211 protein-coding genes, 1 tRNA gene and 1 pseudogene (1 of these 213 cut by a window edge) are annotated in these 229465 nt (G+C 56.0%); 98 read left to right on the top strand and 115 right to left on the bottom strand.

Annotated elements, in window-relative coordinates; translation table 11 throughout:
- Positions 1-908: the 3' portion of an NAD-dependent succinate-semialdehyde dehydrogenase gene (locus tag ACFQDM_RS06190; protein WP_377376876.1), read on the top strand. The gene continues 457 nt to the left of window position 1, outside the view; 908 of the gene's 1365 nt are visible here — the last part of the coding sequence; its start codon lies off the left edge, out of view; its stop codon occupies positions 906-908.
- Here the strand turns inward: ACFQDM_RS06190 and ACFQDM_RS06185 are convergent.
- The 3 genes from ACFQDM_RS06185 to ACFQDM_RS06175 form a co-directional block, all read right to left on the bottom strand.
- Entirely contained in the window at positions 905-1876 is a 972-nt protein-coding gene (locus ACFQDM_RS06185) for an SDR family NAD(P)-dependent oxidoreductase (RefSeq protein ID WP_377376874.1), read from the bottom strand. The genes ACFQDM_RS06190 and ACFQDM_RS06185 overlap by 4 nt on opposite strands.
- A gap of 285 nt (positions 1877-2161) precedes the next feature.
- Positions 2162-2611: a hypothetical protein gene (locus ACFQDM_RS06180; protein ID WP_377376872.1), complete on the bottom strand. Its 450-nt coding sequence runs from the start codon at positions 2609-2611 to the stop codon at positions 2162-2164.
- A 138-nt stretch (positions 2612-2749) separates the two neighbouring features.
- Entirely contained in the window at positions 2750-3370 is a 621-nt protein-coding gene (locus ACFQDM_RS06175) for a TetR/AcrR family transcriptional regulator (protein ID WP_377376871.1), read from the bottom strand.
- Positions 3371-3559: 189 nt separating this feature from the next.
- On the opposite strand from ACFQDM_RS06175, the gene ACFQDM_RS06170 reads away from it, so the two are divergent.
- Entirely contained in the window at positions 3560-5044 is a 1485-nt protein-coding gene (locus ACFQDM_RS06170; RefSeq protein WP_377376868.1) for an MFS transporter, read from the top strand.
- 6 nt (positions 5045-5050) lie between these two features.
- Here ACFQDM_RS06170 and ACFQDM_RS06165 read toward each other — a convergent pair whose 3' ends face one another.
- The gene (locus tag ACFQDM_RS06165; RefSeq protein WP_377376866.1) at positions 5051-5806 is read right to left on the bottom strand and encodes a GGDEF domain-containing protein; all 756 of its coding nucleotides are present in this window, start codon (positions 5804-5806) and stop codon (positions 5051-5053) included.
- Positions 5807-5973: 167 nt separating this feature from the next.
- Between ACFQDM_RS06165 and purE the strand changes: the two genes are divergently transcribed.
- On the top strand, positions 5974-6465 hold the full coding sequence (gene purE / locus ACFQDM_RS06160; RefSeq protein ID WP_377376863.1) for a 5-(carboxyamino)imidazole ribonucleotide mutase: 492 nt from the start codon (positions 5974-5976) through the stop codon (positions 6463-6465).
- Complete coding sequence (locus tag ACFQDM_RS06155) at positions 6462-7532, top strand: 5-(carboxyamino)imidazole ribonucleotide synthase (protein WP_377376861.1); 1071 nt, start codon at positions 6462-6464, stop codon at positions 7530-7532. Before purE ends, ACFQDM_RS06155 begins: the two co-directional genes overlap by 4 nt.
- On the opposite strand, the gene ACFQDM_RS06150 is transcribed toward ACFQDM_RS06155, so the two are convergent.
- A complete protein-coding gene (locus ACFQDM_RS06150; protein ID WP_377376858.1) occupies positions 7521-8372 on the bottom strand; it encodes a prolyl hydroxylase family protein in 852 nt (283 codons plus the stop codon). The two genes, ACFQDM_RS06155 and ACFQDM_RS06150, sit on opposite strands and share 12 nt — an antisense overlap.
- Positions 8373-8562: 190 nt before the next feature.
- Here ACFQDM_RS06150 and leuC point away from each other — a divergent pair, with 190 nt between their 5' ends.
- From leuC to ACFQDM_RS06130, 4 genes are all read left to right on the top strand, one after another.
- Positions 8563-9981 (top strand): 3-isopropylmalate dehydratase large subunit, encoded by a 1419-nt coding sequence (leuC, locus tag ACFQDM_RS06145; RefSeq protein ID WP_377376855.1) that lies wholly within the window; start codon positions 8563-8565, stop codon positions 9979-9981.
- 149 nt (positions 9982-10130) lie between these two features.
- Positions 10131-10817: a response regulator transcription factor gene (locus tag ACFQDM_RS06140; RefSeq protein ID WP_377376852.1), complete on the top strand. Its 687-nt coding sequence runs from the start codon at positions 10131-10133 to the stop codon at positions 10815-10817.
- A gap of 15 nt (positions 10818-10832) precedes the next feature.
- Positions 10833-11456, top strand: coding sequence for a rhomboid family intramembrane serine protease (locus tag ACFQDM_RS06135; RefSeq protein WP_377376850.1), 624 nt, complete (start codon positions 10833-10835; stop codon positions 11454-11456).
- 105 nt (positions 11457-11561) lie between these two features.
- Positions 11562-12677: a hypothetical protein gene (locus ACFQDM_RS06130; RefSeq protein ID WP_377376848.1), complete on the top strand. Its 1116-nt coding sequence runs from the start codon at positions 11562-11564 to the stop codon at positions 12675-12677.
- Positions 12678-12689: 12 nt separating this feature from the next.
- On the opposite strand, the gene xth is transcribed toward ACFQDM_RS06130, so the two are convergent.
- A complete protein-coding gene (gene xth / locus ACFQDM_RS06125; protein ID WP_377376845.1) occupies positions 12690-13493 on the bottom strand; it encodes an exodeoxyribonuclease III in 804 nt (267 codons plus the stop codon).
- Between the two features lie 279 nt (positions 13494-13772).
- Between xth and ACFQDM_RS06120 the strand changes: the two genes are divergently transcribed.
- Positions 13773-14123: a hypothetical protein gene (locus ACFQDM_RS06120; protein WP_377376842.1), complete on the top strand. Its 351-nt coding sequence runs from the start codon at positions 13773-13775 to the stop codon at positions 14121-14123.
- The gene (locus ACFQDM_RS06115; protein ID WP_377376839.1) at positions 14120-14263 is read left to right on the top strand and encodes a hypothetical protein; all 144 of its coding nucleotides are present in this window, start codon (positions 14120-14122) and stop codon (positions 14261-14263) included. Before ACFQDM_RS06120 ends, ACFQDM_RS06115 begins: the two co-directional genes overlap by 4 nt.
- Before the next feature lie 69 nt (positions 14264-14332).
- Here ACFQDM_RS06115 and ACFQDM_RS06110 read toward each other — a convergent pair whose 3' ends face one another.
- Positions 14333-14905, bottom strand: a complete 573-nt coding sequence (locus tag ACFQDM_RS06110) for a hypothetical protein (protein ID WP_377376836.1) — start codon at positions 14903-14905, stop codon at positions 14333-14335.
- 81 nt (positions 14906-14986) lie between these two features.
- Positions 14987-15733: a glycosyltransferase family 2 protein gene (locus tag ACFQDM_RS06105; protein WP_377377119.1), complete on the bottom strand. Its 747-nt coding sequence runs from the start codon at positions 15731-15733 to the stop codon at positions 14987-14989.
- Between the two features lie 120 nt (positions 15734-15853).
- On the opposite strand from ACFQDM_RS06105, the gene ACFQDM_RS06100 reads away from it, so the two are divergent.
- Both ACFQDM_RS06100 and ACFQDM_RS06095 read left to right on the top strand, forming a co-directional pair.
- Positions 15854-17791 (top strand): ArnT family glycosyltransferase, encoded by a 1938-nt coding sequence (locus ACFQDM_RS06100; protein ID WP_377376833.1) that lies wholly within the window; start codon positions 15854-15856, stop codon positions 17789-17791.
- On the top strand, positions 17788-18696 hold the full coding sequence (locus tag ACFQDM_RS06095) for a hydroxymethylglutaryl-CoA lyase (RefSeq protein ID WP_377376830.1): 909 nt from the start codon (positions 17788-17790) through the stop codon (positions 18694-18696). Before ACFQDM_RS06100 ends, ACFQDM_RS06095 begins: the two co-directional genes overlap by 4 nt.
- On the opposite strand, the gene ACFQDM_RS06090 is transcribed toward ACFQDM_RS06095, so the two are convergent.
- The 4 genes from ACFQDM_RS06090 to yidD all read right to left on the bottom strand — a co-directional run bounded on the left by ACFQDM_RS06090 (position 18649) and on the right by yidD (position 23285).
- Positions 18649-19605 carry a glycosyltransferase family 2 protein gene (locus ACFQDM_RS06090; protein WP_377376828.1) on the bottom strand — a complete coding sequence of 319 codons (957 nt, stop codon included), beginning with the start codon at positions 19603-19605 and terminating at the stop codon, positions 18649-18651. The two genes, ACFQDM_RS06095 and ACFQDM_RS06090, sit on opposite strands and share 48 nt — an antisense overlap.
- A complete protein-coding gene (locus tag ACFQDM_RS06085) occupies positions 19602-20834 on the bottom strand; it encodes an O-antigen ligase family protein (protein ID WP_377376825.1) in 1233 nt (410 codons plus the stop codon). The genes ACFQDM_RS06090 and ACFQDM_RS06085 overlap by 4 nt, the downstream gene beginning before the upstream one ends.
- Positions 20835-20921: 87 nt before the next feature.
- On the bottom strand, positions 20922-22853 hold the full coding sequence (gene thrS, locus ACFQDM_RS06080; RefSeq protein WP_377376822.1) for a threonine--tRNA ligase: 1932 nt from the start codon (positions 22851-22853) through the stop codon (positions 20922-20924).
- Between the two features lie 138 nt (positions 22854-22991).
- The gene (gene yidD / locus ACFQDM_RS06075) at positions 22992-23285 is read right to left on the bottom strand and encodes a membrane protein insertion efficiency factor YidD (protein ID WP_377376819.1); all 294 of its coding nucleotides are present in this window, start codon (positions 23283-23285) and stop codon (positions 22992-22994) included.
- A 119-nt stretch (positions 23286-23404) separates the two neighbouring features.
- On the opposite strand from yidD, the gene ACFQDM_RS06070 reads away from it, so the two are divergent.
- Positions 23405-24148, top strand: coding sequence for a hypothetical protein (locus ACFQDM_RS06070; RefSeq protein WP_377376817.1), 744 nt, complete (start codon positions 23405-23407; stop codon positions 24146-24148).
- Here the strand turns inward: ACFQDM_RS06070 and otsB are convergent.
- A complete protein-coding gene (otsB, locus tag ACFQDM_RS06065) occupies positions 24132-24857 on the bottom strand; it encodes a trehalose-phosphatase (protein ID WP_377377116.1) in 726 nt (241 codons plus the stop codon). The genes ACFQDM_RS06070 and otsB overlap by 17 nt on opposite strands.
- 2 nt (positions 24858-24859) lie before the next feature.
- Positions 24860-25330 carry an iron-sulfur cluster assembly scaffold protein gene (locus ACFQDM_RS06060; RefSeq protein WP_377376814.1) on the bottom strand — a complete coding sequence of 157 codons (471 nt, stop codon included), beginning with the start codon at positions 25328-25330 and terminating at the stop codon, positions 24860-24862.
- Positions 25331-25460: 130 nt separating this feature from the next.
- Between ACFQDM_RS06060 and ACFQDM_RS06055 the strand changes: the two genes are divergently transcribed.
- The 3 genes from ACFQDM_RS06055 to ACFQDM_RS06045 all read left to right on the top strand — a co-directional run bounded on the left by ACFQDM_RS06055 (position 25461) and on the right by ACFQDM_RS06045 (position 27863).
- Positions 25461-26438: a cyclase family protein gene (locus ACFQDM_RS06055; protein WP_377376812.1), complete on the top strand. Its 978-nt coding sequence runs from the start codon at positions 25461-25463 to the stop codon at positions 26436-26438.
- Positions 26439-26523: 85 nt separating this feature from the next.
- Positions 26524-27333 (top strand): SDR family NAD(P)-dependent oxidoreductase, encoded by an 810-nt coding sequence (locus ACFQDM_RS06050; protein ID WP_377376809.1) that lies wholly within the window; start codon positions 26524-26526, stop codon positions 27331-27333.
- A 131-nt stretch (positions 27334-27464) separates the two neighbouring features.
- Positions 27465-27863: a c-type cytochrome gene (locus tag ACFQDM_RS06045; protein ID WP_377376806.1), complete on the top strand. Its 399-nt coding sequence runs from the start codon at positions 27465-27467 to the stop codon at positions 27861-27863.
- A gap of 60 nt (positions 27864-27923) precedes the next feature.
- Here ACFQDM_RS06045 and ACFQDM_RS06040 read toward each other — a convergent pair whose 3' ends face one another.
- The 3 genes from ACFQDM_RS06040 to polA form a co-directional block, all read right to left on the bottom strand.
- Positions 27924-28400 carry a hemerythrin domain-containing protein gene (locus ACFQDM_RS06040; protein WP_377376803.1) on the bottom strand — a complete coding sequence of 159 codons (477 nt, stop codon included), beginning with the start codon at positions 28398-28400 and terminating at the stop codon, positions 27924-27926.
- Between the two features lie 81 nt (positions 28401-28481).
- Positions 28482-29885: a sensor histidine kinase gene (locus ACFQDM_RS06035; protein ID WP_377376800.1), complete on the bottom strand. Its 1404-nt coding sequence runs from the start codon at positions 29883-29885 to the stop codon at positions 28482-28484.
- A 100-nt stretch (positions 29886-29985) separates the two neighbouring features.
- Positions 29986-32778 carry a DNA polymerase I gene (gene polA / locus ACFQDM_RS06030; protein WP_377376799.1) on the bottom strand — a complete coding sequence of 931 codons (2793 nt, stop codon included), beginning with the start codon at positions 32776-32778 and terminating at the stop codon, positions 29986-29988.
- Positions 32779-32932: 154 nt separating this feature from the next.
- Between polA and ACFQDM_RS06025 the strand changes: the two genes are divergently transcribed.
- Entirely contained in the window at positions 32933-33361 is a 429-nt protein-coding gene (locus ACFQDM_RS06025; protein ID WP_377376796.1) for a hypothetical protein, read from the top strand.
- A gap of 3 nt (positions 33362-33364) precedes the next feature.
- Here the strand turns inward: ACFQDM_RS06025 and ACFQDM_RS06020 are convergent, their stop codons facing one another.
- The gene (locus ACFQDM_RS06020) at positions 33365-34828 is read right to left on the bottom strand and encodes an SLC13 family permease (protein WP_377376793.1); all 1464 of its coding nucleotides are present in this window, start codon (positions 34826-34828) and stop codon (positions 33365-33367) included.
- A gap of 8 nt (positions 34829-34836) precedes the next feature.
- The gene (locus ACFQDM_RS06015; RefSeq protein WP_377376791.1) at positions 34837-35040 is read right to left on the bottom strand and encodes a zinc-finger domain-containing protein; all 204 of its coding nucleotides are present in this window, start codon (positions 35038-35040) and stop codon (positions 34837-34839) included.
- Between the two features lie 104 nt (positions 35041-35144).
- On the opposite strand from ACFQDM_RS06015, the gene ACFQDM_RS06010 reads away from it, so the two are divergent.
- Entirely contained in the window at positions 35145-36080 is a 936-nt protein-coding gene (locus ACFQDM_RS06010; RefSeq protein ID WP_377377115.1) for an ABC transporter ATP-binding protein, read from the top strand.
- 112 nt (positions 36081-36192) lie between these two features.
- On the opposite strand, the gene rpsU is transcribed toward ACFQDM_RS06010, so the two are convergent.
- Positions 36193-36426, bottom strand: a complete 234-nt coding sequence (rpsU, locus tag ACFQDM_RS06005) for a 30S ribosomal protein S21 (RefSeq protein ID WP_377377112.1) — start codon at positions 36424-36426, stop codon at positions 36193-36195.
- A 98-nt stretch (positions 36427-36524) separates the two neighbouring features.
- On the opposite strand from rpsU, the gene ACFQDM_RS06000 reads away from it, so the two are divergent.
- The 3 genes from ACFQDM_RS06000 to ACFQDM_RS05990 all read left to right on the top strand — a co-directional run bounded on the left by ACFQDM_RS06000 (position 36525) and on the right by ACFQDM_RS05990 (position 38978).
- Positions 36525-37145: a COQ9 family protein gene (locus ACFQDM_RS06000; protein ID WP_377376788.1), complete on the top strand. Its 621-nt coding sequence runs from the start codon at positions 36525-36527 to the stop codon at positions 37143-37145.
- Positions 37146-37228: 83 nt separating this feature from the next.
- Positions 37229-38377 carry a DUF2157 domain-containing protein gene (locus ACFQDM_RS05995; RefSeq protein ID WP_377376785.1) on the top strand — a complete coding sequence of 383 codons (1149 nt, stop codon included), beginning with the start codon at positions 37229-37231 and terminating at the stop codon, positions 38375-38377.
- A gap of 1 nt (position 38378) precedes the next feature.
- The gene (locus tag ACFQDM_RS05990) at positions 38379-38978 is read left to right on the top strand and encodes a GDYXXLXY domain-containing protein (RefSeq protein ID WP_377376783.1); all 600 of its coding nucleotides are present in this window, start codon (positions 38379-38381) and stop codon (positions 38976-38978) included.
- Positions 38979-39016: 38 nt separating this feature from the next.
- On the opposite strand, the gene ACFQDM_RS05985 is transcribed toward ACFQDM_RS05990, so the two are convergent.
- The 9 genes from ACFQDM_RS05985 to ACFQDM_RS05945 form a co-directional block, all read right to left on the bottom strand.
- Positions 39017-40381: a DUF3500 domain-containing protein gene (locus tag ACFQDM_RS05985; RefSeq protein ID WP_377376780.1), complete on the bottom strand. Its 1365-nt coding sequence runs from the start codon at positions 40379-40381 to the stop codon at positions 39017-39019.
- Between the two features lie 213 nt (positions 40382-40594).
- Positions 40595-41017: a hypothetical protein gene (locus ACFQDM_RS05980; protein ID WP_377376778.1), complete on the bottom strand. Its 423-nt coding sequence runs from the start codon at positions 41015-41017 to the stop codon at positions 40595-40597.
- 300 nt (positions 41018-41317) lie between these two features.
- On the bottom strand, positions 41318-42904 hold the full coding sequence (gene purH, locus ACFQDM_RS05975) for a bifunctional phosphoribosylaminoimidazolecarboxamide formyltransferase/IMP cyclohydrolase (RefSeq protein WP_377376775.1): 1587 nt from the start codon (positions 42902-42904) through the stop codon (positions 41318-41320).
- 168 nt (positions 42905-43072) lie between these two features.
- Positions 43073-43564: a hypothetical protein gene (locus tag ACFQDM_RS05970; protein WP_377376772.1), complete on the bottom strand. Its 492-nt coding sequence runs from the start codon at positions 43562-43564 to the stop codon at positions 43073-43075.
- Between the two features lie 115 nt (positions 43565-43679).
- Positions 43680-44513, bottom strand: a complete 834-nt coding sequence (locus ACFQDM_RS05965; RefSeq protein ID WP_377377111.1) for a heparinase II/III domain-containing protein — start codon at positions 44511-44513, stop codon at positions 43680-43682.
- Between the two features lie 858 nt (positions 44514-45371).
- Positions 45372-46034 carry a ribulose-phosphate 3-epimerase gene (gene rpe / locus ACFQDM_RS05960; protein ID WP_377376770.1) on the bottom strand — a complete coding sequence of 221 codons (663 nt, stop codon included), beginning with the start codon at positions 46032-46034 and terminating at the stop codon, positions 45372-45374.
- Positions 46035-46107: 73 nt separating this feature from the next.
- Positions 46108-46596 carry an outer membrane lipoprotein gene (locus ACFQDM_RS05955; RefSeq protein WP_377376767.1) on the bottom strand — a complete coding sequence of 163 codons (489 nt, stop codon included), beginning with the start codon at positions 46594-46596 and terminating at the stop codon, positions 46108-46110.
- 111 nt (positions 46597-46707) lie between these two features.
- On the bottom strand, positions 46708-47997 hold the full coding sequence (locus tag ACFQDM_RS05950) for an RsmB/NOP family class I SAM-dependent RNA methyltransferase (RefSeq protein WP_377376764.1): 1290 nt from the start codon (positions 47995-47997) through the stop codon (positions 46708-46710).
- A 27-nt stretch (positions 47998-48024) separates the two neighbouring features.
- Positions 48025-48828 (bottom strand): M48 family metalloprotease, encoded by an 804-nt coding sequence (locus ACFQDM_RS05945; protein ID WP_377376761.1) that lies wholly within the window; start codon positions 48826-48828, stop codon positions 48025-48027.
- Positions 48829-48974: 146 nt separating this feature from the next.
- On the opposite strand from ACFQDM_RS05945, the gene ACFQDM_RS05940 reads away from it, so the two are divergent.
- Both ACFQDM_RS05940 and ACFQDM_RS05935 read left to right on the top strand, forming a co-directional pair.
- A complete protein-coding gene (locus ACFQDM_RS05940; RefSeq protein ID WP_377376760.1) occupies positions 48975-49181 on the top strand; it encodes a DUF1674 domain-containing protein in 207 nt (68 codons plus the stop codon).
- Positions 49182-49269: 88 nt separating this feature from the next.
- Positions 49270-50103: a hypothetical protein gene (locus ACFQDM_RS05935; protein ID WP_377376757.1), complete on the top strand. Its 834-nt coding sequence runs from the start codon at positions 49270-49272 to the stop codon at positions 50101-50103.
- On the opposite strand, the gene ACFQDM_RS05930 is transcribed toward ACFQDM_RS05935, so the two are convergent.
- Complete coding sequence (locus ACFQDM_RS05930; RefSeq protein WP_377376754.1) at positions 50100-51821, bottom strand: hypothetical protein; 1722 nt, start codon at positions 51819-51821, stop codon at positions 50100-50102. The two genes, ACFQDM_RS05935 and ACFQDM_RS05930, sit on opposite strands and share 4 nt — an antisense overlap.
- A gap of 153 nt (positions 51822-51974) precedes the next feature.
- Between ACFQDM_RS05930 and ACFQDM_RS05925 the strand changes: the two genes are divergently transcribed.
- The 4 genes from ACFQDM_RS05925 to ACFQDM_RS05910 all read left to right on the top strand — a co-directional run bounded on the left by ACFQDM_RS05925 (position 51975) and on the right by ACFQDM_RS05910 (position 55063).
- Positions 51975-52664, top strand: a complete 690-nt coding sequence (locus ACFQDM_RS05925; protein ID WP_377376752.1) for a response regulator transcription factor — start codon at positions 51975-51977, stop codon at positions 52662-52664.
- Positions 52643-54274: a stimulus-sensing domain-containing protein gene (locus tag ACFQDM_RS05920; protein WP_377377108.1), complete on the top strand. Its 1632-nt coding sequence runs from the start codon at positions 52643-52645 to the stop codon at positions 54272-54274. The genes ACFQDM_RS05925 and ACFQDM_RS05920 overlap by 22 nt, the downstream gene beginning before the upstream one ends.
- Before the next feature lie 107 nt (positions 54275-54381).
- Complete coding sequence (locus ACFQDM_RS05915) at positions 54382-54783, top strand: PTS sugar transporter subunit IIA (protein ID WP_377376749.1); 402 nt, start codon at positions 54382-54384, stop codon at positions 54781-54783.
- Positions 54784-54790: 7 nt separating this feature from the next.
- Positions 54791-55063 (top strand): HPr family phosphocarrier protein, encoded by a 273-nt coding sequence (locus ACFQDM_RS05910; RefSeq protein ID WP_377376746.1) that lies wholly within the window; start codon positions 54791-54793, stop codon positions 55061-55063.
- A gap of 21 nt (positions 55064-55084) precedes the next feature.
- Here the strand turns inward: ACFQDM_RS05910 and ACFQDM_RS05905 are convergent, their stop codons facing one another.
- On the bottom strand, positions 55085-55654 hold the full coding sequence (locus ACFQDM_RS05905; protein ID WP_377376744.1) for a hypothetical protein: 570 nt from the start codon (positions 55652-55654) through the stop codon (positions 55085-55087).
- Between the two features lie 188 nt (positions 55655-55842).
- Here ACFQDM_RS05905 and ahcY point away from each other — a divergent pair, with 188 nt between their 5' ends.
- Positions 55843-57237: an adenosylhomocysteinase gene (gene ahcY, locus ACFQDM_RS05900; RefSeq protein ID WP_377376742.1), complete on the top strand. Its 1395-nt coding sequence runs from the start codon at positions 55843-55845 to the stop codon at positions 57235-57237.
- An 88-nt stretch (positions 57238-57325) separates the two neighbouring features.
- Here ahcY and ACFQDM_RS05895 read toward each other — a convergent pair whose 3' ends face one another.
- Complete coding sequence (locus ACFQDM_RS05895) at positions 57326-59680, bottom strand: PAN/Apple domain-containing protein (RefSeq protein ID WP_377376739.1); 2355 nt, start codon at positions 59678-59680, stop codon at positions 57326-57328.
- A 270-nt stretch (positions 59681-59950) separates the two neighbouring features.
- Between ACFQDM_RS05895 and ACFQDM_RS05890 the strand changes: the two genes are divergently transcribed.
- Positions 59951-60679 carry a winged helix-turn-helix domain-containing protein gene (locus tag ACFQDM_RS05890; RefSeq protein WP_377376737.1) on the top strand — a complete coding sequence of 243 codons (729 nt, stop codon included), beginning with the start codon at positions 59951-59953 and terminating at the stop codon, positions 60677-60679.
- Between the two features lie 47 nt (positions 60680-60726).
- Here the strand turns inward: ACFQDM_RS05890 and ACFQDM_RS05885 are convergent, their stop codons facing one another.
- The 3 genes from ACFQDM_RS05885 to ACFQDM_RS05875 form a co-directional block, all read right to left on the bottom strand.
- Positions 60727-61482 carry a transporter gene (locus ACFQDM_RS05885; protein WP_377376735.1) on the bottom strand — a complete coding sequence of 252 codons (756 nt, stop codon included), beginning with the start codon at positions 61480-61482 and terminating at the stop codon, positions 60727-60729.
- Between the two features lie 90 nt (positions 61483-61572).
- On the bottom strand, positions 61573-62328 hold the full coding sequence (locus ACFQDM_RS05880) for an META domain-containing protein (protein WP_377376732.1): 756 nt from the start codon (positions 62326-62328) through the stop codon (positions 61573-61575).
- A 71-nt stretch (positions 62329-62399) separates the two neighbouring features.
- The gene (locus ACFQDM_RS05875) at positions 62400-63830 is read right to left on the bottom strand and encodes a pyridoxal phosphate-dependent decarboxylase family protein (protein WP_377376729.1); all 1431 of its coding nucleotides are present in this window, start codon (positions 63828-63830) and stop codon (positions 62400-62402) included.
- Between the two features lie 141 nt (positions 63831-63971).
- Here ACFQDM_RS05875 and ACFQDM_RS05870 point away from each other — a divergent pair, with 141 nt between their 5' ends.
- Entirely contained in the window at positions 63972-66422 is a 2451-nt protein-coding gene (locus ACFQDM_RS05870; RefSeq protein WP_377376726.1) for a sensor histidine kinase, read from the top strand.
- Between the two features lie 72 nt (positions 66423-66494).
- Positions 66495-67043, top strand: a complete 549-nt coding sequence (locus ACFQDM_RS05865; protein ID WP_377376724.1) for a biotin transporter BioY — start codon at positions 66495-66497, stop codon at positions 67041-67043.
- Here ACFQDM_RS05865 and ACFQDM_RS05860 read toward each other — a convergent pair.
- Complete coding sequence (locus tag ACFQDM_RS05860) at positions 67022-67984, bottom strand: bifunctional helix-turn-helix transcriptional regulator/GNAT family N-acetyltransferase (RefSeq protein ID WP_377376722.1); 963 nt, start codon at positions 67982-67984, stop codon at positions 67022-67024. The two genes, ACFQDM_RS05865 and ACFQDM_RS05860, sit on opposite strands and share 22 nt — an antisense overlap.
- 72 nt (positions 67985-68056) lie before the next feature.
- The gene (locus ACFQDM_RS05855) at positions 68057-68956 is read right to left on the bottom strand and encodes a LysR substrate-binding domain-containing protein (RefSeq protein ID WP_377376720.1); all 900 of its coding nucleotides are present in this window, start codon (positions 68954-68956) and stop codon (positions 68057-68059) included.
- A gap of 95 nt (positions 68957-69051) precedes the next feature.
- Between ACFQDM_RS05855 and ACFQDM_RS05850 the strand changes: the two genes are divergently transcribed.
- The gene (locus ACFQDM_RS05850) at positions 69052-70161 is read left to right on the top strand and encodes an S-(hydroxymethyl)glutathione dehydrogenase/class III alcohol dehydrogenase (RefSeq protein ID WP_377376717.1); all 1110 of its coding nucleotides are present in this window, start codon (positions 69052-69054) and stop codon (positions 70159-70161) included.
- Between the two features lie 45 nt (positions 70162-70206).
- On the opposite strand, the gene ACFQDM_RS05845 is transcribed toward ACFQDM_RS05850, so the two are convergent.
- Complete coding sequence (locus ACFQDM_RS05845) at positions 70207-70368, bottom strand: hypothetical protein (protein WP_377376715.1); 162 nt, start codon at positions 70366-70368, stop codon at positions 70207-70209.
- A 122-nt stretch (positions 70369-70490) separates the two neighbouring features.
- On the opposite strand from ACFQDM_RS05845, the gene ACFQDM_RS05840 reads away from it, so the two are divergent.
- Positions 70491-70871, top strand: coding sequence for a VOC family protein (locus ACFQDM_RS05840; protein ID WP_377376712.1), 381 nt, complete (start codon positions 70491-70493; stop codon positions 70869-70871).
- A gap of 10 nt (positions 70872-70881) precedes the next feature.
- Positions 70882-71718, top strand: coding sequence for an S-formylglutathione hydrolase (gene fghA, locus ACFQDM_RS05835; protein WP_377376709.1), 837 nt, complete (start codon positions 70882-70884; stop codon positions 71716-71718).
- Here fghA and ACFQDM_RS05830 read toward each other — a convergent pair whose 3' ends face one another.
- Positions 71719-72918, bottom strand: a complete 1200-nt coding sequence (locus ACFQDM_RS05830; RefSeq protein WP_377376705.1) for a CaiB/BaiF CoA transferase family protein — start codon at positions 72916-72918, stop codon at positions 71719-71721.
- Between the two features lie 124 nt (positions 72919-73042).
- Here ACFQDM_RS05830 and ACFQDM_RS05825 point away from each other — a divergent pair, with 124 nt between their 5' ends.
- Both ACFQDM_RS05825 and ACFQDM_RS05820 read left to right on the top strand, forming a co-directional pair.
- On the top strand, positions 73043-73465 hold the full coding sequence (locus ACFQDM_RS05825; protein ID WP_377376704.1) for a hypothetical protein: 423 nt from the start codon (positions 73043-73045) through the stop codon (positions 73463-73465).
- Between the two features lie 61 nt (positions 73466-73526).
- The gene (locus ACFQDM_RS05820; RefSeq protein WP_377376701.1) at positions 73527-74438 is read left to right on the top strand and encodes a mechanosensitive ion channel family protein; all 912 of its coding nucleotides are present in this window, start codon (positions 73527-73529) and stop codon (positions 74436-74438) included.
- 67 nt (positions 74439-74505) lie between these two features.
- Here ACFQDM_RS05820 and cpdR read toward each other — a convergent pair whose 3' ends face one another.
- A complete protein-coding gene (gene cpdR, locus ACFQDM_RS05815) occupies positions 74506-74865 on the bottom strand; it encodes a cell cycle two-component system response regulator CpdR (protein ID WP_377376698.1) in 360 nt (119 codons plus the stop codon).
- A gap of 113 nt (positions 74866-74978) precedes the next feature.
- Here cpdR and ACFQDM_RS05810 point away from each other — a divergent pair, with 113 nt between their 5' ends.
- The 5 genes from ACFQDM_RS05810 (at position 74979) to ACFQDM_RS05790 (ending at position 78912) form a co-directional block, all read left to right on the top strand.
- Positions 74979-75869: an N-formylglutamate amidohydrolase gene (locus ACFQDM_RS05810; RefSeq protein ID WP_377376695.1), complete on the top strand. Its 891-nt coding sequence runs from the start codon at positions 74979-74981 to the stop codon at positions 75867-75869.
- Positions 75870-76160: 291 nt separating this feature from the next.
- Complete coding sequence (locus ACFQDM_RS05805) at positions 76161-76553, top strand: helix-turn-helix domain-containing protein (protein WP_377376693.1); 393 nt, start codon at positions 76161-76163, stop codon at positions 76551-76553.
- A 31-nt stretch (positions 76554-76584) separates the two neighbouring features.
- Entirely contained in the window at positions 76585-77427 is an 843-nt protein-coding gene (locus ACFQDM_RS05800) for an inositol monophosphatase family protein (RefSeq protein ID WP_377376690.1), read from the top strand.
- 123 nt (positions 77428-77550) lie between these two features.
- On the top strand, positions 77551-77967 hold the full coding sequence (locus ACFQDM_RS05795; RefSeq protein ID WP_377376688.1) for an SET domain-containing protein: 417 nt from the start codon (positions 77551-77553) through the stop codon (positions 77965-77967).
- Positions 77968-78075: 108 nt separating this feature from the next.
- On the top strand, positions 78076-78912 hold the full coding sequence (locus ACFQDM_RS05790; RefSeq protein WP_377376685.1) for a methyltransferase domain-containing protein: 837 nt from the start codon (positions 78076-78078) through the stop codon (positions 78910-78912).
- A gap of 46 nt (positions 78913-78958) precedes the next feature.
- On the opposite strand, the gene mscL is transcribed toward ACFQDM_RS05790, so the two are convergent.
- The 8 genes from mscL to ACFQDM_RS05750 form a co-directional block, all read right to left on the bottom strand.
- The gene (gene mscL / locus ACFQDM_RS05785; protein WP_377376684.1) at positions 78959-79393 is read right to left on the bottom strand and encodes a large-conductance mechanosensitive channel protein MscL; all 435 of its coding nucleotides are present in this window, start codon (positions 79391-79393) and stop codon (positions 78959-78961) included.
- A 37-nt stretch (positions 79394-79430) separates the two neighbouring features.
- Complete coding sequence (locus ACFQDM_RS05780; RefSeq protein WP_377376681.1) at positions 79431-80360, bottom strand: CPBP family intramembrane glutamic endopeptidase; 930 nt, start codon at positions 80358-80360, stop codon at positions 79431-79433.
- A gap of 138 nt (positions 80361-80498) precedes the next feature.
- Positions 80499-81065: a 50S ribosomal protein L19 gene (gene rplS / locus ACFQDM_RS05775; RefSeq protein WP_377376678.1), complete on the bottom strand. Its 567-nt coding sequence runs from the start codon at positions 81063-81065 to the stop codon at positions 80499-80501.
- A 20-nt stretch (positions 81066-81085) separates the two neighbouring features.
- Positions 81086-81796, bottom strand: a complete 711-nt coding sequence (gene trmD / locus ACFQDM_RS05770) for a tRNA (guanosine(37)-N1)-methyltransferase TrmD (protein WP_377377106.1) — start codon at positions 81794-81796, stop codon at positions 81086-81088.
- Positions 81797-81887: 91 nt separating this feature from the next.
- Positions 81888-83009 (bottom strand): acyltransferase family protein, encoded by a 1122-nt coding sequence (locus ACFQDM_RS05765; protein WP_377376677.1) that lies wholly within the window; start codon positions 83007-83009, stop codon positions 81888-81890.
- An 88-nt stretch (positions 83010-83097) separates the two neighbouring features.
- Positions 83098-83277, bottom strand: a complete 180-nt coding sequence (locus tag ACFQDM_RS05760) for an HNH endonuclease (RefSeq protein ID WP_377376675.1) — start codon at positions 83275-83277, stop codon at positions 83098-83100.
- 94 nt (positions 83278-83371) lie between these two features.
- Positions 83372-84256, bottom strand: a complete 885-nt coding sequence (gene folD, locus ACFQDM_RS05755; RefSeq protein WP_377376672.1) for a bifunctional methylenetetrahydrofolate dehydrogenase/methenyltetrahydrofolate cyclohydrolase FolD — start codon at positions 84254-84256, stop codon at positions 83372-83374.
- An 18-nt stretch (positions 84257-84274) separates the two neighbouring features.
- Positions 84275-84601, bottom strand: a complete 327-nt coding sequence (locus ACFQDM_RS05750) for a YggT family protein (RefSeq protein ID WP_377376669.1) — start codon at positions 84599-84601, stop codon at positions 84275-84277.
- A 332-nt stretch (positions 84602-84933) separates the two neighbouring features.
- On the opposite strand from ACFQDM_RS05750, the gene ttcA reads away from it, so the two are divergent.
- Both ttcA and ACFQDM_RS05740 read left to right on the top strand, forming a co-directional pair.
- On the top strand, positions 84934-85836 hold the full coding sequence (gene ttcA / locus ACFQDM_RS05745) for a tRNA 2-thiocytidine(32) synthetase TtcA (protein ID WP_377377104.1): 903 nt from the start codon (positions 84934-84936) through the stop codon (positions 85834-85836).
- A 23-nt stretch (positions 85837-85859) separates the two neighbouring features.
- Positions 85860-86303 (top strand): hypothetical protein, encoded by a 444-nt coding sequence (locus tag ACFQDM_RS05740; protein WP_377376666.1) that lies wholly within the window; start codon positions 85860-85862, stop codon positions 86301-86303.
- Here the strand turns inward: ACFQDM_RS05740 and ACFQDM_RS05735 are convergent, their stop codons facing one another.
- The 8 genes from ACFQDM_RS05735 to ACFQDM_RS05700 all read right to left on the bottom strand — a co-directional run bounded on the left by ACFQDM_RS05735 (position 86304) and on the right by ACFQDM_RS05700 (position 92987).
- Positions 86304-86975 carry a carbonic anhydrase gene (locus tag ACFQDM_RS05735; protein ID WP_377376663.1) on the bottom strand — a complete coding sequence of 224 codons (672 nt, stop codon included), beginning with the start codon at positions 86973-86975 and terminating at the stop codon, positions 86304-86306. It abuts the gene before it with no gap.
- Between the two features lie 123 nt (positions 86976-87098).
- The gene (locus ACFQDM_RS05730; protein ID WP_377376662.1) at positions 87099-87869 is read right to left on the bottom strand and encodes an SDR family oxidoreductase; all 771 of its coding nucleotides are present in this window, start codon (positions 87867-87869) and stop codon (positions 87099-87101) included.
- A 73-nt stretch (positions 87870-87942) separates the two neighbouring features.
- On the bottom strand, positions 87943-88242 hold the full coding sequence (locus ACFQDM_RS05725) for a 4a-hydroxytetrahydrobiopterin dehydratase (protein WP_377376660.1): 300 nt from the start codon (positions 88240-88242) through the stop codon (positions 87943-87945).
- A gap of 55 nt (positions 88243-88297) precedes the next feature.
- Positions 88298-88894 carry a hypothetical protein gene (locus ACFQDM_RS05720; protein WP_377376657.1) on the bottom strand — a complete coding sequence of 199 codons (597 nt, stop codon included), beginning with the start codon at positions 88892-88894 and terminating at the stop codon, positions 88298-88300.
- Complete coding sequence (locus tag ACFQDM_RS05715; protein WP_377376656.1) at positions 88891-89544, bottom strand: HAD-IA family hydrolase; 654 nt, start codon at positions 89542-89544, stop codon at positions 88891-88893. The genes ACFQDM_RS05720 and ACFQDM_RS05715 overlap by 4 nt, the downstream gene beginning before the upstream one ends.
- A gap of 100 nt (positions 89545-89644) precedes the next feature.
- Positions 89645-90676, bottom strand: a complete 1032-nt coding sequence (locus tag ACFQDM_RS05710) for an alpha/beta fold hydrolase (RefSeq protein ID WP_377376653.1) — start codon at positions 90674-90676, stop codon at positions 89645-89647.
- A 143-nt stretch (positions 90677-90819) separates the two neighbouring features.
- A complete protein-coding gene (locus ACFQDM_RS05705; protein WP_377376650.1) occupies positions 90820-92271 on the bottom strand; it encodes an alanine/glycine:cation symporter family protein in 1452 nt (483 codons plus the stop codon).
- A 188-nt stretch (positions 92272-92459) separates the two neighbouring features.
- Positions 92460-92987 (bottom strand): response regulator, encoded by a 528-nt coding sequence (locus tag ACFQDM_RS05700; RefSeq protein ID WP_377376648.1) that lies wholly within the window; start codon positions 92985-92987, stop codon positions 92460-92462.
- A gap of 140 nt (positions 92988-93127) precedes the next feature.
- On the opposite strand from ACFQDM_RS05700, the gene ACFQDM_RS05695 reads away from it, so the two are divergent.
- Positions 93128-94621: a M20 family peptidase gene (locus ACFQDM_RS05695; protein WP_377376646.1), complete on the top strand. Its 1494-nt coding sequence runs from the start codon at positions 93128-93130 to the stop codon at positions 94619-94621.
- Positions 94622-94630: 9 nt separating this feature from the next.
- A complete protein-coding gene (locus tag ACFQDM_RS05690) occupies positions 94631-95722 on the top strand; it encodes a Rieske 2Fe-2S domain-containing protein (protein ID WP_377376644.1) in 1092 nt (363 codons plus the stop codon).
- A gap of 56 nt (positions 95723-95778) precedes the next feature.
- Here ACFQDM_RS05690 and ACFQDM_RS05685 read toward each other — a convergent pair whose 3' ends face one another.
- A complete protein-coding gene (locus ACFQDM_RS05685) occupies positions 95779-96324 on the bottom strand; it encodes a PRC-barrel domain-containing protein (protein WP_377376641.1) in 546 nt (181 codons plus the stop codon).
- Positions 96325-96688: 364 nt separating this feature from the next.
- Here ACFQDM_RS05685 and ACFQDM_RS05680 point away from each other — a divergent pair, with 364 nt between their 5' ends.
- Both ACFQDM_RS05680 and ACFQDM_RS05675 read left to right on the top strand, forming a co-directional pair.
- The gene (locus ACFQDM_RS05680) at positions 96689-98386 is read left to right on the top strand and encodes an acyl-CoA dehydrogenase family protein (protein ID WP_377376638.1); all 1698 of its coding nucleotides are present in this window, start codon (positions 96689-96691) and stop codon (positions 98384-98386) included.
- A gap of 147 nt (positions 98387-98533) precedes the next feature.
- Positions 98534-98992, top strand: coding sequence for a GFA family protein (locus ACFQDM_RS05675; protein ID WP_377376637.1), 459 nt, complete (start codon positions 98534-98536; stop codon positions 98990-98992).
- 7 nt (positions 98993-98999) lie between these two features.
- Here ACFQDM_RS05675 and ACFQDM_RS05670 read toward each other — a convergent pair whose 3' ends face one another.
- Positions 99000-100250, bottom strand: a complete 1251-nt coding sequence (locus tag ACFQDM_RS05670; RefSeq protein WP_377376634.1) for a tetratricopeptide repeat protein — start codon at positions 100248-100250, stop codon at positions 99000-99002.
- A 134-nt stretch (positions 100251-100384) separates the two neighbouring features.
- Here ACFQDM_RS05670 and ACFQDM_RS05665 point away from each other — a divergent pair, with 134 nt between their 5' ends.
- The 3 genes from ACFQDM_RS05665 to ACFQDM_RS05655 all read left to right on the top strand — a co-directional run bounded on the left by ACFQDM_RS05665 (position 100385) and on the right by ACFQDM_RS05655 (position 102585).
- Positions 100385-101851, top strand: a complete 1467-nt coding sequence (locus ACFQDM_RS05665) for a S41 family peptidase (RefSeq protein WP_377376631.1) — start codon at positions 100385-100387, stop codon at positions 101849-101851.
- A 64-nt stretch (positions 101852-101915) separates the two neighbouring features.
- Positions 101916-102323: a TfoX/Sxy family protein gene (locus tag ACFQDM_RS05660; protein ID WP_377376628.1), complete on the top strand. Its 408-nt coding sequence runs from the start codon at positions 101916-101918 to the stop codon at positions 102321-102323.
- A 28-nt stretch (positions 102324-102351) separates the two neighbouring features.
- Positions 102352-102585 (top strand): hypothetical protein, encoded by a 234-nt coding sequence (locus ACFQDM_RS05655; protein WP_377376625.1) that lies wholly within the window; start codon positions 102352-102354, stop codon positions 102583-102585.
- Positions 102586-102591: 6 nt separating this feature from the next.
- Here ACFQDM_RS05655 and ACFQDM_RS05650 read toward each other — a convergent pair whose 3' ends face one another.
- Positions 102592-103287: an alpha/beta fold hydrolase gene (locus ACFQDM_RS05650; protein ID WP_377376623.1), complete on the bottom strand. Its 696-nt coding sequence runs from the start codon at positions 103285-103287 to the stop codon at positions 102592-102594.
- A 150-nt stretch (positions 103288-103437) separates the two neighbouring features.
- Between ACFQDM_RS05650 and ACFQDM_RS05645 the strand changes: the two genes are divergently transcribed.
- Positions 103438-103644, top strand: coding sequence for a twin transmembrane helix small protein (locus tag ACFQDM_RS05645; protein ID WP_377376619.1), 207 nt, complete (start codon positions 103438-103440; stop codon positions 103642-103644).
- Positions 103645-103653: 9 nt separating this feature from the next.
- A complete protein-coding gene (locus tag ACFQDM_RS05640; protein ID WP_377376616.1) occupies positions 103654-104232 on the top strand; it encodes a cob(I)yrinic acid a,c-diamide adenosyltransferase in 579 nt (192 codons plus the stop codon).
- 21 nt (positions 104233-104253) lie between these two features.
- Here ACFQDM_RS05640 and ACFQDM_RS05635 read toward each other — a convergent pair whose 3' ends face one another.
- Complete coding sequence (locus tag ACFQDM_RS05635; RefSeq protein WP_377376615.1) at positions 104254-104790, bottom strand: hypothetical protein; 537 nt, start codon at positions 104788-104790, stop codon at positions 104254-104256.
- Positions 104791-105389: 599 nt separating this feature from the next.
- Between ACFQDM_RS05635 and ACFQDM_RS05630 the strand changes: the two genes are divergently transcribed.
- Positions 105390-106136, top strand: a complete 747-nt coding sequence (locus tag ACFQDM_RS05630) for an electron transfer flavoprotein subunit beta/FixA family protein (protein WP_377376612.1) — start codon at positions 105390-105392, stop codon at positions 106134-106136.
- A complete protein-coding gene (locus tag ACFQDM_RS05625; protein ID WP_377376610.1) occupies positions 106136-107065 on the top strand; it encodes an electron transfer flavoprotein subunit alpha/FixB family protein in 930 nt (309 codons plus the stop codon). Before ACFQDM_RS05630 ends, ACFQDM_RS05625 begins: the two co-directional genes overlap by 1 nt.
- Positions 107066-107119: 54 nt before the next feature.
- Here ACFQDM_RS05625 and ACFQDM_RS05620 read toward each other — a convergent pair whose 3' ends face one another.
- The 3 genes from ACFQDM_RS05620 to zigA form a co-directional block, all read right to left on the bottom strand.
- The gene (locus tag ACFQDM_RS05620) at positions 107120-108808 is read right to left on the bottom strand and encodes an ATP-binding protein (protein WP_377376607.1); all 1689 of its coding nucleotides are present in this window, start codon (positions 108806-108808) and stop codon (positions 107120-107122) included.
- A gap of 10 nt (positions 108809-108818) precedes the next feature.
- Entirely contained in the window at positions 108819-109847 is a 1029-nt protein-coding gene (locus ACFQDM_RS05615) for an SIR2 family protein (RefSeq protein ID WP_377376605.1), read from the bottom strand.
- A 1042-nt stretch (positions 109848-110889) separates the two neighbouring features.
- Positions 110890-112098 (bottom strand): zinc metallochaperone GTPase ZigA, encoded by a 1209-nt coding sequence (gene zigA / locus ACFQDM_RS05610; RefSeq protein ID WP_377376602.1) that lies wholly within the window; start codon positions 112096-112098, stop codon positions 110890-110892.
- 198 nt (positions 112099-112296) lie between these two features.
- On the opposite strand from zigA, the gene ACFQDM_RS05605 reads away from it, so the two are divergent.
- From ACFQDM_RS05605 to ACFQDM_RS05595, 3 genes are all read left to right on the top strand, one after another.
- Positions 112297-114105, top strand: coding sequence for a flavin-containing monooxygenase (locus ACFQDM_RS05605; RefSeq protein WP_377376600.1), 1809 nt, complete (start codon positions 112297-112299; stop codon positions 114103-114105).
- Positions 114106-114334: 229 nt separating this feature from the next.
- A complete protein-coding gene (gene katG / locus ACFQDM_RS05600; RefSeq protein WP_377376598.1) occupies positions 114335-116515 on the top strand; it encodes a catalase/peroxidase HPI in 2181 nt (726 codons plus the stop codon).
- Positions 116516-116635: 120 nt separating this feature from the next.
- The gene (locus ACFQDM_RS05595) at positions 116636-117424 is read left to right on the top strand and encodes a dienelactone hydrolase family protein (protein WP_377376596.1); all 789 of its coding nucleotides are present in this window, start codon (positions 116636-116638) and stop codon (positions 117422-117424) included.
- A gap of 58 nt (positions 117425-117482) precedes the next feature.
- On the opposite strand, the gene ACFQDM_RS05590 is transcribed toward ACFQDM_RS05595, so the two are convergent.
- Entirely contained in the window at positions 117483-118919 is a 1437-nt protein-coding gene (locus tag ACFQDM_RS05590) for a hypothetical protein (protein WP_377376593.1), read from the bottom strand.
- A gap of 287 nt (positions 118920-119206) precedes the next feature.
- Between ACFQDM_RS05590 and ACFQDM_RS05585 the strand changes: the two genes are divergently transcribed.
- The 4 genes from ACFQDM_RS05585 to ACFQDM_RS05570 all read left to right on the top strand — a co-directional run bounded on the left by ACFQDM_RS05585 (position 119207) and on the right by ACFQDM_RS05570 (position 123269).
- Complete coding sequence (locus tag ACFQDM_RS05585; RefSeq protein WP_377376590.1) at positions 119207-120085, top strand: 3-hydroxybutyryl-CoA dehydrogenase; 879 nt, start codon at positions 119207-119209, stop codon at positions 120083-120085.
- A 343-nt stretch (positions 120086-120428) separates the two neighbouring features.
- Positions 120429-121223 (top strand): hypothetical protein, encoded by a 795-nt coding sequence (locus tag ACFQDM_RS05580; RefSeq protein ID WP_377376587.1) that lies wholly within the window; start codon positions 120429-120431, stop codon positions 121221-121223.
- Positions 121224-121263: 40 nt separating this feature from the next.
- On the top strand, positions 121264-122340 hold the full coding sequence (gene hisC / locus ACFQDM_RS05575; RefSeq protein WP_377376584.1) for a histidinol-phosphate transaminase: 1077 nt from the start codon (positions 121264-121266) through the stop codon (positions 122338-122340).
- Positions 122340-123269 (top strand): prephenate/arogenate dehydrogenase family protein, encoded by a 930-nt coding sequence (locus ACFQDM_RS05570; protein ID WP_377376581.1) that lies wholly within the window; start codon positions 122340-122342, stop codon positions 123267-123269. The genes hisC and ACFQDM_RS05570 overlap by 1 nt, the downstream gene beginning before the upstream one ends.
- A 15-nt stretch (positions 123270-123284) precedes the next feature.
- Here the strand turns inward: ACFQDM_RS05570 and ACFQDM_RS05565 are convergent, their stop codons facing one another.
- From ACFQDM_RS05565 to ACFQDM_RS05545, 5 genes are read right to left on the bottom strand one after another with little or no spacing between them, the layout of a single operon-like run.
- Positions 123285-124271 carry a DUF2125 domain-containing protein gene (locus ACFQDM_RS05565; RefSeq protein WP_377376578.1) on the bottom strand — a complete coding sequence of 329 codons (987 nt, stop codon included), beginning with the start codon at positions 124269-124271 and terminating at the stop codon, positions 123285-123287.
- Complete coding sequence (locus ACFQDM_RS05560) at positions 124268-125011, bottom strand: lysophospholipid acyltransferase family protein (protein WP_377376575.1); 744 nt, start codon at positions 125009-125011, stop codon at positions 124268-124270. The genes ACFQDM_RS05565 and ACFQDM_RS05560 overlap by 4 nt, the downstream gene beginning before the upstream one ends.
- A gap of 1 nt (position 125012) precedes the next feature.
- Entirely contained in the window at positions 125013-125597 is a 585-nt protein-coding gene (locus ACFQDM_RS05555) for a YdcF family protein (protein WP_377376572.1), read from the bottom strand.
- A 1-nt stretch (position 125598) separates the two neighbouring features.
- Positions 125599-126471 carry a cell division protein FtsX gene (locus ACFQDM_RS05550; protein WP_377376569.1) on the bottom strand — a complete coding sequence of 291 codons (873 nt, stop codon included), beginning with the start codon at positions 126469-126471 and terminating at the stop codon, positions 125599-125601.
- Positions 126464-127195 carry a cell division ATP-binding protein FtsE gene (locus ACFQDM_RS05545; protein WP_377376566.1) on the bottom strand — a complete coding sequence of 244 codons (732 nt, stop codon included), beginning with the start codon at positions 127193-127195 and terminating at the stop codon, positions 126464-126466. Before ACFQDM_RS05545 ends, ACFQDM_RS05550 begins: the two co-directional genes overlap by 8 nt.
- Positions 127196-127262: 67 nt before the next feature.
- Here ACFQDM_RS05545 and ACFQDM_RS05540 point away from each other — a divergent pair, with 67 nt between their 5' ends.
- Both ACFQDM_RS05540 and ACFQDM_RS05535 read left to right on the top strand, forming a co-directional pair.
- On the top strand, positions 127263-128210 hold the full coding sequence (locus ACFQDM_RS05540; protein ID WP_377376563.1) for an MJ0042-type zinc finger domain-containing protein: 948 nt from the start codon (positions 127263-127265) through the stop codon (positions 128208-128210).
- A gap of 12 nt (positions 128211-128222) precedes the next feature.
- The gene (locus tag ACFQDM_RS05535) at positions 128223-128747 is read left to right on the top strand and encodes a phosphoribosyltransferase (protein ID WP_377376560.1); all 525 of its coding nucleotides are present in this window, start codon (positions 128223-128225) and stop codon (positions 128745-128747) included.
- A 9-nt stretch (positions 128748-128756) separates the two neighbouring features.
- Here ACFQDM_RS05535 and ACFQDM_RS05530 read toward each other — a convergent pair whose 3' ends face one another.
- From ACFQDM_RS05530 to argH, 4 genes are read right to left on the bottom strand one after another with little or no spacing between them, the layout of a single operon-like run.
- On the bottom strand, positions 128757-131414 hold the full coding sequence (locus ACFQDM_RS05530; protein ID WP_377376557.1) for a DUF4175 domain-containing protein: 2658 nt from the start codon (positions 131412-131414) through the stop codon (positions 128757-128759).
- On the bottom strand, positions 131399-132664 hold the full coding sequence (gene lysA / locus ACFQDM_RS05525) for a diaminopimelate decarboxylase (protein WP_377376555.1): 1266 nt from the start codon (positions 132662-132664) through the stop codon (positions 131399-131401). The genes ACFQDM_RS05530 and lysA overlap by 16 nt, the downstream gene beginning before the upstream one ends.
- Before the next feature lie 10 nt (positions 132665-132674).
- Positions 132675-132992, bottom strand: a complete 318-nt coding sequence (gene lptM / locus ACFQDM_RS05520; protein ID WP_377376552.1) for an LPS translocon maturation chaperone LptM — start codon at positions 132990-132992, stop codon at positions 132675-132677.
- Positions 132989-134386 carry an argininosuccinate lyase gene (gene argH / locus ACFQDM_RS05515; RefSeq protein ID WP_377376550.1) on the bottom strand — a complete coding sequence of 466 codons (1398 nt, stop codon included), beginning with the start codon at positions 134384-134386 and terminating at the stop codon, positions 132989-132991. The genes lptM and argH overlap by 4 nt, the downstream gene beginning before the upstream one ends.
- A 26-nt stretch (positions 134387-134412) precedes the next feature.
- Between argH and ACFQDM_RS05510 the strand changes: the two genes are divergently transcribed.
- The gene (locus ACFQDM_RS05510; protein ID WP_377376548.1) at positions 134413-135027 is read left to right on the top strand and encodes a TlpA family protein disulfide reductase; all 615 of its coding nucleotides are present in this window, start codon (positions 134413-134415) and stop codon (positions 135025-135027) included.
- Positions 135028-135032: 5 nt separating this feature from the next.
- On the opposite strand, the gene sthA is transcribed toward ACFQDM_RS05510, so the two are convergent.
- The 3 genes from sthA to ACFQDM_RS05495 form a co-directional block, all read right to left on the bottom strand.
- A complete protein-coding gene (gene sthA / locus ACFQDM_RS05505) occupies positions 135033-136424 on the bottom strand; it encodes a Si-specific NAD(P)(+) transhydrogenase (protein ID WP_377376545.1) in 1392 nt (463 codons plus the stop codon).
- 225 nt (positions 136425-136649) lie between these two features.
- Positions 136650-136994, bottom strand: coding sequence for a P-II family nitrogen regulator (locus ACFQDM_RS05500; protein ID WP_377376543.1), 345 nt, complete (start codon positions 136992-136994; stop codon positions 136650-136652).
- Positions 136995-137056: 62 nt separating this feature from the next.
- Positions 137057-137794, bottom strand: a complete 738-nt coding sequence (locus ACFQDM_RS05495) for a class I SAM-dependent methyltransferase (protein ID WP_377376541.1) — start codon at positions 137792-137794, stop codon at positions 137057-137059.
- Between the two features lie 69 nt (positions 137795-137863).
- On the opposite strand from ACFQDM_RS05495, the gene gloB reads away from it, so the two are divergent.
- The 3 genes from gloB to ACFQDM_RS05480 all read left to right on the top strand — a co-directional run bounded on the left by gloB (position 137864) and on the right by ACFQDM_RS05480 (position 141841).
- Complete coding sequence (gloB, locus tag ACFQDM_RS05490) at positions 137864-138631, top strand: hydroxyacylglutathione hydrolase (protein WP_377376538.1); 768 nt, start codon at positions 137864-137866, stop codon at positions 138629-138631.
- Entirely contained in the window at positions 138631-139086 is a 456-nt protein-coding gene (locus tag ACFQDM_RS05485) for a cupin domain-containing protein (protein WP_377376535.1), read from the top strand. The genes gloB and ACFQDM_RS05485 overlap by 1 nt, the downstream gene beginning before the upstream one ends.
- A 193-nt stretch (positions 139087-139279) precedes the next feature.
- Positions 139280-141841: an ATP-binding protein gene (locus ACFQDM_RS05480; RefSeq protein WP_377376532.1), complete on the top strand. Its 2562-nt coding sequence runs from the start codon at positions 139280-139282 to the stop codon at positions 141839-141841.
- Here the strand turns inward: ACFQDM_RS05480 and ACFQDM_RS05475 are convergent.
- Positions 141838-143034, bottom strand: a complete 1197-nt coding sequence (locus ACFQDM_RS05475; protein WP_377376529.1) for a BaiN/RdsA family NAD(P)/FAD-dependent oxidoreductase — start codon at positions 143032-143034, stop codon at positions 141838-141840. The two genes, ACFQDM_RS05480 and ACFQDM_RS05475, sit on opposite strands and share 4 nt — an antisense overlap.
- A 107-nt stretch (positions 143035-143141) precedes the next feature.
- Here ACFQDM_RS05475 and ACFQDM_RS05470 point away from each other — a divergent pair, with 107 nt between their 5' ends.
- The 3 genes from ACFQDM_RS05470 (at position 143142) to msrA (ending at position 151054) form a co-directional block, all read left to right on the top strand.
- Positions 143142-148106, top strand: a complete 4965-nt coding sequence (locus ACFQDM_RS05470; RefSeq protein WP_377376526.1) for an alpha-2-macroglobulin family protein — start codon at positions 143142-143144, stop codon at positions 148104-148106.
- Positions 148093-150270, top strand: coding sequence for a penicillin-binding protein 1C (pbpC, locus tag ACFQDM_RS05465; RefSeq protein WP_377376523.1), 2178 nt, complete (start codon positions 148093-148095; stop codon positions 150268-150270). Before ACFQDM_RS05470 ends, pbpC begins: the two co-directional genes overlap by 14 nt.
- Before the next feature lie 124 nt (positions 150271-150394).
- On the top strand, positions 150395-151054 hold the full coding sequence (gene msrA / locus ACFQDM_RS05460) for a peptide-methionine (S)-S-oxide reductase MsrA (RefSeq protein WP_377376520.1): 660 nt from the start codon (positions 150395-150397) through the stop codon (positions 151052-151054).
- On the opposite strand, the gene ACFQDM_RS05455 is transcribed toward msrA, so the two are convergent.
- Entirely contained in the window at positions 151047-152507 is a 1461-nt protein-coding gene (locus tag ACFQDM_RS05455; RefSeq protein ID WP_377376517.1) for an ArnT family glycosyltransferase, read from the bottom strand. The two genes, msrA and ACFQDM_RS05455, sit on opposite strands and share 8 nt — an antisense overlap.
- A gap of 208 nt (positions 152508-152715) precedes the next feature.
- On the opposite strand from ACFQDM_RS05455, the gene speD reads away from it, so the two are divergent.
- From speD to aguB, 4 genes are all read left to right on the top strand, one after another.
- On the top strand, positions 152716-153192 hold the full coding sequence (speD, locus tag ACFQDM_RS05450) for an adenosylmethionine decarboxylase (protein ID WP_377376514.1): 477 nt from the start codon (positions 152716-152718) through the stop codon (positions 153190-153192).
- 251 nt (positions 153193-153443) lie between these two features.
- Positions 153444-156596 (top strand): TonB-dependent receptor, encoded by a 3153-nt coding sequence (locus ACFQDM_RS05445; RefSeq protein ID WP_377376512.1) that lies wholly within the window; start codon positions 153444-153446, stop codon positions 156594-156596.
- 107 nt (positions 156597-156703) lie between these two features.
- Positions 156704-157738, top strand: a complete 1035-nt coding sequence (locus ACFQDM_RS05440; RefSeq protein ID WP_377376509.1) for an agmatine deiminase family protein — start codon at positions 156704-156706, stop codon at positions 157736-157738.
- Positions 157735-158574: an N-carbamoylputrescine amidase gene (aguB, locus tag ACFQDM_RS05435; RefSeq protein WP_377376506.1), complete on the top strand. Its 840-nt coding sequence runs from the start codon at positions 157735-157737 to the stop codon at positions 158572-158574. Before ACFQDM_RS05440 ends, aguB begins: the two co-directional genes overlap by 4 nt.
- 6 nt (positions 158575-158580) lie before the next feature.
- On the opposite strand, the gene ACFQDM_RS05430 is transcribed toward aguB, so the two are convergent.
- Positions 158581-159282, bottom strand: coding sequence for a hypothetical protein (locus ACFQDM_RS05430; protein ID WP_377376504.1), 702 nt, complete (start codon positions 159280-159282; stop codon positions 158581-158583).
- Between the two features lie 100 nt (positions 159283-159382).
- Here ACFQDM_RS05430 and murI point away from each other — a divergent pair, with 100 nt between their 5' ends.
- A complete protein-coding gene (murI, locus tag ACFQDM_RS05425) occupies positions 159383-160207 on the top strand; it encodes a glutamate racemase (protein ID WP_377376502.1) in 825 nt (274 codons plus the stop codon).
- 27 nt (positions 160208-160234) lie between these two features.
- Here murI and ACFQDM_RS05420 read toward each other — a convergent pair whose 3' ends face one another.
- Complete coding sequence (locus ACFQDM_RS05420) at positions 160235-161320, bottom strand: type III PLP-dependent enzyme (RefSeq protein ID WP_377376499.1); 1086 nt, start codon at positions 161318-161320, stop codon at positions 160235-160237.
- Positions 161321-161715: 395 nt separating this feature from the next.
- Here ACFQDM_RS05420 and ACFQDM_RS05415 point away from each other — a divergent pair, with 395 nt between their 5' ends.
- A complete protein-coding gene (locus ACFQDM_RS05415) occupies positions 161716-162792 on the top strand; it encodes a substrate-binding domain-containing protein (RefSeq protein WP_377376498.1) in 1077 nt (358 codons plus the stop codon).
- A gap of 78 nt (positions 162793-162870) precedes the next feature.
- On the opposite strand, the gene ACFQDM_RS05410 is transcribed toward ACFQDM_RS05415, so the two are convergent.
- Both ACFQDM_RS05410 and ACFQDM_RS05405 read right to left on the bottom strand, forming a co-directional pair.
- On the bottom strand, positions 162871-163905 hold the full coding sequence (locus ACFQDM_RS05410; protein WP_377376495.1) for a ribonucleotide-diphosphate reductase subunit beta: 1035 nt from the start codon (positions 163903-163905) through the stop codon (positions 162871-162873).
- Positions 163906-164060: 155 nt separating this feature from the next.
- Positions 164061-164672: a hypothetical protein gene (locus tag ACFQDM_RS05405; protein WP_377376494.1), complete on the bottom strand. Its 612-nt coding sequence runs from the start codon at positions 164670-164672 to the stop codon at positions 164061-164063.
- A gap of 203 nt (positions 164673-164875) precedes the next feature.
- Here ACFQDM_RS05405 and ACFQDM_RS05400 point away from each other — a divergent pair, with 203 nt between their 5' ends.
- Positions 164876-165562, top strand: a complete 687-nt coding sequence (locus ACFQDM_RS05400) for a hypothetical protein (protein ID WP_377376491.1) — start codon at positions 164876-164878, stop codon at positions 165560-165562.
- Here the strand turns inward: ACFQDM_RS05400 and ACFQDM_RS05395 are convergent.
- The 3 genes from ACFQDM_RS05395 to ACFQDM_RS05385 all read right to left on the bottom strand — a co-directional run bounded on the left by ACFQDM_RS05395 (position 165559) and on the right by ACFQDM_RS05385 (position 169765).
- Entirely contained in the window at positions 165559-166374 is an 816-nt protein-coding gene (locus tag ACFQDM_RS05395) for a lipid A-modifier LpxR family protein (protein ID WP_377376489.1), read from the bottom strand. The genes ACFQDM_RS05400 and ACFQDM_RS05395 overlap by 4 nt on opposite strands.
- Before the next feature lie 177 nt (positions 166375-166551).
- Positions 166552-168423, bottom strand: a complete 1872-nt coding sequence (locus ACFQDM_RS05390) for a ribonucleoside-diphosphate reductase subunit alpha (protein ID WP_377376487.1) — start codon at positions 168421-168423, stop codon at positions 166552-166554.
- 526 nt (positions 168424-168949) lie between these two features.
- Positions 168950-169765, bottom strand: coding sequence for an inositol monophosphatase family protein (locus ACFQDM_RS05385; protein ID WP_377376484.1), 816 nt, complete (start codon positions 169763-169765; stop codon positions 168950-168952).
- 441 nt (positions 169766-170206) lie between these two features.
- Here ACFQDM_RS05385 and ACFQDM_RS05380 point away from each other — a divergent pair, with 441 nt between their 5' ends.
- Both ACFQDM_RS05380 and ACFQDM_RS05375 read left to right on the top strand, forming a co-directional pair.
- The gene (locus ACFQDM_RS05380; protein ID WP_377376482.1) at positions 170207-170794 is read left to right on the top strand and encodes a TlpA family protein disulfide reductase; all 588 of its coding nucleotides are present in this window, start codon (positions 170207-170209) and stop codon (positions 170792-170794) included.
- A 172-nt stretch (positions 170795-170966) separates the two neighbouring features.
- Complete coding sequence (locus ACFQDM_RS05375) at positions 170967-172142, top strand: hypothetical protein (protein ID WP_377376480.1); 1176 nt, start codon at positions 170967-170969, stop codon at positions 172140-172142.
- A gap of 9 nt (positions 172143-172151) precedes the next feature.
- On the opposite strand, the gene ACFQDM_RS05370 is transcribed toward ACFQDM_RS05375, so the two are convergent.
- The 3 genes from ACFQDM_RS05370 to ACFQDM_RS05360 all read right to left on the bottom strand — a co-directional run bounded on the left by ACFQDM_RS05370 (position 172152) and on the right by ACFQDM_RS05360 (position 174471).
- Entirely contained in the window at positions 172152-173042 is an 891-nt protein-coding gene (locus tag ACFQDM_RS05370) for a LysR family transcriptional regulator (protein WP_377376479.1), read from the bottom strand.
- Positions 173043-173101: 59 nt separating this feature from the next.
- On the bottom strand, positions 173102-173665 hold the full coding sequence (locus ACFQDM_RS05365) for an HNH endonuclease (protein WP_377376476.1): 564 nt from the start codon (positions 173663-173665) through the stop codon (positions 173102-173104).
- 146 nt (positions 173666-173811) lie between these two features.
- Positions 173812-174471, bottom strand: a complete 660-nt coding sequence (locus tag ACFQDM_RS05360; RefSeq protein ID WP_377376474.1) for a DNA-3-methyladenine glycosylase family protein — start codon at positions 174469-174471, stop codon at positions 173812-173814.
- Positions 174472-174522: 51 nt separating this feature from the next.
- On the opposite strand from ACFQDM_RS05360, the gene gluQRS reads away from it, so the two are divergent.
- The 3 genes from gluQRS to ACFQDM_RS05345 are packed head-to-tail and all read left to right on the top strand — an operon-like array spanning position 174523 to position 177960.
- On the top strand, positions 174523-175398 hold the full coding sequence (gluQRS, locus tag ACFQDM_RS05355; RefSeq protein WP_377376471.1) for a tRNA glutamyl-Q(34) synthetase GluQRS: 876 nt from the start codon (positions 174523-174525) through the stop codon (positions 175396-175398).
- Complete coding sequence (locus ACFQDM_RS05350; protein ID WP_377376469.1) at positions 175395-176345, top strand: DMT family transporter; 951 nt, start codon at positions 175395-175397, stop codon at positions 176343-176345. Before gluQRS ends, ACFQDM_RS05350 begins: the two co-directional genes overlap by 4 nt.
- 49 nt (positions 176346-176394) lie before the next feature.
- Complete coding sequence (locus ACFQDM_RS05345; RefSeq protein ID WP_377376468.1) at positions 176395-177960, top strand: alkaline phosphatase; 1566 nt, start codon at positions 176395-176397, stop codon at positions 177958-177960.
- Between the two features lie 56 nt (positions 177961-178016).
- On the opposite strand, the pseudogene ACFQDM_RS05340 reads toward ACFQDM_RS05345, so the two are convergent.
- Positions 178017-179810, bottom strand: a pseudogene (locus tag ACFQDM_RS05340) (long-chain-acyl-CoA synthetase); the annotation flags it as partial.
- 295 nt (positions 179811-180105) lie between these two features.
- Between ACFQDM_RS05340 and ACFQDM_RS05335 the strand changes: the two are divergent.
- Entirely contained in the window at positions 180106-180447 is a 342-nt protein-coding gene (locus ACFQDM_RS05335) for an ArsC/Spx/MgsR family protein (RefSeq protein WP_377376465.1), read from the top strand.
- Here ACFQDM_RS05335 and kdsA read toward each other — a convergent pair.
- The 5 genes from kdsA to metZ form a co-directional block, all read right to left on the bottom strand.
- Entirely contained in the window at positions 180444-181295 is an 852-nt protein-coding gene (gene kdsA / locus ACFQDM_RS05330; protein ID WP_377376463.1) for a 3-deoxy-8-phosphooctulonate synthase, read from the bottom strand. The two genes, ACFQDM_RS05335 and kdsA, sit on opposite strands and share 4 nt — an antisense overlap.
- A 123-nt stretch (positions 181296-181418) precedes the next feature.
- Positions 181419-183161 carry an N-acyl-D-amino-acid deacylase family protein gene (locus ACFQDM_RS05325; RefSeq protein WP_377376460.1) on the bottom strand — a complete coding sequence of 581 codons (1743 nt, stop codon included), beginning with the start codon at positions 183159-183161 and terminating at the stop codon, positions 181419-181421.
- A 65-nt stretch (positions 183162-183226) separates the two neighbouring features.
- The gene (locus ACFQDM_RS05320) at positions 183227-184684 is read right to left on the bottom strand and encodes a TrkH family potassium uptake protein (RefSeq protein WP_377376458.1); all 1458 of its coding nucleotides are present in this window, start codon (positions 184682-184684) and stop codon (positions 183227-183229) included.
- Positions 184685-184701: 17 nt separating this feature from the next.
- Positions 184702-185124 (bottom strand): Co2+/Mg2+ efflux protein ApaG, encoded by a 423-nt coding sequence (apaG, locus tag ACFQDM_RS05315; protein ID WP_377376455.1) that lies wholly within the window; start codon positions 185122-185124, stop codon positions 184702-184704.
- 3 nt (positions 185125-185127) lie between these two features.
- Positions 185128-186339, bottom strand: a complete 1212-nt coding sequence (gene metZ, locus ACFQDM_RS05310; RefSeq protein WP_377376451.1) for an O-succinylhomoserine sulfhydrylase — start codon at positions 186337-186339, stop codon at positions 185128-185130.
- A 103-nt stretch (positions 186340-186442) separates the two neighbouring features.
- Here metZ and ACFQDM_RS05305 point away from each other — a divergent pair, with 103 nt between their 5' ends.
- Positions 186443-187450 carry a 2'-deoxycytidine 5'-triphosphate deaminase gene (locus tag ACFQDM_RS05305; RefSeq protein ID WP_377376449.1) on the top strand — a complete coding sequence of 336 codons (1008 nt, stop codon included), beginning with the start codon at positions 186443-186445 and terminating at the stop codon, positions 187448-187450.
- A gap of 48 nt (positions 187451-187498) precedes the next feature.
- Here ACFQDM_RS05305 and putA read toward each other — a convergent pair whose 3' ends face one another.
- Positions 187499-190621 (bottom strand): bifunctional proline dehydrogenase/L-glutamate gamma-semialdehyde dehydrogenase PutA, encoded by a 3123-nt coding sequence (gene putA, locus ACFQDM_RS05300; RefSeq protein WP_377376446.1) that lies wholly within the window; start codon positions 190619-190621, stop codon positions 187499-187501.
- A gap of 324 nt (positions 190622-190945) precedes the next feature.
- On the opposite strand from putA, the gene ACFQDM_RS05295 reads away from it, so the two are divergent.
- Positions 190946-192052, top strand: a complete 1107-nt coding sequence (locus ACFQDM_RS05295; protein ID WP_377376443.1) for a glycosyltransferase family 4 protein — start codon at positions 190946-190948, stop codon at positions 192050-192052.
- Between the two features lie 8 nt (positions 192053-192060).
- Here ACFQDM_RS05295 and ACFQDM_RS05290 read toward each other — a convergent pair whose 3' ends face one another.
- Entirely contained in the window at positions 192061-192897 is an 837-nt protein-coding gene (locus tag ACFQDM_RS05290; RefSeq protein WP_377376441.1) for an SDR family oxidoreductase, read from the bottom strand.
- Between the two features lie 527 nt (positions 192898-193424).
- Between ACFQDM_RS05290 and ACFQDM_RS05285 the strand changes: the two genes are divergently transcribed.
- Together ACFQDM_RS05285 and ACFQDM_RS05280 are read left to right on the top strand one after the other, a co-directional pair.
- Entirely contained in the window at positions 193425-195860 is a 2436-nt protein-coding gene (locus ACFQDM_RS05285) for a TonB-dependent receptor (protein ID WP_377376438.1), read from the top strand.
- Positions 195861-195925: 65 nt separating this feature from the next.
- Positions 195926-196912, top strand: coding sequence for a glycerophosphodiester phosphodiesterase family protein (locus ACFQDM_RS05280; RefSeq protein ID WP_377376435.1), 987 nt, complete (start codon positions 195926-195928; stop codon positions 196910-196912).
- A gap of 84 nt (positions 196913-196996) precedes the next feature.
- Here ACFQDM_RS05280 and ACFQDM_RS05275 read toward each other — a convergent pair whose 3' ends face one another.
- On the bottom strand, positions 196997-198805 hold the full coding sequence (locus ACFQDM_RS05275; protein WP_377376433.1) for a peptidase M61: 1809 nt from the start codon (positions 198803-198805) through the stop codon (positions 196997-196999).
- A gap of 82 nt (positions 198806-198887) precedes the next feature.
- On the opposite strand from ACFQDM_RS05275, the gene ACFQDM_RS05270 reads away from it, so the two are divergent.
- Entirely contained in the window at positions 198888-199370 is a 483-nt protein-coding gene (locus tag ACFQDM_RS05270; protein ID WP_377376431.1) for an Lrp/AsnC family transcriptional regulator, read from the top strand.
- 20 nt (positions 199371-199390) lie between these two features.
- Here the strand turns inward: ACFQDM_RS05270 and ACFQDM_RS05265 are convergent, their stop codons facing one another.
- Complete coding sequence (locus tag ACFQDM_RS05265) at positions 199391-201844, bottom strand: Rid family hydrolase (RefSeq protein ID WP_377376429.1); 2454 nt, start codon at positions 201842-201844, stop codon at positions 199391-199393.
- Positions 201837-203357 (bottom strand): S10 family serine carboxypeptidase-like protein, encoded by a 1521-nt coding sequence (locus ACFQDM_RS05260; protein ID WP_377376427.1) that lies wholly within the window; start codon positions 203355-203357, stop codon positions 201837-201839. The genes ACFQDM_RS05265 and ACFQDM_RS05260 overlap by 8 nt, the downstream gene beginning before the upstream one ends.
- A 196-nt stretch (positions 203358-203553) precedes the next feature.
- On the opposite strand from ACFQDM_RS05260, the gene ACFQDM_RS05255 reads away from it, so the two are divergent.
- Positions 203554-204801 carry an aminotransferase class V-fold PLP-dependent enzyme gene (locus ACFQDM_RS05255; protein WP_377376425.1) on the top strand — a complete coding sequence of 416 codons (1248 nt, stop codon included), beginning with the start codon at positions 203554-203556 and terminating at the stop codon, positions 204799-204801.
- Between the two features lie 57 nt (positions 204802-204858).
- Here the strand turns inward: ACFQDM_RS05255 and ACFQDM_RS05250 are convergent, their stop codons facing one another.
- From ACFQDM_RS05250 to ACFQDM_RS05205, 10 genes are all read right to left on the bottom strand, one after another.
- On the bottom strand, positions 204859-206421 hold the full coding sequence (locus tag ACFQDM_RS05250) for a S10 family peptidase (RefSeq protein ID WP_377376423.1): 1563 nt from the start codon (positions 206419-206421) through the stop codon (positions 204859-204861).
- A 3-nt stretch (positions 206422-206424) separates the two neighbouring features.
- Positions 206425-207372, bottom strand: coding sequence for an ornithine cyclodeaminase family protein (locus ACFQDM_RS05245; protein WP_377376421.1), 948 nt, complete (start codon positions 207370-207372; stop codon positions 206425-206427).
- An 8-nt stretch (positions 207373-207380) separates the two neighbouring features.
- Positions 207381-208901: a S10 family peptidase gene (locus ACFQDM_RS05240; protein WP_377376418.1), complete on the bottom strand. Its 1521-nt coding sequence runs from the start codon at positions 208899-208901 to the stop codon at positions 207381-207383.
- 48 nt (positions 208902-208949) lie between these two features.
- On the bottom strand, positions 208950-211964 hold the full coding sequence (locus ACFQDM_RS05235; RefSeq protein WP_377376416.1) for a TonB-dependent receptor domain-containing protein: 3015 nt from the start codon (positions 211962-211964) through the stop codon (positions 208950-208952).
- A gap of 174 nt (positions 211965-212138) precedes the next feature.
- On the bottom strand, positions 212139-213491 hold the full coding sequence (locus ACFQDM_RS05230; protein WP_377376414.1) for an APC family permease: 1353 nt from the start codon (positions 213489-213491) through the stop codon (positions 212139-212141).
- Positions 213492-213499: 8 nt separating this feature from the next.
- The gene (locus ACFQDM_RS05225) at positions 213500-214648 is read right to left on the bottom strand and encodes a pyridoxal phosphate-dependent aminotransferase (RefSeq protein WP_377376411.1); all 1149 of its coding nucleotides are present in this window, start codon (positions 214646-214648) and stop codon (positions 213500-213502) included.
- 227 nt (positions 214649-214875) lie between these two features.
- On the bottom strand, positions 214876-216486 hold the full coding sequence (locus ACFQDM_RS05220; RefSeq protein ID WP_377376408.1) for a M61 family metallopeptidase: 1611 nt from the start codon (positions 216484-216486) through the stop codon (positions 214876-214878).
- A gap of 241 nt (positions 216487-216727) precedes the next feature.
- On the bottom strand, positions 216728-217012 hold the full coding sequence (locus tag ACFQDM_RS05215; RefSeq protein ID WP_377376405.1) for a hypothetical protein: 285 nt from the start codon (positions 217010-217012) through the stop codon (positions 216728-216730).
- A 306-nt stretch (positions 217013-217318) separates the two neighbouring features.
- Positions 217319-217395 (bottom strand) — tRNA-Arg (locus ACFQDM_RS05210).
- 100 nt (positions 217396-217495) lie between these two features.
- On the bottom strand, positions 217496-218107 hold the full coding sequence (locus tag ACFQDM_RS05205; RefSeq protein WP_377376402.1) for a hypothetical protein: 612 nt from the start codon (positions 218105-218107) through the stop codon (positions 217496-217498).
- A 220-nt stretch (positions 218108-218327) separates the two neighbouring features.
- On the opposite strand from ACFQDM_RS05205, the gene rpmE reads away from it, so the two are divergent.
- On the top strand, positions 218328-218546 hold the full coding sequence (gene rpmE / locus ACFQDM_RS05200; protein ID WP_377376400.1) for a 50S ribosomal protein L31: 219 nt from the start codon (positions 218328-218330) through the stop codon (positions 218544-218546).
- A gap of 143 nt (positions 218547-218689) precedes the next feature.
- On the opposite strand, the gene rcdA is transcribed toward rpmE, so the two are convergent.
- The 3 genes from rcdA to ACFQDM_RS05185 form a co-directional block, all read right to left on the bottom strand.
- Positions 218690-219244, bottom strand: coding sequence for a protease adaptor protein RcdA (gene rcdA / locus ACFQDM_RS05195; protein WP_377376397.1), 555 nt, complete (start codon positions 219242-219244; stop codon positions 218690-218692).
- 102 nt (positions 219245-219346) lie between these two features.
- Positions 219347-219859 carry a DUF1697 domain-containing protein gene (locus ACFQDM_RS05190; RefSeq protein WP_377376395.1) on the bottom strand — a complete coding sequence of 171 codons (513 nt, stop codon included), beginning with the start codon at positions 219857-219859 and terminating at the stop codon, positions 219347-219349.
- Between the two features lie 9 nt (positions 219860-219868).
- Positions 219869-220054, bottom strand: a complete 186-nt coding sequence (locus ACFQDM_RS05185) for a DUF1192 family protein (protein WP_377376392.1) — start codon at positions 220052-220054, stop codon at positions 219869-219871.
- 43 nt (positions 220055-220097) lie between these two features.
- Between ACFQDM_RS05185 and ACFQDM_RS05180 the strand changes: the two genes are divergently transcribed.
- The 4 genes from ACFQDM_RS05180 to ACFQDM_RS05165 all read left to right on the top strand — a co-directional run bounded on the left by ACFQDM_RS05180 (position 220098) and on the right by ACFQDM_RS05165 (position 222615).
- Positions 220098-221075, top strand: coding sequence for an NAD(P)H-quinone oxidoreductase (locus ACFQDM_RS05180; protein ID WP_377376389.1), 978 nt, complete (start codon positions 220098-220100; stop codon positions 221073-221075).
- A gap of 185 nt (positions 221076-221260) precedes the next feature.
- The gene (locus ACFQDM_RS05175; RefSeq protein ID WP_377376386.1) at positions 221261-221941 is read left to right on the top strand and encodes a DUF1013 domain-containing protein; all 681 of its coding nucleotides are present in this window, start codon (positions 221261-221263) and stop codon (positions 221939-221941) included.
- A 76-nt stretch (positions 221942-222017) separates the two neighbouring features.
- Positions 222018-222314, top strand: coding sequence for a GNAT family N-acetyltransferase (locus tag ACFQDM_RS05170; protein ID WP_377376383.1), 297 nt, complete (start codon positions 222018-222020; stop codon positions 222312-222314).
- A 13-nt stretch (positions 222315-222327) separates the two neighbouring features.
- Positions 222328-222615, top strand: a complete 288-nt coding sequence (locus ACFQDM_RS05165) for a GNAT family N-acetyltransferase (protein ID WP_377376381.1) — start codon at positions 222328-222330, stop codon at positions 222613-222615.
- A 13-nt stretch (positions 222616-222628) separates the two neighbouring features.
- On the opposite strand, the gene ACFQDM_RS05160 is transcribed toward ACFQDM_RS05165, so the two are convergent.
- The gene (locus tag ACFQDM_RS05160) at positions 222629-223156 is read right to left on the bottom strand and encodes a DUF1543 domain-containing protein (protein WP_377376378.1); all 528 of its coding nucleotides are present in this window, start codon (positions 223154-223156) and stop codon (positions 222629-222631) included.
- Positions 223157-223189: 33 nt separating this feature from the next.
- Complete coding sequence (locus ACFQDM_RS05155) at positions 223190-223948, bottom strand: phosphatase PAP2 family protein (RefSeq protein WP_377376375.1); 759 nt, start codon at positions 223946-223948, stop codon at positions 223190-223192.
- A gap of 257 nt (positions 223949-224205) precedes the next feature.
- Between ACFQDM_RS05155 and ACFQDM_RS05150 the strand changes: the two genes are divergently transcribed.
- The 4 genes from ACFQDM_RS05150 (at position 224206) to ACFQDM_RS05135 (ending at position 229134) form a co-directional block, all read left to right on the top strand.
- A complete protein-coding gene (locus tag ACFQDM_RS05150; RefSeq protein WP_377376372.1) occupies positions 224206-226035 on the top strand; it encodes an ATP-binding protein in 1830 nt (609 codons plus the stop codon).
- Positions 226036-226046: 11 nt separating this feature from the next.
- Complete coding sequence (locus ACFQDM_RS05145) at positions 226047-226958, top strand: LysR substrate-binding domain-containing protein (RefSeq protein ID WP_377376370.1); 912 nt, start codon at positions 226047-226049, stop codon at positions 226956-226958.
- Between the two features lie 111 nt (positions 226959-227069).
- On the top strand, positions 227070-228314 hold the full coding sequence (locus ACFQDM_RS05140; protein WP_377376367.1) for an acyl-CoA dehydrogenase family protein: 1245 nt from the start codon (positions 227070-227072) through the stop codon (positions 228312-228314).
- A 160-nt stretch (positions 228315-228474) separates the two neighbouring features.
- Entirely contained in the window at positions 228475-229134 is a 660-nt protein-coding gene (locus ACFQDM_RS05135; RefSeq protein ID WP_377376365.1) for a LysE family translocator, read from the top strand.
- Positions 229135-229194: 60 nt separating this feature from the next.
- On the opposite strand, the gene ACFQDM_RS05130 is transcribed toward ACFQDM_RS05135, so the two are convergent.
- A partial coding sequence (locus tag ACFQDM_RS05130) for a hypothetical protein (protein WP_377376361.1) occupies positions 229195-229465 on the bottom strand: 271 nt, incomplete at its 5' end.

The raw sequence follows: 229465 nt of genomic DNA, 5'->3' as shown, positions 1-229465 counted from the left end.
TGAAACATGCATCCAACGTGCCGAAAATGGCGCTGCGCATTGAGGAGCTGTGCCTTGAAGCGGGATTTCCGGTGGGTGCATTCCAGACCTTGCTGATCGGTTCCGGCATGGTGGAGGGTGTAATCCAGGACTCTCGCGTCAAGGGCGTCACACTGACAGGCAGCGAGCCTGCCGGGCGCGCGGTCGCTGAGCGTGCAGGTGCAAACCTCAAGCCGTCCGTATTGGAACTCGGCGGCGCCGATCCATTCATCATCATGCCAAGTGCTGATCTGGATGCAGCGGTGAAAACGGCGGTGAAAGCCCGCACCCAGAACACCGGACAGTCTTGCATCGCAGCCAAGCGCTTCATCGTGCATGAAAAAATCCATGCAGCTTTCCTCGATAAGTTCATTCACGCACTCGAAAAGCTGAAGGTCGACAACCCATTGTTCGAGGACACGGATATTGGGCCGCTCGCGACGAAGGATATTCGAGATGAGCTGGCTGAGCAGGTTGATACCAGCGTTCGCGCCGGCGCCGATATCGCTTTTCAGGGCAAGGCGCCTGAGGGACCTGGTCACTGGTATCCACCGACCGTTCTCATCGATATTCCAGAAGACTGCCCGGCAGCTATTGAAGAGCTGTTCGGCCCGGTTGCGAGTGTGTTTAAGGTCGAGAGCCTCGATGAAGCGATCGACCTCGCCAACAGCTCTCGTTTTGGTCTCGGCTCTGCGGCCTGGACCAAGGAAAAGTCTGAACAGGCCGAGTTCATTGATCGCCTCGAAGCGGGCTTTACCGCGATCAATGGCATGACCACGTCAGACCCTCGACTGCCATTCGGTGGAATCAAGGATTCAGGTTATGGTCGGGAACTCTCCAATCTCGGGATGAGAGAGTTCCTCAATGCCAAAACCATTACGGTGAACTAGGCCACTTTCAACAGGTCTTCGCTGATCGCCCAAAGGCGTTCAGCGCTTTCCTCATTCACGGCATGTGGTTGAACATGTGCCCAGCGCGGTGAATTCTCATCGCCAAGCTGGGCAACGTTGCAATCTTCGCAGTAAACGCCGCCAAGCGTGCTCATCGCCGGACTGGTTGCGCACCAGGTCGCCGTTGCGCCGCCTTGTTCAGGTGTCTTGAATATGGCTTTCACCTGCTCCGGCATTTCGCCATTCTTGTCGAGCCAGCCAAGAGCGATCATCTCTTCCTGCGGCAAATGACGTTGCAACGGGGTCATGATGCCTCCCGGGTGAACGCCATAGGCCCGAATACCCTGATCTGCATATTTCTGATCCAGACCGACCGCAAACAGGCTGTTGGCTGTCTTCGCCTGTCCGTAAGCCTGCCATTTGTCATAGCTTCCATTCTCGAACTGCATGTCGTCCCAGCGTATGTCGCTGATTTTGTGTGCGGTGGACGAAAGCGCGACCACGCGGGCGCCATCAGCTTTCTGCAGGGCGGGCATCAGCGTTTTTGTCAGCGCAAAATGGCCCATATGGTTGGTGCCGAACTGTAATTCCCAGCCTGGACCGACACGGCCTTCAGGGCAGGCCATTACACCGGCATTGTTGATGAGAATGTCGAGCGGCTTGCCGCTTTCCAGAAAAGCATCAGCGAACTGGCGTACAGATGACAGATCGCCGAGGTCCATTGTTCCGACGGCGACGTGACCACCAATGTGGGAAAGAGCCTCTCTGGCGGCATCCGGACGGCGTGCAGGCACGATCACGTCCGCTCCGGCACTGGACAGGGCGCGCACGGTTTCGATGCCGATGCCCGAATAGCCACCCGTCACAATGGCTGTCTGTCCGGTCAGATCGATGCCGCTCACCACATCCAGACAGGTTGATCCATGGCCGAAGCCGGAGTCGATAGGTTTCTGATAGGCTTTTGGCATTTTATATTCCTCCCGGTGTTTTCTTCCAGTTTGCCGGGATATTGGAATACGGTCCAGAGCGCCGTTGATCTGAGGCTGACCGGCGCATGCGGGGAGGAAACGGTCAGAAGCCGTCTGACTCTGCATGGGAGGGCAAATTTAGAGCCGGCGGTACCAAACTGGCGCCAAAAAATATCTCATTTTCAGGCTGTTATCGTCGATATCGCCCCATGGGAGAAGCTCGCTCTATCTTGCCATTCGCCAAAATTCCACCAAAGCACCCAGTTATAGCGCTAGGATGCGAACTTACGGGAATATCAAGTGATCTTCCCTCAAGACATCGCGAAGCCCGGTCTCAGAGAAGTAGCATCTGCCCTCGAGCTCGATCATTCGGGAGGAGAAGCTATAGCGAACTGCGGTAATGTCGCCCAGCATCAAGAGAGTAGACTGCTGGCCAGAAATACATTCAGCCAATGTTGCTGACCGCAGATGATCAATAACTGGGGTCATGATGTCCGAACATCCGCCACCACATTTGCGGAGCAAAGTCACACTGGAATATTCTCTTATCTCAGCATCACTGAAATCATAGTTGCCTGTCCTGGACACGAAGAAAAAACGTACTTCTGTCACCTCATTGAGCCGCTGCTCTAGGCGATCTGCCGCAACTGAAGATGAAACATCAGCGACCGCGTTTGGCCCAGCGTATGCGCTTAGTGCAGCAATACAAGAAAGTGAAAAAACCGACTTTAGCATGAGCCGGTGCCCGTTGGACCGCAGGTCGTTACATCTGGCCCCACGTCGTGATAATTTTGGCGTGTTGCCTCTACCAATTCGTTCCTTATTTGTGTTTCAACTAATGTCGCCCGTGCCTCTTCTGGCGAAGTTCCCACCCTATATAGCGTCTTCGTGCGCGTGCTGGCGGTCCAGATGGCCGACCAGTTGAATGGTCAGATCGACTACTTTTTCCGTGTCATTCTTGATGTCGCTGCCGCCCTGCTCATAAAGGCGACGGGCATGATCGTTGCCTGACAGCAGCATGCCGGCCACAAGGCGCGGGATCGATACGCCATCCGGTGACATATTGAAGTCCTGAGCGATGTAGTTCGTCAGCAGGTCTTCATAGCGATTGCGAATGGCAATCGTTGCGCCAAGGATGGCAGGTGACATGGTGCGCATGCGCAGGTGAGAGCGATACATCTCACCTTCTTCGAGCAGCTCTTCTGTCGTCGTGGTCATCCATTCGCGCCAGAATTGTAACGTGCTCTGCGTGTCGGGTTTCTCGCGAATTGCGGATTCAAAGGCGCGATACCAATGCTCGTCACCGGCTTTGGCGAGGTCCTGTTTGGTTCCGAAATGGCGATAAAGGGTCTGGACGTGCAGGCCTGCGAGCTCAGCAATTTCCTCCAGGGTGGTATTGTCATACCCCTTTGAAAGGAAGAGCTGGCGTGCAGCGCTGACCAGTTTTTCGCGTGTCGCCATTTTCCGCTTTGTACGCAACGGAAACTTTGTCATGGCGATCCTCCAGTTATTCTGACCGTTCGTTATTGTCTTACACACCGTCGGCGCATACGGGTTTTTTTGCAGGCTTGCATAAGCTGAGCAAGCTAACAATGCTGACAGACCAGAGGCGGCCAAATCAGTAAAGTGTGCTACCATCAAGTGTCAGAGCCAGAAAATGGCCGGCATTTGGGAGGAAACACAATGACTATGGCTTTGCCTGAAACACAGGCGAAATCCGTAGGCAGGTATGAAAAGAAGTCAGATACGAGCTTTCTTACGCGCCTGTCTTACGGAATTGGAGCGATCTCTTACGCAGTAAAAGATGGCGGTTTCAACTATTTTCTTTTGCTTTTCTACAGTCAGGTCGTCGGAGTTGATCCAAGACTTGTCGGATTCGCAATTCTGATTGCGCTAATCTTTGATGCAATTTCTGATCCGGTCGTCGGGTGGTGGTCAGATCGGATGAATTCGCCTCTTGGGCGGCGCCACCCCTTCATGTACGCAGCAGCATTACCGGTCGCGGCATCCTATTACTTTCTCTGGGTCCCGCCATCAGGTTGGTCAGATCAGTCTCTGTTCTGGTACATTCTGGGCCTGGCTATTCTGATCCGGACCTTTATCACCTTTTACGAAACGCCAAGCACGGCGCTCGGCTATGAACTGACGAGTGATTACGAAGAGCGGAGTACGCTGATCAGCTTCCGGTTCTTCTTCGGCTGGGTCGGCGGAAACGCCATGACGGTTTTCATGTTTCTGGTCATTTTCGCCAGCATGGCCAGCGAAGTCATACCGAACGGACAGTTCAATCCCGAATCCTACAGGATTTATGGTGTCATTGCGTCGCTGCTCATGTTCTCGGCGATCATGATCTCAGCCATTGGTACGCACCACCGGATCAAACATCTGACCAAGCCGAAGGCAGAGGCGAGATTGCCGCCGCTTGAAATCTTTCGGCAGGTTCGTGCGACTTTATGGGAGCGGTCCTTTCTCTCCCTGTTTGGTGCGGCCATGTTTGGTGCGGTTGCGACAGGACTCACGACCGCACTTGCCTTTTACTTCTATTCTTATTTCTGGGGCTTTTCGTCCGGTCAGACAGGCCTTCTGACCCTGGCTGTCTTTGGTTCGGCCGTCATCGGGACGCTACTTGCGCCTATTGCAACCCGACACATGGGAAAGAAGCGGGCCGCCATTCTCATTGGATCGATTGCGGTGATTGGCTCTCCGCTGCCCATCGTGTTGCGTCTGATCGGTGTGATGCCGGAAAATGGCAACCCGTTCGTGTTTTGGTTTGTGTTTTGCGCCAATCTCATTGATGTTGGCCTGATCATCTGCTTTCAGGTGCTCATTACATCCATGATGGCCGACCTGGTCGAACAGGATGAAGTGCGAAATCACCGCCGCTCGGAAGGTGTGTTCGCATCCGCCATGACCTTTGTGCGCAAAATGGTGCAGGGCCTGGGCCTCATGACCGCGACCCTTGTGCTGGTGGCTGCAGACTTCCCGACCGGTGCATCGCCGGATGAAGTGTCAGACGCTGCCCTTTTCCGCTTCGGACTATATTACGTGCCGACGGTCCTGCTGATCTGGGGCGGTATGATCTGCTGCATATTCTTCTATCGGCTCACGCGGGCCGGACATGAAAGAAATCTGGCAGAACTTGCTGCGAGGCGTGAAGAGGTCACCTGATCTGGATCAGGAGCCCATGCGGCTGGCGGAGCGTTTACGGCTCCGCTTGTCGACATACATGGCTTCGTCGCCCCGGTTGATCAGCGCTTCCGGGGCTTCACCGCGTTCCCATGCAACGACTCCAAAGGAGACGCCGAGGCTTAAAGCGTGGGGTTCGGTGCCGAAGACCATCTGCTCGATATCCTGGCGGAACATGTCAGCCTTCTGGCGCGCATCATCAAGGCTGGCATTGATCAGCAAGACAGCAAACTCGTCGCCGCCAAGTCGCCCGATCAGGTCCGATTCTCGGGTATGGGCGATCAGGACTTCGCCGAATTTCTTCAGCGCCAGATCGCCGGTGGAATGGCCGAAGCGATCATTAATGTCCTTGAAGTGGTCCAGATCCATATAGATCAGGCAGGCCCGGTTTTCATAGCGATAGCAGAAGGACAGCTGTCGTGAGAGTTCGCGGACAAAGGCCCGGCGATTATAGATCGGGATCAGCGGATCATGGTCGGCGACGCTCTGGGCGCGCTCAAGTTCAAGGTTCAGGTTCTGGATCGTTTCGACCAGTTTGCTCCGCTCGGAGACAAGGCCTGCAAGCACGCGAATTTGTGTGGCGTCGAGATCGTCATAGGTCCAGCCGGCGGATTGCAGCAAAGCATCGAGCTGGGTCTTGATCGGAAACGGGACAACGCTTGACGAACCAGCCGCTTTTTCCGAATCTGATTTCAGATCTGAATGCTTCGACATGGCCGTGCCGTCTCCGGTCCGCTGAGACATGAATAAATCCCTTTAATCGGTCTTCAGAATGCCGTCGAGACTTTAGCGGGGCGTTAATTTCGACATGAATGCGCTGAAAACGACTTCGAATACCGAACTATTTCTCCCTATCTCTTGCCACAGGGCGCGCTTTCAATAAATTGGCGCTTTGCCGGAAGAGACCGTAAATGACGAAATCCCCGAGCGTTGGCATCATTATGGGCAGCCAGTCTGACTGGCCGGTCCTGAGTAACGCCAAGGAAATCCTGGAAGAGCTTCAGATTCCTTATGAAGCACGGATCGTGTCTGCGCACCGTACCCCTGACCGCATGTTTACGTATGCAAAGGAAGCCGAAGCAAACGGTATTCAGGTGATTATTGCAGGCGCTGGCGGCGCGGCGCATCTTCCGGGCATGGTCGCGGCGCTGACACATTTGCCGGTTTTTGGCGTGCCAATGGAAAGCGCCACGCTGAAAGGGATGGATAGTCTCTTGTCCATCGTGCAGATGCCAAAAGGTGTCCCGGTCGGCACACTTGCTATTGGCAAGGCGGGTGCGATCAATGCAGCGCTTCTCGCAGCTTCGGTTGTCGCGTTGCAGGATGAGGGTGTATGTGAGCGCCTGAAAGCCTATCGGCAGGCACAGACAGATGCAGTGACGGACTTCCCGGTTGATCCATGAGACCACTTCCTATCGGTTCACGTATTGGCATTCTCGGTGATGGCCAGCTTGGGCGTATGCTCGGCTGTTCGGCGGCAATGCTCGGCTTTGATGTTGTGGTCATGGGTCCGAATGAAGACAGTCCGGCAGGCCGTATCGCCGCGCACAATATCTGCGCCGAATACACCGATAAGGATGCCCTCGCAGAACTGTCAGTTCGCTGCGATGTGATCACGCTGGAGTTCGAGAATGTTCCGGTTCCGGCTGTTCAGATGCTGACCGACATGGACGCCAAAGTGCATCCGGGAAAGAAGTCGCTCGAAGTCTGTCAGGATCGCCATCTGGAAAAGCAGTTCTCTCAAGGCTGCGGTGTGGAAACGGCTCGTTACTGGCTGATTGATTCTGCTGATACGCTGAATGCAGCGCTGGACGAACTTGACGGCCGCGGCATTCTCAAAACGCGCCGTGATGGATATGACGGACACGGACAGGTGCGCCTCTCGACCGGTGATGACGCTGGCGCAGCTTATGAAAAAATTGGCGAGGCTCCGGCCATTCTGGAAACGATGATCCCGTTTGCCGGTGAGATGTCAGTCGTGCTCGCGCGCAGCACCACGGGTGAGATTGTCGCCTTCGATCCGGCTGAGAACCATCACAAGAATGGCATTCTGCATCGCTCTATCGTGCCGGCACGTTTCCCGGCAGATGTGCAGCGCCGCGCCGTGGAAGCCGCGAGCCGGCTGATTGAGGCGCTCGGCCACATCGGTGTGCTGGCGGTGGAGTTCTTCGTTCTGGAAGATGGTGGCCTTTTGCTGAACGAGATGGCACCGCGCGTGCATAATTCCGGGCACTGGACGCCGGAAGCCTGTCTGACAGGTCAGTTCGAACAGCATATCCGTGCCATTGCAGGCTGGCCGCTTGGTCCGGTGACACGCCTGATGGATGTGGAAATGACCAATCTGCTCGGCGACGATATTGACGGCCATTTCGGCCTGCGAGGTCCTGGTGCCATGACGACTCTTTACGGCAAGCGCGATGCGCGCCCGGGCCGGAAAATGGGTCACGTCGTCAAGCGCTTAAACCCCTGACGCCGCCATCTCTTCGGTATAGTCGAGCGGTGCCCAGCCGCGTTCGCGAAACCATTTCGTGATGATGTATTTCTCGCCGCGCCGTGGCTTCATGCCATGGTGCAGTGTGTAGGGGTTCGGTTCGCCTTCCGGGGTGAGATTATTCCAGATGACGGCCATGCCCTGTTTCGGACGGAACAGCTTTTCCAGACGCGGGAAACGCGTTGCACCGCCTTCCGGTGTGGAGTTCAGATACACCATGAAGGTCCAGGTGCGTTGACCACGCTCAGCCGTGTTCGGCAGGTACTCCGCTGTTCTTGGCTCGAAATAGTCCGTGTGCGATTTGAACTCCTGTCCGACGAGATATTTCTGTCCCTGATTGGGCTCGGAATAGCTCCAGTGTATGCCCAGAGCTGCAGAGATTTTACGGTCGAGATCAAACACAAATGGATCGGAAAGCTCTCCGAGGTCGCAAGTTGAGGATGTTCGGACATTTGCATCGCCGCGCGTGTCGGTGACGGTGGAGGGACGCAAGTGTCCTTCAATCAGCTGAATCGTCTTGTCGCATTCAGCGGCGGTCAGGAAATCAGCCCAGGTGAAGACTTGTGCCTTGCGGGTAGCAAGCTTTTTTACACCAGGGGTTTGTCCGACCCGCTTTGTGATCGCGCAATTGGCAAAGGCATCATGGCTGGCTGCGCGAACCTCTGTGCCAAAAGCCGGGCCGAGCGCTTTTTCGATATAGGCCTGCTCAATGCCGGATCTGGACATCTGCTCTGCCAGAGAGGCCGGGCTGAGCCCTCTGTGCAGATTGGTTTTACACCAGTTGCTCCATTCGGTGAGCTGGCTCTGTGTCAGTGGCATGCCGCAAATTCCAAACCGTAGGTGTCAGGCCCTTGGCTACACGTTTTGCGAGCGGTTGAACAGCGTCTGAAATCCGTGACATTTCACCGCCTGATGGACCTTTTGCGAAAGGATATTCCATCCTATCTGGACAAAAGGCTGCCTTCTTGGAAGAAGAGCGCTTCAATTCATAAAATAAGTGAAGATGAAAATGACTGGTAAGACGCTGTACGACAAAATCTGGGATGCCCACCTCGTAGACGAGACCCCGGATGGCGACGCGCTTCTATTCATTGACCTTCATCTGATCCACGAAGTGACAACCCCACAGGCGTTTGCGGGCCTGCATGCGAACAATCGTCCAGTGCGTCGGCCAGACCTCACCCTGGCTGTGGCTGACCACAATACACCCACGCAAAATCAGGCGGCGGGTATTGAGGGCGTCACGGACCCGGAAGCCCGCAATCAGCTCGAAACACTGTCGCGAAATGTAAAGCGCCATGGGATCGAGTTTTTTCCGATGGGCGATCTGCGCAATGGCATTGTGCATGTGGTTGGCCCGGAGCAGGGGCGCACCCAGCCGGGCATGACCATTGTCTGCGGTGACAGTCACACATCCACGCATGGCGCGTTTGGTTCACTTGCGCATGGCATTGGCACGTCAGAGGTTGAGCACGTTCTGGCCACGCAGACGCTCCGTGCCCGCAAGATGAAGAATATGGCTGTGAAAGTTTCCGGCAAGCTGCCGGAAGGCGTGACAGCGAAGGATCTTGGTCTGCATCTGATTTCCATCATCGGTACAGCGGGCGGCACAGGCCATGTCATTGAATATATGGGTGAAGCGATTGAGGCGCTCGACATGGAAGGGCGTATGACGCTCTGCAATCTGTCGATTGAGGGCGGCGCACGCGCCGGACTTGTCGCGCCGGATGAAACCACGTTCGATTATATGAAAGGCCGTCCGGCTGCGCCAAAGGCAGGCGCCTGGGAAATGGCGGTCAGTCATTGGAAAACGCTTTACTCTGACAGGGATGCTCAGTGGGACGAAGTGATCGAAATCAAGGGTGAAGAGGTGCCGCCTACGGTGACCTGGGGCACCAGTCCGGAACAGGCCCTGCCATTGAGCGCGACCGTGCCTGTGCCTGAAGAGATCGAGGACCCGGTCAAGCGTGAAGCGGCCAAGCGGGCCATTCAGTATATGGGCCTGACGCCGGGCGAAGCGATTGCCGAGCTCAAGGTTGATCGCGTATTTATTGGCTCCTGCACCAATTCCCGCCTCGAAGACCTGCGCGCAGCCGCGAAGGAAATTGAAGGCCATAAGGTTGCAGACGGTGTACGTGCCATGATCGTGCCGGGCTCTGGTCTGGTGCGTGCTCAGGCGGAAGCTGAAGGCCTCGACAAGATTTTTACCGATGCTGGTTGTGAATGGCGTGAGCCGGGCTGTTCCATGTGCCTCGGCATGAACCCGGACACGCTCGAGCCGGGTGAGCGTTGCGCATCGACGTCAAACCGAAATTTCGAAGGTCGTCAGGGCCGTGATGGTCGTACGCACCTTGTGAGCCCGCGTATTGCTGCACGTGCTGCGATCTCTGGCACGCTGGGTGGCAAGGTCGCTGTACTCGTCAACTAACGGGTCTTTCGGCTGGTAAAAGGGGCATAGTTCCATCACCACACGCGATTGTGTAGTGTTTGTGTCGCGTCTTGACCGAGTTGCATCTACAAAGTTGATTTGACATGACAATATAGGGGGTCGCGAAAACTTGTTTGGAGCGGGACCAGATGTCTGCCACGAAAACCATTTTGCTGATCGATGACGATGCCGACCTGCGCGGGGCATTGAAAGATCAGTTCGAGCTGTATGAAACCTTCTCGATTGTGGAGGCAGAAAACGCGTGTGACGGGATTACACAGGCCAAGTCAGGCCGGGTGGATCTGATCCTGCTGGATGTCGACCTGCCGGATATGGATGGTCGCGATGCCTGCAAGCTGATGCGACGTGACGGTGTGCGCTCACCCATCATCATGCTGACCGCACAGACCACTGATGCGGACACCATTCTGGGGCTCGATTCCGGCGCGAATGACTATGTCACCAAGCCGTTCAAGTTTTCGGTGCTGCTCGCCCGTGTTCGCGCGCATCTGCGCAGTTTTGAGCAGAGCGAGGATGCCGTCTTTCAGGTTGGGCCTTATGAGTTTCGTCCAAGCACGAAAATGCTCACCGACAGCGAAGGACGCAAAGTGCGTCTGACGGAAAAAGAGACGAATATTCTGAAATATCTCTATCGTTCCAGCGGTCAGGCTGTTGCGCGGGAAGAGCTGCTCAGCGAGGTCTGGGGCTATAACGCGGCCGTCACAACACACACGCTGGAAACGCATGTGTATCGTCTGCGTCAGAAAATCGAACCAGATCCGGCCAATTCACGTTTGCTGTTGACCGAGACCGGAGGTTATCGCCTCCAAGTGTAATGCCAGGAGCCGATCTTGCCCGTCAGTAACCGCCTGCCAGTGACCTATATGCTTATCGGGATCAATGTTCTGATCTCGATGTTTGCCTTCTATAGCCCGGCCTTCTTCGAAGCGATGCTGTTTCAGGTAGGTCCTGTTCGCGACGGTGAGATCTATCGGCTCCTGACAGCAGGTTTTCTGCATGCCGACCTGATGCACCTGCTGTTCAATATGTTCACGCTGTTCTTTTTCGGGCCGGTGCTGGAAAGTGATCGGCTGATGGGGCGTACGCGGTTCCTGATTATCTATTTTGCAGCCTTGCTAGCTGGCAATCTGTGGGCGTTGTTTGCCAACTTCAACGAGCCATTCTATGCGGCGGTTGGTGCTTCCGGTGCGATATCCGGCGTGATGATCGCCGTTAGCCTTTTTGTGCCGTTCATGATGATCTTCTTCTTTGGGATCATTCCGGTGCCAGCGATCCTGTTTGCCGTTCTTTATATCGGCTATTCGGCATTTGCGATGGGAGCTGCAAATTCAACCATCGGGCATGAGGCCCATCTTGGTGGCGCAATTGCCGGATTGGTGCTCACGCTTGTCATGTTCCCCGGGGTGCCGAGGCATCTGGTCCGCCAGTTCAGGCAAAAGTTCTTTCGACGGTGACAGTCGTCGCTTCATGTCTTGGCGTGCCAATATTTTTTGAAAATCCTGAGTTGAGCAATTGTTGTTGTGTCCGTAGAAAGGGTGCAGGCAAGGCTGGGATTTGGCATGCGGTTTCTGATTTTTGGACTCTTCTCACTCTGTCTTTCTGCGCACGCCTCTGGCGCTATTGATCGCGATACGGTGCGCTTTTTTCCCACGGACAATGGAGACATGAACTGGGCGGCTGCTGCACAACAAGCGGCGGCATGCACAGATGATCCCACGGGCCCTGGTGCCTTGTACGACGCTTCAATTGTTTTGCTCAGGACCGGAAATACTGCGCAGGCAGAGCAATGCGTGGAGGCCCTCAATGAATTGGCAGATGAGTCGTATCGTGAGGAGGCGGCGCTTATTTCAGCATTGATCGATTTGCTCCAGGCGTCCGGAAGTGAAACGGATCGCGCTGTCACCAAAGCGGTCGATGCGTTCACAGTCAGCGCTCGCGCTGGAGATCCTGTGGACTGGACCATGGGGACATTGGTCGAGATGCTTTATGTGGTTTCAACGCAGTCTCTGGATCAGGGGACTTTGGCGCAAACCTACCAGCTCGCCCAGCTCGCCTCACCATCTTTGAAGCCAGCCGATCAGCATGCCTGGTTGACGACACTGGGGTTAAGATTGCTCAACGTTCAGCTTGTCGAACGCAATTTCGAAGATGTCTCTGGCTGGGAGCAGACCTTCGAAGTGATCGGCCATAATCTTGGCGCATGGAGCAAGATCTGTGATCAGCGTCAGGAGTGCGGCGATGTGCAGTCCCTTTTCTATAAGTACACTGTCTTTGCAGCAAAATTGCGAGCCAAGCAGCTCACTGAAGGTATGGAAGCATCACGGTTTCCGATGGTCTCAATTCCGCGATTTCTCACAACATTTGATCAGCAATGTCGTCTAGATATCGGCCCGAAGTCTCCGAATTTCTATTGGCCGAAACGTTTCACGGTCATCGGGTCAGCTGGCGTCTTGGTGAAACTGGATGTGCTGCCCAATGGAAGAGTGTCTCTTCTGGAAATCGTTGATGCCACGCCTATGTGGAGCGACGAACAGGACATGTTCAAAGCGTATAAGAATGTCTTCCGCGATTGGCGAGCAACCGTTTTGAATGGCGACACTGTGCCAGCCTGCCGTGAGGGCGGGGAAACGATCTATCCGGTTTCTATTTACCTCAGGCCGGGCCCTCACAACTAAGTCTGACTCTGATCAGCCTCTGCTGAAGGTCATTTGAACTGGTGCGTGGTCGGATGGCTTTTCGCCGCCGCGTTCTTCTTTGTAGATCTTGTAGCTGCCCGAAATGGCCTTTGGCTCAGCTGCTGGATTGGCCCAGATATGATCGAGTCGTCGCCCGCGATTGGACGCTTCCCAGTCACGCGCGCGATAACTCCACCAGGTGTAAAGCTTCTCTTCTGGTGGATGTTCGCGGCGCGCCAGATCGCAGAAGGCGCCGGCGTCGATGATGCGCGCCATCGCGTCAGTCTCCACCGGTGTGTGGCTGACAACCTTCAGAAGTTGCTTGTGTGACCAGACATCATGCTCCTGTGGTGCGATGTTGAGGTCGCCGACAACGATCAGCGGTGTGTCGCGATCATAGGCGCCATAGACCTTTTCCATGCGCTCGAGGAAATCGAGCTTGTGCGCGAATTTATCGTTGATCTCTGGATCGGGCTCATCTCCGCCAGCCGGCAGATAAATGTTGTGCAACTCAAAGCCGCCGACCTTGCAGGCTGCAATCCGGGCATGGCCGAGACCGCAGAACTCGGGTGGCTCGACAGGCTCGATCGGAATACGGGAAATCGTTGCAACGCCGTGCAGTCCTTTCTGGCCGACCACCTGAAAATACGGATAACCCGCATCGGTGAAAACCGAGCTTGGGAATTGCGCTTCCCGGCATTTGATTTCCTGCAGACACAGCACGTCTGGCTGATGGCGGTTCAGAAAATCAACGACGCGCGGCGCGCGCAGGCGAACGGAATTGATGTTCCAGGATACAACAGAAAGAGTCGACATGGACCTAGCTGTGCCTGTGCGCGTCTCTTCTGGCAAGGGGAGAAATGAAGCGCCCGGATCAGGGGGTGCTGATCCGGGCGTTCTGGCTTTTGCGCCGAGCCGGGAGGGGAAAAATCCGGCCGCGACCAGCTTGCGGGGGGACAACGCTTTGTGGCTGATCGCTTATGTGTCCAATATGCCACGGAAAAGAAAAAAGACAAATAAAAAATATGTTAGGTCTTTGGCGTGTCGAAAAAAGCACGCTTTCGGTATTGGTCCTTTTCTTGCGAAAACAAGGGCATGACACAGATCGTAGCAGCGAGCCGTGCCAGCCTGGCACAAGGATATTCAAAATTTTCTCGTGAGAAGCGAGAAAAGCTCTCCTTTGAGCGCGAAGCTAGCCAGGCAGGCGAAACCCACTCACGCGGAAACCGACGCATGGGTGATCGCCGTGGCGCCGACCGGCGTACCTCTGGTCGACGTGCCAGCGATCAGCATCATCGCCAGGAGGCTTCAAGCTGGTGCTCCGCGCAGTTCGGCGCGCACCTGCTTGGTCAGGTTGAAGCGGCACCATCTGTCACGCAACAGCAGGTGCGCTCTGCATATCGCAAGCCTTTTGGGGCGATGCGGGCGCGTGGAGATGTGGCGTGACCCATATGTCTGGCGAACTGCTTCTGACTGAGCGTGTTGATCTTGCGGTTCCGTCCCAAAAGCGACATTGGGCATCGCGTGTCGGCTGGCTGAGCTTTGATCTGTCGATCTTTGCTGCGCTCATTCTCTTTCTTGGATAAGAAAAACCCGCACGCGAATGCATGCGGGGCCGTCATTCTTGTCGCTATTACTGGCGCCGGTCGCGAAGGTTAGTTGAACCCTTCGCCGACAGCAAAGTCACGTCGCGCTGAGACAATTGTCACGACCACGCCGGCAAGCACATCCAGCAGCGTCATCATGGTCAGGATGAAAAAGGCGGATGTCGCGAAATTCTTGAACAATAGAAATTCGACCAGGCAGACGATGAACAGGATCATCGAAACGGCATGGTTCAGAATGGTCGCTGTGCCTGTGCTGGTGGACTTCAGGATTTCAACGAACAGGAAAAGCAGGCTGATCAGGATTAGAATATCGCTGCCATCCATAGTCCAGCTTGCGCCGGATACCATTGGAACGGAAACGATCGGCGCCGCCAGTGTCGAGGCGAGTGCAGGCGCGGTCGTCGCGGCTTCTCCGGCCACAAGGTCCGGCCCCTTGTTGAAGACAAAAGCCATGAGATTGTACACCACCACCGGAATGGTCAGGAGTGGAAAGACACTGAATATTCCCATCATAGGACCTCGTCCCCGTCGTTTGTTCTGGCCTCTTGTGGCCTGGCGACGCTTGCGCTCTTCCAGTCTTGCTGCGGCCAGCCCCGGCCCCATCACGCCAAATCCACTCATCGCGTTGTGCCCCCTGCTCAGCGCTGGATGGACGTCCCGGCGCGCGTAAGCGTCAACGTCATCGCAATCATAAAGTCGGAATTAACGAACTTCGTCAACGCCGCCGGGCAGTCTGCGACGCTTGCAGAGCCAGATGACGCCGCGCATGTCAGCCCAGGCGACGGAAAGGCGGCCGAAATTCGTGTATTTCGAAACACCATGAATCCGGCCGCGATGGTTTACATCGATATATTCTGTGTTGAAGCCATCCGCTTTGACCAATGCCGGCATATAGCGGTGCATATGGTCGAAATAGGGGAGGCGAACAAAGACGTCGCGCTTGAGGACCTTGATTCCGCAGCCCGTATCATCGCAGCCATCATTCAGCAGCTTCTGACGAATTCGATTGGCGTATTTGGATCCAAACCGTTTCCAGGCTGAATCCTGTCGGCTGGCGCGTCGCCCCATCACCATGGCAAGATCGGCTGGCGCATCAGCGCGCGTAAGCTTGCGATAGAGTGCAGGCAGGTCTGCGGGATCGTTTTGGCCATCGCCATCCAGAGTTCCGACAATCGGTGCCCGTGCTGCCATCATGCCAGTGTGGATGGCGCGGCTTTGCCCGGCATTTTTGCGATGCGTCAGAATGCGTAGCTGAGGAAGTTCGGCGCGCGCCTCAATCAACTCGTCCAGCGTGTTGTCGGTGCTGCAGTCATTCACAAAAATCAGCTCGAATGCACGACCTTCCAAAGCGGTTGCGATTTCACGCGCAAGGTTGGCCGCATTACCGGATTCATTATGAACTGGCACAACAATGCTGAGCTCGACTGCTTCAGACACGCGATTCTCCATCACTTTTTCACCGCCCCCTCTTACAGAAGGTCTTTCAAACATGCGAGAGGGAGATAAGAGAAAGCACAGCCGATGTATCGGCTTTTTCGAATAAGGATCGAACCGATGGAGCAAACCTCCATGCTGGATCAGTGGACCAGAGGCATTCGCGCTTATGTGCTCTTGTTTCTGCTGACGTTTGTGACCGCGGCGCCTGGCGTCTTTACCATGCCGGCACTTGATCGTGACGAGTCCCGTTTCGCGCAGGCATCCAAGCAGATGCTGGAGACGGGCGACTACATCAAGATCCGCTATCAGGATGAAGAGCGTAACAAGAAGCCAGCCGGTATCCACTGGTTACAGTCGGCAACGACGGCGATCTTTTCTTCGAAGGAAGCCAAGCAGATCTGGAGCTATCGTCTTCCGTCCTTTATCGGCGGCGCGCTGGCCGCTTGCGCCCTGTTCTGGGGCGGTATTCCCCTGATTGGCAGGCGAGCTGCCTTTATAGGTGCGGCCTTGTTCGGAACGGGCATCCTTCTGACCAGTGAGGCCCATATATCAAAAACAGATGGCGTTCTGGTCGCCATAACAACACTGGGCGTGGCGGCGCTGATCCATATGCGCGCCGGTACGTATCGACTGAAGCCGCTCGCGATCTTGTTCTGGTTTGCCATGGGCTTCGGTTTCCTGATCAAAGGGCCCGTGACTCCGATGGTCGCCTTCCTGGCGCTCGTTGGCGCAGCGCTATGGCAGCGAAGGGGCTGGCAATGGATGGTAGGGCTGTCAGCGGGGCTGATCCTTGTCTTTATCGACAACTATATTGATTTCGGCGCCGCAGATCAGATCGTTGGTTACGCCATCAAGGCAATGGGTGTGCTCGTACTGGTCGGCGTTGGTCTTCGGTTTGTGCTGGATGAGCGCAGGGAAGACTGGTTCAAGGCGTTGATCTGGTGGCCCGGCCCCTTGCTCTGGGTCGCAATGGTTTTACCCTGGTTTCTCTGGATTCAACTGGCAACCGATGGTGACTTTTTCCGGGGCGCTGTTGGCAAGGATCTGAAAGACAAGGTTGTTGGAGCTTCAGAAGGTCATGGTGGGCCGCCTGGCTATCATCTTGCCCATCTTCTGATTCACTTCTTCCCTGCGACGCTTTTCCTCATACCGGGCATCGCGCTGACGATAAAAGGCATCGTCTCCAAATCTCGCAATGCCTCTGCACTGATTTTCCTTGCGAGCTGGGCCATTCCAACCTGGATCGTTTTCGAATTTCTGCCAACAAAGCTCAGCCATTATGTGCTGCCGGCATATCCGGCGCTCGCGCTTCTTTGTGGTTATGCCGTGGTGCAACTCATGGACCGTGGGCGCGCGCCGATAAGCCGGTGGGCATCGCTCGTTTTCTTTCTGCTTGGTGGTGCGGCTCTGCTCATCTTTACCTCACCGATTGCGTCTGCGCTGTTGCGCGCAGATGCTGCGTCAGACTTTAAAACGGTCAATGGGGGAGAGGTTCTGGTCACATGGACAGAACAAACGCCTGAAATATGGTGGAGCCTTATTCCAGGAGCCGTCTGCCTGTTGGGCGTTTTTGTCTGTTCGATCGGGCGAAAGGTCGGATTGGCAATCGTCTTCGCTTTGCTTTCAAGTCTGACACTTGGCTGGCATACCCGGATCAGTTTCCTGCCCAATCAGACATGGGTTCAGGCGACGACCACTGCGCGTGAAGCGCTTGAAGATGTTTGCGGATTGCCGAGCCAGACGGATTGTGAGGCACCGAGCGAAACGGGTGTTCAGGCAATTGGCTTCGCCGAGCCAAGTTTTGTGTTCACCACAGGCACAGGCGTAAAAATCAGCCCTTATTCGTCGACCGAGCTTTTGCCAGCAAGTGAAGAGCCGGTCATGGTGTTTCTGCTAAATCTGGAAGACAGGGATGTGAGCGACGCCGATATAGAGGACATTCGTCGTCAGGCTGAAGCGCAGGGGCGATGCGTGACACAGAGCGCTCCGCACTATGCCTTTAACTACTCGAATGGCGACCCTGTCCATTTTATTGCTGTCCGTGTTGATCAGGGAGGCTGTGCTTCATGACGCGCCGCATTGATATTGTTGAAGTTGGGCCGCGTGATGGTCTTCAGAACGACCCTGCTGACCTTTCGGTGGAGCAGAAGCTGGAGTTTATTGAGCGGCTGCGCGCATGTGGTGTGAAGCGGATGGAAGCAGGTAGTTTCGTCTCGCCGCGCGCTGTTCCCAAAATGGCTGACAGTCCGGCGGTTTTTGAGGGCGTGCCTCGAAAAGCCGGAACGCAATACATCGCATTGGCGCTTAACGAAAAAGGTGTTCGCCGCGCCATTGAGGCCGGTGCGGATGAAATCAATTTCGTGTTGGTTGCCGGAGAGGCCTTTGGTCGACGCAATCAGGGGATGAGCCCACAAGAGAGCGCCGATTTGCTGACGCAGTGCGCGCCCTTGGTGCATGAAGCCGGGATTTCACTCACAGCAACGATTGGTGTCGCCTTTGGCGATCCTTTCAGCGGCGATATTCCTGACGGCGTGGTTGGTGGTCTTGCCGCTCAGGCACAACGCGCAGGTGTTGGAGAACTCGCTATTGCTGACACGATTGGCGTGGCTGATCCGTGGTTAGTTGAAAAGCGACTCGAGGAAGTTCGCCTTTATGCGCCGGATGTTTTCATGCGCGTGCATTTTCACAACACGCGCAATACCGGGCTTGCGAATGTTGCTGCGGCGGTCCGTAATGACGTTGATGTCATTGATGCGAGCTGTGGGGGCATTGGGGGGTGTCCGTTCGCACCGAACGCGACCGGAAATGTGGCGACTGAAGATGTTGTCTATATGCTGGAGCGCGCCGGCTTTGAAACCGGGATTGATCTATCGGCGATGATTGAAACGGCGCGCTGGCTGGAGAAAGCACTCGGCCACGATGTGCCGTCAGGATTGCTTCGCGCGGGATCGTTTCCGAAACCTGCGGCTCAGTGAGCCGCGTAGTTGGTTGAATGCACGGATCACAGTCGATCTGCCTATCAGCACGAATGCGAAGGCATACAGGCTCGCGCCTGCGAAAAATGTCTCCAGAGGTGAGGCGGAATAGATGCGGAAATACCGCGAGAGTCCCTTCGCCTTGTGCCATTCGACGAAATTGGCTGATACGGCAGAGGTCGACCCGTAATGAAGCGCGCCGCCATGCGGTGTATATATGACCTGACCACCTGCAATCGCGATCCGTCGGCACAGATCGATGTCCTCGACGTGTAGGAAATATCCTTCATCGAAGCCGTCAACCGTCCAGAAGTCATGGGCGGAGATGTAGCAGAGCGCGCCGGACACAACCGGCATTGGAACCGGTCCGGATGGCTCGGGATCGTTCTCGCGGTGGAGGTCACGGAACACTTTCAGTGGAATGATTTTCTCCAGCCGGGAAAGGCCGGTAAACGTCGTGATCGCACGAGGCAGGGTCAGCAATTCACGCCGACCACCGCGCTGTTCCTTGCCGCTCGCGTAATAGAGCTTGCCGCCGACCAGGCAGGGCTCTGCGCCCGCGTTGCGCGCGGCTTCGAGCTTTGGAAGCGATCCATAGCGCAAGACAGCATCCGGATTGATGATCAGCAGACGATCGCATTCTGCAGCGCGTGCACCCATGTTGACGCCGGCGCCGAAGCCGATGTTTCCGTGTCCGGTTATTAGTTCATACCGGCGTTGACCGGACTTCTTTTTGAAGTTGCGGAGCCAGTTCAGATCTTTGTCTGTATTACCATTGTTCACAACGATGATCTCTGTGATGCCATCCTCGGCGCACAGAGCGTGTAGGCATTCTTTCAGGGCCGGCCCGGAATAAAAGGTCACGACGATCGCTGAGATCGTCGGCAGCGGCTGCTCTACTTGCGTCATTCCGGACTTTTAACCTTAGGCAGAAGCTTGGAGAGCGCGAGCACACCCGTTGCCAGAAACAATACACCAGCCCAGTAGGCGTCATTCCAGACGCTGTAGGACATGGCGGCATACACCAGAGAGCCGCCCCATAAGCAAGCCCCGGGTATGAGAACTTGTGGATTATTTACATCAGAGCGTGCAAAACGTTCACCAAGCAGAATTGTAAAAGCACTCAGGAGCAGCACACCGACGAGACCGGTCTCGGCCCAGATCTGAAGCGGCGCATTGTGTGGATGCCCCGGTACGATCGGATACTGCACGACCGTACCATTTACGATGAAATCAGTCGTCTCTTTCCATTGTTTGGAAGCTTCAACGCCCCAGCCGAGTAGCCATTTTTCCTGAACTTTGTCGATCACAAATTCATAACTGAAGAGGCGAGACGCGTATGATAACGGGATCGAATCCTGATCCATTTTCGCGGCAGTATCGATGATGAGATCCATAGCGAAGGGCATTGTTAAGATCACGACTGCTGTGCCGTATCCGAGCAAGCGGAAGATCGAACGCCCCATCAGGCGTGTGAGGCTGGCAACTGCAATGATGACGGCAAACGCGACAATGGCAGCCTGGCCGTCCACCCGCGCGGCATAGACGATACAAATGGCGCTGGCCACCAGCACGGAAAACAGGCGGAGGGAGAGCTTTTCGCGCGGGATCAGGAAAAACAGGAGTGGGAGCGCCAGGATCGCCATATTGACGGAGCGGATCATGTTCTGGCCGATATTGAAGTCGTCGCTGAAGCTGAAAAAGCTGCGAAACACATCGAAGGCCAGCACGGCCGAAAGAAAGACCAGCATCTGCAGGCCAATGGTGATCGGCCCAACCGAACGAACACGGCGATAGAATTTGTCATCGACAGAATAAAGCCGCCAGAAGCCCAGCATGCAAAGCAGGCTGACCAGCGTGATCCGTAGTCCCGGAGAGTCGACGGCATAGTTCTCATTGGCGGGGTCGATGGTGATCCAGCTTCCGGTCGAATAGGGCGACCAGAGCGCGGTTGCGACGCACCAGGCCAGAAAAACCAGAAAGGCCAGTACATCAAGTGGTACTGGCCATCTCAGATCAGCAAGTTTCGGCAAGGCCAGCAGGCCAATGAGCGACATGACGGGCGAAAAGCCTTGCGCGCCCATGCTCATAACCAGACACCAAAGCCCCCAGGCGATGAGCCAGAACCATGCCGACATGAATACCCCTATCCGCTTCGATCCTTAAAGCCATACGACCGAGCAGGATTATGCTGCAAGGTCATATAGCTCTTTTTTCTCAGCGAATTACGCCTTTGCAAGGTCAGGTGGCAGAGCCTCCTGTCCAAGGCGCGCCTTCGTTTCGTCGAGAGGCAGAATTTCCTGATTCTTCGTGCCGAACTGGCGCAGTGCAACGGTGCGCTCTTCCGCTTCCCGCTTGCCGACTACGGCAATGTACGGGATTTTCTGATGCGAGTGCTCGCGGATCTTGTAGTTGATCTTCTCATTGCGAAGGTCGATTTCAACGCGCAGGCCTTTCGCTTCGAGTTCAGCCTTTACTTCGCGGGCATAATCGTTCGATTCATCCGAGATCGGCGCGACAACCACCTGCGTCGGTGCCAGCCACATTGGGAAAGCGCCAGCGCAGTTCTCGATCAGAATACCGATAAAGCGTTCCAGCGATCCGAGGATCGCACGGTGCAGCATGACCGGCTTGTGCTTGTTGCCATCTTCACCAACATATTCGGCATTCAGACGATCCGGCAGCACATAGTCGAGCTGGATCGTGCCGCACGTCCATTCGCGGCCGATGGCATCCTTGACGATGAAGTCGAGCTTCGGAGCGTAAAACGCGCCATCACCTTCTGCGATCACAGGCTCAACACCGGCCTTGCGCGCCGCGTTCAGCATTTGTGTTTCTGCCTTGTCCCAGAACTCATCCGAGCCAGCACGTGTCTCGGGACGCGTCGCCAGATTGATGTGATGCGTTTCAAGACCGAAATCGGCATGGATGGATTTTGCCAACGTGATGAATTTCGCTGTCTCATCTTCAATCTGATCTTCGCGACAGAAAATGTGCGCATCATCCTGTGTGAAGGCGCGAACGCGCATCAGACCGTGCAGAGCGCCCGATGGCTCATAGCGGTGACAGGCGCCGAATTCAGCCATGCGCAGCGGCAGATCACGATAGGACTTCTGGCCCTGTTTGAAGATCTGAACGTGGCCCGGGCAGTTCATTGGCTTCAGCGAGAGCGTTTCGTCCTCGGCCGTTTCAGCGATGAACATATTTTCGCGATATTTGTCCCAGTGACCAGACTGTTCCCAGAATTTGCGGTCGAGCACTTGCGGCGTCCGCACTTCTTCATAGTCTTCTGCGTCCAGGCGGCGACGGACATAACCTTCGACGGCATGCCAGAGTGTCAGGCCTTTTTTGTGCCAGAACACCATGCCGCGACCTTCTTCCTGCATATGGAAAAGATCCAGTTCGCGGCCAAGCTTGCGGTGGTCACGTTTTTCGGCTTCTTCCAGACGGTGCAAATGGGCCTTGAGATCTTTCTCATTCGCCCAGGCTGTCCCGTACATGCGCTGAAGCATTTCATTGTTTGAATCGCCGCGCCAATAAGCACCGGCAAGCTTCATCAGCTTGAATGCTTTCGGCAATTTGCCTGTGGATGGCAGGTGCGGACCACGGCAGAGATCTGACCACTGATCGTCATGGGCATACAGTGTGATCGGCTCACCCGGCGGGATGATGTCGTCAATGATCTGCGCTTTGTATTTCTCGCCAATGCCCTTGAAGTGCGCGATGGCATCTTCCTTTTTCCAGACCTGACGTTCAATCGGCAGATCACGGTCGACGATCTCAGCCATTTTGGCTTCGATCTTCTCAAAGTCATCGGAAGAGAAAGGTTCTTCGCGGGCAAAGTCGTAATAAAAGCCGTCTTCGATCACCGGGCCAATCGTGACCTGCGTGCCGGGATAAAGCTCCTGAACAGCCTGTGCGAGCACGTGGGCCGCATCGTGTCGGATCAGCTCCAGGGCTTCCGGATCGCGATCAGTGACTATTGCCACCTCTGCGTCGCCTTCCAGCGGGCGGTTCAGATCCCACAGCTCACCATTTACCTTGGCGGCCAGGGCTTTCTTGGCCAGTGATTTTGAAATGGAAGCGGCAACATCCATCGCGGATGCGCCTTCTTCAAATTCTTTTTTCGCGCCATCCGGCAGCGTAACTTCAAGCATATCTCTGCTCTCTCAAATCCTGTTGAGGTTCTTTAGCTGAACTTGTCTGCAAAACCACCCCCTGCGTTGAGATCAATTGATCACCGCAAGGTTTTCTCGCGCCCCGGCCTGCAGCTCTGATGACGACCGAGACGCGCTTTAAGTTCGGGTTGTGGTGGTGGTTGGCGTTATGAAGCGCCAGCCCGGCTTCTCATCCGGAACCGGGTCATAGCCTTGTGTGCCGCCTGGACGACAGCGCAACAGACGACCTGCGCCAAGGCGCGCGCCTGTCAGAAAGCCATGGCGGGACCAGGCTTCCGCGGCATACTCCGAGCAGGTGGGTTCATGACGGCAGCGCACACCACAGGCATAGAGCGCCGCAGAAAGCGTCGCCTTATAGCCGATCAGCAAGGCCCGGGGTGCGGGCGAGATATGCGCGTATTTCTTCATCATGAACCGCTCCCTTAACAGATAAGGATTGCAAAGTCATGAGAGAAGGCGCCCGACAACCATCTGGACAGGCTGCGATTTTTCCGTTCACTTCGTCATGGTGGAAAGAAGCGGGGGATGACATGCAAAAATTACTGATGGCGGTTGCGCCCGTCTTGTGCCTGTCCTTGCTGGCAGGCTGTGAGACGACGGTGCCCGATCCTGCCAAGCCCGTGGTCACCGGAGATGCGTGTGGGGAGGAGGACCTTCCCTTACTTTTCTGGCTGGATCCGCCCTCCAGGGAAGCTGGTGAGCGTCTGTCGCTTTATCCCTACGCGTCTGCCTATCCCGGCATGATGGAGGAAAGACCAGGCGGTTGTATCGGCAAGATTGATATCATGCCAGAAGAGGCTCTGGTTACTGTGGAGCGTTTGGAAGATGGCACGCCGTATTTCGTAATCGACGAGGCTGCAGAACCACGGACGATACGCTTTGAAGCCGAATTCAACGGTGAGCGCTCCATATACGGCGAATTCAACATTGTTGATCCTGTCGCTACACCGCTTGTCGGCTATTGGGCGCAGCGCCCGGAAGAGGGGGAGTGCGTTCCTGAGAGCATTATTCGGGAGCTGAGCTTTTTCGGTGATGGCCGGTTCTCGCTTACCTGGCAGCCATTTGAAGCCTATCGCGACTATTGGGGCGATTATACCTATGATGCCAGCTCCGGCATGCTCACCTTTGATATCAAGGGGAATAACTTTATCCCGGAGGATCGGCAGGATGGCGTGGTGCGACTGGAAGGCGATACGCTGACGTTTGTGGATGCCAATCCGGGTACGAAGCCGGGCGTTCCGGCCTGCTCTGTGCCCTTTACCCGGAAGCGATAGACGCTTCGATCCAGCGCCAGACATCTTCTGGCGTGTCCAGACGATAGGTCGCGCTCGTCTCGCCGGCGCCGATGCGAACAGACCAGCCACCGAGCTGGTTGACGGTCTCAATGGCGTCTTCATCGGTGGCATCGTCGCCGACCATGATAGGGATCCTGTTCTGAAATGGACTGAGGGTCATCAGGGTCTCGATGCAGCGCCCCTTATGTGCCTGATAGGGTTTTGCCTCGAAGACGAGTTTGCCCTGTTGCAGTGAGTAATCATCAAAACCGCTTACGGCTTGCGTCATGGCTTCGAGAAGCACGGCTCTGGCATCAGGCGCATGTCGGTAGTGCAGGGCGATGACCTGGCCTTTGACCTCGACTTCTGCGCCGGTGTGATCGCCCGCAATCTGCCGAACAGCCTGCAAAAGTGCATGGGGCGCCGGCGCTGGTGGGTGGTCGGGAACATGATCCGGCAGACAGTATTCCAGCCCGTGACTTCCAGCGCGCCAGACATCTTTTGGGACACGCTGGCTGAGGTTTCTGACATCGCGCCCGCTGATAATGCAGAGACCCTCATCAAGATGTTGAAACAGCGTCCGGAGCGTATTTAAGCGTCTTTCTGGCAGAAAAACCTGTGCGGCATGACTTTCAAAGCCCACGAGCGTGCCATCATAATCAAGAAAGACGGCGTGTTCGCGCGACAGAAGAGGCGGCACGGCAGGCATGATCAATCCGCTTGAGCGGGCTCTGCGCTGGGGGTATCGCGTTTGGCGATTGCGTCTTCAATCGCTGCGACGCCGGCTTCAAAAGCGAGCATGGTCGACATGTGGCGTTGCGGATAGTCGGCGACACCTTCGAGATGGCGCAATTCCCAGAAACGACCGGAAGGCGGAGTGCCGCCGGTTTTCAGCATGGCCTTCAACTGGTCACGCGCTTCGATAACGTCCGAAACCTCTGCGCCAACGCCTTCGCGGGCCAGAATGCTAAGTGCGGCGGCGCCCAGCGCGCAGGCACGTGATTGCACGGCAATTTCGGTGATCTGCTGGCCATCTTCGGACAGATTGACCTCAACTTCGATTTCAGACCCACAGACACGGCTTACCTTGTGAGCCTTGCCATCCGGCGCATCGAGATGACCGATATTCGGGATATCAGCGGCCAGTTCCAGTACGCGGTTATGATAGAGATCGCCTGCCATGACGCAGAAATGGCACTGCCCATGTCTTTCAGCAAGAGGGTGGTTTGCATTGTCTTCAACGTGAGGCTGGTCTTTTGCGAAAGAACGCGGTTAGCTGCGCAAAACACTAGACGTCAGGGAGGATTTAAAGATGAGACATTTGTTGCTCACATGTGCGGCGGCGAGCCTGTTTGGGCTGGCTCATGCACAGGAGGCCGAAGCGCCCGCAGTTGAGACACCCGCAGAGGCGACGAGCGAAGCGACCGACTGGACGCAATCCAGATGGGGCGAGGATGACCGTCTCGGTGCGGTGAACATTCTGACACCGGAGAAAACACTGGCGGCCTCTAAGCTGATTACCACCGGCAAGACCTATGCGCTGGCGCAGGTGACGGGACGGGAATCGGCGGCTTACCCGCCGCGCTCCTATGATGTGGTCGTTCTGCAGCCCTCCGATGGATCAGGCGCAGCGCTTGGCGCCAATAAGGCGACCGGAAATGATGACATTGTGCGCACCTATGTCGGCATTGGCAGTCAGATTGACGGGCTTGGTCATATGGGCATTGATCACCGCTACTATAACGGCGTGCATGTCAGCGATTTCGTCACAACAGCGGGCCTAACGCAGTTCGGCACTCAGGATATTCCACCGATTGCGACACGCGGCATTCTGCTCGACATGACTAAGGTGTTCGGTGAAAGCCCGTTACCGGATGGTACAGCGTTCAACCGCGCGGAGATTGATGAGGCACTTGGCGCTGCAGGGCTGACAATCGAACCAGGCGATGTTGTCATTTTCCACACGGGCAAAATGGCTGCCAGCGAAGGACAGCCTTTCAATCCTGCCGAACCGGGCCTTGGTGTCGAAGGCGCTGAGTATCTCGCCAGTCTGGGCGTCGTCGCGATTGGTGCTGACTCCATCGCACTGGAAGTCATTCCGTTTGAGGACGAGACCCGTCCATATGAAGTGCACCAGACCCTGCTCGCCAAGCATGGTATCTATATTCTGGAGAATATGGTCACCGATGAACTGGCCAGTGATGGCGTGACGGAATTTTTCTTTTCGCTGGGTGTTCCGCGTCTGCAGGGCACCGTCCAGGCCATGATTAATCCGGTGGCAATCCGTTAGGCGAAATTGAAACGAAAAGCTGTCCGCTTTGCCACATTCTCTTCGCTTTTCACGCCTAGCCTCGGCGTGAGAAGCGAGGTCGATCATGAGAAAACTGGCACTCATCACCGGTGCGTCAGCGGGTATCGGATCTGAATTTGCCCGCCTGTATGCTGCGCGCGGCCATGATCTGATGCTGACGGCGCGTCGTCAGGATCGTCTTGAAAAGCTCGCGAGCGAACTTGAGATTACCTATGACGTGAAAGTCGGCGTGATGCCGGTTGACCTGACACGGTCATCGTCTGTGTCGCGCATTCTCAAACGGATTGGCGATGATGGACGGCATGTGGACGTGCTGGTCAACAATGCCGGGTACACCCTTCCGGGCAATTTCATGGACTGGACGTGGGACGACCATAAGGACTTTCTGCAGGTTATGCTGACGGTGCCGACCGAGCTCTGTCACAATCTTTTGGGCGGTATGCGCGATCGTGGCTATGGCCGGGTGATCAATGTTGCATCGCTCGTGTCTTTTGTGCCGGGATCGAAAGGGCATACGCTTTATGCGCCTGTGAAGGCGGCCCTGATGCGGCTCTCCGAATCGCTCAATTCCGAAATGCGCGACAGCGGTGTTCACATCACTGCGCTTTGTCCGGGGCTCACACACACCGAATTTCACGCGGCCAATCATATGGCGGAGCAGGTGAGCCGTGTGCCGAATTTCATGTGGCAGCCTGTCGAGGATGTTGTCGAGGCGGGCTTTCATGCCGTGGAGGCCAATCGGCCGGTCGTCGTACCGGGCAGCGTGAACAAAATGATCGCAGCCCTGATGCAGGTGCTGCCCGGGCCGGTCACGCGTGGGCTGATGATAGAGCAGTCACGTCATTTCAGGTCGGGACACCATCAGGCGGCCTGACGCTTACCCAGAGTAACCCACAAGAATACTGGGGGTAATTTGTCTCATGTTCAGTCCGAAGCATTTGTTTTAGCAGGTCCTAAAATGCGTGGGTGGGTTCTGGCGCACGCATGCTTAAGAGGACTGTTCAAATGAAAACACTTCAAACCCTTGTGCTCGCCCTGGGGCTCAGCGCGGTTGCGACGCCAGCCATGGCTGACATCGATGGTGAGAAGGTCGCGCGCAAATGCAGCAGCTGCCACACATTCGATGATGGTGGTCGCAATCTGACCGGGCCGAATCTGTTCGGAATCATTGGCCGCGAGGCCGGGTCGAAAGACGACTTCCCACGTTACAGTAAATCGATGAAATCCTTGGGTGAAGGCGGCTTTGTCTGGACCGAAGACAAGATCAAGGAATATGTCCAGGATCCGACAACCTTCCTGCGGGCGGAAACAGGCGATGCGAAAGCGCGCGGTCTGATGAGCTTCAAGTTGACCAAGGAAGATGAAATCGAAGCGATAGCGGCCTATCTGGCAACGCTGAAATAACAAAAAGCCGGGAAGAGATGTACGGTCTCTTCCCGGCTTTTCGAATGGCGTTCTGCCTTATTATTCTTCGAGTGCTGCTTCGGCTTTTTCGTCGACCAGTTCGCGCTCTTTCGCTTTACGCTTTTTGAACTCAGCTGCGATCTTGCCGTTCTTGTCTTCGCCAATGGACTCTTTCGCACATGGGAAGATGTCCTGCTCTTCCTCATCAATGTGGTGCTCATAGTCATGGCGCAGCTTTTTGAAGCGTGTCAGCCAGCCTGGTGAGCTCATATCCATTTCGTCGAGCTCCTGCATGAGCTCATCGAGTTCATGGTGCTCGGCGACTGAGTGACGGGCGTGTGGCTGTCCGCTTTCGGTCTCGATCATCGGACCATAAAAGGTTTCTTCTTCGGCTGCCGCATGACCACCGACGTCGTAGAAAAACTGTTTCCAGAGCGAGCGGCGCTCTTCAGTGTCGCCTGACGTTTCGCTCAGTTTTTTCAGAAGCTCGCGGTGTTTGTCATGATCCTGTTTCAGCGTCTCATAAATCGTTGTCATCGCCATTCCTTCCTAAATGCAGTCACGCAATCAGAACGATCTGGCAGGTGCCGGGTTCCCAAAAATGAGTCTCTTCAACGATCAGAGCTGAAGCAGGTTGTCCGCTTCAGATGGGTCCGGCGCGAGCCCTTTTCCCGGTGCGCCCAGAAGCGACCAATGCAGGCCCTCGGGGCGATAATCGAGGATCACGTCGCCGCCGAATGCCGACCGGCACATGCGTTCGATCACCACCGTACCAAACCCCTTATGGTCAGGTGGGGTAACAGGCGGCCCGCCGGATTCCGTCCAGGACAAGGACAGCTGATCGCCTTTCTCACTGCCTGAAGGTACCAGTTCCCATTTGATGTGAACTTCGCCGCTGTCATTCGAAAGCGCGCCATATTTTCCGGCGTTGGTGGAAAGCTCATGGAGCACCATGCCAAGGGTTTGCGCACTGGCCGCGTCGATATTCACTGACTTGCCATCAATGTGGATACGCTCATCCATCAGGTCTTCCAGATGGCCAAGCTGAGAGCGAATGAGCGAGCGAATACTGGCGCCTTTCCAGCCCTCTTCCAACAGCAGGCCCTGACTGGCGGAGAGTGAGCGGATGCGGCTGCTGAATGCTTTTAAAAAGGCTTCATTGCCGCCCTTGCTGGTCTGACGCGCAATGCCCTGAACCAGGGCCAGCATGTTCTTGGAGCGGTGATTGACCTCATGCATCAGAAATTTGATCTGCTCCTGACGCTCTTTTTCTTCTGTGATGTCGGTATTGGTGCCGAACCAGCGCAGAATACGGCCATTCTTGTCGCGGATCGGATGCGCGCGTGACAGGAACCAGCGAAACTCGCCATCCTTTCCGCGCAGCGGGAAGGTGTCTTCCCAGTCTTCGCCTGTGTCCCAGCTATGCTGGATACGCTCGGCGACGTCGTCGACGAAGTCAGGATGGTGGACCTTTTTCCAGCCCCAGCCTTCCATGTCTTCCAGCGTGGTGCCGGTATAGTCGAACCACCGCTTGTTATACCAGAAGATCCAGCCGGTTTCGTCGGCCATCCAGGCGAGCTGGGAAATATTGTCGGCTAGGGTCTGGAAGCGTGTTTCGCTTTCCAGAATGCGTCGACGAGCTTCAATATCCGGTGTGCTGTCGCGTGCGATTTTTGATGCGCCGATGACGGCGCCGGTGTCGTCGCGAATGGGTGAGATCGTGACGGTGATCGGCACTTCCCGGCCCGATTTGTGCAGCCGGAAGGTTTCAAAATGCGGGACCTGCTCATTGCGATGGATCGCCGCGAGGATTTCGTCCTCTTCGTGCTGGAGCCGTTCAGGAACGAGCTTACGAATGGACGTGCCGACCATTTCCTCTTCGGTATAACCGAAAATGCGCTGAGCCGCCGGATTCCAGCTGGTGATGATGCCGTCTAAAGTCTTGCTGATAATCGCATCATTCGATGACTGGATAATTGCCTTAAGCCACGCATCCGGCGCACCGGCTCTGGAGAACACCATTTTCCATCCCATCCCATTGAGGCGCAAACACGCAAAGTCCGCCTGAGCGCGCCTCCCACGCTAGGTTAGCTGAAAATAACCAAGTCACAAGCTAGGTTTTTTAGTGCGCGTCAGCCCAGTTATCTGCAGCTCGTGCGTCAACGACGAGCGGGACAGAAAGTTGCAAGGCAGGTTCGGTCGCTTTCTCCATAACACGGCGAACTGTCGAAATCAGGGTGTCAGCTTCGGCTTCCGGGCATTCGAAGATCAATTCGTCATGCACCTGCAGCAGCATGCGTCCCTTAAGCCCGGCCTCTTCGAGTGCGCCCGGCATGTTGATCATTGCGCGCTTGATGATGTCAGCGGCAGACCCCTGGATCGGAGCATTGATCGCCTGGCGTTCGGCGAAACTGCGTTGCGCTGCATTCTTCGCCTTGATGCCTTGCACCCAGCATTTGCGGCCGTAGATCGTCTGAACGAAAGCGTGCTCTTTCGCAAACTCCTTGGTGTCGTCCATGTATTTGCGGATGCCCGGGAATTTCTCGAAATACGCTTTGATATAGTCGCGTGCTTCACCTTGTGGAATGCCGAGCTGATTGGACAGTCCGTATGCGGATATTCCATAAATAATGCCGAAATTGATCGCCTTAGCCTGGCGGCGCACCATCGGGTCCATGCCTTCGATTGGCATGCCGAACATTTCGCTTGCCGTCATCGCGTGAATGTCGAGTCCGTCACGGAATGCGTTCTTGAGGGCATCAATGTCGGCGATATGTGCGAGCAGGCGCAGCTCGATCTGGGAATAGTCTGCAGAGACGAGCACATTGCCGGGTTCGGCAATAAAGGCGTTTCGGATTTTGCGGCCTTCTTCCGTGCGGATCGGAATATTCTGCAGGTTCGGGTCGGTTGAGGACAAGCGCCCGGTTTGTGCTGCGGATAGAGAATAGGACGTGTGAACGCGGCCCGTCTTCTTGTTGATCGCCTCCTGAAGCGCATCTGCATAGGTGCTTTTCAGCTTGGAGAGCGTACGCCAGTTGATGATCGTGCGTGGCAGGTCGTGCCCCGCGGCAGCGAGCTCTTCCAATGCGCTGGCATCGGTCGACCAGGCCCCCGTCTTGGTTTTCTTCCCGCCAGGCAGGCCCATGTCACCAAAGAGAATTTCGCCGAGCTGTTTCGGGCTGCCGAGATTGAAGTCCTTGCCAGCGAGTTCGTGCGCTTCAGCCTCATAACCAGCCATGCGCTGAGAGAAGTCAGACGACATGCGTGAGAGGGCGTCGCGATCAACTTTTACGCCTTCCAGCTCCATTCTGGAGATGACGGCGGGAAGGGCGCGTTCGATGCGCTCATAAACGCGGGTGACTTTCTGTTTGGCCAGCAATGGCTTGAACAGCTTCCACAGGCGCAGCGTGACATCCGCATCTTCGGCCGCATAGCGCGTTGCCTTGTCCAGTTCGACACGGTCAAAGCTGATCTGACTTTTGCCAGTGCCGCACACTTCCTTGAACGCAATGGGCGTATGGCTGAGGAAGCGTTCTGACAATTCGTCCATGCCATGCCCATGCATTCCTGCGTGCAGGCAGAAGGACAATAGCATGGTGTCATCATAAGGCGCGACGGTTATGCCATAGCGCGAAAAGACAGCCAGATCATATTTGAAATTCTGGCCGATCTTCAGGATTTCTGCGTCTTCCAGCACAGGCTTCAGGGCTGTGATGACTTTATCGAGCCCTAATTGTTCGGGCTTTTCATCATTTGAGAGGTTCAGCTCACCTTCAGACACGGAAACATGCCCGACCGGGATGTAGCAGGCCTCATTTACATTGGTTGAGAGCGAAATGCCGACCAGATTTGAAGATACCGCATCGAGTGCATCGGTTTCTGTATCGACCGCGACATAACCGGTTTTTCGGATGCGCGAAATCCATTCAGCAAGCTGCGCTTCTGTTGTGACCGTTTCATACTGATCATGGTCGACACCTTCCGACTCGACCGGATCAGGCAGGTCGCCTTCGGCTTCAAAGGTTTCGCGGACGCGCCGCGTGATGGTGCGAAACTCCATGCCTTCGAGAAACTCGATCAGCGTTGCGGGGTCGGGGTCGCGCACTTTCAGTGTTTCAAGCGGCGCTTCGATCGGCACGTCGCATTTCAGTGTGACGAGATCGCGGGAAACCCGGATCTGATCGGCATGGTCGATCAGCGTCTGGCGTCGTTTGGGCTGTTTGATCTCCTCGGCGCGTTCCAGAAGGCTCAGCACATCGCCATATTCATTGATCAGCGTCGCCGCTGTCTTCACGCCGATGCCCGGCGCGCCCGGAACGTTATCCACGCTGTCACCCGCGAGCGACTGGACATCAATCACCTTGTCCGGACCAACGCCGAATTTGGCTTCGACCTCCTCAAAGGAGAGCCGTTTGTTTTTCATCGTATCAAGCAGGGTGATCTTGTCGGAAACAAGCTGCATCAGATCCTTGTCAGAGGAGACGATGGTGACGCGTGCGCCTTTTTCCTCGGCCTGACGGGCATAGGTTGCGATCAGATCGTCCGCTTCATAGCCTTCCATTTCCAGAGCTGGCGTTCCAAAGGCAATTGCAGCCTGACGGATCAGCGGAAATTGCGGAACCAGATCTTCGGGCGGCGGCGGCCGTTGCGCTTTGTAATCAGGGTAGAGATCGTTCCGGAAGGTGTAGCTGCCCTTGTCGAAGATGCAGGCGAAGTGCGTCGGACGATCATCGCCCTTTAGCTCTTCGAGCAGCTTCCACAGCATGTTGCAAAAACCCTGAACCGCGCCGACCGGCAGGCCATCTGAAGGACGTGTCAGCGGTGGCAGCGCATGAAAGGCGCGAAAGATATAGCCGCTGGCATCGATCAGGTAGAGATGGCTGTCTTCGGTAATCGGGGCGGTGTCTTGGGTCATGGGCGTGATTCCTGTGATCAGGAGAGAGACTTAACGGCTATCGCTCTGGCGTCCAGAGGGGAAACGACGGCGTATGCAAAGCCGCCTCACACGGGTAAGTGGTCAGGTTCGGTCTCTCATGGTATAAACGTGTTTCTTCTGGGGGGAGGATCGCATGTCCACAACACGTAAAACACCTTGGCATATCTGGGTTGTCGGTATTCTGACGCTGCTCTGGAACAGCTTTGGCGCCTTTGATTATGTGATGACGCAGACTCAGAACGAGGCTTATATGTCGGCCTTTTCTGAGGAGCAGCTTGCCTATTTCTACGCCATGCCGACCTGGTATGTGATCAGCTGGAGCGTCGCAATCTGGACGGCTGTTCTGGGCTCTTTGCTCATTCTGTTTCGCAGCAAATTTGCCGTGCCGGTGCTGGCGCTATCTCTACTCGGCTTCATCGCCGGAGCGGTCTATTCGATTTTTCTCTATCCGATGCCCGGCGCGAGCATGGGCAACTATATTTTCAGTGGTGTGATTTTCACCATTCTGCTGATGCAGTTCCTCTATTCGCTCGTCATGGCGAAATCAGGTGTTCTGAAATAGTGATCAGAGTACCATGGGTGCGAGATATGTGCCGATCAGAGTGATGATCACGACCGCGCCCAGATTGATCCAGAAGCCTGCCTGAATCATGTCTTTCATATAGATGTGTTTGGACCCGTAGACGATGGCATTTGGCGCAGTCGCAACCGGCAGCATAAAGGCGCAGGACGCAGCCACAGCCGCCGGGCCAAGGAAGGCTTCTGGCGGTGCGCCAACTCCAATGGCAAACGCGCCGAGCACGGGCGCAAGCGTTGTCATCGTGGCGACATTACTGGTCACTTCTGTCAGATAAACGACCAGCGCTACGACGACCAGAATGATGACAATGGTTGGCGCGCCTTGAAGGCCAGCCAGCATGCCGCCCAGCCATTCCGACAGGCCCGTGCTTTTGACCGCATTGCCAAGCGAAATGCCGCCGCCAAACAGGAGAAGCACGCCCCATGGGAGCTTCTCGGCTTCATCCCATGTGAGCAGTGCGCGTTTTTCCTCGCCGCCGGACGGAACAAGAAACATCAGCACCGCGCCAAAGGCGGCAATGCCCATATCATTCATGTAAGTGACCCAGCCAAGCCCTGGTATCCCGGCCAGATTGTTCTGGATCGGCAGGCGAAACACCCAGAGAAAGGCAATCAGGCCAAATACCATGGCAACGCGCGCTTCAGGCGTTGAAATACGCCCGAGGGCATTGAGGTGATCCTTGATCTCGGCTTGCGCGCCGCCCTCACCATTGCCGCGTTGATCGCTGTAATGCAGCGGCAGGCCGCGGGTCAGCACGAACCAGGCCAGGGGCACCAGAAGCAGGGCTGCCGGCACGCCGAAAAACATCCATTGCAAAAAGCCAATGTCTTCGCCTGTGTTCACGCGCAGCCAGTCAATGGCAATCAGGTTTGTGGGGGTGCCAATCGGCGTCATCGCGCCGCCAATACTGGCCGAATAGGCGATGCCCAACAGGAGCGCCTTTTCGAAACGACCGGAGCGTTCACCTGTCTCTGTGGCGACCGAAATGGCGATTGGGACCATCATGATGGTGGTCGCCGTATTGGAAATCCAGGCAGAAATAACGGCTGTGGCGATCATGAAGCCGGCAATGATGAGCCGCATATGGTCGCCTGCGCGCACAACGATGTTCAGAGCGATCCGCGAATGGAGGTTCCAGCGCTCAACGCCCATTGCCACGACGAAGCCGCCGAGCAGAAGGAGCACGGTCGGGCTGGCATAGCCGACTGCTGCTTCGCGGGTTGTGCCCGCGCCGATGAGGGGAATGAAGACAAGGGGGAGAAGGGAGGTGGCCGGAATGGGAATGGCTTCGGTGCCCCACCAAACGGCCATCAGAACCAGAAGCGCAGCCACGCGCCATGCTTCATCGGACAGCCCGTCAGGCGTGCCGATGAAAATAAGTGCCAGCGCGAGCACCGGACCAAGAACCAGTCCGATGGCGCGCGACGAAATCTTTTTTTCCTCCCCCATATAACCCCTTAGCTCTGACGGCTTGGGTCGTGCTCGCTGTCTTTGAGAACGAATACGCGGTCACAGTATTTGCAGGAAATGTAGTCGTCATCTCCCATTTCATACCAGACCATCGGGTGCCCAAGCGCGCCGCCGCCGCCATCACAGGCGACCTTATGGTCGGTCACGACAAGGATTTCTGGTGCGGTTTCGAATTCAATCTCGGTTGACATAGAACAACCCCGGTCTTTCATGTTTGCGGAATGGCACAATGCACACTAGGTATGTGCAGCGCCCTCCCTGCGTCAATCTCGAAAGCATTGCCATGTCCGGTGTGATGAACAAGCCAAAATTCGCCATTGAAGCCAAACAGCTGGAAAAAACATACAAAGCGTCGGGAAAACTGCCTGCAAAACAGGCGCTAAAAGGGATTGATCTGCAAATTCCTGCCGGATCCATCTTTGGCCTGCTCGGCCCGAACGGCGCCGGGAAATCCACATTCATCAATATTCTTTCCGGTCTTGTGACCAAAACAGGCGGTTCGGCCAGCATCTGGGGCATGGACATTGACGCGCGCCCGCGTGAGGCGCGCTCTGCCATTGGTGTGGTGCCGCAAGAGATCAATATGGACCCGTTCTTCACGCCGATGGAGGCGATGGAGTTGCAGGCGGGCTTTTACGGCGTACCGAAAAGTCAGCGTCGCACCGAACAGATCCTGGATGCCGTCGGCCTGCTCGATAAGAAAGACGCCTATGTGCGTCAGTTGTCTGGCGGCATGAAGCGCCGCCTGATGGTCGCCAAGGCGATGGTGCATGCGCCGCCGGTTGTCATTCTGGATGAGCCAACCGCGGGCGTGGATGTGGAATTGCGCCGTTCTCTCTGGGAATATGTCGGCGAACTCAACAAGGCGGGGACGACAATTATCCTGACGACGCACTATCTCGAGGAAGCTGAAGAGCTTTGTGATGAGATTGCCATCATCAATCATGGCGAGGTGATCGCGTCAGAGCCGACACCGCAGCTGCTCAAGCGTCTCGATCATCGCTCACTGATCATTTATCCGAAAGACCCGCTGCAGGTCGTTCCACCGGCACTTTCCGGTGTGGATGCCAGTATCCGTCCTGATGGCGCGCTCGCCATCACCTTCCGCTCATCCGAGACAGGTATTGGCCGTCTCATCGAGACCGTACGTGAAGCCAATATCTCAATTGAGGATCTGGAAACCGAAGACCCGGATCTGGAAGATGTCTTTGTGGAAATGACGAAAGCCTGAGCTTTCCTCTAAAGAAAAAGGCGCCGATCAGGCGCCTTTCTTGATTCAGCCAACACAAAAACCCCTCGCGCGCCTGGCGGAGGGGCTTTTTAGAAACTGAATTCTCGCGGGTTTAGCGGCCGACGAGACCTTCGCGCTGAGCACGCTTGCGTGCCAGTTTACGGGCGCGGCGAACTGCTTCTGCGCGCTCGCGAGCTTTTTTCTCGGAAGGCTTTTCGAAATGGTTGCGACGCTTCATCTCACGGAAGAGACCTTCGCGTTGCATTTTTTTCTTCAGAGCTTTCAGGGCTTGGTCGACATTATTGTCGCGCACAACGATCTGTACGATGGGACTCTCTCCATTCAGTTTCTGTTGGCGGCCTTTAACGGCCTGGCCTGTCTTTAAGTACCTTTTTGGGGCACTATCTAAATCCGAAGCCGCGCTCATATCACAAGGGAACGCAGATGCCTACACCTGAAGATGCTCCAACTGCCGCACTTGTTCAAAAAATTCTGCCCGAAATGCTAAAAATTGCGGGTGAAGAGGGGTGGAATGCCATGACTCTTCAAAAGGCCGCGCAACTCGCAGATGTTCAGGCCGACGACGTCTCACAAGCCTTGCCGAGTGGAATCGACAGTCTCGTGCCCCTCTATTTCAGAGAGATAGATGAACGGCTCAGGGACAAACTGTCCAACACAGATATGGGAAGCCTGCGCATCCGGGACAAGGTTACGCTGGGGGTTGAGACCTGGTTCGAGCTTCTGGGTGAGCATCATGGTGCCTCTGTCAAAGCCATAGACTGGTGCAGTGCGCGCCTGTTTGGTCGGTTGCCGACGACGGAGCTCATATGGGGGACCGCTGATACGATCTGGACCGGTATTGGAGATGAGGACACAGGCTTCACCTATATGAGCAAGCGCACGACTCTCTCTGCCGTGTTGACGTCGACACTCGCAGTCTGGCGGCAAAGCGCCAATGATGATGCTGAGTGGAAGGCATTTCTGTCCCGTCGGATCGACGACGTCATGTCCTTTGAGAAGTTCAAGGCAAAGCTGAAAGCACCGAAGTTTCCGTTCTTCGCCTGATCTGCACGTTGAGATGGATTTCGCGTCTGCCCTAAATCGGTCACATATTGTGAGTATTTGCTCACAATATGAGGGAGGTGCATATGAAAAGCTCCGCTTACAGGAAACGTGTCGAGCAACAGCTCGATGACTGGATCAGCGCAGGTCTGGTCGAAAGTCAGAACCGTTCGGCCATACTTGCGACGCTGCCAGAGGCGAATACCACGACTGGCCGTGTCTGGCTTGCCATGGCCGCCACCCTGCTGGCGGGACTCTCTGTTATTGCGTTGATCGCCGATAACTGGGAGGCCATGGCACGCGGATTAAAGCTCTTGCTGCTTTCCGGTCTTTTCATCTCTGCAGGTTTGGGGGCGGCCGTCACCTATGCCCGTCACCAAATGATTTCCAATGGTCTTAGCCTTCTGGCGGCGCTGATCTTTTCGGCTAGCATTGCCCTGGTTGGACAGGCCTACAATCTGCCGGGCGAACCAACCGGCGCTTTGCTTATGTCGGGATTTGCTGCTGCCTTGATCGGTCTTGCCGGTCGGTCATCAGCGTCCAGTTTTGCGGCGTTGATCTTTGCTGGGCTCTGGATTGTGAACGGGCTCGATGGTGAGAATTTTGGATGGATGGTGCCTGGCTTCTGGGGAATCCATCTGATTGTCGGACTTGCAGCCTTCAATATGTATCGCTTGCAATCGGCTGTCATCTGGCATGGCGTTTTGCTTTCGAGCATCGCCCTGTCGCTATTTCACCTGTTGGAGCTCTCCAGTCTGCTGACCGGGCATGGTCCTGGTTTCATGGAGCCTCTGGGCGGAGCGAGCGACGATTATCGCGTGCTCGGACTGATCGCCCTGGGGCTTTTCTCAGCGCTCTGGTGTGCGCTCTGCGTTGGTGCAATCGTGCGAACCGAGCAGGTCAGTTGGGGCGCGCGAACATTAGCCGGTTATGGCTGTTGGGCGGCGCTGCTCGGCGTTGCGCTCCTCGGGCTCCCCATGTCGCCTGAGGGCGATGTCCTGCATCGGTTCATCTGGCTTGGTGCATCATTCTTTTTGCTCTGGCTCGGAGCCAAAAATCAGCTGGGTTGGGTCAGCGCAGGTGCGATTGTGTCTCTGTTTTCGGCCATCAGCGTCATCTTTATTGATCTGGGTATGGAGCTGGCGCTCGCCGGGGGCATTCTTGGGCTGACGTCAGTGGCCACGCTGGTGGTGGTTGTGGTGATGAAGATGTCAGACCGCGGCAAGGAGGCCTGAGATGTCGAAACGAATTTTTTCTCCCCTTTATGCGCTTCCGGCACTCTGCGGATTGTTGCTTTTGGGATTGCTGATCGCTGTCGGGCTGCATATGCATGCGCTGTCATCCGGAAAGGAGATCGCCGTCCCGGCAGCTGGTTACGACCCAAGAGCGATCCTGCTTGGCAATTATGTTCGGCTTCGTCCGAACCCTGGCGGGGAGATCACCCGGAAAGCAGCTGAACAGATCAGGTCTGATTTCAATCTCGATGCAGACCGGACTTATGTGACAGTCGATGGCTGGATCGTGATGGCGCGTGAGGGCGATATCTGGGACATTGAGACCATCCTGCCAGAAAAGCCAGAGCTTAGCTCAGAGCCGGACCGGGTTGCCATCAAAGGTGTGCTTAGTCTGCGTGCCGCAGCCTCTGGCAGGTATACAGCGCAGTCCAGTCTGAACATTGACCGTTTCTATGCCAATCAACATGATGCGCTGGCAATTGAGCAAGCCATTGCAGACCGCAAGGATGTCCGCGTGCTGCTTGCGGTTTCCAGGGATGGTCAGGCGCGGATGAAGGGTATTTCGGTCGACGGCGAAAGACGCCTGATCAGCTGGTGGTAGCCATAAAAAAGGCGGGCCCAGAGGCCCGCCTTGTCTGTCTATTCGTCTGAAAGATCGAAATTACCACCATAATCGAGCGCACGGTCACGCCAGATGGTGTGATAGTGCGCGTCGCTGGTTGCTTCACCATCGACAACGGCCAATTCGATCCAGACCTGCGGGCCGTCAATGCGGACATAGCCGCCTTCTTCGGTCAGCTCCTCATCAGTGGACCAGGCGATATAGGTTTCATCCAGTGCCTCTTCGGTTGTGTAGACCGCTGTCAGCTCCATATCGGTCTGATCATTCGAGAACGCGGCAATAGCGTCTGCAACGAGTTCACGTTGCGCTGCCGACAGTTCGCCAACCGAAACGCCTTCTTTTGGGTCCGGGTAGGGATAGTCATCGCGCGGCCCACCCAGAATATCGTCAAACGTCTCGCCGAGATTAGCCGTGTTGAGCTGGTCGGCGGTCAGGCTGGCCAGCATGTCGGTGAGCGCCGTATGGCGGCTCTCCATTGGCGCGAAATCAACATCCTCGAGTGTGAAGGTAAGCGGCTCCGACGCAACGAAGTGCGGCGTCATGCTGACATAATCACCATCGACGCTGATCAGTGCAGAATAATGGTGGCCAGTGAAAGCCAGAATCCATGGCTCGCTCGTCGACGGTGTGCCGAGGAAAGAGAAATAATAGAGGTCTGAGCCATAGCCGTTCAGCGTTTCGGACAGGAAGTCATCAGCGGCAAAAATTCCGATCAGCGTGTCGCTACCGGCCTCTGACAGCGCTTCCTGAATCAGGAGGAGGGCATCGTCGGCCTGGTCTTCCGTCATGGCGGCGAAGCTCATGCCAACGCGGGCGTAAGCGCCGGCGCGCAGGTCAGACCAGACCTGAACGGCATTGGTTTCGCTTAGCTCGAGCAGCGTGTTGCTGCGCTGCGTTGTGGACAGGCCAGACAGAAAATTACTGCTGAGACAAGTGAGGCGGTCACCTGTTGTTGTCTGATTGGAACAATCTGTGTCGTAGAAGCCGGATGTTGGCGTTGCCAGAAGCACGGTCTCCGGACCTTCACCGGCAGTGTTCGACGCGACGAGCGTACAGGAATATTCCATCTCGTTTGTCATGCCACTGAGCGTGACCGGGCTGACGCCGCTATAACGAGAGACCGTGTCGAGTTCCTCGTCCTGAGGTTCGCATGTCACGGTGTAGCGATAGGCCGGGCCACCCGTGGCAGGTTCATCGAAGCTGAAGATAAGACGTGCGTCTTCTTCGCTGACGACGATGTTCTGAGGCACGCCAGGAAGTTCGAGCTCTGCCGGGCCGCCATCTCCATCGGAAGAACCGCTGCAGGCTGCCAGGCCCACAGATGAAACCGTCGCGATCAAAAGCTGGCGATCACGTAACCAGCCTCCCAAAGAACTCAACATCAGCACTTCCCATCCTTATCGCCACGAACGGCATCTGTTTGCAGATCACGCGCCAGCGACCACCCATCTGACGCGCCAAAAATTTGAACTCATCAGAGGCATACCAGCAAAAAGCAGCAAGAGGCCAGCCTCATTGACTGAAGGAAATGTAATCTTGAGCAGAAGCAGGTTGATGCTTCAGAACAGGCTGAAGCGTCTGGCGCAGGCGGACTGTCAGCGCGATAGCTTTACGATTGCCGTGTTGAGTTTTCTGGCATTGGCAGAAGTCTGAACGCGCCACATGCGGAACCAGCCTTCGACAATGTCGTCCCGGCTGGACATGCGCCAAGAACCTTCAATGGACTGGCCGTCATCGTCAATCTTGCCAAAATAGCTGACGGTTTCAGGATGGGCGCCGCAGCTTGGATCGTAGCGTTTGTATAAAATCACCTGTCGACCGATCACCTGACCGGCAATCTCAGCAGATAACTCCTCGAACTGAGGCGGTGCGAATGTATTGGGTTCGAGCGTCGTTCCAACGAGTGCCTCTGCCTGTGAATTGATCCAGGCCGAAAACGGGACGTTGAGGTCGTCGAAGTCATAACGATAAACGCCGCCCCACAGGCCGCAAATCGGGGGAAGTTCGGTCTTGCTCATGTGATACCTGTCCCCTCTCTGCGATCCGGTTAGCCTTAGAACGCAGAACCGTGACAAAAGTTTTCCGAAAGCAGAAAAAATTTGTGCCTACTCAAATGTTTAATGTCGAATATTGGCGCGCCGTCCCAATGCGCACTGAGGGGCATCAATCATGTCAGGGGGAGTTGGAACAGTCGGATTGGCAAACTGGTCGACCAGCGACCAGTGAGCCGCGCGGCGAATACTTCAAGGTAGCCGATCTGAATGCTTCGGCCAGCACCCTTGCATCGGGTGCTGGCCAGTCTTGTTTCGGATGTCGGCTTAGTGACGGAAGTGGCGCATGCCGGTGAAGACCATTGCCAGGCCAGCTTCATCAGCTGCGTCGATGACGTCCTGGTCCTTGATCGAGCCGCCCGGCTGGATCACGCAAGTGGCGCCTGCTTCTGCTGTTTGCAGCAGACCGTCCGGGAATGGGAAGAAGGCGTCAGAGGCGGCCACACAGCCTTTTGTACGCGGCACGGACCAGCCAGCGATTTCCGCGGCATCTTCAGCTTTACGCGTCGCGATGCGCGCTGAGTCCAATCGGTTCATCTGACCTGCGCCAACGCCCGCTGTAGAGCCGTCTTTTGCGTAGACGATTGTGTTGGATTTAACGTGTTTTGCGACACGCCATGCAAAGAACAGATCCGCCCATTCCGCTTCGGTCGGCTGTTTCTTCGTAACGACTTTCATGTCTTCGCGCGCCACAAAGCCGCGGTCCTGATCCTGAACCAGCAGGCCGCCAGCGACCGCTTTCATGAAGACGCCTGGCGCACGTGGGTCTGCCAGACCGTCCGTCAATAGAAGGCGAAGGTTTTTCTTCTTTTTGAAGATTTCACGGGCTTCGTCGTCTGCGCCTGGTGCAATGACGACCTCTGTAAAGATCTCAGTGATTTTCGAAGCGGTCTCGCCGGTCAGAGGGCGGTTCAGGGCAACAATGCCACCGAAGGCAGACGTGCGGTCGCAGTCATAAGCCTTGAGATACGCATCCAGCGGAGTGTCACCAAGCGCAACACCGCAAGGGTTGGCGTGTTTGATGATGGCAACAGCTGCTTTGTCATCTGCAGGGAACTCTGACACGAGTTCAAAGGCTGCGTCCGTGTCATTGATATTGTTGTAAGAGAGTGCCTTGCCCTGGATCAGTTCAGCCGTTGCAACGCCGGTACGGATCTCAGGTGTCTTGTAGAAGGCGGCAGACTGGTGCGGGTTTTCGCCATAGCGCATGACAGAGAGGCGCTTGCCACCAAAGGCGCGCCATTCCGGGCTTTCTTCGCCCAGCTGTTCAAAATACCAGTTAGAGATCGCCGCATCATAAGCGCCAGTGCGTGCATAGGTCTTCGCGCAGAGCTTCTTGCGGGTCGCCAGCGTTGTTGCACCATTATTGGCTTCCATGTCCGCGATGACCGCGTCGACGTCGTCGCCATCTGTGCAGACAGAAACGAAAGCATAGTTTTTCGCTGCTGCGCGCAGCATAGCCGGGCCGCCAATGTCGATATTCTCGATGCATGTGTGGAAGTCAGCGCCTTTGGCGACGGTTTCTTCGAACGGATAGAGGTTCACATAAAGCAGATCGATGGCTTCAATGCCGTGCTCTTTGGCCTGTGCGACATGGGTATCATTGTCACGAAGGTGCAGGAGCCCGCCATGAACGACCGGGTGCAGCGTCTTTACGCGGCCGTCCATCATTTCAGGAAAGTTCGTGACTTCGGAGACGTCTTTGACCGGAATGCCCGCATCTGCGATCGCCTTTTTCGTGCCGCCAGTAGACAGAAGCTCCACACCCAGCTCGCTGAGCTTTTTCGCGCGGTCGATCAGACCGGTTTTGTCGGAAACAGAAATCAGTGCGCGCTTGATGGGAAGATTGGTCATGGCGAGGAAGGCTTTCGTCTGGCGGGAAGGTTTGGCCGCTGCTTAAGCGCTTTTCCGCCAGATTTCCAGTGCAGACGCGCGTGTCTGTCAAAAGAGTTCTACGACTGATCGAGAGGCGACTTACACGTCGTGGCGGGTCGGCTGACATACTTACGGCTGGATTGACGACTATTTGTCTTTCGCGCGCATCTTGCTGTCTTCTGTGGTTTGCATTTCGGAGCTATCTGATGTTTCCAGAGGACCGCTGGAAACGGAGATATTGCTGTTGTTCGTGTCAACTCGTGCGCTCTGGTCTGAGAAAACGGGGGCAGACGTTTCTCCAGGCGTTTTGAAACGGCTCTGATCGTTGAACTCAATTGTGCCGCCCTCGACTTTGATCCGGCTCTCTTTTGTTGGTGTGAGCGTCGATTGATCCGGACGGGTCAGTGACGTTTCCGTCTCGGATAGCGCTGGACCTTTGTCAGTCTTTACCAGCTTGCTTTCATGGCTGGTGATCACACGTGATGTGCCTGGCTTCATGTTGGAAGTTTCAGGCGTGACCAGTTCAGACTGGTCTTTTGCCTTGAATTTGGACGTATCCTGCGCCGAAGCCATTCCACCTGAAGCCGCGATCAGTGCGGCTGCCAGAACAAAAGTCCATGTAGAACGAAATATTTTCATCAGGCCATCTCCATCAGGCCATCTCCTTACAGGAGGAGTGTAATCGCGATTTTAGCGTGTTCAAAACGCATTTGGCAGTTTGAGAGAAGGACCGGTCACTCCATGATCAACGCGATCAATCCGCTTTGACGAGCGCCCATTTGATCAGGTTCGATCCTGACTTGCCGTCACCATTCGGGTCAGCGTCTGCACTGAGCACGAGTTGCCAGCTGTTTTCGACATTGCCACGTGCCAGATAGACCGTGCGCTCTATGGCCTTCGGCTCATGGGTTGTTTTGAAGAGCCAGACCTGACCGCTCGGCAGGACGAGTTGCAATTTGTCTTCGTCCGGCTCGATCTTCACATCGGGATGAAGGTGAAAGCGTACATCGAATGCGATGGGATCTGTTTGTTCTGAAAGGCCGGCAGACACGGGCCTGAACAGACTGTCTTCCCCGGTTAGCCGGTGTCCATCCTGGTCCATGAAGACGCGGCGACGATAGATCAGTCCGTAACTGTCTTTCCAGCCAGCATGCTGGGCGTCCAGCAGCACTTCTTCCTGTTCTTCCATGCGCCGAGCGGAAACGCCGGTTGGCCCCATGGGCACTTCCACGCCATAGGGGCGGTAGGGAATGAATTCAGATGCGTTGGCTCCGGCCAGCACCAGCGTGCTGTGGCCATCGGTGCGGCGCGTCGCCGATCGCCACACCGGATCAATATCCGGGTGAGAGCCGCATCCTGTGATGATGCGTTCACGGCCAGACTCAAACTCGAAACTCAGGCATCCGGCATGCGCTTCCAGCGCGTGATCCGGAGCTGGCGCATGACCGGCGTCCAGCATCAGGCGGCTGTCTCCGGCTTCCAGCTTGTGAATGGCAGACTTGGTGGCGAAGGCGAACGTGCGGCTCGCGGCATAGGGTTGAAGCGCGTTGTAAAGATCGGCCCGATTGCCTTCACTGCCCCCATTCATGACCGGCAGTCCGCCATCACCGGTTTGCAGAAAGCGCAGCATGCCCGCAATCCGTGGCACCAGCCGTGAGATAAAGGGCAGGGACGGTCGCCCCGTGCGCAGATAGAGCTCGTCAATCGTCTGGATATCCAAAAGAAGCTCAAGCAAGGCTTCTGGATTGCGGCTGACATGGCCGCCATCCGCCAGCACATGGTCATTCAGCATGAATTCCAGCATGCCCTCGAGCATGGGCAGCTTTTTGGGGGCCTCATCCAGCGCGAAGGCCATCAGGATCTGCGTCATCACAGCGCGAAGCTTGACGGCAGGTTCTTTGTATTCGTCAGCAGAATGGGTGATGTGCCGGGCCTGTCTGACCAGACATTGGAGGACATCACTATCTGGCGCCAGATTGTCGAACAGGATCGGCCCGCAGCAGAGCCAGTTCCAGATCCGGTCGACCGTGACAGGCAGACGCCAGACAAAGCCATTCCATTTGCCGAATTCGTCCACCCACTCCTCAACCAGCTGACGGGCGCGGCGATTGCCTTCCGGGCCAAGCTCGGTCAGATGCTTCAGCCAGTGAAAACGGTGCAGCCGGTCAGCATAGTGTCGGGACGGGACTGCGCGGTCCCAGGGGGCGTAGTCCTCTGGCAGGGAGAAATCCTCCCGGCCGAGATTCCACACGCCGCGCAACATCGCTTCGCCTGATGCTGCATTCCCTGTGCGCAGATTTTTGGGATACATGGCCAGCTTGTCAGGCGTCGGGCCTGCAAGCTTTAGCCGATAGACAGCTGTCGCACGCGCATCATCGCCCAGCCGGCCGCGAAACGTTTGCCAGTTTTCCAGATCTCGTTCTGCGGCTTCATCACTGTGCAAGCGTTATGTCCCGGGCCTCAGAGCTGCGATATTGTGAGCATATTGGTCCGGGCCGCCTTTGAAAACCGCTGAACCGGCAACAAGTGCGCTCGCGCCCGCAGAAATCACAGCCTGGGAATTGTCCGGTTTTACCCCGCCATCCACTTCGAGGATGATATCGCGGCCTGTTGCATCGATTTTCTTACGCAGAGCTTCGATCTTGCGGAGCTGGCTGTCGATGAAGCTTTGACCGCCAAAGCCAGGATTGACGGACATGACGAGGATCATGTCGATGTCATCCATTACATAATCCAGCACCTCTACAGGGGTTGCTGGGTTCATCGCGACGCCCGGCTTCATGCCATGCGAGCGAATGGATTGCAGCGTGCGGTGCAGGTGCGGTCCCGCTTCCGGATGCACGGTGAGAATATCGGCTCCGGCCTCAGCAAAATCGGCAATGAAAGCATCGACCGGTGCGATCATCAGGTGGACGTCGAAAGTCTTTTTCGAATGTGGACGCAACGCCTTCACAATCGGCGCGCCAATGGTGATGTTCGGCACAAAATGGCCGTCCATGACGTCAACATGGATCATGTCAGCGCCAGCTTCATCGATGGCGCGAACCTCTTCACCGAGTTTGGCGAAGTCAGCTGACAGAATCGACGGGGAAATAAGTACGTTGCTCATGCCCCGCTAAATATCAGTGCGCGTCCTATGCGACAAGGCAAAGGACGCGCTGATTGTCCGATAAATCGGGAAATTAGTAAGCCGGTGTTACGCGGACGCGATCCGAACCAAAGCTTACAAATACGCGGCGACCTGGCTCGATATAGACGTCAGCGCCCTGAACGATCTCTTTCAGCTGTCCATTGCCGAAATCGATTGTGTAAGCATAGCCAGGACGTGTGTTGCCAGCTTTGCTGACTTCGTTACCGATAACGCCACCGGCAACAGCACCTGCGACACCGCCTGCTGTGCGCGCTGTATCACCACCGCCGAGCTGTGAACCGGCAAGGCCACCAAGCACAGCGCCAACGCCAGCGCCGAGATAGTTCTGGTCAGGTTTGATCTGAACCTGGCGAACGGCAACAACTGTACCTTCGCGAACGGTTGCAGCTTCGCCGACACCCGCGCCGTAAACTTCGCCTGCGCCATAAGAGGATGCGCATCCAGATACAGCAATCAGAAGACCTGCCGCTGCAGCTGTGCCGAAGGCTTTAAAGTGAAATCGATTTGAAATAGCCATCATCAGCTCCGTCAGATTGAATAAACAGATTTTCCGTTTTTCAATATGAATACAGTATGAACCGTAAGCGGCGCTTTCATGACGTCGCTTCGATATTTTTCAAATATATGATGCTTAGCCGGATTTTTTAACGAGTCGGGCCATGAAAAATGCGTCGCAGCCGCCGTTATGTGTCTCCCAGGGCGGAAGCGTGAGAACATCGCCATGCTCGGTGATGCTCTTTTTAAAGCCGGGGACTTCATCAGCTGCTACCGGCTTGCGTTGCCAGTCAGGGTTTTCGGCCAGGAATTTGCTGACGATATCCAGGCTCTCCCGTCCAAGAGGCGTACAGACACAATAGACCAGCTGGCCATTGTCCGCTGTCAGACTGGCAGCATGCTGGAGGAGGCGGAACTGGATATCCGGGAAGCGCGCCAGATCGTCAGGCGATTTGATCCATGGGCTTTCCGGGTGGCGGCGCAGCGTGCCAAGCGAGGAACACGGCGCATCGACAAGGACAGCGTCAAACGGCGTTTCGTTGGTCCATTTGGTAGCATCGGCCGCAATGCATTCGGCTTTCATTCGCGTGCGTTGCAAATTCTGCTCAACAAGGCGCAGGCGTTTAGCGGATCGGTCAATCGCGGTTACATCAAAGCCAAGCGCGGCCAATTGCAGGGTTTTCCCGCCGGGCGCTGCGCACATATCCAGCGCGCGTCCCTTTTCAGCGGTCGCGAGGAGTGCGACCGGCAGCGTCGCGGCGACGTCCTGTACCCACCAGGCGCCTTCGTCATAGCCCTGCATTTCTTCGACATTGCCGCCGGACAGGCGAATAGAGTGCGGGCCTAACGGTTCTCCGCCGAGCTCTTCTGCCCAGGTGTTGCGCTCTGCCTTTGCTGTAAGGTCGAGTGGCGGGGCTTCGAGCTGCGCCGTTGCGAGGCGTCCCGCGGTCTCTGCACCGATCTCGTCGATCAGCAATTGCTGAAACTTGCGCGGCCAGACGGAGATCGTGGGCATTTGCAGATCATCGAGGCTGTCAGGCCCAAGTTTGCGAAGGACGGCATTGATCAGGCCGCCCGCGCGGCGCGCGCCATCGAAATCCCGTGCGCAGTCGACCGTTTCCGAAACAGCAGCATGCAGGGGTGTTTTCAGACAGCAGATTTGTGCAGCCCCGACACAGAGGACGTGACGGACTTCACTGTCCAATTGTGGATAGGGGCGTCCCTTGACGTGCCGTGCCAGAACGGTGTGGATCTGGCCGAGCTGACGGATGGCTGCGGAGGCAATCGCGCGGGCAAAGCCGCGGTCTGATCCTTCCAGCGCATTGAAGCGCTCATCCTGGGAGAGCGCTTCGTCGAGAGTCTGACGGTGATCGAGCACGCGTATCAGAAGAGATACAGCGGCACTTCTGGTGTTCTGTGTGCTCAATGGACTTGTCCTGCGTGCTTGCGCAGATCAGGCTGCGCGTTCTTCAGGTTCAAGACGGTAGAGTTCTGCGAGACGGTGCGCAGTCTCTGATTTTTCGGGGCGGTCATAGCTTTCCTTCGCCAGAAACGGGTTCACAACCGCTACTTCAGCCAGGAACGGTAATTCTTCAAGAGCTGACCACTGAACAGCGCGGACGCCGCGTTCCAGTTTCTTCAAGGCAGAAGCCAGAATTTTCGGGTCCTGACAGAGTGCAGCGGAATAGGCATCCGCCCGGCATTCCGGCTTCATCAACACGCCTGCCAGAAGGGTGGAGCCGGGAAGAACACGGCGAAAGGCAGAAAAGACTGGTCGCAATCCTGTTTTGGTGACGAATTGAGACAGGGTCATACGCATGGCGTTCAACATGGCATCACCCGCGCGCAAATGCCCAAGCTCATGGCCAATCACGGCGGCGATTTCTGCACGCGTCAGCGTTTTCAGAAGACCATTGGAAATGACGATTTTGCTCGGTCCCTTGCGCGTGCCCATCGAGAAGGCAAGCGGCAAATGGGTTTCGACGATATGGATTTGCGTGTGCGAGAGGCCCGCCAGATCGCGCATCTGCTGCGCATCACCAAGGAACATGAGCTGGATCGGGTCGCGGGCGGTTTCTTCGGTCAGGCGCGGCGCCTGAAGCGTCTTCAGAACCATGCCGGTTGCAGATTTGTACCAGAGCAGTGTCGCGAGACAGAGTGTCAGTCCAACCATGACCCCGATGAGCGGAGCGCCGAATGCAAAGCCGCAAGCTGCAAACAAAGCAATCAGGAATACATTGACCAAAAGAAGCGGCACACCAACATCCTTCTTATCAAGGCGTTAAGCCGATTGATGAAACTGTTTAAATTTGGTCCGGTAACCGTTAACAAAGTCTGATGTGTGGGTGCGCAGACGAAAATTTTTGTGTAGAAGCGGGCGATTAGTTGTGAGGAATGCCGATCATGGACGAACGTGATCTCCCCGAGAATGCTGCGAAAGACAAAGAGATTCCGGCTGACGCTCTGCGCGCTCTGCAGGAAGCCGAGGAGCGTCGTAAGGCGCAGCTCGCCGAAGCCGACAGCATGCCGAAAGAGCTCAATGGCCCGCGTGGTCAGGAACCGACTCGCCATGGTGATTGGGAGCGCAAGGGCATCACCTACGATTTCTGATCTGTTTCGTTGCTGGACTCCGGTTTGGCCCGCGCATTGCAGATAAGCCCCTGAGAAGACCTTTTCGGGTCAACAGGGAGCTGAGGCTATGCCAAAATTGAACAATATCACGGCCGCTCTCATGGCTGTGACGACATTTATCTTTCCTGCCAGCGCTGGTCAGCCAGGCTATGGCTATCAATCTGGCACAGTTTACCAGCCGGCACCGGTGCAGGGTGAAATGACCCGCGGTCCGGTCAATCAGAATATTCAGGTCGCACGGCCGGATATGATTGATGGTGATGCGGTTGTCTGCCTCTGGCATGGTGAGGAAGTACCTTGCGAAGAGATCCCGGGTCTGCCGGATGCGCTGCGCGCGCAGGGGCTGAACGCGATTGCTGATCGCTTGCCGGTATCGACCTCTTACGGCGCTGGATCGTTTTACACGCAGGTTGGCTCGCCTTGCTGCGTTCAGGCCGCGCCAGTTGCTCCGCCTGCGCCAGCGCCTGTCACACGTACTTACCGCTATACAACGAACACGTATGTGCGTCCGATCCAATCCTGCTGCGCGCCGGTCAATCCGTGCGTTCAGGCGGTTCAGTACACACCATGCGCGGCGGCGCCGGCACCTGTATCCGTCCGTCTGACAGATGGAACGGTTTACGCACTCAATGGCGGCGTCGGCAAAGGGGTTTATGGTGAGTTCTATGGCGGTGGTGGCACCGTGATTGAAGGCGGCTCACGCTATTCTGGTGTTATGTCGTCTTACGCGTCTCGCTTCACCTTTGAGCGCAAATGGAAGAAAGGTGGCTGGAAGGGCGGCAAGCATCCGCACCCGAAACCACGTTATCCAAACCCGAAAACCCGCAATCCTCACCCAGGTAAGTCAGGCTGCGGTCCGGCTGGCTGCGGAAGCGGTGCCTATAAAGGCAAAGGCTATTAGGCGATACGACGGCTCTGCGTACTAGAGCGGATTTCACCCGAAGCTATCGCTGTTTGAGATAGATTTCTGAGTGTTGCCTTGAGTTCCGGATTGCCCTCCAGGGCCATCCGGGACTCATCTGTTTTCAGGATCTGCGTCGCGGCATTCGACGCCAGGCGCACGCACTGGCCCATTGGCAGGGCTTCACAGGCGAGTTTGAACAGGCCGAGCGCGGCATGTTCCGGCGTTCTCGCCTTTCGCGTCATGACTTTCATCAGATGGCATTGGCCCATCAGGCGGACACCCAGCTGGTCAATATCCTGCGCGCCATGCAGTCGGTCCTGCTCCGGCAGGTCTGAGGCCAAAAGCAAAGACTGTGTCGTTCTGAGCGCAGATAGAGTCACCAGCGGCTTTTTGGTACCAAGGACTGCCACTTCATACTGATTATGAGACACGTAACCGCGAAACAATGCGGTCATTTTGGCTCTGGAGTCGGCTCCGACCAGATATTTGGACAATTGAAGCAGGCGCCATGGACGGTCGAGAATATCGAACTCTGCGAGGTAGGTTTCGACGACATCTGTTGTCATCAGAAATTTCGAGCGGTTCGAAAATGCTTCATACATTTCGCCGCGGCGCTCACCATTCAGGATGAGAACGATCCGGTCACCGAACTTTTTCAGCGTTTCGAATTCTGCCAGCAGATCGTTTTCATACAATCGCTTGTTGGACGACAGCTCTTCGAAAACGCGGGTGATGATGCGATGCCGGGCGGTCGGAAGAACACCAATTGAGATCGCCTCGGCCAGAATCTGTGCGGATTCAAAACCGATCAGCGGGTCGTCATGCGGATTTTTCGGCGGACGCGGTTCCATCGTGGCGATCAGCCGGTTGAGCGTATCTGCCGGGGAGTCAGAATCGCCCAGCATGGATTCCACAGCACTCGGTGTGTCGAGCCATTCGGTGAAATAGTCCGACAGAATGCCGTTGCAGAAATGCTGGTCTTCTTTCGAGAGTGTCTCAACTTCACGCCATAGTGCCAGCAGGGCTGATAGCTTGCTCGGCCAGCTGGTTTCCTTCATCAGACGATGCGAGATCGCCGAAGAGAAGGCAGTGGTTGGATCTTTCTTCTTGCGGGCAATTGCGACGACTTCGGGGAGCGAGCGCTCAAAGGTCAGATGCTCGCCATTCTTTTTGTCCTTGAAGGCGATATTGATGGCCTGATGCACCATTTCATGGAGCTGGCGTGCCACGGCATGCAGTTCATTGCTGCCGCCAGCGCGGGCGATGGCAACGCGTTGGATGGCCTGGGTCACTTCCGTCCCACTGGCCTCAAGCCGTTCGAGCAGGTCGGTACGATAGACAAGTTCTCCGGGAAGCACGCGAAATTTCTGGAGGAAGTTCGGAAGCACTTCCTGGTATGTTTTGCGGGCAGGCGCCGAAAACAGGTCTTTCGGGGACACGCAGGATGACGTGCTGCGCATATTGAAGTCACCCTTGCCGCGATTGCGGGGTTCTTCGCAATTGCCGACAGACGTGACGGTAATAGACTGATATTGTCCGGTCTTTGGATTTCGCTCTTCCTTGGTGACACGAACGCCACCATTCGGAAACTCCTTCAGCAGCGTTCGCGCCTTGTCGACCGCCTGTTGTCGACTTGGGTAGGCATCTGCCAAAACCCATGAAGCCCTTGGCGTTCTGCGCAGAAAAAGCTCGAAATGTGTTTCCCGGACGGCCATTCAGGTCCCTTTTTTTGAGAATGACCTTAGTGAAACCCGTTTAAGGTCGCATGAAAGCCTGATTTGAACCTTGTTGTTTCCGGGTTAGAATTTCGTAAGACTGTTGTTGTGTGTGAACTTCACGCTTCAATTCGGCATCAAAGGGGAGCTGGGATGGCTACGCTTGCATTGGTTGATGATGACGAGAACATCGTTGAATCACTGAAACTTTTCTTCGAAGCGGAAGGGTATAAGATCCGTACCTATCACGACGGACAATCGGCGCTTTCAGCGCTGACAGAGACCCCGCCTGACCTGGTGATTCTAGACGTCAAAATGCCGAAGATGGACGGTATGGAGGTGCTGCGTCGCCTGCGTCAGACATCGGATATTCCGGTCATTTTCTTAACATCCAAGGATGAGGAAATTGACGAGGTGATCGGCTTTAATATCGGTGCCGATGATTTTGTTCGCAAACCATGCTCGAACCGTCTTCTCTCCGAGCGCGTCAAGGCGGTGCTGCGTCGTTCCCGCGGCCCGGTCGAAGTTGAAGGCGATCAGAAGCCGATTGTGCGTGGCCGCCTTGTGCTTGATCCGAACCGTCATGTCTGTTCATGGGAAGGTGAACCCGTGCGTCTGACGGTGACCGAGTTTCTGATCCTTCTGGCGCTGGCGCAACGACCGGGCTTTGTCAAAAACCGCGACCAGTTGATGGACGCTGCCTATGACGATCAGATCTATGTAGACGATCGGACAATCGACAGTCACATTAAGCGTCTGCGCAAGAAATTCCGTGAAGTTGATGATGAGTTTGATGCCATCGAAACGCTCTATGGTGTCGGATACCGATACAAGGAATCCTAGGTCTGGCAAGCTCGCCGAAAAAACGATCCTTTTCCAATTCCAGAATCGCCAGGTTGATCTTCATCTCCAACCTGGCGGGTCTTTTGATTCTGGTGATTGGCGCGCTCATCCTGAACGAGATGCGCGTCGGTCTCGTGCGAGCGCGGATTGATAGCCTCAACACGCAAGGCGATCTGATCGTCTCGGTTCTGGCCGAAGGCGCAACGGTCGGTGAGCCAGAACCGCAAATGCTGAATCCGCAAGCGCGCCGGATTCTGAAACGACTGGATCTCGCACCATCTGTCAGCGCGCGTCTTTACGATGAAGACGGTACGCTGGTGGGTGATTACGCGCTTCTGTCTGATCGTGTCGATCAGGGCGCTCTGCCGGGTTTGCAGAACCCGGGGCCGCTTGAGGATGTGGCGACCGGTATTTCAGACTTTTTCGATTGGATCGCACGCGGTCTGCAGGCGAAAGCGCGTCGCTCCTTCGTTCAGGAGCTTTCCTATGAAGAAGAACTTCGCCGGGCCCTGCGAGGTCAGGCCGTTGCCGGTGAGCGTGTGACGGAAGATGGTCAGCGTATTGTCAGTGTGTCTGTGCCAGTTCAGCGTGTTCAGGCTGTTGTGGGGGTCCTGACGCTGGAAGCAAGCGATGTGACGGAGATTGTCCGCCGCGAGCGTAGCGCACTCTTGCCCTTTATCGGCGTTGCGATTGCTATGTCGCTGATATCGGCAGGCTTCATGACATGGATGGTCGCGCGACCATTGAGAAAGCTCGCAGGCGCAGCAGACCGGATTCGTGACGGCGCCGCCGAGCGACTTGAGCTGCCGGAACTGTCTCGTCGTCAGGATGAAATCGGCGACCTTGCCGGTTCGCTTGAGGCCATGACCGAAGCTCTTTTTGACCGAATTGTTGCGAACGAAGCTTTCGCTGCAGATGTGGCGCATGAGCTGAAAAACCCGCTTACTTCCATTCGAAGTGCGGTCGAGACACTGGAGCGTGTCGAAGATCCATCCGCAAAAGAGCGGCTTCGCAAGGTGATTGCATCAGATGTGCGCCGCCTGGATCGTCTGATCACCGACATTTCCAACGCATCGCGCCTGGAAGCGCAGATCGCCCGTTCGCCGACTGAAAAAGTGGATCTGGAGCACCTGCTCTCGGAACTGGCCGATACCTATGACGCCATTCGCGATGAAGGCGAGCCACATGTTCAGTTCCGCCGGGATGAAGATTTGCGGGCATTCTATGTGATGGGCCGGGAAGGGCCGCTTGGGCAGGTCTTCCGCAATCTGATCGAAAACGCGCGTTCGTTCAGCCCGCCAGACGGCAAGGTGATGATTTCCACGCGCATGTTCCTGAATCAGGACAGGTTATTTGTGGAAACTGTCGTCGAAGATGAAGGTCCCGGTATCCCGGATGACAAGCTTGAGAAGGTTTTTGAACGTTTCTACACGGATCGTCCTGCAGGTGCGAAATTTGGCCGGAATTCAGGTTTGGGACTTTCGATCGTTCGTCAGATTATTGAGGGACATCGCGGCACTGTTGTCGCCTCAAATCGCGCAGATGCCTCTGGAAACGTGCATGGCGCGCGCTTTACGGTGACCTTGCCGGCCATCCTTCTGGATCGGTAAGGAAGTCACAATCGCGCACAAAACTGTCACGCAGTTGCGAAAAGCACTTGCCAAAGCCGGACCCTTCGCCCCACTCTTTGCGTGGGCAAAATTTAATGAGGTACCGGATGATTGGTGTTGTCGTTGTCAGTCACGGCAAGTTGGCGCGAGAACTCGTCGCAGCGACAGAGCATGTCGTTGGCGAACAACGTCGTTTTCGTTCCATATCGATCGAGCCGGACGATGACATGGATGCCCGCCGTACTCAGATCCTCGAAACCGCACAGGGCTGTGATGATGGCGATGGTGTCATCATTCTGACAGACATGTTTGGCGGTACGCCTTCCAATCTGGCGATTTCGGTGATGGGGCAGGGCAAGATCGAGGTGATCGCAGGTGTGAACCTGCCCATGCTGATCAAATTATCAGAGGTGCGTGAGTCCTCAACGCTTGCCGAAGCGGCAGAGGCGGCTCAGGAAGCCGGGCGCAAATATATTTCGATCGCCTCGAAGCTTCTGGTGAAGTCCTGACGATCCGATGGCGTGTTCGAGTAGAGTAGAAATCGTCAATCAACGCGGACTGCATGCCAGAGCATCGGCCGCGTTTTCCCGACTGGCTCAACAATATGACAGTGCCGTGCTTGTAAGCCGTGAAGGCATTGAGGCCGATGGCAAGTCGATCATGGAGCTGCTCACGCTTGCGGCCAGCAAAGGCAGCACGATTGAAATCTCAGCAAACGGGACCGATGAAAGCGATGCGGTTTCGGCTCTGGAAGCACTCGTCGTCGACCGGTTCGGTGAAGACGAGTAGCTGGCCTGGTTTCCTTTAGACTCAGCGATAAGGCGTGCTTTGCGGTCGCTCCGTGATGGTCGGGCGTCGCAGACGTTCGAGATCATCATCTGGACGGTTATCATCGCGGCGTCCCTGATCCGGCTCAAAGGTCAGGGCTGAGAACAGGATCGCGCCTTCGGAATTTTCGAAGCGTTGAGCGAAGATTTCCAGTCCGCGAACAAATTCGTCCTCCAGCACCATGCCGGGTGTCACCGGTGCAAACAGGCTTGGATTGCCAAGAATGTCATCATGGCTGGTCAGACGGGCAGCCCAGTTGCGCTGTTCAATCGGCGTCAGATATCCATTGCCATCTTCGTCAGCGACGGCGAAGGCAATTCGCGCGCCTGTTTCGATTTCGGTCGGCGTAATTTCCAGATCGTGATCTGCGTCAAAGCTCGCCAACAGCAAAGCGCCCGGCTTCACATAACGGGCCCCGGCGAAATGTTCGCCTTCCGGACCATTTCCGCGAAATGGCAGTCGCTCTTGTGCGCTCGCGTGCAAAATGGGCGCAGCGAGCAGGCTGGCGGCAGCAATGAGGCCGGACAATTTTGCGGAATGCGATCTGATCATCGAAACATCCTTTGTATTCTGCCGAAGAGTTTAGACAGGAAATCGCCGCAGGGGAAACAGAAGATGGCAGCTTGGTGATTTGTAAGCTGCAGATCAGATATAAACTTATCTTTATATGGTTTAATGCGAAACAAGATTGGGCTATAAGCGGCGCCAATGTCGCCCGATGAGATTTAAAGGGACTTCCCATGTCACAAGATTACGCTGTTCGCGATATTTCGCTTGCCGATTACGGCCGCAAGGAAATCGAAATCGCTGAAACCGAAATGCCCGGCCTGATGGCCGCACGCGAAGAATTTGGTGCCAGCCAGCCGCTGAAAGGCGCACGCATTGCTGGTTCGCTTCACATGACCATTCAGACAGCTGTGCTGATCCAGACGCTCGAAGCACTGGGTGCGGAAGTGCGCTGGGCGAGCTGTAATATCTATTCCACACAGGATCATGCTGCGGCTGCGATTGCTGACAATGGGACCCCGGTTTTTGCTCACAAGGGTGAGACTCTCGAAGAATACTGGGATTTCGCGGACCGCATCTTCCTGTGGCCAAATGATCAGCAAGCCAACATGATCCTCGATGATGGCGGCGACGCGACCATGTACATTTTGCTGGGCGCGCGCGCAGAAGCTGGCGAAGACGTTTTGTCCAACCCGGGCTCTGAAGAAGAAGAAGTGTTGTTCGCGCAGATCAAGAAGCGCATGGCCGCCAGCCCTGGCTTCTTTACCAAGCAGCGTGACGCCATTCAGGGTGTGACGGAAGAAACAACGACAGGCGTGAATCGTCTCTATCAGCTGATGAAGAAAGGCCAGCTGCCTTTCCCTGCTATCAATGTGAACGACTCCGTCACCAAGTCGAAATTCGACAACAAATATGGCTGTAAGGAATCGCTCGTTGATGCGATCCGTCGCGGTACAGACGTCATGATGGCTGGTAAGGTCGCGTTCGTTGCCGGTTATGGTGATGTGGGCAAAGGCTCTGCGGCATCTCTTTCAGGTTCTGGCGCGCGCGTGATCGTGTCTGAAGCCGATCCGATCTGCGCTTTGCAGGCCGCTATGGATGGCTTTGAAGTCAAGACGCTTGAAAACGCCCTGCCACGTGCGGACATTTTCGTTACCTGCACCGGCAATCGCGACATCATCAAGATCGACCATATGCGTCAGATGAAAGACATGGCGATCGTTTGTAACATCGGTCACTTCGACAATGAAATTCAGGTCGAAGCGCTGCGAAACTACAAATGGACAAACATCAAGCCTCAGGTCGACATGATCGAGTTCCCGGATGGCAAGCGTATCATCCTTCTCTCAGAAGGTCGTCTTGTGAATCTTGGTAACGCAACCGGTCACCCGTCTTTCGTGATGTCCGCATCTTTCACCAACCAGACGCTGGCTCAGATCGAGCTGTTCACCAAGGGCGAGCAGTACAAGAACGAAGTGTATGTTCTCCCGAAAGAGCTCGACGAGAAAGTGGCTGCGCTCCACCTCGACAAGCTGGGCGTGGAACTGACAAAGCTCGACCCGGTTCAGGCCGCTTATATCGGTGTGTCACCGGAAGGCCCATTCAAGCCAGAGCACTACCGCTACTAAGGTTTCCGGCCTCGGCCAGACAAGCAAAGAGCGCCGTTGCGAAACGGCGCTCTTCTTTTTTGAGCATCGGATTGGGGAACCGAATGCCTCAGAGATCGAAGTCCCAGTACGGGCGACATGTGTCGAGATGCGTGAAGCCCTGCCAGTTGCCATGAGCATCAGATTCCTCGGTCGACAGGCACCAGCCGGATTTGTTCTTCACTCCTTCGACATCGACTTCCTTGCCATTCTCATAAAGATAAATCTGGTCGAGCAGGGCGGCGTCACTGCCGTCGGTCATAATGCGATATTTGCTGGCTTTGCCGGTCGTGATGACCTCGAAATCGATGTCGGTGCAGTTTCCGACAAAGTTATTCGTATCTTTCTGGTGCGACCCACGTCCGATCTCGCGGCCATTTGCATCATACATGATCGCCGTGAGTTTTGAGGTGGTGCCTTCGTTTTCAACACCTGTGATGTCGCACTGAATGTCGAAACGATAGCGGACGCTGGGCGTGTTTGTCGTGCCAAGTCTCGCTTTGGCCAGGTCATAGGGCAAATTTGGGATGGACTGGCCGGAATAGCTCCACATATGCCAGTCGACGCAAACACCATCAGCGGCATATTTCCAGTTTACATTCCCATCGGATGCTTCGGTCGAGAGGCACCATCCCTTGTCATTATTGGCGCCATAGGTCCGAACAAGCTCACCTTCCCGGTATAGCTTGATCTGGTCGACCATGAACGCGTCACTGGAATTGGTGCTGATTTTGACGGTCTCGGCATCGCCGCGAGTCTTGGCGGCAATTTCGATATCGCGAACGCGCGCGCAGCCAAGCAAACCGTCGGCAATGTCGCTGACAGAGCCCGTTCCAATCTGCATGCCGGTCTTGTCATAGAAGGTTGCTGTGATTGTTCCGCTTGTGCCTTCATTGCTGATGTCATCCACCTGACAATCGATTCCAACCGAATAGTTACGCTCTGGTGAGCTGGTTGCTGGAAGACGCTGGATCGCAAACTCGAAGGAGTCGTTGTTCAGACCGACTTTCTGGTCTTCAAAAAGTCTTGCCACCGGCAAAGGTGTCAGGAAGCGGCCTGACCAGAATGCATAGGTTTCCTGATTTTTCAGGGTTACCACACCTCCACCGAAACGAAACGCCGGGCGATCATGCACACAGGTCTGAACGGATTGGGTCCGTCCGGCGTCCACGTTTTTGATCACCGTGGCCCGACCGGCGTCAAAGTCGACCTTCGTTAGGACAACAACATCTTCATACGGGGTTCTTTCGCCGCTCTTGAAGAGGGAGATAAAACCATCATCCGCACAGGTAACTGAATAGTTCGCAGCCTTCTCGATTTCGCTCGATGTGCGATCCTCGTCGGGCCAGAAATCATCCGTGCTGAAGGCCGAAACGACATAGAGCGAACCGTTGGATTGCGCGATCAGGTTTGTGCCCTGGCCAGAAGCATAGATCGTCATGGAGCGGCATCCGCCCGCATCGATCTGTGTGCTGCTGTCAAACAGAGACACATTCGGGAGTGAGCGGCACACCGTGGCCGGTCGTGCGACGGGCGTCGTGCTTCCGGCGGCATTGATGGTGTAATAACGTCGATCGGCTGGATTGTAGGTGAAGCCGATTGATGTGGATGCCCCATCTAGATCCAGATGGGAGAGCCGGGTGATCTCTCCGCGTGGAGGTAGATGGAAGAAGCTGATGCCTGGCGAGGAGCCAACGGCGACCACGTCACCAGATGCCTGAAGGGCGCTTGGGTGCGCATCGAGACCGCTGCAATAGAACGTCCAGGTCAGGTCATTGTCGGTCGCTGGATTGTACACGTTTGAATATGCCAGCACGCCGCCACAGCCGTTCAGGCCGGTCAGTTGGCGTGAGATCGACAGGACGATCCGGCCAGATGCCGTCATGGTCATGCCCTGAACATGGTCTCCGATGTGAACGCCCTCGCCATACTTATCAACAAAGCCCCGAAGACTTGTGTTGATCACGGCTGATTCCGGACCTGAGATGGCAGACACGGATGCCACAATGTTCGGGGTCGGTGTTGACCAGCCCAGCGATGGCGGCAAATTGCTGTCACCACGCGGCGTCGATGTCTGTTGTTCAATGATGTCTTTCAGTGCGTAGTGATCATAAGGGTTGCCGGGATAGTCGGTTTTAAGGCCGCCAACATCCGTCGCGCGTTTGTCTGACAGATCGCATTTCATTTCGTTCTTGTTGTAATCGAACGACACGCATTTGAAGCCGCGTTCATTGATGCAGGCTCGCATGCACTCCAGCGCAGACACGTCTTCCAGGCTCTTATTGTTGTGACCTGAAATGGCGGCGTTGGGCGTTGAGGTGAAGTATTCCGTCTGGGCGTTGGCCGCTCCAGTCAGTGCCGCTCCGGCAAGGGAGCTGAGCAACAGGCCGATTAGTCTCGATCGCTTGGTCCTGAAAAGTCGCATTGGGTTTCCTCAGTCATCTTCGCATCCGCTGGGGGCGGCATGTCTGAGGCGGTCCTCTACGTGCGTCCCCCCAACACACCCGAGAACCACTGCACAACTGCGCGATACCTCCGAATGAAGATATATGAAGACGGCATGAAGGGGCCTGAAACTGCGCATTTATCTGATGAGAAACAGACCATTGCACCGAAATAGCAGTTCGGCTTCCAGCATGCTTCTTGTTCGCCATTTTAATTCAGGTTAATCCGAAGTTCGGGTGGACGGGCGTAGATGGCGAAACAGACAATCTATCATTTTGAGGATTTCGCGCTGAATGCGACTCGTTTGCAGCTGTTCCGGCAGGGAGAAAGCATTCGGCTCGAACCGCAGGTCATCCGACTGCTCGCCCTGCTTGTCCAGAATGCAGACCGTGTCGTCACCAAAGACGAGATTAATCAGGAGATCTGGAACGGTCGCATCGTATCGGATGCTTCTCTTGCCAGTCGCTTACGGGCGGCGCGTTCTGCGATTGGTGACAATGGTCAGGAGCAGCGACTGATCCGGACCCTTCCGAATGTTGGAGTCCAGTTTGTCGGTCATGTGACGGTTGATGCGCCGCCATTGGAAGAAACCGGTTTCTTCTATCGTGCGGCATTGGTTCTGCGCCGCCTCTGGCTTCAGTTGGTTGCCGGTGGCGCTGTTATCGCGCTGGCCGCTGGACTGATCTGGTTTCTGGCGTTCTGGCTGCCCTTCTGGCAGGTGGCGCGTCATTTCGAGAAAGTGCCGGATGCCGCGATCAGCGGCTATAATGATATTTTCATGACCCCAGGTTCATTGAAGGGCTGCATGAAAGCCTGTCTGGAAGCGACAGAAATCGAATGTCGGAGCTTTGATTTCTACAAAAAGGTCAACAATTGTGACCTGTCGAACGCGACGGCAGAAGAGGTCGGTGGGTTGAGGACGGATTACCCCGGCAATCCCTATGACCATTACGCCCGCAAACGACCGGGGACGCAGTGAAGGGCTCTACTCGCGCGCATATGAGCTGGAGTGTCCGTGCCTCTGAGCTAGTTGAGGCTGCGGGCCAGACGGAATTGCAGCACAGTGTCCGGTGCGGATTCTGAGATGCCAGCCAGCGCTCCAACGGTCAGATCCCAGTCGTCCGTCAGGCTATGTGAAAGCGTTGGACCGATCAGGTGTTCCTGATCATCAAAACTGCCCAGACCGCCATCGGTGTTGCCGAATTTGTGATAGCTATCGAGGCTGATCCGCTGGCGATCACCGATCTTGCGGGAAATATTCGCCCGCGCTTCCAGAATGGCGCCATCAGATGCATTTGGGCCAAACTCTCGGTCGACGCTCAGCATGCCGCGCGCGCGCCAGTCTTCTGCAAAATCAATCTGGTTCAGCCAGTTCAGACCGACACGGTTCGGTCTGTTGCCTTCCGTTGCGCGCACATCAAGTCGTATGGCACTGGCATAGCCAGCCGTTGTCTTCTTTTGATGTTGCCAGAGAAAGTCAGCTTCAACATGCGAAAATTCGGTGCCTTCACCTGGGGCTTTCCGCAGTTGCAGGATTCCGCGTATGCGAAACCGGTCTGAGATGGCGTTCTGAAGAGACAGGCGTTGTTCGATCGCCCAACCGCCTTCCGGGCCCGATACCTCAGCAAAGCCGATCCGGTATTCTGCAGCGTCGTCATCCGCCGTGAGGTTTGGTCCTGAGACGCTCGACGTGGCCTGTGCATCCGCCCGCTCTGCAAACATCAGCATGCAGATGAAAAAGCCAAACAACGAAGCCGAGACGGATCGGAAAAAGTGTTGCATCTACGGGCAGATAAATATGATCAGCCCGCATGTCCATAGTATGACACTTTTGTGAAACAAATAAATCTGACGCGTGCTCCGCCCGCTTGCTTATAGCGGAAGAGCGCGAAGCGATCTGTCTGGGCCACTCAGAAGCAGCGCACCATTCTCATTGAATTCGAGGCGCAAAGGCGTCTCGATCACCGTCAGAAAGGTCTGCTCCTGTTTCATCAGGGCTTCCGGGCAGGCTTTTCGCGTTGTCGCGATCTGACTGAAAATGATGTCATCACCCTCAATGTCATAGCTGCCGGTGTACTGGTTGCATCCAGTTGAGCCGGAGATGCGCCCATCCGGTGAGAAGATGAGCGTGGTTTGAGCGATGTCGATGACGCCGGCCGTGTTGAGGTCCTCTACCAGCCAGGTTTTGCCCGTGAGTTCGGTCGACATGTCATTTCCGGTTGTGGTGCTATCCAGTCGGGTGCAGTTGATCGTTTCGCCCTCTCCAATGGTCAGAAGAGCTTCCTGACCATTGTCCCAGAACTCCAGGGTTCCGAGATCTGTGGCGCCCTCATAGCGGGCACCGGACGCCGAGATGGCCGGTGGCAACGCATAGACCACGCCGTCCAGCTCAACGAGGATGTCATCTTCGGCATTGCGATACTCTGTTGCGACCTCACTGCCTGCGCAATCGTAAAGGACTGCGTTGTCGTCAGAAAGGCTCAGCGGGCGCGTCGTGGGAGTGGTGGCTGGGTTAGGTTCAGACGTCTCATTTTTCGCTTGATCCGACATATCTGTTTTTGTCGGGCTGCAGGCCTGCAGCGCGCCGACAAGCGCGAGTGCTGAAATGGTCGTAAGAGCAGCTTTCATGGTGTCCTCCCAATCCGTTCGTTTTCAAACGCCGGCCTACGCCCCCGGGTTCCGGTGCTTGTTTCGACGCCTTAGCCTTGTAATTCGCGCCCGATCTCCAGAACTCCATCGACCAGAACGTCAATGTCAGACATTTGTGTACGATGGTTGGTGATGTTCACCCGAATGGCCAGTTTGCCATCAATCCGGGTCGTAGACGGTGCGGCAGTCCCTTCTTCCTGAAGGCGCGTTACGATCTCCTCGGTCATCGCATCTGCTTCCTGGCCGGTTTTTCCGGACGCGTCGAAGCGGAAACAGCAAATGTTGAGGCCGGCATAGGAAAGCAGTTCCAGCTCTGGCGCCTTGCGGACGCGCTCTGCGAGATATGCCGCCTGCGAGATATTGCGTTCAACGACGGCGGCAAGTTCCTCTGTGCCGAACTCGTGCAATTGTGCCCACACTTTCAGGGCGCGGAAGCCACGTGACAGTTCAGGACCATACTCGACCGGCCATGGATTGCCTGCTGCGAGGCCGCGCGTCATGGGTGAGAGATAATCCGGACGATCAGAAAAGCTTCGACGATGCGAGTCGCCATTTCGGATCAGCACACAGCCCGCATCATAATTGACTTGCATCCACTTATGAAAATCAAAGGCCAGCGAGTGCGCTTTCTCGATGCCGGCCAGTTTGCCTCGATGCGCATCGGAAAACTGGAGTGCAGCAGCAAAGGCGGCATCGACATGGAACCAGATGCCTTCAGCGCGCGCGATCTGTCCGGCTTCATCGAGCGGATCAATCGACCCCGTATTGACAGTGCCTGCTGTCGCGCAGATCAGAAACGGCGTGTATCCGGCCTTTCGATCGTCATGAATGGCTGCCCTGAGCGCATTCGTGTCCATCTGCCCATTCTGATCGATGGGCACTTTGCGCAATGCTATGCTGCCAAGCCCCAACAGGTCAAAGGCGCGAGCAATGCAATTGTGTGCGCCTTCAGATGTATAACCCGTCAGTTTGGGCAGGTCTTTCAGACCCTGATTGCGGCTTTCGAAATCAAGTGCATGGTCGCGCGCGGCTTTCAGGGCAATGACTGTGGCCATGCTGGTGCCGGTTGTGATGAGGCCGCTGCCGCTTTTTGGGAAATTGAACTGCGCAAGGCACCAGTCGATCAGGCGCTTTTCAAGCTCGATCGCGGCATGGTTCCGCCCGCCACAATTGGCATTCAGTGTCGCCGCGGTGATGTCCGCCATCAGATTGGCAGGTGTGCCTGCGCCATGTACCCAGCCAAAGAAGCGCGGATGGGTATTGCCGACGCCATAGCTGAACAATTCCTGCAATGCTGCATCGGTCGCTTCAGCGCCGCTTGCTTTCTGGTCTGGCGCATGAAAAACTTTCAGCGTGTCTTCCGGTGGATTCCAGACGCGGCCTTCCCGATAGGTTTCCATGCGATCCAGCGCAGCGTCCAGCATGGCGTGCGCACGTTTGCGAAAACCCTGCCAGTCTTCGGGATCGAGTGAGTCAGTCATTGGAGGGAGAATTTCCTGTGAAAGCAGTGCGAAAGTTTAGGCTTATTTACCTTCTTTAACGACACATTAACTGAAAGGCTTCATTTCGTCACAGTGGGGCAGTTTGTAAACTTTCCCGGACGATTCGGTTTGGAGCGCACAATGGCGTTTGGTACAGAGCAAATCCCGATCCTGGTCGCTGTCGGCGCCTCTGCGCTAGCACTTGCATCCATGCTCTGGTCCTTGCGTGTCACGGACGGTCATCGTGGTGCCGCCAATCGGTATCGTCAGCGCGCCGGTCAGATGGAAGAGAAGCTGGCGCGTGCGGACAGCATATTCGGTGCGCACCCGGGTGTCATCCTTGTTTGGGAAGAAGATGGACTGGAAGGTGACGAAATCGGTCAGCCTCAGGTCTATGGTTCGCCCGTCGCGCTGGGTGGCATGCTGCGCTTTACCGACGATTCCCTGTCTCAGGATCCTGCGATTCGCATTGTGGAAGGTCTGGCGGATCTTGAAGCGCGCGATGCTGCGGGCAAAGACACGACGCTGCGTCAGCGTCTGCATGAGCTGCGCCTCAACGGTGCGCCATTTTCCCTGACGATTATCGGACCATCCGGCCGCTTCCTGGAAGCAGATGGCCGCACGGCTGGTGCGCGCGCTGTCATGTGGCTGACAGATGCCACCATCAAAGGGCTTGAAGAAAGCTCTGCGCGCGGGCGCATTGAGGAAGCCCGCCAGATTGTGGCGCGTGATCCGACCGCTTTTCTCGACATGCTGGCCAAGGCGCCATTCCCATCCTGGCGCGTTTCTGGTTCCGGTCGCCTGCAATGGGCAAACACGGCATATATCGAAGCCGTTGAGGTGAAGTCTCTGGACGTGGCGCTCGAGCGTCAGTCGCATTTTGATCAGCAGGTCAATGACCAGCTGCGTCAGACGATTGATAAGAACGCTGAGATTGTCGAGACCCTTCAGATCGCTGTCGGTGGCCAGCGCAAATCCATGCGCGTGCTCACCTTCCCGCTTTCCGGCGGTGCCGGTGCCATGGCCTTTGACGTATCAAACGAGGTCGAAGCCAAGGAAGAGCTGTCACGCCATGTTCGTGCTCACGATGAGACGCTGAACTATATTGATGAGGGGGTCGCCATTTTCGGTGCGGACCGCCGCCTCGTGTATCACAACCGTGCTTTCTCCAAGATGTGGGGGCTGAAGGAAAGCTTCCTGCTAGAGCGGCCCAATCATGGTCAGCTGCTGGATGAGATGCGCCAGGAACGCAAACTGCCGGCACGTGCAAATTTCGGCGAATGGCGCGCTGAAGAGCTCGGCTATTATCATATGAAGACGAGCGTTGCTGAGGACATCTGGCGTCTGCCGGACAAGCGCACGCTGAAGGTGACGCGTCAGCATCATCCGCTGGGTGGTCTGCTCATTCTGTTCAAGGACATGACGGACGAGCTTCAGCTGGAAACCCGCTATAACGAGCTGATCAAGACGCAGTCAGCGACACTGAACAATCTGCATGAAGCCGTCACTGTGTTTGGCAGTGATGGCCGTTTGCGTCTCTACAACGCATCCTTCCTGCGTCTCTGGGAGCTGGAGGAGCGCCAGCTCGCCGGTGACACCGATTTTGACCATGTGACAGGTCTTTGCACAAAACTGTTCCATGACGGTCAGATCTGGAACAACATCAAAGGTCACGTCACAAACCCAAGTCCGGAAGCGCGCCGCGAAACCAGCGGCGAAATGCATCGCTCAGACGGGACGGTTGTCACCTATCTGACCCAGCCTCTGCCAGATGGTGCGACGCTGATTGCCTTTGTCGACATGACCGCTGCACGTCGCGTTGAAGAGGCACTTCGCGATCGCGCTGAAGCTTTTGAGACAGCGGACCGCCTTCGTACAGAATTTGTAAGGAATGTCAGTTATCAGCTTCGGGATCCTTTGAATGCCATTGTTGGCTACACACAGTTTCTCGAAAGCGGGCAGATGGGCGAGCTCAACGAACAACAATCCAATTTTGTCGGTTCGATCAGTGAAGCATCCGATACGCTCTCCAAGCTGATCGACGATATTCTCGATCTGGCGATGATTGAGGCCGGACGTCTCGATCTGGATATTTCTGACGTCGACCTGAAATCGGTTATCCAGGACAGCATCGGCATGGTTGTCTCGAATGTTGAAGACACGGAAATCGTTCTGAGTACGGAAATACAGAACGATATTGGCACGCTGCGCGCTGATGAGCGCCGTCTGCGTCAGATTCTCTTCAATCTCGTGTCCAACGCCATGCGCTTTACTGAATCCGGTGGCAAGATCACCGTGGAAGCCATGCGCGAAGATGACATGATCTGGCTGTCCGTGACCGATACCGGGTCTGGTATCGATTATGACAAGCAGGCGTCTGCCTTTGACAGTTTCAGCTCAGGGGACCGTAAAGGTGCGGGCCTTGGCCTCGCGCTCGTTCGGTCTTTCGTCGAGCTGCACAATGGTCAGGTACTGATGCAGTCCACGCCGGGCGAAGGCACAAAGGTGATCTGCATGCTGCCAGCAGATGCGTCCAATGCGACGCCTCAGACACCGGGTGATGACGAGACGCAGCTTTCCAACGCCGCCTGATCGGTTCACTTGACGGTGGCGCTGTGTGCTGCCAACCGGTCATGACGGATTAGACAGCGTTGGAGGCGCATTTTGATTTTCAGCAAGCTGAGTTCTTCTGCACTGTTGCGCCTGTTTCTCTTTGTGACGCTTGGCGTGGTTGCTCTGACGGCATCTTCTTATATCTCCGTCCCCATGTATCCGGTGCCAGTGACGGCCCAGACAGCGGTTGTTTTGCTGACAGGGGCCGTCTGCGGCGCACGCCTTGGGACCGCCATTGTGCTGATATGGCTCGGCCTTGCTCTGTTGGGACTTCCGTTATTGTCCGATGGCAAGGGCGGTGTCTCTGCCTTTCTTGGGGCGACCGGCGGATATCTGGTTGGTTTCCCGATTGCCGCTTGTCTTGCAGGTCTCGTGACCACGAAAGCAGGCATTCGCTATGATGTGCTACGCTTTGGCGTCTATCTTTTGCTGCACGTGATCATTCTGTCGCTTGGTGGGCTATGGCTTAGCCAGAAGATCGGTCTTGAAAGCGCGCTTGCCAATGGCGTTCTGCCTTTCCTGATTGGTGGCGTCCTGAAGAGCGCACTTGCGGCCGCCCTGGTGGCAGTCCTTCCGCGTCAGCCCGGCAGCAAAGGATAACTCATCGCCACATTGCAACGCTCATATCGCGCTGAGTATTTGGCGAGAATTTCGGCGTCGTGCTGAAAGCCGAGTTTTTCATAGAGGTGTATCGCGGCTTCACATTTTGAGTTGGTGAGAAGATATAGCTGGCGAATGCCGAGCGTGCTGGCGCGTCCAAGCACAAAGGCAAGCAATTTCTCGCCCGCTTTCTTGCCGCGCGCGGTTTCGCTCACGCCCATTTTGGTCAGTTCAAATACGCCATCAGAAATCTTGATCAGAGCGACCGTGCCGATCACGCCCAGCTCTGGATCTTTGATAAACCAGATCTCGCCATCATTATCGACGACTCGCTCGCGGGGGTGTTCCAGAATATCGTAGTCATTCGCTTCCATGGTGAACATGGAGGAGACCCATTCTTCGTTGATGCGGTAAAAGTCTCCAGCGAGTTCATCTGAAAAAGGAAGGATTTCGAGATCGTCCCTTGCTGGTGCACGTTCCGGCAGAGGCTTGCGATCCAGTTCTTCCTCCATCTGGCTCATTTGCTCGAGCAGATGTCCCTGCGTGTCATGGCAGAGGTCCTTTGCCGCGGCTTCAATGCGCGGCCAGACAGAGATCAGCAACTGATTGACCATCGCTCTGCCGCATGCCGTTAGCGAGACAATTTTCACGCGGCGATCTGCAGCATCACGGGCCATCTCGACAAAGCCCAGCTCTGACATCGAGGAAAGCGCGCGCGTGATGGCTGGCTGCGAAAAACCAATCCTGTCAATCAGCTGGGTGACTGTCAGTGCGCCATCATTGTGGAGCGCAGCAAAAATCGGCATGTGAACTGACTGCAAATGGCCCAGATTTTCCTCGGCGATGATGCGTGTTGCGTCGGCCTGAAGCCGCTCGGCCAGTCGCTTCATCCGGCTGCCCAGAAACAGATAGTCACGCTCGGCCAGGATATCCTGTGACATCGAAAGCTCCATAACAAGTTATATAACGAGTTATGTAATAGATTGCGCGGTGTCAATTCATCTCTTGAACATTCAGATCAGTTCCGGCCTGGCAAGGTGCCCTTCCAGCTCACCGAGCAGAATATTGATCATGCGGGTCTTGCGCGTGGTGTTCGCATAGACGCCCCAGACTTTCTGGGCATCCGGTCTGCAGGTCGGCAGAACTTCAACCAGGCGTCCGTCGGCCAGGGCGTCACGAACATAAAAGTCCGGCAGCTGGCAAATACCGAGTCCCCGTTCGGCGGCATCCAGCACGCCAAACCCATTATTGCAGCGCCAGCGCCCTTGGGGACGATAACTCACCGAACGGTTTGCAACGCGCAGCTGCCATTCCCTTGATGTGCCGAGCAAGCAGACATGTCTGTCGAGATCTTCGACAGCCTCTGGTTCGCCGCGTCGGCTGAGATAGTCAGGGGACGCGCACATATGCAGCGTTCGCGAGGTGATGTGATGGCTGGCGAGCCGGTTGTCGGTGATGTGTCCGGTCCGGATCGCAATGTCGAAGCCATTCGCCACGATATCGACCACCGTATTGCTAAGGTCGATATCGACGGAAATGCCGGGATGTTCACTCACGAACCGGTTCAGTACGGGCACGACCATGCGCTCTCCAAACGCGATCGAACAGGTGATGCGTAACGGGCCGCGTAGTTCATCCGACACGGTGGAGACATCGCGCAATGCTTCGTCCCGGTCGGCAATCAGTCTGCGGCAATTGGTTTCAAAGCGGGCGCCGGCTTCGGTCAGATCAACCCTGCGTGTCGTCCGGCTCAGCAAGCGCGTACCGAGATGTTCTTCCAGCATGGAAAGCTGGCGGCTCACAAAGGAGACGGACACGCCGAGCTGATTGGCGGCGCGTGTAAAGCTCCCGGCCTCGGCAACGGCCAGAAAGACATCAATCCCGGCCCAGATTTGCAGTGGATACCCAGACATATTATTGCTCTACAAAAATAATCAGTTTCTCATGAAATCGTTTAGTCTGATTTCGAAAACAATTATAGTCGCGCCAGCGAAACAAGGAGACCTTCATGAAAACCCGTGCAGCTGTTGCATTTGAAGCCAAGAAGCCACTCGAGATCGTCGAACTCGATCTGGAAGGCCCAAAAGAAGGCGAAGTGCTGGTCGAGATCATGGCGACGGGCATTTGTCATACCGACGCTTACACGCTCGACGGCCTGGATTCCGAAGGCCTGTTCCCGAGCATTCTGGGACACGAAGGCGCCGGTATTGTCCGTGAAGTCGGTCCAGGCGTTACCTCCGTGAAGCCAGATGACCACGTCATTCCGCTCTACACGCCGGAATGCCGCGAGTGCAAAACCTGTCTGTCTCAGAAATCAAACCTCTGCACATCGATTCGTTCGACACAGGGGCAGGGTCTGATGCCGGACGGCACATCGCGCTTTTCTTACAAAGGTCAGACCATTTATCACTATATGGGCTGTTCGACCTTTTCGAACTTCACCGTCATGCCGGAAATCGCTGTCGCGAAAATCCGCGATGATGCGCCATTCGACACGTCCTGCTATATCGGTTGCGGCGTAACCACCGGCGTTGGCGCCGTCACCAACACAGCGAAAGTGACGCCTGGTTCAAACGTCATCGTCTTCGGGCTTGGCGGCATTGGTCTGAACGTCATTCAGGGCGCGAAAATGGTGGGCGCCAACATGATCATTGGTGTCGACATCAATGACAGCAAGGAAGAGTGGGGCCGTAAGTTCGGCATGACCCATTTCGTGAACCCGAAGAAGATCGATGGTGACATCGTGCAACATCTGATCGCGCTCACGGGCGGCGGCGGTGACTTCACCTTCGATTGCACGGGCAATACGGATGTGATGCGTCAGGCGCTTGAGGCTGCGCACCGCGGCTGGGGTGAAAGCATTGTCATTGGCGTTGCAGAAGCCGGCAAGGAAATCTCGACACGCCCATTCCAGCTGGTGACGGGACGCGTCTGGAAAGGCTCAGCTTTCGGTGGTGCCAGAGGCCGCACGGATGTGCCGAAGATTGTTGACTGGTACATGGATGGCAAAATCGAGATCGATCCGATGATCACGCACAAGCTGTCTCTGGAAGACATCAACAAAGGCTTTGATCTGATGCACGCTGGCGAAAGCATTCGCAGCGTCGTCGTTTACTAGCCAGATCATGTCTGCGGCGGGCAGGGCTCGCCGCAGATGCAAACGTTATTTCAGACCCCAGGCCAGAGCGAGAAAGCCAAGGCCGGTCAGCACGGGTGGAAACATGATGTTCGGGATCGGCGCGAGCCCGATGGCAATCATTGCGACGCCCAGAACGAGCATGATGTAGAAAAGCGTATTCTTCTTGCGGCTGTTGATGAGCGACATTCCGGTCTCCTGAGGCGGTTCGCAGAAAAGAACGCTGGTCGGAAGAAATTGGTTCATTTCTCATCTGGTGCAGAGCCAGATCCTGTAGCAGGTTGTCCGGGACTGTCAGGGAGGAAAGATATATGTTCAGTCACATCATGGTCGGTTCAAACGACATTGAACGTTCGCGCAAATTTTATGACGCCTGTTTTGCGGCGCTTGGCGGTAAGCCGGGGATTATGGATCCGAAAGGGCGCCTCATCTATCTGCACAATGGCGGCGTGTTTCTGGTGACCAAGCCGATTGATGGCGAGCCGGCCTGTCATGCAAATGGTGGCACGATCGGCTTCGCCGTAGACAGCGAAGAGATGGCAGAAGCCTGGCACAAGGCTGGCCTCGAAGCGGGCGGTACTGCCATTGAAGACCCGCCAGGTATTCGCGAAGGTTCAGGCCAGAAGCTCCACCTTGCTTATCTGCGCGATCCGGATGGCAACAAGATCTGCACAATGATGCGCGTCAGCTAGAAAGGACATTATGGAAACCGTCTCGACGAACAAATCTCACCATGGCGTCCAGGGCGTCTATAAGCACACATCCAGTGTTACCGGGACAGAGATGACCTTTTCTGTCTTCGTGCCCAACCATGCCGAGGGCGCGAAATTGCCGGTGGTCTGGTATCTGTCCGGCCTGACCTGCACCCATGCGAATGTCACCGAAAAAGGTGAGTTCCGTGCGGCCTGTGCCGAGCTTGGGCTGATCTTTGTCGCTCCGGACACCAGTCCGCGCGGCGAGGGTGTCCCGGATGATCCGGAAGGTGCTTATGATTTTGGTCTCGGGGCGGGTTTCTACGTGAATGCGACGCAAGCGCCTTTCGATCAGCATTACAAAATGCGCGACTATATCGAGAAAGAACTGCCGGATTTGATCGCCTCGAAATTCCCGGTCGATATGTCCCGGCAGGGCATTATGGGGCATTCCATGGGCGGACACGGTGCGCTGACCATCGGTCTTCGCAATCCGGATCGCTTCAAAGCGGTTTCTGCGTTCTCGCCGATCGTTTCGCCGCTCAATTGCCCATGGGGTGAGAAAGCGCTGACGGGGTATATCGGTTCAGACAAGTCGACCTGGCGTGAATACGATTCCTGTGCGCTTCTCGAAGATGGCGCCCGACTGCCAGACCTTCTGGTGGATCAGGGCACTGCTGACAATTTCCTTGAAAAGGAATTGAAGACCCATCTGCTGGTCGAGGCATGCTCAGCGGCGGGACAAAAGGCCGAGATCCGGATGCAGGATGGCTATGACCATTCCTACTATTTTATCTCGACCTTTATGGATCAGCATCTGGTCTGGCACGCCGAACGGCTTGGCTGATCAGATCGTTCCAGACTCTTTCAGGGCGTTCAGATCGTCGTCTGAACGTCCGAGCAGGTCTCCATAAATCTCTTCATTGTGAGCGCCGGTTTCCGGAGCGCTCCAGCGGATGTTACCGGGCGTTTCGGAAAATTTCGGGAAGACATTCTGCATCGGAATGGTCCCGAAATGCGGATGGGGAACCTGCGTGATGGATTCGCGCGCGGCGTAGTGCGGATCATCCATCATTTCCTTGCCGGTATAGATTGGGCCACAAGGCACGCCATGCGCCTCGCAGACATCAGCAATCTCGGCCTGGGTCAGCTTGCGGCTCCAGTCTGAAATCAGGGCATCAATTTCGGCCTGATTCTCCCCGCGGGGTACGTGGCTCTTGAATTTCGGATCATCAGCCAGTTCCGGGCGGCCCATCGCTTCGGCGAGACGACGCCAGACCGTGTCCTGATTGGCCGCGATGATCATCATGCCGTCGGAGGCGGGATAGACATTTGATGGCGCAATCTTTGGCAGGAAGCTGCCAGTGCGTTCGCGGATATGTCCGGCCACGCCATATTCAGGCACCAGACTTTCCATCATGGACAGACAGGCTTCATAAATGGCGCTGTCGACCATCTGGCCCTGTCCTGTGGCGTTGCGATGCTGAAGCGCGGCCAGAGCGCCCATCGCGCCGAAAGTGGCGGCTAGGCTGTCGCCAAGAGAAATACCGGCGCGCGAAGGCATGCGATCAGGCTCTCCCATCACATAGCGCATGCCGCCAAAAGCCTCTCCGACGCTTGCGTAACCGGCTTTCTTGGCATTCGGTCCCGTCTGACCGTAGCCGGAAATGCGAACCATGATGAGGCCTGGATTGATCGCCTTGAGCACATCATAACCAAGCCCCCACTTCTCCATCGTGCCGGGGCGGAAATTCTCAACCAGAATATCGCTCTTTGCGACGAGGTCCTTGAGCATGTTCTGGCCATCCTCATGGCGCAGATTCAGCGTGATCATCTTCTTGTTGCGGCCAACAACCGGGAACCAGAGTGATTTATCATCCGGTTTGACCTGGCCCCATTCACGCAGCGGGTCCGGCTGTCCCGGTGGTTCCACTTTAATGACTTCTGCGCCCATATCGCCAAGGAGCTGCCCACAGAATGGACCGGCGAGCAAAACGCCCAGTTCGATCACACGTAATCCTTTGAGGGGGCCAGTCGCTTCCTGCATGGTTTGCATCCATTCTGTTCTGTTTTTCAGCACTGCGTCTAAGCCGAATAATCTCCGCTGAGCGGAATGTCACGGCAAAGGCTCAATTCTGATCAATCTGCGAGGGGAAGGCGGAGGCGTCGACATGTTGATGATTGTAAGAGTGATCCTGTCATTGGGTTTGCTGGTCTATGGCGCCCTTCGCCTGTTCGGAACGGTGATGTTTCTGCTGATTGGGGCGGGCCTGCTTCAGTCTGCAGATTTTGAAAGCGGCAGACAGTTGCTGTCCGATGCGCTGCCCGACATGAATGAGAGTGCCATCATTCCTTTTTCGCCACTCGCTTACACCTTGTTCAGCGGTGCGATGGGGCTCGCCATGACACTCGGGGCGCTTGGGGCGTTGTTCAAGCGCATCTGGGGTGTATGGCTGCTGGCGCTCTATAATGCATTGTTCCTGGCGATGTTCGTGAATTTTGGAATCGTGAACGCCAAAATGGTGCATCTCGGCGTTACCATCCTGCTGACCTTCATCCTGTATTTGCTTGTTCGCGCGAAACCGACTCGCTGATTTAGCAAAAAGCCGAAGTTATTGGGACGCCAAGGGAACCAGCCTTTCGCTGATGTGTTCGATGTCTATGGACATCAATCCCATCGATCTGATCTTCACTGCTGTTGAGAAGATCCTTAGTGGCTTTTTCGAGAGCCTCCCGCAAATCCTTATTGCCGTTATCGTCTTTGCCGTCTTCCTGCTGGTGGGGCGTTTTGTTCGCGCCGGGATTACTTCACTGATGAAGCGCACACGGATGCGAAGCGCGCTGATCCGGCTCGCCGACAATCTGATCATGATTGCGACCTGGATTCTGGCATTCGCCTTTGCTGTGACGATTGTTTTCCCGTCGGTGACGCCCGCCAATATGATTGCAGGCCTCGGACTGACCTCGCTGGCGGTCGGCTTTGCCTTCAAGGATGTTTTCGAAAATTTCCTTGCGGGGGTGTTCATCTTGGCACGCAAGAAAATGCGGATAGGGGATGTGATTGAATGTCAGGAGATATTTGGCCGCATTGAGGACATCCGAATCCGCGAAACGCATGTCCGCGATACCGATGGCGAACTGATCATCGTCCCAAACGCTTATCTGTTTCAGAACCCGCTCGAGATACAGACAGACCAGACGCTCAAACGTCAGGAGCTTGTTGTGGGCGTCGATTATGATTCAGACATGCGCGCCGTTCGTGAAGCTCTGCAGGGCGCGCTTTCGACGTGTGATACGGTCAGCACGTCGAAAGAAACCGAAGTCAAATGTGTCGGCTTTGGGGGCTCCAGTATCGATTTCAAATTGCTTTGGTGGACCGACAGTCAGCCTAAGGCGCAGCGCAATTCCTATGATGAAGTCGCATTCGCTGTGAAAGATGCGCTGGATGAGGCAGATGTCACCATTCCGTTCCCGCAATCCACATTGTCTTTCCGTCCCGAAGCGTGGCCGGTCAAGACGGCGCCGGATCGTGAGGGCCGGGATGCTGAAATGAGCAGCGAGGGCTAGACCCCACTCATAAAAAAGGCCTGCCGTGAGATCCGGTCAGGCCTTCATCATGCTCGATCTGCTGTGTTCAGGCTGCCATCACGCGCTCAACCTCGTCGACGAGCTCGCGCAGGTGGAACGGCTTGGAAAGGATTTTGGCGCCAGCCGGTGTGTTTGCCTTGTTGGAAAGCGCAACCGCTGCAAAGCCTGTGATGAAGACAATTTTCATGGCTGGGTCGAGTTCGGCGCCACGACGTGCCAGCTCAATCCCGTCAATGCCAGGCATCTGAATATCCGTCAGCAAGAGGTCGAAGACTTCGCGCTCCAGCGCCGTCAGCGCGCCATCGCCATCTTCAAAAGATTGCACATCATGCCCGGCGCGTTTCAGAGCCGCAGTCAGAAAGCTGCGCAAAGAATCATCATCTTCAGCAAGCAGGATCTTTGTCATGTCGTTGTCCTGTTATCCACCATTCCGGAACATACTATCATGCAGCAATGTAAATTGACCATGAACAGAAAGCTGGACTTAACTGTTCAACTGCCACAAAAACCATAACACCAATGACGAAAGAGCATACACTTTCCAACGGCCTTCAGCTTCATGAGCAGGAAACGCGCGCATTTTCACTGATTGCGCCGTCAGAGGCTTCGTCTGTGCTCTTTTCCTCACCACATAGCGGCCGGTACTATCCGGAAGATTTTCGTAAACTCCTGCGCGTGCCATTGATGGATCTGCGTCGGGTCGAGGATGCTTATGTCGACGAACTGATTGCGGGCGTGACCGAGTTGGGGGCAGGGCTTCTGACCGCCAACTATCCCCGCTCCTTCGTGGATTTGAACCGGTCGGAGAATGAGCTCGACTCGCGGATGTTCCGCGATGGCCCGCCCACGCCGGCAGGAGAACGTAGTCCGCGGGTAGAGGCGGGGTTGGGCTGCATTCCACGCATCGCGGCATCCGGTGAAGACATTCACGCCCGAAAGCTCAGCCGTAAAGAGGCCGACCAGCGTCTCGCGCTCGCCTATGCGCCTTTCCACGCTGTGCTGGATGATCAGCTGAATGCGATCTACGCCCGCCATGGGCAGGCGGTTCTGGTTGATTGCCACTCCATGCCCTCCATCATTGGGGGGCGCCGAGTGCAGGCGGATATCGTGCTTGGCACGCGACATGGAAGTTCCTGTGACGAAAGCCTGGCGCGTCTGGTTGAGGGGACCTTTGTGCGCCGCGGCTATCGGGTGTTGCGGAACGTGCCTTATGCAGGGGGCTATCTGACTGAAAAGCATGGTCGCCCGCTCGAAGACCGGCAGGCTATCCAGATCGAGATCAATCGACGAATCTATATGGATGAATCAGAGGTTGCGGTTCATGCGGGTGCACGCAAATTCAGCCGTGATTTTTTGTGCGCTGCACAAATTATCTTGGACTGGGCTGACCAAAAAAAAGCCGCGCCATAAGGCGCGGCAGAAGTCATAGGGAGGAAACGCCCCAAATGAGGGCGACAACGCAAAACGTTGTGCATTCAAAATACGTTGCGGCGCAATAAATGCAAGCCCCTAATGTGCGAAAATCCGTCGCATCGCAGAAAAAAGCACATGTCAGTGATTAAAATTCTATTTTATGGGGAATTATTATTGTGCGCCGCAGCAAAATGGTATCGTGAGTTGCCGCGAAAACGGCATGCGGATTGCTCCTGATAGGCGAAAGCGTCCCTTGATGGGACGGTAGAGCTAACCTGGAGGGCAATTATGGCCACCGATATCGATCTACATGTTGGAAAACGACTTCGCCGTCGCCGTCGCCTGCTTGGGCTGACACAACAGGAGCTGGCAGGTCACGTTGGCGTGCGGTTTCAGCAGATTCAAAAATATGAGTGTGGCGCGAACCGTATTACATCCGGACGTCTGTTCGATCTCTCTCGCGCGTTGAACGTGAAGGTTCAGTACTTCTTCGATGGCATCGTCGATCTCGACTCTGCCGTAAAGCCAGCAAATGACTCGGAAGAGATGGATGGTGATATCCTGTCTCAGAAGGAAACGCTGGAACTGGTTCGCGCCTATTACCGTTTGGATGAGCGTCCACGGAAGCGACTTCTCGAGCTGGCCAAGGCTCTGCAGGGCGATGCGACAGACGTTGCTTGATTGAATTGGAAAGCTGGGGCAGGGAAGCAGGATGACGACTGCATTGCCTCAACCTTCCGAACACGATGCGCAGCGCCTCGAGATTGCGCGCAAGCTTGCTGATCTTGCAAGCGAGGTGACGCTGTCTCTGTTTCGCCGTCATGGGGAAACTGAAGACAAGGCGGGGGCCGGTGATTTCGACCCTGTCACGAAGGCCGACCGCGATGCGGAAGCCGTCATGCGCGCCTTTCTCGAGAAAGAAGCGCCGGACGATGCCATCAATGGTGAAGAGTTCGGACTGCGTGAAGGACGTTCCGGTTGGACCTGGTATCTCGACCCGGTTGATGGCACCCGTGCTTTCATTGCTGGTCTGCCAAGCTGGACAACGCTGATTGGTTGCGCATTTGAAGAGGATCCGAAGATCGGCGTGATTGAGCAACCTTATCTGCAGGAGCGCTATATCGGCTGGACCGATGGCGCGGTTCTGGAGGCGCGCGGAGAGACACAGCCGCTGCATGTGGATGCGCTGAGCAAACTCACAGACTCCATTCTTTCAACAACAGACCCTTTCATTCTGACGCCATCAGAACGCGGTGCATTCGAACACTTGCGTCAGACGGCAAAGCTCACCCGCTATGGGCTTGATGCCTATGCCTACGCACGCCTTGCGGCGGGCAATATTCATCTGGTGACAGAGACCAGCCTGAAGCCGCATGACATCGCCGCATTGATCCCTGTGGTGCGCGGCGCAGGTGGTGTGGCTTGCGACTGGACAGGGGCGCCGGCCCGCCTTGGGCCGCAACTGGCTTGTGCGGCTTCGCAAGAGATCATGGATCAGGCCATCATCTCATTGCGTCGGTCTGCCGGGCGACGGGCAGGTATTGGCCAGCAGTAATTTCCCGCTTGCCAAGCTCGCATTTTCTACCCCTTATTTCACTTCGCGCGCCAATCGTCCGCGCTGGGTTCTGCCCATAAGGGACATGTCCGGTGACGATCCGGATTTCAGGACGTTTTTAAAATGATGCTTGTTCGCGCCTATCTCGCGCCTTCTTCCATTGAAGGTCTGGGTGTGTTCTCTCACGACAATATTCGCAAGGGCGATGTTGTCTGGCGATTTGATACCCGTTTTGATCAATTGATTCCGCTTCAGACGCTGGCCGACAGCGATGACCGGACACGCGAATTTCTGGAGCGGTATGGCTATGACATGCCCATGCATCCAGGCTTTCTGGCGCTCGACGCCGATGAGGGACGTTTCATGAACCATAGCGACGCGCCGAATCTGGATTTCAGTGCGCCGGATTATGGGGTGGCGCTCGTTGATATTCCGGCTGGCGTGGAGCTGACCTGCGATTATCGCGAATTCACTGTCGGAGACATTGTGTTTCAACCGCCGCGTCATCAGGTGGCGACCGGCCTGTCTCAGGTGAATTGAAAGCGCTGTGATGTGCGCGGGCCGTTAAACGTCCGCGCGCTTCACGCAAATGTGCAAGCATGCAGCCTCAAACTGGTTTACCTTATGTAGATCGAAGGAGGAGGACGCATGAAACATTTCATTTTGTTGGCCGGAGCTTCGCTCCTGGCGCTTGCTGCCTGTGAGACGACAACCCCACCGCCGGTCGAGCCTGCAGAGCCGCCAGTGGCTACTGAAACGCCGACGCCCGTCGCAACCCCCACGCCTGCGGAAACGCCGGTTGTCTATGACTATTCGTCAGCGCTTGCCAGTGACTTACGATCAGAGGAAGACCTCGAAAAGGATGAAGCCCGTCTGCCAGCCGAAACGCTTGCGTTTACCGGCGTCGAGCCGGGTGACACCGTGCTGGAGCTTGAAGCGGGCGGTGGATATTTTACCTCTCTTCTGGCCGCAGTGGTTGGCGAGGAAGGTATGGTCTACATGCAGAACCCACAGGAATTCGATAATTTCTGGGGTGGTGGAGATCCACCGCGCCTGGTCGGTTTGCCAGAAACCGTGAGCTATCTGCGCACAGACTTCGATGATTTCTCAGCATTGCCGGATGAAAGCATCGACGTCGTCACCTGGATCATGGGACCGCATGAGCTCTGGTACACACCCGATCGATCAGATGGGCTGGGGGAAGCAAACCCAAGCTTTGCCGAGATTGCTCGTGTTCTGAAGTCGGGCGGCGCGCTCGTCATGCAGGATCATAAAGCGCCAGCCGGGAGCCCGCCGACAACAGGTGGCGATACCCACCGGATCGATCCGGTGATCATTGATGGCCTGGCCACGGAAAATGGTCTGGTCCTGACAGAAAGCTCGGACTTGTTTGCGCATCCGGATGATGATCTGACAATGAATGTCTTTGCGCCGGAAGTCCGGGGCAAGACCGATCAGTTCCTCGTCAAATACGTCAAGGAATAGTCGTCTGAAAGAAAAGCCCGATGACGACCATCGGGCTTTCTCTGATTTAGTCGGCTTTTTTCTGGACCAGTGCGTCCCGGATCTCCTCAAGCAGGACTTCCTGGCGCGGCTTGGCTGGCGGCTCTTCCGGGCTTGCCGGGTCTTCCCAGCGCGCTTTCAGCTTGTTCATGGTGCGGATCAGGAAGAACAGGATCAGCGCCAGAATCAGGAACGAGATGACGTTGTTGATGAAAAGGCCGTAATTGATCGCCACTTCCGGTTCGACCACGGCGCCGTCTGCGCCGGTTACAGCGTCTTTCATCACATATTTCATGGCTGAAAAGTCCACGCCGCCGAGGATGAGCCCGATTGGTGGCATGATGACATCATTGACCAGTGATTTGACGATGGTCGAAAATGCGCCGCCCAGAATGAAGCCGACAGCGAGGTCGACGACATTACCGCGAGACGCGAATTCCTTGAATTCCTTTAAAATACCCATGAGGCTCAGCCCTTTTCTGTAACCTAGGGTAAATCCGTTAAGTCACATTTCGTTGCGCGTCACTCGAAATTTGATCTTCGGCTAAGTCTAGCTCGCCGGGATAAGCTCCGTGATACGGGTAGCGCAGATAAAGGAACATCGAGATCGGGACCAGTATTATGAGCGCGATCAGGCCCGTCATGCCGTGCAGGAGCGGATTGAACACATCGGGTGCCATCATCATCATGGTCACAACGCCAGCCACTTGATTGAGCATGCCATGAAGCATTGCGGGCGCGAAAACCATGCCTGATTTCAATTGGGATGACTGAAAGATGATCGACAGGCAGATTACGATCGGGATCCAGACGAGATGACCGAGCCAAGGGGAATCGGGATAGTTATGCCCCAGCAGCACGATCATGGGCGTATGCCAGACGGCCCAGATCACACCGGTGATCAGCAAGGCGCGCCGACCAAACCAGCTTTCCAGCTTTGGCGTGAGAAACCCCCGCCAGCCAATCTCTTCTCCCAGGTAAAAGAGGGAGTTCGTTATGAGGCCGATGGTCAGTCCAATGCCCAGAAGCGCGGCAACCGTGCCCGGCGGCGTGAGCGCCGCGAACGGTGTTGCGGCAAGCTGTGCCATAACTGGCGTATCAAAATTGAAAACATCCGGTGAAATGATGAAGGTTAGTGCATAAACGGCAAACAGCAGTGCCAACATGCCGGCGTAAGACAGGCCCAGCCAGATGAAATTCCCGACGCGAATCATCAGGCCGTTATCGCCAATCAGTTTCCGCTTAAGCACCAGTTTCTGAATGAAGATGGCGACGCTGGCAGGAACAAGCATGCAGAGTGACAGAACCATCGCCGTGAGTGCTTCTGGCACGCGTGTGGCAATCAGGACAAGGCCCCAGGTGACAACAAAGGTTGCGATCAGAAAGCTGATAATGCCTTTGGTGTCGCGCGTTTCACGTGTCTGTGCCATGGCCCAACCCCTCGTTGCGCCGCGAGCATGCCTGAGCCCTCAGGTGCACGCAAGCAGGTAAACACCATTAAAAAAGGCAGGCCCTGAGGCCTGCCTTCTGATCGGTTCAGAAACCCGCCGGAAATCCGGTGGAGGTTTCTATTCTTCTGTTTTGTTCTCAGCTTCAGCTGCTGCTGCGGCCTCAGCGGCTGCTGCAGCAGCGGCGTCAGCTTCGGCTTTCTTTGCAGCTTCGACAGCAGCGCGCTCTTCAGCGGCGCGTGCCTTACGCTCAGCTTTCGCTGCCTGGTTGGCGCGCTTACGCTCTGTCTTGCCGAGAATGTTCTCGCGAACTTCGATGCCGTGGCCGCTTGTGCGCTCAGCAATACGAGCAGATTTACCGCGACGGTCACGCAGATAGTAAAGTTTCGCACGGCGAACTTTACCCTTACGCTTCACTTCGATGCTCTCAATGTTTGGAGAGTAGAGTGGGAAGACACGTTCGACGCCTTCGCCGAAAGAGATTTTGCGAACCGTGAAGTTTTCGTTCACGCCGCCGCCTGAACGGGCAATGCAAACGCCTTCGAAACGCTGAACGCGCTCGCGCTCGCCTTCCTTAATGCGGACGTTTACCGTCAGCGTGTCGCCGGCAGAAAACTCCGGATACGACTTGCCCTCGGTGACGCGGGCGATTTCTTCTTTTTCAAGCGTCTCGATGATGTTTGCCATCTTCTCTACTCCGGCCCTGTTTAATCAGGCTTGCCTGCCTTGCTCTTCTTTACCCATGCTTCCCAGATATCTGGTCGGCGTTGTTTTGTAATTGCTTCCGACTGTTCCTGTCGCCATTTCGCCACGGCGCCATGATCACCCGAAAGCAGGACATCCGGTATGCTTCGATCCTCCCACACGCGCGGACGCGTATAATGAGGATATTCGAGCAGACCGGACTCGAAACTCTCTTCACTCAGCGAGTCATGATTTCCCGCGACACCCGGAAGAAGTCTCACCACGGCTTCCAGAAGAACCATGGCTGCCACTTCACCGCCAGCGAGGATGTAATCCCCAATACTGACTTCCTCAATGCCACGTGCCTCAATAACACGCTCATCTAAGCCTTCAAATCGCCCGCAAATCAGGATAACACCGGGGTCGGAAGCAAGCTTTCGCACCCGGGCCTGAGATAACGGTTTTCCTCTCGGGCTCAGATAGATCAGCGGACGATCCTTGCGATCAACCGCGTCAATTGCAGACGCCACCACATCCGGGCGCAACACCATACCGGCGCCACCTCCCGCAGGAGTGTCGTCAACAGATCGGTGCTTATGATCGGAAAAGGCACGAATGTCCAGTGCCTCTAGCGACCAAATTTCATTTTCCAGTGCTCGACCGATGATTGAGGTGCCGAGAATACCGGGAAATGCGTCCGGGAACAGGGTGAGTATGGTGGATTGATAGGTCATGCGTGTGCGCGCTTTACCCTGAAAAGCGGTCAAATGTCATCCGGAAAGGCGGAGCGGGCCTTTCCGGAGCATGGTTTGTTGCGTGAAAAGCTCACTCGGCAGGAGTCTGCACGGCGCTTGCTTGCTCTGACCTTTTCTTGCGACCGTTCCAGCTGTCTCGGATCAGTTTGCGTGATGGCTCCTCGATCAGATGGTGGGCCGGATAGGAAATCGCGACCACGACCAGCGTGAAGGCAAGGGAGGTCCAGCCGTTGACGACAAAAGGGATGCCCAGCACATCCAGCCCATTCTTCAGGATTATGAAGATGGGCACATGCAGGATGAAAATGGCATAGGACCAGCCGCCGAGCTTGCAGAGCGTTTTTGTGGACAGGAAGGTTGGTTTTGCGTGCGCATCAATCCGCGCAAGGCTCATGATCATAATCGCGCCACCCAGGGCCACGAAAGCCGTGCCGAGATGACTGATCGCTGCGATGAGCGCACAGGCCGCACCTGCAATAGCGTAGATACCGGCGCGAAAGCTCGAAACACTGAACTGGTCAAAGGCGGCGCGTGCGCCGACACCGACCAACATGACTACAGCGCCGCGTAGCGCACCCCAGTCCATGGTCGACTGGCTCAGTGGCCGGTCGAGGAACAGTCTGTGCACATTATCGATCAGAAAGACATTCAGAAGACAGAGTGCCAGAAACAGAAACGCATGGCCGCGCATTTTGTCGGCAATCAGAATATAGAGCGGGAAAGCAAGATAACCCGCGAATTCGGCGCTGATCGCCCAGGCGGGGAAATTCCAATACACAACATCCGGAAGGCCGAACGACTGAAGCAGGGCCAGATTTCCGAGTAGGCCGGTGATCGAATAGTTCGTGATATGATCGGCTTTGCCGATCGACATGCCCAGCAGCAGATACGCAATGATAACGCCGAGCGCGAAGACGTGTAGTGGATAGATGCGGGCAAGCCGGGCCATCATGAAGTCGCCAAAGGCAAACGGCCTGGTGCGCCGCGCCCAGTACACATGTGCCAGCACAAAGCCTGACAGCACAAAGAAGACATCGACGCGCGCGACGCCGAGTTCCAGATACGGGATCGTGCCGAACCCGTCATGGTCATACATGTGACCGACGTGAAAATAGGCGATCCAGATTGCGAGTAGAAACCGCAACCCGGTGAGAGATTCAAATCTCTGCCGTGTGGTTTGTGTGATCGTCATGGGCTTGCTCCGAGAGGTGTATGGTCTCGAAAGAGCAAGTTTGATTCCAACCTGAGACGTTGGTTATTCTTTTCTTCGCCCTGGTAGATTAACCCTCGGTTTTCCCTGACCAGCGGCTTCCCTTGCGTTTGTTGCAGGCTGCGTGTGCGAGCTGAAGATTGCTCTCGTCATCATGCCCGCCTTTGGCGCGGGGCCGGATATGATCGAATGTCGGGCGTTGTTTTGACCAGAGCGTTGCGTGCGCGACATCAAATCTGTGACGTGGCATTGGCGCTTCGCAGAGCGCGCAAAGCCCGCTCTGCTTTTGCCAAAGTCTTTGAAAGATTTCGCTTTCTTTTGCCTGAAACGGCTGCGCCACGGATCTAGCCGATCTTACGGCGCAGTTTTGCGGCTTTCACCGTGTTTTCCAGCAGGCAAGCAATGGTCATTGGGCCCACACCGCCGGGAACCGGTGTGATGTAACCGGCAATGTCCGCGCAGGCGTCATAATCTGCGTCACCAACGAGGCGTGTCTTGCCTTCGCCCTTCTCAGGAGCCGGGATGCGGTTAATGCCAACATCGATCACGGCCGCACCGGGCTTTACCCAGTCGCCCTGTATCATTTTCGGTCGCCCGACAGCCGGAATGAGAATGTCAGCTTCACGGCAGACGGCGGGAAGGTCCCTTGTCCGTGAATGGGCGATGGTCACCGTGCAGTTCTGTTCGAGGAACAAAAGCGCGGCTGGTTTGCCAACCAGAATGGAGCGCCCCACAACCACGCAATGCTTGCCGGAAAGGTCATCGCCAAGCGCGCTTTTTGCAAGCGTCACACAGCCGCTCGGCGTGCAGGGGCGAAGCCCTGGCTTGCCGAGAGAGAGACGTCCGGCAGAAGCCTCTGTCAGGCCATCAACATCCTTGTCCGGTGAGATCTTCTCGATTGCGCTGTCCGCATCGAGGTCATTCGGCAGAGGCAGTTGCAGCAGGATGCCGTCAACCGTGTCATCGGCATTCAGGCGTTCGATCAGGGCTTCAAGATCAGACTGGGTGATGTCGGCCGACACATGGTGGTGAATGGACCGCATGCCGGCTTCTTCGGTCTGCTTGACCTTGGAACGGACATAGACCTGGCTGGCAGGATCTTCGCCGACCAGCACGACGGCAAGGCCGGGTGTCACACCGTGAGCGTCTTTCAGAGCCGCCACATCTGCGGCAACCTGTTTGCGGAGCTCAGCGGCAATTGCTTTTCCGTCAATAATCTCGGCGGTCATTCGAAGGCATCCATATGTTTAGCGCAGGCCGGAAAGTGCGATCTGACCGGCCAGAAATCCCAGAAACGAGCTGATGACATAGAGAATGATCCAGAGCGCCATGATCGACAGATCAATGCCGTTGATCATTGGCACAACACGGCGGATCGGCTTCAGAACCGGCTCGATCAGGGATGACCCGATCTGCAGGATAAATTGCACAACCGGATTGTGAGCCGAAACGCCTCCGAAACTGACCAGCAGACGGGTCAGGAAGTAAATGAAGATCGCCAGCATATAAGCGCCGATCAGCATTTGTACGAGGCCGATAATCGTCGTCAGGAACCAGATCAGGAAATTGTTCATTCGCGTGTCTCCAGCGAGGTTTTCCCTCATGTAGAGTGATTATGGATGAAATGGAACCTCGAGGTGATCCAGTTGCGAAATTGTCGCTTTATGGAGTGAAGATTCGGTTGCGCGAACGCCTCAGGCCGTCTCGTGCTGAACGGTCGGTTATGCGCGGTTCAGGCGCAATCTGCTTGAAAGCAGGTTCCAGCCCTTGGCCGACCGGCATGCGCAGATTAGATTGCGCTCCTACACACACTTGCCGGTCGGCTCTTTTTCCATCAAAAGGCCGGTTTCCGGACAATACCCGCAAAGAGGCAGATTTGGCCCACGACACCGCACAATTGCCGAAGATGAAAACACTTCGCTCAGCCGTCACCACCCTGGATGTGGAGGCGAGCTTTCGCGCGGCCTACGCCAATGCACCTGATGGTGTCACGTTCAAGAAAGTACGCAAACGGCTGGTACGTCAGGCGCTGGAAACCATTCAGACCTACGGGCTGGATACCTCAAAGAATAGCAGTCGGCCGGCCAAATGGCTGGTTTGCCTGTCCGGCGGAAAGGACAGCTATGCCTTGCTCTCCATATTGCTGGAGCTGAAATATCTCGGCGCAATCAATGCCGAATTGCTGGCCTGCAATCTGGATCAGGGCCAGCCTGGCTTCCCGGCTGAGACCCTGCCGAACTATCTGAACGACCTCGGGATGCCTTACCGCATCGAAACCGAAGACACATACTCCATCGTGACGGACAAAGTGCCGTCGCAGAAAACCTATTGCGCGCTTTGCTCGCGCCTGCGCCGCGGCATTCTCTATCGCATCGCCCGTGAGGAAGGCTGCGACGCGATTGTGCTTGGCCACCATCTGGATGATGCGCTGGAAACCTTCTTTATGAACCTCTTCCATGGCGGCCGGCTTGCTGGCATGCCGCCCAAACTGGTGAATGATGAAGGCGATCTAATGGTCCTTCGCCCGCTCATCCGCTCGGTTGAGGCCGATGTCGAAAAGTTTGCGTCCGGCATGCAATTCCCGATCATTCCCTGCACGCTCTGTGGCTCACAGGATGGTTTGCAACGCGCTCTGATGAAGCAGATGCTGAATGACTGGGAAGCGCGCACACCGGGACGGAAAGCCAAGATGGCAAACGCTCTGGCGCATGTCAGACCATCACACCTGCATGATCCGAATGTGTTCGACTTTAACGAATTGCTACCGGATGCGGTAAAATTGGCGGAACTGAATTCGCCGAGCTCTTAACGCGTACCTGTTAACAAACAGGCATGATCCGTTATCTGAAATACGCAATTGTCGCCAGCTTGTTGCTGTTCCCGTCTGTGTCGCTAAGCGCGCATGCCGCTGGCGGTGGTTCTGAGCCGGAAGACAAGGCCGTCACCCGGATTACCGGGTCGAAGATTTATGTCGCCGTCACCGGGCTCAACATTCCGATCGCGGAATGGGATGGGTTTTCGGGAATGGTCGCTGTCGATGTCGGACTCGAGATTGCAGACAATGACATGCGAAAAAAAGCGGTCGCGACCATGCCGCGGATTCGTGACAGTCTTCGTCGGTCGATCCACTCTTACATGAATGGCACTTACATGCCGGGTACGGTCCCGAATCTGGTAATGATGGGAGATCGGATGCAGCGCGTCATCGATCACTCGCTTGGGGAAGGCGTGGCCAAGGTCACAATCGCCTCGGCCATCATCCACCCTTATTCCTGATCAGTCGCAGCAGCTGTTCTTTTTTGCCAGCTCGCGTGCAAGCGCGGCATAGTGATCGTCAACCGGTGAGAAGGTATCTGTCTCTTCATCATAGGCAGACACTTCGCCGGTCTTGATGTCGTAGACCCAGCCGTGCAGGGTGAGTTGTCCTGCAGCCAGTCGGCGCAGAACGCTTGGGTGGGTTTTTAGGTGCTGAAGCTGCAGCATGACATTCTGTTCCAGCAGCATGCGCATCTTTTCATCGTCTGAGGTTTCGTCGGTTGCCAGCTCATTGACGACATCCACAGCCGCTTGCGCAAATCCGATCCATTCCTTCACATGTGGAAGATGCTTGACGGAGTCCGGGTTCATTGCGCCCTTCATGGCGCCGCACTCACTGTGACCGCAGACCACAATATGTGGTGTGCCGAGTACGCGCATGGCGAATTCAATGGTTGCTGTCATGGCGCCGGTCTGGCTCGTATGCGGTGGCACGATATTGCCGGCATTGCGCAGAATGAAAAGCTCACCCGGATCAGTCTGCGTGATCATGGCGGTTTCGACGCGGGCATCAGAGCAGGCAATGAAGACGGCTTCCGGCTCCTGGCCTTTTGCCAGCCTCTCAAACAGTTCCTTTTTGTCCGGATAGACTTCGTTCTGGAATTTGATCACACCGTCGATAAAACGTGGCAAGGCTGGCACCTCCTGTTGGTCTTGTCTTTTTAAAGAGGGTTCAGCCGCCCATCGCAGGGCGGCCCCACGAGCTTTGAAATGCGCTCGGTCATGCAAAAGGGCAAGTATTTTGCTCGGCTTTTTTTACATTGCTGAGATGCCGCCATCGACCTTCAATTCGGCGCCTGTGATGAATTTGGACTCATCGCTTGCCAGAAACAGGACAGCATAAGCCACGTCATCGGGCTCACCGACGCGGCCGATCGGAATCTGACGCCCAAGTTTCGCAAGCGCTTCTTCTTCACCGAAAGCGGCCTTTGTCGGGTCCAGAATAGGCGTATCGATAAATGCCGGGTGGACGGAATTGCAGCGGATACCCGATTTTGATTTGGCGCAGTGCAGTGCGATTGATTTCGAAATCATCCACGCACCGGCCTTGGCCGTGTTGTAGGACACATAGTTTCCAGATGCGATCAGACCGGCAATCGAGGAGATGTTGACGATAGAGCCGGGTGCATGCTCGCGCATGATCGGGATGGCGTGCTTGCTGCCCAGAAAGATGGAGTCGACATCAATCGTCTGCACGCGCTTGAAGGCGTCATAGTCTTCGTCTTCGACCGATCCGTTGGAAGCAATCCCAGCATTGTTGACGAGAATGTTCAGACCACCCATTGCGTCTTTCGCGGCCGACAGGACGCGCTGCCAGTCGGCATCGCTGGTGACATCATGCTGAAAGGAAAACGCCTGTCCCGGATAGGATTTATTGATCAGCTCAGCCTGGCTGGCTGCTCCATCGCCATTGATATCTGTAAGGGCGACTTTGGCCCCTTCTTTTGCAAGCAGCGTTGCAATTGCAGCTCCCAGCCCCTGCGCAGCGCCCGTGACCAACGCCATTTTTCCGGATACTCGGCCCATATACTCTCTCCCTGATATTTACCGGGGACGATGCCGAATGGGCCGGGGTTTGGCAATGGTCGATCGGGTTGGCCTATTCAGGCACGTAATGGATCGTCTTGGCGCGGACATCCATGAAAACAGCGAGTTCCAGATCTTTCTCGGTCACATCGCCAGCGTCATGCGTCGTTAGCGTCACGTCTACCTTGTTGTATACATTCGACCATTCTGGGTGGTGGTCCATGCATTGGGCTTTCATGGCGCAGGTGTTCATGAATGACCATGCATCCATAAAGTCCTTGAATTCGAATGATTTGCTGATGGCTTTTCCGGAGGTTGCAGTGGTCCAGCCTTCGAGATGTTTGAGAGCCTGTTCGGCACCAATCGTCGACATGTGTTTCTCCCTTTATCGTGTACAAGAACAACGCATACATCCGGCAAGTGTTTCGTCAGTTGTCCTGTAGCAGATAGACCCAGGTGCCATCCTGACGAATGGCCAGTCGAAACCCCGGATACGCTTCTCCCGCTTTCATACGCTCAATGCCAGCTTCACCCACGAGCTCCTGCAAGGTCACCCGATCGGCAAATGAGAGTTTGGAAAACTCCAGATCTTCCGGCGCACGTACGGCGAGGGCGGGCCAGATGAAATATTTCTCTGCGCCAAAATCCTTGATGCCATAGGGCTGTTGCAGGATTTGCTGTGTCTTGATGATTGGATCGAGCCCGGCGCGCTTCATGATGTACCAGTGGCGATAGTGATCGAGTTCGCCATAATTGGATCGGAAGTCAGGATATTGCTGCGCCAGGCGCGTCAGCTGTCTCAGAGAGCCGGTTTCCAGAATGCCGAGGATTTCATCGCGCTTGTCGATGACGGGCTGGGGAAGTTCATCTTCCCTGTTTTCGCCCTCCTGGGGTGGTTTGGCCGGTTCGAGCGTTTTCTCCGGCTGTCGGCTGCGTTCAATTTCGTCAGACAGGTCACAGGCGCTGATCAGGGGCGAAGTTAGGATCGCCAGGAAAAGCAGGACCTGTCTGACGCTTGAAATCATGTAAAGGTGAGCCCCGTAGCCTGTTCCAGATCGGACAATAACTGCGCTTCATTCAGCACTTTGATCGTTGTCATGCCCATGGCGCGTGCCGGTTTCAGATTGATGCCGAGGTCATCCAGATACACACAGGCGGATGGCTCAACATTCAAGGCTTCACACATCATTTCATAGATGCGTGGATCCGGCTTGCGAACGCCAACCTTTGAACTTTCGATCACATGTTCGAAGCTTGCAAAGATTTCTTCCACTTTTCGGGCTTTTTCTTCGTCACTGGTCATGCTTGCGCCTTTGCCGACCGGTGCGTTGTTCGTAATGCAGCCAACTTTGAAATGCGCTTTGCAAGCGTGCAGGGCTTCCACGACTTTTGGTCTGACGCGACCGGACAGGAGTGCAAGGATGTCCTTGCCGGGCACTTCATAGCCGCGCGTCCGTGCCTCGGATGCAAACAGGTCATCGAATTCCAGGGCTGAAACTTCAGACCGCTCAAGCCGCGCCCACGCATTGGTATCGGGATCGGTCGCATTAATGGTCCGGATCAGATCCTTTGGCAGGCCTTTTTCGGCTTCATAGACATTAAACGCTTCGAACGGCGATGTCGTGAACACGCCGCCAAAATCCCAGATGACCGCCTTGATCGTCTCATTGACCATATATCGTCTCCCCTGTGTGATGTTTCTTTATGCTAGATGGCTATCGTTATTGGACAGCCAGTCCAGCATCACAAGGGAAACATCTCACCGTAGGTGAGATTTAAGGTGCTGACGTCTCACCCAGAGCCCGATCGAGCGCTGGCGTGAAGCGGTCGAAAGCTTCGATATGCGGCAGGTGTCCCAGGTCATCCAGCTCAATGAGGTCTGCGTTCGGTATCATGGCTGTGACCGTTTCGCCCAGTTCATCATAACGTCCGAGCTCATAGTCCACGCCGTCTCGCTTGTTGGCGCGGTTCGGTCCCGTCCGGTCCCGTGTGCCAAGGATGAGTGATGTCGGGACCGTCAGCTCGCTGAAGTCATTTACCACGGGCTGGGTCAGGATCATGTCATAGGTCAGGGCCGCAACATAGGCGAGCGTGTCTTTGTCCGGACCGTTCAGCCAGCCGCGTAGTGGAAGCGTCAGTGCCTCGTAATCTTCGTTCCAGGCGCCATCATAATAATTCTTTTTCTGATAGGCGATGATGCTTTCGCCAGTCTTTTTCAGCTCGCTCTCATAAGCGTCTGAAATGGTCGGATAGGTTGTGTAGTCGAGATAGTCTTCCAGACCAATCGGGTTCACAAGCACCAGCTTTTCCGTCTGCTCCGGATAGGAGAGGGCAAACCGACTTGCGACCATGCCGCCCATGGAATGACCCAGAATGACAGCCTTTTCGATGCCAAGCTCGGTCATCAGGTCGCGCGTGTTCGCGGCAAGCTGATTGAAGCTGTACTGATAAGCGCGCGGTTTAGATGATTTGCCAAATCCGATCTGATCCGGGATCAGAACCCCATAACCTTTTGCATTCAGATAGCGGGCTGTCTCTTCCCAATAGGCACCATTGAAGTTCTTGCCATGCATCAGAACGATTGTGGTCTGTCCCGCGTCTGCTGGCAGATACATATAGGCCATTTCGAGGTCCTGCTGCTGGCTTTCAAAGGCATAGCTGCGGACCTCGAATGGGTATTCATATTCCGTCAGTTTCGCATCATAGGCGGGTGCCTTCACGTTTGCTTCCGGTTCGGCTGACGTCAGGCTTGCAAGCACCAATGTGCCGACGAGCGCGACGGTCGACAGGATCGCGAAACTTTTCATGAAATGGATGTCCTCTGATGTGTGCGTCCCAGGCCTAACGCTGCAAGGCGCGTCATGTTGCGTGTGAAAAGGCCTGAAATTGAAAAACCCCGAAAGCCGTAGCTTTCGGGGCGTTTCGGTCAGAATTATGACGCAACGTCAGGTTAGGCGTCTGGCGTATCCTTGCGGTCGAAATACTCCTTGGTCATTTTGGCGACCAGCGGAGACATGACCAGCAGCGCGATCAGGTTTGGCGCCGCCATCAGACCCGTCAGGGTATCGGCGAGAGACCAGAACAGCGTGACCACATCCGTCACTTCCGGATCGCGTTCCAGCAGCAGAACGCACGCGCCGCCAAACACCACGAGAATCCAGGAAATCTTGAACGGCAGAACTGATTTCTCACCGAAGAGGAATTCACAGCAGCGTTCGCCATAATAGCTCCAGCCGAGGATTGTGGTGAAGCCGAAGATCACAAGACCAATGGCGACAATGTGGTTGCCAATGCCTGGGAGCGCTTCTTCAAACGCCGACACGGTGAGTGGCGAGCTCGTCTCACAGCCTGCTGGCAAGGTGAGCAGTTCGGGGCGCACAAATGGCGCACAGCTCGGGTCGATGATGTTGGATGTCAGGATGACCAGCGCCGTGATGGTACACACGATGATGGTGTCGATGAAGGTACCAAGCATCGCAACAATACCCTGGTTGACCGGGTCTTTGTTGCGGGCCGCAGCGTGCGCAATCGGCGCAGAACCCTGGCCAGCTTCGTTCGAGAAAATGCCGCGGGCGACACCTTTCTGCATTGCGAGCAGGATGAGACCGATGGAAATACCTGCGCCAGCTTCACGGAAGCCAAAGGCCTGGCTGAAAATCTGGCCGAATGCTGCCGGGACGCCCTCAATGTTGATTGCGACACAGATGAGACCCGCAATCAGGTAAGCAATCGCCATGGCCGGAACCAGCTTTTCGGCGACAGCTGCGATCCGGGTGATACCCCCAAGAATCACAGCGCCGGCAGCGCCGGCGAGGACAAGCCCGGTCGCCCAGGCAGGAATACCATAGTTTGCACGGACCGCATCCGCGATGGCGTTCGCCTGGATGCTTGCGCCTGTGCCCCAGCTTGCCAGCACACCGAAGGCGGCAAAGACAAAGCCGAGCCAGACCCATTTCGAACCCATGCCATTCTTGATGTAATACATCGGTCCGCCGACATGGCGTCCGGCGCCATCCACTTCGCGGTATTTCACCGCCAGCACAGCCTCTGCATATTTGGACGCCATGCCCACCAGAGCCGTCATCCACATCCAGAAGACTGCACCCGGTCCGCCAACCGCAATCGCCACGGCGACGCCTGCGATATTACCGGTACCGATGGTCGAGGAGAGCGCCGTCATCAGGGCGCCGAATGGCGTTACATCGCCTTCGTCCTTGTCGTGCTGGTGGTTGAACAGCTGACCGAAGGCATATGGGATTTTCCGGATGGGCATGAAGCCCAGTCGAATGGTCAGGTAGAGACCCACTCCGAGCAACAGCAACAGAACGGGAGGATACGGTACCGCGTCTGATCCCCAGACATACGAGTTTACCGTATCAATAAAATTGGCAATCGCTTCCATGAGCGCCCCTTAAACTTTGTAACCCCGATCGGACAGGAATTGTCCGAGCTGCGGCAAGACCGCACATTGGGTAGCAAACTAGGCGGGATATTTCCTGTCTGTCCAGTAAAGGCTTGGAACGTGCCCCGGAACGCTCGCGTGTGAGGCATAAATAAGCAGCGCTTTGAGCAAACGTCTGAGACTGCTCTCTAGTCGAGCTCAAACATCAGATCATCGTCCTGATCGACCATGTCGTCGGCGCGTCGATAAGGGCCTGTAAAATTGGCCGGAACGGGCAGTCGACGCCGACAAGGGCCGAAATAATCGCCTGTTCTGACAAATTTGCGGCGTTTCATGCCAACAGCCTGAATGCGTCGCGCCATATCGACAGGGCGTAGCGGTTTGACCAGAAATTCATCAACACCGGCATTGATCGCCTCAATGATCCGGCTGCGTTCCGAGAAAGATGAAATGGTAATCACGGGTGCCATGGGGGCACGGCTTTCGCCCGACATGCGCAACCATTTCACAAAGCGTAGGCCCGAATCGCGACCGCGCAGCAATTGGTCCACCAGAAAAATATCGTATTGATTATGCAGACAGCGGTCGATGGCTTCATCCACACATTCTGCACCGGAAACCTGTCGAATGCCGAGCCCGTTCAGGATCGTCGTCATCAGCATTCGCATTTGATGATTGTCTTCCAGAATCAGCACCGAAATGTCGAGCGATTTCATCGGTTTTTCCTCATCCCCAAAAACCGTATTCTTCGCCCCAAGTGTAAAAAAGACACCAATGTTTCGCACGGGAAGCCGGTTCAGCGAGAGACAAGGATTAAGGGACCGGCTAAGGTTCTTAACACTTCGGGGAGGAAAGCATGATCAGAGGTTTACTATTGGGCATTCTGGCCTGTCTGGTTGGTTTGGTGGCCATTGTCGTTATTCGGACTTTTACATTCGGTGGAGCCGTCGGAGCGGACCGGATCGCGCTTCCCGAAACCCCGGTGATCGACACCGACATGGCAGCAGGTCGTCTGAGTGATGTGCTGCAGATTCGAACCATCACATTGCAGGCGGGCGATCCGCTGCCTGGCCGCGAAGGACCATGGCGAGAGCTCGAAGCCTATCTGGAAGCCAGCTATCCGGCCTTTCACCAGGCTGCCAGCAAAACGCATATCGCAGATCTGACCCTCCTGTATGAATGGCAGGGCAGCAATCCGGACCTCGACCCGATTTTGCTGATGGCGCACCAGGATGTCGTGCCAGTGAATATCGGAACGGAAGATGACTGGACCGCGCCGCCTTTTGCTGGCCGCATCGTCGATGGTCATGTCTATGGGCGCGGCACGCTCGACAATAAGGCCTCGCTTATCGCGATCATGGAGGCTGCTGAAGCGCTCGCCTCCACAGGATATCAGCCGGAACGGACAGTCTTCATCATGCTGGGACATGACGAAGAGGTCTCCGGCAGCGGCGCCCGCGCCGGTGTTGCCTATCTGAAAGACCGCGGTCTGCGGATGGAAATGGTGCTCGATGAAGGCTTCGTCGTGGTCGATCCCTTCCCGCTTACAGGCACGCCGGTTGGTATGATTGGGGTATCAGAAAAGGGCTATGTGACCATCCGTCTGACATCCGAAGCGGCTGGCGGTCATTCCTCTCAACCACCGCGCAACTCCGCCAATGTGCAATTATCCCGGGCGATTGTTGCGCTGGAAGAAAATCAGATGCCAGCCGATTTCTCCAGGCCACCTGTGTCCGAAATGATCCAGGCAACCGCGTCCGACATGCCATTTCTTCAGCGCATGGCCTTTGCCAATGTCTGGCTGTTTCGCGGCATGCTGGAAAAAGAGTTCACAAAGACCGGCGCAGCGAACGCGATCATCCGGACCACCACGGCGCCAACCATGCTGCAGGGCTCCATCAAGGAGAATGTTCTGCCTCAAAAATCGACCGCGCTCGTGAACTTTCGGGTCCATCCGAATGACTCACCGGATTCGGTGCTCGCTCATGTGCGTGATGTCATTGGCGATCTTGAGGGTGTCAGTGCCGATTTTGATGAAACGGGCGGAATCAGCTCGTCAGCTTCCCCTGTCTCTCCGACCGACAATCGCGCCTATCAGGTGCTTGCATCGGTGGCGACGGAAACCGGCGATGGTGCCCCGGCTGCGCCCGGTCTGGTGATAGGTGCGACGGATGCGCGCTGGACTGTGGAAATTTCTGACAATGTCTACAGATTTGCGCCGAGTGTGATACCGATTGAAGACCTGAACGGCTTTCATGGCACAAATGAACGAATTTCGGTTGAGAATGTTGGCCGCCTTGCGCGCGGCTATGCTCAGATCATAAAGGCCATGACAAGCGAAGCGAGATAGAGAGCAGGCATGGCGCTGGACGCAGAACGAAAGCTTGGGCAAACCGAAGAAGGCTGGCTGACGGACAGCTGGTATTTCGTGGCAGCCAGCAAGGATCTGAAAGCTGGCACGCAGCGCCGCATGATGGTGCTGAACCAGCCTGTCATGATTGGCCGGACGGAAAAAGGTCAGGCTTTTGCGCTGCGCGACATCTGTCCGCACCGACTTGTGCCGCTATCTGCCGGTCGACAGGTTGATACCGAAGGCCAGCCGACGGTCGAGTGTCCTTATCATGGCTGGCGGTTTGGAACGGATGGCGTCTGTCGTCACATGCCGTCACTGGTCGAGGGCGATCCATACGACCCGACCCGGATCAGTGTCCGTACCTATCCGGTGCATGAAGCCCATGGCATGGTCTTTATCTATGTCGCCGAAGACCCGCGCCGCAATCCGGAGCCGATTGTCCCGCCGCCCGATTTTGGCGCACTGCCGGACAAGCCGAAATTTGTGATTTCCGAAGTGTTCAATGCGCATATGGATGATGCTGTGGTGGGTCTGATGGACCCGGCCCATGTGCCATTCGTGCATAATCAATGGTGGTGGCGTCCACCATCTGCCGGATTCAAGATCAAGGAAAAGCGCTTTGAGCCCCGCACGCGCGGATGGGCGATCGCCAAGCACCAGCCGTCAGGCAATTCTCTGGCATACAAGGCTCTGTTCGGTGGGAATGTCACCACAGAAATCCTGTTCCAGATTCCAGGCTATCGCTGGGAAATCGTCGAAAATGATCAGGCCAGCCTGCTGACGCTGACCTGCCTGACGCCGCAGGAAGAGAAAAAGACCGTGATCACCCAGATCACATTCTGGTCGAACGCCCCGTTGCTGAATGTGCTGCTACCGATCTTCAAACCCGCTGCACGCATGTTCCTCAATCAGGATGGCCGGATGGTCGATCTGCAGAATGAAGGCATGAAATACCAGAAAGCCATGATGTGGATTGATGATATCGATGTGCAGGCAAAATGGTATCAGGTGCTCAAACGGGCCTGGGTCAAGGCGCGCTCCGCCAATGCCGAGTTCGAAAATCCGATTGAGGCGCGCACGCTTCGCTGGCGCAGCTGACGCATAAAAAAAAGCGGTGCTTTCGCACCGCTTTCTCTTACAGACCGGAGACTGAATTAGTCGACTTTGACGGCTTCTTCAGCGTCCAGATCCATTTCGACGTCTTCGTCGATCAGGTCGTCGTCAGACAGTGGGTAGTCTGAGACTGAGTCTTCGTCGAAACGTGGCAGCTCAGCCATCTGATCAGCTGTCATTGCCAGCTGAATTTCGGCGTCAGACTCGTCACCTTGGGAGATCACGACGTCAAACTGTGATGCAGATGCGACCACTTCTTCACCGCCGACGTCGAGGACGCCACCTGTTTCGATAATGATCGTGTTGACTTCGCCGGCTTCATCAAATGCGATGCGCTCGACTTCACCAACATTCACCATGTCAGCATCATAAACCGTTTTACCGACCCAATCATGGTCATCCGTGAACTCGCCTGGCAGCAGTTCTGCCGTGTCCATTTCGCCGGTTGTTTCGACGTCATAAGCTGCGCTGGAAGAGATTTCCGCTTTCGGCTTCATGTCGTCATGTTTCTTGTCTTTATCGCCTGCAAAGGCCGCTGGGGATGCAAGTGCTACCATCAGCGATGTCGTCATAAGGATATTTTTCATAACATTCCTCCGTTTCTTCCTTCCCGCTTCCGGGTATGTCGAGAAAACAGGGATGAGGCGGTGTTGGTTCCTGTCAGAGGCTGTTTCTTACAGAATTTACATCTCTTGATGGTTTTCGAAGCATCAAAATAAAATTCTAAAAACAGATAAAAAACAGCGTTCTATTGAATTTTTTGGAAAACAGCATCCGTCTGCGTCTCTCTGACGTAAGGAAAATAAATTGCAGATCTTTTTCGTCACCCCCTGCTGGTTCCGCCCTGTTCAGGTAGAAAATTGGCCAAAATATTTGCCTCGCTGCGATGCAACATATATCAAGACGGGAAAGGTCACGTAGGGTAAGTGACTTAGGAGGAAGCCGTAAAATATGAGTACGTCTGTTATTGAGGCTGGTCAGGCCTCATCCAGCCCAATCATGTCCGACCTGATCATCACAATGGATGAGGTCGTTAAATCTGTAGATCTTTATATCGCTGAAGCGAAAGCTGCGATCAGTGCGAAAGTCATGAAGGATGGCCGCGTCGACCGCGCTGTCTTTGACGCAGAACAGCACATCACGCACGGCTTTGGCTGGCTCGCGACCTATGGCGAGACGCTGCGCGAAGTTGCAGCCTGGGCGCGTCGCCTGGATGAAGATGGAAAATTCGGCGAAATCGAAGCGCTGCTGTCGCAAATCCTGTTCGCAGAATACAGCGCTCAGCTGATCGGTGGCATTCCGATGAACCAGGGCGAAGTGATCCGCCCGGTCGATTTCAGCGTTTCTGAGGCTGGCCTTGCGCATCTGAATGCGCCCGCCATTCAGCGCTTCCTGAAAGAGGGCAAGACCACAGACGTCATGCTCGCCGCGGCAGCGCATTTGCCAGACGCGCTTGGCCGTGCAACTGTTGAGCATACCGGCCTGGATGAAACGCTGGATATGATCCGCGACCAGTTCCGTCGCTTTTCGGATGACAAGATCGTGCCTTATGCGCACGAATGGCACCTTGAGAACGCCTATATTCCGATGGATGTCGTCAATGAGATGGCTGAGCTCGGTGTCTTTGGTCTCACCATTCCAGAAGACTTTGGTGGTCTCGGCATGGGCAAGACCGCGATGTGCGTTGTCTCTGAAGAGCTCTCTCGCGGTTATATCGGTACAGGCTCGCTCGGCACCCGGTCCGAGATTGCTGCTGAGCTGATCCTCATCGGTGGCACGGATGAGCAGAAAGAGAAATATCTGCCAGGCATCGCCAGCGGTGAAATTTTGCCGACGGCGGTTTTCACCGAACCGAACACGGGCTCCGACCTTGGCTCGCTGCGCACGCGCGCTGTCAAAGACGATGACGTCTACAAGATTACGGGCAACAAGACCTGGATCACGCACCCGGTCCGCGCTGACCTGATGACGGTGCTCACCCGGACAGACCCGGCAACGAACAATTTCTCTGGCTTGTCCATGTTCCTTGCGGAAAAGCCGCGTGGTGACGATGACAATCCATTCCCGGCAGAGGGCATGACCGGCGGCGAGATTGAAGTGCTCGGCTATCGTGGCATGAAAGAGTATGAAATCGGCTTCGATGAGTTCTCAGTGCCAGCGAAAAACCTGCTTGGTGAAGTCGAAGGCATGGGCTTCAAGCATTTGATGGCGACGTTCGAAAGCGCGCGTATTCAGACAGCCGCTCGCGCGATCGGTGTGGCGCAATGTGCGTTTGAACTGGGTCTTCGCTATGCGCTGGACCGCAACCAGTTCAATCGTCCGCTCTTCAAATTCCCACGCGTGTCCAACAAGCTTGTGATGATGGCAGCAGAACTGATCGGTGTGCGTCAGCTCACTTATTTCTCTGCACGTCAGAAAGACTCTGGCAAACGCTGTGACCTTGAAGCCGGTATGGCGAAACTGCTCGGTGCGCGCGCGGCATGGGCGGCAGCGGACAATGCGCTGCAAATTCACGGCGGTAATGGCTTCGCGATGGAATATCCGGTCAGCCGCGTTCTGGCCGATGCCCGTATCCTCAACATTTTCGAGGGTGCTGGCGAGATCCAGGCCATGGTGATTGGTCGCCGCGTTCTGGAGAGCAATAACTAAACATGCAGTGTGTGAGCATAGCTCACACGGTCTGTGTGAATTGAAATTGGCGCTCTGATCTGAAGGCTTGAGGAAAACGCTTCCAGGCTTTCAAATGATCAGGGCGCTTTTTCATGCGTCTGTTTGAGCGAATCTGAGAGCGAAGCCATGACCGATTGGAAACTGCCCTGGAAAGCGAGCTGCCTGTGCGGGCAGGTTCAGATAGAAATCAGCGCACCTCCGATTTCTACAATGGCGTGCCACTGCCGGGATTGCCAGAAGCTCACAGGCGGCGCCTATTCCCTTACATTCATGCTGCCTGCCGACGGGTTTACCGCAGAGGGTGAAACAGAGATTGGCGGCCTGCATCGTGAGAATTTGCGCCATCACTTCTGCACGCATTGCAAAAACTGGCTCTATACCGATGGTTTTGCCGAAGGGCTGGTGAATGTCCGCCCGACCCTGCTGGAAGACCCGAGCTGGGTTGTCCCTTACGCAGAGACTTATACCAGTGAGAGACTTCCAGCTGCGCAGACCGGCGCCGTCCTCTCCTTTGAGACCTTCCCTTCAGATGCGGACTTTCCAGCCATTGTCGAAGGATTTACGAAGCATGGCTCCAGGCCCTGAGACGCGTTCAGTCTGAACAAGTCCGATCAATCGAAATACGCTTAGTCAATTCGCGGCATAGCCGGTCAGCTTCGGTCGAGTGAGACTGAGCTCGTAAGACCCGGATCAACCGGATTGTTGCTTCTGGTTCAAAAGGTGTCTGTTCCAGAACCAGTCGATACCAGTCAGCTGCTTTTTCCAGCTCACCCGCCCCCTCATAGGCTTCGCCAATCAGAATGCCGAGCGAAGCGTGCCAGGGACCAATGCGCTGAGGCTCTGCGGTATAAAGCCGGTCCATCGCGGCATAAGCTTTCTCGAACCACACAATGGCCTGCGCCATGTCGCCCTCTATCATGCTCAGCTCACCCAGATTGACCATCACCTCCCAGGCATCTGGGTCGAGCTCAGCTGCGCGTGTATAAATGTCTTTGGCCTGGTCCAGATCGTTTCGCGCCGAATAGGCAAAGCCGAGTGATTTTAGCGCGTCAGCGTCACGCGGTGCCAGCCGGACCGCCCGCTCACCAAGATCAATCGCGCGTGCCAGCAAGGCATCGGCATTGCCGGTTTGCGTGACACCATTCGAAAGAGCTTCACGAAGACTCACAGCAGACGGAGATTGTCCCGGGGGGCTCTGCCAGCGAATAACGCGCTGGACGAGTGCATTCGCCAGTCCTGCCTGCGCGCGGGCATAATCCGGATCGACATCGATGGCTCGCTCATAAAGCTCGATCGCGGCTTCATTATCCGCACGCGTCATCTGCATATAGAGATCATCGGCGCGCTCGGTCATCGACGCGGCCGGAGAGGTCGCGCGTTCAGCCGTCCAGAACCAGAACGTCAGCGCGCCAATCAGAAGGATGGCCAGCCCCGCCGCTGACCAAAGCAGCGGCCGCTTTTTCACAGATGAGGTGTGAGATGGAGCATCAGCGATTAGCTCAACCGGACTGATCAGCCGATAGCCTCGTTTCGGGATGGTCTCGATATAGGCTGGCCGGGCAGGATCATCCTGAAGCGCCCGGCGTAATTTTGATACCAGCCGGGCAAGCGAATCCTCTCCAACTGTTATGTCCGGCCACAGCGCCTCGTCCAACTCGTCACGGAAGAAGGTGCGTCCCGGCGCAGCTGCCAGCAGGGTCAGCAGGTCCATCACCTTCGGCTCGACACTGTTATGTGCGCCGTCCTCCGACAGCGTGTTTGCACGCGGGTCTGCCAGCCAGTTTCCAATGCGGAAGGGCTGATCAATCGGGGCAGGGTAGGTAGATGACGTCTGCGCGCTCATAAACCCATCTTCAGATGCAGAAAGCCGCGCCCAACCGGGTCGTCAGGTTTTCGTCAGGTGAAAAAGAGGTCTTCATCATGGGCTTTATGTTGGCTCCCGGCGAGGTCAGGCTCATCATGTAACAGGAAATGTCTATGAAAAACCTACTTCTTTCACTTGCCGGTCTGCTCTCGCTTTCAGCTGCCATGCCTGCTCTGGCAGAGCCTGCTTCTGCCTGGGACAGTCTGGTCGCGCCTGAGACCGCCCGTGATGAACTGGACGCGCTTTATAAAGGGCTCCAGTCAGCGCATTTCGACCTTTATGCGCATCAGCCTGAAGAGGCGTATGATGCCAGATATCAGGCGATCCGTGAGGGTTTTGAGGAACCGATCTCCCTCTATGAGCTTGCGCTTCAGCTCCAGAAATTTACTGCCTTCGGGCATGTTGCGCATGCGCGGATCGATTTTCCGCAAGCTGTTTACGACAGCTATCGCGATGCTGGGGGAAAGACCTTCCCGATCTATCTGAGGATCGTGGATGGCCGCGCCTATGTCGGGGAAGACTATTCCGGGGCTTCAGACATCCAGCCGGGTGATGAAATACGCGCCATTGACGGGATCGACATGGCGCAATGGCTGGCCCGTACAGCTCAGCACCTGTCAGCCGACACGCCCTATATCGCTCATTCCCTTCTGGAGTTTTCGTTCCCGAAATACCTCTGGGTGGAGCTCGGGGAACGCGATGCGTTCCAGCTCACGCTTCATCGCGAAGGTGAGGGGCGGTTTCAGGTCGAGGTGCCGGGTGTCACCCGCAGCGATATCGAGATTGCGAGCCAGACCATGCCGGAGCGCTTTGCGCTGAATCCGAATGCGCGTGACGCTAAAATGCTGACCGACAGCGTTGCGTATCTGCGTCCAGGCCCGTTCTATAATGTCGAGGATCCTGAAAACCTCTGGGATGCGTCCGGTTTCAGGACATTTATCGACGACGCATTCGAGCAGTTTCTGGCCAATGAGGCGGATACGCTGATCATTGATCTGCGAGACAATCCGGGCGGCGATAATTCGTTCAGCGATCTCATGATTGCGTGGATCGCTGACGAGCCTTTCCGCTTTGCCGCCGATTTCCTCATCCGCTCCAGTGACGAGGCTGCTGCCTCCAATCAGGCGCGGCTTGATGCCAATCCGGACAGCGTGGCTGGCGTGTCGGGCCGGTTTGCCGAGTTTTACGCAGAAACCCCGCGCGGCGAGGTCTTCAGCTTTGACATTGATTACACGTCACCGCGCGAAGGGGTTCGCTTTTCCGGAGATGTCTATGTGCTGATCAACCGGCATTCCTATTCAAACGCTGTGAATACGGCGGCGATTTTTCAGGATTATGGCTGGGGTGTGATTGCAGGCGAGAAGACCGCTGATATGGCGACGACCTATGGTGCAATGGAGAGCTTTACTCTGCCAGAGACCGGGCTGGATGTCGGCTTTCCGAAAGCGCACATCATCCGTCCGTCAGGCGAACGCAAATCGGATGGCGTGACACCCGATCTGCCGATTCGGACGCCCATCATTGCCTCTGAGAAAGATGATGTTCTGGAAACGCTCCTGGGATTGATCGCCGAGAGGTGATCTGCGATTTTCTGTCCGAGCGGGTAGGCCGTCCAAGGCCTGCCCTTTAGCTGGATGCACCCACATGGCCACACGTCCTGAAACGGTCGAGTTTATTCTGGAACAGATCGGTGACGCAGGAGATGTCTCTGCGCGAAAAATGTTCGGCGAATACGGCGTCTATGCGAATGGCAAATTTATCGCCGTCATTTGTGATGATCTTTTCCATGTTAAACCGACAGATGCCGGGGCGGCCTTCGCGCCTGATCTCGAAATGGGCAGCCCTTATCCAGGTGCAAAGCCGCATCTCATCGTGCAGGGTGATCAGCTGGAAGACCGCGATTGGGCCACGCAGCTTGTCCGCATCACGGCGGATGCACTTCCGGCACCGAAACCGAAAAAGCCAAAGTCAAAAAAAGCCTGCCTGACTTTCAGCTTTGAAGGGGCCGCATCCGGCAGTAAGCTCGGCGCGGATTCGAGCGCGCAGAGTTGAGTTCCTCGCGCAGCAACAGGAGAAAGACGTGCCGCAGTTTGATATGATTGTAATTCCGCCGGAAGCTGCCGAGGGACATGATGTTGTCGAGCATGTGAAAGGCAGTCCGGCGCGCGAAGGCGGCGGCGATGAAAGCTATCGCTGTGGCGGCTGCAAGACCAAGCTTTTGTCGAATGTTGCCCACCATGATGCCCATGGCGTGATTGTTCATTGCGGAAAATGCGGCAAGTATAATACCGAGCCGCATCACCACCATCACTAGATAAGGTCAGATGTCACGCGCCATCAGAGCTTCGATGGCCGTGGCAACACCCATCGGGCGTTCGATCGGTGTCATGTGTCCGGCGCGGGACAGGATCACCAGATCAGCGAATGGGATAAAGCTTGCCATCTCCATATGGTCACTGACCGAGGTGATGGCATCATTCTCGCCGCACAATACCAGAGTGGGGCCGCGAAAGCGCTGCAGGACGGTTTCGCCATCGCGGCGCTGAACGCTGTTCTGACGGACCAGTACATCCGCGCCCAGCCGCTTTGTCATGTCTCTCACCCGCTCGGTCAGAGCAGGCTTTTTCATATTGTCCGGGTGGAAATAGCTTTTCAGCAACCCCTCACCAATGCCGAGAAACCGTCCTGGCTGACGGGCAAGCCGGTTCGTGGCGTCACGGCTTTCCTGACGTCTGGCCGAATCCACCCGGCAAGCGGTGTTCAGAAGAGCAAGGCGTTCGACCCGTTTCGGGGCTTGCCGCAAAATTTCCTGCGCCACAAATCCACCGAGCGAAAATCCCACAAGCGTGAAGCGCTTTGGTGCGTGCTCCAGCGCCGCCTGCGCCATGTCTTCCAGGCTGCCTGCCTGCGTGATGTCGGCAACATGACAGTCAAACCGCGCGGACAGATAGCCAAGCTGATCCCTGAACAGTTCAGCGTCATTCAGAAGACCCGGAATGAACAGGATGGATGACATGATCTGACCCCGGTAAAGCGCCTTGCCGGCGCATCTGGCAATCGAAACGCTCCATTGGTTTGACAAGACTTGTCAATATGTCGCGAACGGCGATTGGGACTGTCATTTTCCCGGCAGACAGTCCATATGAGGGCCAGACAAGGAGTTCTCATGCAGCAAACGCTCGAAATCGCTCTTTACTGCGCCATGGCGCTGCTCGTCATCATTCTCCTGATGGGGATTGTGAATCTCGTTCGCGCAGACCCGAAACAGGCGTCGCGTTCGAACAAGCTGATGCGCCTGCGTGTGATTGTTCAGGCGGTCGCTGTCGCAATTCTGGTCGTGATCGGGTTTGTCTCCGGCATGATCAAGTTCTAGAACACCCGTATGGTAAAACTGGACAAGATTTACACCCGCACGGGTGACAAGGGTAAAACGCGGCTCTCAACCGGTGAGCCCGTGGACAAATGGAATCCGCGCGTTGCCGCTTATGGCGCCGTGGATGAAGTCAATGCTGCGCTGGGGCTTGCACAGCTGCATGTCAGCGAAGATGCATTTCTGAAAGCCGCGATCACGCGCGTTCAGAATGATCTGTTCGATCTCGGCGCTGACCTCGCGACACCGGATCGCGGCAAGGAGCTCGGCTGGGAACCGCTTCGTATCGTCAAGGCGCAGGTCGAACGGCTCGAGACCGAAATTGACGAGATGAATGGTGATATTCCGCCGCTCGACAGCTTCATTCTGCCCGGTGGCTCGCCGCTCGCCTCATATCTGCATCTGGCCCGTACAACGGCGCGCCGCGCTGAACGTCATGTCGCAGAATGTGCGGGCAATCCGGATGAGATTGTCAGCCCGGAAGCGCTTGCCTTCATCAACCGGCTCTCAGACTGGCTGTTCGTTGCCGGACGCCGCGCCAATGACAACGGCGCCTCTGATGTGAAATGGGTGCCTGGCGCGAACCGCTAGGGATTTGCCAACTCGCCGCGGTCAACTAAAGCAGAACCATTCCTCATCAGTTGATGCTTTGGTGCAGTACAAGAATGTGTAAGCCGGAAAGCCGACGAAACAGTTGGAAGCCCGGACGGATAAACTGAAGTTTGCATTCTTCAGCGCTGGCTTTGGCGCCGCGGTGCCATTTGGGTAAAGAGAGGCGATATCATTGGGACACGTCCCGGTCTCCGCGGTAAAAATTTCTAGCCGTTTGACGATGTCATCACCTCTGAGCTTCGTTTCAGTCAGGGCCCTTTCATCGATTCCAAATCCCGCGACCATGCATAAGAAGAATGCGATTGGCGAGACAACAGCCGCGACAGCGGATTTGGAAAAGACAGGTTTCCGCTGATTGAGTTTCCAGATCGAGCGGGCTGCGATCACCAGGACCTGTATAAAGCCGATTGGCAGAAGCAGAAGAAAGACGGCTCGCGGTGTCGTGTAACCTTCGGCGCTGCCGGAGAGCATGATAAACGCTATCCCACCGACCAAATATGGAACGGTGAGAAGCGCAGCGAACAGTCGTAACTTCATGCCAGCCACTTTCAAAATCGGGTCTCGCCCTTCGATGTTAAACGGATGGCGCGCAATCGAGGCGTCGGGTCCCGCAAAATCATCTCACCATGCAACACGACGCGCAGTAAGCCGATAAAGATATGGGCGCCGTTTGCTCCAGTCCAGGCAGGCTCGGCGCGTCATCTGCATATGTGGTAAAGCGCCTGTAAAGAGACGCTTCGTTCCTCAACCCCCACTTTACCATACCCTGTTCTTTCCGTGCAGGCAGGTCGCGTCGCTGCCTGATTGCGCACCTGATCCCGCCTGCGGAGGAATCTGAGCGCCGGAATGAAACCACTGTCAGCCTGGCCAGTTGATGTGACAGGCGTCCGCTTTCTCCTCGCGAAAAACAGGGCGATATGACGCTGGTGGAAGGCTTGAACTCTTCTGTATAGCCGACTACATCGAAGGGCGTTGTGGGGGTAAAAACCGAAATTGCCGTTTACGTTCACGTAAGCTTGACGGCCTTTCGGTGAGCCTTTAGCACCTGCAACGTGTTGTCGCTGGCGAAAAATACTGGCCAGCACCAGATAAGGATCATAAATACTGCGAAACAGCAGAAGTCACCGGAGAACGCCATGAAGATCCTCGTACCCGTTAAACGGGTGATCGATTATAACGTGAAAGCCCGCGTCAAGCCTGACCAGACCGGGGTTGATCTCGCAAACGTCAAAATGTCGATGAACCCATTTGACGAGATCTCCGTCGAAGAAGCCGTTCGCCTGAAAGAGGCGGGTACGGCGACGGAAGTGGTCGTTGTTTCCATCGGTCCGCAACAGGCGCAGGAAACCATCCGTACCGCCCTCGCAATGGGCGCTGACCGCGGCATTCTGATCAAGACAGACGAGACGGTTGAGCCGCTCGCTGTTGCGAAACTTCTGAAAGCTGTTGTGGCTGAAGAAAGCCCGGAAATGGTTATCCTCGGCAAGCAGGCGATTGACGACGACTCCAACCAGACTGGCCAGATGCTGGCAGCGCTGCTGGATTGGCCACAAGGCACGTTCGCGTCGAAAGTCGAAATCGCGGACGGCAAAGCCAATGTCACACGTGAAGTGGACGGCGGTCTGCAGACGGTTGCGCTCGAACTGCCAGCCATCGTCACAACCGACCTTCGCCTGAACGAGCCGCGTTATGCGTCTCTGCCAAACATCATGAAAGCGAAGAAGAAGCCGATCGACACCAAAGAGCCTGGTGACTATGGCGTCGACATCGCGCCGCGCCTGACCATCGTTAAAGTAACTGAGCCACCTGTCCGTGAAGCGGGTGAGAAGGTTGAAGACGTGGCGACGCTGGTTTCCAAACTTAAAGCTAAGGGAGCAATCTAATGGCTGTTCTGGTTATTGCCGATCATGACAATGCGTCCCTGACCGACGCGACTCACAAGACGGTTACGGCTGCTGGTAAAGTTGGCGGCGACATCGACGTGCTCGTAGCGGGCAAAGGTGCTGGCGACGTTGCAGCGGCTGCTGCGAAAATCTCCGGCGTCAACAAAGTCCTGCACGCGGAAGGCAACGCGCTGGAAAAGCAGCTCGCTGAATCCATGGAAGCGCTGATCGTTTCTCTGGCAGACGGCTATGACGCGATCTTCGTTCCGGCCACCACAATGGGCAAGAACGTTGCACCGCGCGTGGCTGCGAAGCTGGATGTCATGCAGCTCTCTGACATCACCGATGTCATCGACGCTGACACGTTCGAGCGCCCAATCTATGCCGGTAACGCCATTCAGGTCGTCAAATCTTCTGACGCGAAGAAAGTTGTCACCGTTCGTGGTACAGCGTTCGACGCAGCGGCTGAAGACGGTTCTGCATCGGTTGAGACGATTGACGCGCCAGCTGGCCCGTTCAAATCGGCTTTCGTGTCTGAAGAGATCGCTGAAAGCGACCGTCCGGAGCTTACATCTGCGAAACGTATCGTTTCCGGTGGTCGTGCGCTTGGTTCGGAAGAAGACTTCGAGAAATACATCACGCCGCTGGCTGACAAGCTGGGTGCGGGTATCGGTGCATCACGCGCCGCCGTTGATGCTGGCTATGCGCCTAACGACTATCAGGTCGGTCAGACCGGTAAGGTTGTTGCGCCTGAGCTCTACATCGCAATCGGTATCTCCGGCGCCATTCAGCACCTTGCAGGTATGAAGGACTCCAAGATCATCGTCGCGATCAACAAGGACGAAGAAGCTCCGATCTTCCAGGTTGCGGATTACGGCCTTGTGGCAGACCTGTTCAACGCGGTTCCGGAACTCACCGACGCGCTGTAGGTCTCTCTACAATCCAATTTGGAAAGCCCGGCCATCGCGCCGGGCTTTTTTTGCCTAAACGGCTTTCTGGTTTCTCCATGCGTGGAGCACCTTTGCGACATCTAGCTCGTCGGGATCCTTATTCCACGAAGCCGTGAATCCAGCATCGTCGCTGTTTGGTGGCGGATTCGGCGCGTCAATCATCACCCGAGTTGGCATCATCATTGCGTCACCGATAACGATGGCTTCACCCTTTCTAAGCGACGAGAACATCGAGACGATTCCGCGTACTGAATCGGGCAACAGGCTGCGGACGTATGCTTGGTCTTCAGGATTAGAAATTCGAAGGCACAAAAAACTACCGCACTGAGATAAAATTGTTGATGAAACCTCACGCGGACGTTGACTGATGACGTTAAGACTAACGCCGTATTTTCTGCCCTCCTTGGCAATCCGTTCTGCTGACTGCCTTGAGGAGAAATTTGAGGCGGAGTCTGAAAGATAGATGTGCGCTTCATCGGCAAAAATAGCGATCGGATACTGTTTCCCGAATACCCTAGTATGCCAATATCCAAAGTCGAAGAGACAACGAAGCAACAAAGAGATAATAGATCCGCGAACATCAAAAGGTACCGGGCTCAGGTCAAGTACAACGATCTTCTTTCGGTTATTTTTCTTTTCGCCTATGAATTTTCGAAACAGGTCCTCCATTGAGGCGCTAGTTGCATATTTCATCGGCTTGAAAATCAAATCATACCTTCGGTCATTTAACCGTGAGCTAAGTCGCATTAGTAATCGCGTGAATTGCCCATGGAGTGGGCCATTCTTCTTGTCATTGTTTATGCGCTCTACGTCTAGCCGAGCAAACTCATCAATAATATTCTGAAGCGAAAAATATACCGGGGTGTCGATAGTAATTTTTTCTATCCCAAGCGATTTATTCTCCGGATGGCTTTCTTTTTCTGATTGTAACAGCTCTTTAAACTTAGCGTTTTGATTCGGAGCGGAAGATTCAGCCCGGTCGATCATTAGGTCCAGAAGCTCTTCGGCGTTCATCAGCCAGTATGGCAGCTCGATATCCGTAGCGGAAATAACGTCTGCTTGGTCTCCGAAAGCATCGGAATATTCACCATGTAAGTCGAATAGGATTGTCGTTGATTGGGGAAACCGTCCTATTTTTTGCAATATGGAAGCGACCGTCCAAGATTTCCCGCCCCCCGTTTGACCAAGGATCGCTGAGTGCCTTCCCAGAAACGCGTCCAAGTTTATCTTCGCCTCGTGGTCTGGAAGAAGTGTTAGGCGCCCTAGCGAGAAATCTCCTTCAGCATATCCTTTGTAAATTGAGTCTATTAAAGAAGGAGGCACTGCAAATGCGGTCGCACCGATTGTTGGTAGCTGTTGAGCGCCTCTTTCGAAAACGCCTTTCGCATCGACAGTACCAACCGGAATTGTAATCAGATTTCTTTCGATTCGATCGACGAGATAGTAATCCTCTGTGATAGCAGATTTAGTTTCTACGGAAGAAACGCCTCGGTCGCGCATTCTCGTCTCGGAGACGAGGCACAGCAAGTATCCAATTGGCAGACTTATCTGCACGAACGTTCCGGGTTGTCCGATCAGCAAAGCGACGGGGCCGTCGTCGGAAGCGAAGGTAACTCGCATAGATTCTGGTACGCCCGACTCGTTGCCTTCAGTTGATTCAGACAGAGCAACTATTATCTGATCACCTCGAACTTCAATCACGCTGCCAATCGCAAATGCCATAGCTTCCTCACTAAAAAAGTCTTGTAAAATTGCCAAACTGCCACGCAGTAGAGCCCCCGGGTGTCTCAATTCCTCGATGCACTTTTTTATCTGAGCACTGATGAATGACGTTTGGGCGATCACGAACAGCGGAAAGTGCCGACGGTTCGAATTCACAGAAATTGGTTATCCGAATTGAACCGTTGCTGATCTTCGGCGTGATTAGATGTGAATTGATGTGGTCGTCACCGAAGCTAAAGCCGTTTGAAATCAGAAACTTACAATCTCGCCCAATCAATTCTGAACATCGTCGAAACAGTCGGTCGTGCGGATTATGTAACGTTTCGATGATTTTGGACCTTCTTGGAAGGATCATGCATCGTTCGTGTTGAGCCTGAATTCTTAGAGGATCAACTTCTCTTATTTCGCTCCCATCTTTGAACCACGAAATCGATCCGTGCAGCTTATAAAGATGCACCCGTAAACCGCTTTCTTTTTGAAATTTCTGTCCTGAAAGCGTCCCATACGAGAGACCGAACTCTGCTTCAGAAAAATATCGAAATGTGGTCCCAACAAATCCGTTGTTCATTCGAACGCCGGCGTAACTGGCGGCTTCCTCGAAAAGAAGATCGTAGTTTGTGGTTATGATGAAAATGTCTGTGGGCCGGTCAAATGCGCGGACTTTCAGAGCTTCGAAAAACGCAACGTGGTCGCTTATGTTGGGTGTTGTTACGCCTAAAATAGCTTCACGAATGAGTTTGCGAATTTTGTCTAAGAGTCGTTTCGATTGCGGGCAATCGGCGTTGACTTGTCGCGCAGTTACAAAATCGGCAATTTCTTCAATATTTGGAGTTCCTAGCTCCTGATCATAGGCGAGAGATTGTTGTTCGAGTATAGAGCTCAATAAGTCTCGTTCATCGCTTTCAAGTTCTTGGAAAACTTGTTTGGTCAAACCTGAAATAAGGGGATAGCCTGCTTCGAACGAAGTACCTGCGCCAAACAGGAAGCCGATCTTGTCGATACCTTGCCCGACTTCAGGTACAAAATCTTCAATATTCATTTTTCATTCGTCGCTTGCTTCTGACTAGATGCACCATGAATGTGTGATAGTTCTGTATCAACTTAAGATATCACGAAATTCATAATCTAATTTAAGTTAGCCGATTGGTGCCTAATGGTTGCCTGTCCATTTGCGTTGCTCGTGCCCCGCGTAGCATAAACTTTTGAGAGCATCAGCAGCCCTGAGCGCGATTTATGCGGGCCGGTGGCTCGCGCGAGCGAACAAACTAATCCCACCCTGACCATTTACCCCCATAATGCTCTGACGCGTGGCAGAGGGCTATCCGGAAGGTCCGGCCTGTCATGCGGCAATGATCCGGTGCCTTGGTTGGGGGAGGTAATCAACCCACACAAACAAGGCTTCGGCGAGACGAGTGACGAACCCGGCGCAAAGGCGTGCGGGCTTCCATACAAGGCAGGATTTCCGCTCTTAATTCGGTATGCAGCGCCTCTTATGAGGATCGCCAGGCATCCCTGAGCATATCCGTTCCTGCCGGGTGTAAGAAAAAGGCTCTTTCAGGTCATTGTGGGCGTTGAAACGCTGGAAAACACAAAACAATCAGCCTCTGCGAAAGCAAGGCATTACCTACCCATGACGGCGTTTCACGCCCGGCCCACTTCATACCTGCAGCGCTGGCGCGCGTGGAGCTATTTGTGTTTGGTTTTATCGTGCTCGATTGCTGATCGTCGCTCCGCTCCGGCAATCTGCGCCAGCCCGGTCGGGCTGAGGGGCGCCCGTCACGAGCAAAGCGAAGGCGCAGCACCACCGAGCCGGAGGCGGGGAAACGGTGCGAGCATATATTAGACTCTGCGGACTCAAGACGGCTTATACCTCCAGCGCTGACGCGCATGGAACTATTTGTGTTTGTGGTTTCTGAGCTCGCAGATCAGAAAGGCGTGTCAGGCGCATTTCAGAACGGTGACAGATGCTTGGGGATCAGGGGTCTATCTGCCACCGCCCTGAAGGGCACAGGCGGACCACTCGGTCCACCTGTGCAGGACGCAGCTGGCAATGGGAGTGCAATGCGCAGCTGCGAGTTCTGTCAGCCCTCGGCCATCCAGCGAGGGAAGGGGTCTGCCAGGTCGCGTCTCGCTTCGATTATGCCATCTGCGCGTTCGGCTGGTTCGGTGAGGCATGCGTCAAGCTCTTTGCGAATGGCAGCTTCATCCATATCAATGCCGATGAAGACGATTTCCTGGCGGCGGTCGCCATACACAGGGTCCCAGACGTTGCCCATATAATCCTGGAATTGCGGCATGTCGGGCCAGCGTTCGCGCGGGGCAGACGCCCACCAGCGACCGGCCCCATTGTGTCGGACCAAAGCGCCAGCCTGGCTGACCTCGCCCAACCATTCCGGGCGGGTTGCCGTCCAGAAGAAGCCCTTGGCGCGCACCACATTCTGCCAGGGTTTATTGAAAAAGGCGTGCAGTTTTTCGGGATCGAATGGTTTGCGTGCGCGATAGACAAAGCTCTCAATTCCATACTCATCCGTTTCTGGAACATGGTCCTCAAAGCCGTAGAGTTCCTTGGCCCAGAGCGGGTGTTCATGGGCTTTCTCGAAATCAAAACGTCCTGTTCCCATCACACGGTCGAGCGCGACCTGTCCGAACTGAGTTTCGACAATGTCTGCATCCGGGTTGAGTGATCGGACGAGCTTTCGGACCGTCTCAAGCGCTTCTGGTGAGATGATATCTGTCTTGTTGAGAATGATGACGTCTGAGAATTCGATCTGGTCGACCAGCAACTGGACCAGCGGTCGATCATCATCCTCACCGAGACTCTCGCCGCGATCTGCGAGGAAGTCAGCGCTGGAATAGTCTTTCAGCAGATGTGCTGCATCGACCACCGTCACCATGGTGTCGATCCTGGCAACATCTCCGAGTGAGAAACCGTTTTCGTCCCGGAAGTCGAAAGTGGCTGCGACTGGCAGAGGTTCTGAAATGCCGGTCGACTCGATCAGAAGATAATCGAAGCGGCCGTCCTGAGCGAGCGATGCGACCTCTTTGAGAAGGTCATCCCGCAGCGTGCAGCAAATGCAGCCATTGCTCATTTCGACAAGCGCTTCTTCTGTCCGGGACAGGTTCGCACCGCCTTCGCGTATGAGCGCAGCATCAATATTCACTTCGCTCATGTCATTGACGATCACGGCGACGCGTTTGCCTTCTCGATTGGATAGGACATGATTCAAGAGGGTGGTTTTTCCGGCGCCGAGAAAACCGGATAGCACCGTCACAGGGAGATTTTGAGCCAAGATGACGCCTCACGCAAAGTTATAACATAACAATAGTGGGAAGTATGCTCGGCTTCAAGTTCCTCTTTTGAAATCTACACCCCCTTCTCTTTAGGTCAGGGCTTTGCGTTGGATATAACTTGTTATAATTTTCTCTCACACAAGAAGGCCGCACGCAGGTGACGGTCTCGGCCATAAAGGCCATCAGGGAGGAAATGCATGCCAGCAGATGGATTGGCGACACGCGTCGACAAAGAGGCGCTGAAGCGGAAATATGCCGAAGAGCGGGCCAAGCGGCTGCGCCCGGACGGCAATGCGCAATATATCGAGCTCAAGGATCAATGGGCGTCTTATCTGGAAGATCCGCACCTGCCGGTTCAGCCTCGCGATCCGAAGACGGATCATGTGACCTTCGCCTTTGTCGGTGGTGGCTTTGCGGGCCTTGTCACCGGTGCGCGGCTGAAAGAAGCCGGGATCACAGACTATCGCATCATCGAAAAGGGCGGTGATTTTGGCGGCACCTGGTACTGGAACCGCTATCCGGGCGCACAATGCGATACTGCCAGCATGATCTATATGCCGCTGCTCGAAGAGACCGGGCATATGCCGACCGAGAAATATGCTCATGGCCCGGAAATCCTGGAACATTGTCGGCGCATTGGTCGCCAGTATGAGCTCTATGACAATACGCTGTTCCACACAGAGGTCGAAAGCCTGGTCTGGGATGATGCCGCGTCTGTCTGGGTGATTTCCACCAATCGCGGGGACCGGTTTACAGCGCAATATGTCGGCCTCGGCACCGGGCCGCTTCATGTCCCGAAACTGCCAGGTATTCCGGGGATTGATCGCTTTCAGGGCAAGTCTTTCCACACCAGTCGCTGGGACTGGTCCTATACGGGCGGAGATGATCAGGGCGCGCCGATGGACGGCCTGAAAGACAAGCGCGTCGCGATCATCGGTACGGGCGCGACGGCGGTGCAGATCGTCCCGCATCTCGCAAAGGCGGCAGGCACGCTTTATGTCTGCCAGCGCACGCCGTCTTCGATTGATGTGCGTAATAATGAGCCGATTGATCCGGACTGGTTTGAAGGCATCGCCACGCCCGGCTGGCAGAAGCGCTGGCTGGAAAGCTTTACGGCGAACCAGACCATGGGCGAAGAGGTCGAGGATCTCGTCAAGGATGGCTGGACGGAGCTTTCCCGGCGTATCCGCGCCAAGGTCTCAGAGCTGCCGCGTGATCAGATGACGCCCGAGAACATGATGGCGGCTTATGAGGATTCCGACTTTGAAAAGATGGAAGAAATTCGCCAGCGCGTCGATACGATCGTGGCCGATCAGGACACCGCGCAAAAGCTGAAAGCCTGGTATCGCCAGCTTTGTAAGCGGCCATGCTTTCATGATGCCTATCTCCAGGCCTTCAACGAACCGGGCACAGTCTTGCTGGATACAGACGGCCAGGGTGTTGAAGAGATTACTGAAACCGGCATTGTTGTCGCCGGTCAGCATTACGAGGTGGACTGTATCGTCTATGCGTCCGGTTTCGAGGTCGGTACCCCGTTTGAGCGGCGCAATGGCTTTGATCCGGTTGGCCGAAACGGCGTCTCACTGTCTGAATACTGGGCGGATGGCATGCGCACCTTGCATGGGTTGAACGTGCATGGTTTCCCGAATGCCTTTCTGGTGCAGGCCTCTCAGGCGGCAAACTTCATCTCCAACTATCCGCATAATCTGACAGAAGCGGGCACGACCATTGCCACCATTCTGACGGAAGCGGAAAAGCAGCGCGCGAAGGTCATTGAGGCGGATAAGGCCGCTGAAGATGCCTGGGTCGGGATCATTGCAAAGAATGCCGGCATGATGATTGGCGGGCCGGACTGCACGCCCGGCTATTACAACAATGAAGGCCAGCCCATGGATGAGCGTGCTCGTCTCGCTGCGGGGTATCCCTCCGGGCCGGTGGCCTTCTTCAAATATATCGACAAATGGCGCACAGCCGGTGACTTCAAGGGGCTGAATTTCACCTCATGAAGCGGGTCGGGAGGCCTGGCGGCATGCGTCGTCAGGACCTCCGCAACCGGATATATAAAAATTCCTTATGATGGTGTGAGATATAATCAATTTCTCCTTTTGGCGTCATGGGTGTACCTTCTTCCTCATGAAACGCGGTGCCGGACGGCACAAACCTGCGTCAGATCCGTTATCTGAACGTCATCAGGTTCACGCGTAGACAGCATGTTGAAAAGAATGGAGAGGACTCATGGACGGCAACGATACCCCAAAATCAGGTAAGTGCCCGGTCATGCATGGCGGCATGACGAACACGCAGGATTCCGTCACCAGTTGGTGGCCGAAGACGCTGAACCTCGACATTCTTCATCAGCACGACGCCAAGACCAGCCCTTATGGTTCGGACTTCAGCTATCGCGATGAAGTCTCAAAGCTCGATTTTGATGCGCTGAAAAAAGACATTCATGATCTCGTGACCGACAGTCAGGATTGGTGGCCAGCCGACTGGGGCAGCTATTCAGGGCTGTTCATTCGTCTCGCCTGGCACTCGGCAGGCTCTTACCGTCTGGCTGATGGTCGCGGTGGCGGCGGCTCGGGCAATATCCGTTTTGCGCCGCTGAACTCATGGCCTGACAATGCCAATCTGGACAAGGCGCGCCGCCTGCTCTGGCCGATCAAGAAGAAGTACGGCAACAAGATCAGCTGGGCTGACCTGATCATTCTGGCTGGCAACGCAGCTTATGAAGTTGCGGGACTTGAAACCTTTGGCTTCGGGTTTGGCCGCGAAGACATCTGGGCACCGGAAAAGGACACCTATTGGGGGTCTGAGAAAGAATGGCTCACAGACAATGAGGCGCGCTATCCGAGCAAGGAAGATCGTGACTCGCTGGAAAACCCTCTGGCCGCCGTTGTCATGGGCCTCATCTATGTGAACCCGGAAGGCGTAAACGGCAAACCTGACCCGGCCATGACCGCAAAAGACGTGCGCGAAACCTTCAAGCGCATGGCGATGAATGACGAAGAAACCGCAGCGCTGACGGCGGGTGGCCACACGCTTGGTAAATGTCACGGTAATGGCGATGCCGGAGCACTCGGCGGTGAGCCGGAAGCGGGCGAACTCGAAAATATGGGCCTTGGCTGGATGAACCCGAACAAGTCCGGCAATGGTCGTTACACCATTACCGGCGGCCCGGAAGGTGCCTGGACGACCAATCCGACGAAATGGGATGGCGGCTATTTTGACATGCTGCTCGATCATGAATGGGAAACCACGAAAAGCCCGGCAGGCGCCTGGCAGTGGAAGCCGGTCGACATTGCCGAAGACGAGATGCCGGTTGATGTCGAAGACCCGTCCATCCGCACCATGCCAATGATGACGGACGCCGACATGGCGATGAAGGTCGACCCGATCTATCGCGAATACATGGAGAAATTCCGTGCGGACCACGCATATTTCTCCCGTACATTTGCGCGCGCATGGTTCAAGCTGACACACCGCGATATGGGGCCGAAGGCGCGCTATGTCGGACCGGATGTTCCGTCGGAAGACCTGATCTGGCAGGACCCGGTGCCGACTGGCTCCACGAGCTATGATGTCGACGCGGTGAAGGCGAAAATTGCTGCGAGTGATCTTTCGATTGCTGACATGGTTTCAACGGCCTGGGACTCGGCTCGCACCTATCGCGGTTCTGACAAGCGCGGCGGCGCGAATGGTGCCCGCATTCGTCTGGCACCTCAGAAAGACTGGGCAGGCAACGAGCCTGAGCGTCTGGCGCGTGTGCTCTCCGTGCTTGAGCCTATCGCCAGCGAGGCTGGAGCGAGCATTGCAGACGTGATTGTCCTTGCGGGTAATGTCGGTGTTGAGAAGGCTGCCCTGGCGGCCGGCCATCAGGTTACGGTGCCATTTGCGCCAGGACGCGGCGATGCGAGCGATGAGATGACCGATGCGGAATCTTTTGAACCCCTCGAGCCGCTCGCGGATGGTTTCCGTAACTGGGTCAAGGATAGCTATGTCGTGACAGCAGAAGAAATGATGCTCGACCGCGCTCAGCTCATGGGTCTTACGGCGCCGGAAATGACAGTTCTTGTTGGTGGCATGCGGGCTATGGGCACCAATCATGCTGGCACTTCACACGGCGTCTTTACGGATCGCGCCGGTCAACTGACGACGGATTATTTCGTCAACCTGACCGACATGCGCAATCTCTGGAAAGTCACGGATGATGAAGAGATTTATGAAATCCGTGACCGTCAGACAAACGAGGTGAAGTGGACGGCGACCCGCGCTGATCTTGTCTTCGGTTCGAACTCCATTCTGCGCGCTTATGCCGAAGTGTATGCGCAGGATGATGCGCCCGAAAAATTCGTGAAGGATTTCGTCGCGGCGTGGACCAAAGTCATGAATGCAGACCGGTTTGATCTTGCTGCCTGAGGATCGCAATGTCTGCAACCTGAAACGCCAGTCCAGCCGGGCTGGCGTTTCGTTCTGAACTAGGCGCGTCCTTTCCAGTCTATTTTCTGCTATATTGCCGGGAAAACGGGGGAGGGAATGATGAGCAATATGCAGCCCTTTGAGGATGCCGAGATCTTTACAGATCAGGGCATAACGCATTCGGTCTTTCGCAAAGGGTCGGGACCTGGCGTTCTTTTGCTGCATGAATTGCCGGGCATGACACCGGAATTCTGGCGCTTGGCGAACTGGTTGGCCGAACGCTTTACCGTCTGGACGCCGGATATGTTCGGTCGTGGACAGACGCCGACCAGGCCGGAATCCGGTCGCTTGTTTCTACGGGCCTGCATTTCTCGGGAAATACACCTGTTCGCAAAACATGATCCGGGACCGGTGACCCAATGGCTGCGCGCGCTCTCGGTGAAACTGTTTGAGGCGACGCCCGGCCGCGGTATCGGTGTTATCGGCATGTGCATGTCGGGCAACTTCGCGCTGACGCTGGCTCTGGATCCGATTGTGACGGCGCCGGTAACGTCTCAACCCGGCTTGCCTGCGTCTGTGCCCCTGCGCAATCTCGATGGTGGCTTACAAATGACCACGGAGGAAAAGGCGGCACTGGCAGCTCGCAATGTGGATGTCATGGGCCTTCGATTTGCAGGTGACAGACTGTGCAAGGCGGCGCGTTTCGACGCCATCCGTGATGTTATCGGCGCGCAGCGCTTTCATGAGCATGTGCTGCCTGATGAGGTGCGCAATCCGGATGGGCCTTTGAAGTATCCCCACTCTGTTCTGACGGCAGATCTGGTGGATGAGGATGACAGCCTGACAAAACAGAAGCTCGGTGAAGTGATCTCGTTTCTGACATCGCGGATATCGCCGGAACCGGTATGAAAAAAGCGCCCATGGAGAACCATGGGCGCTTTCGGATTCTTCTCGCTGAGCTGATGGCTTAGAAGCGCCATTTCAGATTGGCTGCGATAGACTTGTAGTCTTCGCCGAAACCGAAGGTCAGACCGCCCTGAAGACGGTCATTACCGCCGACCAGAGCTTCCAGCTCGTTCTGGGCATCAATCGCCAGGTCTTCGCCTTCGAACTGCGTGCGACGCAGCGCAAAGTCGAAGTCATAGGAATAGTTCGCGGTGTCGAGCGTATAACCGAACAGGCCGCCAACAGTGATGCCCGTGATCGAGATGTCATAGGTCTGCGTGTAATCGTCGAATTCGATGTCCGGCGATCCGAAGTATTGCAGATCCAGTTCCGCACCATAACGGATTTTCTCGCTATAATCGGTCATGAAGCGGTTGGTGAAACCGAATGTGCTGACAAGCGCTGTATCGACCAGAGCGTCAGATGTGCCGCCAACGGCGCCGATGGTCGCGCTGGATGTCCACTCGAATGGCAGATCAGCCATGTAGTCATTCATCGTCCAGCCATAGCCGAGGATCAGGCCGACATGACCAACTTCTTCGCCGGTGTCATAATCGGTATACGCCAGTGGAACGGTGACTGAGAATTCACCCGGACCTGCTGCAAAGACGCCCGCCAGTTGACCGCTGATGATCGAAGCATCGCCGGAATCGTCATAGTCGATGGCTTCTGCTTCGACTTTGCCGAAGAACGCCATTTTCTTGCCAGACGGCAATTGACGGGTGTGGATGTCACGCAGAATGCCTGGCATGCGGCCGACCACACTGCCTGGGTTACCGGCAATCGGGTCATCATAGGTGTTGGCAATCGAACTTGGCGTGAAGAGGCTCAGGAAGCGGGAAAGTTCGCCATTGTCGTCTTCAATGTCGTCCGTCGTGGCTTCAAGCGCAGACAGAATGGCTTCGTCAGCGGACTGATTGCCATCACGTGAGAATGTGTCTGTGCGACCAAGGCTAGGGATCGTGACCGTGCCGGTCCCGGTCGAGTCATCATAATCAATGATGATTGCATCATCACCAATCACGAACTGAGCCAGGCCATTATCTTCTGAAATCGTCAGACTGACCGGAGTTCCTTCCAGGATGGCTTCGTAAAAGCGCAGATCGTCGTCAGAAAGCGTGGCATTGGAATCGATGTCCTGAATGCCTGCGAAAAATGCGTCTGCATCTTCAATGTTCAGACCCAGCTCGATGTCACCGGATTCACGCATGTCGAAATATGTAAAGGACTGACCTGCAAACAGGCCCTCAATGCTGAGTGTGTCCACCTCATCCAGGTCTGAATAGCCGAAGTCAGCGAGGAGGTCCTCAACAGAGGTCGCTTCGAGTTCTGCGTAGGTGTCAAAGACATAGCTGCGGGTCTGACCATCAACAGTGATGTCAGCTGTGACCAGCTGCGCATGAGCAGTGGTCGCAAAAAGGCTTCCTGCGGCCAGGGCGAGGGGAAGATGGAATTTCATGGGATTTGGCTCCGGTCGGATTGGGAAACTTGGGATGCAAACAAGTTCAAAAATTCTCCAATAGGGTGAATTTTTCGTAAGTGAGCAGTATCATTAGTTGAGTTTTCTGCCGATAATTCAGGTTAAAATGCCATGAAATAAAAGGGCAGATTGTGTATTGTTTCAGCGGGAGTGTGACTGTGGAGTAACAGCGAAAAAGTAGATGCTGTATTCAGTGACACACCTATCGCGCTCTTCATCCGTCATGATATGGTCGCTGCCAAATTCAAATACGCGGATAATATGTAATGGGTGAAGTCAACAAGATTGGTGTTGTAGGCGCGGGTCAAATGGGCAATGGCATCGCCCATGTGTGCGCACTTTCGGGCTATGATGTGATCCTGAATGACATGTCGCCGGACGCGCTGGACAAAGCGCGTGAAACCATCGAGCACAATATGACGCGCCAGGTGAGTCGTGACCTCATCAAGCTAGACGACATGAAGTCGGCAATGTCGCGCATTTCCTACAGTGCTGAATTGTCTTCTTTCGAAGCTGTGGACCTCGCTGTTGAGGCGGCGACAGAAAAAGAAGACGTGAAGAAGAAAATCTTCGAAGCCTTGTGCGGCGTCGTGCCAAAGCACGCTTACCTGGCTTCAAATACGTCCTCGATCTCGATCACGCGTCTTGCGTCTGTCACGGATCGTCCGGAAAAATTCATCGGCCTGCACTTCATGAATCCGGTTCCGGTCATGCAGCTGATTGAAGTCATTCGCGGTCTGGCAACCGATCAGGAAACTTATGAGATGGCGCTGGGGCTGGCCAAGCGCCTCGACAAGACGGTGGCCAATGCGGAGGACTATCCCGCTTTTATCGTGAACCGCGTTCTTGTCCCAATGATCAATGAAGCCGTCTACACGCTTTATGAAGGCGTCGGTACGGTGGAAAGCATTGATACGGCGATGAAGCTCGGTGCCAATCATCCTATGGGACCGTTCCAGCTTGCTGATTTCATCGGTCTGGATACCTGTCTTTCCATCATGCAGGTGCTTCATGACGGTCTGGCGGATACGAAATATCGCCCATGCCCGCTGCTGGTAAAATACGTTGAGGCAGGTTGGCTTGGACGCAAATCCAAGCGCGGTTTCTATGATTACCGGGGAGAGACACCTGTCGCCACGCGTTAGAGCGGGATTTCCACACCGAAACAGATGTCATTTGGTCAGGGTTGCGTAGCGTAACCTGTGACTGCTTTGCTTCGGTGCGCGATTATTTCGTTCGTTTCTGAACTTGCGATGGTCAAACGAGTTTACCAACAACTATATAGAGTAAGCGACATTGAGCGCGGCGCTTTTTCGCGTTTCATTCGTTCCTGGGACTTGTTTTTCAGAACGGAACACAGGCAAGTGCCCCGGCAAAGAACAGACGAATTGTTGAGGTGAGCGGGCAGGCCGAAGGCCAGAATCCACTCACCAGCGTGACGAGTATAATGCGCGTGACTGGATACGCGGATGAGCAGGGTAGTGATCGATGAGCGACGACAAGCATAAGGCAGGTTTGGAAATGCTGCGCTCTCAGCTCGCTGTCATGGAGACAGGTGTGGAGCAGGCGCTGCAGAAACGTGCCCAGGCCGCGCGGCAGCTACGCGAGGCTCTGTCTGCAAGCGGTGATCTTCTATCCATGAGCATGCTGTCCTCGCTGGACCGCCTGGCTGCGGTGCCGGTTGATCAGCGCGGTCCGGTCCTGCAGCGTTGGTCTGCAGAGTTTCCCGCTGACATGGTCGCTTGCGGTCTTCAGAAAGTCATTGTCAGCGGTGGTGAACCGCTACGCATGTGGGATCACGCCCGTTCCATGTTTGGGCATGCCATGCCAATGAGCGTGGAGAATGATCCGCGCGATGTGCTGAATATGTGCGCAGAGCGTGATGATTGCGTCGGCGTGTTCGGCTGGCTTTCGCTCGTCGGTGCGCTGCAATGGTGGCCGGCTTTCAACGAAAAGCGTTTTCACAATCTGCGCATTATCGGGGCATGGCCGCTTGGCGACAAAGACGTCCCGTACACCAGCATTCTTGCGCGCGGTCCGCTTGGGCCGGAGGTTGGTGCGAGCACGCTTCTCATCGCGCATGATGACCACCATAAAGTCGGTAAGATCTTCTCTGACGTTGGTATTGAGGGCCGCGAACTAGGCCGCCTTCAGACGCTGGTTCTGTTTGAGGCGATGGAACGTTTTCCGGAAGATGATATCCGTCTGAAGGCTGCAAAGCTTGCGGGGCTTGACGGATTGCGTGTGATTGGCGCACTTCCCGCATATAGTCAGCCCGAATAGCATACCTGTTTCGGGCGCCCGAGTAACGACAGGATGCGTCATGGCCCCGAAGCCTCTACCGAATGTACTGGAAATCAAGCCTTATGTGCCAGGGCTTGCTGCTGAATCCGGCTATAAGCTGTCTTCGAACGAAAATCCGCTCGGCTGTTCGTCGCTGGCCGTCGAGGCCATCAAGACAGGATTGTCTCAGCTGGAGATCTATCCGGATGGCGGCTCCAATCTGCTGCGGGAAGCCATTTCGGAACGCTATGGCATTGATGCCGACCGCGTGATCTGCGGCGCAGGGTCGGATGAAATCTTCCAGATGCTGGCGCGTGCTTTCCTGGCACCGGGCGACGAGATCATACAATCGGAATACGGCTTTCTGGTTTACAAGCTGGTTGCGCAACAGTCGGGCGCAAAAACCATCAGCGTGCCGGAAAAAGATCTGGTGGCCGATATTGATGCCATGCTGGCTGCGGTGACCGATAAGACGCGCATTGTCTTTCTGGCAAATCCGAACAATCCGACCGGCACGTATCTGCCATTTGATGAAGTTCGCCGCCTGCATGCAGGTCTGCCGGAAGATGTGCTTCTCGTTCTGGATGCGGCGTATGCCGAGTATGTGCAGAAGAACGACTATAGCTCGGGCCTCGAAATGGCAGCGAACTATGACAATGTCCTGATGACACGCACCTTTTCGAAGATCCATGGTCTGGCTTCTCTGCGTCTGGGGTGGGCCTTCGGGCCAGCCGCTGTCATTGATGCGCTTAACCGTGTGCGTGGTCCATTTAACGTGAATGCACTCGCTCAGCTTGCCGGTATCGCTGCGCTGAAGGATGAGGCGTTTGCTCAAAAGTCTGCCGATTTCAACAATGCGGAACTCGATCGTCTTTTGCCTGCCGTTCGTGAGACAGGTCTGACGGTTTATCCAAGTGTGGGGAATTTCTTCCTCGTGCGCTTCCCGCAGTCGGACGGCAAGACGGCAGAAGCAGCCAATGCCTTCCTTCAGTCTCGGGGCCTGATCGTGCGGAATGTCATGGCGTATGGTCTGCCAGACTGCCTGCGCATCTCTGTCGGACTCGAAGACGCAAACACGAAGGTGATTGAAGCGCTTCAGGACTTCATGGCGGCCTGATGGAGTTACCAGTCGTCAAACGCGTCGCCATTATCGGCATTGGTCTGATCGGGTCTTCTCTGGCGCGTGCCGCCAGAGAGTACGGCGCGGCCGGGTCCGTCGCTCTGTATGATGGCTCAGCCGATGTGCGTGCCCGTGCGCGCGAGATTGGCCTCGGTGATGTTTATGACGACGTCAGTGACTGCGTACGCGACGCTGACATTGTGATCCTCGCAACGCCGGTCGGCGTGATGGGAGCGCTGGTGCAGACATTCGCCTCCGCCATGAAGGCAGATGCAATCCTGACGGACGTTGGCTCCGTCAAAAAAGCGGTTGTCGATGCTGCGCTTGAGTCTGTGCCGGACCATATTCACTTCATTCCTGGTCACCCGATTGCAGGCACCGAAAAATCCGGCCCGGATGCAGGCTTTGCGAGCCTGTTCCGTGATCGCTGGTGCATTCTCACACCAGCAACCGAGCTTGCTGATGACGCGGGTCAGGCTGCACTAAAGCGGCTTTCCGATTTCTGGACGGTGATTGGCAGTCAGGTGCAGGTGATGGACGTTGAGCGACATGACCGCGTACTCGCCATTACCAGTCACTTGCCCCACCTCATCGCGTTCAACATTGTTGGCACAGCGCACGATCTGGAATCGGTTGATCAGGGTGATGTGATCAAATTTTCTGCAGGCGGTTTCCGCGATTTTACACGGATTGCCGCATCTGACCCGATCATGTGGCGCGACGTGTTTTTGAACAATAAGGATGCAGTCCTCGAAATGCTGGGACGTTTCAATGAGGATCTCGCCGCCCTGCAACGGGCCATCCGCTGGGGAGAGGGCGAACAGCTTCGCAGTTTCTTTGAACGGACGCGCGGTATTCGCCAGAGCATTATTGATGCAGGTCAGGATACTGACGCAGATAACTTTGGCCGCGACACCAAGAAGTAAGATCTGCCGGGCGGTTTAGTATTCGCCCAGCTTGTTCCCGAGCAGATAGATACCGCGATCTCGCAGCTCGACTGTCGCAAAGTTATTATTGCGGCTCATCAAGCCGATTGTTCCGATCAGCTGGTTCGTCTCCTGATCCAATCTTCCGGCGGCTTCAAGCTGTTCGCGCAACGCATCTACATTCTCCAGATGAATGCCGATCGTGCCATTGGGTTGATTGTCCCGGCTGAGTTTAATGCTGGCCCGCGCGGCGAGATCAAGCTGCCCCCAATTTACTTCTCCGCGACGCAGATGGATCTGATTTTCGTCAATCCGCCATTCTGTGAAACTCAGGTCTTCCGTCAGGAGCGGATAGAGGTTCTCGATTTCAATCCAGATCACCAGCTCTTCGCCGTCTGGTCCAAGCCAGGTCAGATCATCCGGCGCGCGCTCGAGCGTGAAGTCATCGATAGAAAAGGCGAGTTGGCCAGATGTTGGCGCATCAGGCATCGGGCGTATGCCGAACATCAGGTTATTGAGTTCCAGCACGCGCATATTGTTCTCGGCGATCGTCAGGGACGGTAGCTCAATCCGCAGGTCACGCACGGTCTCACTATCATAGCGGACGCTGAGTGCAGATTTTTCTGCCGGAACCAGTGAGAACTGGCGCCCATCGGCGAGCGTGATGTCGCTTTTGCCGGGCATCTGAGCGATGACATGATAGAGATTATAGCTCTGCGCGGCGAGTTGGACGCGTTCTGACTCCAAGCGCCATCCATCTGCGGACGAAACAGCGACGGGCGCCTCGAGTTTCAGTTCAAAGCGATAGGGAAATCCGGAAATTTCCATATTGTCGTAGGTGATGTCGACGCCGGCTTTGCGCTGGTCTTCGATCCAGTCGAGCGCGCCTTTGCGAATTTCACCGGACATCCAGAACCAGTAACCGGAATATCCGCCAATCACGAGAATAACGAGCAGGCCGAGCCATACCGGCAGGCCAAGGCCCTTTTTCTTTTTGCTCATGCGCTTACCCCGATAGCCGCCTGCGCGCGCTGGCCTTCTTCGAGCAGCTTCGATGTACCGCTTTCAAGCTGCTCAGTCAGCGTTTTCATGAATGCCTTGCGCTGGAGGCCCGGTTCGATCGACGGGAGAATCTCAATCACCATCTCTCCGGGGTGACGGGTAATGCCCCTCGCTGGCCAGCAATAGCCTGTGTTGAGGGCAATCGGGACGCATGGCACACCCAGCTCTTTATAGAGCAATGCAATGCCTGGCTTATAGTCTGGCTCAGCGCCGGGAGGCAGGCGCGTGCCTTCCGGGAAGATCAGCAGGCTGCGTCCGTCTGCGAGCGCTTTCTTGCCCTTTGCCGCCATGTCTTTCAGCGTCTTGGTCGACCCCTGACGGTCAATCGCGATCATGCCCGCCTTGGCCGCATACATGCCGAAGATCGGATAATACATCAGCTCTTTCTTGAGGACGAAACACGGGTCATCGAGAAACAGGAAAGCCATCAGAACGTCCATGGTGGACTGGTGCTTTGGTGCAATCAGTGCGGGCCCATCCGGCAGGTTCTCGCGGCCGCGTATCTCTGTACTGGCGCCGCAGAACACTTTCATGCCCCAACGGGCAGCGCGTGCCCATGTACGGATTCCCAGCATAACCGCAGAACGCGGCATAAGAAGTGATGGCAGCCAGAGAATGCCGAGCACAACCATCGAGCCATAGAGCCAGATGACAAAAAGAAGAGACGTCAGAAAGTTCATATCAAAATGCCAGTAAGAGAGCTGTCACACGGTATTTGGTCCATTCCGTGGCAAGACCGCGAAAGCTTGTCCAGGATTTCCACCATGTCCTCGGCTCGATCCGGGACTGCATTGGATATGGCGTAATTTCGACATCAGGTACATAGCGACGAAACCACAGCCGGGCCCGTGGCATGTGATAGTCCGATGTCACAAGGATCAGGTGCTTATAGCCGTGTTCTTCCACCCATCGGGCTGTTTCCACGGCATTGCTTTCGGTCGATGAGGCAATCCGGCCAATATCGATACAGCAGGCGTAAAGGTCCTCATTTCCGCCGCCGGTTTCGATCAGGGCCGTTGTGCTGACGCTTTTATGGACGCCGCTCACCAGCAGCCTTTCCCCTGCGCCCGCTTCGAGCAATCTGATTGCTGCTTCAATGCGTCGGCCAGACCCGCCGGTCAGGGCAACAATGCCCTCTGCCTGCGGGTTTTCAGGCTTTTCAAGCGATGCAACCTCGTGAACCCAGCGATAGAAATCGGCTGAGGCCACAAGGGCCGCGAGGATCACGCCAAGGATCAATGCGTAGCGTTTCCGCCGAAACACCATGTTAGCCTAACTCCGCAAGCGCCCTCGTAACCGTTACGCGGGCAGCAAACATAGAAACGAGCGCGGAGACAATTGGTGTCACGACAAGGATCACAAAAGTACCCAGATCCGGTGACATTTGCGGCAGAAGCCAGCTGCGGTCTCCCGATTGTCTGGCGGCGAAGAACAATAACAGCGCGCCGAGCAGCGCAAAGGCAGCGCCAAGAGCGCCGGCTTTCAGGCCGAGCCCAAAGAAACGAAATTCGAACAGGCGGGAAATGAACCGATCGCTCGCGCCACATGTATGAAGGACGCCGACAACATCACGCCGTGCCAGCAGCGCCGCATGTGTCGCGAACGCGATCACGGACACCACGATGGTCACCAGAAGGCCAAGGGCGACAAGACCCGCGATACGCAGAACCCCGAGGCTGCGTTCGACGTCCTGAGCCCATTGCGCAAAGATCTCGACCTTTACCGGGTAGCCCAGCTCATCAGCCTTTGCCTCAATCTGTTGGCGGATATTCACCGCATCCGGATTGGACTGAACAATGATGTAGGTTGGTACGGGCAGGTCTTCGGGCAGATCATCGCCCAGCCATGGGCCAAGCAGAGCTTCGGTGTCTGAGCGGAGTTCTGGCGTCGCGGTGTAGATGTCGTCGAGATCCTGCAGCGCGGCGGCGAGTTCTGAGGCTTCAACATCACCGCCATCAATCAGGCGGACATTGACTTCCCCCTGAACCTGTCCGGCCCAGCTCTTGGCTGCGCCATAGGCTGCACTTGTTGCCAGCGCCGTCAGGGCCGCCAGAAAGCACAGCGCGGCGACCACAAAAAAGAGCGCCGCTTCGCGGGCGTCTTCCTGGGGCAATAAGGGTGTGCGGCGCCCGTCACTCATCTTCGCCACCATATGCAGAACCTGTTGATGAGCCCTTCATCAGCAAGCCGTTTTCCAGTCGCAACACCGGCGCGCCAAGCCGCTTGACCAGCGTCAGGTCGTGTGTGGCGATAAACACTGTGGTGGAGAGACGTTTGTTCAGCTCCAGGATCAGACGAATCAGTCGCTCGCCCATTTCCGGGTCGACATTGCCGGTCGGCTCATCGGCGATCAGAAGGTCGGGTTTGTTAACAAGTGCGCGTGCGATGGCAACACGTTGCTGCTCGCCGCCCGAGAGCGTGGTCGGCTTGGCATTGATCCGCTCTCCCAGTCCGACCCAGTGCAGAAGCTCCATCACATCGTCACGATATTCGCGCTCATTTCGGCCAATGACGCGTAACGGCAGTGCCGCATTCTCATAGGCTGTCAGGTGATCAAGCAGTCTAAAGTCCTGATAAACAACGCCAATTCTGCGGCGTAGATTGGTCAGGACTTTCCGTTCCGCGCGCGAGGTGTCCACGCCGAACAGCCAGACGCGCCCCGTGCGCGGTGTCTGCGCCAGATACATCAGCTGGAGGAGGGTGGTTTTGCCAGATCCGGAGGGTCCCGTCAGAAAGTGAAAGGAGCCGGGTCTTAACGCCATGTTAATGTCACCTAACACATGGTCGCCTTGTAAGTAACCATGGTTAACACCATCCATGCGGATGGTTGGTTCATCGGGCAGAAAGGACGTCTCGGTGATCATTTCAGAATTTCAGTCTTCAGGACTGTCTTTGTGCGAATCATGGGACGAAGCATACTCGTCTCGTTAGGTGGAGAAGACTTCAGTGATCCTCTCATGTCCATCCTGTTCCGCACAATATTTTGCCGATGACAAGGCCATCGGGGAAAACGGGCGGACTGTCAGATGCGCAGCTTGTGGGCACGCATGGTTTGCGCGGCCTGAGTTGTCGCTCGAGGAGCGCTTTAACGCGTCCGACCTCTCTCGCGAGAAGGTCGAGCGTGTGCGTCAGGCGACAAAAACCTCTCTTCAGCCGCATCAGGCCATTCGCGAAAAGGAATTCGCCCGAAAGGCAAACGGCGCGAAGTTCGCAGCCTTGTCTGCATGGGGCATGTCAGCGGTTCTGTTTCTTGCCTTTGGGGCCTTCGCTGTCATGCAGCGCGATATGGTGGTCAAGCTCTGGCCCAAGGCGTCTTCGGCTTATGCCATGGCGGGGCTCGACACCAATCGATTCGGCCTGGAGTTCGGGCCGGTCTCCGCCGAGCGCACATTCGATGGCACAATGCCCGTGCTCAGCATTGCCGGCACGGTCGATAACATCACCAATCGGGATCAACGTGTTCCGGTGATCAAGGTCGAGCTGCGCGATGATCACGGAGCCACCGTCGACAGCGTCCTGATCTCACTCGATATGGATATCCTGCCAGCGGGCGAGGAGGGCCATTTCGAAACGACGCTCGATAGCCCGCCTCTGGAAGCCTTTGATCTGGCCATGTCATTCGTTCAGGCAGACGAGATCGGCGCTCGGCTTGTTGAGCCTTCCGTTGACGGCGTTGATCATCATCCTGCCGACGATCACGGAAGTGATGATGGCCATGGTCCCGCAGACGATCATGCGCCAATCGATGATCATGGGTCTGACGACGCACATGGCCCGGACGAGGAACACCCGCCCGCGAGCGATCCGCATGCGACAGATGATCCACATGAGGTGGACGACTCTCACGGAACAGACGATACTCATCCGGAAGATCACTGATACGGAAATCCGATGAGCACTCCTGAATTTGACGTCCTGCTTGATGAGCAGGAAGTGCAATCGCGTGTAAAAGCGCTGGCTAAGGAACTCGCGCCGCAAATGACGGGCGATTGGACGGCGGTTACCATTTTGCTGGGCGCAACGCCCTTCACGACAGACCTGATGCGTCACCTCGCAGATGAGGGCGTGCACCCCATGATGGATGCGATCTGGCTTGAGAGTTATCGCGACCAGCGCGAAAGCACGGGCCGCGTTGTGGTGCGTGCGGATCTCTCACGTTCCGTCAGCGGGCGCGGCGTCCTGCTGATTGATGATGTGTTTGACACAGGCCGAACCCTTCAGTTTGCGCGCCAGCATCTGCTGACCAAAGGCGCGCGCGAAGTGATCACCTGTGTCCTTGCCCGCAAGCCGAACGCGCCGCTGTATGGTGCAGACAGCTGGGCGTATGACGCGCCTGATCGCTTTCTGGTCGGCTATGGCATGGATGATGCGGGTCTGTATCGCGGTCTGCCTTATCTCGGTGCCGTTAAAACCTGAGCTCAGCCTCTAGAAGCGATCAAGCAGACGACGCAGATATTCGCGTTCTTCTTCACTGTCGGATTCATTAAGACGGCGGCGTAAATCGTCGAGAATGTCGCGCGCGCGCTGGCGATCAATCTCATCCGGGATGGTTTCTTCATCGTCACCATTCGGGCGCGCGCCGCCAGCTGTTCTGCCGAGCGGATCGCTCTCATTGATGGTGTCCTCACCATTCTCGCCACGGCGGGCGCTGCGGCGCTCGTCCAGTTCTTCGGCCAGACCGCCAGCGGCATCGCGCATGGACTGAACCGCTCGGTCCTGATTCCATTGTGCGGCATCGAGATCGCCCTGTTGCAGGGCACGTTCGGCGCGGCGCAGAGCCCGTTCAGCATCTTCCAGCTGTTCGTCGGAGAGCGCCGCCATGCCTTCTCCATTCTCGTCACCATTTTCGATGAAGGCCTCAAGCTGATCGCGCAGATCACTCTGGCGCTCAGCAAGGGAGCGGCTGTCCGTTTCCTCACCATCTTCGCCCGGCTCTCCAGGTACTGGGCCGCGGTCTTGTTCGCTGTTTTCGTCGCCGAAGATATTGTTGGAATTGGGGTCATCAAACAGGCGTGGAATGCCATCTTCTGACTCCCCCGACCCAAAGCGCTCCTGCATCGTGTCGTCATTCAGGCGGCGTTGTTCTTCGAGGATTTCAGCCAGTCGGTCCAGAGCGCCCTGAAGTGCTTTTTCTTCCGGACTGGCGTCTTCGTCGCCTTCCTGTCCTTCTTGGCCGGGCATGCCTCCATCGCCGTTCTGACCCTGCGTGAATTGCAGATTGTTCAGAAGGTTCGCCACATCATCCAGCAATTGGCGGGCAGCATCTGTTGCACCGGTTTCCGTGAGATCCTGAAGCGCAGCCAGCATATCCTCAAGGTCCTGACCCTGCAGCATGGTGTCCGGCATTTCGCCACCACCACCGCTGCCGCTCTGGTCGCCATTCATCAGCGCTTCGGCCATGCGCGCGGCGATATACTCTTCGGCAGCATCACGGAAGGCCTGCATCAGGCGCTGTATTTCTTCTTCGCTCGCGCCGTCACGCAGCGCGCGTTCAAGAGCGCGGCGAGCTGCTTCGAGACGTCGTGCGGCATCGGCCAGAGTGCCAAACTCAGCCCGAAGGGCGATCGACCAAAGCAGATCATCGATTGGCTCAACATCATCTTTGGCGCGCGCGAATTTCAGCATGTCGAAAGACCGACGCAGGCCCATATAGATGGCATAGTCATCAATGAAGATGTCCGGACGATAGGTGACCGCGTCCAGCATCAGGGCAGCCTGCTGGTAGCCCTCTGGTGCGTTCTCGAGCCTGTCACCAAAGCCATTGATGTCAGACGGGGAGGTGGTCGCATCCGCAGACGCGGCACTGATATAGCCCTCTTCTTCACGCAACACGGTCAGACGGACTTCCTGGCTGGACTTCGCCAGAGGCTCCAGAAACAGTTTTTCAGGCAGAATGAATGGAAGCGTTTCGCTTTCCTGAGACTGACCTGCGGAATCGGTGGCAATCAGGGTGAGGTGAACCGGCAGACCTGCCCATTTGTGACGCGTCAGATCGAGGCTTGCCGTTTCGTCGGCTGAACGGGCAAACGCAACCGGCAATTCCAGTGGCAAAGTATCTGAGGCGTCGGTTGAAACGCCAGAGTCTTCATGCGGCTGAATCCGCAGCTCGACGCTCGCAAGGCCGTAATCGTCTTCCGCGCTCCAGTCGAAGGTCATCTTGTCATCACTGGTCGGTGACGGATCGCTGGCAAACTGGATAGTCGGCACCTGATCTGCAGCGGTCTGTATGTCCCACTCGGCGCGCTTGCCCCAGAAATGCAGCGCAATGGTTTGCGGCGCGGTGACGGGCAGGCTGACTTCGAAAGAGCCATCTTTCTGGCGTTTGAGTTTGAGCGATTTCGGTCCCTGGAGATTCTGCTCAGACGTAGCGCGACGTTTCAGTTCCGGGGTTGCCGGGCCGTGTACGCGGAAGGTGAGCGTCGACCCGGCCGGAACATTCGCGCCCTGTGTGCTCGATGTCAGGAAAACGGGGGCCTCACCTGTGTATTCCGGCGGTGTGAGCCAGGCCGAAATATCGAGATTCTGAGCGCCGAAGACAGCGCCGATATCCGGGGAGAAAGCCGTTGCAAACCGGGAGGGGGCTTTTGTGAAATTTAGGCCAAGCAGAGCGAGAAAAATCACGGGCACCACAAAGCGCAGCGCCAGAGGGTCGCGTCGCTTCCAGGCCTTTCGAAAGCCGGGAGATTTGAGCTGAAGTGCTTGTTGCGCCAGAGACTGGCGGTGCGCTTTCCAGATCGCACGTGTCTCAGCATTGGTCTGCGCAGGATAATCCTCAAGTCCGGAAAGCGGACGCTGAGGGTGTGTTTCGTCCAGTGCGGTCTTTGCGGCCTTGTCGCCTGGTAATTTCAGCCTCTGCCAGCCAAAAACAAGCAAGCCGATAAAGGCGGCAAACAGCCCATAAAGCACGATCGCTCGCGGCGCCATTGGCAATGCGTTGAACGTACCGATGACGGCGAGGATCAGAAAGACGAGCGCCAGACCAAAGGGAAGGGCAAAAGCATCGAACCATGCCAGACGCGACAGTCTGGCCTTTGTGCGTGCGATGCGGGCACGCAGTTCGGGATGCTTTAAGATGTTATCCACTTCGGAATTTGCTCGCTTGAGACGATTTCTTCAAATGTTGGCGCGCGACGAACCAGATCATGTTGTTCGCCATCTACCAATACTTCAGCACATATTGGCCGGGTGTTATACTGGTTAGACATTACAGCGCCGTAAGCACCGGCTGACATAAAGGCAACGAGGTCGCCTTCATGCAGTTCCGTCGTCTCATAGTCTTTCGCAAATCGGTCCGTGCTTTCGCAGATCGGGCCGACCAGATCGTAGGTCTGTGTCCAGTCGGAGGCTGATTTGACAACCGGCTTCATCTCGTGGACAGCCTGATACAGCGCCGGGCGCATCAGGTCGTTCATGCCTGCATCCAGAATGGCAAAGCGTCGACCGTCGCGTTCTTTGATGTATTCGACGCGGGAGATGAAAATCCCGGCATTGCCCGCGATCATGCGTCCGGGTTCCAGAATGACCTGAACGTCCAGATCGCCAAGAACGTCGCGCACCATGGCGGCATAGTCAGATGGGGATGCCGGAACATCACCATCGCGATACGGGATGCCAAGTCCGCCGCCAAGATCGATGCGTTCAATCGGAATGTTCATGTCGCGCAATTCGCGCACCAGGCCGACCACTTTCTCGAACGCGGTGCGCATTGGCGCAATGTCGGTGATCTGGCTGCCGATATGCACGTCCACACCAGCCACCTGAATGCCGGGCATGTCCATGGCTTCTTTGTAGATGTCCTTGGCTTCATGCCAGGCAATGCCGAATTTGTGTTCTGCGGCACCGGTCGAAATATTGGCATGACCGCCCGCCGCGACGTGTGGATTTACCCGCAGGGCAATCGGTGCTTTCACGCCGCGTGCTTCTGCCAGTCGCGACAGACGATGCAGTTCCGGGATCGATTCCACATTGAACTGGTGAATGCCGGCATCGAGTGCCGCATTCAGTTCGGACACGCTTTTGCCCACGCCGGAAAAGACGATTTTTTCGGCCGGTATGCCAGCTTTCAGTGCGCGATAGAGCTCGCCGCCACTGACGACATCTGCACCTGCGCCCATGGACGCCAGCGTTGCGAGTACCGCCAGATTGCTGTTGGCCTTCACAGAATAGGCAATGAGGCAGGACTGGGTTTCAAATGCCTCAGACAACACGCGATAATGGCGTTTCAGCGTGGCCGTCGAGTAGACATAAAGAGGTGTGCCATAGGTTTCGGCCAGATCTGGAATGGCGACATCTTCGCAATACAGGACGTCGCCGCGATACTCGAAATGGTGCATGTGACGGAATTTACTCTTCTACGGGCGGCAGGCCGCCGGATTCAATAGGTGTGGTCGGTTTCGCCAGAGGCTTGTCGCCGCCATTTTCGTTCTCAATCCAGACAATCTCACCCGTTTCAGGATCACGGTAAGAGGTTGTCGGCTCCGGCTCAGGCTCGCTGCGTTGACGCAGGGCAGCTTCCTGTTGTGGTTCTTCTACGGCAGGCGGTGTTTCCGGCTCGTTCGGATTGCCCCACATAGGATCCGGGCGCTCCAGGTCTCCACGAAGTCCGCAAGCGGACAGAGAGAGGGCAGCCAGGCAGAGCGGCAGTGCGATCAGGTGTTTCATTCAAGAAGCTCCTTCCAACGGGAAATCTGTTCTCGCACACGCGCTGGCGCGGTTCCACCATAGCTCGTGCGAGAGTTTACGGATGCTTCCACAGTCAGCACCGAATATACGGCATCTGTAAGGCGAGGTTCGACAGACTGGAGCTCTTCGAGTGACAAATCGGCAAGGTCGCAGCCCTTGTCTTCCGCGAGCTTCACAGTCGCGCCGGTGACATGGTGGGCCTCTCGGAAGGGCAGGCCGAGTTCGCGCACGAGATAGTCGGCCAGATCGGTTGCGGTTGAGAACCCATGGGCGGCGGCTGCGCGCATGGCATCTTTATCGACTGTCCAGCTGGAAACCATGCCTGTCATACTGGCAAGACACAGATCGAGCGCATCAAAGGCCAGGAAGGTCAGTTCCTTATCTTCCTGCATATCTTTCGAATAGGCCAGCGGCAGACCCTTCAGAACGGTCAGAAGTGCCTGAAGCGCGCCGTAAATACGCCCGGTCTTGGCGCGGACGAGCTCAGCGGCGTCGGGGTTGCGCTTTTGCGGCATGATGGAGGAGCCGGTCGACCACGCATCGGACAGGCGAACGAAGTGGAACTGAGCTGACGCCCAGATCACGATTTCTTCGGCCAGTCGTGACAAATGCATGGCGCAGATCGAGCAGGCAGAGACCGCTTCGACCGCAAAATCGCGTGCGGACACAGCGTCCAGTGAGTTGGCCATCGGAGCAAAGAAGTCGAGCGCTTCGGCGGTCTGCTCACGATCAATCGGGAAACCGGTTCCGGCCAGAGCCGCCGCGCCAAGCGGGCTCTCATTCATGCGCACAAGGGCATCCTGAAAGCGTGATTTATCGCGAGAGAACATCTCGACATATGCCATCAGGTGATGGCCAAAGGTGACAGGTTGAGCGGTCTGCAAATGGGTGAAGCCGGGCATGACGGTTTCAGCATGCAAATCGGCCTGATCGATCAAGGCTCGCATAAGCGCCTCAGCCTGGTCGGCGCGGGTTTTCAGTGCTTCGCGGACCCACAGGCGGAAGTCTGTTGCGACCTGATCATTTCTTGAACGGCCCGTGTGCAGGCGTCCAGCCGGCTCGCCGATCAATTCCTTGAGGCGGGCTTCGACATTCATGTGAATGTCTTCGAGATCTTTTCGGAAAGGAAAGTCGCCTTTGCGGATCTCTTCAATCACTGCGTCGAGGCCGCCCAGAATGGCATCACGGTCGGCTTCAGTGACAATGCCGCGGTCAGCCAGCATGCGCACATGGGCTTTGGATCCTGCGATATCTTCTTCGGCCATGCGTTGATCAACATCGATCGAGGCGTTAATGGCTTCCATGATCTGGTCTGGCTTTGCGGCAAAGCGTCCGCCCCACATTTCCTGACCTTGCGCTGGCTTTTTCGCCATGATGACTATCTCAATCCTTTCAGAGGATGAAGGACACCGCACTTATGGCAATGCTCACCCGATATGGTATTCCGGCCATGCTTCTTATTGGCCTTTGTTCTGTTGTCTATGTCTGGTTTTCCGCGAGTTCAACGACAGAACCGAAGACAGGGCTGAAAACCTACGCTGTTGGTGACCTGAAATCACTCCAAATTCGCGCAGAACCTCCCATTCAATCGGATGCCGAACTTTTGGGACCTGATGAATCCATGCTCACCCTGGCTGATTATCAGGGGCGAATTCTGGTGGTGAACTTCTGGGGTACCTTCTGCGCGCCCTGCATTGTGGAGATGCCGACACTGGCTGCGCTGCAGGATCGCTATGACGAAAACGACCTCAAAGTGATGGCGATTTCGGTTGACCGGGTAGGTGATTTTCCGCTGGCGCGAAAGCAGCTGGCCGACCTCACCGATGACAGGCTCGAGTTCTTCGCCGATCCGACGCGCGGTGTCTTGTTCGACTCTCTGGTTGCGGGTTTCCCGACAACGCTCATCTATGGCGAGGATGGCCGTGAGCTGGCCCGCCTCGAAGGGGAGGCAGACTGGGCTTCTGAAGATGCCTTTTCATTTTTCGACGCACTCGTTTCACAGGCGAGCGAGTAAGCGCTCTAGACCCGGGGCATCCGGTTCCAGGCGTCCAGCGCCGCGATTTTGTAAGCTTCGGCGAGCGTCGGATAGTTGAAGGTGTTTTCGACGAAATACTCCAGCGTTCCGCCTAGCGTGATGACGGCCTGCCCGATGTGAATGAGCTCGGTTGCGCCTTCACCGACAATGTGTGCGCCGAGCAGTTTCCGGCTTTTCAGGGAGAAGATGAGTTTCATGAAGCCGGAATTGACGCCCATAATGTGACCGCGGGCGGTTTCGCGAAACCGCGCCACGCCGCATTCATAAGGCTCTTTGCGAGCGCGGACTTCTTCTTCCGTCTCACCAACCGTCGAGATTTCGGGCACAGCGTAAATCCCGTATGGGAAATATTCAGGCGGCGCTTCTGTCTGAACATTGAAAGCAGCACGCGCTGCGATGCGTCCCTGTTCCATCGCCGTTGAGGCGAGGCTCGGAAACCCGATAATGTCACCGCAGGCATAGATGTGTGGGACATCTGTCTGGAAAACCTTTTCATTTACTTTCAGACGTCCACGCTTGTCAGAGGTCAGGCCCGCAGCTTCCAGATTAAGGCCTTCAACCGCGCCTTGGCGGCCCGCCGCATAGAGCACCATTTCCGACCAGACCTGACGACCATCCTCGAGTTCGACCAGGCAGGCGTCTTCTCCCTGACGTGACACGGATGTTGTAACAGCGTTGAGGCGAATGGTGACGCCGCGATCGCGCAGATCATGCATGAATTCGTCAATCAGTTCCCGATCCACGAATTTCAAAAGTCCATCTGCGGCTTCCAGTACGGTGACTTTAACATCCAGAGCGCTGAAAATCGTCGCATATTCAATACCAATGACCCCGCCGCCGATAACGGTCAGGCTTCGTGGCAGGCGCGTGAGTTCAAGTATTTCATCTGCATCGAGAATGGCATCATCGAAGGGAATATCGTCCGGACGATAAGGCCGCGTGCCGATAGCGAGAATGAACTTATCGGCGCTGGCTTTGAGAATTTCGCCTTCGCCACAGTCGATTTCTATGCTGTTCGCATCTGTGAACTTAGCTGCGCCACGCGCGATCTCGACCTTGTTCCGGGTGAACTGGTGCTCGAGAAGTTCCACTTCATGGTCGAGCGTTTTCGTCAGACGCTGCATCAGATCATCTGCCGTGATCCGGTCTTTGACCCGATAGCCGCGTCCGTAAAATCCACGCTCCCGCCAGCCCGTCAGGTTCAGAACCGTTTCGCGCAATGTCTTGGATGGAATGGTGCCGGTATGGACACAGACACCGCCGACGCGCCTGCCTCGATCAACACAGAGGACAGTTTTCTTGAGCTTTGCGGCCTGAACCGCTGCCCGGCGTCCGGCCGGCCCGCTGCCAATGACAATCAGATCATAATGCGACAAGTGAGCTTCACCTTTTATTGCTGGCCTCAGAATTTGAGACTGGCGCAATATGGTAAAGATCAGATGGCTGTATTCAGGGGCAACATCACCTGATTGATCGGATTGTTGGCGCGATTGCGAAGAAATTGATGGCTCAGATACGACAAACCCCTGAAGGCAATGCCTTCAGGGGTGACGAAACCACTCGAACGGGTGTGTGGCTTCGATCTGGGGACTGTCTTCGCCTTACGCCTCGATGGCCTGGCTGTCGCGCTCGCCTGTGCGAATACGAACAGCAGCTTCGAGAGACGTGACGAAAATCTTGCCGTCGCCGATTTTGCCGGTGTTGGCTGTTTCAGAAATTGCTGTAACAATCTTGTCGACAGCTTCATCGGCACATGCGATTTCGACTTTCACCTTTGGAAGCAGGCGCACTTCGTACTCGGTGCCACGATAAACTTCGGTTTTGCCTTGCTGGCGTCCATAGCCGCGAACTTCGGTGACGGTCAGGCCGGTAACACCCAGCTCTGTCAGCGTGTCGAGGATCGCGTCGAGTTTCGATGGCTTGAATACGGCAGTGATGAATTTCATGGCGTGTCTCCTAATCCCTCATTAAGAACCTGTGTTAGGTGTGTAACATACTATAAATGTGTCTACAAGTCCTTATTTAAGGATACTGCCGGGCGAAGTCCGGATGGCACTACAACCCTGGCTTTTTCTGGCGTTTTCGGGTCGATCTGCACACGTTTGGTGCCTTCAACGAGATTAACGCCTCCGAAATTTGCAACGAATATCTCTCCGGCTCGTTCCCAACCTTCTGACGATGATGTGAAAATCTTCCAATCAATCGGCGGTGTATATAGTGAACGGGTCCAGGCGCTTGGTTCAATCAGGGCGTCTCGCATCAATCGCTTCAATTGCCGTTGAGAGAAAGGGCGTCCATAGCCGAACGGGGTTGAATCGCTGAGCGACCAGACACCCGACCGATTGGGCGTGATGATCAGAATGCGGGCCTGAGGAGCACTGACGCGCCAGATTTCACGAAGAAAGTCCGGAGCGTGAGCGGTTTCTTCCAGCGCATGGATGACAAGGATCCGGTCAAAGATCGCATCCATGAAGGGCAGTTCGCGCTCGTTGGAGAGCGCCGTTGCAGAGCCACGTTCACCATCCGGCCAGGCATGAGCGCCTTGCGAATGCGGCATGAGGCAAACAGATCTGCGTGGTTTGCCTTCAAGCCCCTCGAGAAAGGGCGGCGCATAGCCGATGCCAAGGACGTCCAGACCGGAGAGGTCGCCCCAAAGGGCGTTGATCCTTTCCAGGATTGCGCGATTGGCGCTTTGCCCCAATGGGCTGTCGTAGAACGACATGAGCGTGGTAATGTCCAATCGCATCGCTTGGCGCCTTTCCTTGCAAGCATGGCATCATGCCAACATACTTACGCGCAATAGGGAAATTTGATGATGAATGATTTCGAAATCCACCAGTTCCGGTGTCTGAGCGACAATTATGGCTATCTTGTCCATGACAAGGCGTCCGGCGAAACAGCGGCAATCGATACGCCAGATGCCAAAGTCATACTGGCAGAGGCTGAAAAAAAGGGCTGGCAGATCACGCAGATCTGGAACACACACTGGCATCCGGACCACGCGGGCGGCAATCTGGAAATCAAGGAAGCGACGGGCTGCGTTATCATCGGGCCGGCCAATGAATCCGAGAAGATTCCAGGCATAGACCGCCTTGTTCATCAGGATTCCATCGTCAATCTCGGTGCGCGTGTGGCGCGTGTTCTGGATGTGCCGGGGCATACCAGCGGGCATATCGCCTATCACATGGAAGACGTGCAGGTGGCCTTTGTTGGCGATACTGTCTTTGCACTCGGGTGTGGCAGATTGTTTGAAGGGACGCCTGAGCAAATGTGGGACAGTCTTGAGAAAATCCGGGCATTGCCGACGGATACGCTTCTTTACTGCGCGCACGAATACACCGCCGCTAATGCAGATTTTGCAGTGACGATCGAGCCGGGTAACAAGGCGCTTCAGATGTATGTTGATCGCGTTCGCGCATTGCGGGCCGATAACAAGCCAACTGTACCGACATCTCTGGCCAATGAGCTTGCCTCCAATCCATTCCTGCGCGCAGACAATGAAGCGCTGCAGACCGCCATGGGGCATCCGGGCGATATGGTGGCAACCTTCGCCGAGATACGTGCGCGCAAGGATAATTTCTGATGCCGTTTCCGGGGGGCGGCGATCTCGGAGTGAATGAGGTCATTCGCCTGCTGAACCTCAAACCACACCCTGAAGGCGGACACTTTTGTGAGGTCTTTCGCGATCCACGAGAAACGAATGGCCGCAGTGTCGGGACGTCCATCTATTATCTGCTTCAGGCAGGTGAGGTGTCCCACTGGCACCGCGTTGATGCGAGTGAAGTCTGGCATTGGTATGCGGGCGGACCCTTGGTGCTGACCATGTCGCAGGATGGTCGGATCGAGACGAGTTCGTCTCACCAGCTGGGGCCGGATCTGCGCTCTGGCGCCCGGCCGCAACTGGTCGTGCCGACAGGCGCCTGGCAAACGGCTGAAACACTTGGGGCATGGACCCTTTGCGGTTGCACCGTGTCTCCGGGGTTTGAATTTTCCGGTTTTGAGCTCGCGCCGCCGGACTGGCGTCCGGGGAATGGCTGAACGCCGAAGCATTCTGTAGGCGATTGACCGATAATTCAGATCCGGGTGAAGAAAAATACGTAAAAAAGATCAAGGGAAACAGTCGTTAAAGATAGTCTGACCGCTACTCTCTTTATCCATTAAATATATTCAGCGCTTTGTTTACGACTCTTCGATACGCCTAGAGCTCGGGATCATAGAATTGGCTGTCGACATGGCGAAAAGTATCCAGGCCAGGCTTTTTTGGTTTCTGCTTCCTCTGGCAGCCCTGGCGATAATCGGATCGGCAGCGATTTCTCTGGTTGCTGAGTATAGTCATGACCGGAAAATCATGGCTGAGCAGGTCAGCAACTATATCTATGAACGCGGCCAGCGTGAGGAATTGCGCTTTGACCGGCTCGAAAAAGCACATGCTGCGACGCATTCAGCGTTCCTGTTTCGCCACGAAAATCTGACAGAGCAAAAAATCGAGGAAATGCTTCAGACCTTCTTCCCTGTGAAGGAGGACGGTACCCGTCGCAGCTCTGATGCCTTGTTTGATGGCACCTATATTCCTGAGATTGGCCAGGTAAACGGCATTGGAGCTTTCATTTCCGCTGATACGGAATGGACGCCTGAACGGAAACGAGAGCTGATTGCAGCTTTTCTGGCGATTGCTCAGATTGCGCCAAGCGTGAAAGAGGACATTGAGAGCCTCTGGTATGCGACGAAGAGAAACGATCTCATCGTCTTTGCGCCCGGCCGCGACGACAAGCTGATGTTCTATCGTTCGCTCGCGAAGGCGGATTATAAGTTCGACAGTTTCAATTTCATGAGCTTGTCCGACCCGGAGCGCAATCCGGCAGGCATCACGAAATGTACACCGCTCTCCCGACTGGCTTATGTGCAAAGCGGCGAAGCGCTGACGACAGGCTGCCAAACGCCTATCCGTGTGAATGGCGAGCAGCTTGGGATCTGGGGCACGACTTTGCCTTTGGGCGCTGCGTTTCGCGAAGCTCTGAGCGATGTTCCGATTAAAGGCAGCGAGCTCTATTTCATCGAATCCAATGGCTCTCTGATTGCGCATCCGGATCTGCTCGGAAAAGAGCAGGTCACCCAGCCGGATGTCGACGCAATTGAAGAAAGATTGCACCCGGAGGCGCTCGCCAGCACGGTTGCCCAGCGGTCGATTGTATCGGGCTTTGTTCCGGCCGACCGGGGCCGCTTATTTGAGCACGTCAATGCCGTCTATCATCTGGATGTACCTGACTGGTTCGTTGTTATTCATATCCCGAACGATGTCTTGTTCGCGAGCACGCTCGACTCTGTTTTGCCGACCTTCATTGTGTCGCTGTCGGTCGCATTCCTGTGCGTTGGCATTCTGGTCATTTTCATACGCAATTTCGGAATCAAACCGATTGTGGCACTCGCTCGGAATTTCTCGAGCCAGGAGCAGGAGCCGCGTACGCGCGAAGAGGACCGCGCACTGATCGACGAAACCCGCAAACGTCAGGATGAAATTGGCGGACTGGCGAATGTCCTTGAAGATTACCGTCGGAAAACAGATTCCCACCTTATCGAGCTTGAGACACGCATTGCGCAGCGCACGAAAGAGCTGAAAAAGGCAAATGATGCCAAAAGCGTCTTCCTGGCGACGATGAGCCATGAACTTCGCACGCCTATGAACGGCATCATTGGCGTTGCCAGCGCCTTGCGCAAAACGGATTTGCGAGAGGATCAGCTCGAAATGGCGCAGTTGATCAGCCGGTCTGCGCAGCAGCTGGAGCGTCAGCTGAGCGATATTCTGGATGTGTCCAAGGTCGAGGCTGGCCGTCTCGATCTGAACGCCGAGCCTTTTGACCTGAAAGAAACCGTCTCCTCCATCTGCGAGCTTTATGCTTTGTCTGCGCGTGACAAGGGCATTGCCTTCCATGTCGACATCGCACCGGACTGTCAGCGTATGTATATTGGCGATGCGGTCCGTCTGAAGCAGGTGATTGGCAATCTGACCAGCAATGCCATCAAATTTACGTCCGCTGGGTCAGTAACGCTGTCGATTTCATGTCTGTCGACGCAGGATAAACGTGATGCCCTGCAGATTGTGGTCAGTGATACCGGTTGCGGCATTGATCAGTCGGCTTTGTCGCGCGTCTTTGATCCGTTCAGCCAGGCCAATCAGAAAGTCTATCAGCGTTATGGCGGGTCAGGCCTTGGGCTCAGTATTTGCAAGTCGCTGGTCGAATTGATGGATGGCTCGATCAAGGTCGAATCCGAGTACGGCAAAGGCAGTACCTTCACGGCGATCATTCGCCTGCCGCGCTGCCAGACAGTGGATATGGAGATGCCGTCTAATCCGCCTGCGCCAGCTGAACTGGACATGTCCGACAAATCCCTGCGTGTGCTGCTGGCGGAAGATCATCCGATCAATCAGCGCGTCATTCAGCTCATTCTCAGCCCGCTCGGTTATGATGTTCAGACCGTTGAAAACGGCCAGCACGCGCTTGACCGGTTCACGACGGAGCATTTCGATTTCGTGATTATGGATATGCAGATGCCGGTCATGGATGGCTTGGAAGCCACCCGGAAAATCCGCAGCTGGGAAAAAGAGCGTGGTCGTGCGGCCTGTCCGGTCATCATGTTGAGCGCGAACGCCATGAAGTCTCACAAGGAGCTCGCCAAAGCGAGCGGTGCGAATGTGCATATCGGCAAACCCGTTCTCCCGGACCTACTGATCAACACCATCGTTCACTTGTTGAATGAGGCTGCGGCGGACACGCGTTTGCGGGCCAGCAATTAGGTTGCCTCGGCAATCGCCATTGCGGCGGCATGTGCGCTGGCCCAGGCCCACTGAAAATTATAGCCGCCCAGCCAGCCGGTCACGTCGACCACTTCACCAATGAAATAAAGCCCCGGACAATGGCGGCTCTCCATGGTCTTGGAGGAAAGTCCTGCCGTGTCGACGCCGCCCACCGTGACTTCAGCCGTGCGATAGCCCTCGGTCTGTGTTGGCGTCAGGGCGTAGTTCTGCAGACGGCCGGATATCAAGGCGATGTCCTTGTTGGAGAGGTCGCCAGCGCGCTTATCGATCTTTAGCTCGGCCAGCAAATCGGCCACCAGCCGGTTAGGCAGCCATTGTGCGAGCAGGTCGGAGAGCTTCTTGCGCGGCTGGTCATGTCTTGCCTCGGTCAGCTGCGCGCTGAGATCGGTCCCTGGCAGAAAATCGACGTGAACAGGCTCGCCGGGAGACCAATAACTGGAGATTTGCAGAATGGCCGGGCCAGACAGGCCGCGATGCGTGAACAGCATGGCTTCATGAAAGCGTGTTCCGTTTTCGCTTTCGACATCCACATTTGTCGCGACGCCGGAAAGGCTGGCAAAGCGCTCTTTGGTCTGACCGGAGAAGGTGAAGGGCACAAGTCCGGGGCGTGTTTCGACGATGTCATGACCAAATTGCCTGGCAATCTCATAGCCAAACCCCGAAGCGCCGATCTTTGGAATGGATAATCCGCCCGTTGCGATGATGACGTGGCGGGCGCGCAGTTCGCCTGTCGAGGTCTGAACCGAGAACTGGTCGTTCGATTTTCTGACATTGCGGACATCGGTCGAGAGTTGAAGCGTCCCGCCGTGCTTTTCCAGCTCATCGAGCAGCATTTTGATGATGGCACCGGATTTCTGATCGCAGAAGAGCTGCCCTAACGTCTTCTCATGATAGGTGAGCCCGTGCTCGGCCATCAGGGCAATGAAATCCCAGGGCGTAAAGCGCGCAAGTGCAGACTTGGCGAAGTGCGGGTTTTCGGACAGAAACCGCTTCGCGTCTGTTTCCAGATTGGTGAAATTGCAACGTCCGCCGCCCGAAATGCGGATTTTTTCGGCGGGTTTCGCAGCATGGTCGACCACCAGGGTGCTGAGGCCGCGCTTCGTGCAATTACTGCCAGCAAAAAGCCCTGCAGCGCCCGCGCCTATGATGATCACATCGTAGTCAAGTGACATTATGGCAATCTCGTCAGATTCCGACCTCATTGGCACCTTTTCCACGTTTAGTAATGACATTTGACGCTGGTTCGCGCAAAACAGGACCAAGGTAGGGGAAAGGTAACATGATGCGTTATTTGCAGGCTTTCATATTGGCGGTCGCTGTCATTCTGACCGCTGGCTTTGTCTATAAGTTTGTTCAGGAAGAGTCGGGAACCGAGTATTCTGAATCACAGACATTGTCATCCCAGTCTGCTCAGGAACGCGAGATGGCCGCGCAGTCGCAGACAAGCGCTGAAAACTTCAAACGCCGATCAGAAGAGCGCGAGAAACTGCGTCAGGCTGCGGCGGCAAGGAATGAAGAAACCTTCGCGTTCATTCGCTACCGGACAGACATGAGTGGCGCGGCGCCCGTTGCCTGCCTTGTCTTTACCGCCCCGCTGGACCCGGAAGCTGATTACAGCCCGTATGTGCAGGTCGTTCCGCAGAAGTCCCTTACCTATTCTGCAAATGGCGAAGAACTGTGTGTCGGTGGTCTGACATTCTCTGATTCACGCGAACTGACACTGAAGGCGGGCCTGATGGCAGCCGATGGCCGCGAGCTGGAGTCAGATGAAACCGTCAAGATCGACTTTCAGGACCGCCCGCCATATGTCGGCTTCAAGGGCGGCGGCGTTATCCTGCCTCGCCTCGACGCTGATGGCCTGCCAATTGAAACCGTCAATGTCGACAAGCTGAACGTTGAAGTCTCGCGCGTGAACGATCGTGCGCTTGCCTTCAAACGCATTACCGAAGGCATCACCCGCGCACAGGGCGGGTATGGCTATCTTTACGGCGATGAAGATCCTGATGATGTCGCCGTGACCGTATGGTCAGGTGAAATGGATGTGGCGTCCGTCCAGAACTCGCCAGTTGTCAGCGTCTTCCCCCTAGAGCAGGCTGTTGGTCAGCTCGAACCGGGTGCTTACTTCGTCAAGGTTACAGACGCGCGCGAAAATCTGGGAAATGAAGGTCCGGCAGCGCAGGCGCAGCGCTGGATCATCATGACAGACCTCGCATTGACGAGCTATTGGGGCGAAACAGGCCTCGATGTCGTCGTGCGCTCGCTTCAGACAGGTAAGCAGGTCGGAAATGTCCGCCTGCGTCTGCTCGCTCTGAACAATGAAATCCTCGGCGAAGTCACAACGGATGGCGCGCGCGCGGCCCGTTTTGATGGCGCTTTGCTGAAGGGTGAGGGCAATCTGCGTCCGCGTATGATCGCTGCAATGGGGCCACAAGGCGATTTCGCCATGCTGGACCTTGAGCGCGCACCAATTGATCTGTCATCTGAAAACATTGGTGGTCGTACACCGCCATATCCGATTGACGGCTTCGTCTACACAGAGCGCGGTATCTATCGGCCAGGTGAGACGATCTATTCCGTAGCCATGTTGCGCGATGAGGCAGCGCGCGCTGTGACAGATCGCAAGGGACGTTTCGTTGTCTACCGCCCGAACGGGATGGAAGCGACACGAGAGGCCTTCTCCGAAACAAAGCTTGGTGGCGTGACCTTCAATTATGAGCTGCCAAAGACAGCCGCCCGCGGTCAGTGGCGCATTGTCGCTGAAGTTGATGGTATCGGCCCTGTCGGTGAGACGAGCGTCTCTGTCGAAGATTTCGTGCCACAGCGCATCAAGGTTGAACTCGAAGCAGACACGGAAACGCCATTACTGGCTGGCGAGGCGCGTGACGTAGAAGTCAGCTCGCGCTTCCTGTATGGCGCCCCAGGCGCAGGTCTGACCGTCCAGGCAGAAGCACGCATGGAAACCGATCCATCGCCATTTGAGGCGTTCAAAGGCTATCGGTTCGGTCCGTTCGACGAGACCTTCCGACAGGAAATCATTGAATTTCCGGAGCAGACCACGGATGGCGCAGGCAATGTAACTCTGCCGCTCAATCCCGGGAAACGCGGCTCTGATGCCGACCAGCCTCTGCGCCTTCGCACGGTGGTCAGCGTTCTTGAGCCGGGTGGTCGGGCTGTCAGCGACAGTGTGATCATCCCATATCTGCCAAAAGACCGTTATCTGGGTGTGAAGCCGGACTTCGAGCACGCGCCGGGTCGAAATGAGGCGGTCGGTTTCAAGGTGGCCTCTATCTCGCCTCAGGGCGAAGCACTATCGGCGAATCTGGGCTGGAAGCTGGTGCAGGTCTATTACGATTATGACTGGTACCAGGATGGCAGTCGCTGGCGCTGGCGCCGGTCGCGATATGTCAAAGAGGTCAATCAGGGTAATCTGTCTCTCTCCGATGGTGAGATTGGTGAGGTCTCGCTTGATGGTCTCGAAGACTATGGCGACTATCGCCTGATCGTGACCGACAAGGTGCGCGGCGATGAAACCAGCCATCAGTTCTGGGTCGGCTGGGGCGGCAATGCAGAAGAAGGCGTGGAGGCGCCAGACCGTGTCCGTCTCTCTGTCGCTGATCAGGCGCCTGAAACGGGGGGCAAGGCCAAGCTAACGCTTCTGCCACCTTATGCCGGACAGGCTCAGATTGTCGTCGCGACAGATCGGGTGCTGTCGGTCATGTATCAGGATGTCACCGAGGAAGGCACAGAGCTTGCGATTCCGGCAACCGCTGACTGGGGCGAGGGCGCGTATGTGATGGTCAGCGTTTATTCCAAACGCGATGCCATTGATCATCCAAAGCCACGTCGCGCCGTCGGTGTCGCTTACGTTCCGGTGAATACCGAAAAGCGTGTGTTCGACGTTGATTTCGATGTGCCTGAGCTGATCCGCCCACGCACCGAGCAAACGATCAAGGTGAAGGTCGAGAACGGTCCGAAAGAGCCAATCTTCCTGACCCTCGCAGCTGTTGATGAAGGCATTTTGCAGCTCACCAAATTCCAGACGCCGGACCCGGCAAGCTGGTATTTTGGCAAGAAGGCACTCGGCGTTGACATGTATGACGACTATGGCCGTCTGCTCGACCCGAATATGGCCGCGCCGGGTGAAATTCGCTCCGGTGGTGACCAGCTCGGCGGAGAGGGACTCTCTGTCGTGCCGACCAAAACGGTCGCGCTCTTCTCTGGCATGGTCGATATCGGCCGAAATGGCAAAGGAGAGGTCACCTTCAACGTGCCAGACTTCAACGGTGAACTTCGCCTGATGGCTGTTGCCTGGTCGGCAACAGGTGTTGGCGCGGGCGACAAGCCGCTGACCGTTCGTGACAAAGCGCCGGTCGAGCTGTCCCTGCCGCGCTTCCTGGCACCGGGTGACGTCGCTGTTGCTACGGCGAGCATCGACAATGTCGAGCTGAAAGCAGGTGCATTTGAAGGACGTCTGGCCGCTGGTGGTCCGATCACATTCACCACAGATACGCTGTCGGCGAATCTCGAAGAGGGCGAACGTGTCGATCTTCCGATTTCGCTGGAAGCTGAAGAAGAAGGCATTGCCGATCTCTCCATCATGGTGGATGGCCCACAGGATTTCACGGTTGAACGCAGCTATCCGATTCAGGCACGTTCTGCCTTCCTGCCGGAAACGCGTATCACGCGTCAGCTTCTGAATGTCGGTGAGAATTACAGTGTTCCGTCTGATCTGCTGGCCGATTTCGTGCCGGGCTCAGAAGAAACCATTGTGTCCTTCTCGCCGCTGCCGATTGATGCAGGTGCGCTGTATGCAAGCCTTGCGCGCTATCCTTATGGCTGTACCGAACAGATGACGTCACGTGCGCTGCCACTGCTGTATGCAGATCAACTGGCTGAACTGGCGCGTGCCGACTCTGATGAGGCAGATGCTTCGGCGAAGGCAAAGGTTCAGGAAGCGGTGAACGCCATTCTGAACCGTCAGAGCCCTGATGGATCGATTGGTCTGTGGCGCGAGGGCGACCGCAATGCGTCGCCTTGGCTGGGCGCCTACACGACGGATTTCCTCTATCGCGCAAAGGCCGCAGGCTACACCGTGCCAACCGAAGCGCTTGATCGCGCCCTCGGTGCGCTGGGTGACATTGCGCAGGGCGATGCATGGCGGATTTACGGCTATGATACCGATGTCTGGGAAAGCCGCTGGCATGTCGATACAGAAGACAAGCTGATGCGCCGTTCTGCTCCGTTTGCGCTCTACGTTCTTGCAAAGGCAGGTGAGGCAGACATTTCTCGCCTGCGCTATATGCATGATCGTGAACTTCGTCAGATCGAGTCGCCTCTGGCGCGGGCTCAGCTTGGTGCTGCGCTGGCCATTATGGGCGACCGTTCGCGTGCAACAACGGCGTTTGAGGCAGCTGTCGATGGCCTCGGTTACGAAAACAATGGTGACTATTATCAGACGCCATTGCGTGACCTTGCCGGTGTGCTGGCCCTCGCGGCGGAAGTCGGCATGACAGACGTGATGGATCGTCTGTCGGAGCGGCTCGGCGAAGACGTGCCGGATGCTGATGAACTGACGACACAGGAAAAAGCCTATCTTCTGCTGGCCTCGGATGCGCTGACAAAAGGGCAGCCAGTCCCAACCATTGAAACCGATGCAGGCTCTGACGCGTCGGGATCACGTTTCACATTCGATCAGGTTGATGCGGCAACGCAGGCAAGCTTTGTGAACCGCAGTGCTGGGCCGGTCTGGCAGACCACGCTTGTGCGCGGTGCCCCGTCGGCTCCGCCAGCAGCGAGTGCGTCGAACTTCCGCGTGTCGAAAGATATTTTCACCATGCAGGGCAATCGCGCCAATCTGTCGAACATCGAACGCGGCGACCGACTGGTGGTGAAATTGTCGCTCACGCCGGAAGAGCGGCGTACCAACCCGATGATCGTGGAAGACCTGTTGCCAGCAGGCTTTGAAATCGAAGCGGTGTTGCGCCCGAGCGATGGCGAGTCTGAAAGCGGTGCGTTCAGCTGGCTGGGGGATATTGCGTCTGCCAAGACCACGGAAACACGCGATGACCGTTATGTGTCTGCCATCGACGTTCGCAGCAGTTCAGTGACCCTGGCCTATGTTGTACGGGCCGTGACAGCGGGCGAGTTTACGCTTCCGGGCGTTGTCGCTGAGGACATGTACCGACCAGACGTGTTCGCACGTTCTGCTTCCAGCCGGGTAACGATTGCGGATGACGAAGGCTAAGACGTTTTCATCCACCTCTGATGGTAAAGACCGTCAGACATCGGGGCGCCTTGCCTGGCAAAAGCGCCCCCGGCTGCTTGGCGGGATTGTGTGTCTTGCGCTTGTTCTGGCATCAATTGCCGCGCTGGACCTGCTCTTTCCGCCGCCCATAGAGCGGGCATTCTCCCGCTCCATGCTGGTGACAGACCGTTCCGGTATTCCTCTGCGGGCCTTTCCCACCGAGGAGGGGCGCTGGCGGTTACCTGCTGAACTCGACGCGATTGATCCGGCCTTTATTGAAGCGCTGATCCTCGTCGAAGATGAACGTTTCCGATCTCATATCGGGGTCGATGGCCTTGCAGTCGTGCGAGCCGCCATGTCAGCGCTACATCGTGGACGGATTGTTTCCGGCGCGTCGACCATCACCATGCAGACAGCCCGGCTGCTCGAGCCACGTCCCCGGAATTTCGGATCGAAATTCGTCGAAATGCTGCGCGCCCTTCAGCTGGAACGACGCTTATCGAAAGATGAGATTCTAGAGCTCTATCTGACGCTCACGCCCTATGGCGGCAATCTCGAGGGAATCCGTGCGGCAAGCTGGGCCTATTTCGGGCGCGAACCTGATCGGCTTGCCGACGATCAGATCGCCCTGCTGATCGCCTTGCCGCAATCGCCGGAGGTCCGCCGCCCGGATTTGCGGCCCGAACACGCCAAAGCGGCCCGGGCGCTACTGCTGGACCGAATGGCGAAGCTGGAGGTGATTTCACCTGCCAGAGCAGAAGATGCCAAATCCCTTCCGTTACCGGGTCGGCATGCGTTTCCGGCTCAGGGCTGGCATGCAAGTGCACTGATTCAGTCTGCGGCTCTGGCGGATACGAAAACCAGAGTAGGACCTGCCGGGCTGGCACGTGATGTGAGCTCGACAATAGATGCAGGCCTTCAGTCCGCGTTGGAAGCCTATCTGGCCGAAGAAGCGGAGAAGCTGGGCGGTCAGGTTCAGATGTCAGCCATCGTCGTCGATATTGAGCGCCGCGCTGTGCGCGCGCATGTCGGCTCAGCAAGTCGGAAACGGGCTGGCGGCTGGATTGATCTGACGCAGATTGCGCGCTCTCCCGGATCGACGCTGAAGCCTTTTATTTACGGTCTGGCATTTGATGACGGAGATGCACTGCCGGGCACCTTCATCGAGGACTTGCCGTCCCGGTTTAACAGTTATCGCCCTGAGAATTTCGACCGGTCATTCCGGGGGCAGGTGCGTGTCAGCGATGCGCTTCAGCACTCCCTGAATGTACCTGCGGTTCTGGCGCTTGATCGGATTGGACCAGAACGGTTCGCTGCGGCGCTGACCTTGTCCGGCGCGGATGTGCAGGTCTATGGCGGGGCAGACAAAGAACCGGGCCTTGCGCTTGCGCTGGGCGGAGCCGGTTTGTCGCTTCAGGACCTTGCCATGCTGTATGCGGGGCTGGGCGATGGCGGGCGTATGAAGCCTCTCAACTGGACCGAGGCGTCCGTTGAGCAACATCAGGCTGACAAGGCACATCGTTTCATGAGCCCGGAATCGGCTGATCGCCTGATCGATATCCTCAAGTCTGCGCCAACGCCTGCGGGGCGAATGCCTGCCAGCCTGACCCGGGATGCGCCGGAAATCGCATTCAAGACAGGCACCTCCTATGGTTTTCGAGATGCCTGGGCTGCTGGCGTTGCAAGAGGCTATGCGGTCGTGGTGTGGGTTGGCCGCGCAGATGGTGCACCGCGCCCCGGCGCGACAGGGCGTCAGGCGGCGCTACCTGTTCTGTTCAGTGTTTTTGACAAGGTGAACACATCCCTCAATGCGCAGGGCGAAGCGGCGGGGCGACTGATTGCAAAGCAGAATGAGACACCGCGTTTCGCCATGACGCGCTTTGCGCCCGATGATTTGCCGCCGACCATTCTGTTTCCGCCGGAAAACGCGATCCTTCTGCAGAAAAGCGCCAATAATCCAAACCCGGGCTTTGTGCTCAGCGGGCGCGGACAAGGTGAGCTTCGCTGGTTTGTCGATGGTGAGCCCGTTGCGCTCGATCCTGCGGGAGCTCCGGTCTGGGAGCCAGTGGGGCCGGGCTTTTTCAAGCTCTCAGCGGTTGATGAAAACGGCCAGGAAACGCGTGTTTCCGTGCGTGTCTCAAATGTGACAGATCCTCAATATTGATCACATTTAGCGGAGACACTGCTTTGCGTGACTTTAAATCGTCGCGCCAATCCGTAAGTAAGCCTCCAAAGACGACAGGGCCGTGAGGGAAACTCGGCACTTTTGATCGAGGCAAAAGATAAAAATGAACCATAATATGGTACTCGCCGTCCTTGTGGGCATGACGGCAGCCGGACTGGCATTCTGGAAACAGGCCGGTGCGGACGAAGAACGACTTGTTACGCCAGCAGCGCAGGTGCAGCAGGCTGATGCGATTTTCGCAGGCGGCTGCTTCTGGTGTGTTGAGGCAGATTTCGACAAGGTTGATGGCGTTCTGGAGACAATCTCCGGCTATACCGGCGGCACGCTGGACAACCCGACCTATGAGCAGGTCAGCCACACAGAGACCGGCCATTATGAAGCTGTTCGCGTGATCTATGACGCCAATGTGGTCAGCTATGAAGAGCTGGTCGACTATTTCTGGCGCCACATTGACCCGACCGATCCTGAAGGTCAGTTCTGTGACAAGGGCAGCAGTTATCGTTCAGCGATCTTTGTCGACACGGCAGGTGAGCGCGAATTGGTAGAAGCGTCGAAAAGTGAACTTGATCAGGCCGGGTTTCTGCCAGGCCCTGTGGTGACTGAAATTCTCGACGAGTCCACATTCTGGCCGGCTGAAAAATACCACCAGAATTATTACGAGAAGAAGCCGCTGAAATATAAGTTCTATCGCACGGCCTGCGGTCGTGACGGCCGTGTGAAGGAGGTCTGGGAAGACGCTCCTTCAGAGCTGGGCGCTATGTAGTCGGCAGGGGGCGTGGCTTTGGTTCAAAGCCGCGTCCGATATAAACCTCGAAGCGGCGATATCGATTGCCGCCAAGGTCAATCTCAAGCTCGCCGATGGCTTCTGTTTCGGCAAAATCCGCCAACAGGTTTGCACGGTCTCCCTCGCGATAGCTGAGGATGAGTGCATTCTCCGCATCAGCCTGAGAGATGAGTGCCTCTTCAGAGGCGCTTTTCGGGTGATCCTCCCGTCGCCAGGCGCGCACAGGGACGGCAAGCTCCCCATCCCGGCCGTAATAGTCCAGCCCGTGCCAGATTTCGCGTTCGTCAATGATCACCGCGCTTGCATTGTATTCGGTGGCAAGGGCTTTGACCTGCTGGGTCGTTTCCGGCCAGCCGCGAAGCCGCTTGGTGGCGTTTCCGCCCATCACCTGGATTTGTGTCTCAACGGGCAGGACGACGAGCGTGGTGAAGATCACCCCGACCACCATGCTGAGGGCAAACCCGCCGATCAGGATCTTGCGGACCCAACCGCCGACGGACGTCGCCCAGATGGCCAGGATCAGACAGGCAGCGGGGTAGGCGGTCGCGGCCCAGTTTGCGTGGGCGCGGCTGATAAAGGCCTGCACGAGGATGATCAGGAGTGGCGGGATCACAAAGCAGGCCAGGACGGCAATCCGGCGGTCTGCCCATTGGGTAATCGCGTTGCGGCGGAAGATGCTGAGCCCGAAGAAGGACAGCAGAAGCAGGAAGCTAAGCGGGCCAAACACGGCGAACTGATCAAAGAAGAACTTGAAGCCATTTTCCGGATTGAGGAGCTCCTCGCCCCAGTTCGCATTGTCTGCCGTGTGGCCGACGGTCTTGAAGCCATTCTCGGCATTCCAGACCAAGTGGGGAGCGAAGATGGCGAGGAAGAGGGCCAGTGCGGCCAGTCCCTTCAGGCTGAGAAGGGCCTTCCGGCTGACCGGGTCGATCAGCGCAGACAATGCCATGCCGATCAGGAAATAGACCATGGCGTATTTGGACAGAAAGCCGAGCCCCAACGCAACGCCGAGCCCGATTGCGGCAACCCAGCTGCGATTTGTGCGTAAGGATAGGAAGAAAAAGAGCCCGAGTGACCAGAAGAACAGGAGTGGCACATCTGTCGACATAATGCCGGAAGACAGCCAGATTGCTGTCATCAGTGTGAAGCAGAGGCCGGCATAAATGCCGACTTTCGTTGACCAGAAGCGCTGTCCGGCCATAAAAAGAGCTATGGCGGTGCCGGTATGAAAAATCGGTGAGGCAAAGCGGATTGCCCATTCATGATCGCCAAACAGATTGGTCATTGCACCAATCACCCAGGCGACCATTGGCGGCTTCGAAAAATAACCCCAGTCGAAGCTTTTTGACCATCGCCAGTACTGAGCCTCATCCGGGCCCAGATTCAGGGGTGTAAACAGCACGCCGAGCATGCGAAAACACGCCAGAAGCAATATGAACCCGATGAAAAAAAATGCTAACTTTTCAGACTGTTCTGATGATTTTTGTGTCACGAAGACATCCCATCTGCGCAATTCACTGCAAGTTTTTGCGGACACTGTAAAATTGTCTCTTGCAAAGCAAGGCATTTTTGGATTATTCGCGCGCTTTCATGCAACCTGGGGCCGATGGTCGGCCCATCGAAACAATGAGGTAGTGAGCATGGCTTACGGAGCCCCGGGTACCCCGGATTTTGAGGTCCTTGACGAACAGGATGTGGCCGCGTCGGAAGAGCAATCTGGCGCGGCGGCAAACGAAGAAGAACGTCTCGACTTTTTCATCAAGCGTGATGGCGTTGAATTCGCAGGCACCCACCTGATCATTGATCTGTGGGACGTTTGTCGCATCGATGACCCGGAACATATCGAAAAGTCGCTCTGCGATGCAGCGGTTCGCGCTGGCGCAACGATCCTGAGCTCAGACTTTCACGTCTTCACACCAAACAATGGTGTGTCTGGCGTGATCGTGCTCTCCGAGAGCCATATCTCTATCCACACCTGGCCAGAGCGTAACTTCGCTGCGGTCGACGTATTCATGTGCGGTGCAGCCAAACCACACAAGACGATTGAAGCGCTTCAGGAAGCCTTCTCACCGTCCCGGATTGGCCTGACTGAACATCGTCGTGGCTTGAGTGTATAAAAATCGAGCAAATTGCTCGGATTTATAACGACACTACAGAAAAAAGCTGGGCAGAAATGCCCGGCTTTTTTTATGCCTTGAATGTTCAGGCGAGCAGTTTGATTCTGTTGCATGAAAGCCGCACCGGGGACTTTAAGTAACGGCTGACATAAAAGCTTCACAGGCGCTTCACAGAAGCGTCATAGCGTAATAATAACCCCCGGATAAGCGCGTTCGATGCTGCTCGGACGAACTTTTTTAAGGGGTAAATCATGAAATTTTGGAAGACCATTGCCGGTGGCGTCGCTATGTCTGCGCTCGCAACCGCAATTGCCGTACCTGCCATGGCGCAGGTTACGACATCCGCAATTCGCGGCACGATTACCACAGATGAAGGCGCACCTGTTTCTGGCGCTGATATCCAGGTAACGCACGAGCCATCCGGCACGGTTTCTACCGCAACGACGAACGCTTCGGGTGCGTTCTCGACACGTGGCCTGCGTGTTGGCGGTCCTTACACGATCTCTGTTACCGGCGGTGATTTCACACCTGTCGACATCACAGACATCTATCTGAACATCGACGACAACTACACGGTTCCGATCACGGTTTCCGGTTCTCGTACGCTCGAGACAGTTGTTGTATCTGCGCCTGCTCTGACGTCTATCCAGACAGCAACCGGCCCGGCAGCTACGTTCAGCCTTGATACGCTGCAGAACTCTCCAGCCATCAACCGTGACATCAAAGACATCATCCGCATGGACCCACGTGTCTATCTGGACGAAGGTTTTGAAGATGCGATCTCTTGTGCTGGTGCAAGCCCACGCTTCAACTCTCTGACGCTGGACGGCGGTCGTCTGAACGACAACTTCGGTCTGAACTCTAACGGCTACCCAACCGAGCGCATTCCATTCTCTTATGACGCGATTGACCAGGTTGCTGTTGAGCTCGCGCCATTCGACGTCGAGTACGGTTCTTTCACAGCTTGTAACATCAACGCTGTTTCCAAGTCAGGTACCAACGAATTCCACGGTTCGGCTTTCATCGACTACACATCTGACCAGTTCACTGGCGACCGTGTCGAAGATCGCGAATACGACCTTGGCGCATTTGATGAGTATCGCTACGGCTTCACGCTTGGCGGTCCGATCATCAAAGACAAGCTCTTCTTCTTTGGTGCATACGAGAAGTTCGAAGGCTCTAACGTCTTCGGTTTCACGCCAGAAGGTGCGGGCGTTTCGACAGCTGAATATAACCAGATCATCGATATCGCTGAAGGTTATGGTTACATCGCTGGCGGTCTTCCAAGCGCGATCGACGTAGAAGACGAGAAAATTCTCGCGAAACTGGACTGGAACATCACAGACCAGCACCGTGCGTCTTTCACGTACAACTACAATGACGGCTTCAACTACAGCCCGTCTGACTCCGGTTCCAACCGCCTTGCTGACGGAAACCACTACTATGAGCGCGGCGCTGAGCTGAACTCTTACAGTGCGTCTCTGTACTCAGACTGGACCGATAACTTCTCGACAGACATCCGGGTTTCTTACATCGACCTGGCAAACCGTCAGAACCCAGTTCTGGGCCTCGACAACTTCGGTGAAGTCCAGGTTCGTCTGGATAGCGGTTCGACTGTTTACCTCGGTGCAGACGACTCTCGTCACGCGAACAAGCTTTCATACGACCTCTGGAACTACAAAGCGGCTGCGAACTACCTCTGGAACGATCACACCTTCACGGTTGGTTACGAGCGTGAAGAGTTCGAAGTCTTTAACCTGTTCGTTCAGGAAGCGCTGGGTGAGTGGGTCTTTGATTCCATCGAAGACTTCGCAAACGGCGACTTTGCTGACTTCCGTTATGAAAACGCGTCTGGCACGAACGATGTCAACGATGGTGCGGCTTCTTTCGGTTACGAAATCAATACGCTCTACGCTCAGGACGAGTGGCAAGTCAGCGACAAGCTGAACGTTGTCGCGGGTCTGCGTTATGACTGGTACACATCTGGTGACAAGCCAGCGTTCAACCAGAACTTTGCTGACAATTATGGCTTCGGCAACGACGAAACCATGGATGGCCGCGACCTGCTGCAGCCACGTATCGGCTTCAACTACGACTTCTCTGATCTGGTCACGTTCCACGGTGGTCTTGGCCTGTTCTCAGGCGGCAACCCGAACGTTTGGGTGTCTAACAGCTACTCAAACAACGGTGTGACCCTGTTTGAATGTCGTAACCGTGGTCGTACAAGCGACTGTGTGGGTGATGGCAGCTTCACCAACATCAACGACTTCACATACGGTGGCGGTTCTGGTCAGCCATTCATCGACGTTCCAGACGAGATGATCGATGCGGTTGCGAATGCGTCCGGTCAGGGTTCTGTGAACGCGATCGATCCGGATTTCGACATTCCTTCTGAATGGAAATTCGCGCTCGGTACGGTCATCAATTATGACTTCGAGAACAAGTATCTCGGCGACAACTGGACGTTCATGGCGGACTTCCTGTACTCGAAAACGAACGAATCTGCGATTGTGGTTCCAATCGGTTACGTTCAAACCGGTACAGCCCCAGACGGTCGTCCTCTTTACGGCGGCAACTCGAACGACTTCCTTCTGACGAATGCTGACGACAAGGGCGAGACCTTTGTTTACTCTGCAGTTGTTCAGAAAGACTATGGCAATGGTATCGACTGGAGCCTGGCGTACGCTTACACCGACTCTCAAGACACCAACCCAATGACGTCTTCAGTTGCGTTCTCGAACTTCTCGAACTTTGCAACATCTGACCCGGTCAACGTGAAAACAGCGACGTCAGATTATGAGATCCCGCACCGTTTCACGGCGCGCCTCAACATCGAGAAAGAGTTTGTGACGGATTACGCGACGCGCTTCACGCTCGTCGGTACGGCTAACCAGGGCGCTCCGTTCAGCTACACCTTCGCTTACAACGGCATCATCGAGGACCCTTATCGCTCAAGCCGTCAGCTCGCTTACATCCCTACGGGTGCTAACGATCCGCTGATTTCTGCGAACTCCGATGCTGATGCAGTTGCTGAACTGATGGAATTCATCAATGGCAACGACTATCTGAGCGACAACAAAGGCAGCATTGCAGAGCGTAACGGCAGCCATGATGACTGGTGGACGAAGTTCGACCTGCGCATCAGCCAGGATCTGCCAGGCTTCCGTGAGAATGACCGCTCACAAGCGTTCCTCGTGATCGAGAACCTTGGTAACCTGATCAACGACGACTGGGGCATCCTGCGTGAGCACGGCTTCCCAGGTAATGCTGAACTGTACTCGATCTCCGGTATCGAAAACGGTCAGTACGTTATTGACGGCTTCGGCGGCAACCCAGACCGTGACAGCGTTCTTCTCGACGCATCACTTTGGGAAGTTCGCTTCGGTCTGAAGTACGAATTCTAAGGTTTCGAACCTTCGATTTTCTGGAAAGGGCGGTCTTCGGACCGCCCTTTTTTCTTGTCGCTGAGCTTTTCAGTTGAAACTCCGGGGGCAAGTGATAATGGGCGCGCATGACACACGCACTTTCATCTCCACCGCCGGAATGGGCACCTCAGGACACGCTCCTCATCGGTTGGCCATCGCATTTTGACCCCTGGGACACGCCATTTGAGAAGGCGCGCGAGGAAGTCGCGGCGCTGGCCAATGCCATTCTGGCGCAGAAACCGACCAATGGATTGCCGCAAACCGGCGTGACATTGGTTCTGGAGGGAGAAGCTGCCGAGATAGCTGCCCGGGCCATGGTGCCTGGCGCATCCATCATCAACACGCCTTGCGGTGATACCTGGTTGCGCGACACGGCGCCGATTTTCTCGCGCCGCAACGGTGTGTTGGAAACACGCAGATTTCGCTTCAATGGCTGGGGTGAAAAATACATTTATCCGGGCGATGCCGACTTATCGGCTCGACTGGTTTCGCATTTCGAGACCCCGGACACGCCACTGGACTTCGTCCTGGAAGGCGGCAGCGTTGACTGGGATGGGGAAGGGCGTCTCCTGACCACGGATGAGTGTCTGCTGAATGATAACCGCAATGCGGGCTGGTCTCGTGCGCATGCCACCGAACAATTGCAGCGCGCCTTTGGTGTGAAGGACGTGGTGTGGATTGCGAAGGGACTGCTGAATGATCACACCGATGGGCATATTGACAATCTGGCGCGGTTCATCGCGCCCGGTCATGTGGTTTGCCAGGCGCCAAATGGCGCCGACGACCCGCATGCCGAACGTTTGTTGGCACTTGAAGATACGCTGCGCCGTTATGAAGGCGCGCTCGGCAAGCTGACCGTTTCGACCATCCCTTCGCCGGGTCAGGTTCTGGACGATGAGGGCGAGGCAATGCCAGCTAGTCATATAAACTTCGTCATCACCAATCAGGCCGTGCTTGTGCCCGCCTATAATGATGAAGTGCACAAGGCTGTCGAGGCCTTGCAATCCTTCTTTCCGGATCGGAAAGTGGTGGCGTCATCTGCGCGCGCCATTCTGACGGGTGGGGGCGCGTTCCACTGCATTTCGCAGCAAATCCCGTCCGCGGAAGGTCAAAGCGTATGACAGATGTGACGATTGGCGTGGTTCAGTGCGCGCTTGGGGGCTCACTGGCTGACAACCTTCAGACATTGATGCGTCTCATTCGTGAGGCAGCGGCAAAAGGCGCGAACGTAATCCTGACGCCGGAGCTGATGGAAGGGCCGTATTTCTGCAAGACGCAGGAAGAGGATCGCTTTGATCTTGCAAAACCGATTTCCGAGCATGAGGGCGTTCAGGCATTTTGCGAACTGGCCAGAGAGTTGGGCGTTGTGCTGCCTGTTTCCATCTTCGAACGCGATGGTCCTCACACTTACAACACGCTCGTCATGATTGATGATGCGGGGGAGATTCTGGGACGGTATCGAAAGAGCCATATTCCAGATGGCCCCGGCTATCAGGAAAAATTCTATTTCCGGCCCGGTGACACAGGCTTTCAGGTCTGGCCGACGCGGTTCGGGAATATCGGCATTGGTGTCTGCTGGGATCAGTGGTTTCCAGAAGCGGCGCGCATTATGGCGCTGAAAGGAGCTGACTTTCTCCTGTATCCGACGGCCATCGGATCTGAGCCGCAGGATCAAAGCCTGGAAACATCCGGGCGCTGGCAACGTGCCATGCAGGGGCATGCCGTATCAAACTGCATGCCTGTGGCAGCAGCAAACCGGATTGGCGTGGAAGATGGGCAGACCTTTTACGGTTGCTCATTCATTGCAGACCAGACCGGCGCATTGACGGAAGTTGCCGGACGAACGGACGAAGCGGTTCTGACGGCAGGCTTCGATCTGCAGGCGCTGAAGCGTGAGAGGTCTGCCTGGGGCTTTTTCCGCGATCGGCGTACCGATCTTTACGACGAACTTTTGTGATTGAGATCAGGCGCCCAGAAAATTGCGCGCCTGCTCGACCCAGCCTTCTCGCTGAATACGGCCCTTGAACGACAGGGTCTCGTCCAGCCATGCAATGTTTTCAGGCGTCCAGTCTGCAATCTGGGTGAAGTGGAAGATACCGAAATCATTGAGCGACTGCTGAAGCTTTGGACCAATGCCCTTGATCTGGGTCAGGTCGTCGGCGTCGCCTGTTGGAGACGACAAAAGCACGGGCTTCGGGTCAGCGATTTGATGTGGGGTGGCTGCCTCGACCGCCTTCTCGGCTGCTTTCAGCGTTTCTTCGGCTTCAGCGACAAGATCTTTGGCCATTTTGCTGGCCGGAGAGGCGGAAGGCGCTGGAGCCGGCTTGCTGTTGAACTGGTCGAACCATTTGCTCCAGAATTCACCGGGGGCTTTGTAAGGAAGTTTGGACCAGCCCGGCATGGCCGCATAGGCTTCGGCCGCAACTTCCCAGGCTTTCAGATTGGCGTCCGCCATGACGTGGAAAGCCTCGCGCGTGACATCTGTTTCGCCCGGTTGAAAGGCGAGGGTCGGCATGGGCACAGGGCCGCCAGACCATTTGACCTTCCACGGGTTTTCCATTCGGGCTGCGAGTTCGCCTTGACGAACCATAGTCTCCTGTGTTGCGCGTAGATTTTCCAGCGAAGCCTGCCAGAGCGACAGGGCCGTTTTGTTTGCATCTTGCATGGCAGCGGAGAACAACATGGTGGTGCCCTTTTCTGAACTTGTTATGATTAGTATCAAAAAATTGTGCATTGCACAATAATCGAGTTGAAAGTCTGGATTGATGGGCGAAATCGCGCGACCTCACTGCCTTGTGTTTGATTCCGGCATGGGTGGCCTCACCGTTGTTGAGGCGCTCCAGAGGCTCGGGTTTCAGGGCACGATATCTTATGCCGCTGATACCGGGTTCTTCCCTTATGGGGACAAGCCGGATGATGTGCTGGCCGCGCGTATCGTCGCGTTTGCTGAAGCCGTCTGTGCGCGGGCGAAGCCAGATATCTTCGTGATCGCGTGCAATACCGCTTCAACCATTGCCCTGGAACTGGTGCGCGAACGGCTGTCTATCCCGATTGTCGGGACAGTGCCGGCCATCAAGCCAGCCGCAGAACACACAAAGTCTCAGACGATTGGCATTCTGGCGACCCCCGGAACCCTGCGCCGGTCATACACCGATGCGCTGATTGATGATTTTGCGACCGATTGCCGGGTGCTCCGCTATGGCAGCGTTGTGCTGGTGGAACTGGCCGAGCGCTTTGCGGCAGGTCTTGATGTGCCGGACGTTGAGATAGAGGCGGAACTGAACGCGCTTCTGCACCAGCCTGGCGGCGGCGATATAGATACTGTGGTGCTGGCCTGCACACACTTTCCGCTGCTGCGTCCGCGCCTTGAAGCGCTGGCGCCAGAGGGGGTGCGTTTCATCGATTCCGGTGAAGCCATTGCGCGCAGGACATTGTCTCTGTTGGATCAGAAACCGTCAAAAAACAAGGATCAGGCCGCACTCGGCCATGTGTATCTGAGCTCCCAGCCGACAGAGGAGCGACCACATCGGCTAAGTGAAGTGACCAGACGCCTCGGCTTTCAGTCTGTTCTCCAGTTGGAGATTGACTGAAAGCGTCTGGCGAACCGATCAGGATTGTCAGATGTTGGCGTACCAGTCGGCTTTTGCCGGCTCGGCTGCGTTGTCAAAGACAGAGGCCCATGGGCTATCTGCGGCAAAGGCTTCAATCGCCTGGCCATAGCCATTGAACTGGGTCTGCATGCAGACACCATAAGCGCCCAGCATACCGATTTCGATCACATCGCCTTCACGAACATCTTCCGGCAGGAAGAACGGGCCAGGGACCATGTCTGCGGAGTCGCAGGTCGGGCCGAACAGGCGGAAGGCTTTCAACCGGCTTGATGGCTCACCATCCTGACGGATCAGACGCGTCGGATAGGTCCATTTGCAATGGACGGCATCATAGAGCGTGCCGAAAGCACCGTCATTGATGTAAAGCGTGTTGCCGCGAACAAGATCGACATGCGTCAGTACGGACGAACCTTCTGCAACAAGGGCGCGGCCTGGTTCGCACCAGAGCCGGGCATGTGGTGGCAGAGGCATACGGTCGAACGCACGTTTGATGGCGCTGGCGAAGCGGAACATCGGAGGCGGTTCCTTGCCCGGATAAGACACTGGGAAACCACCGCCGACATCAATGATGTCGACGTCGACGCCTGCATCCGTGATGACGCGGGAAAGCTGTTCGCAGTGAACTGACCAGGCGTATGGGTCCATACACTGGCTGCCCGGGTGGAAGCTGAGACCCAGCTCTTCGACGATCGGACGGGCGCGGCGCAGCAGTGTGATCATCTGAGCCGGTGACGCGCCGAACTTGCCGTCGATTGGCAGTTCTGCGCCCTGGTTCGAAACAGCGGCGCGAATGATGAGCGTCAGGTCGCGTGCGTGCTCGGTTTCGTCCATGATTTTGTCGAACTCGGCTTCGCAGTCGAGCGAGAAGGTGCGTACGCCAAATTCGAAATAAGCACGGCGGATCGCATGGCGCGACTTGACCGGATGCATAAAGGACATGGTCGCGTCCGGGCAAAGCTCGGCAACGAGTGTCATCTCGTTTTCGGAAGCGACATCAAAATGACGAAGGCCTGCGCCGTAAAGCGTTTCCAGAACCCATTTCGATGGGTTCGCTTTCACAGCGTAGAGCGTTTCGCCTGGAAATTCAGACAAAAACCAATCGGCCGCCTTCTTCACAAGGTGAGGGCGTCCGCAAGCTATGGGCCTGTTGGGAGCAACGTGCCGGATCAGGTCCCAGGGTGTGTTGAACAGAGTCATCGCACTATACCCAAGAATCGGAGGTGAAACCAATCCGGCGTTAGTGCGGGCCGCAGACCGATATTGCTTTCGCAGGGAAAGGAACATGAGTCCGATGTCCGCCGGAATGGGCCAGATAAATAAAACCGCACGAATAGTAAACCGTTTTCTTAAGCAGCTGACATTTTTTCCGATTAATGTACCTTTGCGCCAACAGTCTTGTGTTTTGATACAAGACCTTCACAAACCCGCGTTACAAAGCTCGCGAATGAGGAGCTGGGTGGAACAGTTCAGGTTTTAAGGTTTGTGCGATGCTCGGCGCCATTAAGCGCATATCAGCAGGTATCATCTTTCTATCCGTTTTGTCGGCTTGCGGCGGGCAAGGCGGTGAGGATGTATTGGTCGGTCCGCAAACCGGCCATGATGATCGGCTGCTGATCGCGGGCAGTTCGACACTGGCGCCTTTCATCACCACGGCAGCCGAGTATTTCGGTGCGACGAGTGATTTCGCCACACCCGTTGTCGAAACGACCGGAACGGGTGGAGGTTTCAAACTCTTTTGTCGTGGCACGGAATTGACCACGACCTCCATTGCCACAGCCTCGAGACGTATCACCGATTCAGAACGTGCCTTTTGCGCAGAAAACGGTGTGACAGACGTTTATGAGATGATTTTCGGGTATGATGGCATTGTGATCATCACCTCCATCAATGGTCAGTCGGTTTCCTTCTCGCACTCAGACCTGTATCGCGCTCTGGCAAAAGACCTTTATATTGATGGGAAACTGGCGCCGAACCCGTATGAGCGGTGGTCGGAAGTCAATCCGGCATTGCCCGACATTGATATCGAGGTTTTCGGCCCGCCACCGACATCCGGAACGCGAGACGCTTTTGTCGAGCTGGTTCTGGAGCGTGGGGCGATGGAGCAGCCCGCACTGGCGGAGTTGAGAGACAGCGACCCTGACGCGTTCGATCAATATGCACACACAATCCGGACCGATGGTGCGTGGACCGATTCAGGCGAGAATGACACGCAGATCATTCAGTCACTGATCCGAAACAACAAAGCGTTTGGTGTGGTCGGCTTCTCCTATCTTGATCAAAGCGGCGACCGTGTGAAAGCGGCCTCGGTTGATGGCGTCGAGCCCACGTTCGATAGCATTGTGAACAATGAGTATATGGTGTCACGCTCGCTCTATCTCTACGTGAAGATGGATCACCTGACGCGCGTGATGGCGCTGAGACCGTTTCTGGAAGCGACCTTCTCCAACAATGCGATGGGCGCTGATGGCTATCTCGTTGAGAAGGGGCTCATCCCGCTCTCCGCTGAAGAGCGCAGAAAAATCCTCGGCAATTTCGAAACCAAAGCGGTTGCGAGGCTTCAGTAGAACCTGAGGCCCTAAACAAAAAAGAGAGGCCGTCTGGCCTCTCTTTCGCGTTTGTCTGATCTCGTGAAAAGCTGAGATCTATTCTGCGGCCGTGCCTGTCATGGAGCGGCGCTTGTCGAAGGATGCCCAGACACCTTCATCACCGTGCCAGTCGCCCTGCGTGGCGCCTTTGGAATATTCCGTTGCGCGCGCTTCAAAGAAGTTCGCGTGCTCGACACCATTCAGGATTTCCGTCAGCCACGGAATTGGGTGTTTGGTCACGCCATAAAGTGGCTTCAGCTTCAGCTGGCCGAGGCGCCAGTCAGCGATATAGCGAATGTATTGCTGAATATCTTCTGGCGTCATGCCTTCGACTTCACCAGCTTCGAAGGCGAGTTCGATGAATTTGTCTTCCAGTTTGACGACCGTGCGGCAGGCTTCTGTGATGCGTTCCGCCAGCGTGTCATTCATCACACCGGTCTCATCGCAGAATGTATGGAACAGCTTGATCATGCCTTCGCAGTGCAGGCTCTCATCGCGCACTGACCAGGTTACGATCTGTCCCATGCCCTTCATCTTGTTGAAGCGCGGGAAGTTCATCAGCATGGCGAAGGAAGCGAAGAGCTGCAGGCCCTCGGTAAAGCCGCCGAACACCGCCATGGATGTTGCGATGTCTTCATAGGTCTCGCAGCCAAACTGACCGAGATAGTCATGCTTGGCGGCCATCTCCTCATATTCCATGAAGGCAGAGAATTCAGAGTCCGGCATGCCGATTGTTTCGAGCAGCAGAGCATAGGCCGCGATGTGAATCGTTTCCATGTTGGAGAAGCAAGAAAGCATCATGGACACCTCTGTCGGTTTGAACAGAGGCATGTAGTTTTCCATATAGTTCGCGCCGACTTCCACGTCAGACTGCGTGAAGAAACGGAAAATCTGGGTGAGGAGATTGCGCTCCTTGTCGTTCAGCTTGACCGCCCAGTCCTTGCAGTCCTCACCGAGCGGAACTTCTTCCGGCATCCAGTGAACCTGTTGCTGCTTTTTCCAGAAGTCATATGCCCAAGGATAGCGAAACGGCTTGTACGCTCGCGAAGGAATGAGAAGACCTGGTTTTTCGGTGATGATTCCGTCAGGCATGTCGTGCTCCGTCCGATGTGCTCATACCACATATAGTGCGCCGATGTATTTATAGACGCAAGATGCATGGTTAAACGTGCGCGCTTTTGTCCACAAGGAAAGCGGCGAACTGATCAGTTTTGTGGCGTTACTGTCTGATAGGTTAACACAGCTCGTTAACGAGATGGAGCCTGCTTCTGAAATTGAAGCTTCACCTGCCAGCCAGATGCCCCGGTACGCTCGCGAATAAAGGGCGTGTATGTCAGTTCAAGGTAAATTGGGTCGAGTTTGAAAGCGAATGATTCGTTTTCGTTCTGCGTCGGCTCATAGACCAGCCGGTGGTAGATTTCGAAGTCAGGATTTTCCGTGATCTCTTTTGCGCGCCAGTCCGGAACCAGGCACGCATCCAGATTGGACCGCATGAGGTCGAAAATCATGCGTGCATCCTGTTCGCGGCGTTCCTTTTCCAGGGCGCCGCTGGCTTCGTACAAAGGACAACTCAGCGTGAAAACGTCTGTTTCGCCGCCCATGAAGGCGCGCATGACATTGACGGTGCACTCTACGTTTTCGTCAAAGCTTGTGCTCATCTGCCAGGCGTCTGGAACAGGCTCGTCATTCTGCAGAACCGGCGCGCCACGTAAGCTACGAAACGGCGTTCTTTCGGCCCGCGCGTCGAGGATGCTGGCAAGTTCGGCGCAAGGGCCGGATGCGGTCTGTGCCTGATCATCGGACTCGCTGCCACATGCCGCGAGCAGAAGCGCAGGAATAACGACAAAAAGAGCACGCATTGAAAACCACAGCCTTTGTTAAGTCGCCCACACTAACCTGAGTTGCCGCGAATGAACATGTGAACGCAGATTCCATCCCCAGAGTTTCGCCGGGCTGTGGATGAGTTCAGTTCAATTGACTTGCCCGTAAGGGCTCGCGACACTGGCTGGCAGCAATCAGGCATGAAATGGGCTTTCGAAGGCCCGGTGCAAGGATTCCCGGAATGTTTGTCGGTCATTATTCTGCGGCGCTCGCCGGAAAGGTGCTGAAACCGGGCATTCCCCTCTGGCACCTTTTTCTTGCAGTACAGTTTGTCGACTTCGTCTGGGCATTTCTGATCATGTCCGGGGTGGAGCGTGTTCGGTTCACCCCCGGTTTCATGGATGCCTCCATGCTCGACCTCTATTATATGCCATTCACGCATTCGCTCGTGGCAAATGTCATCTGGGCGGCGCTGGCAGGCGTATTGTATGGCTGGGTCTGGCAGGGGAAGCGCAAATGGCTGGCAGGTCTCGTGATGAGCAGCGCCGTGTTCTCGCACTGGCTGCTGGATCTGGTGGCTCACGGACCAGATCTTGCCATCCTCTTCGGAGAGCCGAAGCTCGGGCTTGGTCTTTGGCATTCTCTGTTCTGGACGCAGCTGGTTGAGTTAGGTGCGATGCTCGCCGGGGCGGGGCTGTATATCTGGATCGTAAAGCCGAGAGGTCTCTGGCCGGTTCTGGCCTTTGCGATCCTGATCATGGCCATGGTGGCGATGCAGTTTATCAATCACCAGCCGGTCGACACGCCGCCATCTGTGACGGAGTTCGCTCTGACCGCGCTTTTTGCCTACACGTTTCTGACATGTCTCGCCTGGCTGACGGACCTCGCCATGGCGCGACAAAAGACCATGGCTGATGAAACGGATTAGTGGCGCCAGGAGAGCGTGACGGCCGCGAAGTCTTCCTCTCCGGAGCGCGAGATCGCGCCATTGCGATATTCGAATTCCCGGGAAATATAGCTGATCGACATCTGGCCTGCCGGGCTTTCCCACGCAATGCCAGCCTGTACGTCACCAATGGTGACACGGTCCTGCAGCGTCACTTGGCCATTGGTGATGTCTGCTCCGGTTCGCTGGATATCCCAGACAACAGCCTCGCCGTCAGCGCCTGCGAAGAAATACCAGTTGGCATTGCGTGCATTCTTGCCGCGAAGATCGAGATTCTGGCCGACGCGCACTTCCGCGCCGGCGCGGGTGGTCTTGAAGGCGCCCTCATCATTCACGCTCAGGCGTGGCTTGAGCGCCAGATCAAGACCCAGTCCGGTTTTCTGGCTGTTGGCGACAAAGGTATAGGACGCATCGATTTGCTCAGTCTGGTCAAAATCTTCGCGATACGAAGGGGCTGGCGCGGGACCAAACGTGCTGCCGGGGGATGTCTCAATTCGGTAAGCCGTGCTTGCGGATGCGGCAGCGGGCTTCGGATTGGTCCGGTAAAGCGTGTCCTGGAGAATTTGCTGTCGTTGTGTAGGCGGCGCATCCAGTTTCTGGCGCTCGCTTGGTGTCACGCCCGGGGCTGTGGTGCGGATGAGTGTGGGGTCGTCGGCCAGAGCATAGCTGCGATAGGTCGATACAGGTGGCGGCGCTTCGGCTTTCTGAAAAGCTGATGGCGCAAGACAAGCGGCACCGCTCACGCCAAAGCACGTGAGCAGCAATATGCTGTACCCGAAGCGAAACCCCGTCATTTTTCGTCCCTGAATCTGATTGTTACAGATCACCCGACGCCCAGAATGTCTTATCTGTGGGTAATTTCAACTCTAAAATTTTGCAGGATTATGCTCAGATTTTGTTAACCAAAATCTTTTGCCAAAAGAAAAGCGGGCCGTAGCCCGCTTTCCCGTTTGAATTCTAAGTGCTTTTGCTTACTGGCAGGCGAGGCATTCTTCGTAATCGGTTTTTTCTTCGATACGAAGCTCAGACGTTTCAGCCTTGTCCTTGCCTGCATATGCTGCGCGCTGAACAGATTTCGAGCGGCAGTAATAGAGCGACTTCAGGCCTTTTTCCCAGGCTGTCCAGTGCAGCATGTGCAGATCCCATTTGTTCACATCACCCGGAAGGAAGATGTTCAGGGATTGCGCCTGGCAGATGAATGGTGTGCGGTCGGCTGCGAGATCAATGATCCAGCGCTGATCCAGCTCAAAGGCTGTCTTGAAGATCGCTTTTTCATCTTCCGTCAGACATGACAGATGTTGAACAGATCCTTCGTGCTCGAGCATGCTGCCCCAGACTTCCGGCGTGTTCATGCCTTTCTCATCAAGCAGCTTTTCAAGGTTCGGGTTCTTCACCGTGAATGAACCTGACAGGGTTTTGTGCGTGTAAACATTTGCTGGGATTGGCTCAATGCCAGCTGATGTGCCGCCGCAGATGATCGAGATGGATGCTGTCGGTGCGATCGCAAGCTTGTGAGAGAAGCGCGCCATAACGCCGTTCTCAGCTGCGTCAGGGCAGGCGCCGCGTTCTTTCGCAAGCTTCACAGAGGCAGCATCAGCGCCTTTGCGGATATGCTTGAACATGGCGATGTTCCACGCTTTCGCTGCCGCGCTTTCCAGTGGGGCACCCTGTGCCTGCAGGAAGGAGTGGAAGCCCATCAGGCCGAGGCCGACAGAGCGCTCACGCTGTGCAGCGTAAACGGCGCGGGCCATTTCGCTTGGCGCGCGTTGGATGAAGTCTTCCAGAACATTGTCGAGGAAACGGAAAATATCTTCGATGAACTGAGGATCAGACTTCCATTCCAGGAATTTCTCAGCGTTCAGAGATGACAGACAGCAAACAGCGGTACGCTCATTGCCGAGGTGGTCCGTACCGGTTGGCAGAACGATCTCAGAGCAGAGGTTTGACTGCTTCACGGACAGGCCGAGCTTGCGCTGGTGCGCTGGCATGGCGTTGTTCACCGTGTCTGTGAACAGCAGGTATGGCTCGCCGGTCTGCATGCGGATCTCGAGGATTTTCTGCCAGACCTTGCGGGCGTTCAGTGTCTTGATGACTTCGCCGGATTTCGGGCTGATCAGCTCATACTCGCCATTGTCACGCACGGCTTCCATGAAGGCATCTGTGATGTTCAGGCCGTGGTGCAGGTTGAGCGCTTTGCGGTTGAAGTCGCCTGATGCTTTACGGATTTCGAGGAATTCCTCGATTTCCGGGTGATGAATGTCGAGATAGCAGGCTGCAGATCCGCGGCGCAGAGACCCCTGGCTGATCGCCAGTGTGAGAGAGTCCATGACGCGGATGAATGGGATGATGCCCGATGTCTGGCCATTCTGGCCGACTTTCTCGCCGATCGAGCGAACATGGCCCCAATAGGTGCCGATGCCGCCGCCATTGGATGCCAGCCAGACATTCTCATTCCAAGTCTCGACAATACCGTCCAGTGAATCGTCGACTGTGTTCAGGAAGCAGGAGATTGGAAGGCCGCGCTCAGCACCGCCGTTTGACAGGACAGGTGTCGCAGGCATGAACCAGAGGCGCGAGATATAGTCATAGATGCGCTGGGCGTGTTCCTGATCGTCTGCATACGCCGTTGAGACACGCGCAAACATGCCCTGGAAGGTCTCGCCAGGCAGCAGATAGCGGTCCTCAAGAGTCTTCTTGCCGAAGTCCGTCAGAAGGTCGTCACGCGACGGATCAATATGGATACCCTCAACAATGCGCAAATCTGCCTGCTTCTTGGGTTTGCCCCGACGTGCTTCAGCTTCGGCGGCGGAGATCGTCTTTTCTGCGGTGGACGTGACGGACATAGGACTTCCCTGCTGAATGAACCCTAACATGATATGGGGATTGGGTGCGAGTTTCGCCATATCTGGCTATCTGCCCCCATCCTGACGCTATATATAGTGGGTCCAAGGTTAACAAGCCGTCAACCAAGACGAGGGCCGCAAGCGGCGTTTTCAGTGAATAACTTCTTAACGGGTGTTAATAGACCTGGGGAAAACCCTGTCAGTAAGTCTCGTTGCCTGGCCTGCGTCTGCCTCGAAACCCCCATGAAAAGGGCGTTTTGGATTCATCTCGAAACATTTCAGAATCCCGCTTCAGCATGTGAATTTCTTTGGTCAAAAAACGAGCAGTTTTGCAGTCGGAATTAAGGACTGAATCGCGGTCTTATTGTGAAACGGAAAGTGGGTGTGGCGGAATGACTCAGAACCGGGTCAAAACAGGGATTCGTGACACACTACATATAGTGTTTCGGCGAATCACCCGTGATTCCGAATCCACACATGCGACAACGGTCAGGGCATTAAAAAAGGAGCCCGAAGGCTCCTTTTCCTATTCTGCGTCGAGGCGCTTCTTGGCGGCCTTCAGCCTGTCATGAATGCGCGGCTGGAGTGCCTGGCTTGAGGCGAGGATGTTTCCGGTTTCCAGCACGTCGCCGCCATCGAGCTCATCAACCATGCCGCCAGCTTCACGGACGAGGACAATGCCTGCAGCAATGTCCCATGGTTTGAGGTTGCGTTCCCAGAAGCCGTCAAATCGTCCGGCTGCAACGAAAGCGAGGTCCAGAGCAGCAGAGCCGAAGCGACGAATGCCGGTTGTTTCCTGGGTCAGATAGGCGAGCTCTGACAGGAAGAGGCGATGACGCTCTTCTTCCTGACCAATATAAGGCGCGCCTGTTGCGATGACCGCTTGTGAAAGCTTGGTTCGTGCCGCGACGCGCAGACGGCGGCTTTCCAGCCACGCGCCATGACCGCGCTCGGCCCAGTAAATATCGCCGCGAAGCACGTCGAAGATAACACCGGCATGCAATTGGCCGTCGCGCTCATGCCCGATCGAGACCGCAAAGTGCGGAATGCCGTGCATATAGTTGAGTGTGCCGTCGAGCGGATCGACGATGAAACGGTTGGTCTTGTCCGTTCCTTCAACGACGCCGCGTTCTTCCATGACGAAGCCATAGCCCGGGCGCGCTTTCGACAGCTCATTATAAATAACTTCTTCTGCGCGGTGGTCGGCATTGGTGACAAAGTCGCCAGGACCCTTGCGCGACACCTGCAGGTTTTCGACTTCACCGAAATCGCGTGTCAGGCCGCGGCCTGCTGCGCGGGCGGCTTTCACCATCACTGTGATGAGAGGACTTTGTCTGGACATGTGTCTGTTTGGCTCTAGCAGTTGGATCTGCGCAGTGCAGATGCGTGTTTTCGAAGAACGTGGTGCAGGTTTCGCGCCGCGTTCTGTGACAAATGAAACCCTGATCTGGCCCCGTTAGCACAGTTTTCCAGATCAAACGAGTGGACGGGACCGACCCCTGAGCGCTTTCGCCAGTGTTTCTGGCCAGCGGCTTTGGCGGCGTACGTATCCAATCGCTTTTCAAGACCGAGGGCCGTAGCCATCAGACGGGAGGTGGTCAAGCTTTTCTGCCATCTAAAGCAGCGAGAACGACGCTTTCCTGTCCTTTTCGCGAGCGTTCTCTGTCAGAAGCGGGAGCTGGACTTGTCACGGCCCCGGTTTCATATACCTCTCCCTCTGAATTTGTCGGGGTCTTTGATGTCACTATTGCGTTTCGCGCCAGTTCTGGCGGCTTGCTTGATTATGTCTTCGTGCTCGGGAGAGAAGGCGAATGGCTTCATCACCGAAAATGCAGATATTGAGGTCGCTGAAAAAGGAGACGTACCGCGCGATGATACGGGCCGTCCCTTCCATTACAAACTGCTGGGCCAGCCCGTCCCCGAATTTGAAGTGACCTTGCCATCGGGTGATGTCGTGACCCGCGAGGCGTTGCTTGGCCAATGGACTGTCGTTGAGTTCTGGGGTCTGTGGTGCCCGGACTGTATCGTTGATGGCCCGAATGTTCAGAAACTGGCTGATGCCATTGAGGAAGATCCAGACCTTTCCCTGCTGACAATTCATGCCCCGCCAAGTGCGCAGCGCGCCGATGAGGCCTATGGCAAGTATGGTTCTGTGGGGGCGTATTTCGAAGCGCAGGGCTTTGACTATATCTATGCGCTCGATCCGGATGCGAGTGCCAAATCAGCATTTCAGCTTTCCTGGGTGCCAACCTTTCTGCTCGTCGATCCGGAGGGCATTGTTCGCGGATTTCAGTCGGATCTCGGCTATGGCAGCGAAGCACCGGTTCAAGCATTTCTGGACGATGTGAAGCGCGTGATAGACGCACAATAAGCCGTATTTGCGCCTTCAAGTGCAGGAAACTGTGGGCACTGCGTAGGGTTGTCAGAAAAAAGCCAGATTTATTTCTTCAGAAATGAACAAAAATCGTGGAGGGCGAGCCTTCACAGAGGGAGTGGCGAGGGTGTTTACTCAACACTCTCGAGTGTTGGAGTGAGTTTGAGCCATGTTGCACCCGTCGACGCGTAAGTTGATCGATAAACTTTATGAAATGACGGAAGCGGCAAAGATCACCTGGGCAGAAGGTGATGCGGATACCTGCATCTACGACACCGAAGGCTATCGCGTCACAATCGGTCAGACGCCAACCCATCTTGTGCTTTCCGATGCGGGTGGACGCATTCTGGAAACCGTGACGGAATCCATGCTCAAGAATGTTCGGACCGGCCTTGGCGAGACATATGCCTTGAAAGTCGATGATCTGGTGTCAATCGCGCGCCGACAGATCACCGGTTCTGAGGACATCATCAACAAAATCGTTTCGTCGCTCGATTCCGGTGCTGACGACGCTGAAGGTGAGCGTGACTATTTCAGATATGATGAGCGCCAGAGAGAACTCTTCCCTGGACAATCTGAAATGACGAACCGGGTGGCGGCGCTGGCGGAAAAGGTGAATGCGCAGTCAGGTGTTGTGGGAACGGCGCCTCCGGAAGAAACTGACACATCTGCTGACAAGACCACCGAAGAAGATTTCGGGACCGGCTGGGATGTGCCTGAAAAGGCAAAACCTTCCGGCGAAGACGCCGCAGCCAGTTCTGAGGAAGACATATCAGAAGCGGCACCCACTTTTGGTGATATTGGCCATTTCGGTGCACCTGCGCAAAGCGCCGACGAAAAGGCGCCCAAAGTCGATGTGCCGAAACCGGTTTATCTCGATCCGGTCGCTTACGACGCTCCTGCGTGGGGCGGTCCACCTCGCTTGATCGACGCCATGACGGCAACGCCGAAACATTTGCTGACCCCTGACCATGCGGTGGATGAGGTCGAAACCACGTCTCTGCCGGAGAGTTTCAAACAAGCGGCAGTATCCGAAGCAACCGCCGGTGAACTCGACAATGATGAAGCCGAGTATCTGGATATCGGTGTGGAAGACATGCCGGATGATCTGGCCGATGAAATCGCCTGGAAGTCCGGTACGCCTTACGTTACCGGTCAGACGCGCAAGCCTCGTAAAGTGAAGCAGAAATCGTCCCTGCCAGATGAAGCGCGGGGCGGTGGCCATTTTGTAACGCCTGACAAGGACATCTCGTCAGATGCAGAGGTCCTTGAAGAGCCAGAAGACGAACCGGTCGATGAATGGAGCTTCCGGCGCACGGTCTACAAGTTTAATCCGTGGATGTGATCGCGCAGATCAACCGCTTTTAAGATAGTCAGCCAGCGCATCCACCACCCGTCTGACACGGTGAGGGAGATAAGGCCCTGGCGGCCAGAGAAGCCAGACTTCCGGTTGCGGGGCTTCCCAGTCGTTTAGCACATACTGCATACCAGAGGGCGCATTGCCTGTTTCGATGCACCATTGCGGTGTCTGAGCGATGCCCAGCCCGGCTTCAGCGGCTGCGCCAACAGCCTCTGCGCTATCGCTTTCAAAGCGCCCATTCACGCGGACATCGACCGTTTCGCCGTCTTTGGTGAACCGCCACCGACGTGGCTGGGCAACATTGAGGTCAATGACGCATTCATGCAGCTGCAATTCCTGCGGCGATGTGGGCGTGCCGTGCTTCTGGATATAGCTGTCAGACGCCATCAGCCGAAGCCTTTCAGTGGCCAGACGTCGCCCAATCAGGCCGCTGTCATTTGGCGTGCCAATCCGCACGGCAAGGTCATATCCATCCTCAACCAGATCGACTTTACGGTCGCTGAGCGACAGTCGGATCGAGATATTCGGATGCTCACTCAGAAAACGGGACAGCAAGGGCGCAAGTCGTCGTGCGCCATAGATGACAGGCGCGGTGATGCGCACCAGGCCCGAAGCATCCGTTTCATCGACCGCATTGCCAGCCGTCAGACTATCCATCTGATCGACAATCTGTTGCGCGGTGGAGATCAGTCCTTCGCCTTCGTCTGTCAGGCGTACGGCGCGTGTGCTGCGTTCAAACAGCCGCTTTTTGAGTTGGGCTTCGAGCGCTGCGATCTGTTTTGAGACCTGGCCGGGTGAAACACCAAGACGTCGAGACGCCTCGGTGAAGCTGCCATGTTCAGCAACACTCAGAAAAACCCGAAGCGCTTCAACTCTGTCCATCATTCAGCCCTTCTGCGTTTCCCGCATCATGGCGCAAGCTTGGACGATTTGCCAGCAGTGGATCAGGCTTCCAGTTCGACATCCCAATAGAGATAATCCATCCATGTGTCGTGCAGGTGATGTGGCGGAAACTTCCGGCCCATTTGCTGCAGCTGATGGTTGGACGGCTGGTCTGGCCTGTGGCGGGGCTGCATATCGATCGCGTCCGGCATCCGTCCGCCTTTTTTCAAATTGCAGGGGCTGCAGGCCGTGACGATGTTTTGCCAGCTCGTAATGCCACCGCGTGACCGCGGAATGACGTGATCAAATGTCAGGTCATCTTCCGATCCACAATAGACACAGGAAAACCCGTCTCGCAGGAATACGTTGAAGCGGGTGAAGGCTGGCGAGCGATCCTGACGGATGAATTCGCGCAGACAAATCACGCTTGGCAGCTTCATCTCGAAGGATGGTGAGCGGACGACATGATCGTATTCGGCCACTACATCCACGCGTTCAAGAAATACCGCTTTGACTACGTCCTGCCAGGGCCAGACGGAGAGAGGATAGTAGGACAACGGACGATAGTCCGCATTCAGTACTAACGCTGGCCACCCATTTGGTGGCGCCGTGGAAATCGCAGCCATGGTCACCCTCATACTGCCTATATCGAGGGAACGAAGCGAATCCCCTCGATTTCCAAATCAATACTTAGCTGATTCCTTGCAACAGGATTGTGACTAATCCTCAAAACAGGCAAGTTTTTTACAGTTGTTTGTTAATTGGGCAGTTTTCAGTACGACTTTTCACGAACTGCATTGATGTAACCCCACAGAAGATGGGCTGCTACAGCGCGAAATGGTCGCCATGTCTCTGCGCGAGCCAGAAACGCCTTGGGTTTATCTCTTTCCTCGGCATCTGAAAGCATTCGATACGCTTCCATCAGTCCGACATCGGCTTGCGGAAAGGCATCCAACCGTCCGAGTGCGGACATGAGATAAATGTCGGCGGTCCAGGGGCCAATGCCTTTGACCGCAAGCAGCATCTTACGTGCGTCTGCATCCGAAAGGTCGCTCAGGCGGTCCAATGGCAAAGAGCGGTTTTCAATCGCGGTGGCGATGGATTTCAAATGCCTGACCTTGGGACCGGACAGCCCACGGCCGCGAAGGTCACTTTCTTCGGCCTCGATAACAGCATTGGGTTCCAGCTTTCCACCGCTCCACGCGAGCACGCGCGCCCAGATCGCGCTGGCCGCCCTGGTTGACACCAGCTGGTATGTCACTGTGCGGGCGATGCTCTCAAAGTGAGGGTCTGCGCTTCGCCATTCCGGTATGCCGATATGATCATAGGCGCGTGCCAGCGCCTTGTCCGCTGCGGCAAGCACGTCGCAGGCGTGGCGTCTGGTGTCGAGATCAATCAGCATGGCGAGAGGATTGTCTCCTCGGCTGGCCATCGTCAATCAAAACGACTGGACGGCACGTCGTGCTTGTCTGAAAAGGAAGAGATGTCTTCCAGTTTCCTGACACGCTTTGCGCCCAGTCCGACAGGGTATCTCCATCTTGGACATGCCTATGCGGCTTATCAGGCTTTTGAGGCGGCCAGACGGGCTGATGGGACATGCCTCCTGCGGATCGAAGATATCGATCAGACGCGATGTCGCCCTGAATACACCGATGCGATTTATGAAGACCTGGCCTGGCTGGGGTTTGACTGGCCGCGCCCGGTGCGTGTGCAGTCGGAACACTTCATCGCATATGAAAGCGCGCTCGCGCGTCTGGAACAGATTGGCGTGGTCTATCGCTGTTTCCTCACCCGAAAGGAGTTGAAAGCCGAACTCGAAAAGCGGGGCATTGCGGAAAGCCCAGTCGGTGAGCGACCTTATCCGGGCCCGGAGCGCGTTATGACGGAGGACGAAACGCAGGCGCGCCTTCAGGCGGGGCAGCCATTTGCCTGGCGGCTTTCCCTGTCTCGCTGCCGGGATCTTCTCGGAACCGCTTGGCAAGCGCTTTCTTTTCGGGAAACCGGAAATGCCGAAGGTCTCTCGCAAGGGGAGGTGAAGGCGCGGCCGGAATGGTTGGGAGATGTCGTGCTGGCGCGCAAGGATACGCCGACGAGCTACCATCTCGCCTGCACACATGATGATGCCTTGCAGAACATCTCAACTGTCGTTCGCGGTGTTGATCTTTACCACGCGACCCATATCCATGTGCTGCTTCAATACCTGCTAGGCTGGCAACAGCCGACCTATTGCCATCATCGGTTGGTGTTGGGGGCGGATGGAAAGAAGTTTTCCAAGTCAGATCGGTCAAAAACCATTCGCGCTTTCAGGTCTGAGGGGATAAGCCCTGCAGATATGTTACGCGATTGGATCAAGGTATGAGTACGGCCGCAAAACCTGTCGAGGATATGCGGGCGCAATTGATAGGAACAGGCATTCTGCTGATTGGCGGCATGCTTGTAGGGCTCGCGCCGATTGGCCTGCGATACGCAGTCGATATGGGGCTTACATCACAGACAACAGCATTCTGGCGTTTCACGCTCGCCGTGCCCATTCTGCTTGTCTATTACGGCGTTCGTCAGAAAAAGCCCGCCAAGCCGAGCCTGTTTGCCCTGGCTGCTGGTGCGTTCTTTGCGCTCGATATTGGCACCTGGCATCTGGCGCTGACCATAACGTCTGTTGCGAACGCGACCTTCATTCTCAATTTGGGGAATGTGGGTGTGGGCTTTCTGGCCTGGATTTTCCTGAAGGATCGTCCGTCACTCTTCTGGGGCGTCGCGGTGCTATTGGCGCTCGCTGGTGCTTATTTCCTTTCCATGGGCGGGGCGGTCTCTGCAGGTGGGGGCAGTGTGACAGGTGATGCGCTCGCACTCCTCGCCGCGCTGTTTGTCTCATTTTACATGCTGTTCGCGACCCTTGCACGACGACGCGGCATGCCAGCTCTGGATGTCTTGTTATGGGCAACCATCGCCGAATCTGTTGTGGCGGGGATGATGAGTGTCTCTTTTGGCGATCCATTGATTCCGCCAAGTCTTGAGTCGCTTACGGTGCCGGTTCTGCTGGCGGTATTTGTGCAGATTGCCGGGCAGGGCTGCATTATTTATGGCGTCGGCCGGGCTCCGGCGTCGATTTCCGGACTGATGGTGCTGGCGCAACCTGTAACGGCTGCCATTATCAGCTGGCCTCTGTTTGGTGAGCGACTGAACGCTGTGCAATTGTTCGGAGCCGGGCTGATCGTCTTTGGCCTTGCCGTGTCACAGGTCCGGTTGCCAAAGAAAAAGTCAAAGCCGATTGAGGCTGAGGCAGAAGAAAGCAAGAAACTGTCATGAAACAATGCCAAACCGGGCAGGATTTCAGACACTGAGAAGGGAAACGCTCATGAAGCCTGCTCTTTTGATGACGACGCTGCTGGCAGGACTGGCCGTTGTGGGCTGTGCGACGCAATCGACACCGGTGCAAACCGCTGAAACGGTCCCAGCCGAAACCAACAATCGTGTTGCGGTTCAGCCCGTTCAGGCCGGCGATTCCTACTACGAGACAGCCTATGCCCGCGTGAAAGCGCGCGAAGCCGAAAAAGCGCCTCAGAAAGCCAAGAATGTCATTCTGTTCGTTGGCGACGGCATGGGCATTTCGACCATCACAGCTGGCCGCATCTATGCAGGGCAGAAACAGGGGCTTGATGGTGAGAGCTATCAGCTTGCTTTTGAGCAGATGCCGAATGTGGCGCTCTCGAAAACCTATTCCAACGATGCTCAGATCTCTGACAGCGCCTCGACCGCAACGGCGCTTGTGTCAGGGGTCAAGGTGAATTCGCGTACGCTCGGTCTGACCAAGGATGCACGCTATTCCAATTGCGCGTCGAGCGAAGGCAATGCCGTTCAGACAATCTTTGAACTGGCTGAAGCGCAGGGCCTGGCGACGGGGGTTGTCTCAACGGCCCGTATTACGCACGCAACGCCGGGTTCGACCTATACCAAGTCTGCCAATCGCGACTGGGAAGACGACGCCTCCATGGGCGATCAGGCCGCAGCGGGTTGCGCTGACATCGCACGGCAGCTGATCGACTGGCCTGCGGGCGATGGCTTCGAAGTCGTTCTCGGTGGTGGTCGACGTCACTTTCTGCCGTCAGATGCCGTCGATCCGGAATATGCCGATCAGACCGGACGCCGCGCTGATGGTGCCAATCTGATCGACGAGTGGACGGCCAAGTCCGACGATCATGTTTTCGTCTATGATCAGGCGGGTTTCGACGCGATTGATTTCAAATCGAATACGCGCGTACTGGGTTTGTTTGAGCCGTCACACATGCAATTCAATCTGGACCGTACAAAGGACTCTGCAGGTGAGCCAACGCTGGCGGAACTGACGCGTGCGGCCATCGACCGTGTGTCCATGAATGATGATGGTTTTGTTCTGATGATCGAAGCGGGCCGCATCGACCATGGCCACCATGCCGGCAATGCCAAGCGCGCGCTGGAAGATGTTTATGCGCTCGATGAAGCCGTTAAGATGGCTCTGTCTCTGACAGACCCGGAAGAAACGCTGATCATCGTTACGGCTGACCACAGCCACGTCTTCACCATGGCCGGATATGCTGCGCGCGGTAATCCGATCCTCGGGAAGTCTGCCTATGGCATTGGCAGCTTCGCAAAAGGCGGCGACGGCCTGCCATATACGACGCTCGGCTATATGAATGGTCCTGGCGCAGTGTGCAGCACGTCTGAGGCAGGCGAGATCGTTTGTAACCGTCCGGATATCACAGACGTGGACACTGAAGCGGATGATTACCAGCAACAGGCGCTGATCCCGATGGGGTCCGAAACCCATGGTGGTGAGGATGTTGCCTTCTTCGCGACCGGGCCCGGCTCTGAACTTGTTTCAGGTGTGATGGAGCAGAATGAAGCCTTTCAGGTCATGGCGATTTCGCTCGGCCTGATTGAGTAAGCGGATCGACATACCAAAGAAAAGGCCAGCTTTACGCTGGCCTTTTTTGTTGTGCGTCAGAAGCTGATGTCGCCGCTTTTGATTTTCTCCAGAATCTCCGGAGTCAGCGGTTCATAGGCGTCTGAACCCGGCAGGCGAACGAAGACCGGATCGCTGAACTTGGTGATATCAAAGCCTTCTTTGACCAGCTCGACCTTGCGATATTTAAACGTGCCGGTCGTTTCGGCAATTGGCTGCAGCCGGATGAAAATAGGCCGTGCATAGCTCGGCAATTCCTTGTCGACATGCTCAGCGAGTGCCTTCCCGTCGAGCGCGTCTGTTTTGAGCGCGACAGCGGCCATGCCGGCACGTCCGTCACTGTCTGGCATTTCCACGCCATAGACGTTTGGCAGGTCGATATCTTCATAGCTGGAGAGCGCCTCGGCTACTTCATTCGTCGAGACGTTTTCAGCCTTCCAGCGGAAGGTGTCGCCAATACGGTCAATGAAGTAGATATAGCCATGCTCATCCTTCTTCAGAAGGTCGCCGGTGCGAAACCACATATCGCCCTTCTCGAAGACATCGCGCAGGATTTTCTTCTCGGTCTGAGCCGGGTCATTGTATCCGTCAAACCGCGATTCCGGGCTGATCTCACCGATTGCTTCGCCCGCTTCATTGACGTCCGCTTCGATGCAGAAGCCTTCGGCATTGCGGATCGGTTTTTCTTCCGGAACATCGAATTTGACGATTTTCGTGCGGATCTTGCTTTCCATGTATTTCGGAATGCGACCGACCGCGCCGATTTTTCCATCAAAATTCAGGAAGGACACATTGCCTTCTGTCGACCCATAAAACTCGACAAGGTGCGGAATGTTGAACCGCTCGACAAAGCGTCCCCAGACTTCAGGACGCAGACCATTACCAAACCCGGTCCGGATTTTGTGTTCGCGCTCCAGTGGGTGAGGCGGGGAGTTCATCAGATAGCGGCAAAGTTCTCCGATATAGACGAATGCGGTTGCGCCCTCTGCAACGGCTTCCTCCCAGAAGGCGGATGCTGAAAACTTCCGGCGCAGGATCAGTGTCGCCCCCGTCAGAAGTGCCTGACCAACGCCGCAAATGCCACCTGTGCCGTGATAAAGTGGCAAGGTCATATAGATGCGGTCGCGCGGTGAAATCTGGCAGGCCACAATGAAACTGTTCAGCATGGCGAGCGTACGGGCATGCGTCAGGCGTGCGGCTTTGGGAAGACCTGTCGTGCCTGACGTGTACACATACAGGCAGAGATCATCGGTGCGCAGGCCTGCGCGGTGTGCGCGATCCGGGCGTGTGGTCGGCAGAGTCTCAAACAGCGCATCAAAACTTTCAGCGCCTTCAACCTTGCCGCCAACTGACCAGACAGAGAGCTCGTCACCGAGATACTCTTTGGCAGTTTCCAGAAGTTCAGCCTGTTCGGGACCAATGACGAGCGCCTTAGCATCGGCGATATTCACACAGTGCGCGAGGCCCTGTCCCTGCAGATTGTTATTGATGAGGGCCGTCACGACGCCAACTTTGGAAAGGCCATACCAGAAGGCAATGAAGTCTGGTTTGTTGTCCATGAACAACGCGACCGCATCGCCTGGCTTATAGCCCTGCTCCAGCGCCCAATTGGCATACTGGTTTGCCCGCGCATCAAGTTCGGCATAGGTGAAAATGCGTCCCTCAAAGCGGATCGCCACATTCGCCTTGTGCGCGTCCACTGAGGCTTCGAAGTCATCCGGGACAAGTCGGGTGCCGCCTGCGGCAACATCTCCGATCTGTTTGTATGTGCCTCTGATCCCGTTAAAGAACGTCCATTCGCGCTTTATTGCGTCAAGCAATCCCATGCTCGTTTCCTCCGCTGCGGCTTTTTTTCTTTCACCTTAACAATACGCGGCTGATATCGGAAAGGTGCAATATTTCGGCAGCACCAAGATTTTGACGCTTACCTAGCGTAATTCACGCCACGCCTTGCAGTATAAAGGCTTTCCGACAAAGAATTCGTACTCGTTAGTCTGTATCTGGTCACGAAAACGGATGTTTGACCAGTCCGGCCCGCTTTTCGGGTGCGGACAAGTGTCTGATTGATTGCGCGTTCGACTCTGTCTTAAAAGCATACCATCTGCGGCTCGGAAGATGGGGGTGAGCATGTACACGTTATATGGTCTGAAGAATTGCGATACGTGCAAGAAGGCGTTGAAGAGCCTTGATGCTGCGGGAAAGCAGGTCCGTTTTGTCGATATCCGTCAGGACGCAGACCTGGCGTCAAAAGTGCCTTACTGGCTTGAGAATCTTGACCCGAAAAAGGTGCTGAATGCACGATCAACGACCTGGCGCGGTCTGAGCGACGCAGAAAAGGCCTCCGCCGAGGGCGAAGGCCTTGCAGGACTTTTGATTGAGAACCCGACATTGATCAAACGCCCGATCATCGAAGCAGATGATTATCTGAGCGTGGGCTGGAACAAGGAAGTCGAGCTGGCGCTGACCTAACGGTTCACGATTTCGTGGATGGCTTTCAGATCCGTCAGGAGACCTTCGGCTGCGTCCAGTGGCAGGCAGCTTGGGCCGTCGCACAATGCCTTGTCCGGATCTGTATGGAATTCCAGGAACACCCCGTCAGCGCCGGCCGCGACGGCTGACTTGGCGATGATCGGTACGCCTTCGCGGCGACCGCCTGTCGAGCCACCAGCTGTTCGCGGGTCTGCGCCCGGCAATTGCACCGCATGGGTTGCATCGATGGTGACCGGCACGCCAAGCGCCTTCATGGCCGGAATGCCGAGCATATCGACCACCAGATTGTTATAGCCGAAGCTGGCGCCGCGTTCACACAGAATGGTAGGGTTGTTCTTTGTGACTTCGCCGACCTTAGTAATGATGTTTTTGACGTCCCAGGGTGCCAGGAACTGAGCCTTCTTGACGTGCAGCCATCCGCCAGCTTCCTCGACGGCCTGTGCACCAGCGACAACGAGATCCGTCTGGCGGCAGAGGAACGCCGGGACCTGCACAATGTCCGCAATGGCCGCGACTGGAACGGCTTGTTCGATCTCGTGATAGTCCGTGACAATCGGGACACCGAGTTCAGCTTTGACCTTGGCGAGAATTTTCAGGCCCTCTTCCATGCCGGGACCACGATAAGAGCTAATCGAGGAGCGGTTGGCTTTGTCAAAACTCGCTTTGAATGCGTAAGGCAGGCCCAGCTTTTCACAAACCGCTTTCAGATGGTGCCCGACGGTCATGGCAAGCTCTTCGCTTTCCAGAACATTCAGTCCGGCCATCACGCAGAGCGGTTCACCGTCACCAATGGAGAAGTCGAATTTGGAAAGCGAAAGCTTGGTCATCAGTCATGCCTGTTATTTTGCGAGCCAGTGTCTGACGTCAGCCATGACGCAAAACGGAGTGAGGGTGAAGAGGCAAGCGGCTTAAACTTGCGTTACATCGCCGCTTGCCGACCCGTCTGATCGCTATTCCGCCGCCATTTTCTGTGGCGCTGGCGCTGCCTTTGCGCCGCGGACGAGACGTCCGGGTCGTTCCTCGGTGAAAGTACCTGCGCGCCGGATGACCCGTCCATTGACCAGCGTGGTGTCATAACCTGTTGCCGTCTGAGTGAGGCGTCGCCCTCCGGCGGGCAGATCATAAATGACTTCCGGTGCGTGCAGGGTCAGGCCATCATAGTCGATGACATTCACGTCTGCGCGGTAGCCGGGAGCCAGTATCCCCCGATCCAGAAGGCCAACCGCTCTGGCCGTATCCTGTGTCTGACGCTTGATGATGAATTCAAGCGGCAGCGTATCCCCGCGAGAACGATCGCGCGTCCAGTGCGTGAGCATGCTGGTCGGGAAGGAGCCATCACAGATCATACCCACATGAGCGCCGCCATCGGACAGGCCGGGAATGGTTGCCGGGCTCTGCAGCATTTCAAAGCTCGGCTCCAGAGAGTTCTGAGCGTAGTTGAGGAACGGGAAATAGATCATGTTCCGTCCATCGCCAGCGGTCAGCAGGTCCAGCGCAAGCTCTTCTGGTGAGACGCCATTCTTCTCTGCCATATTGGCGAGGACAAGATCATCTGTTGGCTCGTAATTTGGCGGATCGCCGAGCAGGAACATCCGGCCAAAACGACTAAGGACGGCTTTGGCAAACACATTATCCGGATCAGGCTTGTCCGCCAAAAGCCGCGCGCGAAATTCAGGTTCACGCATGATGGCAAGACGCTCTTCGAAGGTCTTGTCAGCAATCTCCTGATAGACTGGGTGAGCGGAAAATGGGTTCATGGTCAGGCTGAGGCCGAGCAGAACGCCGACGGGTCGTCCGCAAACCTGAGCGAGCATGGGCAGGCCCTCTTTCCGGGCCTGCTCGATTGCGCCGAGCAGCGTGCGCCACCCTTCCGGAGCCACATCAGACTGGGCGAGTGAGACAGACAGCGGACGCCCTGAAACCTCGACCAGCCGTCGCAGCATTTCGGCTTCCTTTTTCGGATCATTGAAGTCCGATACGAATTGCAGGACACCGGCATCGGCTTCCTTGAGCGCCATGGCGATGCCGGTCAGCTCTTCCTCGGCGGCGGTGAGTGTCGGCGTTGGTTGACCGTCAGATGTCCGGTGGTTCAGCGTTCGCGAGGTGGAAAAGCCGAGAGCGCCAGCTTTGACGGCTTCTCCGGCGAGGCGCGCCATTTCGGCGATGTCATCCGGTGTCGCTGTTTCGCGGTTGGCGCCGCGCTCGCCCATCACATACACGCGCAATGCCGCGTGCGGCAGCTGAGCGGCAATATCGATGTCGAAAGCCCGTGTTTCCAGAAAGTCGAGATACTCGCCAAAGCTTTCCCAGCACCAGGGCAGGCCTTCTGAAAGCACTGGAAACGGAATGTCCTCAACGCCTTCCATCAGCCTGATGAGCCGATCATGATCGCTTTCGCGTACGGGCGCAAAACCCACGCCGCAATTGCCCATAACCGCTGTTGTGACGCCATGAAGCGAAGATGGATCCAGTCGGTCGGCCCAACAGGCCTGACCGTCATAATGGGTGTGAATGTCGACGAAGCCGGGGGTTACGATCTTCCCGCTTGCATCAATTTCATCTTTGCCTTTTCCGTGGATTTCGCCGATCTCGGCAATGGTGCCGCCCTTTATGGCGATGTCTGCCTCGCGCCCGGGCGCGCCTGTACCGTCAAATACCAGGCCGCCGCGTATGACGATGTCATACTCTGCCATGTTGTTCCTCCCTCATTTATTTTTTGCGAGAGGGTATCAGGCAGATGACCCGTATCCAAGCATTTCTACCAGCGCCAGAAGCGCGGGGTCAGGACAACGAATACGGTCAGGATTTCAAGACGACCAAAGATCATGTTCACGGACATCACCCATTTGGCGAAATCCGGCAGTCCCTGAAACGTCCCGGAGGGGCCAACCTGTGGCCCGAGGCCCGGGCCCACATTCGAGATCGCGGTCGCGGCTGAAGAGAAGGCGGTGATCGAGTCGAGACCCGCGAGCGACAACAGAACGGATGAGACTGAGAAGATAAACAGATAGAGAAAAATGAAGATCATGACGGAGTGAAGCACGTCGTCCTGGACGGGCTTTCCGGCATAGTGGACGATGGTGATCCGGTTCGGGCTCAACATGCGCCGGGAAAAAGAAATCATCGTGCGCACAACCACTTCGACCCGAAAGATGTTCATGCCGCATGCGGCAGATCCTGCGCATCCGCCAATGAACATCAGAAGGAAGAAAATGATTTCCGCAAAGCTGCCCCATTGTCCGAAATCGGCCACAGCATAGCCTGCGCCGGTAATCACAGAGATCACGCTGAACAGTGTATCGCGGGCAATATGCGGGTCTGCGCGCATAAAGGTCGCCTGCGGGCCAACATAGAGATAAAGCACGAGCAGCGCCGTGGCTGCGAAAACAACGATCAGAAATGTGCGGGGCTGAGGGTCTCTCCAGATGGAAGAGACATGACCGTGCAGCATAATCAGGACCATGGTGCCGAAGGGGAGCGCGGCAAGGATCATGAAGAAAATCGAGACTTCAATCACCCGCGTGTCCGCAAACTTGCCCATGGACATGTCGCTGGTGGAATAACCGCCTGCCGCCATGGTTGTCATGGCGTGATTGATCGCATCAAACGCGCCCATTCCTGCCAACGCGTATGCCATTGCGCAGACAATGGTCAGGCCAACATACAGCATGGTGATCTGGGAGGCGATTTCCGTCACGCGGGGCAGGAATTTTCCTGAAACGTCAGAGGATTCGGTTTTGAAGAGGTGCATGCCACCGACCCGCAGCATGGGCAGAATGGCAATGGCGGACACGATGATACCCACGCCGCCAAACCATTGCAGAATGGAGCGCCACAGCAAAAGCCCCTTCTGCTCCGTGTCGAGACCGGTCATGATGGTGGCGCCTGTGGTTGTCAGGCCCGAGACCGACTCGAAATAGGCGTCGGTAAAACTGAACCCCAAAGCCATGAAGGGCAGCGAGGCTGCGAGTGGCAGGGTCACCCAGACCATCACGGTCAGAAAGAAGGCTTCGCGCGTGCCCGATCGTTCTGAGCTTGGTTTGCCAGCCGCAATCGCAATAATACCGCCAACACCGATCACGGCAAACGCTGTCAGGCCGAAGACCCCCCAGGATTGTTCGCCCATGGCAATATCGACCAGCGCACACGGAATCATCGCGCCGCCTGTGATCATCAGCAGAAAGCCGAGGGCGAGGAGGACGGGCTGAAAGCGCATTGTCCTGGTGATCGGCCTTAGTTCAGAACCGTTCGGTCGTGCGGGCTATCGAGCGAAAAGGCAGGAACCAGCACATTGAATTCCTCTCCGTCATCGCGTCGCATCAGATAGCTGCCTGTCATCATGCCGGAGGGTTCGTTCAACGGGCATCCACTGGCATAGGTGTAGCGTTCACCGGGAGCGATGAAGGGCTGTTCGCCGACAACCCCGTCACCGCGAACTTCCTGTCGGCGACCTCTTGCATCGGTGATGACCCAATGACGGCTGCAAAGCTGAAGCGTCTGATCCGCGCCGTTTTCGATCTCAATCGTGTAGCGCCAGAAATACTGGCGCACGTCAGGCTCCGAACGTTCTTCCAGATATTCCGGAAGCACGCGGATGGTCACACCATATGTCTCGTTCTCGTATGGGAAAATGTCCCCAATGAAAGCTTCTGACATGCGTCAGCCCCCTGCAGCGAGATCAAGCGCCCCCAACAAATCTTCTGTCAGGTCCTCTGGATCTTCAAGCCCAATCGACATGCGGATCCACGACCCGTCAAGCCCCATTTGTGCGCGTTCCTCGTCAGACAGCGCCCGGTGGGTGGTTGTTGCCGGATGGCAGGCAAGCGACTTCGCATCGCCCAGATTGTTCGAAATGCCAAACAGGTTGAGGCCGTTCAGGAATCGGAAAGCCGCTTCCTGACCACCTTCAAGTGACAGGGCGATCAGCGTGCCGCCAGATGTCATCTGTTTCGCATGAACCTCATAATGCGGGTGGTCCTTGCGGCCCGGATAGCGGATGGCGCGGACCGCCTTGTGGTCTGCGATCCGGTCTGCGAGCAGGGCTGCGGTCTCTGCCTGGCGCGTGACGCGCAGTTCCAGCGTCTCAAGACCTTTCAGCACGACCCAGGCGTTAAACGGAGAAATGCTTGGCCCCATATGACGAAGATATGGGTCAATCACGTCTTCCATCATCTGCTTTGGACCGAGGATCGCGCCAGCGAGCACGCGCCCCTGGCCGTCCATATGCTTGGTTGCAGAATAGACGACCCAGTCAGCACCCAGTTCGAACGGGCTCTGGAAAAGCGGCGTTGCGAAAACATTGTCGACAATCATTTGTGCGCCAGCCTTGTGGGCGAGGTCTGCAACCGCAGCAATGTCGACCGCGTCTGTCATCGGGTTGGCCGGGCTTTCGACGAGGACCAGCTTGGCAGGCTTGGACAGGGCTTTCTCCCAGCCTTCCATATCCATGCCATCCACGAATTCCGTCTCAATGCCGAGCTTTGGCAACTGATTGCCAATGATCCACCGGCAGGAACCGAACAGGGCGCTGGCTGCAACAACCCGGTCACCTTTTTCCAGCGGCGCCATCAGCATGGAAGAGATCGCACCCATGCCGGATGCCGTCGCACGGCAGGCTTCGGCGCCTTCTAGAATGCGCAGGCGTTCTTCCAGCATGGAGACGGTTGGATTGTTATAGCGTCCATACACATAGCCAGGCTCTTCACCGGCCATTCGGGCCATCGCCTGTTCCGCGCTGTCATAAATGTAACCGGATGTGAGGATCAGCGCTTCGCTGGTCTCACCCCATTGCGTACGCTCCGTCCCGCCATGTACCAGACGGGTTGCCTGGCGGTAACGGGATTTTGGGTCGGTTGAATTGCCGGAACTCATGTGTTTCGCCTTTCAAACATCAGGCAGCGGGCATAGAGACTTGCCTATGCCCTCGTCAAGGTGAAGGTATATTACTCTTAAAACAAACGAGTCGGATGCGACAGTGAAGTTTCCAAAAGGCATATTGGCCGATCACCAGATCGAGCAGGCAATCAATCAGGGCATGATCTCGGCAGAGAACGGTCTGGAACCACTTCAGATTCAGCCTGCGAGCGTGGATTTGCGTCTCGGTGCAAAAGCCTATCGCCTTCGCGCCAGCTTCCTGCCGAATGGCAGAACGGTCGACGAATGTCTCACCGAAGATGTCGTCATGCACACAATCGACCTGTCTCAGGGCGCCGTTCTGGAAACGGGGTGTGTGTATCTCGTGCCCTTGCAGGAATATGTGAAGCTGTTCGACGGGCTGACGGCGACGGCCAATCCGAAAAGCTCGACCGGACGCATTGATGTGTTTGTGCGACTGATCGCCGATGGTGTCTCCGCTTTCGACAAAATTCCCGAAGGCTATGACGGCCCGATCTATGCCGAAGTCAGCCCACGTACCTTTTCAGTTCTCGTGCGACCGGGTGACCGTCTCCTTCAGATGCGCTTTCGCTCCGGCTCGCATGAGCCAACAGAAACGCTCGATTTCTCCGTTCATCTGGAACCGCTACAGGATGGTCTGATCGGATATCGGGCACGCCGGCATGCCCATGTTCTGGATATTTCACGCGTGGCAGGGCATTCGACCGAAGCCTATTGGGAGCCGGTCTATGCTCAGAACAAGCGGCTAATCCTTGATCCGGATGAATTCTATATTCTGGCCTCAAAGGAGTTCGTCACCATTCCGACGGACCGGGCAGCGGAAATGGCACCGATTGCGCCGGACCTTGGTGAATTTCGAGCCCATTATGCTGGTTTTTTTGATCCGGGATTTGGATGCGCAGGTGGGACTGGCCGCGCGGTTCTGGAAGTGCGCGGTCGTGATGTGCCGTTCATCCTGGAGCATGGTCAGCCTGTTGGCCGGCTTGTTTATGAGGCCATGTCAGAAGAGCCCCGCGCGCCATATGGCGGGCAGGGCTCAAACTATCAGGGCCAGGGGCTCAAACTGTCGAAACACTTTGCGCCCTAGCTTTGAGAATTTCAGGGCAGAACGCGAAAAGCGCGCTGCCCTGAGATTTTATTGCAGGTTCAGAAGTTCAGGGTCGCCGCCCTGCGCTGCGATGTTGACCGTGACGGTCCGTTCAGCTGCAAACCGCAACAGATAGTGCGGACCACCTGCTTTCGGTCCTGTACCGGACAGGCCTTCGCCGCCGAACGGCTGAACGCCCACAACAGCGCCCGTCATTGAGCGGTTCACATAGGTATTACCCACTTTGACGTGCTCAATCACTTCCTTGGCAAAGCTCTCCAGACGTGAGTGGACGCCAAGTGTCAGGCCGTAACCTTTGGCGTTCAGAGCAGGCGCGAGCTTGTCCAGCTTGTCTGGATCATAGCGCACAATGTGCAGGATCGGGCCAAAGGTTTCACGCTCCAGCTGATCGAGGTTTTTCAGCTCGATGATCGTCGGTGCGAAGAAAGTCTGACTTTCCGGCAGCCCTTCCATTTTCGCGCGTTTGAGGATTTTCGCCCCTTTCGGCAAATTGGCCAGATGCTCGTCGAGCAGCTTCTTGGCATCTGCGTCGATGACCGGACCGATATCTGTGCTAGGAAGAGATGGATCGCCAAACGCGAGCTCGTCAATCGCACCCGACAGGCCTTCGATCAGCATGTCGGCCGTATCGTCCGGCAGGAATGCGACGCGCAGTGCGGAACAACGCTGACCTGCTGAACCAAAGGCTGAAACGATGATGTCGTCGATTGCCTGTTCGCGCAGGGCCGTCGTGTCGACAAACATTGCATTCAGGCCGCCAGTCTCTGCGATAAGCGGCAGGATGGCACCTTCGCGCTTGGCGAGTGTCTGGTGGATCAGCCGTGCAACATCTGTGGAGCCGGTGAAGCACACACCCGCCAGATCCGGGTGCTGGGTCAGTGGCGCGCCGATGGTCTCGCCATCACCTGGCAACAGATGAAGGACATCTTTCGGAAGACCGGCCTTCTGGAACAGGCGGACCGCCTCGAATGCTGTGAGGGAGGTTTGCTCGGCTGGCTTGGCAACAACGGTGTTACCCGCTGCCAGCGCTGCCGTCAGCTGACCGGTGAAGATCGCGAGTGGGAAATTCCACGGCGAGATACAGGCAAACACGCCACGCCCGTGCAGGCTGAGATGGTTGGTTTCACCAGCCGGTCCCGGCAGCTTTTGCGGAGCATTGAAGTGCGTTTCCGCCTCATGAGCATAGTAGCGGCAGAAATCGACGGCTTCTCGCACTTCTGCGATCCCATCGACGAGGTTTTTGCCAGCTTCACGTGCCATAATGGCCATCAGGCGCTCGGTATTGTCCTCCAGGGCCTGGCCCATTGCGCGCAGGATATCCGCGCGTTTGACAGCGCCCATTTCATCCCAACCGGGTTGTGCCTTTTTGGCGGCAGCGAAGGCTTTGTCGACGTCTTTCTCGTCGGCCCATTTCACCGTGCCAACGACATGGGAATGATCGTGCGGGCAAAGCACCTTGTTCTTTCCGCCGGTATTGGACTTGCCGGAAATGATCGGTCCGGCAGACAGGACCGGGCCATCATCCAGCGCACGTACGGCGCGCGCAATGCGATCGCGGTGGCTCTCAATGGAAAGGTCCAGACCTTTGGAATTGCGACGGTCGCTGCCATAGAGCGCAGGCGGACGCGGAATGCGCGGGTGACGGCGCAGGCCAGCTTCCAGCTTGGAAAGACCGTCATATACCACATCCTCCACCGGCACATCATCGTCCAGGAAGGTGTTCACGAATGATGAGTTGGCACCATTCTCGAGCAGGCGGCGGACGAGGTATGGCAGGAGGTCTGCGTGTGCGCCAACCGGTGCGTAGACGCGAACGCGGTTATTTTCTCCAGCCGCGCGGTAGAGCGCTTCGCCCATGCCGTGCAGACGCTGGAATTCATAGTTTTCGACACCGATCTCTTCGGCAAGAAGTCTCACCGTCGCGAGCGTGTGTGCGTTGTGCGTCGCGAACTGAGGGTAAACCGCAGGTGCCGCCTCAAGAAGCTTACGTGCACAATAGAGATAGTTGAGATCTGTCGCGTCCTTCGTGGTGAAGACCGGGAAATCGTCCATGCCTTCAACATGGGAATGCTTGATCTCAGTGTCCCAGTACGCGCCTTTCACCAGACGCACCATGAAGCGCTGGCCAGTTTGAGCAGAGAGCTCCTTGAGATTGGCAATCACGTGAGGCGCGCGCTTCTGATAAGCCTGAACTGCGAGACCAAGACCATTCCAGCCATCAAGGCTTGGCTCATGGGCAAGGTGGTCGAAGACCTGCATCTGCAGGACCAGACGGTCTGCTTCTTCGGCATCGAGGCAAAGTGTGATCTTCGCGTCAGCCGCCATCCGGCACAGCTCCAGCACCTTTGGGTAGAGCTCTTCCATGACGCGGGAATGCTTGACGCCTTCATAGCGCGGGTGGAGGGCAGACAGCTTAACCGAAACGCCGTTCTCGAGTTCCGGGCCATGGTCGCCGCTTGTTTTCGCGACTTCCTCGATCGCGCCTTTATAGGCTTGCATATAACGATCGGCGTCTTTTTGCGTGCGGGCGCCTTCGCCGAGCATGTCGAATGAGAAGTGTGCAGCCTCGTCTTCGCGGATCATCTTCTGACCGCGTTTCGTCGCTTCCTTCACATTGCGTCCGAGGACGAATTGTTCGCCCATAATGCGCATGGCCTGCATCATCGCGCTGCGAATGACGGGTTCGCCGCTTTCGCGCACGAGGCTCTGGACGAACTTGCCTGGACTGCGGATAGCGTTAGCGGGAGGACCGAGAACACGACCTGTCAGCATCAGGCCCCATGCGGATGCATTGACGAGCCAGCTTTCCGATTGCCCCAGATGGGACATCCAGTCGCCTGAGCGGATTTTCTCTGCGATCAGGTCGTCGCGCGTTTCAGCATCCGGAATACGAAGCAGGGCTTCTGCCAGACACATGAGCGCCAGCCCTTCCTGATTTGAGAGCCCGAACTCCTCCAGGAAGGATTCCATCATGCCTTTTCGACGAGCATTGCTGCGGGCGGTGCGCACCATATCCTGTCCGATGCGGACAGCTTCCTTGCGCTGTGATTCACTTACAGGTGGTGTCTCCAGCAGTGCGGAGACAATTTCTTCTTCACGATAATGTTTGAACTCGTCGATAGAATTCCAATCAATGGATGATTGGGACATATGGGCGACTCCTCGGTCAATAACTTCTATTAATCTCTAATCTTGCCCCCGTGCTACCATGCTTCAAGGGGAAGCAGGTAACTCTCTTTGGGCAGTCAGGGACAATTACGCGTCAGGTCGCTCATGGTTCGAAAACTGTCGGTGGGAAGCTGCAGACTTCTGTTTCGGACCCCGAACCTGATGCGCCCGAAATCGCGGAGTTTTGGCAAGTTGGTGAAAGCACGACATATTGACTGTCTTGCTTTTGCCTTCATGTTTTGAAACAGGTGAGGGCGCTGCACGTTAGGTCAGGCAGTATCTAGTAACGGCTTCGGAGTTGCCGCCTTGAAGATCATGCTCATCACAGATGCCTGGGAACCTCAGGTGAATGGTGTTGTTCGAACCCTGACCCGTGTCATTCAGGAAAGCGAAGCCATGGGGCACGAGTTCGAAGTCGTCTCGCCCGCAGATGGCTTCAAAACAGTTCCATTGCCGACCTATAGCGAAATCAAACTGGCGCTCGGTGCGCGCAAAAGCATTGAGGATCGCTTCAATGCCTTCGAGCCCGCTGCCGTTCACATCGCTACGGAAGGCACGCTCGGCATGGCAGGCCGTGCCATGTGCCTGAAAAACAAGTTTCCTTTTACGACCAGCTATCACACGCGCTTTCCGGAATATGTGTCTGCGCGTTTCCCCGTGCCGCTGAGCTGGGGCTATAATTTCATGCAATGGTTCCACCGCTATTCGGGCCATATCATGGTTGCGACGCCCAGCATGCGCGAAGAGCTCGAAGCGCGCGGCTTCAACAATGTGGTGTCCTGGTCACGCGGTGTGGATGTGGATCTGTTCCATCCGAGCAAGCGCACGTCCATGCCGGATCCATTTGAGGGGATGGCGCGCCCAATTTTCCTGAATGTCGGCCGCGTTGCTGTTGAAAAGAATATCGAGGCTTTCACCGAACTTGATCTGCCTGGCACGAAAGTGGTGGTCGGTGATGGGCCGCAGCGTGAGGAGCTTGAGCGCAAATATCCGAAGGTCAAATTCCTCGGTCCGAAATTTGGTGAAGAGCTTGCCGCCTGCTTTGCGCATGCCGACACATTCGTCTTTCCAAGCCTGACCGACACATTCGGGCTGGTAATCCTTGAGGCCATGGCAGCAGGCACGCCTGTTGCAGGTTATAATGCGCCGGGTCCGAAGGATTTGATTCCCGGTTCCGGCGCCGGCGTTGTCGGAGACGATTTGCGCGAAGCTGCGCTTGGCTGTCTGGAAATGGATCGCGAAACCTGCCGCAAATATGCCGAAGGGTATTCATGGCGCGCTTGCGCAGAAGCATTCATCGATAACCTTGAGCCACTTCCCGTGCCAGAGCGCCGTCGTTTCTGGAAGCGACTTCGCCGTATCCGTCAGCGTCAGGAGCGTGATACGGAAAGCGTACTCAAGGATCTCGGTTAACGCCTCAGCTAGAGAATATATGCATCGCCCGTGGCACGCATGGTGATGTCGCCAACGGAAACACCAGCCGGCTGATTGATCGCGTGGATCACCGCATCGGCGATATAGCCCGGATCAAGGGCTGCATATTCAGGACGCTCAACATCCATCTGCTCAGGCGTGCCCTTGCCTTCGGCGAGCGCAGCCATGGTTGCCAGATATGTCGGTGCATTTTGCCCGAGAATGCCGACAATGGCTTCCGGATTGATGACGCCGGCTCCGAGATTGGTCGCCGGAACGCCCGTTGGCTTCACGATCGTGACTTTGATCCTGCCCTGGCTCTCAACGCGTAGCGATTCAGAGAGAAAGTTTACGGCAGCTTTGCTGGCGCCATACACGCCGGCGCCCGCCGTCGGGAAATTACCATAGATGGACGAGATATTGATGATGTGGCCTGCCCCCTGAGCCATCATCTGGTCATAGACCGAAATCATGCCGTTCAGGACACCTTTGATGTTGATGTCGATGCATCGATACCAGGCATCTTTTGCGGCCTCATGGTCGCTGTAAAAAGCAAGCGGCATGACACCGGCATTGTTGATCATGACGTCCACGCGTCCATGCAGCTCCACAGCTTTTGCACAAAGCGCTTTCAGGTCTTCGAGCTTCGACACATCTCCCGTCATGCCGAAGGCAGTTCCTCCTTCGGCTTCAATCATGTCGACGGTTTCCTTCAGGCCCGCTTCATTGATGTCGGTGGCGACGATTTTGGCGCCTGCTGATGCTGCCTTTAGGCTGACCAGATGGCCAAAGCCTCCACCCGCGCCTGTAATCAGAATTGTTTTCCCGGATACGTGGTCCGTCATGTGTGTTTCCTCCCAATTTTCTTGTTGGTCGACCATTACCTTTCGCGTTCGTGCGAGCAAGCCTGAACCTGGACGCCAGATTGTCAGGGCGTAGCGACTCGGACGTACCGGGATGTTTCGGATGGAGGGATCCTCAGAGAAGCGGCCTCAAATCTGCACGGAAAATAATCGTCTGGCGGAAAAAATGAGTCATAACGAAACAAGTGAGATTCGTGACAGATCGGTAAAAGGGCGAACTCGCGGGACGGGTTTCAACGCAGTGGAATCCCGCGACATGTCCACTCCTAATTCAATAGATATATCGAACTATCGTGTTTTCGCGCGAGTTTAGATGAAGAAAATATGACGCCTGTGCGAAGCTTAGATGACGGGTCGTTTCTTATAAATCAGTATTCGGATGAATTCAGATCTTTGAGGGATTTGGAAATCCAAGTGTTCGTAAAACCTTCATTTGAGGGTCAAAAAAGAACTGGGTAATGCCCCGGCCAATACAGCGCATGGTGCGCTGCGGTACGCCGGGGGTAATCATGAAATCCAGTCTTTTCCACGCATCCGCGATTGGAGCTCTTTCGCTCGCGCTGCAGTTTTCTGCAGGTGCTCAAACCGCTGAAGAAGATCAGCCTCATCGTCTCGACGTCGTCAAAGTCACGACACAGAAGCAAGAGCAGGCACTGATCGATGTTCCGATCAACGTATCGGTCATGGATCAGAACATCATCGACCGTCTCGGAGCCGATGACCTTGAAGATCTCGGCAACTTCGTGCCGGGTTTGCAGGTGCAGGCGCAAAGTCTGAACGCACCAAGCTATTCGCTCCGTGGCGTCGTTTCAGACGGTGACACGCCGCGTGTCGCCATGTTCCAGAACGGTGTTGCCATTGGTAATCCGGGCTTCGCGACCAATCTTGCGATTTATGACATGGAGCGCGTTGAGGTTGTCAAAGGCCCTCAGGCGACACTGTTCGGTCAGGGCGCGCTGGTGGGCGGTGTGAACTTCATTCACAACCGTGCATCGCTGGATGAGAATTCCGGTAAACTGACCATCGAAGGTGGCGACTACAACTTCATGCGGGTCGAGGGTCACTATAACTGGGTCGTGAACGACACGCTGGCGTTCCGCCTCGCCGGTCAGGTCAAGAATATGGACGGCTATGTGCCGAACGTTGCCAACTCACCTGATCTGATGGGGCAGGACACCACGGCATTCCGCGCGGCTATGCGCTGGGAACCAACGCCGGACTTCCGTGCTGACCTTTTCGTCAACTATCAGGAAGACGACTCAACGGGTACGCAGTTCACGTCTGGCTATCTGCCTGTGAATGGCAAGGTCGACCCATATGGCGAGACAGCCATGAACGTGAATGACGATCAGGTGCGCGGTAAGCTTGGTAATGACCGCGAGCTTTTCTATGTCACGGCCAATCTGGAATACGACATCAACGAAGACTGGACGGTTACGTCTCTGACGGACTATCGCAACCTCTTCTCTTCGGAAGCCTGGGACTCAGACGGCATTGAAGCCAACATCCTGCAATTCTTCCAGGACCGTCAGGCCAACCGTTTCAGCCAGGAAATCCGCTTCAACTATGACGCGGGTGGCAAGCTGACAGCCTTCTTTGGCGGAAACTATTTCACCGTCAGCGGCAAGGATATTCTGCGCTTTTCAACGGATGAAGCCTGGGCACAGTCCGTCTTCGGTCCGGACCTCGCTGCAGCAGCCGGTCTGACCGTTGAGCAGGCTGCAGCTCTGCTCGCCATGAATGGCGTTCCAGGTGGCGAGAATTTCGGCAGCTTCGAAACACCGCTTGAATATTCTGCCCTTGGCGCACTTCTGATGGGGCAACTCATCCCGCTTTATGGCGAGCACCTTGAAGAGCAGATTTCGACAAGCGGTCGTGACACATATGACCTGTTCGGCGACGTGACCTACCAGCTGACTGATCGTCTCGAACTGACGGGTGGTCTGCGCTACACGAAAGAAGAGCTCTCTGCGAGCTCGATCGGCCATGTCCTGAAATCAAACCCATATCTTGATGGTCTGAACGGTGTGACCATGTCGCCAACTCTGCTTCTGAGCGCGGCAACACTTGATAACAAGGCGAGCGGTTCTGCGGATACGGACGGTGCGTTCACATGGCGCCTCAACGCGTCCTATCGCGTGTCTGACAACATCAACACCTGGGTCGCTTATGGACGTGGTCGTCGTCCGGAAGTGCTCTCCGGTTCGGGCGCGACCTACAGCACGATTGACGCCGAGACCCTCGATAACATCGAAGTCGGCATGTTTGGCCGCTTCTTTGACGAGCGTCTCCAGATGACCAGCTCTGTGTATTATGGTGAGTATAAAGACTTCCAGACAACGCGCTTTGACCCGCTGCAAGGTATCTTCATCACCGAAAATTCGGGCAACGCCACGCAGTATGGTCTGGAGTTTGATGGCCAGGCACTGGTGTCGGACAATATCCGCCTGTTTGCGACATACGCATACACGTTCTCTGAGTATGACTCAGAGGATGACAACGGCAATCCGCTGCAGTTTGCGGGTAATAGTTTCCGCATCAGCCCGGAGCACAGCTTCTCACTCGCAGCTGATATCACCTTCCCATACCAAGAGTTCGGCACGTTCTATGTGACGCCGAGCTATGTCTGGAAAGGCGATCACTTCTTCGAAGACGATAACGGCTTTGACTATGAAGCTGATGGCAATGGCGGCTTCGTCCGTATCCCGGAAATGTATCCGGATGGCACCATCGTTCAGGAATATCAGGATGCATACGGCATCGCTTCGGTCCGTGCTGGCTTTGACAGCGCAGATGACCGCTGGGGCGTCTATGTTCTCGGTGAAAACGTCTTTGACGAAGAATACCTGATCGACGTGGGTAACACGGGCGGTGCGTTCGGCCTGCACACCATCATTCGTGGCAAGCCGCAAATGTTCAAAGCCGGCGCTTACATCAAATTCTAATCGCCTGAGCCGGGAAGCAAAACTTCCCGGCTTTTTCTTCTCATATCTTTTTAAGGCGAAGCATTATGAAAAAGCTTTTCAGTTCGGCCCTGATCGGGCTCAGCCTCTGCAGTCACGCGATTGCGGAAGATGCGACCTACAACACGATGACAGGCGATGCGCCGATCATCATTGCGCACCGCGGCGCTTCGGGCCTCTTTCCGGAACATACGCTCAAAGCCTATGAAGTGGCCATTGAACAAGGCGCTGACTTTATTGAGCCAGACCTTGTGATGACGAAAGATGGCGTACTCGTCAGCCGCCATGATCCATGGCTATCGGACACAACGAATGTTGCCGATCATCCGGAATTTGCCGATCGCAAAGTCAAGCGCGTCACGCCGTTCGGTGAGATGGAAGACTGGTGGAGCGACGACTTCACGCTTGAAGAGCTGCGCACGCTGAAAGCCACTCAACGTGTGGAAACGCGTCCGCAGGAATACAATGGTCAGTACGACATTGCGACGTTTGAAGAGATCGTCGATCTGGTCATGACCAAAGCCGCAGAGGGTGACATCGTCGGACTTCATATCGAGGCGAAATGGCCAGGCTATTATGACTCCATCGGTTACAATATGGTCGATCCGATCCTTGATACTCTCACGGAAAAAGGCGTTCTGGAGGCTGGCATTCCAGTTTATATCCAGTGCTTCGACCCGGAATTTCTGGCCCAGTTCGCGGAGAAGAGTGATCTGCCGCTCATCCAGAATCTCCTTCCGCCTGAATATGCCAAACTGCTTGGTCTCGATATGAGCCTTGAGAACATTCCAACCGAGGGCGTTGGCCCGGAAAAAGGCATGATCCTGAACACAGACGGCACAGTGTCCGATTTTGTGACGCGCGCGCATGAGCTGGGGCTGCTGGTGCACGCTTTCACGGTTCGTGATGATATGCCAGGTGAGGGCTGGGCGAGTTCGCGTGACGAGCTGAAGGCGCTCTATGAGGCCGGCGTGGACGGCGTGTGGACAGACTATCCGGAAACGGCGGTCGAGGTTCGTGAATCTCTGAATTAGGTTTTGGATCTCGGGCAGGATCTGAACATAAAATCCCCGCAGAGCGTGAGCTTTGCGGGGATTTTTGCGTCTCAGATATATGGCCTATTGGCAGTCTGGATTGTCGCGCTCATCCGGGTTGAATTCCCACTGATAGGCCATCACGGCTTCACCGCGAGGCAGATATGTCAGCGGAAATTCTTCATCTCCGCGTCGGATCAGAAGCTCGATCTTCTGGCCCTGCGAGCCCTGAATGCCATCCTGAGGAACCGGCTTCACAATTTCATCGCCATTGCGAAGTCCTGCGGCCTCTGCTGCAGAGCCTTTCACAAGGCCGCGGACAATGCGTTTCGGCTCGGCGAGCACGGCGGGCTCAAAGCCGACTTCATATCGCCGGAGCTCTTTTGTCGTGCGTTGGAAACAAACGCCGAAAGCATCTGATGCCGGTACGGGCATGGCGCCGTTCAGGAAGGCACGAAACTCTGATACGGCATCCTCGTCAAGCGCCTCGCGCAGCAGGGTTTCCCAGCTTTCATAGGTTGTCGTTTGCCCGGCCTGTTGCAGAGCCAGCATACCGCGCATCAGATCATCAAGGGAGTGGGCGCCATTCGAGGCTTCACGCACCGCATGATCGACGGTTGCCATATAGAGCATGCCGCGGTCATAGGGCAGCGTCCGGATGCGTGTGTCGCGCCAGAAACCGCCCGGCACTTCACTGTTCGGCACATTCACCATGATGGAGCTGTAATAGCGTCCAGCGTGATAGTTCAGGTCTTCGAGAAAAGTCTCGGCTGAGAGCAGGCCGAAACGATAGGGCAGGCGGGCCTGATAGAAGACGGCAAGCCCTTCTGAAAACCATGAGGACTCAAGACCACCAGGTTCGTCGATATACGGCTGGAATGTGTGAAACATTTCATGGGCGAGCGTACTCTTCAATTGATCCGTATCGGCGCCGGCCCCTTTGCCAAACGTTGTCACGAAAGAGTTGTTCAGTCCGACTCCGCCGCCGGCATTGATCGGATTATATCGCAGAAACACGCCATAGGGTGGCGGCTCATCCTGTCCGAAAAAGTCCGAATAATGGCCATAGAGATCGCTGGTCCACGCCATCAGCTCATCGGCGTCAAAAGGTGGCTCGCCATGCCAGGCGGCGAAAAATCCACTATCTGGAACATTCTTTGGAAACGTGCTCACATCTCCGGTCATGAAATAGGTGCGACGCAGCTGCGTTGCCCCTATGGGTGTTGTCGCCGTGACGTCCCCTTCGCCGAGAGATGTGACCCCGCGGCTTCCGGCCGGGGCGTGAGAGAAGTCCCAGTCAATCTTCGTTTCGTAGGTCTCTTCGCCTGGCGGCAGGAGAAGAATGATCTGACCTGCTGCGGAGGTTGCCTGCCCATCATAGGACAGTCCGATTGGCGGAGCGGGGCCGCGTGGGGGAATGCTGGTGCTTACCGGAATGGTGTAGGAGATTTCAATCGGGCCAACGGTCTCTCGGTCTGGATACCATTCCATTTTCTCGCCGCCGGTTGGGTCGCCGCCATTGTCGGAGCTTGTCGTGCGAGTGGTGAGCGACAGTGAACCTGCCGTGTCGACAGCGCTGAGGTCCGTCACCAGATTTGCCATGGTGTCGACATTGGTTGAAACGAGCAGGATATCCAGAAGCGGCGTGTCTGGATCAGCTTCCACGCCGGTCAGCTTCAGCTGGATTTTCAGTGAGTCTATGTCATCTGGTGCGTCTGGATCGGCCTGCGGCGCGACCAGCAGGTTGAGTGCAGATGTTTCCGGCATGGCGGCGGCGTCTGGTGTTTCGTCGACCTGAGAGGCGCAGCTGGACAATCCGAGTGCCAATGCAGGGAGCACGCCTGTGACGACGCGGCGCATCTGGTGCTCAAAGCCTGTGCAAGTGTGCGCCAAGTTTTGTTCTTCACCTGGTGTTCGGCAGCTTTTCAGAATAGCCAATTCGCGATTTTTGAAAATCCGGGATATATTATGGTGCATGAGTGAAGAGCTTTCGATTTTTGATATTAAAATCCTGGATCAGCTGCAAAAAGATTGCAGCCTTTCCACGGTAGAGCTTGCTGATGTGGTCGGCTTGTCCCAATCGCCTTGCTGGAGACGCCTGCAGCGATTGAAGGAGGATGGCTATATCAAGCGACAGGTGGCAATTCTCGACCGGACAAAATTCGGCTTCGATCTGAACATTTTCGCTTTTGTGAAAATGCGCCGTCTTTCCGAGAAGGAACGCGCGACCTTCATCAACAAGATCGAGATGACGCCTGAAATTCAGGAATGTTATTCGATCTTTGGTGAGAATGACCTGCTCATGAAAATTCAGGCAAAATCGATGAACTGGTATCAGCACTTTGTGCTGGAAGTTCTCATGAATTTGCCGGGTATCGAGCATGTGAATTCAACGGCCACGCTGGGCGAGATCAAGTCGACGACAGCAATTCCTGTGCGCGGCGACCTCGCCCTTTAGGTCAGGGGACGCAAGGCTCCTTACGGAGCCTTCGCCATGCACTCCACTTCTACCGTAGCGCCCATGGCGAGTGCGTCAGCCGCAAAGGCGCTACGGGCCGGCATTTTTCCGGGTGTGAAATAGCTGGTGTAGACTTCATTGAATGCGGGCCAGTTGGAAATATCATCCAGCATGACCGTGCATTTGAAGACGTTTTCCATACCTGCGCCGGTCTTGTCCGCAAGGCGTTCAATGCTGTTCATCACCTGCCGGGCATCATCGCGAAAGTCGTCTGCGCCGCCATTCGGTCCACCAATCTGGCCGGAGAAGTAAAAGACATCGCCAACTCTCGTCGCACCTGAAAAGGGAAGCGTGTTGATGTCGATGTTCGATCCCGGAGGCACTATTGAAATAAATTCAATGCCGGATGCGTCTGCGGTATCCGTCGGGGCCGGTGTGGTTGAACCGAGCAGAGCAGGCGGCGCTGAAAATGGCTTGATGTTCAGCTCTTTGTAGATTTCAGCCGGGTAGAAGACCTCGCCATTGCGAACAACCATGCGGGATGCCTTGATCGTCTTGATGTTCTCGATCGGGTTGCCAGGCAGCAGAGTGAAGTCGGCATATTTGCCTTCTTCAATCGAGCCGAGATCATCGCCATAGCCAAGATAATTGGCAATGTCATAGGTCGCGATTTTCAGCACGTCTTCGGCTGGAATGCCTGCCATATTGTAGAGTTCGAGCTCGCGGTGGACTGTGAAGCCGGTCCCATTGTCCGTACCCGGTAGCAGGCGGATATCGTTGTCATAGAGCAGCTTGATCGTATCGAGGACACGCTGGAAGCCTTCGGCATATTCCTCATAGGCTTCGTCATCGGCGAAGGTGACGTAAGAGCGCTTGCGATATCGCTGGTATGAGATCGGCATATGATCGAAATAGTCCTCGGCAATGGAGGGAATTTCGCCTGCGCGACTGGTCATCAGCATTTCCAGAATGACGGCCGTCGTATCCAGACCGACATCGTTCTCTTTCATCAGCTGAACGGTTTTCTGCACGTTCGGTGCGCTCAGATCGAGTTCAGCGCCGCGTGCCATGGCTGTCAGCCGCAGCGGCGTGCGGGTATCTTCATCAGCTGTGAGCATCCAGCCCAGCATGAGCTGGTTGGCGTGGGTGATCTCATCATACCCGGCTTCAATCTGACGATCTGCCGTGGAGAAAGCCGGAACGTGTCCGACGATCGGCATGCCGTGTTCCTTGGCGCGTTCGACAACGGCTGGAATCCACTCTGGCTTCATCGAGTTATAGGTCTTGATGAAATCATAGCCGTTTTCAGCATACCAATCGACGATCTCAAGCGCTTCTTCTTCGGACGCAGCGAGCAATCCGGTCCGTGCCGAATAGAAGCTTTTGCCTTCGACAAATCCGCCGCGAGACAGAATTCTCGGACCGGCGATCCGGCCGTCATCCATTTTCTCAATCAGCCGGTCCAGCGTCTCGTTGTTGTTGCCCAGGTCGCGCAGATTGGTGACGCCTGCCGCCAGATAGTAGAGGCCAGAACTCAGCGATGAGTGAGAGTGCATATCCGGCAGGCCAGACAGCAGCGTGCCGCCCGCGCCATCGAACACCGTAAGATCGTCAGCATACACCTTGCCGATTTCATATGGCTCGATTGCGCTGATCCGTTCCCCGTCGACATAAACCGTCGATGGCGCACTCAGCGTGCCTTCAACAGGCTGGAAGATCCGTACATTGGTGATAGCAAACCCGTCTTCAAAGCGGTGCGTGAGTTTCGCAGCCATTTCCTCAGCGCGGGCATCTGCGATCTCGCCAGCCAGTTCAGACAATTGCGGGACAATGTCTTCATAGCCTTCTTTCACGACGCTTCCACCTGCGTTGGGGAGCGCGAAGAAGTCACCGGATGCATCAATCCCGATCAGCGTGCCGTCAGAGTCCGCACCGGAAATCCGATAGAAGGTGACTTCGGTCTCAAGCTCGCCTTCGCCATAGGTCTCGCTGGTCACTTCTGTCAGCGTGAGTTCGCCTGCCGGCAGCAATGGCATGGTATGGTCTTCGTCTTCGAGCAGCGCTTTGGCATAGACGTAATTGTCCCATGCTGTGCCGTCATTGACAGAATAGAGCACGGGTTCGGTAACCGTGACCTCGCCCGTATCCGCCTGACTGACCCAGCTTGCTGTATCGCCTTCGAGCTTGAACCACTCATTCACATCGCCGCCCATCAGGCTGGTGCCCTGAATGGTCCAGCTTGTCGGCAAGGCTGCATCATTCGTCTCAATCGAAAGCTTCAGTTTCGGGCCGCGACCGTTATTGTCGATGTGAGACTCAACCTCTGTCACACCGTTTTCGGTTTCGGCTTTCAGATAGCCAACATCCTGACCGTTCGAGATGACCCGCAGAGCCTGCGTTGTCTGCGCCATCGCGCCGACCGGCAAAGCGACAACGAGCGCGCCAAGGGCGACGCTTCGAAACAGTTTACTCATACGAATGGTCCTTTTCGGTGTTGGCATCCTGTGTGGCGTTCAGAATGAATGAGCGGATCTTGTCGGTGAAAACAGGCGCAATTTCCGGTTCATCATAGGGGGAGTGCCCGCCCATCATGGGCAGAACTGTGACCCGGTCCTGAGGCAGGTCAGCGTGTGAAATCGTGTATTCGACGACCATGGTTGGAACGGCAAGATCGCGGTACCCCGTGACGATCAGAAGTTCTGAGTCCGCATCGTCCTTGAAATACGCTTCAAGCAGCGGCGCGCTCGTGCTGTAAGGCGCAAATCGGCGACCCGGATTCCAGTTCCAGGCGAAATTGGCGTCCAGATTGAGCGACCGATAGCCATCATCCTGCGTATATCCCGTCAGGTTTTCGAGATAGCGTGCGATATCTTCGGAAATGATCTTGTTCGAGCGACCAAGCCCCAGAGACGGATCATTGGCAGCTGCTGGGCGCCCTTCTGCCTTTGGAGGTGCTTTGGGGGCGGTCTTGCCGGTGTTCAGGCGACTGACCAGTTCATTTTCCTCAGCCAGCACGTTTTCGAGGAAGTACTGGATCGGAATGCGGATCTCGTGCTCTGCGACGGCTTCTGCATCAAGACCGGTCATGCCAGCGAGCGTCTCTGCAATGCGTGTGGCTTCTGCTTCGTCGAGGTTTACACCCTGCTGCAGGGCAAGCAGATAGTCGGTTTCTGCGAAACTGCGGGCGATTTCAAACGCTTCCTGTTCGCTTTCCGCCTCAACACTGGACTTTCCAAACCGCCAGGCCGTTGCTGTCATCGTCGGCAGTGTGGCGACATAGCCCTGATCGGTTGCCGTGATCCCCTGATCGAGTGCAGGCGATACCATCACCAATCCGGCGACCGGCAGGTCGCCAATGTGCGGCAACAGGTTTGCCAGGCGTATTCCGCCATAGCTCTGTCCGGCTATCAGAACAGGAGAGCCTTCGCGATCATGCGCTTCCAGCCAGGTGTGGATGTAATCGCTAACGGCTTTCGCATCGCCAGCGACATCCAGATAGGGTTTGCCGGCTTCTTCACTGGCGGCGCGGCTATAGCCGGTTTCGACCGGATCAATGAAAACCAGATCGGCTGCGTCGAGCACGGTGCCTTCATTTGGTGAGAAGCTTGTCTCGCCATCGTCCGAGCGCTCGCGCGAATATGGGCCCAGCGAAAAGTGGAGTGGAGAGGATGACGCCCCGGGACCACCATTGAAAAGAAAGAAAACAGGGCGCTGTTCGGGCGCGCAGTCACACTCGAGCAGATAGCTCGTTCCCGACAGACTGGTCTCTGACCCATCGGCCTCAACGGCCAGCACCATCTTGTCCCAATGTGCCGTAAAGGTCAGGCCCGTTTCCAGAGTGATGGGCTCGCCGGTCTGGGCATGTGCCATTTCCGCAGCGGGTGCCGGAGCGACCGTCTCCTGAGCAAAGCTGACCGGAACAGAAGCGGCGCCGAGACTGGAAAATCCCAGGGCCAGCGCGGAGGTAAGGCGTAGAGTTTGTTTCATGATACCAGTTTTGTGCAAATCCGACCAAAAATCCTATTCCAATGCGCTAAGCATCTGAAAATGCATGCATGAGATATGTTCGTGCTTTCAACCGTTCGAAAAACTTATGTTTCAATGGAACGCTGAGCCAGCAAGTTAGCAAGCACTGTTCGGTCGACGCGATTAGGTTAGACTCAATGTCAGGAATGGTGGTCTCATGAATATTTCCCGCAGAACCTATCTCTCGCTGTCTGCTGCTGCCGTCACAGGGCTTGTGTCTTCCCGCGCAGGTGCGCAGACTGAAGATGTGCCTTCAGCTTCCGCAGTTCCATCGGAAATCGGGCAGTTCTCGAAACTGAAGCCTGTCTACCTCAATGCCGCATCCCAGCATCCCATGCCGGACCGGTCGCGCGCTGCTGTGAATGCATATCTGGATCACAAACAGAGCTTTGACGCCTCAGAAGGATACCGCGCAGACACGAGAAGTGCGCTGACAAAGTTCGCGAACCTCATGAATGCGGATGAAGATGAAATCACCTATGTGCAGAGCACAACGGCTGGTGAACATGCCGTTATCCGCGCCTTGGGTCTGCCCGGTTCGAGCGAGCGTATCGTGACGGACACGCTGCACTTCTTTGGATCTCTGCCGCTGTATGATGGCCTCGCGAAACAGGGCTGCGATGTGGCCTGGGTCCGTGCACGCGACAACAAAATCCAAATGGAAGATCTCGACAAGGCGATCACACCGGGCACGAAACTTGTGTCCCTGTCACTGGTCTCGACCATCAACGGCTTTCAGCATGACCTGAAAGCTGTGTGCGATCTTGCTCATTCTCGCGGCGCATTGGTGTATGCCGACATCATCCATGCCGCAGGCTGCGTGCCGGTTGATCTGCATGAGAGCGGCGTCGATTTTGCCGCCTGTGCCAGCTATAAATGGCTGATGGGCGATTTCGGCCTTGGTTTTCTCTATGTGAAGAAATCCGTTCAGGAACAGCTGCCGCGCACCAATTGGGGCTATTACGGCATCAACAAATTCACCACGCATATTTATCCGCTGGATGAGCCGGGCGACACGATTGTCGACTGTGAGTTTTCAGAATCCGCGACAGGTCATTTTGCGAACGGCACTTATGACCATGTCACGGCGGTTCAGCTTGCTGAATCGCTGGATTATCTGAAAGATCTTGGCATTGCGCAGATCCAGGCTCACGCAAAGCCACTCGTCGAGCGCCTGAGCGAAGGGATGAAGTCGCAGGGCTTTGATGTGATCACGCCGGAGGGCAGCGAAACCCCGATTGTCGCGGCGGCTTATCGTGACGCGTATAAGAAGCTGTCAGACAAGATGAAAGTGGCTGGCATCACGACCACCGTATCGCGCCACCGTATCCGGCCCAGCGTCTCGGTGTTCAACACCATGGATGATGTTGAGGCGTTTCTCGCGGCACTCGGGCAGGCCGAGTAAAAAACAAAGCCCGGCCGTTTGGCCGGGCTTTTTCAAATCGATTGATTGCCTTTGGGCCTATCGCCCGGCGGAAATGAATTCACGCAAGTCATTGGAAAAGGCTTCCGACGTGCCGCCGAGATAGAGCATGTGGCCGGATTCATATTCTTCAAAACGGACGCGATCGAGCGGAACGCCGCCCGCTTCAATCTGCGCCATGGCGTTAGCCGGCGTCGTCACCAGATCAAAATAGCCTGACGCGACGAAGACCCGCAGATCCTGATTTCGGCGCAGCGCCCAGGCCAGTTCCTCGGCTGGGCTTTTCGGTTTGCGCGTTGGGAAGTTACGCTCCCAGTTCCAGCTCGGCAGCAGGTCCTTCCAGCGGATTGCTGTGTAGGGCCGCTTCACATCAACGTGCAGATCGTCACGGATCATCTGGTTGAAGCTGGCGATGAAGCCCGGAACATAGCGGCCCATGGCTGGATCGTCAGCGACCGGATCATAGCCGGAATTGGCGAGCGGCAGCGTGTAGCGGCTGTCATATTTGCCGATCTCGAGACCTTGGCGCGCCAGCACCATTTTGGCGTACTCATTTTCCGACAGATAGAGATCATCGCCAATCAGCTCTGCGGGCAGGCCGATATAGCCGGTCAGTTCCTCGGTGACGGCAGCGCGCTCTTCCTCGCTGAGTTCGTCCTTCTCAAGTTTGATGAGGGCGTCGCGATAAGGACCTTTGGCGTAAGCAAGTGATTGTGTGAAAGCCGTTTCTGCATCCATGCTGCCGCGCGACAGACCATGATAGGCAGACGTCGCGGCGAGCCCTGGAAGCGCGAGTGACAGACGCGCCGCCTTTGCTTCGGCTGTTTCCTCGTCCGGCATCTCGCCCGGCCTGGCCGAAAGCGTGGTGCCCAGCAGAATGATCCCGTCGAGCGTAATGCCGCGCATAACGCCGGGATTGAACGGGCTGCCCATCAGTGCGCTCGGCAGAACAGAAGCGCGGATGGTGCCATAGCTTTCGCCAAGAACGTATTTCGGGCTGTTCCAGCGACCATATTCGCTGAGCCAGAGTTCAATGAATTGCGCGACGGAGTCAGCGTCTTCGTCGACGCCCCAGAAATCGCGCGGATCGGTGCCATTCAGCGCCTTGCTGAAACCGGTGCCGACCGGATCGATGAAGACGAGATCAGCGATATCGAGAATGCTGTCGCCATTCGATTTGATGCCAAAGGGCGGCACATTGGATGGATTGACTTCCTTGTCCAGGATCACCTGTTTGGGACCAATTGCGCCCATATGAATCCAGAGCGACGCTGAACCGGGGCCACCATTGAAAACAAAGAGAACCGGACGGTTCGGGTCATCAATATCGGACCGGATATAGGAAAAGCTGAAAATGCTCGCCGTGACGTTTCCAGCCAGATCATAGAGCTGGGTTTCGCCCGCAATCGCCTGATAGGGGATGCGCTCGCCGCCAATCTCCATCTCATGTTCCGTCACCACGCGGTAGGGTTCGGGCACGCCCTCATAGGTTGGCATGGGATCAGAGATTGTGAATGGGTTCTGAGATTGCGCGAGGGCAGATGGTGCGATGGCGGCAAGGCTGACTGCCGCTCCCATGGCCAGATAGCGAACGGCTTTCATCTTCTACCCCTTCGATTTTGCCTGAATATGGGCGGCTGCGGCGATATCCTGAACGATATGGCCGAGCGATTTGTAAATGGTAATGTCTGCGTCCGATGTGCGGCCCGCCAGCGTGCCCAGAGCGACCTCGCCGATCTCGCCAAGCATATGATCTTCGCGGATCACGCCGCTCGCAAGCGCGTGGCGATATTCCGACCCCTGCGCAGCGACGGATGGTTTGGAATCGGCAAAGAAGCGCGCCCCGGAAACAAGTGCGTCGTCAATTTCTCTCGGCCCGTCAAAGCTGGAGCCGACAATGTTCAGATGCGTGCCGGGCGCGACCATGTCGGCGGTGAGGATCGGATCAAAAGCGCCCGTGACGGTGCAGATGATATCTGCATCCCGGGCAGCGTTCTCGACACGCTCTTCCGCAGTGGTGGGAATACGCGTCTCGGACTGAATGGCATTGGCCAGCGCGCGGGCCTTGTCCGGTGTCCGGCCCCAGATGCGGATCTCATCGAGCCAGCGGATTTTGGAAATGGCGAGCGCGTGATGGTGCGCCTGCTCTCCGGTCCCGAGAATGGTCAGAATGCTCGACTCACGCCGCGCCAGAAGATCGGTCGCCATGGCGCTTGCACAGGCCGTCCGGATCGCCGTGATCTGACCGGCATCTGCCAGGCAGTAAGGCGCCAGTGTCTCTTTATCGAAGAGAACGACCACGCCCTGATGGGACGGGCGGGACTTGTCTTTGCGTTCCGGGGAAACGGAAATGAGCTTGGAGCCGAAGGCTTCCTGTTCGCCCAGCGTGCCGGCCATAATACCAAACATATTGCCTGCGCCCAGAGGCAGGATCTGGCGCAGCATCTGTTCCGTTTCGCCCGAAGACAGCTTCATCATCGCTGTCTTCATCACCTCGATACAGTCGGCGTGAGGCAGTCTGGCAGCCACATCGTCTGCACTGAAATACTGCATGGATGTGCTTAGTCCTCTGCGGTTCCGCTCTGGCCGGTGATCATGTCGCGAATGTCCTGGCCAAAGGCTTCTGCGCTTTCTTCGACGGAATATGCCATATGGCCACCGCGATAAAAGGCGAGGTGGACGCGATCTGCTGGCCAGGGAGACTGCGACGCCAGATAGCGGGCAGAACCAGCTGTGGTCTGGGTGTCGTGCCATCCGCTGCCAATCACAACGCGGAAGTCCGGATTGGCCTCGAAGAGCGCGTTCATGGCATCACCATAGGCGAAGCTGTCGAAAGGTGATGAGAACTTCCAGTCCCATGATCCGGTGCCGGCATAACCGGAAACGGATGTGTAGCTTTCCGGCAATGGCGTGCCAAATGTCATCTCGAAATACTCTGCAAATCCGTCTGCATAGGCTTTGCCAATCACGCCGGACGGGTCGCCATATGCGCCAGCCTCTTCGGCATTGGCGGTGTAGCGAATGTCAGACCGTCCTGTGATCAGGCCATCTGCCTTCAGGACCAGACGGCGATAGGCTTCTTTCGAAACACGCAGATTGTTTTCGACATAAACCTCTTTGGAAAGGCCGGTATAAGCCTCCAGCTTTTCAGCAATAGCCACCTGTTCTTCGGCTGAGATGGTGTGACCTTTGTAGAGGGCGGTCAGGTACTCGGTGTCAGCAAACGCGGTTGCCTCGTCGAGGAAGCTCTCGAACGTATAGCCATCCTGTTCCACCAGTCCCAGATCCCAGGCACCTGCAGCCAGGGTCGGAAGAGACACGACAAAGCTGAGAATGTTCTGTTGGCGCTGAGCGTATTCGATGATGTTCACCGCCTGACCCATCAGGAAGACGCCGTCCACATCGATGTCAGGATAAGTCTCATTGAGCTGACCTGCGCCTTCGGCTGCGCGCATGGTGCCATAGCTCTCGCCGAGAATGAAAACCGGAGAATCCAGCCGGTCATGCTTGGTCAGCCAGGCATGGACGAATTCAACGAATTCTTCGGCGTCGCCTGTCACAGAGGCGTAAGTTTCAGGGGAAACACCGTCATGCAGTGTGCTCAGCCCGGTCAGCGCCGGGTCATAGAAGACGAGATCGGCAACATCGAGCGGAGAATAAGGGTTTGGAACCAGATCTGCTTCTTCTGCCGGAACTGACAAATCGTCGTCAAACGAGACCCGGTAAGGGCCTGTCGCGCCAATGTGCAGCGGGTAGGAAGCCGAAATCGGGCCGCCATTGAAGATGAAAAGGACCGGGCGTTCAGCCGGGTCCGCAGTCTCTTCGGAAACATAGGAAATCGTCACAAGGCTTGCGCCTTTGCCTTCCACATCGGCCTGAACGTCAAGCTGTTCGATGGAGGCGAGATAGGTCAGCTCGGTTCCGCCAAATACGCCGGTTTGCGTGACGGAGCGTGTGAGCGTCGTAGCGCTGGTGGCTGTGTCCACTGAGGAGGGAACGGGGTCAGATACAGCCACCAGGCCACTGGTGCTTGCCAGTAAGGCAAAGGCAACGCCCGCAGAGCGCAATTGAAAACAGGTCATAAGATCTTCCTTTCGCATGAACCCTGATGGGCGTTGTCCGGGTGGGAACTAGAAGCTGTAATTCACGCCGACGAAGTAGCGTCGACCGAGAATGTCGCCATAGCTCAGTGTCGGATAGGATGGTTCCTTATCCGCAATATTGATCACACCGCCGCGCAGCGTGAGTCCGTTCTCGAAGGCATAGCTCGCTGACACGTCCTGCGTGATGTTGGAATCAATCACAGGGTTCGGGCTGTTCTCGATGTTTGCGCCCTCTTCAGCGAGCACATTGTCGAGATAGCTGAGCTGATATGTCAGACGCAGCGGGCCGTTTGTGTAGGCAGCATCGAAACGAGCCGTCCAGTCAGGCTGGCTGACCGTATTGTCCGGGCTTGTGAAGGTCGTACCTGTCACCGAGACATTATAGTCAGACATGTGGGTGGCTTCAGCGCCAAGCGAGATTTGGCCTGGTACCGTCTCCCAGATGTCCTCCAGTTCGAAGATGTAGTTGGCATAGTACACTTCGCCGCGGAACTCGATCAGACCAGCGTTGAAGGTCGTGGAACGACCTGTTGCTGTTGTACCTGCCGGATTGCTGCCATCAGCAGCCTGAAGGCGTGTGAAGGCGCTACAAACAGCGTCATTCAGGCCTTCACTGTCATAGCAGGCCGCCATGAAGTCACCATTGGTGAAGGCAGACAGGCCATCTTCGAGATCGATTTCGATCCGGTCGATGGAAACGGTCAGGCCAGGCACGAGGAAGGAGTCAAACACAATACCGTAAGTCGTTGTGTCAGACACTTCGTTGGCGAGGTCCGCGTTACCACCAGACGTGATTTCGGTGACCGTGAAGTTCTCCGCAGGGTTCTGGAAACCGGCCAGATCGCCATACTGTGGATTGGCAGCCCATTCAGCTTCACAGTTTGCACGGCGAATGGCCGGGTTCGGGCCAGCGTCGATCCGGTCGGCGTCGCAAGGGTCAATGCCGCCGTTTGACAGGCTGACAACCGTCGGTGCGAACAGCTGATCCAGCGTTGGCGCACGGAAGTTACGGCTCTTGGTTGCGCGAATGGTGACACCATCCGTCACATCCCAGCGGCCACCAACGCTCCACACGTCTTCTTCGCCAGCGATGGAGTTGTCGACATAACGGAACGTACCGTTGAGTTCGAGCGCCTGAACACCAGGGATGTCCATGTTTTCATTGATAACCGGCACGAGGAATTCGGCAGAGAATTCGTTCGTGTTGTAGTCACCGGATGTCGCGACCTGTTGCGTGCCTGTGCCCACCAGACCGAGACGGTTGGCCTCGAACGGTGTGTAGCTCGCTTCTTCGCGGCGGTGTTCGTATGCGAAGACCGCATCAACCGGGCCAGCTGGCAGTTCAAACAGAGACGTACCAATCGTTGCCAGGAAGTCGATCTGCTCGTTCTCATAGTCGAGACCGGTTGGAACCGTGACATATTCAGCCGCAGCAGCACTGATATTGCCTGCACCGAACGGGTTGAGCGGCGCGCAGGCCGGATCATCATTCGTTGGGTCGCTATCTGCGTTAATGGCGCAGACAGGGTTGCCACTTGCGTCTGCAACCGCGCGAACAGCTGCGTTGAAGCGGTCTGTGTAAACGCCCCAGGATGATTCCTTGCCATCAACTTTGGCGTAGCTGACAGACACATCCCAGTAGAAGTTGCGGTTGGCCGCGTCGAAGTCACCTTCAAAACCACCCAGCAGACGCAGGGATTTGGTTTCATTGGTGGTTTCGTTTGCTGGCAGCAGATCGTCATAGAAGTGACGAGACAGCCAGAGCGGCGCGCCTGCGCCAAAGCCTGGATTTGCTGCGCTGAGTGCAGCAACCGTTTCAGCTGGCAGGAATGGGTTGTTCGCAAAGAAGCTGATCGCGCCGAGGGCTGGATCGGTCTGGTTCAGAACCGTACGGGATGCACCCTGACTCAGACGCTCCGATGTGCTCTCGGAATACAGCACTTCACCTTTGGCGCGGATGCGCGGTGTCAGATCATAGTGACCGATCAGGTTCGCCGTGACCCGTTCCACGCCTGTGCGCAGACCCGCCAGATCAGAATAGCGTGTACCCTGACCGCCTTGAGCGAACGGAATGCCGAGAATCGTGCCTGGATCATAGGAAACGAGTGAGCCGTCAGAGGCAAACTGAACCGGCGATCCGTCAATACGTGTCAGGAAATTCGGTGGCGGAGCCGGTGTGTTCCAGATGACACCGTTGCCGTTGAACGGCCAGAAATAGGCAGGGATGACTTCGATCCGGGATGGGAGGCCGTCATCAGGGCCCGTGTCGTCCGGGTTGCCGGTTGTGATGCGCGAACGGTTCGACGCGTCGAAATCGCTGAAGCGCAGCATTGGGCTTTCAGATCCTTCAACGTTGACGGCGATGTTACCACGGCCATTGTCGAAGTTCGTACCGGCTGTCAGGCGATAAGACGTGGTCTCGTAATTGCCTTGCTCATTGTTTCCATACTGGAGATCGAGCTCGACGCCTTCATAGTCGTCTTTCAGAATATAGTTCACAACACCGGCGATGGCGTCAGAACCATAAACAGCTGCGCCGCCAGCCTGAACGATCTCAACGCGATCAATCAGACCGGTCGGGATGATGTTCGCGTCAACTTGCGCATCGCCCATGCCGCTGGAAGTCGTCACGAAGCGGCGACCATTCACGAGGGTGAGGGTACGACCTGCGCCGAGACCGAAGATGTCGGCATATTGCTGACCGTCGCCGGAGTCAGAACCATCGCCTGCGGCCTGGTTCAGCTGCGGAATGAGGGCGGTCATGTCGTTCAGCGCATCTGCAGCTGACACATATCCGCGATCTTCGAATGTCTGCTCGCCAATGGTTGTGACCGGCGCTGGCGTTGATGCAACGCTGCGTTTGATCCGGCTGCCGGTAACGACGACCTGATCAAGTGTTGCGAGTTCGTCTTCTGTCTGCTGTTCGATCACTTCCGGTTCGTCAGCCGTTTGCGAGAACGCAGGCGTTGCGAGCAGGAATGGCGCGATTGCAACGGTCGCACAGCTCGTCAGCAGGTATTTAAGGTGACTCTTGGCTTCCATGTTTTGACCCCCGTCAAGCTAAACCACGAGGCGGCGGTTCGACATCGAACCTCTGTTTCCCAACTGGCCTCTTATACGACGCTAGAGTCTGAATGACGGATTTTTTATACTTTTTTGACAGCGCGACGACATTGCACCGCAACAATTATGCTGCGCTGCCTCCGTCGCGCATAGTTATTCCGTCGAATTCTGAGATATCGGGGTTTCCCAGTCCGATCTGGCGCGAGGACGCACATAGAAATTGTAGAAGACCAGACCGCAAACCGCCCAGATGATCAGGGCAGCAAAGGGGCGCCAGTCCGCCGTCATGCCCAGCACAATGATGATCAGCCCCATGACAATGCCAAGCCAGGCCATGATGCGGATCATGCCCTGCGATGGCTTGAAGTGAGCCCGTTCGTAGAGCTCTGGCGTCACGGTGATGACGCGCAGGCTGGACAGGCAGATGGCTGTGTATTTCAGAACCGTTGGAATGTTCACCGCAAGGAACAGGAAGATCAGGTTCTGCGGCATGAACAGGCCGAGACAGCACAGACAGAAGGCTGTAATAACCGCGCCGCGCGGCACACCGGATTTGCCGTGAATGCGGCCAAGATAGCCGGGCAGCATGCCGGCATGTCCCATGGCGTAGAGAAACCGGGTCAGGATGATGAAGGTCGCGTTGATCGAGCTTCCGATCGAGATGAACGCCGTGATGACGATCAGCCAGACGCCAAGTTCACCAAGGCTGACCTTGGCGCCGTCCAGCAGGGGCGCTTCGGTATTGGCGAGGCCTTCATTGCCGAGCACGCCCATGGTGACGGCAGCGACGATGAAATAGATTATGCAGGTGAGAACCACTGACAGAGTAATACCAAGCGGAATGGTTCGCTGCGGCTTTTTGATCTCCCCGCCCACTTCGACAGCGCTCTCAATGCCCAGAAACAGGGAGATCATCAGCGGGACGGCGGCAAACACGCCCACAACGCCGTGACTGAAGAATGGCTGAAAGTTTGCAGGCTCGATCGCGGGCACGCCGGCAATGGAATAGACCGCGCAGGCGCCAATCAGTCCGAACAGCAGTAATGTCTGGCTGAGGCTGGCGGCCGAAATGCCGATCATGTTGATCACAAACACCAGAAGGAAGATCACGAACATGGTCGGTGCCATTGGCAATGTGACCACGCTGCCGAGATAGGACACCAGCACCATGGTGAGCACGATCAGGGCTGCTGTGCTGCCTGCAATGCGCAACCAGCTGATGAAAAAGCCTGCGAACGGGCTGATATAGCGGCGGGGCCATTCAAATGAGGCGCCGGTTACAGGCACAGCCGAGCCCATAAAGGCATAGACCCATGCGAAGACGATCATCGGGACGGCGGCGCAGGCCATGGAGACCAGCATGGCAGGTCCGGCTAGCGCAAAGGTCGGCGCAATGATGGAGAAGATCGACACGCCGATGGCGGTGCCGAGGCCCAGTGCGACAACGCCGAACAGGCCGACCTCTCTTTTCAGTTGGTGCTCGCCTGTCTGTGTGTTGTCCGTCATGCCGTCACTCAATTCTGCGCGAATTTCTTTTGCTGCTGCTGGAGGATTTGCACATATTCTATTAGGCCAGCTTCGAGTTTGCGCAATCCTTCACGCAAAGATGCTTCTTCTCGTGCAAAACCAATCCGGATGAAGCCGGGCGCGCCGAAGCATTCGCCCGGGACCACGATCACGCCGTGCGTTTCGGCCAGCCAGCGCGAAAAATCATTCGTATCAGAGATGTGCTTCAGGTCCGGAAAGCAGATGCAGCCCTCAAGCGGGGGCAGGCGCTCCAGAAGGCCGTCTTCGACCATGCGGTCCAGCCAGTCCTGAACGATGGGACGCGCGGTTCGCATGATGTCATGGCGGAATGCATCAAACCGGTCAGACTGGCTGACGACTTCCGCCAGCACGCTGTGTGAAAGCTTCGAGACGCTGAAATCGGCCAGACGTAAATGATTGCGGACGCGCTCCAGAAGATCGGCGCCGACAAACATCCAGCCCGCCCGCAATGCGTTCAGCCCAAAATTCTTCGTCATGCTGCCAATGCGGATCAGGTTTGGATGGCTCGCAATGTCCAGTCCAGAGACGAAATCATCAGAATAATCTTTATAGACCTCGTCGATCACCAGAGCGATGCCGCGAGACGCGAGCATGTCGCAAAGCTCACTCAGCACGTCCTGATCCATGCCGAGACCGCTTGGATTGTGCGGGTCCGAAACAATGACGACCTTGGTGTTGGGCTGTAGCGCGTCCAGCACGAGCAGGGGATCCACGCCGAAATGCGGGGCAGGGCGTGAAAACTCGCTCAGCTCGAGATGTTCGACAGCGGCCGCGATGCGGAAGATATCAAAGCCAGGCGTTTCCGTCAGAACATGCTCGCCCGGAGCGCAAAGCGCCTCAAGCACATAGGATACAGCCATCGTTGCACCGGAGGTGCATAAAATATGCTCTGCCGGAACATCATAGCGCTCAGAGAGCCAGGCCTCGAAAACCGGGTGATTGCGCATGAAAACACTGACGAAAGAGTCAGGTGCGCCCTGAGCAAAGGCTTTTCCGGCGACATCGCATAATAATTGCGTTGGTTCCGGCACGGAGCTGTCAAACAGTCCGATGCGCGGCTTTGACTGGTCGTTTAGCTGATTCAGGGTTTGACGAACCCAATTAGCCATCGTCATGACATTGTTATCATTGTTAATTTCAGATGACACTGGCGCAACTCCCCCGCCCAGATTGGCACGCAATCGTCAGCGTCCTCGCGAAACACAGATCGGACTTTGACGGTATCCAGCATATCGTTCGCGAGGAGAATTTTTATGCTTAGGCATGAAAAGCGGGCATGCCATGCGCATAATTGTTTTCGAACCCGTGTGATCCTGCCTGTTTTCGTGCAAACGCGTTCAGACTATTCCGCCGATACGGCAAAGCAGTCCTCGCCGGACATGTCCGCTGATTTCACCCAGCTGATTCCGTCGACTTCTGTGCCGTCCTCGGCTGTGAAGGTGGCAGGTGCGCCCTCCACACAGAGGCCAAATCCATCTGCGGATGGCAGGAACAATTCCCCGTCCAGATGCACGCGCTGAACAATGGCCAGCTCGTCTGCGCCTGTTTCTTTGGCGGCCTCAGCGGCCCAGGTCTCAATCGTCAGATCAAGGCTGCCATTCTCACGCGCGGCAAACACCGTCTTCATCAGGTCATCCAGGCTGCGTGTTCCATTGCTGGCTTCACGAATGCGGACGTCCAGGTCTGCGAAGTAGAGCGCGCCTCTCTGGTATGGCACATGGCGGATATCGCCGTCATTGAAGCCAACAGCAACGATTGCATCGGCAGACATCTCGCGGCCCGGATTGGTGTAATAGATCGTGCTCAGATGGTTCAGCCCGTCAATATAGGCGGCCTGGTCAATCTCTCCGGCACGGAAGGGCAGCGTGTATTCATAATAGGTCGTCAGGCCTTCAATGAACCAGGTGATGTCGCCATGCGGCGCATTCATGCCACCAACCCATTGGTGCAGCATTTCATGCGTGAAAGTCTGGCGCGGGCCGGGCTGGCCGAACTCTGCCTCGCGCGCAGGACCTCTTGATAACATGAAGGAATTCGCAAGCGCCGTTGCGCCGCCAAAAGGAGGCGTATCAAGCTGGCGCAGGAAGACGCGGTATTCAGGTGCCGGATCGAGATGCGTGAAATGCGTGCCGAGATAGTCATACATATGGCTGGTAAATTCCAGCTCGTCCTCGACACTGTATGGGAACTCGCCGAGCCAGAAGCCCTTGAATGGATGTTCTGCGAAGTCTTCAGGATAAGCATTCGCCGGACCCGCCATATACCAGCCCTGCATCAGGGCAGATGGCGCGCCCGGCACGTCTGCTGCGCCATCACCAAAGGTAGACACGCCGATCGCGTCACCGTCGAAAGCGGACAGATCCCAGGACAGATGGTTCATCTGGCTGGTTGTGTTGGCCGGTGACAGCAGGAAGCCGGAACCGGAACCGCTCACGCCGCCTGCGGATGGGCGGATGCCAAAGGCTGGACCATTGCGCGACCCGGCTGGCTGAACATGCGACGTGTAGCTGATGGCGATGGGGAAGGTCACATCGCGGGTGGCTGTCCAGGTGCGGAAATAGGGGAAGCCGCCCGGTGCCGGCGGGCTGTCTTCGGTCGTGAATTCAATTGCGCCGTCCTGATCGGTCACCGTCATGTCCAGAATGCGGTCGGCGATCCCGTCCACCATCACATAGACGATCGGTGCGCTCAGTTTGAGCCGGTTTTCACCTTCGGCCAGGCTGCCATTCAGTTCAGCCGTGACAGCGATTGCCTCAACCTCGCCATCTGCGCCGGGCAAAGGCTTCAACACCGCGGAATAGGATGGCGTCTCTGCCGTCTTGCTGGTTTCCGTCACGGGCGTTTCGGTGGCCTCGGGCGGTGTGTCAGACGGCTGGCATGCGGCAAGGAGCAGAGGCGCTGTGAGCGCAAGCGTGGCAAACATGGCTGTCTTGTGTCGAAGGATCTGGCGCATAAATCTTCCCGCTGAATGAAAGGCTGCCCGGATGACCGGACTTTAAATTATGCTCAGACTCGCATCATTGACGGGCAACAACTATTCGAAAGCGAAGCTGCACCAATCGCCACGCCACAATTTTTCCCGCTACCGCCAAAACCGGGGCATATTTCATGCGCGGACTGGAGTGTGCTCGCCGCACTGAAAATACGGGTGAAACCGACAGTAACGCCCGACGCGTCACGGAGTGACGATGACTTCAGTCAAACCTTCCGGTTCCTATCTTTTTTGCTCCTTCATAAATATCAAACACCCCTCCTGAAGACGCCAATTTTTTGGTATCCGTTTGATTTATAAACTTAATTTCTACGTTATGAACGATATCGAATACTATAGGCTCTGAATTGAGAGTCGTGAATTCAGCACTAAAGTGCATTTGGTCGTTGCTCTCCGAAAAGACCACACCAAGGCGAATTGATGAGTTCGGAAAACAAGTCCTTTCACCAGCATCAAGGCTGGAGGATATACATATCTGACCGTTCATCTATTTAACCACGACGAAGTTGCAATTCGTTTTTGCAGTTTGATCTATGATAGAAAAATAGATTTGAAGATATTTCGAAGTAGTTGGCCAATCGGCGTGAACTACTCGGACATTCTTTCCTTTACTTTGTACGGCATCAAGCGGACACGCTTCAAATAATTCCCAGTTGGGCATCCAATAATCTGGAAATTCAAAGACACTTGCATACGATGAGATCAAGTCAGTCTTTCTTTGCGGGCAGCTTAACTCAATCGGTATTTGAATTTTTTCAAAGTTTACCGTCATCTGCTACTCGCGCGTCATTGCTGGTGACCCCGACAGGATTCGAACCTGTGACCTACGGATTAGGAATCCGTTGCTCTATCCTGCTGAGCTACGGGGCCAGAGCGCTGAAACTGGATAGCGGGACTTGCTGACCAAGACAATCCGCCGGGTGATTGTGCCGCCCTTCAGCTGATGCCGCCCTTCAACTGATGCCGCCCTTCAACTGATGCCGGACGGGAAGCAGGCGCTGATCGCTTCCTGGCGTAGCGTGCTGGGAATGTTGGTCAGGGAATGCGTGATATCTATAACCTCCAGCGTAATCTCGCCATCCATGGTTCGCGACTGAACCGCAATGCCGAGCGCTGTGTCGACCAGCAATTCATTATAGGACCCGGGCTGATCAAACAGCTCATCGGTTTCGCGCACAATATAACCTGATGAGGTGCGCCCCGAGACGACTTGCGTGTAGCGCTCGGTCGTCTCATAGCTGAAATATTCCCCTTCATAGCTCTCATATTCGCCATAGGATTTCAGCCGTAACGGCCAGAGCGGTGCCAGCGCTTTCAGCGCCTCGGTATCAATCGGATCGCCTTCGCTGCAGAAGGCATATCCGACACCATAGAGAATGGCATAGAAGGGGAATTCTGTGTCCTCTGTGAGCTCTTTCATGATCATCACGCCGTCTTCATTATAAACGACGAGTTCCTGCCATAGGTCCCCATTGGCTTCCACGGTGAGCATGGTGCCCGGTGAGAGCCCTTCTTTTGCCTGCGCGGCGCCGATGAGTGAAAGCGCGAGTGTGCCAATCATGGCAAGACGTGTGAAAATCATGATATGTCCCCCGAAATGCGCCTCTGTCCTGAGGCGCGATCTGCGACAGGATAGCAGAGCTTTCTGTTATGGCTCAATCAGCTTCGGCAGATGGGCTGAAACTTCTGGTCCTGAATCGCAATTGAATCGCTGCGGCCCCCTTGTCAGGGCGGCCTGTTTCCAGTAATAGCCGCGGCTTGAGTTTCAAAAATCACCTTCAGAAGACGACGGACATCGACCGATGAAAAGCGAAGGCCACCCAGATTACCACTTCATCACGGTCGTGATGACGGACGGCACAGAATACCAAACACGCTCTTGCTACGGCAAAGAAGGCGACACGCTGCAACTGGATATCGATCCGAAGACGCACCCAGCCTGGACGGGTAACACCTCCAACCTGCTGGACCGTGGCGGTCGCGTGTCTCGCTTCAAGGACAAGTTCAAAGGCTTCATGTAAGCGCTTTGCCAATCGAGATCAGAAAAACCCTGCTGGCTGGCCAGCAGGGTTTTTTCGTATGTGCGATGATCTTCTGAGCGAGACAGCCGGTGTGTTCACAGCTGTGTTCACAGCCCGCCGTCACAGGTATCAGATATGGGTGTCTATTTGCGCCAGACGGACAATGGGTCGAATGCGCCCGAATTGGCAGCATCCTGAAGCGCGCGAAGTTGCGATGTGACCGGGTTCGGCACAGGCTCTTCGTCAGCGTCAAAGATCAGCTCATCAAGACGGTGCAGGCGGTCGAACAGCTCTTTCGCGCGATCGACAAGCACGATCAGGGCGTCTGGCAGTTCTGCATTCTGACGGGCGGCAAATGCGTTGATGGAGGAATCTTCGAGGCGGAAACGCGCTTCGGTCGCTTCCTCAACGGTCATGTCGCCTTCCTGAACGGCGCGCTGGACCACGAGCCAGCTGGCGGCCTGCATCAGGCGGGTCGTCATTTCCATGGAAACGGTTGCGTAGGAGAGGGAGGCTTCCCGGTTCAGCTTGCGCGAGGCTTCGCGGCCGTCACCATCCAGATAGCTTGCGGTTTCCTCAACCAGCCCCATGCCTTCAGCAAACAGCTTCTTGAACATTTCCGAAGAAGCAAACTGGAGCAGGCGATCACGAACCCGTGGACTTACGAAGACATTTGATTGTCGGTTGTCCTTGGTCATTCAGGCATTCCCATCAATGTGCGCACACGGCGCGGATTTCTGTCACACTATCCCCTACCGGGGCGCAAAGCGTCAATTGCGATGTCTGAGAGATGCTCTATTTCAACACATATCCCGGACTTTTTTCAGTGTATTCATGTTTCGTGCCGTTCCGTTGACCGCGGCTGCCAGGGTGAGTCTGGAGCGACCCTGACCGTCCGGATAATGAATATACAGGCATTTCGGGCCGGGGCGGATAAGTTCGGTGGTTTGATTCTTCACATCGGCTGCTGTCTGCGCGTCCGCTTCGGTGTCCAGAAGCAGGACAATCAACTTGTTGCCGGGCACGTCGCCAAAAGGTGCGGACCCGATCAGCTCGTCCAGATCGGCCGGTGTGCGCATGATCACGCCGACAGGTTTTCCGGCATAGGATTGGAGGCGCGCTTCCAGCGCCGCGCCAGCGTCATCTATCGAGCCGTCCGTTTCAAAGATTAGATTGCCGCTTGCGATATGTGTGCGCGGATTCTGAAAACCGATTTCGGTCGCCATCTCGCGTAGTTCTGCCATGGGAAGCTTGCCCGTGCCGCCAACATTGACGGCCCGGAGAAAGGCAATACACGTGATTGTGTTGGCCATGAAAGACGATCAGCTCTTGCCGAGATTGAACATGGCGTCAGCGGCAGACTTGGCATCGCCCTTGTTCTCAATCGCCTTTTCGCACGCCGTGATTTCCGCTTTCAGCGCTTCAATCCGTTCTTTCAGTTCATCGACAGAAAGAAGATCAAGATCGACCGCTTTTGTCGGTCCGAGTGGTTGTCCCGCCTCATCCATTGCGTCACTCTCCCTTTTTTGTTCAGTCAGTCGAGGCATAAAGATGACCCAAACCATGCGCGCCGTCGAGGTCGGATCAGACGAGAGCCTGAAGATTTCCACACTTGAAAGGCCAGAGCCAAAGGGCGGCGAAGTTCTGCTGCGGGTGAAGGCTTTCGGTGTAAACCGGGGCGATCTTCTGCAGCGAAAAGGGTTCTATCCGTCACCGAAAGGCGCAAGCCCGCTGATGGGGCTGGAAGCCTGCGGCGTGGTTGAAGCGGTCGGGCCCGATGCGGATCGCTGGTCTGTGGGGGACCGTGTCTGCTGCATCGTGCCAGGCGGCGGTTATGCCGAATATGCGGTGGTGGATTCCGGCTCCTGTCTGCCGCTCCCCGATGATGTGACCTTTGAGCAGGGCGCGAGCCTTGCCGAAACCATGATGACGGTCTGGACCAATGTGTTTGATGTCTGCGCGCTGAAACGCGGCGAGACCTTTCTGGTGCATGGCGGCACGAGCGGCATTGGCGCGTCAGCCATTCAGATGGCGAAAGCCTGGGGCTGTAAGGTTCTGACGACGGCTGGCTCGAAGGAGAAATGTATCGCGGCGGAGACCTTCGGGGCAGATCGAGCGATCAACTACAAGGAAGAAGACTTTGTCGAGATCGCCAAGGCGGAAGGCGGCGTCGATGTCATTCTTGATATGGTTGGCGGTGATTATGTCGCCAAAAATATGGATATTCTGAACCGGATGGGACGGCTGGTGAACATTGCCTATATGAGCGGTTCGAAAGTTGAGCTCAACATGATGCCGGTCATGATCAAGCGGCTCACCATTACGGGCTCGACCCTGCGTGCGCGCAGCGCCGAAGAGAAGCGGCAGGTGCGTGACGGACTGGAACGAGACTTCTGGCACATGCTGGGCGAGGACAAGATCAATCCGGTTGTCTTCAAGGTGTTCGAGCTCGAAGAGATCGAAGCAGCGCATGAACTGATGCAAAGCTCGCAGCATATCGGCAAGATTGTCGTGCGCACCGGTGCCTGACGGCGCCCGTTCTTTTGAATGGGGCGGGCATTCAACCTGTTTTGCAAAGACAATCGGGGCTGAATACATGATCCCTCTTTGCATTTGGGTAAAACTCGCCCTATAATGAGAGCAACGACAATTCCCTATAGGAATCCCCCGTCGCCCGGCCCGTGTGCCGGGCGCACGTGTTTTTGGAGATTAGAATGGCCAATATCCTGATGCCGAAAGCCACGGCTGTATGGCTGATCGACAACACAACGCTGACCTTTGATCAGATCGCTGATTTCTGCGGCCTTCACCATCTCGAAGTGAAAGGCATTGCCGACGGCGAAGTTGCGCAATCCATGCGCGGCGCTGACCCGGTTGCTTCTGGCGAGCTCTCCCGTCTGGAGATTGAGCGCGCTGAGAAAGACCCGAAATACATGATGAAGGCGACCCAGCACAAGCTGGATGCATCCATCCCTCAGCCAAAGCGCAAGGGTGCCCGCTACACGCCGATTTCACGTCGTCAGGACCGCCCGAACGCGATTGCCTGGTTCCTCTTCCACCACAAGGAAGTGACCGATGCGCAGATCTCCAAGCTGATCGGTACGACCAAGGCGACGATCAACTCTGTGCGTGATCGCAGCCACTGGAACTCTCAGAACATCAAGCCGGTCGACCCGGTTACGCTGGGCCTTTGCTCTCAGATCGAACTCGATGCGCTGATCTCCAAAGCGTCCGAGAAACGTCGCAAGATGGAAGCCGAGAAAGAGGCGAGCCTGGAAGGTCCGGGTCTGGCACCGCTTGAGGAAGCGCCAGCGCCAGACGCAGAGTATGACGACTATGAAGAGCGTAAGCGTCAGGACCAGATCACGGCAGAGAACCTCTTTAATCTGGACTGATCATCCCCATTTCGTGCGGAACCGGAAGCAGGTGACATCACTTGTTTCCGGTATAACCCTGATGAAAGCCCGCACGATGACCACAGATACTGACATCATCATCAAACGAGAAAGCCTTGGCTCACACGAGCGATATGTGACCCATGTTGATGGGTATGAGGCTGTTCTGACCTTCACCGACATTGCAGGCAATAAACGCGTCACCGATCATACCGGTGTGCCGCGCGCCCTTGGTGGCCGTGGCATTGGAACGCGTCTGGTTGAGCGCGCCGTCGAAGACGCACGCCGGGATGGAAAGACCATTATTCCATCCTGCTGGTTTGTCCGACAACAGATTGAGCGCAATGTTGACTGGCAGGACGTCGTGTCCTGAACGGGAGGACGTCATGTCAGAATTCACGATTGCACGCGAAGAGACCGAGACCGGCGGTCGCTATGTCACCACTGTTAACGGCCATGAAGCGGAGATGACGTTTTCCAAGGCCGGCGAAACGCGGATGATTATTGATCATACAGGCGTGCCGCGTGAACTCGGCGGAATGGGTGTTGGCGTCGCTCTGGTCGAACGTGCGGTGCTGGATGCCCGCAAAGCCGGGATCAAGATCATTCCATTGTGTCCGTTTGCAAAAGCACAGATCGAAAAACATCCTGAATGGCAGGATGTGCTGCAATAGCCATGATAACCGATCAGCCCGGCAGTCGGATATAATCCGATATCATGACGGGCGGATCGACTGGCGCGCTTGCGTCTGGCACCAGCTTCAGATGCGCTTTTCCGTGTGAGAAAAGATCGCTCGTCACTTCGATGATATCGTCAATGTCGAGGAAATTGTCCTTGTGGCGACTTTCTCCATTGGGCACCGAACGAAGCGCGCGTTTCCAGACCTCTGCCTTGTCGCGGCCAATCATGAAGCGATAGGCGTGATGTTCGCCAAATTCGGCCTGATCATAATATCCGACATTCACAAAGAAGAGCTTTGGTGCGTTTGCAGCCGGAGCGGGCTCATCTGAAATGTCGATCCTGTGACCATCCAGCGCTGAGAGTTCGACATAGCCGTCAATATGCAATGAGGCCGGTGTGCCCCACCATGTGTCCCGCAGCTGGCGGTAGGTGGCCTCAAGCGTTTCACCGATACAGAAACGCATGTCGTGCAGCTCGATATTGGCGCGTGGATGATGTCCGCCCACCAGTATGGCAAAGAGTTTCCGGGTCATGTTCATCAGCCTAACAGGCGAGGGAGGCTCAGACTAGCGTTCCGTCGCGTCGTCTTTTTCGGGCTGTGGGCGGTCTGAGCGAAAGGCGCGGATGGGACCATCGCCGGGGCTGAGCCACCAGCGCAGCAGGACCCACCAGAGGAGCGCCCAACTGGTTCCAAGTGCCCAGCCTGCCAGCACATCGGACGGCCAGTGGACACCCAGATAAACGCGGCTCATGCCGACCAGCATGGTGGTGATGACGGCAAACATCATAATCAGTCCACGTATGCGCTTCTTTTCATGTGCTTCAGCCAGAATGAGCCCGATGGTGAGATAAGCTGTCGCCGACAAAGTGGCATGACCGCTTGGAAAGCTTGAGCTCATGGCATGGGTCATATGTTCAACGAGGTCCGGGCGAGGACGGGCAATGCCGAGCTTCAGCAGGCTCGACAGCGCGGTGCCGCTCAGGACGGCGCCGATCAGGATGGCGGCGTGGCGCCAGCGCTTGATGGCGATCAGATAGGTCGCCGCAGCTGTCAGCAGCAAGGTCAGAATGGCGTATCCGCCAAGCGCGGTGATATCGGCCACCGCATATTCAAACCAGCCCGGCCCGATCGGGTCTGATGTGTCTGACGGATTGCGAAGTACCAGAAACAGCCATTCATCGAATTCATGGCCTTCTCCCTCCAGGATTTCCTCGGCAAGCGACCAGAACAGCATGAAGCTGGCAGCGATGACGCCAAAGACGAGGATCAGGCTGGGCGCGATAGGCAGGCGGGCGCGGAGTTGGTGCCATAATTCTGAAATCATGCAGATCAAACGGTCGGGACCAATTTTGGTTTCAGCAAAGTATCGCTGGTTTGAGCTTCGCACTGAAGCAAGGGGCTGTGTGGAATTAAGCAATCTCTACCGTGCGTAGATAATGCTCTGTCCTGAGGTGCCGATTGGGGTGATTTTGACATTTATCTCCTGTTTTCAGAGGAAAAAAATCGTCACGTAGCTTGTCGTTAATGCCTGTGCGATAATGAGTTCCGGCGCGGAAATTCGTCAGGGGGTTAGCGACAGCCATGTTCCGTCTTGTACGCAGCCTGCGGTCATTCTTCACGATGACCGAGCATGACGTTCGGTCAGCAATGGCCCTGACACAGGTGCTCGTAAAAGATCTTGCGTTCCGGCTTTCCATTGAATCGGCCATTGCGGCCCTGTTTCTGTGGATCGGCGAATTTCAACTGACCGCCATCTGGCTGCTTATGGTGATCCCGTCGGAGTTTGCTGAGGTCATTCTCAGCAGGGCGATGAACAAAGCCGATGTTGTGACGAAGCGTCACCTGTTTGCGCAATTTGCGATCTCGATCTTTGGCGGGGCTGCCTGGGCGGTGACGGGGGCTTATCTCTGGTGGACGGGCAATATCGTTTATATGTCGGTTGGCGTGTTGATGATGGTCGGTGTGACCATGCATGTGTCGCTGAAATACGCAGAATGGATGAAGGGTGCGATCATCGCGGCGTTTTCGCCGGTCGCTGCCCTGCTTTTCATGGCCTGCGTGCCGCCGAACATCACCCATAGCCTGCCTGAGCGTCTCCTGATTGTCCTCGGTGTGTTTGGTCTGATCTATTATATGGCCATTATGGCGGGGGCGAATTACTCGCGTCAAAGCAAGCTCAAGAAAGCCCTTGAAGCCGCGTCGCAGGCGAGCGAGGCCAAGTCCATTTTCCTCGCCACCATGAGCCATGAGATCCGCACGCCGATGAATGGTGTGCTCGGCATGGCAGAGCTTCTGGAACGCAGCCGTCTGGATGAGGCGCAAAAGGAAATGGTGCACATCATTCGCGCCTCCGGTGACACGCTGATTGGCGTGATTGATGACATTCTGGATCTCTCCAAGATTGAAGCGGGCCATCATGCGCTTGAGCCGCATGTCTTCAGCCTGAATGAAATGATGTCGACCATCGCTGCCACCTCTGAGATGAGCGCGCGCGACCGGAATCTGACCTTTCTTTGCAATTATGATCTCGATGCCAATCTCCATCTTTACGGCGACGCGCTGCGTCTGCGTCAGGTGATCGGCAATCTGATTTCCAACGCGATCAAATTCACCGATGAGGGCCTTGTGAGCCTGAGTGTTGAGGCGCGTCCGATCGAAAACACCGAGGACATTGGCCTCGTCATCCGTGTGCGTGACACCGGCCTTGGCATTTCCGAAGCCGAGCAGGCCCGGATCTTTGAGCCCTTTGTGCAGGGCGACGGATCGATGGCGCGCCGTCATGGCGGAACCGGTCTTGGTCTGCCCATCGTGCAGCATTTTGCCAGGCTGATGGGCGGAAGCCTGACGCTCGACAGCACGCCGGGCAAAGGCTCTGAGTTTACCTTCACCTGTACGCTGCCGCTGGCTGAGGCGCCCGAGGAGGCACCGTCTGTCATCCTGCCGCTGGAGCGCCCGGGGATCAGCCTTGCGCGCCATGATCGCCCGCGCGTTCTGGTCGCCGAAGATCATTACCCAAACCGCCGCGTCATCGAATTGATGCTGAAGAATTGCGACATAGATCTGAGCTTCGCGGAGAATGGACAACAGGCTGTCGATGCCTGCGCCAGAACCCGTTTCGATATGGTTCTGATGGACATTCAGATGCCCGGCCTTTCCGGCGTGGAAGCGCTGCACCAGATCCGCTCTCAGGAACGTCAGCTGGGGCAGGCGCCGGTCCCGATTGTCGCGCTCACGGCCAATGCGATGAAGCATCAGGTCGCAGAATATGAACAGGCAGGCTTTTCGTCTCATCTTTCCAAGCCCATCATGGTGGAAGAATTGATGCGCACCATTCAGGCCTACACACCGGTTGATACCATGGCGTTTCGCGATGAGCAGGTTCAGGTGCACACCGTGCATTACAACAGCTAGGATCTGGCGCTTTGCGACGAATTGCTCAGTTTGACCTCAACCTCCTGGAAGTCTTCGAGGCGATTTATTCCGAAGGCGGCGTTTCACGTGCGGCGCGCCATCTGAACCTTTCCCAGCCTGCTGTCAGCCATAGCCTTGCCAAGCTGCGCGAAGCCTTCAGCGACGATCTGTTCGTCCGTGAAGGCAATAAGCTGGTTCCGACCAGTCTGGCCCGCGAAGTGGTCGGCCCGATCCGCGAGGCCTTGCGCAACTTTGAAGCCGCGCTGACCAATGTGATGGCCTTCGAGCCGGCCTCGTCCAACCGCGCCTTCCGGATCGGCATGCGGCTTTCCGGCGAAGTGCCGAACTTTGCCCGGCTCGTCGCCGCGCTTCGGGAAGCGGCCCCGAATATCCGCCTGACCAGCGCGCATTTCGCCCGTCAGGACCTGAACGAACTGCTCGCCAATGGTGAGCTGGACCTCGCTTTTGATGTCGCCCATCCTGAACGCAACGGCCTGCGGCGCCAACTGCTCAGCGAGGACCGGTTTGTCATCGCGGCCCGTCACGGCCATCCCGATATTGCCGGCAGAATTGATCTGGAGACCTATCTGCGGCTCGATCATGTCTTTGCCTCACCGCGTTCCTCCGGGCGCGGTCATGAAGATGCGGCGCTCGCAGCGCTTGGCTGGGAGCGGCGTATCGCCATGCGATGCCAGAACGCTGTCTCGGCCTGGCAGGTTGTGTCACGTTCTGACATGATCTTCACCCTGTCCCGGCGCTATGCGACCGCGCTGCAGGAGCTTGAGGAAAACCAGCTGGTCGACCTGCCGCTGGAAACAGAGCCGCTCAAGCTGTTCATGTACTGGCATGACGCCTCGAAAAGTGATCCCGGCCTGATCTGGCTGCGTGCGCAGATCGAGACCATTCTCTCGCCGCGCGAATAGCTGTGCGCTCCTGTCATTCGTGGCAGGAATGGCTGGCATTCAAACAGCGCATTACCGATGTACCCGACGGAAGGGCTAGGTTTCTCCTCATATCCCTGAGGAGGACCTTTGATGAGCTTTGTCGATCCAAGCCTGAAAATGAATGACCTGGAAATGTCGGAAGGGGCCATTCCGCTGTTTGAAGCGGTGAAAGCCCATATCCGCGATCATGTGGACCCGATCACAGACGAATATTTCGCGCTCGCCGAGACGCTGGAAGACCGCTGGACCTTTCACCCGCGCCAGCTGGAATTGCTGGAAGGGGCGAAGAACAAAGCCAAGGAAAGCGGGCTCTGGAATTTCTTCCTGCCGGATTCAGAATCCGGTGAAGGCCTGACCAATCTCGACTATGCCTATATCGCCGCTGAGCTTGGCAAATCGCCGCTGGCCTCGGAATCGCTGAACTGTTCGGCGCCTGATACCGGCAATATGGAAGTTCTGGAGCGCGTCGGCACACCAGCTCAGAAAGAACAATGGCTGAAGCCGCTGCTGAATGGTGAGATCCGCTCTGCCTATGTGATGACCGAGCCGCATGTGGCTTCGTCTGATGCCAAGAATGTTTCCACGACAGCGGTTCTGGATGGTGATGATTATGTCATCAATGGCGAGAAGTATTATATCTCCGGCGCTGGCGACCCGCGTTGCAAGATCATGATCGTCATGGTGAAGACCGATCCGGACGCCGAGCCACACAAACAACAGAGCCAGATTCTCGTCCCGCTACCGCATCCGGGCGTGGAGATCATCGGACCAATGCATGTGTTCGGCGAGGATCATGCCCCGCGCGGCCATATGCATATGCGCTTCAACAATGTCCGCGTGCCGAAGGAAAACATGTTGCTCGGACAGGGACGCGGCTTTGAAATCTCGCAGCTGCGTCTGGGACCGGGTCGTATTCACCACTGCATGCGCACCATTGGTAAGGCGGAAATTGCGCTCGACCTGATGGTGAAGCGCGGCAAATCCCGCGAAGCCTTTGGCAATTCTCTCATCATGCTGGGCAAGAACCTTGAAACCGTGTCGCGTGCCCGGATCGAGATTGAAGCCATGCGCCTGATGGTCCTGAAAGCGGCCAAGGCGATGGATGTGCTCGGCAATAAGGAAGCCCGCGTCTGGGTCTCCATGGTCAAGGCCATGGTGCCGGAAAAAGCCTGCCAGATCATCGATCAGGCGATCCAGATCCACGGCGCGACCGGGATTTCACAATGGACGCCGCTGGCAGAGCTCTACACTGATGTTCGCCATCTGCGCTTTGCGGATGGCCCTGATGAGGTGCACCATATGGTGGTCGGCCGCGCTGAGATGAAACAGCATTGATCTCGTCTTGCGAGGGGCGCTCTCCTGTTTGGCGCCCCTCGTGCTTTTTGGCGCTCTCTGGCGCGAAATAATAGTTCGTCGCCTTTTGTGATCACGCCCGCGATTGTTCCCCTTCTGAAAAGCGTTTACCGCTGGTTGAGAGCCAGACAGGAAGGCGCGTGTGTTGGACGTCATAAACCTTGCGGATATTGCACTGGTCGTCAGTGTGTTTGCCATCGGTGCTGCGAGCCCCGGTCCGGCCACACTCATGATCGTGAAGACAGCGGCCGAGCAGGGACGCATGCCGGCGCTTATCCTGTCGGTCGGCATTGTCTGCGGATCGGTCTTCTGGGGCATTCTTGCCGGTTTGGGCTTTGTGGCGCTGTTGCAGGCTTCGGCCTTCTGGTTCACCTGCCTGAAAATGGCGGGCGGGGCGTATCTCCTGTTCCTCGCCTATCGCGCTGTCCGGTCTGCAATGACGCCGGGTGCGGTGTTGAAACCGGGAGACGAGCGCAGCGCCGCCCCGTGGCATGCCTCTTTCCTCAAAGGCCTGTTCGTGCATCTCACAAATCCCAAAGCGCCTCTGGTCTGGCTGGCCACGCTCTCCATCGGCGCTGATCATGGCAGTTCACCCGATACGATGGCGCTGGCGATTTTCGCTTGCGCGCTGGCTGCGATGGCGATTTTTACCGGCTATGCCTTCCTGTTTTCGACCCGTTCGGCCATGCGGTTTTATCAGCGCGCACACCGCCCGATCAATCTGCTCGCCGGGGCCCTGTTCGGCGCGATCGGCGTGAAACTGCTCTCCTCAAAAGCCGGGCTTGCGACGTCCGCGGGGTGAGCGCACGGGAAAAGATATAGATGCACCTTCATCGCCCCACGCGGTTTTGCGGGGGCGGTGTCAGGCAAAGGATCGGATCTGAGGGGGATCGGGCGGCTTGAAGCGCTCGAAACCGGGTACGTCCGGCGGCTCGGCTTCCGGGAAAACACCAAGTGCCACCAGCGCAGACCTTGCCCGATAATGCAGCGTATTCAGCTCGTCTCGCTCGGCTTCATCGGCGCAGTTTCGCCAGAGCTCATCGGGCGGCAGCCAGTGAATCAGCGGCTCGAAATAGAGCTGCGGAAGGGGAGTTTTTTGCGCTGGCGATGAGGCGCGCTCAAGGAGTTTTTTG

Origin of the sequence: Ponticaulis profundi, assembly GCF_042659465.1 — a bacterium.
In the GTDB taxonomy this organism is placed as follows: domain Bacteria; phylum Pseudomonadota; class Alphaproteobacteria; order Caulobacterales; family Hyphomonadaceae; genus Ponticaulis; species Ponticaulis profundi.
The sequence above is the reverse complement of the archived record's forward strand: the minus strand, read 5'-3'. Positions and strand labels throughout refer to the sequence as shown.

Coding starts and splice junctions, on each gene's coding strand:
- ACFQDM_RS06185 (WP_377376874.1), bottom strand. CDS start 1,876: ATGCCAAAAGCCTATCAGAAACCTATCGACTCCGGCTTCGGCCATGGA.
- ACFQDM_RS06180 (WP_377376872.1), bottom strand. CDS start 2,611: ATGCTAAAGTCGGTTTTTTCACTTTCTTGTATTGCTGCACTAAGCGCA.
- ACFQDM_RS06175 (WP_377376871.1), bottom strand. CDS start 3,370: ATGACAAAGTTTCCGTTGCGTACAAAGCGGAAAATGGCGACACGCGAA.
- ACFQDM_RS06170 (WP_377376868.1), top strand. CDS start 3,560: ATGACTATGGCTTTGCCTGAAACACAGGCGAAATCCGTAGGCAGGTAT.
- ACFQDM_RS06165 (WP_377376866.1), bottom strand. CDS start 5,806: ATGTCTCAGCGGACCGGAGACGGCACGGCCATGTCGAAGCATTCAGAT.
- purE (WP_377376863.1), top strand. CDS start 5,974: ATGACGAAATCCCCGAGCGTTGGCATCATTATGGGCAGCCAGTCTGAC.
- ACFQDM_RS06155 (WP_377376861.1), top strand. CDS start 6,462: ATGAGACCACTTCCTATCGGTTCACGTATTGGCATTCTCGGTGATGGC.
- ACFQDM_RS06150 (WP_377376858.1), bottom strand. CDS start 8,372: ATGCCACTGACACAGAGCCAGCTCACCGAATGGAGCAACTGGTGTAAA.
- leuC (WP_377376855.1), top strand. CDS start 8,563: ATGACTGGTAAGACGCTGTACGACAAAATCTGGGATGCCCACCTCGTA.
- ACFQDM_RS06140 (WP_377376852.1), top strand. CDS start 10,131: ATGTCTGCCACGAAAACCATTTTGCTGATCGATGACGATGCCGACCTG.
- ACFQDM_RS06130 (WP_377376848.1), top strand. CDS start 11,562: ATGCGGTTTCTGATTTTTGGACTCTTCTCACTCTGTCTTTCTGCGCAC.
- xth (WP_377376845.1), bottom strand. CDS start 13,493: ATGTCGACTCTTTCTGTTGTATCCTGGAACATCAATTCCGTTCGCCTG.
- ACFQDM_RS06120 (WP_377376842.1), top strand. CDS start 13,773: ATGACACAGATCGTAGCAGCGAGCCGTGCCAGCCTGGCACAAGGATAT.
- ACFQDM_RS06110 (WP_377376836.1), bottom strand. CDS start 14,905: ATGAGTGGATTTGGCGTGATGGGGCCGGGGCTGGCCGCAGCAAGACTG.
- ACFQDM_RS06105 (WP_377377119.1), bottom strand. CDS start 15,733: ATGGAGAATCGCGTGTCTGAAGCAGTCGAGCTCAGCATTGTTGTGCCA.
- ACFQDM_RS06100 (WP_377376833.1), top strand. CDS start 15,854: ATGCTGGATCAGTGGACCAGAGGCATTCGCGCTTATGTGCTCTTGTTT.
- ACFQDM_RS06095 (WP_377376830.1), top strand. CDS start 17,788: ATGACGCGCCGCATTGATATTGTTGAAGTTGGGCCGCGTGATGGTCTT.
- ACFQDM_RS06090 (WP_377376828.1), bottom strand. CDS start 19,605: ATGACGCAAGTAGAGCAGCCGCTGCCGACGATCTCAGCGATCGTCGTG.
- ACFQDM_RS06085 (WP_377376825.1), bottom strand. CDS start 20,834: ATGTCGGCATGGTTCTGGCTCATCGCCTGGGGGCTTTGGTGTCTGGTT.
- thrS (WP_377376822.1), bottom strand. CDS start 22,853: ATGCTTGAAGTTACGCTGCCGGATGGCGCGAAAAAAGAATTTGAAGAA.
- yidD (WP_377376819.1), bottom strand. CDS start 23,285: ATGATGAAGAAATACGCGCATATCTCGCCCGCACCCCGGGCCTTGCTG.
- ACFQDM_RS06070 (WP_377376817.1), top strand. CDS start 23,405: ATGCAAAAATTACTGATGGCGGTTGCGCCCGTCTTGTGCCTGTCCTTG.
- otsB (WP_377377116.1), bottom strand. CDS start 24,857: ATGCCTGCCGTGCCGCCTCTTCTGTCGCGCGAACACGCCGTCTTTCTT.
- ACFQDM_RS06060 (WP_377376814.1), bottom strand. CDS start 25,330: ATGGCAGGCGATCTCTATCATAACCGCGTACTGGAACTGGCCGCTGAT.
- ACFQDM_RS06055 (WP_377376812.1), top strand. CDS start 25,461: ATGAGACATTTGTTGCTCACATGTGCGGCGGCGAGCCTGTTTGGGCTG.
- ACFQDM_RS06050 (WP_377376809.1), top strand. CDS start 26,524: ATGAGAAAACTGGCACTCATCACCGGTGCGTCAGCGGGTATCGGATCT.
- ACFQDM_RS06045 (WP_377376806.1), top strand. CDS start 27,465: ATGAAAACACTTCAAACCCTTGTGCTCGCCCTGGGGCTCAGCGCGGTT.
- ACFQDM_RS06040 (WP_377376803.1), bottom strand. CDS start 28,400: ATGACAACGATTTATGAGACGCTGAAACAGGATCATGACAAACACCGC.
- ACFQDM_RS06035 (WP_377376800.1), bottom strand. CDS start 29,885: ATGGTGTTCTCCAGAGCCGGTGCGCCGGATGCGTGGCTTAAGGCAATT.
- polA (WP_377376799.1), bottom strand. CDS start 32,778: ATGACCCAAGACACCGCCCCGATTACCGAAGACAGCCATCTCTACCTG.
- ACFQDM_RS06025 (WP_377376796.1), top strand. CDS start 32,933: ATGTCCACAACACGTAAAACACCTTGGCATATCTGGGTTGTCGGTATT.
- ACFQDM_RS06020 (WP_377376793.1), bottom strand. CDS start 34,828: ATGGGGGAGGAAAAAAAGATTTCGTCGCGCGCCATCGGACTGGTTCTT.
- ACFQDM_RS06015 (WP_377376791.1), bottom strand. CDS start 35,040: ATGTCAACCGAGATTGAATTCGAAACCGCACCAGAAATCCTTGTCGTG.
- ACFQDM_RS06010 (WP_377377115.1), top strand. CDS start 35,145: ATGAACAAGCCAAAATTCGCCATTGAAGCCAAACAGCTGGAAAAAACA.
- ACFQDM_RS06000 (WP_377376788.1), top strand. CDS start 36,525: ATGCCTACACCTGAAGATGCTCCAACTGCCGCACTTGTTCAAAAAATT.
- ACFQDM_RS05995 (WP_377376785.1), top strand. CDS start 37,229: ATGAAAAGCTCCGCTTACAGGAAACGTGTCGAGCAACAGCTCGATGAC.
- ACFQDM_RS05990 (WP_377376783.1), top strand. CDS start 38,379: ATGTCGAAACGAATTTTTTCTCCCCTTTATGCGCTTCCGGCACTCTGC.
- ACFQDM_RS05985 (WP_377376780.1), bottom strand. CDS start 40,381: ATGTTGAGTTCTTTGGGAGGCTGGTTACGTGATCGCCAGCTTTTGATC.
- ACFQDM_RS05980 (WP_377376778.1), bottom strand. CDS start 41,017: ATGAGCAAGACCGAACTTCCCCCGATTTGCGGCCTGTGGGGCGGCGTT.
- purH (WP_377376775.1), bottom strand. CDS start 42,904: ATGACCAATCTTCCCATCAAGCGCGCACTGATTTCTGTTTCCGACAAA.
- ACFQDM_RS05970 (WP_377376772.1), bottom strand. CDS start 43,564: ATGAAAATATTTCGTTCTACATGGACTTTTGTTCTGGCAGCCGCACTG.
- ACFQDM_RS05965 (WP_377377111.1), bottom strand. CDS start 44,513: ATGAATGGGGGCAGTGAAGGCAATCGGGCCGATCTTTACAACGCGCTT.
- rpe (WP_377376770.1), bottom strand. CDS start 46,034: ATGAGCAACGTACTTATTTCCCCGTCGATTCTGTCAGCTGACTTCGCC.
- ACFQDM_RS05955 (WP_377376767.1), bottom strand. CDS start 46,596: ATGATGGCTATTTCAAATCGATTTCACTTTAAAGCCTTCGGCACAGCT.
- ACFQDM_RS05940 (WP_377376760.1), top strand. CDS start 48,975: ATGGACGAACGTGATCTCCCCGAGAATGCTGCGAAAGACAAAGAGATT.
- ACFQDM_RS05935 (WP_377376757.1), top strand. CDS start 49,270: ATGCCAAAATTGAACAATATCACGGCCGCTCTCATGGCTGTGACGACA.
- ACFQDM_RS05930 (WP_377376754.1), bottom strand. CDS start 51,821: ATGGCCGTCCGGGAAACACATTTCGAGCTTTTTCTGCGCAGAACGCCA.
- ACFQDM_RS05925 (WP_377376752.1), top strand. CDS start 51,975: ATGGCTACGCTTGCATTGGTTGATGATGACGAGAACATCGTTGAATCA.
- ACFQDM_RS05915 (WP_377376749.1), top strand. CDS start 54,382: ATGATTGGTGTTGTCGTTGTCAGTCACGGCAAGTTGGCGCGAGAACTC.
- ACFQDM_RS05910 (WP_377376746.1), top strand. CDS start 54,791: ATGGCGTGTTCGAGTAGAGTAGAAATCGTCAATCAACGCGGACTGCAT.
- ACFQDM_RS05905 (WP_377376744.1), bottom strand. CDS start 55,654: ATGATCAGATCGCATTCCGCAAAATTGTCCGGCCTCATTGCTGCCGCC.
- ahcY (WP_377376742.1), top strand. CDS start 55,843: ATGTCACAAGATTACGCTGTTCGCGATATTTCGCTTGCCGATTACGGC.
- ACFQDM_RS05895 (WP_377376739.1), bottom strand. CDS start 59,680: ATGCGACTTTTCAGGACCAAGCGATCGAGACTAATCGGCCTGTTGCTC.
- ACFQDM_RS05890 (WP_377376737.1), top strand. CDS start 59,951: ATGGCGAAACAGACAATCTATCATTTTGAGGATTTCGCGCTGAATGCG.
- ACFQDM_RS05885 (WP_377376735.1), bottom strand. CDS start 61,482: ATGCAACACTTTTTCCGATCCGTCTCGGCTTCGTTGTTTGGCTTTTTC.
- ACFQDM_RS05880 (WP_377376732.1), bottom strand. CDS start 62,328: ATGAAAGCTGCTCTTACGACCATTTCAGCACTCGCGCTTGTCGGCGCG.
- ACFQDM_RS05875 (WP_377376729.1), bottom strand. CDS start 63,830: ATGACTGACTCACTCGATCCCGAAGACTGGCAGGGTTTTCGCAAACGT.
- ACFQDM_RS05870 (WP_377376726.1), top strand. CDS start 63,972: ATGGCGTTTGGTACAGAGCAAATCCCGATCCTGGTCGCTGTCGGCGCC.
- ACFQDM_RS05860 (WP_377376722.1), bottom strand. CDS start 67,984: ATGTCACAGGATATCCTGGCCGAGCGTGACTATCTGTTTCTGGGCAGC.
- ACFQDM_RS05855 (WP_377376720.1), bottom strand. CDS start 68,956: ATGTCTGGGTATCCACTGCAAATCTGGGCCGGGATTGATGTCTTTCTG.
- ACFQDM_RS05850 (WP_377376717.1), top strand. CDS start 69,052: ATGAAAACCCGTGCAGCTGTTGCATTTGAAGCCAAGAAGCCACTCGAG.
- ACFQDM_RS05845 (WP_377376715.1), bottom strand. CDS start 70,368: ATGTCGCTCATCAACAGCCGCAAGAAGAATACGCTTTTCTACATCATG.
- ACFQDM_RS05840 (WP_377376712.1), top strand. CDS start 70,491: ATGTTCAGTCACATCATGGTCGGTTCAAACGACATTGAACGTTCGCGC.
- fghA (WP_377376709.1), top strand. CDS start 70,882: ATGGAAACCGTCTCGACGAACAAATCTCACCATGGCGTCCAGGGCGTC.
- ACFQDM_RS05830 (WP_377376705.1), bottom strand. CDS start 72,918: ATGCAGGAAGCGACTGGCCCCCTCAAAGGATTACGTGTGATCGAACTG.
- ACFQDM_RS05825 (WP_377376704.1), top strand. CDS start 73,043: ATGTTGATGATTGTAAGAGTGATCCTGTCATTGGGTTTGCTGGTCTAT.
- ACFQDM_RS05820 (WP_377376701.1), top strand. CDS start 73,527: ATGTCTATGGACATCAATCCCATCGATCTGATCTTCACTGCTGTTGAG.
- cpdR (WP_377376698.1), bottom strand. CDS start 74,865: ATGACAAAGATCCTGCTTGCTGAAGATGATGATTCTTTGCGCAGCTTT.
- ACFQDM_RS05810 (WP_377376695.1), top strand. CDS start 74,979: ATGACGAAAGAGCATACACTTTCCAACGGCCTTCAGCTTCATGAGCAG.
- ACFQDM_RS05805 (WP_377376693.1), top strand. CDS start 76,161: ATGGCCACCGATATCGATCTACATGTTGGAAAACGACTTCGCCGTCGC.
- ACFQDM_RS05800 (WP_377376690.1), top strand. CDS start 76,585: ATGACGACTGCATTGCCTCAACCTTCCGAACACGATGCGCAGCGCCTC.
- ACFQDM_RS05795 (WP_377376688.1), top strand. CDS start 77,551: ATGATGCTTGTTCGCGCCTATCTCGCGCCTTCTTCCATTGAAGGTCTG.
- ACFQDM_RS05790 (WP_377376685.1), top strand. CDS start 78,076: ATGAAACATTTCATTTTGTTGGCCGGAGCTTCGCTCCTGGCGCTTGCT.
- mscL (WP_377376684.1), bottom strand. CDS start 79,393: ATGGGTATTTTAAAGGAATTCAAGGAATTCGCGTCTCGCGGTAATGTC.
- ACFQDM_RS05780 (WP_377376681.1), bottom strand. CDS start 80,360: ATGGCACAGACACGTGAAACGCGCGACACCAAAGGCATTATCAGCTTT.
- rplS (WP_377376678.1), bottom strand. CDS start 81,065: ATGGCAAACATCATCGAGACGCTTGAAAAAGAAGAAATCGCCCGCGTC.
- trmD (WP_377377106.1), bottom strand. CDS start 81,796: ATGACCTATCAATCCACCATACTCACCCTGTTCCCGGACGCATTTCCC.
- ACFQDM_RS05765 (WP_377376677.1), bottom strand. CDS start 83,009: ATGACGATCACACAAACCACACGGCAGAGATTTGAATCTCTCACCGGG.
- ACFQDM_RS05760 (WP_377376675.1), bottom strand. CDS start 83,277: ATGCCACGTCACAGATTTGATGTCGCGCACGCAACGCTCTGGTCAAAA.
- folD (WP_377376672.1), bottom strand. CDS start 84,256: ATGACCGCCGAGATTATTGACGGAAAAGCAATTGCCGCTGAGCTCCGC.
- ACFQDM_RS05750 (WP_377376669.1), bottom strand. CDS start 84,601: ATGAACAATTTCCTGATCTGGTTCCTGACGACGATTATCGGCCTCGTA.
- ttcA (WP_377377104.1), top strand. CDS start 84,934: ATGAAAACACTTCGCTCAGCCGTCACCACCCTGGATGTGGAGGCGAGC.
- ACFQDM_RS05740 (WP_377376666.1), top strand. CDS start 85,860: ATGATCCGTTATCTGAAATACGCAATTGTCGCCAGCTTGTTGCTGTTC.
- ACFQDM_RS05730 (WP_377376662.1), bottom strand. CDS start 87,869: ATGGGCCGAGTATCCGGAAAAATGGCGTTGGTCACGGGCGCTGCGCAG.
- ACFQDM_RS05725 (WP_377376660.1), bottom strand. CDS start 88,242: ATGTCGACGATTGGTGCCGAACAGGCTCTCAAACATCTCGAAGGCTGG.
- ACFQDM_RS05720 (WP_377376657.1), bottom strand. CDS start 88,894: ATGATTTCAAGCGTCAGACAGGTCCTGCTTTTCCTGGCGATCCTAACT.
- ACFQDM_RS05715 (WP_377376656.1), bottom strand. CDS start 89,544: ATGGTCAATGAGACGATCAAGGCGGTCATCTGGGATTTTGGCGGCGTG.
- ACFQDM_RS05710 (WP_377376653.1), bottom strand. CDS start 90,676: ATGAAAAGTTTCGCGATCCTGTCGACCGTCGCGCTCGTCGGCACATTG.
- ACFQDM_RS05705 (WP_377376650.1), bottom strand. CDS start 92,271: ATGGAAGCGATTGCCAATTTTATTGATACGGTAAACTCGTATGTCTGG.
- ACFQDM_RS05700 (WP_377376648.1), bottom strand. CDS start 92,987: ATGAAATCGCTCGACATTTCGGTGCTGATTCTGGAAGACAATCATCAA.
- ACFQDM_RS05695 (WP_377376646.1), top strand. CDS start 93,128: ATGATCAGAGGTTTACTATTGGGCATTCTGGCCTGTCTGGTTGGTTTG.
- ACFQDM_RS05690 (WP_377376644.1), top strand. CDS start 94,631: ATGGCGCTGGACGCAGAACGAAAGCTTGGGCAAACCGAAGAAGGCTGG.
- ACFQDM_RS05685 (WP_377376641.1), bottom strand. CDS start 96,324: ATGAAAAATATCCTTATGACGACATCGCTGATGGTAGCACTTGCATCC.
- ACFQDM_RS05680 (WP_377376638.1), top strand. CDS start 96,689: ATGAGTACGTCTGTTATTGAGGCTGGTCAGGCCTCATCCAGCCCAATC.
- ACFQDM_RS05675 (WP_377376637.1), top strand. CDS start 98,534: ATGACCGATTGGAAACTGCCCTGGAAAGCGAGCTGCCTGTGCGGGCAG.
- ACFQDM_RS05670 (WP_377376634.1), bottom strand. CDS start 100,250: ATGAGCGCGCAGACGTCATCTACCTACCCTGCCCCGATTGATCAGCCC.
- ACFQDM_RS05665 (WP_377376631.1), top strand. CDS start 100,385: ATGAAAAACCTACTTCTTTCACTTGCCGGTCTGCTCTCGCTTTCAGCT.
- ACFQDM_RS05660 (WP_377376628.1), top strand. CDS start 101,916: ATGGCCACACGTCCTGAAACGGTCGAGTTTATTCTGGAACAGATCGGT.
- ACFQDM_RS05650 (WP_377376623.1), bottom strand. CDS start 103,287: ATGTCATCCATCCTGTTCATTCCGGGTCTTCTGAATGACGCTGAACTG.
- ACFQDM_RS05645 (WP_377376619.1), top strand. CDS start 103,438: ATGCAGCAAACGCTCGAAATCGCTCTTTACTGCGCCATGGCGCTGCTC.
- ACFQDM_RS05640 (WP_377376616.1), top strand. CDS start 103,654: ATGGTAAAACTGGACAAGATTTACACCCGCACGGGTGACAAGGGTAAA.
- ACFQDM_RS05635 (WP_377376615.1), bottom strand. CDS start 104,790: ATGAAGTTACGACTGTTCGCTGCGCTTCTCACCGTTCCATATTTGGTC.
- ACFQDM_RS05630 (WP_377376612.1), top strand. CDS start 105,390: ATGAAGATCCTCGTACCCGTTAAACGGGTGATCGATTATAACGTGAAA.
- ACFQDM_RS05625 (WP_377376610.1), top strand. CDS start 106,136: ATGGCTGTTCTGGTTATTGCCGATCATGACAATGCGTCCCTGACCGAC.
- ACFQDM_RS05620 (WP_377376607.1), bottom strand. CDS start 108,808: ATGGCATTTGCGATTGGCAGCGTGATTGAAGTTCGAGGTGATCAGATA.
- ACFQDM_RS05615 (WP_377376605.1), bottom strand. CDS start 109,847: ATGAATATTGAAGATTTTGTACCTGAAGTCGGGCAAGGTATCGACAAG.
- ACFQDM_RS05605 (WP_377376600.1), top strand. CDS start 112,297: ATGCCAGCAGATGGATTGGCGACACGCGTCGACAAAGAGGCGCTGAAG.
- katG (WP_377376598.1), top strand. CDS start 114,335: ATGGACGGCAACGATACCCCAAAATCAGGTAAGTGCCCGGTCATGCAT.
- ACFQDM_RS05595 (WP_377376596.1), top strand. CDS start 116,636: ATGAGCAATATGCAGCCCTTTGAGGATGCCGAGATCTTTACAGATCAG.
- ACFQDM_RS05590 (WP_377376593.1), bottom strand. CDS start 118,919: ATGAAATTCCATCTTCCCCTCGCCCTGGCCGCAGGAAGCCTTTTTGCG.
- ACFQDM_RS05585 (WP_377376590.1), top strand. CDS start 119,207: ATGGGTGAAGTCAACAAGATTGGTGTTGTAGGCGCGGGTCAAATGGGC.
- ACFQDM_RS05580 (WP_377376587.1), top strand. CDS start 120,429: ATGAGCGACGACAAGCATAAGGCAGGTTTGGAAATGCTGCGCTCTCAG.
- hisC (WP_377376584.1), top strand. CDS start 121,264: ATGGCCCCGAAGCCTCTACCGAATGTACTGGAAATCAAGCCTTATGTG.
- ACFQDM_RS05570 (WP_377376581.1), top strand. CDS start 122,340: ATGGAGTTACCAGTCGTCAAACGCGTCGCCATTATCGGCATTGGTCTG.
- ACFQDM_RS05565 (WP_377376578.1), bottom strand. CDS start 124,271: ATGAGCAAAAAGAAAAAGGGCCTTGGCCTGCCGGTATGGCTCGGCCTG.
- ACFQDM_RS05560 (WP_377376575.1), bottom strand. CDS start 125,011: ATGAACTTTCTGACGTCTCTTCTTTTTGTCATCTGGCTCTATGGCTCG.
- ACFQDM_RS05555 (WP_377376572.1), bottom strand. CDS start 125,597: ATGGTGTTTCGGCGGAAACGCTACGCATTGATCCTTGGCGTGATCCTC.
- ACFQDM_RS05550 (WP_377376569.1), bottom strand. CDS start 126,471: ATGAGTGACGGGCGCCGCACACCCTTATTGCCCCAGGAAGACGCCCGC.
- ACFQDM_RS05545 (WP_377376566.1), bottom strand. CDS start 127,195: ATGATCACCGAGACGTCCTTTCTGCCCGATGAACCAACCATCCGCATG.
- ACFQDM_RS05535 (WP_377376560.1), top strand. CDS start 128,223: ATGAGCACTCCTGAATTTGACGTCCTGCTTGATGAGCAGGAAGTGCAA.
- lysA (WP_377376555.1), bottom strand. CDS start 132,664: ATGCACCATTTCGAGTATCGCGGCGACGTCCTGTATTGCGAAGATGTC.
- lptM (WP_377376552.1), bottom strand. CDS start 132,992: ATGAAACACCTGATCGCACTGCCGCTCTGCCTGGCTGCCCTCTCTCTG.
- argH (WP_377376550.1), bottom strand. CDS start 134,386: ATGGCGAAAAAGCCAGCGCAAGGTCAGGAAATGTGGGGCGGACGCTTT.
- ACFQDM_RS05510 (WP_377376548.1), top strand. CDS start 134,413: ATGAAGGACACCGCACTTATGGCAATGCTCACCCGATATGGTATTCCG.
- ACFQDM_RS05500 (WP_377376543.1), bottom strand. CDS start 136,994: ATGAAATTCATCACTGCCGTATTCAAGCCATCGAAACTCGACGCGATC.
- ACFQDM_RS05495 (WP_377376541.1), bottom strand. CDS start 137,794: ATGCGATTGGACATTACCACGCTCATGTCGTTCTACGACAGCCCATTG.
- gloB (WP_377376538.1), top strand. CDS start 137,864: ATGAATGATTTCGAAATCCACCAGTTCCGGTGTCTGAGCGACAATTAT.
- ACFQDM_RS05485 (WP_377376535.1), top strand. CDS start 138,631: ATGCCGTTTCCGGGGGGCGGCGATCTCGGAGTGAATGAGGTCATTCGC.
- ACFQDM_RS05480 (WP_377376532.1), top strand. CDS start 139,280: ATGGCGAAAAGTATCCAGGCCAGGCTTTTTTGGTTTCTGCTTCCTCTG.
- ACFQDM_RS05475 (WP_377376529.1), bottom strand. CDS start 143,034: ATGTCACTTGACTACGATGTGATCATCATAGGCGCGGGCGCTGCAGGG.
- ACFQDM_RS05470 (WP_377376526.1), top strand. CDS start 143,142: ATGATGCGTTATTTGCAGGCTTTCATATTGGCGGTCGCTGTCATTCTG.
- pbpC (WP_377376523.1), top strand. CDS start 148,093: ATGACGAAGGCTAAGACGTTTTCATCCACCTCTGATGGTAAAGACCGT.
- msrA (WP_377376520.1), top strand. CDS start 150,395: ATGAACCATAATATGGTACTCGCCGTCCTTGTGGGCATGACGGCAGCC.
- speD (WP_377376514.1), top strand. CDS start 152,716: ATGGCTTACGGAGCCCCGGGTACCCCGGATTTTGAGGTCCTTGACGAA.
- ACFQDM_RS05445 (WP_377376512.1), top strand. CDS start 153,444: ATGAAATTTTGGAAGACCATTGCCGGTGGCGTCGCTATGTCTGCGCTC.
- ACFQDM_RS05440 (WP_377376509.1), top strand. CDS start 156,704: ATGACACACGCACTTTCATCTCCACCGCCGGAATGGGCACCTCAGGAC.
- aguB (WP_377376506.1), top strand. CDS start 157,735: ATGACAGATGTGACGATTGGCGTGGTTCAGTGCGCGCTTGGGGGCTCA.
- ACFQDM_RS05430 (WP_377376504.1), bottom strand. CDS start 159,282: ATGCAAGATGCAAACAAAACGGCCCTGTCGCTCTGGCAGGCTTCGCTG.
- murI (WP_377376502.1), top strand. CDS start 159,383: ATGGGCGAAATCGCGCGACCTCACTGCCTTGTGTTTGATTCCGGCATG.
- ACFQDM_RS05415 (WP_377376498.1), top strand. CDS start 161,716: ATGCTCGGCGCCATTAAGCGCATATCAGCAGGTATCATCTTTCTATCC.
- ACFQDM_RS05410 (WP_377376495.1), bottom strand. CDS start 163,905: ATGCCTGACGGAATCATCACCGAAAAACCAGGTCTTCTCATTCCTTCG.
- ACFQDM_RS05405 (WP_377376494.1), bottom strand. CDS start 164,672: ATGCGTGCTCTTTTTGTCGTTATTCCTGCGCTTCTGCTCGCGGCATGT.
- ACFQDM_RS05400 (WP_377376491.1), top strand. CDS start 164,876: ATGTTTGTCGGTCATTATTCTGCGGCGCTCGCCGGAAAGGTGCTGAAA.
- ACFQDM_RS05395 (WP_377376489.1), bottom strand. CDS start 166,374: ATGACGGGGTTTCGCTTCGGGTACAGCATATTGCTGCTCACGTGCTTT.
- ACFQDM_RS05390 (WP_377376487.1), bottom strand. CDS start 168,423: ATGTCCGTCACGTCCACCGCAGAAAAGACGATCTCCGCCGCCGAAGCT.
- ACFQDM_RS05385 (WP_377376484.1), bottom strand. CDS start 169,765: ATGTCCAGACAAAGTCCTCTCATCACAGTGATGGTGAAAGCCGCCCGC.
- ACFQDM_RS05380 (WP_377376482.1), top strand. CDS start 170,207: ATGTCTTCGTGCTCGGGAGAGAAGGCGAATGGCTTCATCACCGAAAAT.
- ACFQDM_RS05375 (WP_377376480.1), top strand. CDS start 170,967: ATGTTGCACCCGTCGACGCGTAAGTTGATCGATAAACTTTATGAAATG.
- ACFQDM_RS05370 (WP_377376479.1), bottom strand. CDS start 173,042: ATGATGGACAGAGTTGAAGCGCTTCGGGTTTTTCTGAGTGTTGCTGAA.
- ACFQDM_RS05365 (WP_377376476.1), bottom strand. CDS start 173,665: ATGGCTGCGATTTCCACGGCGCCACCAAATGGGTGGCCAGCGTTAGTA.
- ACFQDM_RS05360 (WP_377376474.1), bottom strand. CDS start 174,471: ATGGCCAGCCGAGGAGACAATCCTCTCGCCATGCTGATTGATCTCGAC.
- gluQRS (WP_377376471.1), top strand. CDS start 174,523: ATGTCTTCCAGTTTCCTGACACGCTTTGCGCCCAGTCCGACAGGGTAT.
- ACFQDM_RS05350 (WP_377376469.1), top strand. CDS start 175,395: ATGAGTACGGCCGCAAAACCTGTCGAGGATATGCGGGCGCAATTGATA.
- ACFQDM_RS05345 (WP_377376468.1), top strand. CDS start 176,395: ATGAAGCCTGCTCTTTTGATGACGACGCTGCTGGCAGGACTGGCCGTT.
- ACFQDM_RS05335 (WP_377376465.1), top strand. CDS start 180,106: ATGTACACGTTATATGGTCTGAAGAATTGCGATACGTGCAAGAAGGCG.
- kdsA (WP_377376463.1), bottom strand. CDS start 181,295: ATGACCAAGCTTTCGCTTTCCAAATTCGACTTCTCCATTGGTGACGGT.
- ACFQDM_RS05325 (WP_377376460.1), bottom strand. CDS start 183,161: ATGGCAGAGTATGACATCGTCATACGCGGCGGCCTGGTATTTGACGGT.
- ACFQDM_RS05320 (WP_377376458.1), bottom strand. CDS start 184,684: ATGCGCTTTCAGCCCGTCCTCCTCGCCCTCGGCTTTCTGCTGATGATC.
- apaG (WP_377376455.1), bottom strand. CDS start 185,124: ATGTCAGAAGCTTTCATTGGGGACATTTTCCCATACGAGAACGAGACA.
- metZ (WP_377376451.1), bottom strand. CDS start 186,339: ATGAGTTCCGGCAATTCAACCGACCCAAAATCCCGTTACCGCCAGGCA.
- putA (WP_377376446.1), bottom strand. CDS start 190,621: ATGTCCCAATCATCCATTGATTGGAATTCTATCGACGAGTTCAAACAT.
- ACFQDM_RS05290 (WP_377376441.1), bottom strand. CDS start 192,897: ATGACGGACCACGTATCCGGGAAAACAATTCTGATTACAGGCGCGGGT.
- ACFQDM_RS05285 (WP_377376438.1), top strand. CDS start 193,425: ATGAAATCCAGTCTTTTCCACGCATCCGCGATTGGAGCTCTTTCGCTC.
- ACFQDM_RS05280 (WP_377376435.1), top strand. CDS start 195,926: ATGAAAAAGCTTTTCAGTTCGGCCCTGATCGGGCTCAGCCTCTGCAGT.
- ACFQDM_RS05270 (WP_377376431.1), top strand. CDS start 198,888: ATGAGTGAAGAGCTTTCGATTTTTGATATTAAAATCCTGGATCAGCTG.
- ACFQDM_RS05265 (WP_377376429.1), bottom strand. CDS start 201,844: ATGAGTAAACTGTTTCGAAGCGTCGCCCTTGGCGCGCTCGTTGTCGCT.
- ACFQDM_RS05260 (WP_377376427.1), bottom strand. CDS start 203,357: ATGAAACAAACTCTACGCCTTACCTCCGCGCTGGCCCTGGGATTTTCC.
- ACFQDM_RS05255 (WP_377376425.1), top strand. CDS start 203,554: ATGAATATTTCCCGCAGAACCTATCTCTCGCTGTCTGCTGCTGCCGTC.
- ACFQDM_RS05250 (WP_377376423.1), bottom strand. CDS start 206,421: ATGAAAGCCGTTCGCTATCTGGCCATGGGAGCGGCAGTCAGCCTTGCC.
- ACFQDM_RS05245 (WP_377376421.1), bottom strand. CDS start 207,372: ATGCAGTATTTCAGTGCAGACGATGTGGCTGCCAGACTGCCTCACGCC.
- ACFQDM_RS05240 (WP_377376418.1), bottom strand. CDS start 208,901: ATGACCTGTTTTCAATTGCGCTCTGCGGGCGTTGCCTTTGCCTTACTG.
- ACFQDM_RS05235 (WP_377376416.1), bottom strand. CDS start 211,964: ATGGAAGCCAAGAGTCACCTTAAATACCTGCTGACGAGCTGTGCGACC.
- ACFQDM_RS05230 (WP_377376414.1), bottom strand. CDS start 213,491: ATGACGGACAACACACAGACAGGCGAGCACCAACTGAAAAGAGAGGTC.
- ACFQDM_RS05225 (WP_377376411.1), bottom strand. CDS start 214,648: ATGACGATGGCTAATTGGGTTCGTCAAACCCTGAATCAGCTAAACGAC.
- ACFQDM_RS05220 (WP_377376408.1), bottom strand. CDS start 216,486: ATGCGCCAGATCCTTCGACACAAGACAGCCATGTTTGCCACGCTTGCG.
- ACFQDM_RS05215 (WP_377376405.1), bottom strand. CDS start 217,012: ATGAACGGTCAGATATGTATATCCTCCAGCCTTGATGCTGGTGAAAGG.
- ACFQDM_RS05205 (WP_377376402.1), bottom strand. CDS start 218,107: ATGATTTTCACACGTCTTGCCATGATTGGCACACTCGCGCTTTCACTC.
- rpmE (WP_377376400.1), top strand. CDS start 218,328: ATGAAAAGCGAAGGCCACCCAGATTACCACTTCATCACGGTCGTGATG.
- rcdA (WP_377376397.1), bottom strand. CDS start 219,244: ATGACCAAGGACAACCGACAATCAAATGTCTTCGTAAGTCCACGGGTT.
- ACFQDM_RS05190 (WP_377376395.1), bottom strand. CDS start 219,859: ATGGCCAACACAATCACGTGTATTGCCTTTCTCCGGGCCGTCAATGTT.
- ACFQDM_RS05185 (WP_377376392.1), bottom strand. CDS start 220,054: ATGGATGAGGCGGGACAACCACTCGGACCGACAAAAGCGGTCGATCTT.
- ACFQDM_RS05180 (WP_377376389.1), top strand. CDS start 220,098: ATGACCCAAACCATGCGCGCCGTCGAGGTCGGATCAGACGAGAGCCTG.
- ACFQDM_RS05175 (WP_377376386.1), top strand. CDS start 221,261: ATGGCCAATATCCTGATGCCGAAAGCCACGGCTGTATGGCTGATCGAC.
- ACFQDM_RS05170 (WP_377376383.1), top strand. CDS start 222,018: ATGACCACAGATACTGACATCATCATCAAACGAGAAAGCCTTGGCTCA.
- ACFQDM_RS05165 (WP_377376381.1), top strand. CDS start 222,328: ATGTCAGAATTCACGATTGCACGCGAAGAGACCGAGACCGGCGGTCGC.
- ACFQDM_RS05160 (WP_377376378.1), bottom strand. CDS start 223,156: ATGACCCGGAAACTCTTTGCCATACTGGTGGGCGGACATCATCCACGC.
- ACFQDM_RS05155 (WP_377376375.1), bottom strand. CDS start 223,948: ATGATTTCAGAATTATGGCACCAACTCCGCGCCCGCCTGCCTATCGCG.
- ACFQDM_RS05150 (WP_377376372.1), top strand. CDS start 224,206: ATGTTCCGTCTTGTACGCAGCCTGCGGTCATTCTTCACGATGACCGAG.
- ACFQDM_RS05140 (WP_377376367.1), top strand. CDS start 227,070: ATGAGCTTTGTCGATCCAAGCCTGAAAATGAATGACCTGGAAATGTCG.